234 protein-coding genes, 6 tRNA genes and 1 other RNA gene (2 of these 241 running past the window's edge) are annotated in these 222557 nt (G+C 71.3%); 86 read left to right on the plus strand and 155 right to left on the minus strand.

Annotated features, from left to right (window positions below; all coding sequences use genetic code 11):
- A protein-coding gene (gene ccrA, locus ACT26F_RS08000; protein WP_471669986.1) for a crotonyl-CoA carboxylase/reductase crosses the window boundary here: on the plus strand, positions 1 to 517 show its final stretch. Its footprint begins 821 nt before the window's first position; the window shows 517 of its 1338 coding nt (coding positions 822–1338); its start codon lies off the left edge, out of view; it ends in the stop codon at positions 515 to 517.
- A gap of 11 nt (positions 518 to 528) precedes the next feature.
- Positions 529 to 1566 (plus strand): heparan-alpha-glucosaminide N-acetyltransferase domain-containing protein, encoded by a 1038-nt coding sequence (locus tag ACT26F_RS08005; RefSeq protein WP_471669987.1) that lies wholly within the window; start codon positions 529 to 531, stop codon positions 1564 to 1566.
- A gap of 26 nt (positions 1567 to 1592) precedes the next feature.
- Here the strand turns inward: ACT26F_RS08005 and ACT26F_RS08010 are convergent, their stop codons facing one another.
- The gene (locus tag ACT26F_RS08010) at positions 1593 to 1871 is read right to left on the minus strand and encodes a hypothetical protein (RefSeq protein WP_471669988.1); all 279 of its coding nucleotides are present in this window, start codon (positions 1869 to 1871) and stop codon (positions 1593 to 1595) included.
- Positions 1872 to 1890: 19 nt separating this feature from the next.
- On the minus strand, positions 1891 to 3078 hold the full coding sequence (locus tag ACT26F_RS08015) for a 3-hydroxyacyl-CoA dehydrogenase NAD-binding domain-containing protein (RefSeq protein WP_471669989.1): 1188 nt from the start codon (positions 3076 to 3078) through the stop codon (positions 1891 to 1893).
- A gap of 97 nt (positions 3079 to 3175) precedes the next feature.
- Between ACT26F_RS08015 and ACT26F_RS08020 the strand changes: the two genes are divergently transcribed.
- Together ACT26F_RS08020 and nucS are read left to right on the plus strand one after the other, a co-directional pair.
- The gene (locus tag ACT26F_RS08020; RefSeq protein WP_471669990.1) at positions 3176 to 3547 is read left to right on the plus strand and encodes a hypothetical protein; all 372 of its coding nucleotides are present in this window, start codon (positions 3176 to 3178) and stop codon (positions 3545 to 3547) included.
- Positions 3544 to 4221 (plus strand): endonuclease NucS, encoded by a 678-nt coding sequence (gene nucS / locus ACT26F_RS08025; RefSeq protein WP_471669991.1) that lies wholly within the window; start codon positions 3544 to 3546, stop codon positions 4219 to 4221. Before ACT26F_RS08020 ends, nucS begins: the two co-directional genes overlap by 4 nt.
- A gap of 23 nt (positions 4222 to 4244) precedes the next feature.
- On the opposite strand, the gene ACT26F_RS08030 is transcribed toward nucS, so the two are convergent.
- Entirely contained in the window at positions 4245 to 5192 is a 948-nt protein-coding gene (locus ACT26F_RS08030; RefSeq protein ID WP_471669993.1) for an endonuclease/exonuclease/phosphatase family protein, read from the minus strand.
- Positions 5193 to 5205: 13 nt separating this feature from the next.
- Complete coding sequence (locus ACT26F_RS08035) at positions 5206 to 5730, minus strand: ferritin (protein WP_471669994.1); 525 nt, start codon at positions 5728 to 5730, stop codon at positions 5206 to 5208.
- Positions 5731 to 5785: 55 nt separating this feature from the next.
- Here ACT26F_RS08035 and ACT26F_RS08040 point away from each other — a divergent pair, with 55 nt between their 5' ends.
- Positions 5786 to 5968 (plus strand): hypothetical protein, encoded by a 183-nt coding sequence (locus tag ACT26F_RS08040; protein WP_471669995.1) that lies wholly within the window; start codon positions 5786 to 5788, stop codon positions 5966 to 5968.
- Between the two features lie 102 nt (positions 5969 to 6070).
- On the opposite strand, the gene ACT26F_RS08045 is transcribed toward ACT26F_RS08040, so the two are convergent.
- From ACT26F_RS08045 to ACT26F_RS08115, 15 genes are all read right to left on the minus strand, one after another.
- The gene (locus ACT26F_RS08045) at positions 6071 to 8068 is read right to left on the minus strand and encodes a protein meaA (RefSeq protein ID WP_471669996.1); all 1998 of its coding nucleotides are present in this window, start codon (positions 8066 to 8068) and stop codon (positions 6071 to 6073) included.
- A gap of 58 nt (positions 8069 to 8126) precedes the next feature.
- The gene (locus tag ACT26F_RS08050; RefSeq protein WP_471669997.1) at positions 8127 to 8708 is read right to left on the minus strand and encodes a cob(I)yrinic acid a,c-diamide adenosyltransferase; all 582 of its coding nucleotides are present in this window, start codon (positions 8706 to 8708) and stop codon (positions 8127 to 8129) included.
- Positions 8709 to 8731: 23 nt separating this feature from the next.
- Entirely contained in the window at positions 8732 to 8863 is a 132-nt protein-coding gene (locus tag ACT26F_RS08055; protein ID WP_471669998.1) for a hypothetical protein, read from the minus strand.
- 151 nt (positions 8864 to 9014) lie between these two features.
- Positions 9015 to 9461, minus strand: a complete 447-nt coding sequence (locus ACT26F_RS08060) for a DUF2550 domain-containing protein (protein ID WP_471669999.1) — start codon at positions 9459 to 9461, stop codon at positions 9015 to 9017.
- Positions 9462 to 9484: 23 nt separating this feature from the next.
- On the minus strand, positions 9485 to 9859 hold the full coding sequence (locus ACT26F_RS08065) for a F0F1 ATP synthase subunit epsilon (RefSeq protein WP_471670000.1): 375 nt from the start codon (positions 9857 to 9859) through the stop codon (positions 9485 to 9487).
- A 31-nt stretch (positions 9860 to 9890) separates the two neighbouring features.
- A complete protein-coding gene (gene atpD / locus ACT26F_RS08070) occupies positions 9891 to 11342 on the minus strand; it encodes a F0F1 ATP synthase subunit beta (protein ID WP_471670001.1) in 1452 nt (483 codons plus the stop codon).
- Positions 11343 to 11377: 35 nt separating this feature from the next.
- A complete protein-coding gene (locus ACT26F_RS08075) occupies positions 11378 to 12307 on the minus strand; it encodes a F0F1 ATP synthase subunit gamma (RefSeq protein WP_471670002.1) in 930 nt (309 codons plus the stop codon).
- 2 nt (positions 12308 to 12309) lie between these two features.
- Entirely contained in the window at positions 12310 to 13953 is a 1644-nt protein-coding gene (gene atpA, locus ACT26F_RS08080) for a F0F1 ATP synthase subunit alpha (protein WP_471670003.1), read from the minus strand.
- 33 nt (positions 13954 to 13986) lie between these two features.
- A complete protein-coding gene (locus tag ACT26F_RS08085; protein ID WP_471670004.1) occupies positions 13987 to 14790 on the minus strand; it encodes a F0F1 ATP synthase subunit delta in 804 nt (267 codons plus the stop codon).
- Positions 14790 to 15332: a F0F1 ATP synthase subunit B gene (locus tag ACT26F_RS08090; RefSeq protein ID WP_471670005.1), complete on the minus strand. Its 543-nt coding sequence runs from the start codon at positions 15330 to 15332 to the stop codon at positions 14790 to 14792. Before ACT26F_RS08090 ends, ACT26F_RS08085 begins: the two co-directional genes overlap by 1 nt.
- A 19-nt stretch (positions 15333 to 15351) precedes the next feature.
- The gene (gene atpE, locus ACT26F_RS08095; protein ID WP_141007692.1) at positions 15352 to 15537 is read right to left on the minus strand and encodes an ATP synthase F0 subunit C; all 186 of its coding nucleotides are present in this window, start codon (positions 15535 to 15537) and stop codon (positions 15352 to 15354) included.
- Between the two features lie 91 nt (positions 15538 to 15628).
- Complete coding sequence (gene atpB, locus ACT26F_RS08100) at positions 15629 to 16429, minus strand: F0F1 ATP synthase subunit A (RefSeq protein WP_471671671.1); 801 nt, start codon at positions 16427 to 16429, stop codon at positions 15629 to 15631.
- A 145-nt stretch (positions 16430 to 16574) separates the two neighbouring features.
- Positions 16575 to 17006 carry a hypothetical protein gene (locus tag ACT26F_RS08105; protein ID WP_471670006.1) on the minus strand — a complete coding sequence of 144 codons (432 nt, stop codon included), beginning with the start codon at positions 17004 to 17006 and terminating at the stop codon, positions 16575 to 16577.
- The gene (locus ACT26F_RS08110; protein WP_471670007.1) at positions 17003 to 18130 is read right to left on the minus strand and encodes an MraY family glycosyltransferase; all 1128 of its coding nucleotides are present in this window, start codon (positions 18128 to 18130) and stop codon (positions 17003 to 17005) included. The genes ACT26F_RS08105 and ACT26F_RS08110 overlap by 4 nt, the downstream gene beginning before the upstream one ends.
- Complete coding sequence (locus ACT26F_RS08115) at positions 18123 to 18776, minus strand: L-threonylcarbamoyladenylate synthase (protein ID WP_471670008.1); 654 nt, start codon at positions 18774 to 18776, stop codon at positions 18123 to 18125. Before ACT26F_RS08115 ends, ACT26F_RS08110 begins: the two co-directional genes overlap by 8 nt.
- A 126-nt stretch (positions 18777 to 18902) precedes the next feature.
- Between ACT26F_RS08115 and ACT26F_RS08120 the strand changes: the two genes are divergently transcribed.
- Positions 18903 to 19772 (plus strand): DMT family transporter, encoded by an 870-nt coding sequence (locus tag ACT26F_RS08120; protein ID WP_471670009.1) that lies wholly within the window; start codon positions 18903 to 18905, stop codon positions 19770 to 19772.
- Between the two features lie 24 nt (positions 19773 to 19796).
- Here ACT26F_RS08120 and prmC read toward each other — a convergent pair whose 3' ends face one another.
- The 3 genes from prmC to rpmE form a co-directional block, all read right to left on the minus strand.
- Complete coding sequence (gene prmC / locus ACT26F_RS08125) at positions 19797 to 20642, minus strand: peptide chain release factor N(5)-glutamine methyltransferase (RefSeq protein ID WP_471670010.1); 846 nt, start codon at positions 20640 to 20642, stop codon at positions 19797 to 19799.
- Complete coding sequence (gene prfA / locus ACT26F_RS08130) at positions 20639 to 21700, minus strand: peptide chain release factor 1 (protein WP_471670011.1); 1062 nt, start codon at positions 21698 to 21700, stop codon at positions 20639 to 20641. Before prfA ends, prmC begins: the two co-directional genes overlap by 4 nt.
- 80 nt (positions 21701 to 21780) lie before the next feature.
- The gene (rpmE, locus tag ACT26F_RS08135) at positions 21781 to 21987 is read right to left on the minus strand and encodes a 50S ribosomal protein L31 (protein ID WP_471670012.1); all 207 of its coding nucleotides are present in this window, start codon (positions 21985 to 21987) and stop codon (positions 21781 to 21783) included.
- 169 nt (positions 21988 to 22156) lie between these two features.
- Between rpmE and ACT26F_RS08140 the strand changes: the two genes are divergently transcribed.
- A complete protein-coding gene (locus tag ACT26F_RS08140; RefSeq protein WP_471670013.1) occupies positions 22157 to 22498 on the plus strand; it encodes a hypothetical protein in 342 nt (113 codons plus the stop codon).
- Here the strand turns inward: ACT26F_RS08140 and ACT26F_RS08145 are convergent.
- The 6 genes from ACT26F_RS08145 to ACT26F_RS08170 form a co-directional block, all read right to left on the minus strand.
- Positions 22495 to 23025, minus strand: coding sequence for a TIGR03086 family metal-binding protein (locus ACT26F_RS08145; protein WP_471670014.1), 531 nt, complete (start codon positions 23023 to 23025; stop codon positions 22495 to 22497). The genes ACT26F_RS08140 and ACT26F_RS08145 overlap by 4 nt on opposite strands.
- Positions 23026 to 23074: 49 nt before the next feature.
- Positions 23075 to 23563, minus strand: coding sequence for a glutathione peroxidase (locus ACT26F_RS08150; RefSeq protein ID WP_471670015.1), 489 nt, complete (start codon positions 23561 to 23563; stop codon positions 23075 to 23077).
- A gap of 74 nt (positions 23564 to 23637) precedes the next feature.
- Positions 23638 to 25413, minus strand: coding sequence for a transcription termination factor Rho (gene rho / locus ACT26F_RS08155; protein WP_471670016.1), 1776 nt, complete (start codon positions 25411 to 25413; stop codon positions 23638 to 23640).
- A 158-nt stretch (positions 25414 to 25571) separates the two neighbouring features.
- On the minus strand, positions 25572 to 26447 hold the full coding sequence (gene thrB / locus ACT26F_RS08160; protein WP_471670017.1) for a homoserine kinase: 876 nt from the start codon (positions 26445 to 26447) through the stop codon (positions 25572 to 25574).
- Positions 26444 to 27508 carry a threonine synthase gene (thrC, locus tag ACT26F_RS08165; protein WP_471670018.1) on the minus strand — a complete coding sequence of 355 codons (1065 nt, stop codon included), beginning with the start codon at positions 27506 to 27508 and terminating at the stop codon, positions 26444 to 26446. The genes thrB and thrC overlap by 4 nt, the downstream gene beginning before the upstream one ends.
- Positions 27508 to 28776 (minus strand): homoserine dehydrogenase, encoded by a 1269-nt coding sequence (locus ACT26F_RS08170; RefSeq protein ID WP_471671672.1) that lies wholly within the window; start codon positions 28774 to 28776, stop codon positions 27508 to 27510. Before ACT26F_RS08170 ends, thrC begins: the two co-directional genes overlap by 1 nt.
- A gap of 155 nt (positions 28777 to 28931) precedes the next feature.
- Here ACT26F_RS08170 and ACT26F_RS08175 point away from each other — a divergent pair, with 155 nt between their 5' ends.
- Complete coding sequence (locus ACT26F_RS08175) at positions 28932 to 30518, plus strand: aspartate:alanine exchanger family transporter (RefSeq protein ID WP_471670019.1); 1587 nt, start codon at positions 28932 to 28934, stop codon at positions 30516 to 30518.
- A gap of 27 nt (positions 30519 to 30545) precedes the next feature.
- Here ACT26F_RS08175 and ACT26F_RS08180 read toward each other — a convergent pair whose 3' ends face one another.
- Positions 30546 to 31256 carry a TetR/AcrR family transcriptional regulator gene (locus ACT26F_RS08180; RefSeq protein WP_471670020.1) on the minus strand — a complete coding sequence of 237 codons (711 nt, stop codon included), beginning with the start codon at positions 31254 to 31256 and terminating at the stop codon, positions 30546 to 30548.
- Between the two features lie 131 nt (positions 31257 to 31387).
- Between ACT26F_RS08180 and ACT26F_RS08185 the strand changes: the two genes are divergently transcribed.
- Complete coding sequence (locus ACT26F_RS08185) at positions 31388 to 32314, plus strand: NAD-dependent epimerase/dehydratase family protein (RefSeq protein WP_471670021.1); 927 nt, start codon at positions 31388 to 31390, stop codon at positions 32312 to 32314.
- 3 nt (positions 32315 to 32317) lie between these two features.
- On the opposite strand, the gene lysA is transcribed toward ACT26F_RS08185, so the two are convergent.
- The 3 genes from lysA to ACT26F_RS08200 are packed head-to-tail and all read right to left on the minus strand — an operon-like array spanning position 32318 to position 35782.
- Positions 32318 to 33712, minus strand: coding sequence for a diaminopimelate decarboxylase (lysA, locus tag ACT26F_RS08190; protein ID WP_471670022.1), 1395 nt, complete (start codon positions 33710 to 33712; stop codon positions 32318 to 32320).
- A gap of 2 nt (positions 33713 to 33714) precedes the next feature.
- Positions 33715 to 35379, minus strand: coding sequence for an arginine--tRNA ligase (gene argS / locus ACT26F_RS08195; protein WP_471670024.1), 1665 nt, complete (start codon positions 35377 to 35379; stop codon positions 33715 to 33717).
- A gap of 22 nt (positions 35380 to 35401) precedes the next feature.
- Complete coding sequence (locus tag ACT26F_RS08200; RefSeq protein ID WP_471670025.1) at positions 35402 to 35782, minus strand: response regulator; 381 nt, start codon at positions 35780 to 35782, stop codon at positions 35402 to 35404.
- A gap of 57 nt (positions 35783 to 35839) precedes the next feature.
- Here ACT26F_RS08200 and ACT26F_RS08205 point away from each other — a divergent pair.
- A tRNA-Arg gene (locus ACT26F_RS08205) sits at positions 35840 to 35911 on the plus strand.
- A 281-nt stretch (positions 35912 to 36192) separates the two neighbouring features.
- On the opposite strand, the gene ACT26F_RS08210 is transcribed toward ACT26F_RS08205, so the two are convergent.
- The gene (locus ACT26F_RS08210) at positions 36193 to 36522 is read right to left on the minus strand and encodes a hypothetical protein (protein WP_471670026.1); all 330 of its coding nucleotides are present in this window, start codon (positions 36520 to 36522) and stop codon (positions 36193 to 36195) included.
- Positions 36523 to 36974: 452 nt separating this feature from the next.
- Positions 36975 to 37370 carry an SHOCT domain-containing protein gene (locus ACT26F_RS08215; protein WP_471670027.1) on the minus strand — a complete coding sequence of 132 codons (396 nt, stop codon included), beginning with the start codon at positions 37368 to 37370 and terminating at the stop codon, positions 36975 to 36977.
- 210 nt (positions 37371 to 37580) lie between these two features.
- On the opposite strand from ACT26F_RS08215, the gene ACT26F_RS08220 reads away from it, so the two are divergent.
- On the plus strand, positions 37581 to 37973 hold the full coding sequence (locus ACT26F_RS08220; protein WP_471670028.1) for a hypothetical protein: 393 nt from the start codon (positions 37581 to 37583) through the stop codon (positions 37971 to 37973).
- On the opposite strand, the gene ACT26F_RS08225 is transcribed toward ACT26F_RS08220, so the two are convergent.
- Genes ACT26F_RS08225 through ACT26F_RS08240 form a run of 4 tightly spaced genes read right to left on the minus strand, consistent with a single transcriptional unit; the run spans position 37963 to position 41361 of the window.
- Positions 37963 to 38652 carry an anti-sigma factor family protein gene (locus ACT26F_RS08225; RefSeq protein ID WP_471670029.1) on the minus strand — a complete coding sequence of 230 codons (690 nt, stop codon included), beginning with the start codon at positions 38650 to 38652 and terminating at the stop codon, positions 37963 to 37965. The two genes, ACT26F_RS08220 and ACT26F_RS08225, sit on opposite strands and share 11 nt — an antisense overlap.
- Positions 38649 to 39164 (minus strand): sigma-70 family RNA polymerase sigma factor, encoded by a 516-nt coding sequence (locus ACT26F_RS08230; RefSeq protein ID WP_471670030.1) that lies wholly within the window; start codon positions 39162 to 39164, stop codon positions 38649 to 38651. Before ACT26F_RS08230 ends, ACT26F_RS08225 begins: the two co-directional genes overlap by 4 nt.
- On the minus strand, positions 39161 to 40801 hold the full coding sequence (locus ACT26F_RS08235) for an alkaline phosphatase family protein (RefSeq protein ID WP_471670031.1): 1641 nt from the start codon (positions 40799 to 40801) through the stop codon (positions 39161 to 39163). Before ACT26F_RS08235 ends, ACT26F_RS08230 begins: the two co-directional genes overlap by 4 nt.
- On the minus strand, positions 40798 to 41361 hold the full coding sequence (locus tag ACT26F_RS08240) for a CDP-alcohol phosphatidyltransferase family protein (protein WP_471670032.1): 564 nt from the start codon (positions 41359 to 41361) through the stop codon (positions 40798 to 40800). Before ACT26F_RS08240 ends, ACT26F_RS08235 begins: the two co-directional genes overlap by 4 nt.
- 75 nt (positions 41362 to 41436) lie before the next feature.
- On the opposite strand from ACT26F_RS08240, the gene ACT26F_RS08245 reads away from it, so the two are divergent.
- The 5 genes from ACT26F_RS08245 to ACT26F_RS08265 are packed head-to-tail and all read left to right on the plus strand — an operon-like array spanning position 41437 to position 45460.
- Entirely contained in the window at positions 41437 to 42441 is a 1005-nt protein-coding gene (locus ACT26F_RS08245; protein ID WP_471670033.1) for a zinc-dependent alcohol dehydrogenase, read from the plus strand.
- Positions 42429 to 42827, plus strand: a complete 399-nt coding sequence (locus ACT26F_RS08250) for a 6-pyruvoyl trahydropterin synthase family protein (protein WP_471670034.1) — start codon at positions 42429 to 42431, stop codon at positions 42825 to 42827. Before ACT26F_RS08245 ends, ACT26F_RS08250 begins: the two co-directional genes overlap by 13 nt.
- Positions 42824 to 43852 carry a glycosyltransferase family 4 protein gene (locus tag ACT26F_RS08255; RefSeq protein WP_471670035.1) on the plus strand — a complete coding sequence of 343 codons (1029 nt, stop codon included), beginning with the start codon at positions 42824 to 42826 and terminating at the stop codon, positions 43850 to 43852. Before ACT26F_RS08250 ends, ACT26F_RS08255 begins: the two co-directional genes overlap by 4 nt.
- The gene (locus ACT26F_RS08260; RefSeq protein ID WP_471670036.1) at positions 43849 to 44754 is read left to right on the plus strand and encodes a lysylphosphatidylglycerol synthase transmembrane domain-containing protein; all 906 of its coding nucleotides are present in this window, start codon (positions 43849 to 43851) and stop codon (positions 44752 to 44754) included. The genes ACT26F_RS08255 and ACT26F_RS08260 overlap by 4 nt, the downstream gene beginning before the upstream one ends.
- Entirely contained in the window at positions 44747 to 45460 is a 714-nt protein-coding gene (locus tag ACT26F_RS08265; protein WP_471670037.1) for a RibD family protein, read from the plus strand. The genes ACT26F_RS08260 and ACT26F_RS08265 overlap by 8 nt, the downstream gene beginning before the upstream one ends.
- A 6-nt stretch (positions 45461 to 45466) precedes the next feature.
- Here ACT26F_RS08265 and ACT26F_RS08270 read toward each other — a convergent pair whose 3' ends face one another.
- From ACT26F_RS08270 to ACT26F_RS08285, 4 genes are all read right to left on the minus strand, one after another.
- A complete protein-coding gene (locus ACT26F_RS08270) occupies positions 45467 to 47608 on the minus strand; it encodes a thiamine pyrophosphate-dependent enzyme (RefSeq protein WP_471670038.1) in 2142 nt (713 codons plus the stop codon).
- Positions 47609 to 47653: 45 nt separating this feature from the next.
- Positions 47654 to 48457, minus strand: a complete 804-nt coding sequence (locus tag ACT26F_RS08275; RefSeq protein ID WP_471670039.1) for an NAD(P)-binding domain-containing protein — start codon at positions 48455 to 48457, stop codon at positions 47654 to 47656.
- A gap of 31 nt (positions 48458 to 48488) precedes the next feature.
- Positions 48489 to 49382 (minus strand): DUF5995 family protein, encoded by an 894-nt coding sequence (locus tag ACT26F_RS08280; RefSeq protein WP_471670040.1) that lies wholly within the window; start codon positions 49380 to 49382, stop codon positions 48489 to 48491.
- A gap of 78 nt (positions 49383 to 49460) precedes the next feature.
- The gene (locus ACT26F_RS08285) at positions 49461 to 50195 is read right to left on the minus strand and encodes an MBL fold metallo-hydrolase (protein WP_471670041.1); all 735 of its coding nucleotides are present in this window, start codon (positions 50193 to 50195) and stop codon (positions 49461 to 49463) included.
- Positions 50196 to 50295: 100 nt separating this feature from the next.
- Here ACT26F_RS08285 and ACT26F_RS08290 point away from each other — a divergent pair, with 100 nt between their 5' ends.
- The 3 genes from ACT26F_RS08290 (at position 50296) to ACT26F_RS08300 (ending at position 54910) form a co-directional block, all read left to right on the plus strand.
- Positions 50296 to 50742, plus strand: coding sequence for an OsmC family protein (locus ACT26F_RS08290; protein ID WP_471670042.1), 447 nt, complete (start codon positions 50296 to 50298; stop codon positions 50740 to 50742).
- A 176-nt stretch (positions 50743 to 50918) separates the two neighbouring features.
- Positions 50919 to 54728 carry a multifunctional oxoglutarate decarboxylase/oxoglutarate dehydrogenase thiamine pyrophosphate-binding subunit/dihydrolipoyllysine-residue succinyltransferase subunit gene (locus ACT26F_RS08295; RefSeq protein ID WP_471670043.1) on the plus strand — a complete coding sequence of 1270 codons (3810 nt, stop codon included), beginning with the start codon at positions 50919 to 50921 and terminating at the stop codon, positions 54726 to 54728.
- A gap of 8 nt (positions 54729 to 54736) precedes the next feature.
- Positions 54737 to 54910 (plus strand): DUF6104 family protein, encoded by a 174-nt coding sequence (locus ACT26F_RS08300; RefSeq protein ID WP_471670044.1) that lies wholly within the window; start codon positions 54737 to 54739, stop codon positions 54908 to 54910.
- A gap of 14 nt (positions 54911 to 54924) precedes the next feature.
- Here ACT26F_RS08300 and ACT26F_RS08305 read toward each other — a convergent pair whose 3' ends face one another.
- The 3 genes from ACT26F_RS08305 to ACT26F_RS08315 all read right to left on the minus strand — a co-directional run bounded on the left by ACT26F_RS08305 (position 54925) and on the right by ACT26F_RS08315 (position 57699).
- Positions 54925 to 55896 (minus strand): zinc-binding dehydrogenase, encoded by a 972-nt coding sequence (locus ACT26F_RS08305; RefSeq protein ID WP_471670045.1) that lies wholly within the window; start codon positions 55894 to 55896, stop codon positions 54925 to 54927.
- Between the two features lie 80 nt (positions 55897 to 55976).
- On the minus strand, positions 55977 to 57182 hold the full coding sequence (locus ACT26F_RS08310) for an NAD(P)-dependent malic enzyme (RefSeq protein WP_471670046.1): 1206 nt from the start codon (positions 57180 to 57182) through the stop codon (positions 55977 to 55979).
- Between the two features lie 100 nt (positions 57183 to 57282).
- The gene (locus ACT26F_RS08315) at positions 57283 to 57699 is read right to left on the minus strand and encodes a hypothetical protein (protein ID WP_471670047.1); all 417 of its coding nucleotides are present in this window, start codon (positions 57697 to 57699) and stop codon (positions 57283 to 57285) included.
- 179 nt (positions 57700 to 57878) lie between these two features.
- Between ACT26F_RS08315 and ACT26F_RS08320 the strand changes: the two genes are divergently transcribed.
- Positions 57879 to 58130 (plus strand): WhiB family transcriptional regulator, encoded by a 252-nt coding sequence (locus ACT26F_RS08320; RefSeq protein WP_471670048.1) that lies wholly within the window; start codon positions 57879 to 57881, stop codon positions 58128 to 58130.
- Positions 58131 to 58133: 3 nt separating this feature from the next.
- On the opposite strand, the gene ACT26F_RS08325 is transcribed toward ACT26F_RS08320, so the two are convergent.
- A complete protein-coding gene (locus ACT26F_RS08325) occupies positions 58134 to 59528 on the minus strand; it encodes a sensor histidine kinase (protein ID WP_471670049.1) in 1395 nt (464 codons plus the stop codon).
- 70 nt (positions 59529 to 59598) lie between these two features.
- Here ACT26F_RS08325 and ACT26F_RS08330 point away from each other — a divergent pair, with 70 nt between their 5' ends.
- Complete coding sequence (locus ACT26F_RS08330) at positions 59599 to 61293, plus strand: acetolactate synthase (RefSeq protein WP_471670050.1); 1695 nt, start codon at positions 59599 to 59601, stop codon at positions 61291 to 61293.
- A gap of 76 nt (positions 61294 to 61369) precedes the next feature.
- On the opposite strand, the gene ACT26F_RS08335 is transcribed toward ACT26F_RS08330, so the two are convergent.
- Positions 61370 to 62968 (minus strand): alpha/beta hydrolase, encoded by a 1599-nt coding sequence (locus ACT26F_RS08335; RefSeq protein WP_471670051.1) that lies wholly within the window; start codon positions 62966 to 62968, stop codon positions 61370 to 61372.
- A gap of 130 nt (positions 62969 to 63098) precedes the next feature.
- On the opposite strand from ACT26F_RS08335, the gene ACT26F_RS08340 reads away from it, so the two are divergent.
- Positions 63099 to 63470, plus strand: a complete 372-nt coding sequence (locus tag ACT26F_RS08340) for a thioesterase family protein (RefSeq protein WP_471670053.1) — start codon at positions 63099 to 63101, stop codon at positions 63468 to 63470.
- A 27-nt stretch (positions 63471 to 63497) separates the two neighbouring features.
- Positions 63498 to 63572, plus strand: coding sequence for a 50S ribosomal protein bL37 (locus ACT26F_RS08345; protein WP_369797015.1), 75 nt, complete (start codon positions 63498 to 63500; stop codon positions 63570 to 63572).
- 110 nt (positions 63573 to 63682) lie between these two features.
- On the opposite strand, the gene ACT26F_RS08350 is transcribed toward ACT26F_RS08345, so the two are convergent.
- The 5 genes from ACT26F_RS08350 to ACT26F_RS08370 form a co-directional block, all read right to left on the minus strand.
- The gene (locus ACT26F_RS08350; RefSeq protein WP_471670054.1) at positions 63683 to 64150 is read right to left on the minus strand and encodes a GNAT family N-acetyltransferase; all 468 of its coding nucleotides are present in this window, start codon (positions 64148 to 64150) and stop codon (positions 63683 to 63685) included.
- A gap of 111 nt (positions 64151 to 64261) precedes the next feature.
- Positions 64262 to 64528 carry a mycothiol system anti-sigma-R factor gene (gene rsrA, locus ACT26F_RS08355; RefSeq protein ID WP_471670055.1) on the minus strand — a complete coding sequence of 89 codons (267 nt, stop codon included), beginning with the start codon at positions 64526 to 64528 and terminating at the stop codon, positions 64262 to 64264.
- Complete coding sequence (locus ACT26F_RS08360) at positions 64525 to 65214, minus strand: sigma-70 family RNA polymerase sigma factor (RefSeq protein ID WP_471670056.1); 690 nt, start codon at positions 65212 to 65214, stop codon at positions 64525 to 64527. The genes rsrA and ACT26F_RS08360 overlap by 4 nt, the downstream gene beginning before the upstream one ends.
- Positions 65215 to 65256: 42 nt before the next feature.
- Positions 65257 to 65964 (minus strand): SOS response-associated peptidase, encoded by a 708-nt coding sequence (locus ACT26F_RS08365; protein WP_471670057.1) that lies wholly within the window; start codon positions 65962 to 65964, stop codon positions 65257 to 65259.
- A gap of 69 nt (positions 65965 to 66033) precedes the next feature.
- Positions 66034 to 66681 carry a nucleotidyl cyclase domain-containing protein gene (locus ACT26F_RS08370; protein ID WP_471670058.1) on the minus strand — a complete coding sequence of 216 codons (648 nt, stop codon included), beginning with the start codon at positions 66679 to 66681 and terminating at the stop codon, positions 66034 to 66036.
- 231 nt (positions 66682 to 66912) lie between these two features.
- On the opposite strand from ACT26F_RS08370, the gene ACT26F_RS08375 reads away from it, so the two are divergent.
- The 9 genes from ACT26F_RS08375 to cls all read left to right on the plus strand — a co-directional run bounded on the left by ACT26F_RS08375 (position 66913) and on the right by cls (position 75633).
- Positions 66913 to 68829, plus strand: a complete 1917-nt coding sequence (locus tag ACT26F_RS08375) for a sigma-70 family RNA polymerase sigma factor (protein WP_471670059.1) — start codon at positions 66913 to 66915, stop codon at positions 68827 to 68829.
- A 46-nt stretch (positions 68830 to 68875) separates the two neighbouring features.
- On the plus strand, positions 68876 to 69361 hold the full coding sequence (locus ACT26F_RS08380) for a DoxX family protein (RefSeq protein ID WP_471670060.1): 486 nt from the start codon (positions 68876 to 68878) through the stop codon (positions 69359 to 69361).
- A gap of 2 nt (positions 69362 to 69363) precedes the next feature.
- The gene (gene aroA / locus ACT26F_RS08385; RefSeq protein ID WP_471671673.1) at positions 69364 to 70620 is read left to right on the plus strand and encodes a 3-phosphoshikimate 1-carboxyvinyltransferase; all 1257 of its coding nucleotides are present in this window, start codon (positions 69364 to 69366) and stop codon (positions 70618 to 70620) included.
- The gene (gene rsgA / locus ACT26F_RS08390; protein ID WP_471670061.1) at positions 70617 to 71600 is read left to right on the plus strand and encodes a ribosome small subunit-dependent GTPase A; all 984 of its coding nucleotides are present in this window, start codon (positions 70617 to 70619) and stop codon (positions 71598 to 71600) included. Before aroA ends, rsgA begins: the two co-directional genes overlap by 4 nt.
- A gap of 34 nt (positions 71601 to 71634) precedes the next feature.
- Positions 71635 to 72525, plus strand: a complete 891-nt coding sequence (locus ACT26F_RS08395) for an inositol monophosphatase family protein (RefSeq protein ID WP_471670062.1) — start codon at positions 71635 to 71637, stop codon at positions 72523 to 72525.
- Between the two features lie 71 nt (positions 72526 to 72596).
- Positions 72597 to 73025 carry a CBS domain-containing protein gene (locus ACT26F_RS08400; RefSeq protein WP_471670063.1) on the plus strand — a complete coding sequence of 143 codons (429 nt, stop codon included), beginning with the start codon at positions 72597 to 72599 and terminating at the stop codon, positions 73023 to 73025.
- A 113-nt stretch (positions 73026 to 73138) separates the two neighbouring features.
- Positions 73139 to 73735, plus strand: coding sequence for a PadR family transcriptional regulator (locus tag ACT26F_RS08405; RefSeq protein ID WP_471670064.1), 597 nt, complete (start codon positions 73139 to 73141; stop codon positions 73733 to 73735).
- Positions 73725 to 74129: an alternative ribosome rescue aminoacyl-tRNA hydrolase ArfB gene (gene arfB, locus ACT26F_RS08410; RefSeq protein WP_471670065.1), complete on the plus strand. Its 405-nt coding sequence runs from the start codon at positions 73725 to 73727 to the stop codon at positions 74127 to 74129. Before ACT26F_RS08405 ends, arfB begins: the two co-directional genes overlap by 11 nt.
- 16 nt (positions 74130 to 74145) lie before the next feature.
- Positions 74146 to 75633 carry a cardiolipin synthase gene (cls, locus tag ACT26F_RS08415; protein ID WP_471670066.1) on the plus strand — a complete coding sequence of 496 codons (1488 nt, stop codon included), beginning with the start codon at positions 74146 to 74148 and terminating at the stop codon, positions 75631 to 75633.
- Positions 75634 to 75661: 28 nt separating this feature from the next.
- On the opposite strand, the gene ACT26F_RS08420 is transcribed toward cls, so the two are convergent.
- From ACT26F_RS08420 to ACT26F_RS08430, 3 genes are all read right to left on the minus strand, one after another.
- Positions 75662 to 76111: a CAP domain-containing protein gene (locus ACT26F_RS08420; RefSeq protein ID WP_471670067.1), complete on the minus strand. Its 450-nt coding sequence runs from the start codon at positions 76109 to 76111 to the stop codon at positions 75662 to 75664.
- A gap of 88 nt (positions 76112 to 76199) precedes the next feature.
- Positions 76200 to 79076 carry an aminotransferase gene (locus ACT26F_RS08425; protein WP_471670068.1) on the minus strand — a complete coding sequence of 959 codons (2877 nt, stop codon included), beginning with the start codon at positions 79074 to 79076 and terminating at the stop codon, positions 76200 to 76202.
- Positions 79069 to 79386: a hypothetical protein gene (locus ACT26F_RS08430; RefSeq protein WP_471670069.1), complete on the minus strand. Its 318-nt coding sequence runs from the start codon at positions 79384 to 79386 to the stop codon at positions 79069 to 79071. Before ACT26F_RS08430 ends, ACT26F_RS08425 begins: the two co-directional genes overlap by 8 nt.
- Before the next feature lie 94 nt (positions 79387 to 79480).
- On the opposite strand from ACT26F_RS08430, the gene ACT26F_RS08435 reads away from it, so the two are divergent.
- From ACT26F_RS08435 to ACT26F_RS08450, 4 genes are read left to right on the plus strand one after another with little or no spacing between them, the layout of a single operon-like run.
- Positions 79481 to 79648, plus strand: a complete 168-nt coding sequence (locus ACT26F_RS08435) for a hypothetical protein (protein WP_471670070.1) — start codon at positions 79481 to 79483, stop codon at positions 79646 to 79648.
- A 39-nt stretch (positions 79649 to 79687) separates the two neighbouring features.
- Positions 79688 to 80320, plus strand: coding sequence for a cytidine/deoxycytidylate deaminase family protein (locus ACT26F_RS08440; RefSeq protein ID WP_471670071.1), 633 nt, complete (start codon positions 79688 to 79690; stop codon positions 80318 to 80320).
- 55 nt (positions 80321 to 80375) lie between these two features.
- Complete coding sequence (locus tag ACT26F_RS08445) at positions 80376 to 80720, plus strand: ArsR/SmtB family transcription factor (protein WP_471670072.1); 345 nt, start codon at positions 80376 to 80378, stop codon at positions 80718 to 80720.
- Positions 80717 to 81214, plus strand: coding sequence for an SRPBCC domain-containing protein (locus ACT26F_RS08450; RefSeq protein ID WP_471670073.1), 498 nt, complete (start codon positions 80717 to 80719; stop codon positions 81212 to 81214). Before ACT26F_RS08445 ends, ACT26F_RS08450 begins: the two co-directional genes overlap by 4 nt.
- Before the next feature lie 3 nt (positions 81215 to 81217).
- Here ACT26F_RS08450 and ACT26F_RS08455 read toward each other — a convergent pair whose 3' ends face one another.
- A complete protein-coding gene (locus tag ACT26F_RS08455) occupies positions 81218 to 81916 on the minus strand; it encodes a VIT1/CCC1 transporter family protein (protein ID WP_471670074.1) in 699 nt (232 codons plus the stop codon).
- Between the two features lie 40 nt (positions 81917 to 81956).
- Positions 81957 to 82451, minus strand: coding sequence for a DUF456 domain-containing protein (locus ACT26F_RS08460; protein ID WP_471670075.1), 495 nt, complete (start codon positions 82449 to 82451; stop codon positions 81957 to 81959).
- Positions 82452 to 82487: 36 nt separating this feature from the next.
- Between ACT26F_RS08460 and ACT26F_RS08465 the strand changes: the two genes are divergently transcribed.
- The gene (locus ACT26F_RS08465) at positions 82488 to 83513 is read left to right on the plus strand and encodes a Gfo/Idh/MocA family protein (RefSeq protein WP_471670076.1); all 1026 of its coding nucleotides are present in this window, start codon (positions 82488 to 82490) and stop codon (positions 83511 to 83513) included.
- 7 nt (positions 83514 to 83520) lie between these two features.
- Here the strand turns inward: ACT26F_RS08465 and ACT26F_RS08470 are convergent, their stop codons facing one another.
- Both ACT26F_RS08470 and ACT26F_RS08475 read right to left on the minus strand, forming a co-directional pair.
- Positions 83521 to 84942 (minus strand): phytoene desaturase family protein, encoded by a 1422-nt coding sequence (locus ACT26F_RS08470; RefSeq protein ID WP_471670077.1) that lies wholly within the window; start codon positions 84940 to 84942, stop codon positions 83521 to 83523.
- Positions 84939 to 85217 (minus strand): hypothetical protein, encoded by a 279-nt coding sequence (locus ACT26F_RS08475; RefSeq protein WP_471670078.1) that lies wholly within the window; start codon positions 85215 to 85217, stop codon positions 84939 to 84941. The genes ACT26F_RS08470 and ACT26F_RS08475 overlap by 4 nt, the downstream gene beginning before the upstream one ends.
- Before the next feature lie 48 nt (positions 85218 to 85265).
- On the opposite strand from ACT26F_RS08475, the gene ACT26F_RS08480 reads away from it, so the two are divergent.
- Positions 85266 to 86960, plus strand: coding sequence for a lipase family protein (locus ACT26F_RS08480; RefSeq protein WP_471670079.1), 1695 nt, complete (start codon positions 85266 to 85268; stop codon positions 86958 to 86960).
- A 12-nt stretch (positions 86961 to 86972) separates the two neighbouring features.
- On the opposite strand, the gene ACT26F_RS08485 is transcribed toward ACT26F_RS08480, so the two are convergent.
- Both ACT26F_RS08485 and ACT26F_RS08490 read right to left on the minus strand, forming a co-directional pair.
- Positions 86973 to 88643, minus strand: coding sequence for an FAD-binding dehydrogenase (locus tag ACT26F_RS08485; protein WP_471670080.1), 1671 nt, complete (start codon positions 88641 to 88643; stop codon positions 86973 to 86975).
- 44 nt (positions 88644 to 88687) lie between these two features.
- Positions 88688 to 89065: a MarR family winged helix-turn-helix transcriptional regulator gene (locus ACT26F_RS08490; RefSeq protein WP_471670081.1), complete on the minus strand. Its 378-nt coding sequence runs from the start codon at positions 89063 to 89065 to the stop codon at positions 88688 to 88690.
- A 155-nt stretch (positions 89066 to 89220) separates the two neighbouring features.
- On the opposite strand from ACT26F_RS08490, the gene ACT26F_RS08495 reads away from it, so the two are divergent.
- Positions 89221 to 90309: a substrate-binding domain-containing protein gene (locus tag ACT26F_RS08495; RefSeq protein WP_471670082.1), complete on the plus strand. Its 1089-nt coding sequence runs from the start codon at positions 89221 to 89223 to the stop codon at positions 90307 to 90309.
- A 25-nt stretch (positions 90310 to 90334) separates the two neighbouring features.
- Positions 90335 to 90631 carry an Rdx family protein gene (locus ACT26F_RS08500; protein ID WP_471670083.1) on the plus strand — a complete coding sequence of 99 codons (297 nt, stop codon included), beginning with the start codon at positions 90335 to 90337 and terminating at the stop codon, positions 90629 to 90631.
- Here the strand turns inward: ACT26F_RS08500 and ACT26F_RS08505 are convergent.
- From ACT26F_RS08505 to ACT26F_RS08580, 16 genes are all read right to left on the minus strand, one after another.
- Positions 90616 to 91362 (minus strand): urease accessory protein UreD, encoded by a 747-nt coding sequence (locus ACT26F_RS08505; RefSeq protein ID WP_471670084.1) that lies wholly within the window; start codon positions 91360 to 91362, stop codon positions 90616 to 90618. The two genes, ACT26F_RS08500 and ACT26F_RS08505, sit on opposite strands and share 16 nt — an antisense overlap.
- Positions 91340 to 92077, minus strand: a complete 738-nt coding sequence (gene ureG, locus ACT26F_RS08510) for an urease accessory protein UreG (protein ID WP_471670085.1) — start codon at positions 92075 to 92077, stop codon at positions 91340 to 91342. The genes ACT26F_RS08505 and ureG overlap by 23 nt, the downstream gene beginning before the upstream one ends.
- A complete protein-coding gene (locus ACT26F_RS08515) occupies positions 92070 to 92741 on the minus strand; it encodes an urease accessory UreF family protein (RefSeq protein ID WP_471670086.1) in 672 nt (223 codons plus the stop codon). The genes ureG and ACT26F_RS08515 overlap by 8 nt, the downstream gene beginning before the upstream one ends.
- A 10-nt stretch (positions 92742 to 92751) precedes the next feature.
- Entirely contained in the window at positions 92752 to 94452 is a 1701-nt protein-coding gene (locus ACT26F_RS08520) for an urease subunit alpha (RefSeq protein WP_471670087.1), read from the minus strand.
- Entirely contained in the window at positions 94452 to 94772 is a 321-nt protein-coding gene (ureB, locus tag ACT26F_RS08525; protein ID WP_471670088.1) for an urease subunit beta, read from the minus strand. The genes ACT26F_RS08520 and ureB overlap by 1 nt, the downstream gene beginning before the upstream one ends.
- Positions 94773 to 94782: 10 nt before the next feature.
- Positions 94783 to 95085 carry an urease subunit gamma gene (locus tag ACT26F_RS08530; protein WP_471670089.1) on the minus strand — a complete coding sequence of 101 codons (303 nt, stop codon included), beginning with the start codon at positions 95083 to 95085 and terminating at the stop codon, positions 94783 to 94785.
- A gap of 1 nt (position 95086) precedes the next feature.
- Positions 95087 to 95779, minus strand: coding sequence for an ATP-binding cassette domain-containing protein (locus tag ACT26F_RS08535; protein ID WP_471670090.1), 693 nt, complete (start codon positions 95777 to 95779; stop codon positions 95087 to 95089).
- Complete coding sequence (urtD, locus tag ACT26F_RS08540; protein WP_471670091.1) at positions 95772 to 96575, minus strand: urea ABC transporter ATP-binding protein UrtD; 804 nt, start codon at positions 96573 to 96575, stop codon at positions 95772 to 95774. The genes ACT26F_RS08535 and urtD overlap by 8 nt, the downstream gene beginning before the upstream one ends.
- Positions 96572 to 97684 (minus strand): urea ABC transporter permease subunit UrtC, encoded by a 1113-nt coding sequence (gene urtC, locus ACT26F_RS08545; protein WP_471670092.1) that lies wholly within the window; start codon positions 97682 to 97684, stop codon positions 96572 to 96574. The genes urtD and urtC overlap by 4 nt, the downstream gene beginning before the upstream one ends.
- Positions 97681 to 98565 carry an urea ABC transporter permease subunit UrtB gene (urtB, locus tag ACT26F_RS08550; protein WP_471670093.1) on the minus strand — a complete coding sequence of 295 codons (885 nt, stop codon included), beginning with the start codon at positions 98563 to 98565 and terminating at the stop codon, positions 97681 to 97683. Before urtB ends, urtC begins: the two co-directional genes overlap by 4 nt.
- A gap of 93 nt (positions 98566 to 98658) precedes the next feature.
- Entirely contained in the window at positions 98659 to 99930 is a 1272-nt protein-coding gene (urtA, locus tag ACT26F_RS08555) for an urea ABC transporter substrate-binding protein (RefSeq protein ID WP_471670094.1), read from the minus strand.
- A 118-nt stretch (positions 99931 to 100048) separates the two neighbouring features.
- Complete coding sequence (locus ACT26F_RS08560; protein WP_471670095.1) at positions 100049 to 100471, minus strand: Fur family transcriptional regulator; 423 nt, start codon at positions 100469 to 100471, stop codon at positions 100049 to 100051.
- 29 nt (positions 100472 to 100500) lie between these two features.
- Entirely contained in the window at positions 100501 to 100791 is a 291-nt protein-coding gene (locus tag ACT26F_RS08565) for a PDGLE domain-containing protein (protein WP_471670096.1), read from the minus strand.
- Entirely contained in the window at positions 100788 to 101465 is a 678-nt protein-coding gene (locus ACT26F_RS08570) for an energy-coupling factor ABC transporter permease (RefSeq protein WP_471670097.1), read from the minus strand. Before ACT26F_RS08570 ends, ACT26F_RS08565 begins: the two co-directional genes overlap by 4 nt.
- An 86-nt stretch (positions 101466 to 101551) precedes the next feature.
- The gene (locus ACT26F_RS08575) at positions 101552 to 103369 is read right to left on the minus strand and encodes an ABC transporter ATP-binding protein (RefSeq protein ID WP_471670098.1); all 1818 of its coding nucleotides are present in this window, start codon (positions 103367 to 103369) and stop codon (positions 101552 to 101554) included.
- Between the two features lie 61 nt (positions 103370 to 103430).
- Positions 103431 to 103889, minus strand: coding sequence for a hypothetical protein (locus tag ACT26F_RS08580; RefSeq protein WP_471670099.1), 459 nt, complete (start codon positions 103887 to 103889; stop codon positions 103431 to 103433).
- Between the two features lie 31 nt (positions 103890 to 103920).
- Here ACT26F_RS08580 and ACT26F_RS08585 point away from each other — a divergent pair, with 31 nt between their 5' ends.
- Positions 103921 to 105126 carry an MFS transporter gene (locus ACT26F_RS08585; protein ID WP_471670100.1) on the plus strand — a complete coding sequence of 402 codons (1206 nt, stop codon included), beginning with the start codon at positions 103921 to 103923 and terminating at the stop codon, positions 105124 to 105126.
- On the plus strand, positions 105123 to 106157 hold the full coding sequence (locus ACT26F_RS08590) for an NAD-dependent epimerase/dehydratase family protein (RefSeq protein WP_471670101.1): 1035 nt from the start codon (positions 105123 to 105125) through the stop codon (positions 106155 to 106157). The genes ACT26F_RS08585 and ACT26F_RS08590 overlap by 4 nt, the downstream gene beginning before the upstream one ends.
- 16 nt (positions 106158 to 106173) lie before the next feature.
- On the opposite strand, the gene ACT26F_RS08595 is transcribed toward ACT26F_RS08590, so the two are convergent.
- The gene (locus ACT26F_RS08595; protein WP_471670102.1) at positions 106174 to 106821 is read right to left on the minus strand and encodes a hypothetical protein; all 648 of its coding nucleotides are present in this window, start codon (positions 106819 to 106821) and stop codon (positions 106174 to 106176) included.
- Between the two features lie 162 nt (positions 106822 to 106983).
- Here ACT26F_RS08595 and ACT26F_RS08600 point away from each other — a divergent pair, with 162 nt between their 5' ends.
- Entirely contained in the window at positions 106984 to 108195 is a 1212-nt protein-coding gene (locus tag ACT26F_RS08600) for an HNH endonuclease signature motif containing protein (RefSeq protein ID WP_471670103.1), read from the plus strand.
- Between the two features lie 7 nt (positions 108196 to 108202).
- Positions 108203 to 108583, plus strand: coding sequence for a VOC family protein (locus tag ACT26F_RS08605; RefSeq protein WP_471670104.1), 381 nt, complete (start codon positions 108203 to 108205; stop codon positions 108581 to 108583).
- On the opposite strand, the gene ACT26F_RS08610 is transcribed toward ACT26F_RS08605, so the two are convergent.
- Complete coding sequence (locus ACT26F_RS08610) at positions 108565 to 110871, minus strand: FdhF/YdeP family oxidoreductase (RefSeq protein WP_471670105.1); 2307 nt, start codon at positions 110869 to 110871, stop codon at positions 108565 to 108567. The two genes, ACT26F_RS08605 and ACT26F_RS08610, sit on opposite strands and share 19 nt — an antisense overlap.
- On the minus strand, positions 110868 to 111761 hold the full coding sequence (fdhD, locus tag ACT26F_RS08615) for a formate dehydrogenase accessory sulfurtransferase FdhD (protein ID WP_471670106.1): 894 nt from the start codon (positions 111759 to 111761) through the stop codon (positions 110868 to 110870). The genes ACT26F_RS08610 and fdhD overlap by 4 nt, the downstream gene beginning before the upstream one ends.
- Between fdhD and ACT26F_RS08620 the strand changes: the two genes are divergently transcribed.
- On the plus strand, positions 111760 to 113646 hold the full coding sequence (locus ACT26F_RS08620; protein ID WP_471670107.1) for a Na+/H+ antiporter NhaA: 1887 nt from the start codon (positions 111760 to 111762) through the stop codon (positions 113644 to 113646). The genes fdhD and ACT26F_RS08620 overlap by 2 nt on opposite strands.
- Before the next feature lies 1 nt (position 113647).
- Here the strand turns inward: ACT26F_RS08620 and ACT26F_RS08625 are convergent, their stop codons facing one another.
- Together ACT26F_RS08625 and ACT26F_RS08630 are read right to left on the minus strand one after the other, a co-directional pair.
- On the minus strand, positions 113648 to 114352 hold the full coding sequence (locus ACT26F_RS08625; RefSeq protein ID WP_471670108.1) for a ZIP family metal transporter: 705 nt from the start codon (positions 114350 to 114352) through the stop codon (positions 113648 to 113650).
- Positions 114353 to 114608: 256 nt separating this feature from the next.
- Positions 114609 to 115916, minus strand: a complete 1308-nt coding sequence (locus tag ACT26F_RS08630) for a cytochrome P450 (protein ID WP_471670109.1) — start codon at positions 115914 to 115916, stop codon at positions 114609 to 114611.
- A 166-nt stretch (positions 115917 to 116082) separates the two neighbouring features.
- Between ACT26F_RS08630 and ACT26F_RS08635 the strand changes: the two genes are divergently transcribed.
- A complete protein-coding gene (locus tag ACT26F_RS08635; RefSeq protein WP_471670110.1) occupies positions 116083 to 117120 on the plus strand; it encodes an ornithine cyclodeaminase in 1038 nt (345 codons plus the stop codon).
- Here the strand turns inward: ACT26F_RS08635 and ACT26F_RS08640 are convergent, their stop codons facing one another.
- Positions 117121 to 119433, minus strand: a complete 2313-nt coding sequence (locus ACT26F_RS08640) for a glycoside hydrolase family 3 C-terminal domain-containing protein (RefSeq protein WP_471670111.1) — start codon at positions 119431 to 119433, stop codon at positions 117121 to 117123. It abuts the gene before it with no gap.
- Positions 119434 to 119496: 63 nt separating this feature from the next.
- Here ACT26F_RS08640 and ACT26F_RS08645 point away from each other — a divergent pair, with 63 nt between their 5' ends.
- Both ACT26F_RS08645 and ACT26F_RS08650 read left to right on the plus strand, forming a co-directional pair.
- A complete protein-coding gene (locus tag ACT26F_RS08645) occupies positions 119497 to 119880 on the plus strand; it encodes an ArsR/SmtB family transcription factor (RefSeq protein WP_471670112.1) in 384 nt (127 codons plus the stop codon).
- Positions 119881 to 119906: 26 nt separating this feature from the next.
- On the plus strand, positions 119907 to 120884 hold the full coding sequence (locus tag ACT26F_RS08650) for an SRPBCC family protein (protein ID WP_471670113.1): 978 nt from the start codon (positions 119907 to 119909) through the stop codon (positions 120882 to 120884).
- A 6-nt stretch (positions 120885 to 120890) separates the two neighbouring features.
- Here ACT26F_RS08650 and ACT26F_RS08655 read toward each other — a convergent pair whose 3' ends face one another.
- The 3 genes from ACT26F_RS08655 to ACT26F_RS08665 are packed head-to-tail and all read right to left on the minus strand — an operon-like array spanning position 120891 to position 123447.
- Positions 120891 to 121085, minus strand: a complete 195-nt coding sequence (locus ACT26F_RS08655; RefSeq protein WP_471670114.1) for a hypothetical protein — start codon at positions 121083 to 121085, stop codon at positions 120891 to 120893.
- Between the two features lie 53 nt (positions 121086 to 121138).
- On the minus strand, positions 121139 to 122494 hold the full coding sequence (locus ACT26F_RS08660; protein ID WP_471670115.1) for an MFS transporter: 1356 nt from the start codon (positions 122492 to 122494) through the stop codon (positions 121139 to 121141).
- Positions 122491 to 123447 carry an alcohol dehydrogenase catalytic domain-containing protein gene (locus tag ACT26F_RS08665; protein WP_471670116.1) on the minus strand — a complete coding sequence of 319 codons (957 nt, stop codon included), beginning with the start codon at positions 123445 to 123447 and terminating at the stop codon, positions 122491 to 122493. Before ACT26F_RS08665 ends, ACT26F_RS08660 begins: the two co-directional genes overlap by 4 nt.
- Positions 123448 to 123485: 38 nt before the next feature.
- On the opposite strand from ACT26F_RS08665, the gene soxR reads away from it, so the two are divergent.
- On the plus strand, positions 123486 to 123923 hold the full coding sequence (gene soxR / locus ACT26F_RS08670; protein ID WP_471670117.1) for a redox-sensitive transcriptional activator SoxR: 438 nt from the start codon (positions 123486 to 123488) through the stop codon (positions 123921 to 123923).
- Here soxR and ACT26F_RS08675 read toward each other — a convergent pair.
- Positions 123920 to 124828, minus strand: a complete 909-nt coding sequence (locus tag ACT26F_RS08675; RefSeq protein ID WP_471670118.1) for a carbohydrate kinase family protein — start codon at positions 124826 to 124828, stop codon at positions 123920 to 123922. The two genes, soxR and ACT26F_RS08675, sit on opposite strands and share 4 nt — an antisense overlap.
- A gap of 31 nt (positions 124829 to 124859) precedes the next feature.
- On the opposite strand from ACT26F_RS08675, the gene ACT26F_RS08680 reads away from it, so the two are divergent.
- Entirely contained in the window at positions 124860 to 125207 is a 348-nt protein-coding gene (locus ACT26F_RS08680; protein WP_471670119.1) for a VOC family protein, read from the plus strand.
- Between the two features lie 12 nt (positions 125208 to 125219).
- Here the strand turns inward: ACT26F_RS08680 and ACT26F_RS08685 are convergent, their stop codons facing one another.
- On the minus strand, positions 125220 to 125690 hold the full coding sequence (locus ACT26F_RS08685; RefSeq protein ID WP_471670120.1) for a MarR family winged helix-turn-helix transcriptional regulator: 471 nt from the start codon (positions 125688 to 125690) through the stop codon (positions 125220 to 125222).
- A 102-nt stretch (positions 125691 to 125792) separates the two neighbouring features.
- On the opposite strand from ACT26F_RS08685, the gene ACT26F_RS08690 reads away from it, so the two are divergent.
- Entirely contained in the window at positions 125793 to 127211 is a 1419-nt protein-coding gene (locus ACT26F_RS08690) for an MFS transporter (protein ID WP_471670121.1), read from the plus strand.
- Entirely contained in the window at positions 127208 to 128104 is an 897-nt protein-coding gene (locus ACT26F_RS08695; protein WP_471670122.1) for a gamma-glutamylcyclotransferase, read from the plus strand. The genes ACT26F_RS08690 and ACT26F_RS08695 overlap by 4 nt, the downstream gene beginning before the upstream one ends.
- On the opposite strand, the gene ACT26F_RS08700 is transcribed toward ACT26F_RS08695, so the two are convergent.
- The 3 genes from ACT26F_RS08700 to rnpB form a co-directional block, all read right to left on the minus strand.
- Complete coding sequence (locus tag ACT26F_RS08700; protein ID WP_471670123.1) at positions 128057 to 129268, minus strand: AGE family epimerase/isomerase; 1212 nt, start codon at positions 129266 to 129268, stop codon at positions 128057 to 128059. The two genes, ACT26F_RS08695 and ACT26F_RS08700, sit on opposite strands and share 48 nt — an antisense overlap.
- Positions 129269 to 129290: 22 nt before the next feature.
- The gene (icmF, locus tag ACT26F_RS08705) at positions 129291 to 132392 is read right to left on the minus strand and encodes a fused isobutyryl-CoA mutase/GTPase IcmF (protein ID WP_471670124.1); all 3102 of its coding nucleotides are present in this window, start codon (positions 132390 to 132392) and stop codon (positions 129291 to 129293) included.
- Positions 132393 to 132499: 107 nt separating this feature from the next.
- Positions 132500 to 132885, minus strand: an RNA gene (gene rnpB, locus ACT26F_RS08710) — RNase P RNA component class A.
- 255 nt (positions 132886 to 133140) lie between these two features.
- Between rnpB and ACT26F_RS08715 the strand changes: the two genes are divergently transcribed.
- On the plus strand, positions 133141 to 133704 hold the full coding sequence (locus ACT26F_RS08715) for a TMEM165/GDT1 family protein (protein WP_471670125.1): 564 nt from the start codon (positions 133141 to 133143) through the stop codon (positions 133702 to 133704).
- 14 nt (positions 133705 to 133718) lie between these two features.
- Positions 133719 to 134462, plus strand: a complete 744-nt coding sequence (locus tag ACT26F_RS08720; protein ID WP_471670126.1) for a YaaA family protein — start codon at positions 133719 to 133721, stop codon at positions 134460 to 134462.
- Positions 134463 to 134465: 3 nt separating this feature from the next.
- Here ACT26F_RS08720 and ACT26F_RS08725 read toward each other — a convergent pair whose 3' ends face one another.
- The 9 genes from ACT26F_RS08725 to ACT26F_RS08765 form a co-directional block, all read right to left on the minus strand.
- Positions 134466 to 135119, minus strand: coding sequence for a histidine phosphatase family protein (locus tag ACT26F_RS08725; RefSeq protein WP_471670127.1), 654 nt, complete (start codon positions 135117 to 135119; stop codon positions 134466 to 134468).
- Positions 135119 to 135862 (minus strand): zinc ribbon domain-containing protein, encoded by a 744-nt coding sequence (locus tag ACT26F_RS08730; RefSeq protein ID WP_471670128.1) that lies wholly within the window; start codon positions 135860 to 135862, stop codon positions 135119 to 135121. The genes ACT26F_RS08725 and ACT26F_RS08730 overlap by 1 nt, the downstream gene beginning before the upstream one ends.
- Before the next feature lie 24 nt (positions 135863 to 135886).
- On the minus strand, positions 135887 to 137026 hold the full coding sequence (locus tag ACT26F_RS08735; protein WP_471670129.1) for a Nif3-like dinuclear metal center hexameric protein: 1140 nt from the start codon (positions 137024 to 137026) through the stop codon (positions 135887 to 135889).
- 12 nt (positions 137027 to 137038) lie between these two features.
- The gene (locus tag ACT26F_RS08740; protein WP_471670130.1) at positions 137039 to 137893 is read right to left on the minus strand and encodes a M23 family metallopeptidase; all 855 of its coding nucleotides are present in this window, start codon (positions 137891 to 137893) and stop codon (positions 137039 to 137041) included.
- On the minus strand, positions 137890 to 138918 hold the full coding sequence (locus tag ACT26F_RS08745) for a hypothetical protein (RefSeq protein ID WP_471670131.1): 1029 nt from the start codon (positions 138916 to 138918) through the stop codon (positions 137890 to 137892). The genes ACT26F_RS08740 and ACT26F_RS08745 overlap by 4 nt, the downstream gene beginning before the upstream one ends.
- 15 nt (positions 138919 to 138933) lie before the next feature.
- Complete coding sequence (locus ACT26F_RS08750; RefSeq protein ID WP_471670132.1) at positions 138934 to 141039, minus strand: RecQ family ATP-dependent DNA helicase; 2106 nt, start codon at positions 141037 to 141039, stop codon at positions 138934 to 138936.
- Positions 141040 to 141084: 45 nt separating this feature from the next.
- Positions 141085 to 141158, minus strand: a tRNA-Val gene (locus ACT26F_RS08755).
- Positions 141159 to 141320: 162 nt separating this feature from the next.
- Positions 141321 to 141788, minus strand: a complete 468-nt coding sequence (locus ACT26F_RS08760) for a peroxiredoxin (protein WP_471670133.1) — start codon at positions 141786 to 141788, stop codon at positions 141321 to 141323.
- On the minus strand, positions 141785 to 142171 hold the full coding sequence (locus ACT26F_RS08765) for a DUF3052 domain-containing protein (protein WP_471670134.1): 387 nt from the start codon (positions 142169 to 142171) through the stop codon (positions 141785 to 141787). The genes ACT26F_RS08760 and ACT26F_RS08765 overlap by 4 nt, the downstream gene beginning before the upstream one ends.
- Before the next feature lie 139 nt (positions 142172 to 142310).
- Here ACT26F_RS08765 and aceE point away from each other — a divergent pair, with 139 nt between their 5' ends.
- Both aceE and ACT26F_RS08775 read left to right on the plus strand, forming a co-directional pair.
- Positions 142311 to 145070 carry a pyruvate dehydrogenase (acetyl-transferring), homodimeric type gene (aceE, locus tag ACT26F_RS08770; RefSeq protein ID WP_471670135.1) on the plus strand — a complete coding sequence of 920 codons (2760 nt, stop codon included), beginning with the start codon at positions 142311 to 142313 and terminating at the stop codon, positions 145068 to 145070.
- A 36-nt stretch (positions 145071 to 145106) separates the two neighbouring features.
- On the plus strand, positions 145107 to 146201 hold the full coding sequence (locus ACT26F_RS08775) for a phosphatase PAP2 family protein (RefSeq protein WP_471670136.1): 1095 nt from the start codon (positions 145107 to 145109) through the stop codon (positions 146199 to 146201).
- Here ACT26F_RS08775 and ACT26F_RS08780 read toward each other — a convergent pair.
- Entirely contained in the window at positions 146129 to 147115 is a 987-nt protein-coding gene (locus tag ACT26F_RS08780) for an alpha/beta fold hydrolase (protein WP_471670137.1), read from the minus strand. The genes ACT26F_RS08775 and ACT26F_RS08780 overlap by 73 nt on opposite strands.
- Before the next feature lie 60 nt (positions 147116 to 147175).
- Between ACT26F_RS08780 and ACT26F_RS08785 the strand changes: the two genes are divergently transcribed.
- A complete protein-coding gene (locus ACT26F_RS08785; protein ID WP_471670138.1) occupies positions 147176 to 147682 on the plus strand; it encodes a hypothetical protein in 507 nt (168 codons plus the stop codon).
- 19 nt (positions 147683 to 147701) lie between these two features.
- On the opposite strand, the gene ACT26F_RS08790 is transcribed toward ACT26F_RS08785, so the two are convergent.
- Positions 147702 to 148220: a DUF3145 domain-containing protein gene (locus tag ACT26F_RS08790; protein WP_471670139.1), complete on the minus strand. Its 519-nt coding sequence runs from the start codon at positions 148218 to 148220 to the stop codon at positions 147702 to 147704.
- A 102-nt stretch (positions 148221 to 148322) separates the two neighbouring features.
- On the opposite strand from ACT26F_RS08790, the gene ACT26F_RS08795 reads away from it, so the two are divergent.
- Positions 148323 to 148628: a GNAT family N-acetyltransferase gene (locus ACT26F_RS08795; protein WP_471670140.1), complete on the plus strand. Its 306-nt coding sequence runs from the start codon at positions 148323 to 148325 to the stop codon at positions 148626 to 148628.
- Here the strand turns inward: ACT26F_RS08795 and ACT26F_RS08800 are convergent.
- Together ACT26F_RS08800 and ACT26F_RS08805 are read right to left on the minus strand one after the other, a co-directional pair.
- The gene (locus ACT26F_RS08800; protein ID WP_471670141.1) at positions 148625 to 149056 is read right to left on the minus strand and encodes a phosphatase domain-containing protein; all 432 of its coding nucleotides are present in this window, start codon (positions 149054 to 149056) and stop codon (positions 148625 to 148627) included. The two genes, ACT26F_RS08795 and ACT26F_RS08800, sit on opposite strands and share 4 nt — an antisense overlap.
- A 25-nt stretch (positions 149057 to 149081) precedes the next feature.
- Positions 149082 to 149822 (minus strand): DNA alkylation repair protein, encoded by a 741-nt coding sequence (locus ACT26F_RS08805; protein WP_471670142.1) that lies wholly within the window; start codon positions 149820 to 149822, stop codon positions 149082 to 149084.
- 45 nt (positions 149823 to 149867) lie between these two features.
- Between ACT26F_RS08805 and ACT26F_RS08810 the strand changes: the two genes are divergently transcribed.
- Complete coding sequence (locus tag ACT26F_RS08810) at positions 149868 to 150545, plus strand: TIGR00266 family protein (protein WP_471670143.1); 678 nt, start codon at positions 149868 to 149870, stop codon at positions 150543 to 150545.
- 25 nt (positions 150546 to 150570) lie between these two features.
- Here ACT26F_RS08810 and ACT26F_RS08815 read toward each other — a convergent pair whose 3' ends face one another.
- The 9 genes from ACT26F_RS08815 to ACT26F_RS08855 all read right to left on the minus strand — a co-directional run bounded on the left by ACT26F_RS08815 (position 150571) and on the right by ACT26F_RS08855 (position 156910).
- Complete coding sequence (locus ACT26F_RS08815) at positions 150571 to 151053, minus strand: hypothetical protein (protein WP_471670144.1); 483 nt, start codon at positions 151051 to 151053, stop codon at positions 150571 to 150573.
- Positions 151054 to 151098: 45 nt separating this feature from the next.
- Positions 151099 to 151172, minus strand: a tRNA-Met gene (locus tag ACT26F_RS08820).
- A 69-nt stretch (positions 151173 to 151241) separates the two neighbouring features.
- On the minus strand, positions 151242 to 151466 hold the full coding sequence (locus tag ACT26F_RS08825) for a PLDc N-terminal domain-containing protein (protein ID WP_471670145.1): 225 nt from the start codon (positions 151464 to 151466) through the stop codon (positions 151242 to 151244).
- Between the two features lie 17 nt (positions 151467 to 151483).
- Positions 151484 to 151867, minus strand: a complete 384-nt coding sequence (locus tag ACT26F_RS08830; protein WP_471670146.1) for a VOC family protein — start codon at positions 151865 to 151867, stop codon at positions 151484 to 151486.
- A 34-nt stretch (positions 151868 to 151901) separates the two neighbouring features.
- Entirely contained in the window at positions 151902 to 152864 is a 963-nt protein-coding gene (locus ACT26F_RS08835; protein ID WP_471670147.1) for a Gfo/Idh/MocA family protein, read from the minus strand.
- Between the two features lie 139 nt (positions 152865 to 153003).
- Positions 153004 to 153076, minus strand: a tRNA-Asn gene (locus tag ACT26F_RS08840).
- Entirely contained in the window at positions 153067 to 153639 is a 573-nt protein-coding gene (locus tag ACT26F_RS08845) for a sigma factor (protein WP_471670148.1), read from the minus strand. The genes ACT26F_RS08840 and ACT26F_RS08845 overlap by 10 nt, the downstream gene beginning before the upstream one ends.
- 84 nt (positions 153640 to 153723) lie before the next feature.
- Positions 153724 to 155604, minus strand: a complete 1881-nt coding sequence (dnaG, locus tag ACT26F_RS08850; protein ID WP_471670149.1) for a DNA primase — start codon at positions 155602 to 155604, stop codon at positions 153724 to 153726.
- Between the two features lie 97 nt (positions 155605 to 155701).
- Complete coding sequence (locus ACT26F_RS08855; RefSeq protein WP_471670150.1) at positions 155702 to 156910, minus strand: deoxyguanosinetriphosphate triphosphohydrolase; 1209 nt, start codon at positions 156908 to 156910, stop codon at positions 155702 to 155704.
- Between the two features lie 67 nt (positions 156911 to 156977).
- On the opposite strand from ACT26F_RS08855, the gene ACT26F_RS08860 reads away from it, so the two are divergent.
- Entirely contained in the window at positions 156978 to 157766 is a 789-nt protein-coding gene (locus ACT26F_RS08860) for a class I SAM-dependent methyltransferase (RefSeq protein ID WP_471670151.1), read from the plus strand.
- 5 nt (positions 157767 to 157771) lie between these two features.
- On the opposite strand, the gene ACT26F_RS08865 is transcribed toward ACT26F_RS08860, so the two are convergent.
- From ACT26F_RS08865 to ACT26F_RS08885, 5 genes are read right to left on the minus strand one after another with little or no spacing between them, the layout of a single operon-like run.
- Positions 157772 to 158305 (minus strand): DinB family protein, encoded by a 534-nt coding sequence (locus ACT26F_RS08865; protein WP_471670152.1) that lies wholly within the window; start codon positions 158303 to 158305, stop codon positions 157772 to 157774.
- A 2-nt stretch (positions 158306 to 158307) separates the two neighbouring features.
- A complete protein-coding gene (gene mutM / locus ACT26F_RS08870) occupies positions 158308 to 159153 on the minus strand; it encodes a bifunctional DNA-formamidopyrimidine glycosylase/DNA-(apurinic or apyrimidinic site) lyase (protein ID WP_471670153.1) in 846 nt (281 codons plus the stop codon).
- The gene (rnc, locus tag ACT26F_RS08875; protein WP_471670154.1) at positions 159137 to 159886 is read right to left on the minus strand and encodes a ribonuclease III; all 750 of its coding nucleotides are present in this window, start codon (positions 159884 to 159886) and stop codon (positions 159137 to 159139) included. The genes mutM and rnc overlap by 17 nt, the downstream gene beginning before the upstream one ends.
- Before the next feature lie 10 nt (positions 159887 to 159896).
- Positions 159897 to 160082, minus strand: a complete 186-nt coding sequence (gene rpmF, locus ACT26F_RS08880) for a 50S ribosomal protein L32 (protein ID WP_471670155.1) — start codon at positions 160080 to 160082, stop codon at positions 159897 to 159899.
- 2 nt (positions 160083 to 160084) lie between these two features.
- A complete protein-coding gene (locus ACT26F_RS08885; RefSeq protein ID WP_471670157.1) occupies positions 160085 to 160585 on the minus strand; it encodes a YceD family protein in 501 nt (166 codons plus the stop codon).
- Positions 160586 to 160681: 96 nt separating this feature from the next.
- Here ACT26F_RS08885 and dinB point away from each other — a divergent pair, with 96 nt between their 5' ends.
- From dinB to ACT26F_RS08900, 3 genes are read left to right on the plus strand one after another with little or no spacing between them, the layout of a single operon-like run.
- Entirely contained in the window at positions 160682 to 161938 is a 1257-nt protein-coding gene (gene dinB, locus ACT26F_RS08890) for a DNA polymerase IV (RefSeq protein WP_471670158.1), read from the plus strand.
- Positions 161939 to 161984: 46 nt separating this feature from the next.
- A complete protein-coding gene (locus ACT26F_RS08895; protein WP_471670159.1) occupies positions 161985 to 164234 on the plus strand; it encodes a SpoIIE family protein phosphatase in 2250 nt (749 codons plus the stop codon).
- A gap of 34 nt (positions 164235 to 164268) precedes the next feature.
- Positions 164269 to 164616, plus strand: a complete 348-nt coding sequence (locus tag ACT26F_RS08900; RefSeq protein WP_471670160.1) for an STAS domain-containing protein — start codon at positions 164269 to 164271, stop codon at positions 164614 to 164616.
- 17 nt (positions 164617 to 164633) lie between these two features.
- Here the strand turns inward: ACT26F_RS08900 and coaD are convergent, their stop codons facing one another.
- From coaD to ACT26F_RS08920, 4 genes are read right to left on the minus strand one after another with little or no spacing between them, the layout of a single operon-like run.
- Positions 164634 to 165110, minus strand: a complete 477-nt coding sequence (gene coaD / locus ACT26F_RS08905; protein WP_471670161.1) for a pantetheine-phosphate adenylyltransferase — start codon at positions 165108 to 165110, stop codon at positions 164634 to 164636.
- A 1-nt stretch (position 165111) separates the two neighbouring features.
- Positions 165112 to 165651 carry a 16S rRNA (guanine(966)-N(2))-methyltransferase RsmD gene (gene rsmD, locus ACT26F_RS08910; RefSeq protein ID WP_471670162.1) on the minus strand — a complete coding sequence of 180 codons (540 nt, stop codon included), beginning with the start codon at positions 165649 to 165651 and terminating at the stop codon, positions 165112 to 165114.
- The gene (locus tag ACT26F_RS08915; RefSeq protein WP_471670163.1) at positions 165648 to 167819 is read right to left on the minus strand and encodes an ATP-dependent DNA helicase RecG; all 2172 of its coding nucleotides are present in this window, start codon (positions 167817 to 167819) and stop codon (positions 165648 to 165650) included. The genes rsmD and ACT26F_RS08915 overlap by 4 nt, the downstream gene beginning before the upstream one ends.
- On the minus strand, positions 167820 to 169415 hold the full coding sequence (locus ACT26F_RS08920; RefSeq protein ID WP_471670164.1) for a DAK2 domain-containing protein: 1596 nt from the start codon (positions 169413 to 169415) through the stop codon (positions 167820 to 167822).
- A 105-nt stretch (positions 169416 to 169520) separates the two neighbouring features.
- On the opposite strand from ACT26F_RS08920, the gene rpmB reads away from it, so the two are divergent.
- Positions 169521 to 169706: a 50S ribosomal protein L28 gene (gene rpmB, locus ACT26F_RS08925; RefSeq protein WP_471670165.1), complete on the plus strand. Its 186-nt coding sequence runs from the start codon at positions 169521 to 169523 to the stop codon at positions 169704 to 169706.
- Between the two features lie 89 nt (positions 169707 to 169795).
- Positions 169796 to 171226 carry an amidase gene (locus tag ACT26F_RS08930; RefSeq protein WP_471670166.1) on the plus strand — a complete coding sequence of 477 codons (1431 nt, stop codon included), beginning with the start codon at positions 169796 to 169798 and terminating at the stop codon, positions 171224 to 171226.
- Between the two features lie 3 nt (positions 171227 to 171229).
- Here the strand turns inward: ACT26F_RS08930 and ACT26F_RS08935 are convergent, their stop codons facing one another.
- Positions 171230 to 172195: a thiamine-phosphate kinase gene (locus ACT26F_RS08935; RefSeq protein WP_471670167.1), complete on the minus strand. Its 966-nt coding sequence runs from the start codon at positions 172193 to 172195 to the stop codon at positions 171230 to 171232.
- Positions 172196 to 172266: 71 nt separating this feature from the next.
- On the opposite strand from ACT26F_RS08935, the gene ACT26F_RS08940 reads away from it, so the two are divergent.
- Complete coding sequence (locus ACT26F_RS08940; RefSeq protein ID WP_471670168.1) at positions 172267 to 172503, plus strand: Lrp/AsnC ligand binding domain-containing protein; 237 nt, start codon at positions 172267 to 172269, stop codon at positions 172501 to 172503.
- Between the two features lie 131 nt (positions 172504 to 172634).
- Complete coding sequence (locus ACT26F_RS08945) at positions 172635 to 173504, plus strand: DUF559 domain-containing protein (protein ID WP_471670169.1); 870 nt, start codon at positions 172635 to 172637, stop codon at positions 173502 to 173504.
- A 51-nt stretch (positions 173505 to 173555) separates the two neighbouring features.
- Here ACT26F_RS08945 and ACT26F_RS08950 read toward each other — a convergent pair whose 3' ends face one another.
- A complete protein-coding gene (locus ACT26F_RS08950; RefSeq protein WP_471670170.1) occupies positions 173556 to 174608 on the minus strand; it encodes a D-alanine--D-alanine ligase family protein in 1053 nt (350 codons plus the stop codon).
- Between the two features lie 35 nt (positions 174609 to 174643).
- Here ACT26F_RS08950 and ACT26F_RS08955 point away from each other — a divergent pair, with 35 nt between their 5' ends.
- Positions 174644 to 175678 carry a trans-sulfuration enzyme family protein gene (locus ACT26F_RS08955; RefSeq protein ID WP_471670171.1) on the plus strand — a complete coding sequence of 345 codons (1035 nt, stop codon included), beginning with the start codon at positions 174644 to 174646 and terminating at the stop codon, positions 175676 to 175678.
- 6 nt (positions 175679 to 175684) lie between these two features.
- Here ACT26F_RS08955 and ACT26F_RS08960 read toward each other — a convergent pair whose 3' ends face one another.
- Genes ACT26F_RS08960 through leuC form a run of 4 tightly spaced genes read right to left on the minus strand, consistent with a single transcriptional unit; the run spans position 175685 to position 179489 of the window.
- On the minus strand, positions 175685 to 176686 hold the full coding sequence (locus ACT26F_RS08960) for an NAD(P)H-dependent glycerol-3-phosphate dehydrogenase (RefSeq protein ID WP_471670172.1): 1002 nt from the start codon (positions 176684 to 176686) through the stop codon (positions 175685 to 175687).
- Between the two features lies 1 nt (position 176687).
- A complete protein-coding gene (locus ACT26F_RS08965; protein ID WP_471670173.1) occupies positions 176688 to 177422 on the minus strand; it encodes a lysophospholipid acyltransferase family protein in 735 nt (244 codons plus the stop codon).
- Between the two features lie 52 nt (positions 177423 to 177474).
- A complete protein-coding gene (leuD, locus tag ACT26F_RS08970) occupies positions 177475 to 178074 on the minus strand; it encodes a 3-isopropylmalate dehydratase small subunit (protein ID WP_471670174.1) in 600 nt (199 codons plus the stop codon).
- 2 nt (positions 178075 to 178076) lie between these two features.
- Positions 178077 to 179489, minus strand: a complete 1413-nt coding sequence (gene leuC, locus ACT26F_RS08975; protein WP_471670175.1) for a 3-isopropylmalate dehydratase large subunit — start codon at positions 179487 to 179489, stop codon at positions 178077 to 178079.
- Positions 179490 to 179547: 58 nt separating this feature from the next.
- Here leuC and ACT26F_RS08980 point away from each other — a divergent pair, with 58 nt between their 5' ends.
- Together ACT26F_RS08980 and ACT26F_RS08985 are read left to right on the plus strand one after the other, a co-directional pair.
- Positions 179548 to 180258, plus strand: a complete 711-nt coding sequence (locus tag ACT26F_RS08980) for an IclR family transcriptional regulator (protein ID WP_471670176.1) — start codon at positions 179548 to 179550, stop codon at positions 180256 to 180258.
- Between the two features lie 142 nt (positions 180259 to 180400).
- Positions 180401 to 181357 (plus strand): winged helix-turn-helix transcriptional regulator, encoded by a 957-nt coding sequence (locus ACT26F_RS08985; protein ID WP_471670177.1) that lies wholly within the window; start codon positions 180401 to 180403, stop codon positions 181355 to 181357.
- Positions 181358 to 181361: 4 nt separating this feature from the next.
- Here ACT26F_RS08985 and ACT26F_RS08990 read toward each other — a convergent pair whose 3' ends face one another.
- Positions 181362 to 181823: a methylated-DNA--[protein]-cysteine S-methyltransferase gene (locus ACT26F_RS08990; protein ID WP_471670178.1), complete on the minus strand. Its 462-nt coding sequence runs from the start codon at positions 181821 to 181823 to the stop codon at positions 181362 to 181364.
- Positions 181820 to 183241: an AlkA N-terminal domain-containing protein gene (locus ACT26F_RS08995; RefSeq protein WP_471670179.1), complete on the minus strand. Its 1422-nt coding sequence runs from the start codon at positions 183239 to 183241 to the stop codon at positions 181820 to 181822. The genes ACT26F_RS08990 and ACT26F_RS08995 overlap by 4 nt, the downstream gene beginning before the upstream one ends.
- A gap of 76 nt (positions 183242 to 183317) precedes the next feature.
- Here ACT26F_RS08995 and ACT26F_RS09000 point away from each other — a divergent pair, with 76 nt between their 5' ends.
- From ACT26F_RS09000 to ACT26F_RS09035, 8 genes are all read left to right on the plus strand, one after another.
- Complete coding sequence (locus tag ACT26F_RS09000; protein WP_471670180.1) at positions 183318 to 184112, plus strand: hypothetical protein; 795 nt, start codon at positions 183318 to 183320, stop codon at positions 184110 to 184112.
- Positions 184109 to 184591 (plus strand): RDD family protein, encoded by a 483-nt coding sequence (locus tag ACT26F_RS09005; RefSeq protein WP_471670181.1) that lies wholly within the window; start codon positions 184109 to 184111, stop codon positions 184589 to 184591. Before ACT26F_RS09000 ends, ACT26F_RS09005 begins: the two co-directional genes overlap by 4 nt.
- 72 nt (positions 184592 to 184663) lie before the next feature.
- The gene (locus ACT26F_RS09010; RefSeq protein ID WP_471670182.1) at positions 184664 to 186118 is read left to right on the plus strand and encodes an FAD/NAD(P)-binding protein; all 1455 of its coding nucleotides are present in this window, start codon (positions 184664 to 184666) and stop codon (positions 186116 to 186118) included.
- A complete protein-coding gene (locus tag ACT26F_RS09015) occupies positions 186115 to 187254 on the plus strand; it encodes an LLM class flavin-dependent oxidoreductase (protein WP_471670183.1) in 1140 nt (379 codons plus the stop codon). Before ACT26F_RS09010 ends, ACT26F_RS09015 begins: the two co-directional genes overlap by 4 nt.
- Positions 187251 to 188066, plus strand: a complete 816-nt coding sequence (locus ACT26F_RS09020) for an ABC transporter permease (protein WP_471670184.1) — start codon at positions 187251 to 187253, stop codon at positions 188064 to 188066. Before ACT26F_RS09015 ends, ACT26F_RS09020 begins: the two co-directional genes overlap by 4 nt.
- Complete coding sequence (locus ACT26F_RS09025; protein WP_471670185.1) at positions 188048 to 189124, plus strand: taurine ABC transporter substrate-binding protein; 1077 nt, start codon at positions 188048 to 188050, stop codon at positions 189122 to 189124. The genes ACT26F_RS09020 and ACT26F_RS09025 overlap by 19 nt, the downstream gene beginning before the upstream one ends.
- Positions 189121 to 189918 carry an ABC transporter ATP-binding protein gene (locus tag ACT26F_RS09030; protein ID WP_471670186.1) on the plus strand — a complete coding sequence of 266 codons (798 nt, stop codon included), beginning with the start codon at positions 189121 to 189123 and terminating at the stop codon, positions 189916 to 189918. The genes ACT26F_RS09025 and ACT26F_RS09030 overlap by 4 nt, the downstream gene beginning before the upstream one ends.
- Positions 189919 to 189969: 51 nt before the next feature.
- Positions 189970 to 190713 carry an SDR family oxidoreductase gene (locus tag ACT26F_RS09035; RefSeq protein ID WP_471670187.1) on the plus strand — a complete coding sequence of 248 codons (744 nt, stop codon included), beginning with the start codon at positions 189970 to 189972 and terminating at the stop codon, positions 190711 to 190713.
- Positions 190714 to 190731: 18 nt separating this feature from the next.
- On the opposite strand, the gene ACT26F_RS09040 is transcribed toward ACT26F_RS09035, so the two are convergent.
- The 6 genes from ACT26F_RS09040 to ACT26F_RS09065 all read right to left on the minus strand — a co-directional run bounded on the left by ACT26F_RS09040 (position 190732) and on the right by ACT26F_RS09065 (position 195188).
- Positions 190732 to 191151 (minus strand): DUF7144 family membrane protein, encoded by a 420-nt coding sequence (locus tag ACT26F_RS09040; RefSeq protein WP_471670188.1) that lies wholly within the window; start codon positions 191149 to 191151, stop codon positions 190732 to 190734.
- A 54-nt stretch (positions 191152 to 191205) separates the two neighbouring features.
- Positions 191206 to 191583, minus strand: coding sequence for an SHOCT domain-containing protein (locus ACT26F_RS09045; protein ID WP_471670189.1), 378 nt, complete (start codon positions 191581 to 191583; stop codon positions 191206 to 191208).
- Positions 191584 to 191641: 58 nt separating this feature from the next.
- A complete protein-coding gene (locus tag ACT26F_RS09050) occupies positions 191642 to 192241 on the minus strand; it encodes a DUF1775 domain-containing protein (protein ID WP_471670190.1) in 600 nt (199 codons plus the stop codon).
- Positions 192238 to 193884, minus strand: a complete 1647-nt coding sequence (locus ACT26F_RS09055; RefSeq protein ID WP_471670191.1) for a copper resistance CopC/CopD family protein — start codon at positions 193882 to 193884, stop codon at positions 192238 to 192240. Before ACT26F_RS09055 ends, ACT26F_RS09050 begins: the two co-directional genes overlap by 4 nt.
- Positions 193884 to 194591: a YcnI family copper-binding membrane protein gene (locus ACT26F_RS09060; RefSeq protein ID WP_471670192.1), complete on the minus strand. Its 708-nt coding sequence runs from the start codon at positions 194589 to 194591 to the stop codon at positions 193884 to 193886. The genes ACT26F_RS09055 and ACT26F_RS09060 overlap by 1 nt, the downstream gene beginning before the upstream one ends.
- Positions 194592 to 194678: 87 nt before the next feature.
- On the minus strand, positions 194679 to 195188 hold the full coding sequence (locus tag ACT26F_RS09065) for a hypothetical protein (RefSeq protein WP_471670193.1): 510 nt from the start codon (positions 195186 to 195188) through the stop codon (positions 194679 to 194681).
- A gap of 61 nt (positions 195189 to 195249) precedes the next feature.
- Here ACT26F_RS09065 and ACT26F_RS09070 point away from each other — a divergent pair, with 61 nt between their 5' ends.
- Positions 195250 to 197778, plus strand: a complete 2529-nt coding sequence (locus tag ACT26F_RS09070) for a DEAD/DEAH box helicase (RefSeq protein WP_471670194.1) — start codon at positions 195250 to 195252, stop codon at positions 197776 to 197778.
- 10 nt (positions 197779 to 197788) lie between these two features.
- Here the strand turns inward: ACT26F_RS09070 and ACT26F_RS09075 are convergent, their stop codons facing one another.
- The 8 genes from ACT26F_RS09075 to recO all read right to left on the minus strand — a co-directional run bounded on the left by ACT26F_RS09075 (position 197789) and on the right by recO (position 203779).
- Positions 197789 to 198193, minus strand: a complete 405-nt coding sequence (locus ACT26F_RS09075; RefSeq protein WP_471670195.1) for a DUF7144 family membrane protein — start codon at positions 198191 to 198193, stop codon at positions 197789 to 197791.
- Between the two features lie 107 nt (positions 198194 to 198300).
- Positions 198301 to 199470: a peptidoglycan-binding domain-containing protein gene (locus ACT26F_RS09080; RefSeq protein ID WP_471670196.1), complete on the minus strand. Its 1170-nt coding sequence runs from the start codon at positions 199468 to 199470 to the stop codon at positions 198301 to 198303.
- 188 nt (positions 199471 to 199658) lie between these two features.
- Positions 199659 to 199734, minus strand: a tRNA-Glu gene (locus ACT26F_RS09085).
- Between the two features lie 41 nt (positions 199735 to 199775).
- Positions 199776 to 199847 (minus strand) — tRNA-Gln (locus tag ACT26F_RS09090).
- A 167-nt stretch (positions 199848 to 200014) separates the two neighbouring features.
- Positions 200015 to 201484: a glutamate--tRNA ligase gene (gene gltX, locus ACT26F_RS09095; RefSeq protein WP_471670197.1), complete on the minus strand. Its 1470-nt coding sequence runs from the start codon at positions 201482 to 201484 to the stop codon at positions 200015 to 200017.
- Positions 201477 to 202256 carry a fumarylacetoacetate hydrolase family protein gene (locus tag ACT26F_RS09100; RefSeq protein WP_471670198.1) on the minus strand — a complete coding sequence of 260 codons (780 nt, stop codon included), beginning with the start codon at positions 202254 to 202256 and terminating at the stop codon, positions 201477 to 201479. Before ACT26F_RS09100 ends, gltX begins: the two co-directional genes overlap by 8 nt.
- Before the next feature lie 42 nt (positions 202257 to 202298).
- Positions 202299 to 203054: an isoprenyl transferase gene (locus tag ACT26F_RS09105; protein WP_471670199.1), complete on the minus strand. Its 756-nt coding sequence runs from the start codon at positions 203052 to 203054 to the stop codon at positions 202299 to 202301.
- On the minus strand, positions 203051 to 203779 hold the full coding sequence (recO, locus tag ACT26F_RS09110) for a DNA repair protein RecO (RefSeq protein ID WP_471670200.1): 729 nt from the start codon (positions 203777 to 203779) through the stop codon (positions 203051 to 203053). The genes ACT26F_RS09105 and recO overlap by 4 nt, the downstream gene beginning before the upstream one ends.
- Positions 203780 to 203827: 48 nt before the next feature.
- Between recO and ACT26F_RS09115 the strand changes: the two genes are divergently transcribed.
- Entirely contained in the window at positions 203828 to 204760 is a 933-nt protein-coding gene (locus ACT26F_RS09115; protein ID WP_471670201.1) for a 1-aminocyclopropane-1-carboxylate deaminase/D-cysteine desulfhydrase, read from the plus strand.
- 4 nt (positions 204761 to 204764) lie between these two features.
- On the opposite strand, the gene amaB is transcribed toward ACT26F_RS09115, so the two are convergent.
- Positions 204765 to 206267 carry an L-piperidine-6-carboxylate dehydrogenase gene (amaB, locus tag ACT26F_RS09120; RefSeq protein WP_471670202.1) on the minus strand — a complete coding sequence of 501 codons (1503 nt, stop codon included), beginning with the start codon at positions 206265 to 206267 and terminating at the stop codon, positions 204765 to 204767.
- On the minus strand, positions 206264 to 207346 hold the full coding sequence (locus ACT26F_RS09125) for a saccharopine dehydrogenase family protein (RefSeq protein WP_471670203.1): 1083 nt from the start codon (positions 207344 to 207346) through the stop codon (positions 206264 to 206266). The genes amaB and ACT26F_RS09125 overlap by 4 nt, the downstream gene beginning before the upstream one ends.
- A gap of 61 nt (positions 207347 to 207407) precedes the next feature.
- Between ACT26F_RS09125 and ACT26F_RS09130 the strand changes: the two genes are divergently transcribed.
- Positions 207408 to 208301 carry a LysR family transcriptional regulator gene (locus ACT26F_RS09130; RefSeq protein ID WP_471670204.1) on the plus strand — a complete coding sequence of 298 codons (894 nt, stop codon included), beginning with the start codon at positions 207408 to 207410 and terminating at the stop codon, positions 208299 to 208301.
- Positions 208302 to 208356: 55 nt separating this feature from the next.
- Here the strand turns inward: ACT26F_RS09130 and leuA are convergent, their stop codons facing one another.
- On the minus strand, positions 208357 to 210090 hold the full coding sequence (gene leuA, locus ACT26F_RS09135) for a 2-isopropylmalate synthase (protein WP_471670205.1): 1734 nt from the start codon (positions 210088 to 210090) through the stop codon (positions 208357 to 208359).
- A 185-nt stretch (positions 210091 to 210275) separates the two neighbouring features.
- Between leuA and ACT26F_RS09140 the strand changes: the two genes are divergently transcribed.
- From ACT26F_RS09140 to ACT26F_RS09150, 3 genes are all read left to right on the plus strand, one after another.
- Complete coding sequence (locus ACT26F_RS09140; RefSeq protein WP_471670206.1) at positions 210276 to 211256, plus strand: glutathione S-transferase C-terminal domain-containing protein; 981 nt, start codon at positions 210276 to 210278, stop codon at positions 211254 to 211256.
- 81 nt (positions 211257 to 211337) lie between these two features.
- Complete coding sequence (locus ACT26F_RS09145) at positions 211338 to 212660, plus strand: sensor histidine kinase (protein ID WP_471670207.1); 1323 nt, start codon at positions 211338 to 211340, stop codon at positions 212658 to 212660.
- Entirely contained in the window at positions 212645 to 213286 is a 642-nt protein-coding gene (locus ACT26F_RS09150) for a response regulator (RefSeq protein ID WP_471670208.1), read from the plus strand. Before ACT26F_RS09145 ends, ACT26F_RS09150 begins: the two co-directional genes overlap by 16 nt.
- Before the next feature lie 9 nt (positions 213287 to 213295).
- On the opposite strand, the gene ACT26F_RS09155 is transcribed toward ACT26F_RS09150, so the two are convergent.
- The 3 genes from ACT26F_RS09155 to ACT26F_RS09165 are packed head-to-tail and all read right to left on the minus strand — an operon-like array spanning position 213296 to position 217502.
- Positions 213296 to 215476: a transglutaminase TgpA family protein gene (locus tag ACT26F_RS09155; protein WP_471670209.1), complete on the minus strand. Its 2181-nt coding sequence runs from the start codon at positions 215474 to 215476 to the stop codon at positions 213296 to 213298.
- Positions 215443 to 216585, minus strand: coding sequence for a DUF58 domain-containing protein (locus tag ACT26F_RS09160; RefSeq protein WP_471670210.1), 1143 nt, complete (start codon positions 216583 to 216585; stop codon positions 215443 to 215445). Before ACT26F_RS09160 ends, ACT26F_RS09155 begins: the two co-directional genes overlap by 34 nt.
- A 2-nt stretch (positions 216586 to 216587) precedes the next feature.
- Positions 216588 to 217502: an AAA family ATPase gene (locus tag ACT26F_RS09165; RefSeq protein WP_471670211.1), complete on the minus strand. Its 915-nt coding sequence runs from the start codon at positions 217500 to 217502 to the stop codon at positions 216588 to 216590.
- Positions 217503 to 217574: 72 nt separating this feature from the next.
- On the opposite strand from ACT26F_RS09165, the gene ACT26F_RS09170 reads away from it, so the two are divergent.
- The gene (locus ACT26F_RS09170) at positions 217575 to 218024 is read left to right on the plus strand and encodes a flavodoxin family protein (RefSeq protein WP_471670212.1); all 450 of its coding nucleotides are present in this window, start codon (positions 217575 to 217577) and stop codon (positions 218022 to 218024) included.
- Positions 218025 to 218027: 3 nt separating this feature from the next.
- Here the strand turns inward: ACT26F_RS09170 and ACT26F_RS09175 are convergent, their stop codons facing one another.
- Both ACT26F_RS09175 and ACT26F_RS09180 read right to left on the minus strand, forming a co-directional pair.
- Complete coding sequence (locus ACT26F_RS09175) at positions 218028 to 219041, minus strand: PHP domain-containing protein (RefSeq protein WP_471670213.1); 1014 nt, start codon at positions 219039 to 219041, stop codon at positions 218028 to 218030.
- 29 nt (positions 219042 to 219070) lie between these two features.
- Positions 219071 to 219670 (minus strand): LysE/ArgO family amino acid transporter, encoded by a 600-nt coding sequence (locus ACT26F_RS09180; protein ID WP_471670214.1) that lies wholly within the window; start codon positions 219668 to 219670, stop codon positions 219071 to 219073.
- A gap of 79 nt (positions 219671 to 219749) precedes the next feature.
- Here ACT26F_RS09180 and ACT26F_RS09185 point away from each other — a divergent pair, with 79 nt between their 5' ends.
- Complete coding sequence (locus ACT26F_RS09185) at positions 219750 to 220586, plus strand: LysR family transcriptional regulator ArgP (RefSeq protein ID WP_471670215.1); 837 nt, start codon at positions 219750 to 219752, stop codon at positions 220584 to 220586.
- A 16-nt stretch (positions 220587 to 220602) separates the two neighbouring features.
- Here ACT26F_RS09185 and era read toward each other — a convergent pair whose 3' ends face one another.
- The 3 genes in view from era to ACT26F_RS09200 are tightly spaced (at most 20 nt apart) and all read right to left on the minus strand, a layout consistent with a single transcriptional unit that may run on beyond the window.
- Positions 220603 to 221529 (minus strand): GTPase Era, encoded by a 927-nt coding sequence (era, locus tag ACT26F_RS09190; protein WP_471670216.1) that lies wholly within the window; start codon positions 221527 to 221529, stop codon positions 220603 to 220605.
- On the minus strand, positions 221526 to 221858 hold the full coding sequence (locus ACT26F_RS09195; protein WP_471670217.1) for a cytidine deaminase: 333 nt from the start codon (positions 221856 to 221858) through the stop codon (positions 221526 to 221528). The genes era and ACT26F_RS09195 overlap by 4 nt, the downstream gene beginning before the upstream one ends.
- A gap of 20 nt (positions 221859 to 221878) precedes the next feature.
- Positions 221879 to 222557, minus strand: partial view of a hemolysin family protein gene (locus ACT26F_RS09200; RefSeq protein ID WP_471670218.1) — the 3' portion only. 602 nt of this gene lie beyond the right edge of the window; only the last 679 of its 1281 coding nucleotides appear in the window; its start codon lies beyond the right edge, outside the window; its stop codon occupies positions 221879 to 221881.

Below are 222557 nucleotides of genomic sequence, written 5' to 3' on the forward strand. Positions count from 1 at the left end.
CGACCGCTCGGCCGAGGGCTACAAGTTCTGGAAGGACGAGCACAACCAGGACCCCTCCGAGTGGAAGCGGTTCGGCAAGAAGATCCGCGAGCTCACCGGCGGCGAGGACCCGGACATCGTCTTCGAGCACCCGGGTCGCGAGACCTTCGGCGCCTCGGTCTACGTCGCGCGCAAGGGCGGCACGATCATCACGTGCGCGTCGACGTCGGGCTACCTGCACCAGTACGACAACCGCTACCTCTGGATGAACCTCAAGAACATCAAGAGCTCGCACTTCGCGAACTACCGCGAGGCGTTCGAGGCGAACCGGCTCATCGACAAGGGCCTCATCCACCCGACCGTGTCGAAGGTGTACAAGCTCGAGGACACCGGCCAGGCCGCCCTCGACGTGCACCACAACCGGCACCAGGGCAAGGTCGGCGTCCTCGCGCTGGCCCCCGAGGAGGGACTGGGCGTGACGGACGAGGCGAAGCGCGCCAAGCACCTCACGGAGATCAACCGCTTCCGCGGCATCTGATCGCCACGACGATGACGCGGGTCCGCGGGCTGGATGCAGCTCGCGGACTCGCGCTCGTCGGCATGGTGGTCGCCCACCTCGACACCCGGATCGAATTCGATCCGGGTGTCGTCGTCTCCTGGCGACACGTCGGCGACGGACGGGCCGCCGTGCTGTTCGTCGTCGTCGCCGGCTGCTCCCTGGCGCTCGCGACCGGAGGCACCTCGCCGCACGACGGCCGGCGCCTGGCCGACGACCGCCTCGCGGTGTTCGTGCGCTCGGCCGTCCTCGCCGTGCTCGGCGCCTTCCTGAGCGCGCTCGGCACCCCGGTCGCCGTGATCCTGAGCTCCTACGCCGTCTACTTCGTGCTCGCGCTGCCGTTCCTGCGGGTGCGGCCGTCCGTGCTCGTCGGGCTCGGGACGGCGTTGGCCGTGCTCGGACCGCTGCTGGTCGCGGCGATCGACCGGTGGTGGCCGGAGTTCGGGGCGAACCCGGTCGGGTCGCTGTTCGTCGGCCAGCCCTACCCTGCCGTGCAGTGGACGGGCTTCCTGCTCGTCGGGCTCGGGCTCGGCCGGCTGCGGACCGCGGCCGACACGGCGCTCGTCGTGGCCGGCGTCGGTCTGGTCGGGGGCGTCATGCTGCACGCCCTCGCCGCGGACGTGACGCAGCGCCTGCTCGCGAGGGATCCTCTCGCCGACGGCCTGCTGGTCACAGCACTCATGGACGACCACCGGTCCCGCAACCCGCTCGAGGCGGCGTCGGTGCTCGCGATCGCGATCGGCGCGCTGGCCCTGCTGCTCGTGGTCACGCCGCGCGCCCGCAACGTGCTGTACCCGCTGGAGGCGGCCGGCCGCATGGCGCTCACGCTCTACGTCGCCCACGTGGTGGCCTACTGGTGGGCGATCCGGCTCGATCCGGCGGTGGCGCAGGGCTCGGCGGCGCTCGCCGGCTGGACACTCGTCGCGGCCCTGCTCTTCGCGAGCGTGTGGTTCGTGCGATTCCCCCGAGGACCCCTCGAGTGGGCCCTGCACCGCATCGTCACGGCCACCGTGGGCCCGCCGGCCCGATGAGTCGCAGCACCATCAGCGCGCGGCGCTCAGCCCCGCCGGCTCCAGCACGCCGCGTGCCAGTGGCGGCGCTCCTCCAACGGGTCGGCGACGAGGAACGACGTCGGCTCCTGCGGCCACACCACGAGATGCGGCGTGGCCGGCGCGATCAGCTGATCGCACCCCGGGCAGCGGTAGCGCTTCTCCGACGTCGCGCCCGTGATCGCGCGGACCCACCACGTCCCGTCGCGCTTGTCGACGAGCTGCTCCGCACGCGACACGGGCCCGCGATTGCGGGCCCGTGCGGCGGATTGCTTGCGGCGGGACATGCCCACCAGTCTAGGTCGCTCAGTACGTGTGGAAGCCGGCCTTGGTCTTGCGGCCGAGGCGGCCCTCCGCGACGGCCTGCTTGAGCGACTCCGCCGGCTGCCAGCCCTCGTGGCCGAAGGCCCCGACGAGCGTCTCCTGGATCGCGAGCGAGACGTCGTTGCCGACGACGTCGAGCAGCTCGAACGGACCCATCGGGAGCTTGGTCTCCTTCATCGCCGTGTCGATCTGCTCCATCGAGGCCTCGCCCGACTCCTGCAGCCTGATCGCGTCGTTGAGGTACGGGAAGAGCAGGGCGTTGACGATGAAGCCGGCGCGGTCGCCGCACGACACGGGGTGCTTGCCCGTCGAGAAGCACAGCGCGCGGACCGTCTCGTCGACGTCCTTGGACGTCTCGTCGGTCGTGACGACCTCGACGAGCTTCATGACCGGCGCCGGGTTGAAGAAGTGCATCCCGATGACGTCGGACGGGCGGCTCGTCGCGTCCGCGCAGGACTTGATCGACAGCGACGAGGTGGTCGTCGCCAGGATCGCTCCGGGCTTGCAGATGCGGTCGAGGTCGCGGAACAGCTGGAGCTTGATGTCCAGGTCCTCCGCGATCGCCTCGACGACGAGGTCGACGTCGCCGAGCGCCTCGCGCTCGGTGGAGCCGGTGAGCCGCTCCAGCACCGAGGACTTGCCGTCCTCGTCGAGCTTGCCGCGCGAGATCGCCCGGTCGAGGTTCTTGGTGATGTAGCCGATGACACCGTCGAGCTTGTCCTGCGACCGCCCGACGTAGACGACGTCGTAGCCGGCCTGCGCGAACACCTGGACGATGCCCGAGGCCATCGTGCCGGTGCCGACGACGCCGACCCGCTCGATCGTGTGGCGCAGTGCGGCCGGAGCGATGTCGGCCTCCTCGCCGGCGAAGGTGCCGCCGTCGGAAGCCTGCTGCCGGAGCACGTCCGCGGGCGCGTGCAGCGGATCGCCGGTGACGGCGAACTGCGCCTCGAGTCCGTCGACGACGGTCTTGGCGCCGAGCGCGTCCACGAGCGCCAGCGGGCCGATCGGGTAGCCGCAGCCGAAGCGCATTCCCGCATCGATGTCGGCCGCCGTGGCGTAGCCCGCGCCATACATCGTGGCGGCGTGGTTGAGGTAGGGGAAGAGCAGCGTTCGGGCGATCCGGCCACCCTCGTCGTCGGCGTTGAGGCGGTCCACGGTCTCCTGCATCGAGAATCTCCTTCGAGGCTTGGCCCGTCGGTACGGTCCCCCGCCGAGCGTTCGTGAAAGACTAGCGTGACAGTCTTGATGTCGTGATGGGAGACCCATGTCCAAACGCCTGATGGTGGCCACCGCCGCGATCGCCCTGCTCGGTGGGCTCGCCGGCTGCGGGACGCAGGACGAGCCGTCGAACACGGCCGCCACGTCCTCGACCACGCCCAGCGCGACGGCCACGACCGATGCCCCGAGCACGGACCTGACGGGCACGTGGCGCTCGGAGGAGGCCGACTGGACCGTCCGGTTCGCCGACGACGGCACGTTCACCTCCGACTTCGAGGGCAACGAGGACTTCCTGTCCGGCTCGTACCGCGTCGAGGGCACGACCGTGTACCTCGACGGCGACGACGGCGTGACCGACGAGGGCATGCTGTCCGGCGACACGATCACGTTCAAGCTCGGCACTCTCGAACGCCAGTGAGGATCGTCGTCGCCCGCTGCCAGGTCGACTACGCCGGCCGGCTGACGGCTCACCTGCCGCTCGCGGTGCGGGTCATCATGGTCAAGTCCGACGGCTCCGTGCTCGTGCACGCCGACGGCGGCTCGTACAAGCCGCTGAACTGGATGAGTCCGCCGTGCACCCTGCGCGAGGGCGTCGCCGACGACGGCGTCGTCGAGTGGACGGTCTCGGCCCAGAAGACCGACGACACGCTGCGCATCCGGCTCGAGGAGGTGCTGCACGACTCGCAGCACGAGCTGGGCGTCGATCCGGGCCTGCAGAAGGACGGGGTCGAGAAGCACCTCCAGGAACTGCTGGCCGAGCACACCGCCACCCTCGGCGAGGGCATGAGCCTCGTCCGCCGTGAGTACATGACCGCGATCGGTCCGGTCGACCTGCTGTGCCGCGACGCCTCGGGCGCCTCGGTCGCCGTCGAGATCAAGCGCCGCGGCGAGATCGACGGTGTCGAGCAGCTGACCCGCTACCTCGAGCTGATGAACCGCGATCCGAAGCTCCGCCCCGTCCGCGGCATCTTCGCCGCCCAGGAGATCAAGCCGCAGGCCCGCACGCTCGCGAACGACCGCGGCATCGAGTGCGTCGTCGTCGACTACAACGAGCTGCGCGGCCTCGACGACCCCTCACTGCGCCTGTTCTGAGGGATCCCGGGACTCGCCCACCGTCAGCGGGTGCAGACCCGCAGGTCGGCCCAGACGGCGCGGTGATCCGTGCCGTCGATGTTCTCGGTGCCGGAGTCCTGCACGCTCAGCCCGCGCACCAGGACGTGGTCGATGTCGGTGAACGGTGGGTACCAGCGATCCTTCGGCCACGTCGAGGTCGGCCAGAACCCGCCGACGTCGAACATCCCCCGCCGGGCGTCGCGGAACGGGGCATGGGCCGCCGAGGCGTTGAAGTCCCCCGCCATGACGAGCGGCTTGCCTCGCTCGCCGCGCTGCCACGCGCCCAACTCGAGCAGGCCTCCGTGCCAGTCCTCGAGCCACGGCGTCGTCGGCGGCTTGGGGTGCACGGCACGCACCAGCACGGAGGTCCCGCCGATGTCGAGCGAGAGCGCCGGCTGCTGGAACGTCGCCGGGGGCAGCTTCGCCGTCGAGGTGACGTCGACCCGCGTCGCCCGGTACCGCGACAGGATCACGGTGCCGTCGGTGGTCGCGTCCTCGGACGTCTGCCCACTGCGGAAGGGGAAGCGCTCGTCCAGGCCGGCCGCGCGCAGGGCCGCGATCATCGCCTCGTTGACCTCCGGCACGATCAGCACGTCGATGTCGTGGCGCTCCACGGCGCTCGCGATCTGGCCGACGTCGGCCTGCGCGAGGTGCGCGTTGATGCTCATGACCGCGAGCCGCTTGTCGCCCGCGTCGCAGTCGGGCCGATTGCTGACGTTGACGATCGTCACGAGCGCCACCGCGATCACCACGAGATTGACGCCGACCGCGAGCCAGGCCCGCAGCACGAGCGCGAGCACGAGCCCCACGACAGCGAACCCGATCCACAACCGGCCGAGCGCCTGGACGGCCGGCAGCCAGGTCGGCGAGATCCGGTCGAGCCACGGCGTCGCCGCAAGCAGCAAGAGGCCGACCGCGGCGACGGTCAGCAGGGCTCGGGCGACGCGCACGTCCCGGACCGATTCAGGCGCCGGCGATCGGCGGCGCGGTCGGGTCGGAGCCCTCGCTGGTCTCCTCGCGGGCGATCCAGTCCTCGATGCGCTCGTAGTCCTGCTTCGAGCGCGTGACGACGGCGAGCAGGTCGCTCATCTTGGAGACCTCCTCGACCTGCTCCTTGATGAACCACTGCATGAACTGGTCCGAGGCGAAGTCGTGGTCCTCACGCGCGATCCGGGTCAGCTCGTTGATCTGGCCGGTCACCCGCTTCTCCTGCGCGAGCGCCAGCTCGACCGGCTCGACGATGTCCGCGAAGTCCATCTTCGGGGCCGCGAGCGCCGGGATGACGACCTGCTGGTCCTGGTCGAGCAGGTACTGGACCATCATCATCGCGTGGTCGCGCTCCTCGAGCGCCTGCGCGTAGAACAGCGCAGCCATCTGCGGCATCGTCAACGCGTCGAAGTATGTCGCAATGCCGACGTACTGCTGGTGCGCGTCGAACTCGTGCCCGATCTGCTCCTGCAGTGCCGTGACGAACTGGTCCGAAGCCATCTCTTCCTCCCTCTGGCGAGGCCAGCCTCACCTCACCGCTGGTACCGTTTCGGTCGTGCCGAAGTCCCCGAAGAAGAAGTGCTGCGTGAGCAAGCCGCGCTGCAAGCGCTGCCCGATCCGCATGATGGCCAATGGCACCCTCCCCGACGGCTACACCGTCAAGAAGCGCAAGCTCGTCAAGGTCAAGAAGAAGAACAAGAAGTCCTCGCCCAAGACCAAGAAGGCGCTCGCGGCCTGACCACCCCTTCCTCGCGATTCGACCTGCGCCGAGCCTAGGGGTGCGAGCGCGAGTTCGCCACGAAGGCGAGCCGAGCCTGACCCAGCGTGTCCCGCCGGACGCTCAGACCGGGAGGTCGTTGGCCTTGCGGATCTCGTCGACGACGCGGCTCATGATGTCGGTCATGCCGAAGTCCTTGGGCGTGAAGACCGCTGCGATACCGGCGGTCTCGAGCTTCTTGCCGTCGGAGTCCGGGATGATTCCGCCCACGATGACCGGGACGTTCGTCAGTCCCGCGTCGGCGAGGCCCTTCTGCACCTCCGGCACGAGCTCCATGTGCGAGCCGGACAGGATCGACAGCCCCACGACGTGCACGTCCTCGGCGACCGCGGCCGCCACGATCTGCTCGGGCGTGAGTCGGATGCCCTGGTAGATGACCTCGAAACCGGCGTCGCGGGCCCGCACGGCGACCTGCTCGGCACCGTTGGAGTGGCCGTCCAGGCCCGGCTTGCCGACCAGGAAGCGCAGACGCCCGCCCAGCTCCTCGCCCGTGGCGCGGACCTTCTCGCGCACCGCCGTCAGCTCCGAACCGGCCTCGACCACGCCACTCACCCCTGCCACGCCCGTGGGCGCCCGGTACTCGCCGAAGACCTCGCGCAGCGCGCCGGCCCATTCGCCGACGGTCGCGCCGGCACGGACGGCATCCAGCGTCGCCGCCATGAGGTTCTCCTCGGTCTTGGCCTTGTCCTGCAGCGCCGTCAGGGCCGCGTCGACGGCGGCCTGGTCACGCTCGGAGCGCCACTGCTGCACGTCCGCGATCGCGTTCGCCTCGGCCTGCGGGTCGGCGACCATGATCGCCGCGTCGAGGTCGGCGGTCAGCGGCGACGGCTCGGTCTCGGTGTAGCTGTTGAGGCCGACGACCTTGATCTCGCCGTTCTCGATCCGGGCCCGGCGCTCGGCGTGCGACGAGACGAGTTCCTGCTTCATGTAGCCCGAGACGACGGCTGCGACGGCGCCGCCCATCGCCTGCACCCGGTCGATCTCGGCCCGGGCGCCCTCGACGAGGTCGTTCACCTTGGCCTCGATGACGTGCGAGCCGTCGAAGATGTCGCCGTACTCGAGCAGGTCGGACTCGTAGGCCAGCACCTGCTGCAGGCGCAGCGACCACTGCTGGTCCCACGGACGCGGCAGACCGAGCGCCTCGTTCCACGCCGGCAGCTGCACGGCGCGCGCCCGGGCGTTCTTGCTGAGGGTGACGCCGAGCATCTCCAGCACGATGCGCTGCACGTTGTTCTCCGGCTGCGCCTCGGTCAGGCCGAGCGAGTTCACCTGGACGCCGTAGCGGAAGCGCCGCATCTTCGGGTCCTTGACGCCGTAGCGGTCGCGCGTGATCTGCTCCCACAGCTCACCGAAGGCGCGCATCTTGCACATCTCCTCGATGAAGCGCACGCCCGCGTTGACGAAGAAGGAGATCCGTCCGACGACCTTCTCGAAGTCCTCGTCCGCGACCTGACCGGAGTCCTTCACCGCGTCGAGCACGGCGATCGCGGTGGAGAGCGCGAACGCCAACTCCTGCACGGGCGTCGCGCCGGCCTCCTGCAGGTGGTAGCTGCAGATGTTGAGCGGGTTCCACTTCGGGATGTTGTTGACGGTGTAGGCGATCATGTCGGTCGTCAGCCGCAGCGAGGCCTCCGGCGGGAACACGTACGTGCCGCGCGAGAGGTACTCCTTGATGATGTCGTTCTGGGTCGTGCCCGCGAGAGCCGCAGGATCGACGCCCTGCTCCTCGGCGGCGACCTGGTACATGCCCAGCAGCCACATCGCCGTGGCGTTGATGGTCATCGACGTGTTCATCTCGGACAACGGGATGTCCTGGAACAGCCGACGCATGGCGCCGAGGTGCGGGATCGGCACGCCGACCTTGCCCACCTCGCCGCGCGACAGCACGTGGTCGGGGTCGTAGCCGGTCTGGGTCGGCAGGTCGAACGCGACCGACAGGCCGGTCTGCCCCTTCGCGAGATTGCGGCGGTAGAGCGCGTTGGACTCGGCGGCGGAACTGTGGCCGGCGTAGGTGCGCATCACCCACGGGCGATCAGGCTGCCCCTGCTTCTCGTGCGACATGGGCCTAGGCTACCGCCGCCCGTACGGCGGTCGGGGCTGGCCTACCCGGAGGTAACGGTCAGGCGCCGCCGCGCTCGCCACCGGGCACCCAGAGCACGTCGCCGTGCTCGCGGTTCGCATGGCGGGCGAGGATGAACAACAGGTCGCTGAGCCGGTTCAGGTACGTGGCCACGAGGATGTTGATCGAGTCGCCGTGCTCCTCGATCGCCGCCCACGCAGCCCGCTCCGCGCGACGCACCACGGTGCGGGCGACGTGCAACTGGGCCGCAGCGGGGCTGCCGCCGGGCAGGATGAACGAGCGCAGCTTCGGCAGCGACTCGTTGAACTGGTCGCACCACTGCTCGAGCCGCTCGACGTAGTCGGGCTCGACGCGCAGCGGGGTGAACTCCGGATCGGGGACGACCGGGTTGCCGACGTCCGAACCCAGGTCGAACAGGTCGTTCTGCACGTGGGTGAGGACCGCGACGACGCCGTCGTCGAGACCGCCGGTCGCGAGGACGACACCGATCTGACTGTTCGCCTCGTCGGCGTCGGCGTAGACCACCAGGCGCGCATCGTTCTTCGACGTGCGGGACATGTCGACGAGGTTGGTGGAGCCGTCGTCACCCGTGCGCGTGTAGATCCGAGTCAGGTTGACCATGCGGCCACCCTAGACGGCCGGACTCACATCCAGTCGATGGCCCGGTTCGGGGTGAGCGGGATGCGGGCGTCCGTGTCGTCGGCGTTGGCGGGCGCGGCCAGCGCACCGACCGTCAGCCCGAGAGCGAGAAGAGCCGCAGCAATCATCTTCTTCATGACATCCAGTGTGAAACATGCTTGGAATCTCCGCAAGAAAACGGAGGTTTACAAGGGGAATCTCATGCGACTCTCACGTCGACGAAGATCACGGAAGGCACACATGGCCCCATGCAGCGCAGGGGTCACACCGCTCACAGCGCCGCGCGGGTCACACGACGTTGTTGATGCCGCGGCCGGGGGGTGAGGACTCGAGCCACGACAGCAGTCCGGTCAGCGAACTGGGGCTCAACGCGAACTGGCTCACGCCCGCGGAGTTCTCCGTCGTGACGATGACATGGCCGTCATGCAGGGCGTACGACTCGGCCCCCTCGGGCTCGCGCCGGCCCTCGATCAGGACCGCGCCTCGCTCGAAGCGATGCCGGGGACGCGGCGACAGGGAGAACGTGCGGTACCAGTCCATCGCCGAGTCGCCGTAGACGCCGACGCCGAGCGTCCATCCCGTGGCGGAGTGCTCGCCGCCACGGTTGATGCTCAGCTCGAAGCTGACGCCCTTGCGGGCGATCCAGCGCCGACGCAGGATCAGCGCGCCGATGAACAGGACGCCCAGGACGACGACGAACGCGAGGGAGTCGACGAGCCACAACCACAGCGGCATCGGTCACTCCCTCGCGATCAACGTCAGGAAGCCTTGCCGATGAGGCGCAGCTTCGCCTCGGCGCGCCGAATGGCGAGCTCCTCGTCCGCGGCGCGCGCCTTCTCCAGCTCGGCGGTGGCCGAGGCCTCGTCGACCTCGTCGGGCAGGAAGGTGTCCTCCGACAGGATCGACACGTGGTCGGCGGCGACCGAGATGAAGCCGTCGCCCACGGCGGCGCGGATCGTCTCGCCGCCCTCCTCGGGGAAGATCTCCACGACGCCGGGCACGAGCAGCGACAGCAGCGGCGCGTGGCCGGTCAGGACGCCGAGGTCACCCTCCACGGTGCGGGCGATGACCTCCTTGGCGTCTCCGGACCACACGACGCGATCGGCGGCGACGAGCTCGATGTGCAGCGTCATCGGCCGACCTCCCTCGTGCGCTCGAGCACCATCACAGGCTCTTCTGGATCTCGGCCCACTTCGCGTCGACGTCGTCCAGACCGCCGCACATGAAGAAGGCCTGCTCGGCCACGTGGTCGTAGTTGCCGTCGCAGATCTGCGTGAACGCGTCGATCGTCTCGTCGAGCGGGACGGTCGAGCCCTCGATGCCGGTGAACTGCTTGGCCACGTAGGTGTTCTGCGACAGGAAGCGCTGGATGCGACGCGCGCGCGAGACGATCGTCTTGTCCTCTTCGCTGAGCTCGTCGACACCGAGGATCGCGATGATGTCCTGCAGCTCCTTGTTGCGCTGCAGGATGCCCTTGACCCGGTTCGCCGTGTTGTAGTGGTCGGCGCTGATGTACCGCGGGTCGAGGATGCGCGACGTCGAGGTCAGCGGATCCACGGCCGGGTAGATGCCCAGCGACGCGATCTCACGGCTGAGCTCGGTCGTGGCGTCCAGGTGGGCGAATGTCGTCGCCGGCGCCGGGTCGGTGTAGTCGTCGGCGGGCACGTAGATCGCCTGCAGCGAGGTGATCGAGTGACCACGCGTCGACGTGATCCGCTCCTGCAGCACGCCCATCTCGTCGGCGAGGGTGGGCTGGTAGCCCACTGCCGACGGGACGCGGCCGAGCAGCGTCGAGACCTCCGAGCCGGCCTGCGTGAACCGGAAGATGTTGTCGATGAACAGCAGCACGTCGCGCTTCTGGACGTCGCGGAAGTACTCGGCCATCGTCAGCGCCGACAGGGCGACGCGCAGACGCGCTCCCGGCGGCTCGTCCATCTGGCCGAAGACGAGGGCGACCTTGTCGATGACGTCGGCCTCCTCCATCTCGGCGATGAGGTCGTTGCCCTCACGGGTGCGCTCGCCGACACCGGCGAACACCGACACGCCGTCGTGGTCCTTGGCGACGCGGGCGATCATCTCCTGGATCAGCACGGTCTTGCCGACGCCGGCACCACCGAACAGGCCGATCTTGCCGCCCAGCACGTACGGCGTCAGCAGGTCGATGACCTTGATGCCGGTCTGGAACATCTGCGTCTTGGACTCGAGCTGGTCGAACGCCGGGGACTTGCGGTGGATGCCCCAGCGCTCCTTGACGTCGAGGGTCTCACCCTCCTCGAGGTTCATCACCGCGCCGGTCGTGTTGAACACCCGTCCGAGCGTCACGTCGCCGACGGGGACCGTGATCGGGCCGCCGGTGTTGGTCACGATCGAGCCGCGGACGACGCCGTCGGTCGGACGCAGGCTGATCGCGCGAACCAGGCCGTCACCCAGGTGCTGGGCGACCTCGAGGGTCAGCGTCTCCTTCGTGCCGGCGACCTCGGTGTCGACGTGCAGGGCGTTGTAGATGTCAGGCATCTGGTCGGCCGGGAACTCGATGTCGAGCACGGGGCCGATGACGCGTGCGACCCGGCCGGTGGTGACCTGGTCGTTGGTGGTCTCTTCGACGGTTGCAGTCATGGTGTCTCTCTTGCTTGTTCGGTCTCGTGACTCGGTCAGTCGGAGGCGGCGGACTCGGCCAGCGCGTTGGCGCCGCCGACGATCTCGCTGATCTCCTGGGTGATGCCGGCTTGGCGAGCCTGGTTCGCCAACCGGGTGTACTGCTCGATCAGGTCCTCGGCGTTGTCCGTCGCGGACTTCATGGCCCGCTGACGCGCCGCCAACTCCGAGGCGGCGGCCTGCAGCAGGCAGGAGTAGAGCCGGCTGTAGAGGTACTTCGGCAGCAGCGCCTCGAGCACCTCGTGCGCACTCGGCTCGAACTCGTACAGCGGCAGGACCTCGGACTCCTCCGGCGCCTCCTCGCCCTCGACGATCTCGAGGGGGAAGAGCCGCACGGCCGTCGGCTGCTGGACCAGCATCGACTTGAACCGGGTGTAGACGACGTAGAGCTCGTCCACGGCCTGCTCGGGGTCGATCGCCTCTTCGAACGTCTGGTGCTGCGAGCCGCGCGCGATCAGGTCGTCGCCGATCGTGCGCGCATCGTCGTAGGTCGGCTTGTCGGAGAAGCCGGTCCACGACTGGGCGTACTCGCGCTGGCGGAAGTTGAAGTACGCCTCGGCCTTGCGGCCGGCCAGGAAGTAGACGACCTGCTTGCCCTCGGCGCGGAGCTTCTCGGCGAGCTGCTCGGTCTCCTTCATGACGTTCGACGCGTACGCGCCCGCCAGGCCACGGTCGCTGGCGATGACGAGGATCCCCGCACGCTCGGCGTGCGGGTTCTCGTTCGTCAGGATGTGGTCGACGTTCGAGTACGTGGCCAGGGCCGACACGGCCCGGGTGAGCTCCCGGGCATACGGGCCGGCCGCGGCCGCGGCCTGCTGCGCCTTGATGATGCGCGACGCAGCGATCAGCTCCATGGCACGCGTGATCTTCTTGGTCGACTGGGTCGCCTTGATCTTTGCGCGGTACTCGCGGAGCGAAACAGCCATCGTCAGCCTCGCTTCTGCTTGACGATCTGCTCCTGCTCGACGTCCTCGTCGTCCAGGGCCTCGAACTCCTCGTGACCGGGCTTGATCGACTGACCGTCACCGGTCTCGAACTGGTCGAGGAACGCGTTGTACGCATCCTCGAGCGCCGTCTCGGACTCGTCCTCGAACTTGCCGCTCTCGCGGATCGCGTCGAGCACGCCGCCGTGCGAGCGCTTGACGAAGTCGAGGAACTCGGTCTCGAAGCGGCTCACGTCGGACACCGGCACCGGGTCGAGCTTGCCCGTCGTCGCGGCCCAGATCGACACGACCTGCTGCTCGACCGGGAACGGGTTGTACTGGGTCTGCTTGAACAGCTCCATGAGGCGCTGGCCACGGGCGAGCTGGGCCTTGGACGCGGCGTCGAGGTCGGACGCGAACATCGCGAACGCCTCCATCGCGCGGTACTGGGCCAGCTCGACCTTGAGCGAGCCGGTGACGGCCTTCATCGACTTGGTCATCGCGGCGCCACCGACGCGCGAGACCGAGATGCCGACGTCGACCGCGGGACGCTGGTTGGCGTTGAACAGGTCCGACTGCAGGAAGATCTGGCCGTCGGTGATCGAGATGACGTTCGTCGGGATGTAGGCCGACACGTCGTTGGCCTTCGTCTCGATGATCGGCAGACCGGTCATCGAGCCCGCGCCGAGGTCGTCGCTGAGCTTGGCGCAGCGCTCGAGCAGCCGGCTGTGCAGGTAGAAGACGTCGCCCGGGTAGGCCTCGCGGCCCGGCGGGCGGCGCAGCAGCAGCGACACGGCGCGGTACGCCTCGGCCTGCTTCGACAGGTCGTCGAAGATGATCAGCACGTGCTTGCCGGCGTACATCCAGTGCTGGCCGATGGCCGACGCGGTGTACGGGGCGAGGTACTTGAAGCCCGCCGAGTCCGACGCGGGAGCCGCGACGATCGTCGTGTACTCCAGGGCGCCGGCCTCTTCGAGCGCGCCGCGCACGCCCGCGATGGTCGAGCCCTTCTGGCCGATGCCGACGTAGATGCAGCGGACCTGCTTGACCGGATCGCCGCTCTCCCAGAACTCCTTCTGGTTGATGATCGTGTCGATCGCGATGGCGGTCTTGCCCGTCTGGCGGTCGCCGATGATCAGCTGGCGCTGACCGCGGCCGATCGGGGTCAGCGAGTCGATCGCCTTGAGGCCCGTCATGAGCGGCTCGTGGACGCTCTTGCGCTGGACGACGTTGGGCGCCTGCAGCTCGAGCGCGCGACGACCCTCGAGGCCGGTGATCTCACCGAGGCCGTCGATCGGGTTGCCGAGCGGGTCGACGACGCGACCGAGGTAGCCCTCGCCGACGGGGACCGAGAGGACCTCGCCGGTGCGCTTGACCTTCTGTCCCTCCTCGATGCCCTGGAAGTCACCGAGGATGACGACGCCGATCTCGCGGACGTCGAGGTTCAGCGCCAGGCCGAGCGTGCCGTCCTCGAACTCGAGCAGTTCGTTGGCCATGGCCGAGGGAAGTCCCTCGACCTGCGCGATGCCGTCGGCCGCGGCGGCGACGACGCCGACCTCTTCGGCCTCGCCCTGCGTCGGCTTGTAGTCCGACACGAACTTCTGCAACGCGTCGCGGATCTCCTCCGGACGAATCGAGAGTTCAGTCATGCTGTGTTCCTGCCTTCTGGTGGGAGAACGGGATCAGCCTGCGATGCGCCGACGGGCGGCTTCGAGGCGGGTGGACATGGTGGCGTCGACGACCTCGTCGCCCACGCTGACGGCGATGCCGCCGATGACGGTCGGGTCGAGCACGGTGTTCAGCTGGACCTGTCGGCCGTAGCGGTGCGAGAGCGCCGCGGTGAGGCGGTCGCGCTCGGCATCGTCGAGTTCGTACGCGACCCGCGCGATGGCGACGAGCCGGTTCTCGCGCGCGGCGATCTGACGCGCGAACGCGTCGAGCACCCGCTCGAACGAACCGGTCCGGCCGACGGCTGCCTGGTCGAGCACGGCGAGCGTGGCATCGGAGACCTTGCCGTTGAAGACGTCCTTCAACAAGGTGGCCTTGGCCTCGGCGCGGATGCCGCGGTCGGCGACGACCGAGCGCAGCTCGGCGTTGCCGTGGACGATCCGACCGGCCTCGAACACCTCGTTCTCGAGCTGCTCGCCCTGACCGGCCTCGTCGGCCGCCCGGGTGTGCGCGGCGACGCCGGCGATCTCGAGTCCGTCGGTCAGGTCGCGACCGGCGGCCCAGCGAGCGCCGACAGCCACGTCGAGGACCGAACGCGTCGCGTCCGAGACCTTGCCCTCGAAGATTCCGGCGGCGAGCTGGCGCTTGCCGTCGGGCTCGATGGACGGGTCGGTCAGCACCCGACGGGCCGCGACGGCACCGTCGAGCGCCGCGACGGCGCCGAACAGCTCGGAGCCGACCTGGGCCGCCGACGAGCCCGGGACCGCGGCGACCGCGGCCAGGACCTCGTCGAGCGACTTCGCCGAAGAACCACGCATCAGTTGGCCGACCCCTCGAGCTCGTCGATGAACCGCTGGACCGTGCGACGCTGCGCATCGGTGTCGGCGAGGGACTCACCGACGATGCGACCAGCGAGCTCGGTGGCCATGCCGCCCACCTCGGTCTTGAGCTGCGCGACCGCCTGCTGGCGCTCGGCGGCGATCTGGGCCTGAGCCGCAGAGACGATGCGCTCGGACTCGGCCTGGGCCTGCTCGCGCATCTCGGCGACGATCTGGGCACCCTGCTCGCGAGCCTCCTCGCGGATGGCTGCCGCCTCGTGGCGGGCATCAGCCAACTGCTTGGTGTACTGCTCGAGCGCAGCGTGGGCTTCCTTCTGCGCTGCCTGCGCCTCCTCGATACCGCCCTCGATGGCGGCCGCGCGGTCCGCGTAGGCCTTCTCGAAGTTCGGGACGATGAACTTCCGGATGAGGAAGTAGAGGATCGCGAAGACGACGAGCGAGAGGATGATCTCGGACGGGACCGGGATCAGGGGATTGTGCTCCTCCCCCTCGGAGGCCGCGGCGAGAATCGTGGTGAACATCAGTCAGTTCCGACCGACGTCAGAGCACGAAGGCGAGCGCGATGCCGATGATGGCCAGGGCCTCGGCAAGAGCGAAGCCGAGGATCGCGATCGACTGGAGACGGCTCTGCGCCTCGGGCTGACGCGCGACGCCGTTGATGTAGGCGGCGAAGATCAGACCGATGCCGATGCCCGGGCCGATGGCAGCGAGGCCGTAGCCGATCATGTTGAGGGAGCCTTCCACGGCTTTTCCTTTCGTTGGCGGCGCCGAGGCGCCGTCGGTTTTCGAAATCTGGGTATGGAGTTGTGGTCGACGCTCAGTGCTCGTCGGCGAGTGCGCCACCGATGTACATGGCGGTCAGCAGGGTGAAGACGTAGGCCTGCAGGAACAGCACCAGCACCTCGAGGAAGCTCACGAGGATGCCGAGGATGAACGACAGGACGCCGACCGGGGCGAACCACGGGTTGCCCGAGTCGAGGATCAGGTAGGCCGCGCCCGTCGAGAACAGGATGAGCAGCAGGTGGCCGGCGAACATGTTGGCGAAGAGTCGCAGTGCCAGCGTGAACGGGCGCACGATGACGGTGGAGAGGAACTCCAGCGGGGCGATCAGGCCGAGGATGGGGCCCGAGACGCCGCCGGGGACCGACACGTGCTTGACGTAGCCGCCGAAGCCGTGGCGCGCGATGCCGACGCCGTTGTAGATGACCCACACCAGCAACGCCAGCGGGACGACGAACCCGATCCGCGAGAAGGACGGGAACTGCAGCAGCGGGATGAGCGCGTAGTAGTTGTTCACGAGGATGAACGTGAACAGGCTGAACAGCAGCGGCACGAACTTGAGGAAGTCGTGCGAGCCGATCGAGTCGCGGGCGATGCCGTCGCGGACGAATCCGTAGACGTACTCGCCGGCGAACTGGAGCTTGCCCGGAACGACGGCGCGGTCCTTCGAGGCGGCCCAGAAGAAGGCGAAGATCAGCGGAACCGAGAGCGTCAGCAGCAGCATCGGCTTGGTGACACCGAGTTCACCGATGTGGAACACCGGCGGGAGCTCGAAGCTCTCCGGTCCCGGGGCGGTGAAGCCCTCTCCCGAGTCGGAGCCCAGGACGGCGGTCAGCACGGCGGACAATCGATCACCCTTCTGTGGCGTCGGTTCCGGCCGGTTCCGACGTCGGTCGTCTCAGTACGCGTGGCTTCGGGCAGATAGCTCGGAGTTCACGGGGGCCATGGTGACGACCCACCGAACAAGCCGGGCGGGGTGTCGCTCATCGCCCCCCAAAACTATCAGGGTCGCCTTCCTCGTCCGCAGGCAGGTCATACGTGGGGGTCCGCTCACGCGTGGCATCGACGATCCGGGCCACGAGCCACGCGAGTGTGGCGACGATCACCGTGACCGAGACGGACTCCGCGTCGATGGGTCCGTTCTCGCCCGACGCCCCGCGGAGCACGACGAACAACGCCACGAGTGCGACGACCTTGGTGAGGAAGAACACCATCGCGAACAGCAGGGACAGCCCCGGGCTCGTCTTCGCGACGGGTCCGAGCACGGCGGGGGTCGAGGCGAAGAACGCCAGGACGATCACGCCGCCGATCACGGCTCCCCAGAACCCGGGGGCGCCGACCACGAACGCGGCGACGATCGCGCACACGACGCTCGCTCCGACCCCGACGAGCGGGGCGATCCGACGCCGGGTCATGAGCGCCACACCCGTGCCTCGAGCCGCGGCAGCAGGAAGATCGCGGCGGCCACGAGTGCGGTCAGGACGGCGATCACGACGAACAGCTGCCAGCCGCTGAACAGTCCGATGGCGACGACCCCGAACGCGACGAGCGCGGCGCACGCGTACATCAGCAGGACGGCACGGCGGTGCGAGTGCCCGATCTCCAGGAGCCGGTGGTGGATGTGCATCTTGTCGGGACTGAACGGCGAGCGGCCCGCCCGCGTGCGGCGCAGGACCGCGAGTCCCATGTCCACGAACGGCACGCTCAGCACCGCGAAGGGCAGGACGAGCGGCAGGATGGCCGCGGGCAGCAGGCTGGAGTCGGCGCCGCCGATGCCCTCGGACAGGCTCGTCGCGGGGAACTGGCCGGTCAGGCTGATCGACGAGCACGCGAGCACGAAGCCCAGCAGCATCGAGCCGGAGTCGCCGATGAACATCCGCGCCGGGAAGAAGTTCTGCGGCAGGATCCCCAGGCACGCCCCGGCGAGGCTGATCGTGAGGATCGCCGCCGCCACCGCCCGGGTCTCGCCGTTCTCGACCGCGAGCACGAAGGCGTAGACGAAGAAGGCGATCGAGCCGATCGCGGCCATGCCCGCGGCCAGCCCGTCGAGGCCGTCGACGAAGTTCATGGCGTTCGCCGTCGCGACGATGAGGAAGACCGTGAGGATCATCGCCTGGGCCTGGTCCAGTCCCAGGTACGTGTTCGGCAGCGGCAGGTAGACGAAGTGCAGGCCCATCGCGACCGTGATGACCCCGGCCAGCACCTGGCCGGCGAACTTGCTCAGCGCGTCGAGCTCGAACCAGTCGTCGATCACGCCGACGAGGCAGATCACGGTGCCGCCGACGAGGACCGCGCGCACGTCGGAGTAGAGCGACTCGTCGCCACGGGAGAGGAACGGCAGGCTCGTCGCGGTGAGGTACGCCGCGATCATCCCGCCGAGGATCGCCGGGCCGCCGAAGTACGGGGTCGGGATGGCGTGGACGTCGCGGTCGCGGACCTTCGCGACCGCGCCGAGCTGCTGGGCGCTCTGCCGCGCGATCGACGACAGCAGGTACGCCACGCCCAGCGCGACGCCGAAGATGACGAGGTACTCACGCACCGGCGCCACCCCCGACGGGCTCGATCGTGTTGTTGAAGCGGTGCAGCGTGGCGAGGTCGACACCGCCGTCGCGCAGGATGCGCGGCACGGTGCCGGTGACGTCGAGGATCGTCGACGGCGTGGAGCCGCGGCTCGGACCGCCGTCGAGGTACACCGCGACGCTCTCGCCGAGCATGTCCTCGGCCTCGTCGATCGTGGTGGCCGCCGGTCGGCCGGTGAGGTTGGCGCTGCTGACGGCCGTGGGTCCGGCCTTGCGCAGGACCGCGCGGGCCCGGTCGTCGGCGGGCACCCGCACCGCCACGGTGCCGTGGGTCTCGCCCAGGTCCCACGTCAGGGAGGGCTGGGACCGGAACACGACGGTCAGCGGACCGGGCCACAGCTCGTCGAGCGCGGAGCGCAACCACGAGGGCGGACGCTCGCCGACGAGGGCGTCGAGCGTCGTGGCCTCGGCGATCAGGACCGGCGGCGGCATCTCGCGCCCACGGCCCTTGGCCGCGAGCAGCCGCGCGACTGCGGCGGGGTCGAAGGCGTCCGCCGCGATGCCGTAGACCGTGTCGGTCGGCAGCACGACGAGGTCGCCGTCGCGCAGGGCGCGGGTGGCGGCCTCGACGGCGTCGTCGAGCTCGGCGTCGCAGTCGAACCTCATGGGCCCAAGGTTAGGGGGCACCCCGGACGGCCGGGCGGTGCCGGTGCCCGGCAGCGGAGGAATTACGATCGAGTCGATGCTCCCCTCCCTCCGGCCGCTGCCCACCTCGACCGACGTCGAGGCGTTGTGAGTCCCTCCCCCACGCTGGCCGTCGCGCTGGCGCTCGGTGCCGCCGTGGGATTCGCGTTCTCGACCTCGATCCAGCACCTCGCGGCCGGACGGGTCCAGCTCACGGTCACCCACCCGATCCGCGTGCTGCTGCAGCTGCTCAGGAACCCGATCTGGCTCGGCGGCAGCGTCATCGGCCTGACCTCGTGGCTGCTGCACGCCTTCGCGCTCAATCTCGGCACGCTGTCGCTCGTGCAGCCGATCATCCTGCTGGGCGTCGTCCTGGCGGTCGTGGTCCGCTCGGCGATCGACCGCACGGCCCCGAGCCGCCACGAGATGATCGGCGTCGTCGTCACGATCGTGTCGCTCATCGCCGTCGTGTCGGTCGCCGACACCGAGAGCCACGACGTCATGCCCGCGATGAGCGCCGTCCTTCTCGTGGCGGGGACCGGCGTCGTGATCGCGCTCGTCGTGACCCGGTTCGCCAACGAGCTCCCGCGGCGCGGCGTCGCCGCGTTCGTCCTCGGCATGACGGCCGGCATGCTGTTCGGCATCACCGCCTGCCTCATGAAGGTGGCGGGCAACGCCGTCTCCGACGACGGCGTGGGAGCGATCGCGACATGGTCGCCGTGGGTGCTGCTGGGCTGCGCCTTCCTGGCGATGTCGCTCAACCAGCGGGCGTACCAGCTGTCGCGGCTCTCGCACTCGATGCCCGTCCTCAACGTGACCTCGGTGCTGCTGTCGATCCTGCTCGGTGCCGTCCTGTTCGAGGAGGCCCTGCCGACCACGCCGCAGGCGCTCGCGGTCCAGGCCCTCGGCCTCGTCGGCATCGCGTGGGGCCTCTTCCGGATCGCCGACGGCCCCGCACGCGTCCGCGCGGCTCGCTGAGACCGTCGCGGTCCCGGGCGGCCGTCAGGGCCGACGGGCGGTGACGTACCGCGGGCGGTCGGCCAGGTCGCGGTGGTCGCGGACGTCGAGCCAGCGCTGCGCGAACACGGCCGGGGCCGACTCGCCCTGGGCGTCGGCGTGCTCCGCGCCGACCACTCCCCCGGGCCCGAGCAGCCGCCAGGCCACCGACTCGAGGACGCGCATCGCGTCGAGTCCGTCCTGGCCCGACCACAGCGCGAGGGCCGGGTCATGGTCGCGGGCCTCGGGCGCGACGCTCTCCCACGCCTCGAGCGGGATGTACGGCGGGTTCGCCACGACGACGTCGACCGTGCCGTCGAGCTCGGGAAACGCCTCGGCCATGTCGCCGGAGCGCAGGTCGACGCCCGTGCCGTCGAGGTTGCGCAACGCCCAGCCGAAGGCGCGCTCGTCGAGCTCGACGGCGTGCACCCTGGCCTCGGGCACCTCCTGCACGACCGAGAGCGAGATCGCCCCCGAACCGGCACAGAGCTCGACCACGACGGGCACCCGTTCGGCGGTGGTCAGCACCTCGCGGGCGGCGTCGATCGCCCACCCGGCGAGCAGTTCGGTCTCGGGTCGTGGGACGAACACGCCCGGGCCGACCTCGACGTCGACGTACCGGAACGCCGCGGTGCCGGTGATGTGCTGCAGCGGCACGCGCCGGGCCCGCGCCGCGATCATCTCCAGGTACGTGCGCCGCTGGACGTCGTCGAGGCGGACCGTGAGCGCCAGCAGCGCGCGCGGTGCGCCGGTGACGTGGCTCAGCAGGACCTCGGCGTCATGACGCGGTGAGGCGACGCCGGCGGCCTCCAGATCGGCCGTCGCGTCGTCCAGGACCTGCCGCGTGCTCACCGGTCCTCCAGCGAGGCGAGCCGCTCGGCCAGGTCGAACTCCACGAGCGACCCGATGACGTCGCCGAGCGCCCCGTCCATCACCTGGTCGAGGTTGTAGGCCTTGAAGCCCGTCCGGTGGTCGCTGATCCGGTTCTCGGGGAAGTTGTACGTGCGGACCCGCTCGGAGCGGTCGACGGTGCGGATCTGGGAGCGCCGGGCATCGGCGGCCTGGGCATCGGCGGCGGCCTGCGCGGCGTCGAGCAGCCGCGACCGCAGGATCCGCATCGCCTGCTCCTTGTTCTGCAGCTGGGACTTCTCGTTCTGGCAGCTCACGACGATGCCCGTCGGCAGGTGCGTGATCCGCACCGCGGAGTCGGTCGTGTTGACGCTCTGGCCGCCGGGGCCCGACGAGCGGAACACGTCGATGCGCAGGTCGTTGTCGTGGACCTCCACGTCGACGTCCTCGGCCTCGGGAAGCACCAGGACCCCCGCGGCGGAGGTGTGGATGCGGCCCTGGGACTCCGTGACCGGGACGCGCTGGACGCGGTGCACGCCACCTTCGAACTTGAGCAGGGCGTACGGGGCCTCGCCGGGCTCGGGCTGGCCCTTGGCCTTGACGGCGGCGGTGACCGACTTGAAGCCGCCGAGCGCGGTGTCGGTGGAGTCGAGGATCTCGACCTTCCAGCCGTGCTGCTCGGCGAAGCGGGTGTACATGCGCAGCAGGTCGGCCGCGAACAGGGCCGACTCCTCGCCGCCCTCGCCGCCCTTGATCTCGAGGATCACGTCCTTGACGTCGGCGGGATCGCGCGGCACGAGCAGCCGCTCGAGTCGCTCGGCGAGCTCGGGCAGGCGCTGCTGCAGGTCGGCGGCCTCGTCGTCCATGTGCAGCTCCTGCGCGGCCACGAGGTCCTCGCCGGCCTCCAACCACTCGCGGTAGGTGCGGACGATCGCGGTCAGCTCGGCATAGCGACGGCCCAGCTGCTTGGCCAGCCGCTGGTCGCCGTGCACGGCGGGATCGGCCAGGCGTTGCTCGAGCTCGGCATGCTCCTCGATCAACGTCTCGACTGCTTCGAACACGACGTCACCTCCTCAGCTGCACCGGGACACGACAAGGCGCCGGCCGCTCCCGTGGGGAGCCGGCCGGCGCCGATGTCGTCCTACTTCTTGCCGTAGCGCTTCTCGAACCGGGCCACGCGGCCACCGGTGTCGAGAATCTTCTGCTTGCCCGTGTAGAACGGGTGGCACGCCGAGCACACGTCGGCGCGGATGGATCCGGCGGTCGCGGTGCTGCGCGTGGTGAACGTGTTACCGCAGGTGCAGGTGACCTCGGTCTCCACGTACGTGGGGTGGATGTCCTTCTTCATGATGTCCTCTCGTCGGTCGCCGGGTCGGGGCGCGGCGCGCCTCGTGAACCGGAACCAAGGATCGATTCTGCCAGTGGGCACCTGCATAACCCAAATCGGGACGGATCTGTTCCCCGCCGCTTTCCGCGCTTCACCCACGAGAATGCCCGGAGGACCTAAGATTCACCCCATGGGGGACAAGAAGACCGGACGCGGCAAGCTCGTCGTCACCACCTTGGTCCTGCTCGTCGTGATCGTGGCAGCGCTCGGGTTCATCGGCGTGGAGTACGGCACCACCCGGGTGCTCACGGTGGCCATCGCGATGTTCGTCATCGCCGCGCTCGTGTGGGTCGCCCTGACGGTCGTGTCGCTCATGTCCGTGGCCACCTCACGTCGCACACCCGAGCCCGGGTCGGACGAGCCGACGAACACCCAGCGCCCCATCGCGAAGCGAGCGCCGATCATCGCCGACAAGGATCCCGGCCCCGGCGAGCGGCCCACCGGCCACCGCCGCAAGAGCTCCGACGCCTAGGGTCGCCGCCAGCGCGGGTCGCGGCCCGCGAACGCGACGAGCCGGTCCATCGCCGAGCCGTCCTCGGCCAGCACGATCTCGTCATCGAACGAGCCCGGCCGCAGCGCCGGCGTGAGATTGGCCCTCATGAACGCCAGTGCGCGGTCGGCGACGCCCTCGTCGACGCGCAGGTCGGCGCCGAGCCCCGCAGCGAGGTCCCAGCCGTGCACGAGGAACTCGGCGCACAGCATCGCGGCCGGTGGGGCGCCGTCGGCACCGTCAGCCTCGCGGTAGGACGCGGCGAGGGAGTCGAGCCGCGCGGCGAGGTCGGCGGCGTTCGGCTCCGGCTCCGGAGGTCGGCGCCAGTCAGGGTCGCCACCGTCGAGCATCGTCTCGAAGTTGTCGATGTCGGTCCACAGGTGCCCGAGCACCTCGTCGACGGTCCAGTCCGTGCACGGCGTCGCTCGCGTCAGGTCGTCCTGCTCGATCGCGACCGTCAACGGCCGGATCGACGCGAGTGCGGCAGTCACGTCCTCGGAATCGGTCATGGGTCCACCTCCTGGACCCAGCCTGCCCGCGTCGACTGCCGACGGCCAGTCAGGCGGCCTGGGGCAGCAGCGCCTCGATGTCGGCCGCGATGTCGCCGGGCTTGGTGGTCGAGCCGTAGCGCTTCACGACGTTGCCCTCGGGGTCGACCAGGAACTTCGTGAAGTTCCACTTGATCGCGCCGCCCAGGACGCCCTTCTTCTCGCTCTTGAGCCACTTGTAGAGCGGGTGGGCGTCCGAGCCGTTGACGTCGACCTTGGAGAACATCGGGAACTGGACCCCGTAGGAGGACTCGCAGAACTCCGCGATCTCGCCCTCGGTGCCGGGCTCCTGGTGCCCGAACTGGTCGCACGGGAAGCCCAGGATCACGAAGCCGCGATCCGCGTAGGTGTCGAACAGTTCCTGGAGGGGGCCGTACTGCGGCGTGAAGCCGCACTGCGAGGCGGTGTTCACGACGAGCGCGACCTTGCCGCGGTAGTCGGCCAAGTGCCTCTCGGTGCCGTCGATCGCCGTCGCGCTGAAGTCCCATGCAGTCGTCATGACGTGAAACCTAGCGTGACGGCGAAGGCCCGGTCCCACCGGGACCGGGCCTTCGCATCGTGGTCGCGCGACGATCAGTCGTCGCCGTTGTTGACGCCACCGGGCATCGTCTTGTTGATCTCCATGAGGAACTCGACGTTGTTCTGCGTCTTCTTGAGCTTGCCCAGGATGAGCTCGAGGCCCTGCTGGCCCTCCAGGCCCGAGAGCAGGCGGCGCAGCTTCCAGACGATGGCCAGCTCGTCGCGAGCCATCAACAGCTCCTCGCGGCGCGTGCTGGAGGCATCGACGTCGATCGCGGGGAAGATCCGCTTGTCCGCGAACTCGCGGCGCAGGCGCAGCTCCCAGTTGCCGGTGCCCTTGAACTCCTCGAAGATCACCTCGTCCATGCGCGAGCCGGTCTCGATGAGCGCGGTCGCCAGGATCGTCAGCGAGCCGCCGTCCTCGATGTTGCGCGCGGCACCGAAGAACTTCTTCGGCGGGTACAGCGCCGAGGAGTCGACGCCACCGGACATGATGCGGCCCGAGGCGGGCGCGGCCAGGTTGTAGGCGCGGCCCAGACGGGTGATGCCGTCGAGCAGGACGACGACGTCGTGACCCAGCTCGACGAGACGCTTGGCGCGCTCGATCGCGAGCTCGGCGACGGCGGTGTGGTCGGCGGCCGGACGGTCGAACGTCGACGCGATGACCTCACCCTTGACGGTGCGCTGGAAGTCGGTGACCTCCTCGGGACGCTCGTCGACCAGGACGATCATCAGGTGGCACTCGGGGTTGTTCTCGGTGATCGCGTTGGCGACCTGCTGCATCACCATCGTCTTGCCGGCCTTCGGCGGCGAGACGATGAGGCCGCGCTGGCCCTTGCCGATCGGCGACACGAGGTCGATGACCCGGCCCGTGAGACCGCCGGCCTGGCTCTCAAGGCGCAGGCGCTCGGACGGGTACAGCGGCGTCAGCTTGGAGAAGTCGACGCGGCGCTTGGCCTCGTCGGGATCGGCTCCGTTGACGGAGTCGATCTTGACCATCGGGTTGAACTTCTCCTTGCGCTCGCCCTCGCGGGGCTGGCGCACCTGGCCGAGGATCGCGTCACCGCGACGCAGGCCGAGCTTGCGCACGAGCGACATCGAGACGTAGACGTCGTTCTCGCTCGACAGGTAGCCCGTCGTGCGCACGAACGCGTAGTTGTCGTGGATGTCCAGGATGCCCGCGGCGGGGACGAGCACGTCGTCCTCGGTGAACGTGGGGTTGTCCTCGAGGCCACGGCTGACGCTGCGGTTGCGGCCGCGACGGTTGCGGCGACGGCCACCGTCATCGGCCTGAGCGGGACCCTGGTTGCCCTGGTTGCCCTGGGCGTTCTGGTTGCCCTGGCTCCCCTGCGCGACCTGGGTGCCCTGGCCGCCCTGGGTGCCGCCGCGGCTCTGCTGGTTGCCGCGGTTCTGGCCGCCCTTGGCGTTCTGCCCGCGGGCGTCGTCCTTGGACTCCGCGCGCGGCTCGCGCTCGGCCTTGTCGGCCCGCTCGCGCTTCGGCGCCGGCTCGGCGGACTGGTCGGCAGGCTTCTCGGAGGTCTCGGCGTTCTTCGCCGGACGCGTCCGCTTCTCGGCCTTGGGCTCGGCCGGGGTCTCGCTGGCACGCGGCGCCTCGACGGGCTTCGCCTCGCCGCGGGCCGCCTTGATCGCGTCGATCAGCTGGCCCTTGCGCATCTTGTCGGCACCGTCGATGCCGAGTCCGGCCGCGATCTCCTGGAGCTCGGCGATGACCTTGCCGCCGAGCGCTCCCCCGGACTTGCGGGGGGTCTTCGCGGGGGCCTTCTCGGCGCCGTCCGCGGAGGTGGGATCGACCGTGGTTGATTCCGTCACACGTAGTCCTTCATATTCGGGGGCCACATTCCTGCATTGGCGTTCGACCTGTGGGCCGGCGTCGCGTACAGGCCTGCCCGTATCCGACGGGCTGGGAAGTGGCGTGGCGTCGGGGAGAGAATCTCGACTCCGACACTCAAACTGTAACACGCACCACGTCAGCAGATGTGCGCGCCACGCGACACGACCTGCAGCGCGCGGTGGGCCCATCCGGAGGGCGTCCAGCCCTCCAGGTCGTGCCCGAATGCGAGCACCGTCGGGCCCGCCCCGGAGATCACCGCGGGCACGCCCTCGGCCCGCAATTGGCGGACCAGCTTGTAGGAGTCGGGCATCGCCGCGGAGCGGTACGACTGGTGGAGCCGGTCCTCCGTCGCGGAGATGAGCCGCTCGGGTGCCGTCGTCAGCGCGGCGACGAGCAGCGCGGCACGACCCGCCGTGAAGGCGGCGTCGGCATGCGGCACCGACTCGGGCAGCAGGCCGCGCGCGACGGACGTCGCGACGGGCTGCGGGGGCACGAAGACCGTGACGTCCGCGTGGACGTCGAGTCGCAGCGTCTCGGCGGCCGCACCGTCGACCCACGAGATCGTGAAGCCGCCGCCCAACGCGGGGGCGACGTTGTCGGGGTGGCCCTCGAGGTCGGTGGCCAACTGGAACAGCGCACGGTCGTCGAGCCGCTCCTCGCCGCCGACCACGAGCGCCCGCGCCAGCACGACGCCGGCGGCGATCACGGCCGCGGACGAACCGAGGCCGCGACCGTGCGGGATCGTGTTGCGGCACGTGAGGTGCAGCCCGGCAGGGCGCTCGCCCAGCAGGTCGAACGTCGCGTCCATGGCGCGGTACAGCAGGTGGGTCTCGTCGCGGGGCACCTCGTCGGCGCCCTCGCCCTCGATGTCGAACGTGAGCCCGCCCGCGGTGGCCTCGGCGACGACCTCGTCGTACCACGACAGGGCCATGCCGAGCGCGTCGAATCCCGGCCCGAGGTTGGCGCTGGTGGCCGGCACCCGGACGGTGACGGCCTCGTCGACGATCGTCATGCCAGCCCGGCCGCCTCGGCGGCGGCATGGACGTCGGCGTCCACGACGGTGTCGACGATGGACTCGATGCGCGACAGCGGGGTGTCGATGTCCTTGAGGCCGTGGCCCGTGACCGTGACGGTGATCGTCAGTCCGCGGGGCACGTCACCGGCGGCGGCAGCCGCGAGCAGGCCCGCGACGCCCGCGGCCGAGGCGGGCTCGACGAAGACCCCCTCGTGGGAGCCCAGCTGGCGCTGGGCGTCGAGGATCTGGTCGTCGGTGACCGCGGCGATGCGGCCGCCGGACTCGTCGCGCGCGTTCTCGGCGAGCGTCCACGAGGCCGGGTTGCCGATGCGGATCGCGGTGGCCACGGTCTCGGGATGGGGCACGACCTCGCCGCGCACGATCGGGGCCGCGCCGGCGGCCTGGAAGCCCCACATCTGCGGGCGGGACGCGGCGTCGCCGGACTCGTGGTACTCGACGAAGCCCTTCCAGTACGCGCTGATGTTGCCCGCGTTGCCGACCGGCAGCACGTGGATGTCCGGGGCCTTGCCGAGCACGTCGACGATCTCGAACGAGGCCGTCTTCTGACCCTCGAGGCGCATCGGGTTGACCGAGTTCACGAGCGCGACCGGGTACTCCTTGGCGAGCCCTCGCGACATGTTGAGGCAGTCGTCGAAGTTGCCGCGGACCTGGATGATCTCGCCACCGTGCATGATCGCCTGCGCCATCTTGCCGGCGGCGATCTTGCCCTGCGGCACGAGGACGATCGGGGCCAGCCCCGCGCGCGCGGCGTAGGCGGTCATGGACGCCGACGTGTTGCCGGTCGAGGCACACACGACCGCCTTCGCGCCCTCGCCGGCCGCCGCCGAGATCGCGGTGGTCATGCCGCGGTCCTTGAACGAGCCCGTGGGGTTGTCGCCCTCGACCTTGACGAAGACGTCACCGCCGACGACTCCCGAGAGCCACGCCGAGTGCACGAGCGGCGTGCCGCCCTCGCCGAGCGAGACGACGGGCGCCCCAGGATCGAGCGGGATGCGGTCCCGGTACTCCTCGATGACACCGCGCCATGGCCTGGCCATCACTGCACTCCTTCGACTCGCATGACGGAAGAGACGCCCCGGACCATGTCCAGGCCGCGGATCTCTGCGACGGTGGCCGCCAGGGCGGCATCGTCGGCGTCGTGGGTGACGACCACGAGTTGGGCGTCGTCGCCGCGGCCCTCCTGGCGGACCGTCTTGATCGACACGTCCTGCGCCGCGAACGCGTGCGCGACCGCGGCCAGCACGCCCGGACGGTCGTCGACGTCGATCGCGACGTGGTACCGCGTGCGGGCCCGGCCGATGTCGAGGACCTCGACCTGCGCGTGGGCGGTCTCGCCGGGCCCGAAGACCCCGTCGACGCGGTGGCGCGCGACGGTGACGACGTCGCCGAGCACGGCGCTCGCGGTGGGGGCGCCGCCGGCGCCGGGACCGTAGAACATGAGCTGGCCGGCGGCCTCGCTCTCGACGAAGACCGCGTTGTACGCGCCGCGGACGCTGGCCAGCGGGTGCGTCGCGGGGATCATCGCCGGGTGGACGCGCGCCGAGACGGCGGTGCCGTCCTCGGTGATCTCGCAGATCGCGAGCAGCTTGACGACGCAGCCCATCTCCTCGGCGGACCTGACGTCGGCCGCGGTGACCTCGGTGATGCCCTCGCGGTGCACGTCGGCGATCGTGACGCGGGTGTGGAACGCCAGTCCGGCCAGGATCGCGGCCTTGGACGCGGCGTCGAAGCCCTCCACGTCGGCGGTGGGGTCGGCCTCGGCATAACCGAGTCGCTGCGCCTCGTCGAGGGCCTCGTCGAAGCCCGCGCCCGAGGTGGTCATGGCGTCGAGGATGAAGTTGGTGGTGCCGTTGACGATGCCGAGCACGCGCTTGACCCGGTCGCCCGCGAGCGACTCGCGCAGCGGCCGCACGATCGGGATCGCCCCGGCGACGGCGGCCTCGTAGTAGAGGTCGCGCTCGGCCTTGACGGCCGCCTCGTACAGGGTGTCGCCGTCCTCGGCGAGCAGGGCCTTGTTGGCGGTGACGACGGATGCGCCGTGCTCGAGCGCGGCGAGGATCAGCTCGCGGGCCGGCTCGATGCCACCGATGACCTCGATCACCACGTCGAGGTCGCCGCGCGTGACCAGCCCGAGCGCATCGGTCGTGAACAGCTCGGCCGGCAGGTCGAGGTCGCGGACGCGCTCGAGGCGCCGCACGGCGATGCCGACGAGCTCGACCGGGGCACCGACGCGTCGGCCGAGTTCGTCCGCGTCACGCACGAGGAACCGGGCGACCTCCGTGCCGACGACACCGCAGCCGAGCATCGCAATGCGGATCGGGCGCGCTCCGCCGGTGGTCGGGGGTGAGGTGGTGGTCACCGCGCAAGCCTATCGGCGTCGTCCGCCGGCCCGAACGGGGTCGCCCCCGGAGCCCCAACGGTGCGATGATCAGCGCAGGCACCACCAGGAGGGGATGACCCGTGGTCGACGTTCTGGAGTTCTTCGCCGAGCAGCCGCTCGTGTTCCTGGGTCTCGTGATCGCCATCGGTGCCGCCGCGGGCCGCATCATGATCAGCGGCGTCTCCCTCGGCCCGGTCGCCGTGCTGTTCGTCTCGATCGCGCTGACCGCGTGGGGCACCGCCGAGGACATCGTGCTCGAGGTCCCCGAGGTGCTCGGCACCCTCGGCCTCGTGCTGTTCGCGTTCGCGACCGGGATCCTGGCCGGACCCAACTTCTTCACGACGATCCGCGCCGCGTGGCGGCTCGTCCTGGCCGTCGCGGCGATCCTCGTCCTCGCCGCGCTCGCAGGAGTGGGCGTCGGGCGCGCGTTCGGCCTCTCCTCCGACGCGATCGCCGGCACGCTGGCCGGCGCGATGAACAACACGCCGGCTCTCGCGGCGGCCGGCGGCACGCCGGACGCCACGATCGGCTACGCGACGGCCTACGTCTTCGGCGTCCTGGGGATGCTGGCGGTCACGGGGATCGCGATCACCCGGGGCAACCGCGACCAGGACACCCCCGCGGAGGTCGTCGACGTCACGGTGCGCATCGAGGTCGACCGCGAGATCTCGCTGGCCGAGCTGCGCCGGCGTCATGGGGACAAGCTGACCTTCTCCCGCATCGCCCACCACGCGGCCGACGACCCGGAGCCGGTGCTCGCCGACTCGACCGTCGGGCCGGGAGACCTCGTCAACGTCGTGGGCCCGAAGGACGAGATCGACCTCCTCATCGAGGACCTGGGGCACGAGTCGTCGCACGACCTCACGACCAATCGCGCATCGCTGGACTTCCGCCGCATCACGATCTCCGACCCGCGACTGGCCGGACGTCGGGTGATCGACGTCGACCGCGACATCGAGGAGCGCTACGGCGCCGCCATCACCCGCGTGCGACGCGGTGACGTCGACCTCGTCGCGGCACCGGACCTGCTGCTCCAGCTGGGTGACCGCGTGCGAGTCGTGGCGCCGCCGGAGTCGCTGGCGCTCATCGGCGAGGAGCTGGGCGACTCGGCGCGCGGCCTGTCGGACGTGAACCCCATCGCCCTGGGCGGCGGGATCGCGCTCGGCCTCGCGATCGGCCTGATCGAGGTGCCGATCCCCGGTGTCGGGATGGTCTCGATCGGCGCCGCGGCGGGGTCCCTGCTGGTCGGCCTCGTGATGGGACGCATCGGGCGGATCGGGCGCTTTGTCACGACGCTCCCGCACACGGCGTCCACCGTCATGGTGGAGCTGGGCCTGCTGGTCTTCCTCGCGTACGCCGGCACGCGTGCCGGCTCGCTCATCCTGGACGCGTTCAAGGACGGCGAGGTCATCAAGCTGTTCGTCACGGGCGCCGTCATGACGACGATCGTGGGCATCGGCCTCTACGCCACGATGCGGTGGGGCTTCCGGGTCGGGCGCATCCGGCTCGCGGGCGTGGTCGCGGGGACGCACACCCAGCCCGCGCTGCTGGCCTTCGCGAACACCCGTACGGGACACGATCCGCGCGTCGCCCTCGGCTACGCGCTCGTCTACCCCGCGGCGATGGTCATCAAGATCGTCCTCGCGCAGATCATCTCGTCGCTGTGACCTGCGGGCACCACCGGCCGTGAGGCCTCACAGGCCCACGACGTCCGCGAGGGTCGCGAAGGTGACCTCGGCGAGGTCGCCGAAGTCGGGGAACGTGTCGCGGCCGAGCTGGCCGAAGACCTCCGAGCTGACGGCGCCGAGCAGCGACGTCCACGCCGTGATCGTGAGCGCCACGAGCGCCGCGGGCGAGGGTGACCCGGTGCCGACCTCCCCGGCCGCCGCCTCGAGCGCGGGGAGCAGCGAGGCGGGCACCTCTCCCCTGCCGCCCGCGGGCCCGACCACCGGATGCGCGGCCCCGGCCCCGACGGCCGACACCATGATCGCCGCGAGCAGACCCACGACCCGGATGCCCTGCGGGGTCGTGCGCTCCTCGGGTGCCTCGTAGCCGGGGACGGGGGCGCCGTAGATCAGTCCCCACGCGGCGGGGCGACGCACGGCCCACGCTCGGGTCGCCCGGCACACCGTGAGCCACCGCTCGCGGAAGTCGTCGCGGGCCACGGACGCCTCGGCCTGCTCCACGGCGTCGGCCAGATCCGTGTAGCCCTCCTCGATCAGCATCGTGAGCAGATCGTCGCGGCTCGGGACGTACCGGTAGATCGCCGAAGAGACGACCCCGAGGTCACGCGCGATGGCCCGCAGCGACAGCGCCGCGGCACCCTCGCGCTCGAGGTGCCGCCAGGCGAGGTCGCGGATCTCGCCCTCGGTGCGTTCGCGGGCGCGCTGGCGTGGGGTCGTCATGGGCCCATCGTGGCACAACCGGATGCGATCGACACGAAAGTGAGCAGTGCTCTTGCTTTCTCGGCCCGCGAGGCGCACGATGGATTCGAGAGCACCGCTCTCCATCCTCGCCCTCGACCACAGGAGACACCATGGACACCCCCTTCGACGCCGTCGTCATCGGCGACGGACCGGTCGGCCGGACCACGTCGACCCGCCTGCTGGGGCGCGGCAGCCGCGTCCGCGTGGTCACCCGCTCGGGCTCGGGCCCCGAGGGCGCCGATCTGCACCGCGCGGACGTCACGGATGCCGCGGCCATCGCGACCGCGATCGGCGACGCGCCGCTCGTCGTCATGGCCTCCCACGCGCCCTACCGGACCGCCGTGTGGCGCGACCTGCTCCCCCGCATGGAGCAGCCCGTGCTCGCCCACGTCGCCCGCACCGGCGCGACCCTCGTCCTGCCCGAGAGCCTGTACGCGTTCGATCCCGACTCCGGGCCGATCAGCGCGAGGACACCGCGGCGCCCGCGCAGCCCGAAGGGCGAGGTGCGCGCCGCCCTGCTGGCCGCCCGCGAGGCGTCCGGCGCCCGGGTGAGGTCGGTCGTGGCGGGCGACTTCGTCGGCCCCCGGGTGCGGTCCAGCGCCGCCGGGGAGTACCTGGCCGGCCGGGTCGTCGCCGGACGGTCCGCGATGGTCTTCGGCCGCGCCGACCTGCCACACGCCTTCACCCACGTGCCCGACCTCGTCGAGGCGATGCTGCGCTCGGTCGACCTGACCGACACGGGCCATCGCCTGATGATGGCGCCGCACGCCGGGTCGTTGACCCAGCGCGCCCTCGCCGACGGTCTCGCTGCCGCCGCGGGCCGACCCCGCCCGCGCGTGCGCACGATGGGGCCGACGGCGATGGCCGTGCTGGGCACGGTCATCCCCGACGTGCGCGAGCTGCGCCAGGTGATCTACCAGTTCACCCAGCCGTTCGAGATCGACGCGCGCGCCGACGAGTCCGAGCTGGGGCTCACCGCGACACCCTGGGAGCAGGCCCTCAAGGAGACCGCCGACTGGTGGCTGGCCCAGCGCTGAGACTCAGATGACGTCGAGGGCGAGCAGGTCGTCCTCGGTCTCGCGGCGCAGGATCAGCCGGGCCTCACCGCCGCGCACCGCGACCACCGCGGCGCGGGGGACGTGGTTGTAGTTGCTCGCCAGCGCACGGCAGTACGCGCCCGTGCCCGGCACCGCGAGCAGGTCGCCGGCCGAGACGTCAGCGGGCAGGAACTCGGACTTCACGACGATGTCGCCGGACTCGCAGTGCTTGCCGACGACGCGCGCGAGGACGGGCGGCGCCTCGGACTCGCGCGAGGCGAGCGTGCACGAGTAGTCGGCGCCGTAGAGCGCCGGGCGGATGTTGTCGCTCATGCCGCCGTCGACCGACACGTACTGGCGCGATCCCCCGCCGTCGAGGGCCACGGCCTTGGTCGTGCCGACCTCGTACAGCGTGAAGGCCGAGGGCCCGGCGATCGCGCGGCCGGGCTCGATCGACAGCCGCGGGACGTCGATCCGCAGGGCGGCGCACTCGTCGGCGACGATCTTGGTCATCTCGCGGCCGAGGTCCTCGGGGGCGCGGGGGTCGTCCTGCGTCGTGTAGGCGATGCCGAAGCCGCCGCCGAGGTCGAGCTCGGGGGCCGTGACGCCCAGCTCGCTCGCGATCTGCTCGTGCAGCCGCAGGACGCGGCGCGCGGCGACCTCGAAGCCGTCGGTCACGAAGATCTGCGAGCCGATGTGCGAGTGCAGGCCGAGGAACTCCAGCCCGTCGGCCGCGACGACGCGGCGGACGGCGTCCAGCGCGGCACCGTCGGCGATCGAGAAGCCGAACTTCTGGTCCTCGTGCGACGTGGAGATGTACTCGTGCGTGTGCGCCTCGACACCGGCGGTCACGCGCACCATGACGCGAGCGGTCGCGCCGAGCTCGGCAGCGAGGGCGCTCAGCCGGTCGATCTCCTCGAACGAGTCGATCACGATCCGGCCGACGCCGACCTCGAGCGCGCGGCGCAGCTCGGCGACCGACTTGTTGTTGCCGTGCAGACCGATCCGCTCGGTCGGGAACCCGGCGCGCAGCGCGACGGCGAGCTCGCCGCCGGTGCACACGTCGAGGTTCAGCCCCTCCTCGGCGACCCACCGGGCCGTCGCGACGCACAGGAACGCCTTGCCGGCGTAGTAGACGTCGGCCTCGGCGAAAGCGTCGCGGAACGCGCGAGCCCGGGTGCGGAAGTCGTCCTCGTCGACGACGTACAGCGGCGTGCCGAACTCGGCCGCCAGTTCGGTGACGGACTCGCCGGCGACGGTCAGGACGCCGTCGACCTTGCTGACGTTCGAGGCCCACAACCGGGGCACGATCGCGTTGACGTCATCGGGCTCGCGCAGCCACTCCGGCCCGCGGGTTCCGGCCTGTCCGTGCAGGGCACCGGCCTCGTGGGAGCGCATCGTCACATCCGTTCCGGCGCGGTGACGCCGAGCAGGCGCAGGCCGTTCGCGATGACCTGGCGGGTGGCTGCGACCAGCACGAGCCGGGCGCGGTGGGTGTCGGTGGCGTCCTCGTCGCCCTGCGGCAGGACGCGGCACACGTCGTAGAACTTGTGGAACGTCGAGGCGGTGTCCTCGAGGTAGCGCGCGACGCGGTGCGGCTCGCGCAACTCGGCGGCGCGCGCGACGACCCGGGGGAACTCCGCGAGCGCGCGCAAAAGGTCACCGGCACGCTCCTCGACGAGCAGCGACGGGTCGAACGCCTCGAGGTCGACCGCGAGCCCGAGGTCGGCGGCGTTGCGCAGGATCGAGGAGAGCCGCGCGTGCGCGTACTGGACGTAGTAGACGGGGTTGTCGCTGCTGCTGCTCGCCCACAGGTCGAGGTCGAGGTCGATCGTGGAGTCGGTCGAGTACCGCGCCAGCGCGTAGCGGGCGGCATCGACGCCGATCGCGTCGACGAGGTCCTCCAGCGTGATGACGGTGCCCGCGCGCTTGCTCATCCGCATGGGCTGGCCGTCGCGCAGCAGGTTGACCATCTGGCCGATGAGGATCTCGAGGTTGACGCCGGGCTCGTCGCCGAACGCGGCGCACATCGCCATCATCCGCGAGACGTAGCCGTGGTGGTCGGCGCCGAGCATGATGATCGCCCGGTCGAAGCCACGCTCGCGCTTGTCGAGGTAGTACGCCAGGTCGCCGGAGATGTAGGCCGGCTTGCCGTCGGACTTGATGACGACGCGGTCCTTGTCGTCGCCGTAGTCGGAGGTGCGCAGCCACTGCGCGCCGCCGGACTCGTACATCTTGCCGAGCTCCTGCAGTCGCGCGATGGCGCGGTCGACGGCACCGGACTCGTGCAGGTCGTTCTCGTGGAAGTAGACGTCGAAGTCGACGCCGAAGTCGTGCAGGCTGCGCTTGATCTCGGAGAACATGAGCTCGACGCCCTCGGCGCGGAAGAGCTCGGCCGCCTCGTCGTCGGGCAGCGAGGCCGCGTCGGGGTGCCGGCCCGTGATCTGCGCGGCGATGTCGTGGATGTACTGGCCGCCGTAGCCGTCCTCGGGCGCCGGCTCGCTGCGCGCGGAGGCCAGCAAGGACCGGGCGAAGCGGTCGATCTGCGCGCCGTGGTCGTTGAAGTAGTACTCGCGCGTGACGTCGGCGCCGGCGAACTCCAGCAGCCGACCGAGCGAGTCGCCCACCGCCGCCCAGCGGACGCCGCCGATGTGGATCGGTCCGGTCGGGTTGGCGCTCACGAACTCGAGGTCGATGCGCTCACCGGCGTAGAGGTCGCTGCGGCCGTAGGCGTCCGCGGCGGCGAGGACCTGACGCGCGACCTCGCCCTGGGCGCCCGCGGCGACCTTGATGTTGAGGAAGCCGGGACCGGCGACCTCGGCCGAGGCGATGCCGTCGGCGCTCGCCAGCTCGGCCGCGAGCAGGTCGGCGAACTCGCGCGGGTTCATGCCGGCCCTCTTGCCCAGCTGCAGGGCGATGTTGGTGGCGTAGTCGCCGTGCTCCTTGACCTTCGGTCGCTCGACGCGGACCTCGGCGGGCACCGGGTCGGGAAGGGTCAGCCGACCCGCGTCCACGAGGGACGTCAGGGCGGCGACGATGGCGTCGGAGAGCTGTTCGGGGGTCACCCGACAAGGGTATCGGCGCGCGCTACCGGCGAGATTCGAGGACCCGTCGGACCGTCTCGACGAGGGCGTCGGGCTCGAACGGCTTGATGACGTACTCGTCGGCCCCGGCGGACTTGGCCCGGGTCAGGTCGATCTGCTGGCCCTGCGTCGACACCATGACGATCCCGATGCCGTCGTGCCGCGGGTCGGCGCGGATCCGCGCGATCGCCGTGACGCCGTCCATGCGCGGCATCATCATGTCCATCGTGATGACGTCGGGCAGCGTCTCCAGACGCGCCAGCACGTCGAGGCAGTCCTGACCGTCCTCGGCCTCGATGACCTCGAAGTCCGCCAGTTCGAGATTCGTGCGGATCAGGAACCGGATCGACGGCGTGTCGTCGACGATCAGGACGGTGGGGGGCACGAGGCCAACGCTACCGGTGCGCTACCGTTGGTGGTCGCGGTGTTCGCACCGCGAGCGGCCCCCGTAGCTCAGGGGATAGAGCACCGCCCTCCGGAGGCGGGAGCGCAGGTTCGAATCCTGCCGGGGGCGCCGCACAATATGCTTCGATTTGATCACAGCCGCCGTACCGACTGCTGAAGGTCTCGCGCGTAAGTTCGCCATTGTCTGCGCACGTCGCGAGTCGCGCTCGTCCGCCGAGGAAGTTCGATGGCCGAGCACTACCGTGCGGCGATTTGCGAATCTCCGGGCTCTGAAGGTCGTGCTACCGGCGCCGTAGATATCCGCGGAGCCATGCTGTCTCGCTCCGGGCCGGAATGAGACACCTCGCGTTGACCTTGAGCCATTCACCCCCCGCCCGTCCGAGGGCGACGTCAGTCGTCAAGACAGTCGACGGCTGCCTTCGCCTCGGCGGTCGTGAAGATATAGTCGCGCCACGTTCCGACCGGCGAATCGTCCTCGGCAGCCTCGCCCCAGGTGAACAGGTACCTCGCAACATGATCCGTCGCGATAATCGGACCGCTATCGACAGAGCCAGCAGCGAGTCGCGCATCCTGCGGGTCCTCGTCGTCGCCGACTTGAACGTCCACCGCAACCGCAACCGTGTACCCGAACTGTTGGTCCTCGTCCTTGAGAGGCACCGCATACCCCTTCACCACTGCGGTATCGGTGTGTTTCAAACCCTCGGCGATTGAGTCCAGCATGTCGGCACTGAGCTTCGTGCACTCGCTCGACTTCGGTTTCTTATCTGGCTCGCTCGTGTCGTTAGTCTCGGCCCCGCCACATCCCGTCGTAGTCAAAAGAAAGCCCACTCGCCATGAAAACCCCGATCATCCTCATGTTCGCAACGTAGATGGACCCGTCGGAGGCCCACAACAGGAGAAGTTGACCCGAATGGATTCGGGGCTCACGTGAGCGAGGACAAAAATGGCTTCCGACCCGAGACCTCAAGTGGACCCGCTCACTTGGGGAGTTGGGCGACAGGGCACTACCGACGTTTGACAGGACGCGCATGCCGCATCGTTCAGCCAAGCGCTTTACGACTCGTATTGGCGGTCCAGATTCACGAAAAAGAACGCCACCCGGGCGTCATACGCACCGCGGCCCTGGGGCCGCGATCCGCATGACGAACCCGGATGGCGTCGAGACGCGAGGGTCAGGCCAGGGCCTTGGCCTTCAGCGAGGCGAACTCGGCCTCGTCGATCACGCCGGAGTCCAGCAGCTGCTTCGCCTGGGCGATCTGCCCGGCCACGTCGGTCGAGGAACCTGCTGCCTGCCGGATGTACTCATCCTGCGCGGCCCGCATCTTGGCGGCCTCGGCGAGCTGGCGCTCGTTCATGCTCCGACCGCGGGCGATCAGGTAGATCAGCGCGCCGAGCCACGGCACGAAGATCAGCAGCACCGCCCAGCCCGCCTTGGCCCAACCGCTGAGCGAGGGGTCGCGGAACAGGTCGATGATGCAGCGGAACCACACCATGAGTGCGGCAAACCAGATGAAGAACCACAAGCTCCACAGAAGGACCTCACCGAAGTCCGTCGTCAAACTGTCCACCGTGCAACTCCTTGAACGCAGTGTGTGAAATGCCACCCGACAGCGTCGGGCAGCCACCATCATGCCCCGCGGCAGGGTGGTGTGCCCTCACCCCAGCGCGGGTGGACCCGCGCGCGTCGCCGTGACGGGTGAACGGTCCGGCGGCGCGCACCGTACTGCTCGATGAGGCCTGCAGCCCCGAGGGTCGGGACCGGGCCGACCGGAGTCATCATGAACCAGGTCAATCTGCCCCTGCGCATCGTCGCCGCCGTCGCGGTGCTCGTCTCGGCATACGTCCATCTCAAGCTCTGGCTCGACGGGTTCCGGGACGAGGACGTCGTCGGACCCGCCTTCCTGATGAACGTCGTCGCCGGCGTCGTGATCGCGATCCTGCTGCTGACGTGGCAGCACTGGATCCCGGCCTTCCTCGCCGTCGGGTTCGGCGTCTCGACGCTGCTGGCGTTCACGATCGCCACGCTGCCGAGCGGCCTCTTCGGCGTCCACGAGCACTGGCGCGGCACCTACACGTGGGCCGCCGCGATCTCGGAGGTCGTCGCGATCGTCGCGGGCCTGCTGTTGCTGTCCGCCCACCGGCGGCCGGTCGGCCGGCGCGTCAGCCGCTGACCCGGAGCACCGGGGTGTCGTCGGCGCGACGCACCTCGACCTCGGCGATCTCGTCGCGCTCCGCGGACGTCGCGGCAGTCAGGTGCATCGTGGCGCCGTCGACGCCACGCCAGGTCCCGACCTGCTCGACCTGCCCGTCGCGTGTGTGGACGATGAGCCGGTAGGTCTCCCCCGCCGGCTCCGACCCGCCGTCGTACCCGCCGCCGCTCGCGTAGGAGCACGTGAGGTCCAGGCGGGTTCCCCAGCGCACCGACTCGAGGGCCAGCGCTCCCTTGACCGGTGCACCACCGACCGTCGTCATCGCCACCGGCGTCGCGCCCGTCGCGGTGACGTCGGCGACGTCCCGACTCCCCCGGTCGGCGACGAGCGGGACCGCCACCGCGATCGCCGTCACGGCGGCCGCGGCGACCAGGGCGGCGACGAGCCGGCCACGACGGCGACGGCGTCGGACCCGCGCCGCGAGGGCAGGCAGGAGGGTCGCCGGGACCGGTTCCTCGGGCTCCTCGAGCACCTCCGGTCCGACCCGCGCCAGCAGCCCGGGCACACCGGCGAGTCGCCGCACGGCTCGCGAGCACTCGTCGCACGTGCCGAGATGGTGCTCGTACTCGCGGCGCTCCGCGGGAGTCAGTGAGCCCAGGACGTAGGCGCCGTCCCACCGCTCGTAGGCGCAGGGGTTCATCCGCCCACCCCCAACTCCTCGAGCGCGAGCCTCAACGCCCGCAGCGCGTAGTGCGTCCGCGACTTCACGGTGCCCTCGGGGACGCCGAGCCGCGCCGCCGCCTCGGCCACCGATCGACCCCCGTAGTAGCACTCCAGCAGGACGGCGCGGTGGTCGGCCGACAACGACGTCAGGGCCTCCGCGACGACCCACGACAGCAGCAGCCCCTCGGTCTCGTCACCGCGATCGCCGCTCTCGGGGACGTCGGCGACGCTGAGTTCCATGCGGCTCCGGCGGGTGCGCCACTCGTCGATCACGAGATGGCGGGCGACCGTGAACAGCCAGCTGCGCACCGCCGCGTCGGATCGCTCGAGCACCTCGCGATGACGCCACGCACGCATGAGCGTCTCCTGCACGACGTCCTCCGCGCGACCGCGATCGCGCGCCGTCAGCCCGAGGCAGTAGCCCCACAGCGCCGCGGCGTGCTCGTCGTGCAGGCGTCGCATCAGCGCGACGTCGTCGTCGGTCGTCATCGCCCCTCCCCTCGGGAGAGCTCTCGGCTCGGACTGTACGCCGCCACGAACCGGTCCCGGAACGCATCCATCCGCCACACGGGCGCGTCGGGGCTCGGGTGCAGCCCCGCCTGCCAGCCCCAGTCGTCGAGCGCCGCGAGGACCTTGGGGTCGTGGGCGAGCACCGTGACGGGCACGTCGCGGCCGGGATCGCGCCCAGACACGATCGTCGCCGGCTGGTGGTCGCCGAGGACCACCAGGACCGTGTCGTCGTCGGCATACCGGCGCACCCACGAGCCGAGCGCCGTCAGCGTGTACTCGATCGACTCGCCGTAGGCGGACCGCACGGTGCTCGCGTCGCGCCACGTCTGCGCCCGGCTGCGGCCCTGCTCGGGCATGCCGTCGAACTCCGACCCGTCCCCGACGTCCGGCCACGGGATCATCCTCGGCAGCGGCGCCCACGGCGCGTGGGAGGAGATGAGGTCGATCTCGGCGAACACCGGGGGTCGACCCGACCCCGCCAGCTCGCGCTGCGCGAACGCCTCGAGCGTGTACTGGTCGGGCATCGTCGCGTAGCCGAATCGCGGACCCGCGTAGCCCAGGTCCCGCGAGTCGTACACCCGCGCGTAGTCGTAGAACTCGCCCTGGGGCCAGTCGTGCGTGTTCGCCGGCACGACCCCGACCGTGCGCCAGCCGGCCCGGCCGAACAGGTCGCTGAGGGTCAGGCGCGATCCCGTGACCAGGACGTCGTACCGGCGCTGGGAGTCGACCCACAGTCCCGACTGGATCGACGCATGCGCGAGCCAGCTGCCGGCGCCGAAGGTGGGTGAGGTGAGGAACGCACTGCGACCCGCGAACCCGCTCGCCTCGAGCTGCGTGGCCTGCTGGTCGAGGACCGCTCGGACTCCCGGCGCCATCACGGAGTCCTCGAGCGCGACCCGGCCGTAGCTCTCGACGAACACCAGCAGGAGGTCCTTGCCCCGCAGGGCGCCGAACAGGTCGCCTCCGGAGACGCCGGCGAGCGGGTCCTCGCGCGCGGCGCGGGCGAACTCGCGCTGGTCCGCCAGTCCCGCCGGGATGCCGGCGACCTCGTCGTACACGTACGACGAGGCCGAGGCGGTGGTCGCCGGGAGACCGAAGAGGGCCAGCACGGCGATCGCGGACCACGCCACGGCGAGGCCGCGCCCCGCCCCGCGGCGGTGCTCCCGGACGACGCGACCACCGCGGACGAGCGCCACGGGCACGAGCACCAGGACGACCGCGGCCGCCAGCACGGCGAACACCGTGAGCCCGACCGCCGCCGCGGATCCGAGCGAGTCCTCGACGACGCCGACCGCCGAGCCGAGGTAGCCCCAGTCGACGAGCAGGTCGAAGGGCCGGTCGAGCACCTCGTAGAACCCCACGTCGAGCACCTTGAGCACCGCGACGAGACCCACGACCGCCCCGACGAGCACGGCCACGACCGTCCACCACCGGTGAGGCAGCAGCCACGCGAGGCTCGCGAGCACGACGAGCTCGAGGGGCAGGCGCGCGAACGCACCGAGGGACCACGCACTCCACTGGTCGGGCGCCACGAGCGCGAACCAGACCACCGCGAGCGCGACCCCCGCCGCGAGACCCTGCAGGACCCGGGAGACCGGGACCGAACGCGCGCTCATGGTGCGACCGTCCGGTGTCGGGCGAGCCAGCGGACCTGGTGCCAGAAGGACTCGGCGAGCAGTCCGAGGGCGACCAGCAGGAGCAGCCTCACGGGTCCCGGCGCGAGCACTCCCGAGACCGCGACCGTGAGGGCGACCCCCTGGAAGACGGCGACCACCTTGGCCCACCAGCGCACGGGGACCGGTCGACGCAGCCAGGGCAGGACCAGCGTGGCCGCACCGAGCAGGTACCGGGCCGCACCGATGAGCAGCACCCACCAGCCGATCGACGGGGCGACAGCGAGGCTCAGCACGAGGATGAGCAGCGCGTCGACCTCCATGTCGAAGGCGGCCCCGAACTCCGACTCCGTACCCGTCCGGCGGGCCACGTGGCCGTCGACGCCGTCGAGGACCAGCGCCGTCACCGCCAGCACGACCACGAGGACCGCGGGGGTGCCGGCCACGACGAGCGCGGCCACGACCGCCACGAGCACGGCACGCGCCCCCGTGACGAGGTCCGCCGGACCCGGGCGGACGACGCGCGTCGGGACGACGACGGATTGAACCGGACGAGCTCGCACCTCGTACCTCCCATCACCAGCACAGACGTGTCGGCGGCCACTCCGGTTCAATCCGGGGTCGCCCGAGGAGGCCCGATGGACGACCACGCCCGCGCCTTCTGGGTGCGCGCGCCGGGCATCGGCGAGATCCGCGAGGTCGCGGTCACTCCCCCGGGTCCCGGCGACGCCCGGGTGCGCACCCTCCACTCGGCGGTCAGCCGCGGGACCGAGACGCTCGTGTTCGGCGGCCACGTGCCGGCGACGCACTGGGAGCGGATGCGCGCACCGTTCCAGGAGGGCGACCTCCCGGGCCCCGTGAAGTACGGCTACCTCAACGTCGGCGTCGTCGAGCAGGGCCCGGACCCCCTCGTCGGCCGCACGGTGTTCTGCCTCTTCCCGCACCAGACCTCCTACGTCGTGCCGGCGTCCGCACTGACGGTCGTGCCCGACGGCGTGCCGCCGATGCGTGCCGTGCTCGCCGGGACGGTCGAGACGGCCGTGAACGCCGCGTGGGACGCCGGCCCGCGGGTGGGCGACCGGGTCGCGGTCGTCGGCGCGGGCATGGTCGGCTGCTGCGTCGCACGGTTGCTCGCGCTGATGCCGGGCGTGCGCGTCACCCTCGTGGACGTCGACCCGACCCGCGCGGAGGTCGCCGACGCCCTGGGAGCCCGATTCGCGACACCCGACGACGCCGCCGAGCGCTCCGGGGGCGACCTCGACCTCGTCGTGCACGCCAGCGCGACGTCGGCGGGCCTGCAGACGAGCCTCGACCTGCTCGGCTTCGAGGGCGTCGTCCTCGACCTCAGCTGGTACGGCGACGCCGTCACGCACGTGCGACTCGGCGCGGACTTCCACGACCGCCGACTGCAGATCCGGTCGAGCCAGGTGGGCTCCGTGGCGGCGGCCCGGCGCAGTCGCCGCACGCCCGCGCAGCGCCTCGAACTGGCGATGGAGCTGCTGCGCGACGACGCCTTCGACGTCCTGCTGAGCGGGTCCTCCCCGTTCGACGAGCTGCCGCAGGTCCTCGCCGACCTGGCCCGGGGCGACCTCCGCGCCCTGTGCCACACCATCGACTACGAGGAGTCGCCGTGTTCACCGTGACCGTCCGGGACCACCTGATGATCGCCCACAGCCTGCGTGGCGACGTGTTCGGTCCGGCCCAGCGCCTGCACGGCGCGACGTACGTCGTCGACGCCACCTTCCGGCGGGACGGCCTCGACGAGCACGGCATCGTCCTGGACATCGGGCGCGCGACCGAAGCGCTGCGGGCGGTCGTGGCCGACCTGACGTACCGCAACCTCGACGAGGAGCCGGCGTTCGCCGGGACGAACACGACGACCGAGGTGCTGGCACGGCACATCGCCGACCGGCTCGCGGAGCAGGCGCGTGCGGGAGCCCTGGGCGTGGGGCCCGGCGACCTCGCCGCGATCGGCGTGGTGCTGCACGAGTCCCACGTCGCGTCGGCCGGATACGAGCGGGCGCCGTGAGCGTCCACGTCGTCGTGCCGGAGGGCTTCGACGATCCGGGGCGGCCCAGTGGCGGGAACCACTACGACGCCCGGATCATCGAGGGCCTCGTCGCCCGCGGTCGCGACGTCGTCACCCAGCGCTCGTCCGCGACCCGACTCGACGCCACGCTCCAGCGCGCCGACGACGGCGACACTTTGGTGGTCGACGGCCTGCTCGCGACGCGGGCACCGAGCGCACTCGAGACCCACGCGGGCAGGCTCCGGCTCGTCGGCCTGCAGCACCAGGCCTTCGGCGCCCAGCCGGCCGAGACCGGCGGCGCCGACCTCGCCGACGCGGAGCGCCGCGCCCTGCGCTCCTGCACCGCCGTCGTGGCGACGAGCGCCTGGACCGCGTCCCGGCTCGTCGCGCTGCACGGTCTCGACCCACGCCTCGTCCACGTGGCGACCCCGGGCACCGATCGGGCGCACCTCGCCTCCGTGACGCCCGAGGGCTCGCGCCTGCTGTGCGTCGGCGCGCTGACCCCCGCGAAGGGACAGGCCGTGCTGCTCGAGGCGCTCCGGCGCCTCGCGAGCCTCGAGTGGACGTGCACCGTCGTGGGATCGACCGCCGTCGACCCGGACTTCGCCGACGACCTGGCCCGCCTCGCGCCCTCGGGCGTCACCCTCACCGGCGCGATGGACCGTGGCGCGCTGTCACGGGCCTACGCCTCCGCCGACCTGCTCGTGCATCCGACCCTCGGCGAGGGCTACGGCATGGTGGTCGCCGAGGCCCTCGCCCGCGGCCTGCCCGTCGTGGCGAGCGACACCGGCGGCGTGCCCGAGTCGCTCGGATCACCCGCCGCGGGCATCCTCGTCCCGCCCGGCGATCCGTCGGCCCTGACGGCGGCACTCCGCCGCTGGCTCACCGACCCGGCGCTCCGGGCGCGCCTGCGGGATGGTGCCCGCAGGCGCCGCACGACACTCGACGACTGGGACCGGACCGTCACCGAGATCGAGCGAGTGCTGGACGCGGTCGCCTCCCGACCGGCGGAGGTGCCGCGATGACGCGCGAGACGGCGTGGCGGATCGCCCGGCCCGCGCTGGCGCTCACCCTCGTCGCGGTGCTGGCCTGGCGACTCGGGGCCGGCCCCTTCCTCGACGGTCTCCGCCTCGTCGACGCCCGCGTCCTGACGATCGCGCTGGTCGTCGGCGCGGGCACGACGCTGTGCGCCGCCCACCGGTGGCGGCTCGTCACCGCCGGTCTGGGCACCCACCTCGACCTGACGACGGCGGTCGCCGCGTCGTACCGGGCACAGTTCCTCAACGCGACCCTGCCCGGCGGCGTGCTCGGCGACGTCCATCGCGGACTACGGCTCGGTCGGGAGGACGGCCACCGGGCTCGCGGGTTGCGGGCGGTCGGCTGGGACCGCGCCCTCGGCCAGGTCGTCCAGGTGACCCTCACCGTCGCGGCCATCGCGGTCCTGCCGGGTCCGTTCGGGCTGCACGGCCCGATGGTCGCCGTGCTCGTCACGGTCGTCGCGGTGGCGGCCTGCCTCGCCACGCGGCGGGTCCGCCGAGTCGTGCTGGCCGACCTGCGCTCGCTGGCCGCGGGACGCCGCGGGATCGGGATCGTCGCAGCGAGCGCCGCCGCGGTCGCCGGCTACGTCGCGATGTTCCTCGCCGCCGCCTGGGCGACCGGTGTCCACGCGCCCGTGGGGCGGCTCGTGCCGATCGCCCTGCTGGTCCTCGTCGCGATGGCGGTCCCCGTGAACATCGCCGGCTGGGGCCCGCGGGAGGGCGTCGCCGCGTGGGCCTTCGCCCTCGCTGGTCTCGGCGCCTCCACCGGCGTCACGGTCGCCGTCGTCTACGGCGTCATGTCGATCGTGGCGACCCTTCCGGGCGCCGTCGTTCTCGCGGCCGACTCGAGTCCACGACGTCCGACCGCCCACGGAGCGCCTCATGGCTGACGCGACCAGCCGTCCGTACACGGTGCTCAGCTGCGGCATGTCCCTCGACGGGTACCTCGACGACTCCGGGGACGAGCGGCTCGTGCTCTCCAACGCCGCGGACCTCGACCGGGTCGACGAGGTCCGTGCGTGGGCCGACGCGATCCTCGTCGGTGCCCGGACGGTCCGGCGGGACGATCCGCGCCTGCTGGTCCGCAGCCCCGAGCGACGGCGACGACGCATCGCGCAGGGTCGGCCCCCGTCCCCCACGAAGGTCACCATCACCGAGCGGGGCGAGCTCGACGTTACCGCGAACTTCTTCACCGCCGGGCCGGCCGCGAGGCTCGTGTACTGCGCGACCCCCAAGGCCGACGGGTTGCGGGCACGCCTCGCGGACCTGGCCGAGGTCGTCGACGTGGGGTTCCCCGTGGGCCTGGACGACGTCGTCGACGACCTCGGCGCCCGCGGCGTGCGGCGGCTCATGGTCGAGGGCGGGGGAAGCATCCACACGCAGTTCCTCACCCACGGGCTCGCCGACGAGCTCCACCTCGTCGTGGCCCCGTTGTTCGTCGGTGACTCGCGGGCGTGCCGGTTCGTCGGCGACGGGGCCTTCCCGTGGGACGACCGGCACCGCGCCCGGCTCGCCGGAACCCGCACGCTCGGCGACGTCGTGCTGCTGCGCTACGCGCTCTCCGACCGGTTCGGGGACGGTCCGCCGGACGGATGAGCCCGTTCAGGACTGCACGAGAGCGCGTGCCGCGTCGACGATCTCCTGCTCGCCGAGCACGACGGTGTCGGCGGCCGGGCCGAGCGGGATGAAGCTGTCGGCGCTGGACACGCGCGCGATCCGGCCCGCGTAGCCGCTCTCGACGAGGGACGTGACGACGCCCTCGCCAACACCGCCGGCACGACGGGTCTCGTCCACGACAAGGACACGGTCGAACCCGCGGCACGCCTCGGCGAGGGCGGCCTCGGGCAGCGGCACGAGCCAGCGCAGGTCGATCACGGTCGCCTCGACGCCCTGCTCGCGCAGGGTCTCGGCCGCGCGCAGGCCCAGGTAGGTGCCGTTGCCGAACGTCACGAGGACGACGTCGCCGCCGTCACCGTACGTCCCGATCTCACCGGGCCGGACGAAGCCGCCGGCCTCGTCGGGCGCGGGCAGCGATGCGGTCCAGAGCCCGTCGCCGTCGGTGTGCAGGTCGCGGGTGTGATACCTCGCGATCGGCTCCAGGAACACGCACACGCGACCCTGTCGGGCGAGCTCGAAGCACGCTCGCAGCAGGCCCGGGGCGTCGGCGGGATGGTTCGGCACGGCCAGCACGATGCCGGGAATGTCACGCAGCACGGCGACGGAGTTGTCGTTGTGGAAGTGCCCGCCGAACCCGCGCTGGTACGCCAGTCCGGCGACCCGGACGACCATCCCGTTGCGGTACTGACCCCCGGAGAAGAACGCGAGCGACGCCGCCTCGCCTCGCAGTTGGTCCTCGGCGTTGTGCAGGTAGGCGAGGTACTGGATCTCCGGGATGGGCACGAATCCGGCGAGCGCGGTGCCCAGCGCCGTGCCGAGGACCGTCTGCTCGTCCAGCAGGGTGTCGAAGACGCGCAGGCCACCGAACCGCTTGCGCAGCCCGCGGGTCACGCCGTAGACGCCGCCCTTGATCGCGACGTCCTCACCGAAGAGCAGCGCCTCGGGCCGCTCCTCGAGCAGTTCGGCCAGCGTCGCGTTGACGGCCTGGGCCAGGGTGAGCCGGGCGTCGTCGGGGACCGGTGCGCCCGGGCGCTCCGGCGCGGAGATCGCGGGCAGCTCGAGCGGCGCCATCACCGAAGCGCGCGTGTCCAGGTGCGCCTCCGCCAGCACCGCCTCGGCCTCGGTCGCGACGGTCGATCGCATGCGCTCGTACTCAGCGAGCGCCTCGGCGCCGGACATCGCCCCCGCACCCACGAGCACCCGCGCCGTGGCCACGAGTGGGTCGCGTTCGTGGTCGGCCTCGATCTGGCGTGGCGTGCGGTAGGCGATCTCCGCGTCCGAACCGGCGTGGCCCATGAACCGCACGGTCCGCAGGTGCAGGACCGACGGCCTGCGCGTCGCGCGCACGGCCTCGACCGCCGCACCCGTGACCTCCAGCAACGCCAACGGGTCGTCACCGTCGACCGTGCGGTACTCGACGCCCGACAGGCCGGCCAGCATCGCGTCGGGCCAGCCCGGCGGGGAGGCCGTGCTGATGCCGATGCGGTTGTCCTCGCACACGAACAGCACGGGGCAGTCCAGCCCGCGATGGGTCAGGTACGCCGCGGCGTTCAGCGCGCCGAGAGCCGTCGAGTGGTTGACCGAGGCGTCGCCGAAGCTGCACAGCACCACGGCGTCCGTGGGCCAGGCCGTGTGCCGGCCGGCCGCTCGCGCGAACTCCAGCCCGAGGCCCAGGCCGACAGCACGCGGCAGGTGCGACGCGATCGTGGACGTCTGGGGCACGATGCTCAGCGCCGGATGACCGAACACCTTGTGCCGGCCGCCCGACATCGGGTCGCTGCGGGCGCTGACGAGGCTGAGCAGGATCGCCCGGACGGGGTTGGCCATCTCGGCCTTCGCCGCCCGCGCCGCGTACAGCGCCCCCGAGCGGTAGTGCAGCAGCGCCGGGTCGGTCACCCGCGAGCGCAGGCCGAGCGCCGCGTTGCTCTCGTGGCCGGCCGAGCCGATCGTGTAGTGCCCACTGCCGCGGGCCTGCAGCCACCGCGCGGCGTGGTCGAGGTGCCGGCTCTGCACCTGCGCGGCGAACAACGCGCGCAGCTCGGCGACCGTCCCCTCGTCGAGCGCGGCTCCGGCGTCCTCGGGGAGCGCGGGCAGCGTGCGCACGACGTATTCGTCGATCGACTCCATGGGAAAGCCCTAGCACGCTCGCGACGGGAAGTGGGGGAAACCGCGTCAGTCCTGCGTGAGTCGGTTCCCGCGGACCGACTCGAGCCCACGGTCGAGTCCCTCGGCGACCGCGTCGAACACGCCCGCCGTCCGCAGGTGGTCCGCGAACCGCTCGTTGAGTCCGCCGGGCGTCGCGTGGGCCGCCGCCAGCGCGACCGGATCGGGGGCATCGCGCAGCTCGTGCGCCGTCTCGGCGAAGATCCCGCCCAGCAGCCCGACGACCTGTTCGCGCGCGAGGCCCTGCGCCGTCAGCCAGTCCGCGACCACTCCCACGTACTCGAGGTGGGCCGCCACGGTCGCCGACGCCACGGAGACCCCGTCGACGTCGGTCTCGGACGCCAGCGCGATCACGCCCCCCAGCGGCTCGAACACCGCGCGGGCCGCGTCGGTCGCGGGAAAGACCGGCGTCGCCACGGCCCGGCGCGCGACACCCACGTGCGGGATTGCGCGCGCGACCGGCGCGGCAGGACCCACGAGCGCAGTCAGTTGGGCGATCGAGAGCGCGGCCATGACGCTGACGACCGCCTGGTCCGGACCGAACCGCAGCGGTGTCACCGTGCGGACGGCGTCCTGGGGTCGGACCGCCAGGACGATCGTCCGCGCGCGGTCGGCGAGCGACTGGTTGTCCGGGTCGACCTCGACGTTCGCGAAGGTCGCCGCGAGCCGGGCCGACCGCTCGGCACTGCGTCCCGACACCACGATCGTGGGCGCGTCCGGACTGGTCGACAGGCCCGTGACGATCGCCTCGCCCAGCGCGCCGACCCCCAGCACGGCCAGGTCGAAGGGGCGGTCTGCTGCGCTCGAGGTCACCGGAGCATCGTCGCAGACCCGTCCGGCCCGATCAGATCAGCTTCGCCGCGGCGAGCAGGTCCGAGACTCCCTCGGCCGTCGCGTACGTGCCCTGCATCGCCACCGTCGAGGCGAGCACCTTCCACGGATTCTGCAGGCCGAGCCCGTAGGCGAACGCCACGGTGCGGATGCCCTGGAAGAGCAGCGTGGTGGTGATGCCGCGACCCGCGACCGCGTCGAGCTTGTCGCCGAAGGCCCACAGGTGGAAGAACTCGGTGAGGTCCGCGCCGTACGTGGCCTTCAGCTCGCCACCGATCGCCTCGGTGACCTGCTGCAGCAGGGCGCCGATCGAGTAGTAGTCGTCGAAGTTCGACGTCGTCGTGCCGGTGGCCGCGATGGATGCCGGGAAGTCGAGGATCAGGTGGGCGTCGAGGCCGGCCATGGCCACCCGGCCGGGACGGACCGAGCAGTCCGCGGCCTGGCGGTAGAACGTGCGCCAGGCCGAGGGAATGGTCGAGCCCGTCACGCTGGCGTGCAACGCCGCGAGGTAGCGGACGAAGAACTCCTCGCTGACCGCGGTCACCCAGGCGGGATCGTCGTAGGCGCCGGTGTCGGCGAGGGCGGGGACGGCCTCGCGCAGGATGTTGCGGTAGAAGAGCGCGAAGATCCCTCGTCGGTCACCGCGGTCGACGAGCAACGGGGTGATCCGCTCCATCCGCGCCCGGCCGTCGGCCAGTCCCGTGAGCGTGCCGGTGTCGCTCAGCGTGGCGAGCTGCTGCCGCTCGGCGGCCGAGTACGACGCGATGCCGACGCACGTCCCGCTGACCTCGACCTTCGGCAACGGCGCCGGGGCCGCGGACGCGGACGCGGACTGACCCGTGAACGCCAGCGACGCCGCGACCACCGTGGCGGCCAGGAACCCTCGCACGACATGCATCCGTCCCATGACGCTCTCCCTCGGCATCGGCCGGTACAGCCCGGCACGGGAGCATTAAACCGCAGTTACACCTGAGCGCGTCAAGCCTCACGCACGCAGTGCCTGCGCGACGGCCTCGGCGATCGGCATCCGCAGCGCGGGGCCGTGGCCGGGCAGGACGAGGTCGGCGTCGAGGCCCGAGAGGTCCGGCAGGGTGCGGCGCAGCTGCGCGACGTCATGGTGGAAGAAGCCGTCGATCGCCTGGGGACCCTCGACGGCACTGAGCGAGTGGCCGGTGACGAGCGCGTCGCCGGTCGCGATCGCCCGCTGGGCCGGGAAGTACCACGCCGTGTGGCCGGACGTGTGCCCGGCGAGCGGGACGGGCACGGGCGACCACGGGACATCGAGCGGCCGGCCCGGCGTGACGGCCTGCGGGTGCTCGGCGCGCGGATGCTGCGAGCCGCCCAGCCGCGCGATCCGCAGGCCCCAGCGCAGCACGCGCGGCCGCCAAGAGCGCACGAGCACGTCGAGGGCCGTGGCGCTCTCGACCTGCTCGCCACGCAACATCGGCAGCTCCTGCGCACCGGCCAGCACGCGTGCGCCCTGCGCCTCGAGACGTGGCATCGATCCGGTGTGGTCGACGTGGTTGTGGGTGACGAGCAGCGCCTCGACCTGCGACATCGAGGCTCCCGCGCGACGCACGGACTCCTCCACGAGCGCGGCCTGGCCCGGGTACCCGCAGTCCACGAGCGCGACCCGGTCGCCCTCGACCAGGACGATCCAGTTGACGACGTCGGTGCGCGCGAACCAGATTCCGTCCGCGACCTCGGTGATCTCCAGCACGGCTCGACGATAGACCCGTGCGGATCCGGTGGATCGTGACTAGCGTCGGAAGCGGGCCACCGGCCCACAGCCCTGCACACCAGAACCTCAGGAGGTCTCCATGCCCACGCGCACCGCACGCACTGCCTGGGACGGCGGGTTCGAGGATGGATCGGGTCAGGTCGAGCTCACGTCGTCCGGTCTGGCCACGTTCGAGGTCTCGTTCCCCAAGCGCTCGTCCGAGGACGGGGGTGGAGCGACCAACCCCGAGGAGCTGATCGCCGCCGCGCACTCCTCGTGCTACACGATGCAACTCACCGCGCTGCTCGGCCAGGCGGGCGCGACGCCCATCTCGGTCGAGACGACCGCGGAGGTCTCGCTCGGGCCCGATCCGGACGGCGGCTTCAAGATCCCGCGGATCGCGCTCACCGTGCGCGCCGAGGTCGAGGGCATCGACGAGGCCGGCTTCCTCGAGATCGCCGAGGAGGCGAAGGCCACGTGTCCCGTGAGCAAGGCCCTCGACGGGGTCGACGACATCACGCTCGACGCCGCGCTCGAGACCGACTGACGCAGCCCGTGCGACGAACCGTGTGACACGCGCCACACGGTTCGTCGCACGGCGACGACAACCCACGACGCATTGCCCGACCTGCCTGCGATCGGCTTCGTCGTCGCGTTAGGCTGTCATGAGTCCCACCGTGCGCGAAATGCGCCAGCAATACTTCGGAAGAGGCGATTCAGGCCGTGGCCGAGTCCTCCCCCATCGCGACGAAGAACGACGCGAACCACCCCGATTTCGGCAGCAACGAATGGCTCGTCGAAGAGATGTACGAACGCTTCAGCTCCGACCCCGCGTCGGTGGACGTGAAGTGGGCGACCTTCTTCCGCGAAGGGGGGTACGGATCCAACGGTGCGTCCGATCACGGCACGACCAAGGCGGCCGAGCCGGTGGCCCAGCAGCAGGCTCATGAGACGAGCGCTCCGGCGACCCCGGCCAAGAGCCCCGCCTCGCGCGCCGCGGAGGAGAAGAACCCGCCGTCGCCGGCCGTCGCGCCGGCCGCGCCGAACGCCAACGCCACGAACGCGCCGGCCGCCAAGGCCACTCCGCAGCCGGCCAAGGCCACGCCGCCGGCCCGGCCCGCCGCGAAGGCCGCTCCGGCGAAGCCCGCCGCGAAGGACGAGACGCCCTCCGGGCCCGGCGAGGTCGAGAAGATCGTCCTGAAGGGCGCCGCCGCCCGCACGGCCGCCAACATGGACGCCAGCCTCACGGTGCCGACCGCGACGAGCGTTCGCTCCGTGCCGGTCAAGCTGCTCTTCGACCAGCGCGTCGTCATCAACAACCACCTCGCCCGCGCCCGAGGCGGCAAGGTGTCGTTCACGCACCTCATCGGCTTCGCCGTCGTCCAGGCGATCAAGTCGATGCCCGAGATGAACACCGGGTTCGAGTACAACGAGGCCGGCAAGCCGGTCCAGCTCAACCCCGAGCACGTCAACTTCGGCCTCGCGATCGACGTGCAGAAGGCCGACGGTTCGCGTCAGCTGCTCGTGCCGAACATCAAGGCCGCCGAGACGATGGACTTCGCGCAGTTCTGGCGCGGCTACGAGACCATCGTGCGCAAGGCGCGCGACAACAAGCTCGAGGTCGTCGACTTCCAGGGCACGACCGTCAGCCTGACCAACCCCGGCGGCATCGGCACGAACCACTCGGTGCCGCGCCTCATGTCCGGTCAGGGCGTCATCATCGGCGTCGGCTCGATGGAGTACCCGCCGGAGTTCCAGGGCGCCTCCGACGACACGATCGCGCAGATGGCCGTGTCGAAGATGATGACCCTCACCTCGACGTACGACCACCGCGTCATCCAGGGCGCGCAGTCCGGCGAGTTCCTGCGCCGCGTGCACCAGCTGCTGCTCGGCGAGGAGGGTTTCTACGACAAGATCTTCCGGTCGCTGCGCATCCCCTACGAGCCGATCCGCTGGGCCAAGGACATCTCGGTCAGCCACGACGACGACGTCGACCGCCAGGCGCGCGTCCTCGAGCTGATCCACTCGTTCCGCGTGCGCGGCCACCTGATGGCCGACACCAACCCGCTCGAGTACCGCCAGCGCACCCACCCCGACCTCGACATCGAGTCGCATGGGCTGACCCTGTGGGACCTCGACCGGGAGTTCCCGGTCGGCTCGTTCGGCAAGGCGTCGGGCAAGCGCTTCATGAAGCTGCGCGAGATCCTGGGCATCCTGCGCGACTCGTACGTGCGCACGATGGCCGTCGAGTACATGCACATCCAGGAGCCGCAGGAGCGTCAGTGGTTCCAGGAGCGCATCGAGCGCCCGCACGTGAAGGAACCGCGTGAGGAGCAGCTGCGGATCCTGCAGAAGCTCAACCAGGCCGAGGCCTTCGAGACGTTCCTGCAGACGAAGTTCGTCGGTCAGAAGCGGTTCAGCCTCGAGGGCGGCGAGACGATGGTCCCGCTGCTCGACGAGATCGCCGAGGCCGCGGCCGCCGACGGCCTCGAGGAGGTCTGCATCGGGATGGCCCACCGCGGCCGTCTCAACGTGCTGGTCAACATCGCCGGCAAGGACCCCGCGCAGGTGTTCCGCGAGTTCGAGGGCAACATCGACCCGCGCACCGTCCAGGGCTCCGGTGACGTCAAGTACCACCTGGGCGTCGACGGCGAGTTCACGTCGGTGCACGGCGACAAGATCAAGGTCTCGGTCGCGGCGAACCCGTCGCACCTCGAGGTCGTCGATCCCGTGCTCGAGGGCATCGCCCGCGCCAAGCAGGACGTGCTGAACCGCGGCGAGGAGTTCCCGGTGCTGCCGGTGCTCGTCCACGGCGACGCGGCGTTCGCGGGCCAGGGAGTCGTCGCCGAGACGCTCAACCTGTCCCAGCTGCGTGGCTACCGCACGGGCGGCACGATCCACGTGATCGTCAACAACCAGGTCGGCTTCACGACCAGCCCCGCCTCGTCGCGCTCCTCGACCTACTGCACCGATGTCGCGCGGATGGTCCAGGCGCCGATCTTCCACGTCAACGGCGATGATCCCGAGGCGTGCATCCGCGCCGCGCAGCTGGCCTACGAGTACCGTCGCGCGTTCAACAAGGACGTCGTGATCGACCTGGTCTGCTACCGCCGTCGCGGTCACAACGAGGGCGACGACCCGAGCTTCACCCAGCCGCTGATGTACGACACGATCGAGCAGAAGAAGTCGGTGCGCAAGCTCTACACCGAGGCGCTCGTCGGTCGTGGCGACATCACGCTCGAGGAAGCCGAGGAAGCCCTCAAGGACTACCAGAAGCTGCTCGAGCAGAACCTCGCGAAGGTCAAGCAGGCCGAGCATGACAACACCGACTACTCGCGCACCCCGGACTACCCGGACAAGCCGTACGAGCGGGTGCTGGTGACGTCGGTCAGCCCCGACACCCTCAAGGCGATCGCCGACTCGTACACGAACGTGCCGGACGGCTTCACGGTCCACCCGAAGGTGCTGCCCCAGCTGCAGCGCCGGGCCGCGTCGATCACGGCCGGCCCGATCGACTGGGGCACGGGCGAGATCATCGCGATGGGCTCGCTGCTGACCGAGGGCCGTCCCGTGCGCCTCGTCGGCCAGGACTCACGTCGTGGCACGTTCACGACCCGCTTCGCGACGATCATCGACCGCACGAACGCCGAGGAGTGGACTCCGCTGGCGCACGTGGCCGAGGACCAGGCGACGTTCTACGTCTACGACTCGCTGCTGAGCGAGTACGCCGCGCTCGGCTTCGAGTACGGCTACTCGGTCGCGCGGCCCGAGGCGCTCACGATGTGGGAGGCCCAGTTCGGCGACTTCGTCAACGGCGCCCAGTCCGTCATCGACGAGTACATCAGCGCCGGTGAGACCAAGTGGGGTCAGAAGTCGGGCGTCGTCCTGCTGCTGCCGCACGGTCACGAGGGCCAGGGCCCCGACCACTCGTCGGGCCGCATCGAGCGCTTCCTGACGCTCGCCGCGAACGACGAGTTCACGGTCGCCCAGCCGTCGACGCCCGCGTCGTACTTCCACCTGCTGCGCCGCCAGAACCTCGAGGCCGAGCACCGTCCGCTGATCGTCTTCACCCCGAAGTCGATGCTGCGCAACAAGCAGGCGACGTCGCAGCCCGAGGACTTCACCTCCGGCTTCTTCCGCAAGGTGATCGGCGACGCCACGGTCGATGCCGACAAGGTCGAGCGCGTCGTGCTGTGCTCGGGCAAGATCACGTGGGACCTGGTCGCCGAGCGCAAGGAGCGCGAGGGCGACTCGTCCCGCACGGCGATCATCCGGCTCGAGCAGCTGTACCCGCGTCCGCTCGAGGAGATCAAGGCCGAGCTCGCGAAGTTCCCGAACCTGCGCGAGCTGCGCTGGGTCCAGGACGAGCCCGAGAACCAGGGTCCGTGGCCGCACGTCGCGCTGCACCTGCGCGATGCGTTCGACGTGCCGATGACGCAGGTCACCCGGCCCGAGTCGTCGGCGCCCTCGGTGGGCTCGCACTCGGTGCACGTGGCCGAGTCCCGCGACCTGATGAACCGCGCGTTCGCCTGAGGCACACGGTGTACTTCACCGACCGTGGGATCGAGGAGCTCTCGGCCCGCCGCGGCGAGGAGGAGGTCTCCTTCGCGTGGCTGGCCGAGCAGTTCTCGGTCTTCGTGGACCTGAACCCCGAGTTCGAGGTACCCGTCGAGCGGCTGGCCACGTGGCTGGCCCGCCTCGACGACGAGGACTGAGCGCGCCGGAGACCTCAGGGGCGGGTCAGGACGATCTTGCCGAAGACGTCGCCGTCGACGACCCGCTGCAGACCCTCGGCGGCGTTCTCCATCGGGATCTCGGCGTCGATGAGCGGCTTCGTGCCGGTCACGGCGAGGAACTCGGCGAGCCGGCGCAGCTCGTCGCGGGTGCCCATCGTCGAGCCGTGGACGCGCATCTGCTGGAAGAAGATCCGGGTCAGCTCGGCATGAGTGGGCGCGTCACCCGAGGTGGCGCCCGCGATGACGAGGGTGCCGCCGGGACGCATCGACTTGATCGAGTGCGACCACGTCGCCGCACCGACGGTCTCGATGACCGCGTCGACCTTGACCGGCAGACGGGCGCCGGACTCGAACGCCTCGTGCGCGCCGATCTCGACAGCCTTGGCGCGCTTGTCCTCGTCGCGGCTCGTGGCGAAGACCCGGAAGCCGGCCGCGCGAGCCAGCGTGATCGCCGCCGTCGCGACCCCGCCACCGGCGCCCTGCACCAGCACGGCGTCGCCCGGACGGAGGTCGGCCTGCGTGAACAGCATCCGGTAGGCGGTCAGCCATGCCGTCGGCAGCGTCGCGGCCTCGGCCAGCGACAGGCCCTCGGGCTTGGCGATGACGTTGCGGCGCGGGACGGCGACCTTCTCGGCGAAGGTGCCCTGGTACCGCTCCGAGAGCAGCGAGCGGCGCGGATCGAGCGTCTCGTCGCCGACCCAGTCCGGGTCGCTGATGACGGCGTGCACGATGACCTCGTTGCCGTCCTCGTCGAGACCGGCCGCGTCGCAGCCCAGGATCATCGGCAGCGACTCGTCCCGCAGGCCGACGCCGCGCAGGCTCCACACGTCGTGGTGGTTGATGGAGGCCGCCTTGACCGTCACGGTCGTCCAGCCGTCAGGGACGTGCGGGTCGGGCCGCTCCCCCACGACGAGACCCTTCATCGGGTCCTTCGGATCCATGGACTGGGCGTAGACGGCGAACAACGGGATCTCCTCAGGTCGTGGACGAGCCGTGATCGACCCTAGCCGCTGCCGATCGGGTCAGCTCCACGGGTGGCGGGTCCTCAGTACGGGCGGCGGGCGAGACCGTCGCGGCGTGCGGTGTCGGTGACGGCGCGCGCGACGGCCTGCGAGACACGCGGGTCGAACGGCGACGGGACGATGTACGCCTCCGTGAGCTCGTCGTCCGAAACCAGGTCGGCGATCGCGCGGGCGGCCGCCAGCTTCATCGACTCCGAGATCGCGGTGGCGCGCACGTCGAGCGCGCCACGGAAGATGCCCGGGAAGACCAGCACGTTGTTGAGCTGGTTCGGGAAGTCCGAGCGACCCGTGGCGACGATGCGCGCATGGCGCGCGGCGACGTCGGGGTGGACTTCGGGGTTCGGGTTGGCCAGCGCGAAGATGATCGCGTCCGGGGCCATCCGCGCCACGGCCTCCTCGGGGATCGTGCCGCCGGAGACGCCGATGAAGACGTCGGCGCCGTCGAGGGCCTCGGCGACCGTTCCCGGCCTCGCCCAGCCGGCGGTCGCCTCGGCGAGCCACTCCTTGACCTCGTTGAGGCCGTCGCGACCCGGCACGATGACGCCCGTGCGGTCGACGACGCTGATCTTGCGGACGCCCGCGGAGCGCAGGATCTTCGTGATCGCGACACCGGCAGCGCCGGCGCCGGAGATGACGACCTTGATCTCGTCAGGCTCGCGTTCGGTGAGCCGCAGCGCGTTGTAGAGGCCGGCCAGGACGACGACGGCCGTGCCGTGCTGGTCGTCGTGGAAGACCGGGATGTCGAGGCGCTCGATGAGCCGCCGCTCGATCTCGAAGCAGCGCGGGCTCGAGATGTCCTCGAGGTTGATGCCGCCGAACGTCGGCGCGAGCCGCACGATCGTCTCGACGATCTCGTCGGTGTCGGTGGTGTCGAGGGCGACGGGGATCGCGTCGACGGCGCCGAACTGCTTGAACAGGATGGCCTTGCCCTCCATGACGGGCATGGCGGCGGCCGGGCCGATGTCGCCGAGCCCCAGGACCGCGGTGCCGTCGGTGACGACGGCGACCGTGTTGGAGACCCACGTGTACTCGTGGGCGACCTCGGGATCCGCGGCGATGGCCTCGCAGACGCGAGCCACCCCCGGGGTGTACGCGAGGGCCAGGTCGTCGGCGTTCACGAGCGACACCGACGCGCTGATACTCATCTTGCCTCCGCGGTGCAGCGCGAAGACGGGGTCGTCGTGGTCGGTGAGCGTCATGAGCAGATCAGGGTCGGTGTGGATGGCCATGCTTCCTCGGAGCAGCGTGTACGTCGGACGGCGCCGGTCCGGCTGCCGGTGCGGTGCGTGTGCCGCGGGGAGGACGGGGTGTGCCCCGCCGACCAGTCTGTCACACGCCGTTCTCGGGGCCCGCCTCGGCAGGGCGGTCGGCGAGGGCCCGGCGAGCGGCGCGCGTCGCGAGGCACGCGAGCACCACGACCGCCGATCCGGCGATCACGGCGCCGACCACGCGGTTGTCCCCCGTGTTGGGATCGGGGTGGCGCAGCGACCAGGCCAAACCCAGGCCGATCAGCTGGGTCACGACGACCGGTCCCCGTGCCCCGTGCAGCCCGCGCGCGAGACCGAGCGCCGCCGCGAGCAGGCCCAGCCCCAGCAGCAGCAGGACCAGGGCGATCCCGAGCCCCAGACCGACCCGGTCGGAGGCGAGCCCCGTCAGGTCGGCGACCGCGAGGCCGAGGAACGCCAGCGCCTGCAGGGCGACGACGACGGCCGCGATCGTGAGCGGGACCCGAGCGCTGGTGGACACGGCCACAGGCTAGCCGTAGCGACGAATTCAAGGATTAGGAGGCGTTTTCGCATGTGACATATCCGACAAGGTCACGTGCATTTAACGCTTGTCATGTCGTTGAAACCTTGAAAACATAGACGAAGTGGCGTGCCGCGGCATGCCCACCCCCCTCTTCTCGGTCCAAAGGAGTCATCGGCATGGATTGGCGTCATCGTTCGGCGTGTCTGGACGAGGATCCCGAGCTGTTCTTCCCCATCGGGAACACGGGTCCTGCCATTCTCCAGATCGAGGAGGCGAAGCTCGTGTGTCGTCGCTGCGACGTGCGCGAGCAGTGTCTCCAGTGGGCGCTCGAGTCCGGTCAGGACCATGGCGTCTGGGGCGGTCTCAGCGAGGACGAGCGTCGCGCGCTCAAGCGCCGCAACGCCCGGGCCCGCATTCGCACCGCCTGATCCCTACACGCTGAACGCGATCGTGACCGTCGTCCCTCCGGACGGCGGGGTCTCGTAACTCAGCTCCCCCGCCAGTTCGCCCTGGACGAGCGTCGAGACGATCGACAGCCCCAGGCTCAGCGTCGGGTCGAAGTCGTCCGGCAGTCCGCGACCGTCGTCGCTGACACGCAGCCGGATCCGGTTGCGAATCCGGTTCACCGCGAGCGTCACCCGCCCACCCTCGGACCCGAAGGCGTGCTCCGCGGCGTTCTGCACCAGCTCGGTCAGGACCATCGCGAGCGGCGTGGCCACCCCACCGGGCAGCAGTCCGAACGAGCCGATCCGCTCGGCCTTGACCGCGCCCCCGCCCACGTCGAGCACCGTGCGCAACAAGGTGTCGGCGATCGCGTCGAACTCGACGGTCTCGTCGAACGACTGACTGAGCGTCTCGTGCACGAGCGCGATCGATCCCACCCGACGCTCGGCCTCCTTGAGCGCGTCGCGTGCGGCGGGCATGTCCATCCGACGGCTCTGCAGGCGCAGCAGCGCCGCGACGGTCTGCAGGTTGTTCTTGACTCGGTGGTGGATCTCGCGGATCGTCGCATCCTTCGAGACAAGTTCGCGGTCGCGCAGGCGCAGCTCCGTCACGTCGCGCAGCAGGATCAGTGAGCCGGAGGGCCCGCCGTCGCCGCGCAGCGGGATGATCCGCAGCAGCATCGAGGCGCCCTGCCCGACGATCTCGGCCTCGGAGTCGCCGGCACCGAACAGCGCGGCGAACGGCCGGTCGGCATTCGGGCCGATCAGCGCGCTCGTGACCTCGATGAGGTCGCTGCCGGCCAGGTCGCCGACATGCCCCATCCGCCGGTAGGCCGACAGGGCGTTGGGGCTGGCGTACGCGACCAGTCCCGCGGCGTCCGTGCGGACGAATCCGTCCCCGACGCGCAGCGAGTCAGCGAGGTCGGACGTCGCGCCGGGCAGCGGGAACTCGCCCCGCCGGATCATCGCGAACAGCTCGTCGCTGGCGAGCCGGTAGGCCGATTCGAGCGCACCCGCGGCGCGCCGCTCGGCCGCGGGCCGGCGGCGCACCACCACGCCGATGCGCCGACCGCCGAACATGACGGGGACGGCGGCGAGCGAGACCTCGGTGCCGTCGTGCAGGGTCTCGCGCGCGAGTGAGGTCACGTCCCGTGGGACGAACGTGCCGACGATGTCCTCGAGCAGCGTCGTCGGACCCGTCGTGGGCCGGACCTGGGCCGCCGCCCACATCCCCTTGGCCTCGGCGTCGTCGACCCACAGGACCAGGTCGCTGAAGGCCAGGTCCGCCACGATCTGCCAGTCCGTGACGAGCGACTGCAGCCGCGCGACCTCGGGCCGCGAGAGCGCGGTCTGCGAGTCGGCGATGTCGTCGAGCGAAGGCACGGAACCGAGCCTACGGCGCAGTGCACCCTCCCCGTCCCGGCGAACCTGACTCACGGGTAACCTGCGTCACATGACTGATGACCAGACGGCACCGGCTGACGCGACGCTGCCCGAGCCCACCGGCCCCCACGGCGGCCATCACGCGCTCGACGTCGCGCGCGCGCACGGCGTCGAGGCGATGTTCACCCTCTCGGGCGCCCACATCTTCCCGATGTACGACGCGGCGGTGAAGTCCGATCCGCCCATGCCGATCATCGACGTGCGGCACGAGCCCTCCGCGGTCTTCGCCGCCGAGGCCATCGGCAAGCTGACGCGCACGCCGGGTCTGGCCGTGCTCACCGCGGGTCCCGGCGTGACGAACGGCGTCAGCCCCGTCGCGCAGGCGTACTTCTCCGGCTCCCCGCTCGTCGTCGTGGGCGGTCGCGCCCCGGCCGCGACCTGGGGCACGGGCACGCTGCAGGAGCTGGACCACCCGCCGATCTTCGAGTCGATCTCGAAGTTCTCGTCGACGGCCCGCACGCTGGCCGACATCGCCCCGGTCGTCGACGAGGCGTTCACGCTCGCCGGCTCGTCACACCGCGGACCCGCGTTCGTCGACGTCCCGATGGACGAGTTCTTCAACTCGGGCCCGGTCGGTCACACCGCTTCCGGCGCCACGCCGGCCGCGATCGAGCCCGACGGCGACGAGATCGCGCGGATCGGTCGACTGCTCGCCGACGCGAAGCGCCCCGTCCTGATCCTGGGCACCGACGTGTGGGCCGACCACGCCGAGGAGGCCGCCCTGCGGTTCGTCGAGGAGACCGGGATCCCCGCGATCGCCAACGGCATGGGTCGCGGCATCGTGCCCGGTGGCCACGCGAACCTCGTCACGAAGGCGCGTTCGCGCGCGCTCGGCCTGGCCGACCTCGTGATCGTCGTGGGCACTCCCCTGGACTTCCGTCTCGGCTTCGGCCGGTTCGGCGGCAAGGAGGGCAACGGTCCCGCCACGACCGTGCACGTCGCGGACTCCCCCGGTCAGCTCTCGACGCACGCCGAGCTCGGCGCGTCCGTCGCGGGCGATCTCACGCAGGTCTTCGACGGTCTGCTCACCGCGCTGCAGGCCGCGACCCGTCGTCCCGACTGGACGCCGTGGCTGGGCGAGCTGCAGGACGTCGTCGCCCAGGCGGTCGAGCGGGATCGCACGATCCTGACGTCGGAGTCCGACCCGATCCACCCGGCGCGCATCTACGGCGAGCTGCTGCCGCGGCTGGCCGACGACGCCGTCGTGATCGGCGACGGCGGCGACTTCGTGTCGTTCGCCGGCAAGTTCGTCGAGCCCGCGCGTCCCGGCGGTTGGCTCGATCCCGGTCCCTACGGCTGCCTCGGTGCGGGTCTCGGCGCGGCGATGGCCGCCCGGATCGCGCGACCGTCGAGCCAGGTCGTGCTGCTCTTCGGTGACGGCGCGGCGGGCATGAGCCTGATCGACGTCGACACCCTCGTGCGCCACAACCTGCCCGTCGTCATGATCGTCGGCAACAACTCCGCGTGGGGCCTGGAGAAGATGCCGATGCAGATGCTCTACGGCTACGACGTCGCCGCCGACCTCGCGCCCAACACGCGCTACGACCTGGTCGTCACGGCGCTCGGCGGCGGTGGCGAGTTCGTCACCGACCCGAACGAGATCGGCCCGGCGATCGACCGCGCCTTCGCCTCGGGCGTTCCGTATCTGGTCAACATCGCGACGGACGTCAACGCGCAGTACCCCCGCGCGACGATGGGCGTCTGACCGAAGCCGCTGGCAGTGAGGTTCGAGGGGTGTTCTCGGCGATTTCACCCCTCGAACGTCACCGCCAGCGCTCAGGTCACCGCACCGCGACGGCCAGTTGCAGGTCCTTGCGGGTGAGGTCGGGGGCGGCGGAGCGGCCCTGCTTTCGGGCGGCGGCGGCCTCCGGCTCCGGTTGCGGCAGCGGCTCGCAGATCGCGTCGGCGCGGTTGCCCGGCACCCGCTTCGGCTTCGCGCCGGTCAGCAGGTAGTCGGCGATCTGGTCGTCGACGCAGGCGTTCCCACTGAACGAGCCTGAGTGCGTGGTGCCCCCGGGCTCGGCGATCAGGCTGGCGTTCGGGAAGAGCTTGCGCACCGCGAGACTGCCCGGGTACGGCGTCGCCGCGTCGAGCGTCTCGTTGATCATGAGCAGGCTGGCGGTCTTGCGGCCGTCGACCTTGACCGGACGGTCCGACGAGGCGGGCCACGTCACGCACGGGTAGTTGTACCAAGCGTTGTTCCACGTGATGAACGGCGCCTTGGCGTAGATGCGCCAGTTGTCGACCGCCCACCGGTGCCAGCTCGTGGGCCACGACGTGTCCGTGCACTGCACGCCGAGGTAGACCGCGTACCCGTTGTCGTCGCCGTAGCCGGTGGCATCCAGGAACGCCCCCTCGAGCGCGGCGACGTCGCCGTCGTTGACGTACGCGCTGAACACGCTTCCGAGATCGGTCCACGTGCTCTGGTAGTAGCCGGCGTAGACGAACGAGTCGTTCCACTCACTGCCGCCGAGCCGACCGCCCTCGCCCTGCGCCGGAGCGCGGTAGAGCGACTCCTGCGTGGCGTAGAAGAGCGTGCGCACCTTCCGCTGCGTGTCACCCAGGTGGTACGTGTCGTCATGACGGGCCAGCCAGTCGAACCAGATGTTCATGTTGCGGTCGAACGCCGAGTCCTGCGCCAGGTTCGCCTGGTACCAGACCGAACCCGGGTCGACCGTGCCGTCGAAGACCATGCGGCGCACCTTGCTCGGGAACAGCGTCGCGTAGACCTGCCCGAGGTAGGTCCCGTACGAGAAGCCCAGGTAGTTGATCTTCGGCGCGGCCAGCGCCTTGCGGATCGACTCCATGTCCAGGGCACTGTCACGGGTCGTGAGGTGCTCCAGGATCGGCCCGTTGTTCGCCGCGCAGTCGGCGCTGTAGCCGGCGGTGCGCTTCTTCCAGGCCTTCTCGACCGACCGGCTGGTCGGCACGTACCGCGGCCGGTCGTATCCGGCGTACAGCGGATCGCACGACACGGCGGGTTCGCTCTCGCCGACGCCACGCGGATCGAAGCCGATCCAGTCGTAGGCCAGTCCGGCGTCCTTCGGGACGAACTCGCCGAACACGGAGTAGATGAGTCCCGAGCCACCCGGGCCGCCGGGGTTGACCAGCATGACGCCCTGGTAGTCGGCGTCGGCGACCTTGTGCTTGATGCGCGAGACCGCGAGCGAGATCTGTGCGCCCTTCGGTCTCGCGTAGTCCAGGGGCACCTCGAGGCTGCCGCACTCGGCGCCGCGGCGGGCCAGTGCCGGGCTGTCGCACGTCCCCCACGTGATCGTCCCGGTCGGCACGTTCGGCACCTTCGGAGCAGAGCGGGAGGAGTTCGCCTCGGCGGTGGACGGTACCAAAAGGGCGCCGGCCAGGGCCCCCATCGCGGTCATCAGGACGACTCTGCGCATCGTTCTCCCCGTTGCTCGACCCCCGAGCGGGCGGTCACCCGCACTCGTCCGACCGTGGCACGGGCCCTGCTCGCGCGCAAGCGCACACCGCGCGGGACCTAGGGTGGCCCTCATGAGCGAGACGAAGGTCATCCATGTCGTCGGGGCCGAGCACACGGCGCGAACGGTCGGCAGCGGCGACCTCGACGTGCTCGGCACACCCGTCGTGCTGGCATGGCTCGAGGAGGCGACGTGCGCGGCGCTCGAGCTCGACGCCGCCCAGACGAGCGTCGGCACCCGGGTCGAGATCCAGCACCTGGTCGCCAGCGCGGTCGGCGCGACCATCACGACCTCGGCGTCGATCACGCAGCGCGACGGGCGCCTCGTGGTGTTCGACGTCGCCGCGCACGACCAGCAGGGCACCCTCGTCGCCGCGGGAACAGTGCGTCGCGTGGTGGTCGACCGGGAGCGATTCCTCGCTCGATTGCCGCGTGTGGAAGAATAGTGAGTCGAGACTTTCAAGGAGGAGACCATGGGCAAGACCGGTCGCAAGCGTCGCGCGCGTCGTAAGAAGGGCGCCAACCACGGCAAGCGCCCCAACGCGTGAACCGTCACTGACACGACGAAACCCCATCCGATGGATGGGGTTTCGTACGTTTTCGGGCCCTGCGCCGCCCCAGGAGTGCGAACACCACCGCGGGTGGTCGAGAAGGCTACTCAGATGCTTTCGAGGTCAACGACCAGAACGTCTTCGTCACCGTCGGTTGTCTCGCCGGTCGGCGAGAAGCCGAGCGCCTCGTAGAAGGCGCGTGGGGACCCGGTGCCCCGTCGCGCACCAACCTTGAGACGCACGGCACCCGGGCGACCGCGCACGTACTCCGCGACGGAGCGGACGGCGGCACGCCCGTAGCCGCGCCCCTGGAAGCGCCGGTCGACCATCAGCCGCCAAAGCATGTAACCGGGCTCCTCGGTCGTGTCGTGCAGCATCACGAAGCCCACGAGTCCGACGCCCGGCACCTCGATGGCGCGGCACCACGCCTGCGGGTACACCCCGGCTTCTGCCAGGGAGACTGCAGTCGAGGCGACGAAGCGCTCCTGCTCCGCGCTCACCGACAGGTCGCAGACCGCACGCACGTTCTCCGCTGTGATGGGAACGAGTCGCAGGAAGGGCGGCGTCGTCGGCACCTGGCACACGATATGCGAAGAGAAGGCGGGTGCAACCGCCGCCCGACCATCGGCACGAGAGTGCGGTGGAGCCTCATGGCCCGAGCCGGTCCCGAACTGGGACACGCCCAGTCAGTACTGGGTCTCGGTGCGGATCTCGACGTGCACCGAGCGGATCCGGAACAGCACCTTCTCGCGCAGCGGCGCGGGTGCGACCTCGTGGCACGAGCGGCCGACGATCCGCTTGACGACCTCCTCGAGCTGGAACTCGTCCATGCAGTCCACGCAGCTGTCCAGGTGGGCCTGGATCTGCTCGCAGCTGGCCGAGTCGATCTCGTGGTCGATGAACTCGTACAGCCGCTGGATGGCCTTCTCGCAGTCCGGTCCGTCGCAGCTCATCGGTCCTCACCTCCCGCCGGCACGCGCAGTCCGCGCTCGTGCGCGTAGTCGGTGAGCAGGTCGCGCAGCTGGCGACGTCCCCGGTGCAGACGCGACATCACGGTGCCGATCGGCGTCTGCATGATCTCGGCGATCTCCTTGTACGGGAATCCCTCCACGTCGGCGAGGTACACCGCGTAGCGGAAGTCCTCGGGCAACTGCTGGAGCGCGTCCTTCACGTCGGAGTCGGGGAGCCGCTCGAGCGCCTCCATCTCGGCCGACTTCAGGCCGGACGAGGTGTGCGCGGCCGCGGCGGCGATCTGCCAGTCCTCGATCTCGTCGGTGACCTGCTGCGGCTGGCGCTGCTTCTTGCGGTAGCCGTTGATGTAGGTGTTGGTCAGGATCCGGTACAGCCACGCCTTGAGGTTCGTGCCGGGCCGGAACTGGTGAAAGGCGCTGAAGGCCTTCGCGTAGGTCTCCTGGACGAGGTCCTCGGCGTCCTGGGGGTTGCGTGTCATCCGCAGGGCGGCCGAGTACAGCTGATCGAGGAAGGGCAGGGCATCTGCCTCGAATCGCGCCTGGCGCTGTGCGGGGGTCTCGGTAGACAGGTCCACGACGCTGTCGTCCGTCGACGGGTCCACGACGTTCTTGTCGTCAGTCATCGTCGCCCAGCCTACTGTGGCCGGGCGGGTCGGGCATGCGAGCATTCGGCGTCCTCCTCACGAGGTGAAACGGCGACCGCTCGGCGGCTATTCCCCCTCGGCCGGGATCGGCTCGACCAGCTCGGGGCCGTTGTTGCGCACGTTGTTGACCGAAGTCGACACGGGCCACGCTCGCAGCACGCCCGGAGTCGCCGGTGTGAGGTGCTCCACCGCCTCGGCCCACGGCTCCGCGGCCAGCCAACGCTCGGACAGGTCGGTCGGCACGATGAGCGGCGCGCGATCGTGGATCCGGCCGTCGTCACCCTCGGCGGACGTCGTCAGGATCGTGTAGGTCAGCAGCCACTCGCCCTCGGCGTCCTTCCAGAACTCGTAGAGGCCGGCGAGGCCGAGGCCCTCGGGCGCGCTCATGTAGAACGGCTGCTTCGGCGGACGCTTCCCGCCGTCGGTCGCCTCGGGCTGGTACCACTCGTAGTACCCGTCGGCGGGGACGATCGCGCGCCGCTTCGCGAAGGCGGTGCGGAAGGCCGGCTTCTCGGTGAGCGTCTCGCTGCGCGCGTTGATCATCCGGTTGCCGATCGACGGGTCCTTCGCCCAGGAGGGCACGAGTCCCCACTTCGCGGTGACCAGCTCGCGGCGGAATCCCTCCTCGCGCGGACGGCCCACGATGATCGGGGCGGGCTTGGTCGGCGCCACGTTGAAGTCCGCACCCGTGTCGGCGAAGAGGTCGCCGACGTCGGCAGCGAAGTCGTCGACGAGCGTCGAGGGGGTCCGGGAGGTCGCATACCGGCCGCACATGCGGCCATCGTAGGTCCGCCCCACCCGGAGGGTTCCGCCACACCCGAGATGGTGTCGGAACCCCCCGGGTCAGCCTGTGAGTGCGTCCAGCACCCAGGTCACGTCCTGCGCCACCGGAGGCAGCATCTCCATCCACACCCGAGGTGGCGGAGACTCGAACGTCCGGCGCAGCATGACGGTGACCAGGTTCAGGGTCGGCTGGTCGAGGCGGTCGCGATCGGCCAGCACGCAGAATCGACGCGAGCTCAGCTGGGCGATGACCTCGTCGCCGGGGAACACGGTGCGCAGCGCGTGACTCACGTCCACCGCGTGCAGCGCCTGCTCCAACGCATGACCGGACTGCCGGGGCAGCTCGACCACGACGAGGGCATGACGATCCGAGACCGTCGTGTCGTCCCGCACCGCTGCGCGGTACAGCCCGTCGAGGGCGTGCCGCAGGTGCGGCAGGGTCGACAACTGGGTCAGCGGGTCCTCGCACGACGTCTCCAGCTGCAGCATCCGGAACGTCTCGGCCCATGCCACGGCGACACCTCGCACCATCGCGAACGACGGTTCGAGGCCGTCGAAGGCCCGCGCCACGCGGTCAAGGACCTCGTGGAGCGGGACTCCGAGGGACGCTGCACTCGCTCCCACCTCGTGTGCAACCTCCACCGCGTCCACCCGGCCGGCACGGACGGCATCGTCCAGCTCGAGATAACTCATGCCGTAGGGATCCATCGCGTGCCTCCTTTCAGAGATGACCGGGTCAGTCGCCGTGTACATGAAGGAGACGACGACGGTCCTCGTTCATGACGCGGGTCGTCGGAGGAAATAAATGGACCGCGGTGACTAGTCATTTCGAGCCACGTGAACGACAGACACGTGCACCGCGGGCACCTAGACTGGACACGAGGGGCTCCCGTGGCCTCATCGTTGATCTGCTCTCGACCCCGGCCGGAAGGAGGAGCAGTGACCGTAGACACCCACTCCTCCGACTTCCGTGTGGGCGACGAGCGCAGCGACGCCGACCTCATCGCCGCCGTCCGCGAAGGCGACTCGGCCGCGTACGGCGAGCTCTACGAGCGCCACCACGTCGCCGCCGAGCGGCTGGCGCGCCAGCTCATGCGCGGGCCCGACGCCGACGACCTCGTCGCCGAGGGCTTCACCAAGGTCCTCGTGACGATCCAGAACGGCGGCGGACCCGAGGAGTCGTTCCGGGCGTACCTGCTGACCGCGGTGCGTCGCCTGCACGTCGACCGCATCCGCGCCGTCACCCGCGAGCGTCCCACCGACGACCAGTACGAGCTGGACGGCCACGTCGACTTCGTCGACACCGCGGAGCTCGGCTTCGAGCGCACCACGACCGCCGAGGCGTTCCAGTCGCTGCCCGAGCGGTGGCAGATGGTGCTGTGGCACCTCGACGTCGAGGGCCAGAAGCCGGCCGAGATCGCCCCGCTGCTCGGGATGAGCGCGAACAGCGTCTCGGCCCTGGCGTACCGCGCCCGCGAGGGCCTGCGCCAGGCGTATCTGCAGAAGCACCTCGTGCCGGCGACGACGCCGGAGTGCCAGTTCACGATCGGCAACCTCGGGGCGTTCGTCCGCGGTGGTCTCTCGCGCCGGGACTCCGCCAAGGTCCAGCACCACCTCGACGGCTGCCGCGCGTGCATGGGTCTCTACGTCGAGCTGCAGGAGTTCAACTCCGGCCTCGCCGGCATCCTCGCTCCGGCGATCCTGGGCACGGCGGCCTCGGGCTACCTGCACGGTGCCGGCGCGGGCGGCGCCCTGGCCGGTGCCGGCGGGCTCGCGCGCGCCAACGGCGGCGGCGGCTCGGGCGGCGCTGCGGGATCGGCCGCGGGTGGATCCACGTCCGGACTCGTCGGCGCACTGGGCACCATGGGACCGGCCGGCATCGCCGCGGGCGCTGCGGCGAGCGTCGTGGTGATCGCGGGCACGGCGGCCCTCATCACGGTCGAGCGCGAGATTCCCCCCATCGAGAACACGACGCGGTCGGCGACGCCCGTCCAGCGCACGGCGCCGGGGACGAAGACCGACGAGCAGGAACAGCAGACGCCGTGGCCGAGCCAGCTGATCACGCCGCTGCTGAACGACCTCGACCAGTCCGAGGACGACACCGAGGACGACGCGGACGACGACGTCCCGGTCACGACGGAGCCGTCGCCGACGACGCCGACGACCCCGCCACCCACCACGCCGACGACTCCCGCGCCGACCGAGCCGACGCCGACGATGCCGACCGAGCCGACGCCGACCGACCCGACGCCCACCGACCCGACGCCCACGGACCCGACGCCGACCGACCCGACGCCGACCGACCCGACGCCGACCGACCCGACGCCGACCGACCCGACGCCGACCGACCCGACGCCCACGGACCCGACGCCGACCGACCCGACGCCGACCGACCCGACGCCGACCGACCCGACGCCGACCGACCCGACGCCCACGGACCCGACGCCCACGGACCCGACGCCGACCGACCCGACGCCGACCGACCCGACGCCCACGGACCCGACGCCGACCGACCCCGCGGATCCGGCGGACACGTCGGTCACCGCGACGGCCAGCTCGGCCTTCGGCAGCGTGAACTTCTCGTTCAAGCCGGGCGAGGACGCGAAGCCTGGCCAGCAGGTCAAGATCGACGTCAAGTTCACGGGCGGCCTGGCCGAGAACATCGAGTGGATCATCTCGGGCAGCGCCGGCTGGAGCTGCCAGTGGACGCCGCTGAGCACGACGGCGACCTGCACGGCCACCGTCGGCAGCAACGGCAAGGTCGCCGACCTGCGGCTCGTCGTCTTCAGCTTCCGACCGGCCGGGACGTTCACCGTCACGAGCGGCGGCGAAACGACCACCGGATCCTTCCGCTGAGCGCCCACGCCCAGCCCACGGCGCTGCGCTGCGGCATGATGAGGACATGACCCTCCTGCGTGCCGTCGCCCGTCCGATGCTCTCGACGATGTTCATTGCCGGCGGCGTGATGGCACTGCGCAAGCCCGAGGCGCTCGCGGCGAAGGCACAGCCCGTCGCGGACGCCCTGCGCAAGGTGGCTCCCCAGCTCGACGTCTCGGCGTCGAACCTCGTCCGCGCCAACGCGCTCGTCCACGTGACCGCCGGAGCGTTCCTCGCGACCGGACGGATTCCCCGCACGTCGGCCCTCGTGCTCGCGGCGACCATGCCGGCCACGACGGTCACGGGACACCCGTTCTGGAACGAGACCGACCCGGTCGCCCGACGCAACCAGTTCCTGCACTTCACCAAGAACGTGTCGATGACCGGCGGACTGCTGCTGTCGACCCTCGACCCCGACCCGAAGAAGCCGTGGGTCGGTCGGCGCGCGCGCAGGTCCGCCGTGGCCGCGAAGGACACGCTCGTCGAGCAGATCGAAGAGCTGCGGGGGTGACGATGCACTGGCGGGCACCCCACCCGACCGAAGCCGTCCACGGCGACGTCCTGTTGCCGGGTTCGAAGTCGCAGACCAATCGCGCGCTCGTGCTGGCGGCGATCTCGGACGCACCGTCGCGGATCGCGCTGCCCCTCGTCGCCCGCGACACCGATCTCATGGCCGGGGCCCTCGGCGCCCTCGGCGCCACGATCGATCGCGAGGAGGACGCGTGGACCGTCCACCCCAGCACCGCCGCGACGGATGCCGCGATCGACTGCGGGCTCGCCGGCACGGTCATGAGGTTCGTCCCGCCGGTCGCGGCGCTCGGGCGGGGTGAGGCGCGCTTCGACGGCGACCGCCGTGCCCGCGAGCGACCCATGGGCACCACGATCAGCAGCCTGCGCGGCCTCGGGGTGCGCGTCGACGACGACGGTCGCGAGAGCCTGCCGTTCACCGTCCACGGCGAGGGCGGCGTGCGCGGCGGACGACTGACCGTCGACGCCTCCGCCTCGAGCCAGTTCGTCTCCGCCCTGCTGCTCGTCGCTCCCCGGTTCACCGAGGGGCTCGACCTGCACCACGAGGGCGCCTCACTGCCGTCCCTGCCGCACGTCGCGATGACGGTCACCGAGTTGCGTCGCCGCGGTGTCGTGGTCGAGGCCGATGCGGCCCGCTGGCAGGTCCAGGCCGGTCCGGTCAAGGCCCTCGACGTCACGATCGAGCCCGATCTGTCCAATGCGGGCGCGTTCGTGGCCGCGGCCCTCGCGACGGCCGGCGAGGTGCGCGTCCGGAACTGGCCGCAGGACACCGACCAGGCCGGCGACGCGTGGCGGGCACTCGCGGTCGCGTTCGGCGGCGAGGTCACGCGCGAGGGGACCGACCTCGTGTTCCGCGGACCGCACGAGCTGCTGCCCGTCGACCTCGACCTGCACGACGTCGGCGAGCTGACCCCCGTCGTGGCAGCCCTCGCGGCCCTGGCGACCGGTCCCAGCACGCTGGCCGGGATCGGCCACCTGCGCGGCCACGAGACCGACCGGCTGCGCGCCCTCGCGACCGAGATCAACGGCCTCGGCGGCGCGGTCGAGGAGCGCCCCGACGGGCTCGTGGTGTCCCCCGCCCCCCTGCACGGAGGAACGTTCCGGACCTACGAGGACCACCGCATGGCGCACGCCGCCGCCGTGCTCGGTCTGCGGGTGGCCGACGTCCTCGTCGAGAACATCGCCACCACCGCGAAGACCTACCCGGGCTTCGCCGACGACTGGACCCGGCTGGTCTCGTGAGGGACGACGACGAGTACGCGCAGTACGAGCGCCCGCGACGACGCACCCGGCCGCGCACGAAGGATCGGCCGGACTACTCCGACGCGCTCGTCGCGACGGTCACGACCGTCGACCGAGGCCGCTACACGCTGGCCACCGACGACGGCGCGGTCGTCATGGCGATGAAGTCCCGCCCGTTGGGCCGCCAGGGCGTCGTCGTCGGCGACGAGGTTCGCGTGGTCGGCGACGTCTCCGGCGCGCAGGGCAGTCTCGCCCGCGTCGTGGAGGTCCTCGAGCGCCGCACGGTCCTGCGCCGCACGGCGGACGACGACGACCCGATCGAGCGCGTCGTCGTCGCGAACGCCGACCAGCTCGTCATCGTCACGGCCCTCGCCGATCCGCCACCGCGGCTCGGCCTGGTCGACCGCTGTCTCGTGGCCGCGTACGACGCGGGGATGGAGCCGGCCGTGTGCCTGACGAAGGCCGACCTGGCACCGGCCGACGAGATCCTGGCGCAGCTCGTGCCGCTCGACGTCCGGGTCGTCACGACGCAGCGCGACGCCGATCTCGGGCCGATCCGCGATCTGCTGCGGGACCGGACCAGCGTGCTGATCGGGCACAGCGGCGTGGGCAAGTCCACTCTCGTCAACGCCCTCGTCCCCCACGCGGACCGCGCCACGAGCCACGTCAACGAGGTCACGGGGCGCGGCCGGCACACCTCGACGTCGGCCCAGATCCTCGACCTGCCGTTCGGCGGCCGCATCGTCGACACCCCCGGCTTCCGCTCGTTCGGGCTCGCCCACGTCGACGTCGACCGGATCATCGACGCCTTTCCGGACCTCGCCGAGGCGTCGCGCGACTGCCCGCGCGGCTGCACGCACCTCGTGGAGGAGCCGGAGTGCGCGCTCGACGAGGCGGTCGCCGACGGACACATCGACCCGGTGCGGGTCACCTCGTTCCGACGGATCCTGGCCAGTCGCTCCCTCGCCGACGAGTACTGACCGCCGACGGGTGCCCAGACCGTAGGCTGACCCCATGGCCAACCCGTACCTCGACGACCTGAGACTGGCGCACGTGCTGGCCGACTCCGCCGACAACCTCAGCATGGACCGCTTCGGCGCGATCGACCTCGAAGTGTCCACGAAGCCGGACATGACGTACGTGACCGAGTCCGACAAGGCCGTCGAGGAGGCGATCCGCCGCACCCTGAAGTCCGCCCGCACGCGAGACATCGTGCTGGGCGAGGAGGAGGGCGAGACCGAGGGCACCGCCGAGAACGCCGACCGGCGCTGGATCATCGACCCGATCGACGGCACGTCCAACTTCGTGCGCGGCGTGCCGGTCTGGGCGACGCTGATCGCCCTGGAGGAGGCGGGCGAGATCGTGGTCGGCTGCGTCTCGGCCCCCGCGCTCGGCCGCCGGTGGTGGGCGATGAAGGACGACGGCGCCCACACGGGCAAGTCGTTCCGCCAGACCCGGCCGATCCACGTGTCGGCGGTCCGTGAGCTGACGGCCGCGTCGGTGTCCTACTCCTCGGCTCCCGGCTGGGACGAGATCGGCCGCCGCGGCGAGTTCGACGCCCTCTTGCGCCAGTGCTGGCGCACGCGCGCCTACGGCGACTTCTGGTCGTACATGCTCGTCGCCGAGGGCGCCGTCGACATCGCCGCCGAGCCGGAGCTCAAGGTGTGGGACATGGCCGCGCTCGACGTCATCGTCCGCGAGGCCGGCGGCCAGTTCACGAGCCTGGCCGGCGAGGACGGACCCTGGGGTGGCAACGCGATCGCCACGAACGGCCGGCTGCACGACGCCGCGATGGCCTACCTGGGTCATTTCCCCGACCGCGACGACGAGTCCGGATGGGCCGAGGAGTCCGCCGACGAGCCGATCGACAACGTGCGACACCTGCGGTTCACCCGCGACGACTGAAGGGCGAGATCGCCCCCTGCGGACGACGTGTGAACGGGGTTAGACTCCCCACACAGGCGAGGAGGACACCAATGCGCGTTCGCGACGTACTCACGGCCAAGGGCAGTTCGACCGTGTTCACCATCTCACCCGACGCCACCGTCGATGAGTTGCTGGACCTTCTGGCCGAGCACAACATCGGCGCCCTGCTGGTCAGCTCCGACGGACGATCGATGGCCGGGATCGTGTCCGAGCGCGACATCGTGCGCAAGTTGCGCGCCGTCGACGATCCGCGGCACGCGACCGTGTCGCAGATCATGACGACCGACGTGCAGGTGTGCACCCCCGACGACTCGTTCGGCGCCCTCATGGGGTCGATGACCGAGCACCGGGTCCGCCACATCCCCGTGCTGGAGAACGACGAGATCGTCGGCATCCTCAGCATCGGCGACGCCGTGAAGTTCCGGATGGACCAGCTGGAGTTCGAGCGCGACCAGCTGAACAACTACGTCTCCGGCTGACGGGCCACATCACTCAGACCCTTGGGCTGAATTGACGTCGATAGGTAATCGATATATCGTTAACCTATCAACGTCACATCGACGTGATCCCGAAACACAGAAAGGGGACGGAGATGCAGAGCTCTCATCCCAAGAACGCCGGACAGCACCGGCACCCCCACCGCGCGCGTCGCGCCGGTGGACCCCGTGACTTCGACTGGGACCTCGGTCCCGGCCGGATGGGTCGCCCCGGACCGCGTGGTCCGCGTCGTGGCGGCCGCAAGGGTGGCGACGTGCGCGCCGCCGCTCTCCTGCTGCTGGACGAGGCACCGGCCCACGGCTACCACCTGATCCAGCAGATCGCCGATCGCAGCGACGGCGCGTGGACCCCGAGCCCCGGCTCGATCTACCCCGTGCTGCAGCAGCTCGAGGACGAGGCACTCGTCGAGTTCGAGCGGGTCGACGGTCGCAAGACCGCCAGCCTGACCCCGACCGGCAAGGCCTACGTCGAGGAGAACCGCGAGGCCCTCGGCGAGCCGTGGAGCGCCGACGAGCTGCGTCACGGCATGCCCGCGGAGTACGCCGCCTTCGGCACGGCGCTGAAGTCCTTCGTCGCCGCCTCCCGCCAGGTCATGCAGGTCGGCACGCCGGCCCAGCAGGCCCAGGCTGCCGAGATCGTCGGAGAGGCCCGTCGCAAGCTGTACGGACTGCTCGCCGAAGATGACGCCTGACGATCGCGTCCGGTTGCCCGAGTCGGAGTTGAGCTGGCGCTTCAGCCGCTCCTCCGGCCCGGGCGGCCAGCACGTCAACACCACCGAGACCCGAGTCGAGGTCCTCTGGGCACCGGCCGACAGCAGCACGCTGACGGACGCCCAGAAGGCCCGAGCCCTCGCGCGCCTGCGCCACCGGCTCGTCGACGGCCGGGTCTCGGTGGTCTCGTCGCGTCACCGGTCCCAGCTGCGCAACCGCGAGGACGCGCTGCAGCGCCTCGAGGAACTCGTCACCGAGGCGATCCGGCCGCCGCGCCACCGGCGTGCCACACGGCCGACGAAGGGCTCGGTCGAACGGCGCCTCGATGCGAAGAAGCGACGCGGCATGCTCAAGCGCGACCGCAGGGACTGGTGACCGATAGCCTGCGGCCATGATCGACTGGTCCACCGTCCTGTCCGTCGCCGTGGTCGTGGCGACCATCGCGATCAACGTCGCCGCGATCGGACTGATCCCCGAGGGGAAGCGGCCGCAGACGGGCATGGCCTGGGTGATCCTGATCCTGTTCCTGCCGTTCCTGGGCATCCTGCTCTACTTCTTCCTCGGCACCCCGAACATCGGTCGCAAGCGACAGAGCAGCCTCGACGTGGTCAACGCCAGCATCCTCGAGCGCGTCCGCGAGGCCGAGGAGAACGGCGAGATCAGGTCACCGGACCTCTCGGGCGCCCCGGACTACGTGCCCGGCCTCGTGGAGCTCAACCGCGAGCTCGCGCTCATGCCGCTGACCGGCGGGAACCACGTCGAGCTCCTGCCGGACTACCAGGAGTCGATCGACCTCATGGTCGCCGAGATCGAGAAGGCGACCGAGTACGTCCACGTCGAGTTCTACATCATGGCGCTCGACGACCTGACCATCCCGTTCTTCGACGCCCTCGACCGGGCGACGGCCCGCGGTGTGACCGTCCGGCTGCTGTTCGACCACCTCGGCACGCGCGGGATCCCCGGCTACGACCAGCTGCTGAAGCGCCTGGACGCGTCGGACATCGAATGGCACATGATGATGCCGCTGCTGCCGCTCAAGGGCCGGTTCCGTCGTCCCGACCTGCGCAACCACCGCAAGCTGCTGGTGATCGACGACCGGGTCGGGTTCACCGGCTCGCTCAACCTGACCCACCCGTCGTACAACAAGCCGAAGAACCTCAAGGTCGGTCGCGAGTGGGTGGAGCTGTGGATGCGACTGGAGGGACCGATCGTCACGACGATCGACGGGCTCTTCGTGGCGGACTGGGCCGTCGAGACGAACGAGCGGACGCCGCGACCGGCCCTGCACGCCACCGATGACGAGCCGCGCGACGACCGCGACGTCGTGGGTGTCGACGCCCAGCTCGTGCCCAGCGGTCCCGGCTACAAGGCGGAGAACAACCTGCGGCTGTTCACCTCGCTCATCTACCAGGCCCGCGAGCGGATCTACCTGACCAGTCCGTACTTCGTGCCGGACGAGACGCTGCTGTACGCCATCACGACGGCGGCCCGCCGGGGCGTGGAGGTGCACCTGTTCGTGAGCGAGCAGGCCGACCAGTTCATGGTCGGCCACGCCCAGGCCTCGTACTACCGCGACCTGCTCGCCTCGGGCGTGCGCATCTGGCTGTACCCGAAGCCGTACGTCCTGCACGCGAAGCACTTCACGATCGACGACGACGTCGCCGTGGTCGGGACGAGCAACATGGACATGCGCTCGTTCGCGCTGAACTACGAGATGAGCGTCATGTTCGTGAACCGCGAGGTCACCCGCGGTGTCGCCGAGGTCGCTCGGCGCTACATGGAGCTCTCGCGCGAGCTGACGGCCGAGGAGTGGAGCCGGCGCCCCCTGGGCACCCGGTTCGTCGACAACGCGATGCGGTTGACCGCCACCTTGCAGTGAGTCGCCGCACGTACGGCGCGCGTGACGCTCAGGCCGGACGGCCGAAGACCTGCGCCGTGTAGGTGTGGCCGTCCTCGTCCCTGGCCACGCCGATCCCGAGCCGCGTGTACTTCCTGCTGAGCATGTTGCGGCGGTGGCCGGGCGAGTTCATCCAGGCGCGGATGTTGGCGCTGGGGCTGCGGAATCCGTGGGCCACGTTCTCCGCGACGGCGCGCGCGTGACACGCCGCGAGGACGACCGAGAGGTCCTGGTGGAACATCCGCTGCTGGTCGGCCATCCGGTTCGCCTGGCGCTGGGCGTAGCGATCCAGGCACGATCCGAACGTGAGCTTCTTGCGGTCGTGCTCGACCCGCTTGACGTTCGTGAGCTTGCGCAGCTTGGCGTCGAACGTCGCGTTCGACATGGCGGCGGCCGGCGGCGCGGACGGCACCAGCACGAGTGCGAGGGCGCACACGACGGCGATGGCGATACGGCGCACGTTTTCCTCCCGATGAGCGACGACCCGCTCAGCGTAGGCCCGGTGGGGCGGGTGTGGCGAGCATCGAGCGGAGTTGCTCATGCGACTCTCACCAACCGGTCGTGAGCACGCGATCGAGCGCAGCGACGAAGAAGTCGGCGGCCGCCACGTCGAGACACATCGGAGGCTTGATCTTCAGCACGTTCTGGTGGTCGCCCGTGGGCTGGACGACGACGCCCAGCTCGAGCATCCGGTCGCAGATGCGCGTGGTCTCGACGGTCGCCGGCTCGAGCGTCGCGCGATCGCGCACGAACTCGACCCCCAGGTACAGCCCCGAGCCGTGGACGGCGCCGATCAGCTCGTGCCGCGCCATGAGTCCGGTCAGGCCGGCCCGGAGGTGGTCGCCCGTGTCGCGGGCGTTCCCGGGCAGGTCCTCGGCCAGCAGCACGTCCAGCACCGTCGAGCCGACGACGGCCGACACGGGACTGCCGCCGGTCGACGAGAAGAAGTAGCCCTCGTCGGCATACCGCGCAGCGACCTCGGCCGACGTGACGACCGCGGCGACGGGATGGCCGTTGCCGAGCGCCTTGGCGACCGTGACGACGTCGGGCACGACGCCCTGCTGCTCGAAGCCCCAGAACCAGTGTCCGAGCCGGCCGAGTCCGACCTGGATCTCGTCCGCGATCGCCATGCCGCCGGCGGCACGCACCGCGGCGTAGACCTCTCGCAAGTAGCCGTCGGGCAGCGGCACTCCCCCGGCGTTGCCGTAGAACGCCTCGGCGATGAACGCGGCCGGCGGGGTCCCGGCCGCGACGAGACCCTCGATCATGGCGACCGCCTCCGCGGCGTACCGGCCGGCCTCGTCACCTCGGTGTCGGCCGCGGTACGAGTTCGGCGAGTCGACGGTGTGCACCCACGCCGGGCGGGTCTCGAGGGCCCGCGGGTTGTCGGCGATCGACGTCGACACGGCATCGGACAGGTGGGTCCACCCGTGGTAGGCCTCGCGCACCGCGACGAGGTCGGGGCGACCGGTCGCGATCGTCGCGAGTCGCAGCGCGAGGTCGACCGCCTCCGAGCCGGAGTTGACGAGGTAGACGGTGTCCAGCGGGGCGGGAAGCAGAGCGGTGAGCCGCTCGGCGAACTCGACGATCGCCGCGTAGTGGAAGCGCGAGTTGGTGTTCAACCGTCGCCACTGGGCGGCGACCGCGTCGGCGACCTCGGGGCGTCCGTGGCCGAGCATCGTGACGTTGTTGACGATGTCCAGGTACGACCGGCCGGCCGTCGAGAGCAGGTGGTGACGCCAGCCGCGCTCGATCCGCGGCGGCACGGCGTAGTAGTGCTCCTGCGTGCCGGCCAGCACGCGGTCACGCCGGGTGAGCAGGTCGTCCTCCGGCTCCTCGCGGGCCGCCGGACGGAGCAACGGAGTCGGGTCCGGGAGCACGGCGAGCCACCCGGGGGCCAGTGAGGCCGGCACGGCGGCGGGCACGTCGTCGACCTCCGGGGTCGTGACCCAGAGCTCGGCCGTCCCCTCCACGCGGCCCAGCACCTCACCGCGGCCGAGGGATCCGGCTGCCGTCGCCTCGACCGCGCCGGCGAGGTGGAGCACCACGTCCTCCGCGCGCAGTTCGAGTCCGGCCGGTCCGTCGACCAGCTGGCCGTCCCACGGGGCGACGAGGTCGACCGGTGCCCGCGAGCGGAGCACGACGCGCACCGCGACGGATGCCGGCTCATGCATCGACAGGGGCGGGATCCGGGTCGCGTCGACCCGACCGAAGGGCACGACGACGAGATCGGGGGTGTCGCCGGCGGCACGGGACGCCGGCTCCAGCCAGGCACCGCCGTCCATGCGCGCCGAGGTCACGGAGTGGTCCACGACCTCGACGGAGGTCCCACCGGGCACGACGCTGCCGTGCAGGACCGGCACGGCGGCGACGGTGCGTCCGAGGTGGTGACGCAACAGCGCGGTCATGACGGGCGCCGGCACGGCCGTGGCCGCGGCCAAGATACGTTCCTCGCGGACGAGCCCCTCCACGGCGTACGCATGCGACGGGTCGAGCGCCACCTGGTGGTGCCCGCTGGCGACGAGGGCGCCGGCCCGCAGCACGACGAGCGGCCACAGCGCCTCGACCTCCTCGTCCGACAGTCCTGCCCGGCGATCGAACGCGACCACGGCGGGGACGACCGATGCGGCGGTCGCGCCGTCGTGGTGCAGGACGGACGAGATCGCGACGGCGAGCTCGGCCACCCGCCACGAGCGCATGACGTCGCCGAAGTCGATCACGCCGTCGGGCATACCGTCGGCGTCCACCACGACGTTGTCGTCGGTGAGGTCGCCGTGGATCGCCTGGACCGGCAGCCGGTCCGCGAGTGGCGCGATCGCTTCCGCCATGTCGGAGACGTGGCGCGCGAGCGTGCCGCGACGGTCCGCCGGCACGTGCTCGGCCAGCAGGTCGACGACCCGGCGCGCATGCCACAGGTTCCACTGCAGGACCGCGTCGAGCTGGGGATCGTCGAAGCCGGCGAGCGCCGTGACGACGTCCGCGGCGACCTCACCGAGTCGCGCGACCACCGCCGGACGCAGGTGACGGTCGCCCGTGAGCGTGCCGCCGCCGAGGTGATCGATCAGACGGGTGACATGGGGACGGCCACCGATCGCGTCGAGCCCGATCCCGTCGCCGACTCGACGCTGGCGGCGCGGGGTGCGCAGGCCGGTCGCCGCCGCCACGCGATCGGCCGCCTCGTCCTGCATGCGCACGGCGGCCTCGCCGAACGCCGGATTCGTCACCTTGAGGACGGCCACCGGGTCGCCGTCGGGCCCGAGGACGAGCGCGTTCGCGTCCTGCTGGCTGCCCAGCGCCCGGGTCGAGGCGTCCGGGACACCCAGTGCCCGGGCGATCCGGACCGCGTCGCCATCGCTGAGCGACGGTGCGGGCAGCTCGCCGCCGGCGAAGAAGTCGAAGACCTCGGTCGGACCTCCGTCAGGCACCGCTGAACCCGTTGACGAGCAGGAAGAACACGAGGATCGCCGCGCCCGCGGCGACCAGGCCCATGACCGCGCCCGTGCCGATGCGCCGACCGACCGGGACGCCGTCCCTCGCCATCTTCGGCGTGAGCGTCCACAGCAACACGCCCAGAACGACCATGACCAGCAGGAACACGGGCAGGATCAGGTTCTCGCTCGTCTCGTCGAGCACCGCCGCGGTCGTCGGGAACAGCGCGAGCGCGAGCAGGACGAGGATCACGGCCACGACGATGCGGTGATACCCACGTCGCTCGGCAGGGGTCTGTTGCTCCATGTCCAGAAACTACCGCTCGGCGAGCCGACGGCGGGAGCACACGAGCCGTCCGTGGGGCAGGATCGGGAGCAGGACCACGTGAGGAGGTACTGCGATGGACAGCCCCGACGGACCCCTGCCGGATGACGATCGCGATCTCGAACCGGCCGCCGAACCGGCCGATGCGGTCGAGCAGCAGCGCGAGGTGTGGGAGAACGAGGACGACCGGATCCTGCCGGACCCCGACCGCACCGTGACGTTCGACGACGACGAGACCACGTAGCGTCACGCCCGCGAAATCTCGCACGACTACGGTGCCGGCATGCCTGCGCACCACGACTCCCCCACGGTCCGGCGACTCCTCGACGTGATCGAGGACGACGTCGTCCCGCTCACGGCGGCGGGGGTCGCGCGCGGCTGCAAGGTCTTCGGCGCGGCGATCCTGCGCAAGGACGATCTCGCGCTCGTCGTCGCCGAGACGAACAACGAGATCGATAACCCGCTCTGGCACGGCGAGATGCACGCGATCAAGCGGTTCCACGAGCTGCCACGCGAGCACCGCCCGGACCCCGGCGACTGCCTGTTCCTGACCACCCACGAGCCGTGCTCGCTGTGCCTCTCGGGGATCACGTGGGCCGGCTTCGACAACTTCACGTACCTGTTCAGCCATCGCGACTCGGCCGAGTCGTTCGCGATCCCGTACGACATCGCGATCCTGCGGGCGGTGTACGCCGTGCCCGATCCCGATCGGGACGAGGTCCCACCCGGCCGCGACCTCTACAACCGGACGAACCCCTACTTCGACAGCACCGACCTGCAGGCGTGCATCGCGACCCTCGCCGAGCCCGACCGGACCGCCCTGTCCGCGCGCGTGGGCCGGCTCGCCGGGGTCTACGCCGGCCTGTCCGACGCGTACCAGTCCGACAAGGGCGCCGCCGGCATCCCGCTCGCCTAGACCTTGTCGCCCCGGCCTCTTGACACGCGGCGCCATCGCGCCAATAGTTAGGTACATGGCTAAGTATGCGGATCCGCTCGACCGGGTGTTCCACGCACTCGGCGACGGCACCCGCCGCGCCATGGTCGAGCGGCTCGCCCACGGACCCGCGTCCGTGAGCGAACTGGCCGAGCCCTTCGCGATGGCCCTGCCGACGGTCCTGCAGCACCTCGCGGTGCTCGAGGAGGCCGGCATCGTCTCGTCGCACAAGCTCGGCCGGGTCCGCACGGTCCAGGTCGTCCCCGACGCCTTTGTCGGGGCGAACGCCTGGCTCGTCGCCCACCGGCTCCCCCAGGAGCGACGGCTCGACCGCCTCGGCCAGTTCCTCACCCGACCCACCGACCAGGAGAACCCCTCATGACCACTCGCACCGCAACCCACGCCACGTTCGTCCTCGAGCGCCACTACGACTCGCCCCTCAAGGACGTCTGGTCGGCCTTCGCCGATCCCGAGGTCAAGGCCCGCTGGTTCGCCGGGCCCGAGGGCGTGACGGACCCCGAGATCTCCGAGGACTTCACCGTCGGCGGCATCGCGATCAACGACGCGACGTTCCCCGACGGCTCCCGCAGCCGCTTCCGCGCCACCTACACCGACATCGTCGAGCTCGAGCGCATCGTCTACGTCTACGACATGTGGCGCGACGACGCCCATGCGTCGACCTCGCTCGCGACCTTCGAGTTCGCGGCCGAGGGTGACGGCACGCGACTGACGTGCACCGAGCAGGGCGTCCACCTCGACGGCGTCCACGGCCCGGGTCCCGAGGCGGCCGCGGGCCGCGAGCACGGCACCGGCTTCCTGCTCGACGCGATCGCCGGCGCGATCGGCGGCGTCGTCACCGCCCCGCCCTGCGGCTGAGCGTCAGACGACTCCGGTCGTGCCGAGCGCCGAGCCGATCGCGTAGGTCGCCACGAGCGCGAGCGCACCACCGACCACGAGACGCAGGGCGGCGCGCAGGCGGGAGCCGCCACCGATCCGGGCGGAGATCGTCCCGGTGAGGCCCAGGGCGATCAGGACCGCGACGAACGTCACCGGCACGCGCACCGCGAGGGGCGTGGCGAGCATCGCGACGAGCGGCAGCAGCCCACCGGTCGTGAACGCGATCGCGGACGAGAGGGCGGCGTGCCACGGACTGACCAGATCGTCCTGGTCGAGACCGAGCTCGACCTCGAGATGCGCCGCGAGAGCGTCGTGCTCGGTCATCTCGCGCGCCGCACGCTCGGCGGTGTCCGAGCTGATGCCGCGCTCCTGGAGCATGTCGGCCAGCTCCTCGAGCTCGCCCTCGGGATCGGAGCGCAGCTCGCGGCGCTCGGTGGCGATCATCTCGCGCTCGCTGTCGCGCTGGCTGCTCACCGAGACGTACTCGCCGAGAGCCATCGAGATCGCGCCGCCGACGAGGGCGGCGGTGCCCGCGGTGGCGATCGTGCCGGTGTCGGACGTGGCGCCGGCGACACCCACGAGCAGGGACGCGACCGACACGATGCCGTCGTTCGCCCCCAGCACGCCGGCTCGCAGCCAGTTCAGGCGCTGCGCCACGTTCTGCTGTTCCTGGATCGTCACCGATCCAGCCTAGGACGTGGCCCTGCGGGTGAGGACAGACTCAGACGTGGACGACGAGCATCGCCGAGAGCCACGTCGCGGTGGTCAGCAGCGCCGTCGCGAGCTCGACGAGGATCGAGATGCCGGTCGCCTTCATCGCATGGCCCGTCGCCCGTCGGGCAGCCTTCTCGTCACGCAGCCGCTGCAACTCCGACAGGTACGTGCCGCCGATGAAACCGACGAACAACCCGACGACGGGGATCACGAAGAAGCCGACGATGCCGAGCACGGCCCCGACGACGAGGCTGCGGCTCGGCACGCCGCGGCGCTTGAGGTAGCGGCCGGCGGCGAGGTACTTCAGGACGATCCCGGCGAGCGTCAGCAGCAGGGCCACGATCGCGGTCGTCCACCCGGTCGTGCCCCCGGTGACGATCCCCCACACGACGACCGCGCCGCCGACGACGAGCCCGCCGGGGATCACCTGCACGACCGCGCCCACGAGCCCGATGAGGATCGCCAGCGCGGTCAGCACGTCCAGCACGAGATGTCCGCTCACGTGACCACACTGTCAGGCGGGCCTACGATGCGGGTCATGACACTCCCCCAGCCCCGGACACCGGATCCCCGCGAGGCGCCGTCGTTGCGCTGGGCGGTACTCGGCACCGGCAACATCGCCGCGAAGATGACGACCGCACTGCTGGAGGGGACGGGTCAGCAGGTGGTCGCCGTCGGCTCGCGCGACCTCGGCCGGGCGCGCGCGTTCGCGGAGCGGTTCGGGATCGACCGCGCCCACGGCTCCTACGAGGACCTCGTCGCCGACGACGTCGACGCCGTCTACGTCGCGACGCCGCACTCGGAGCACCGCGAGCACGCACTGCTCGCGATCGATGCGGGCCGGCACGTGCTCGTCGAGAAGGCCTTCACCCGCAACGCCGACGAGGCGCGCGACGTCCTCGAGGCCGCCGACGACGCGGGCGTGACGTGCGTCGAGGCGATGTGGTCGCGCTTCCTGCCCGGCTACGACGTCGTCCGACAGGCCGTCGCGTCGGGCCTGCTCGGCGAGCTGCGCAGCGTCGAGGCCGACCACGGTCAGCTGCTCTACCCCGACGGCCCCGCCCGACTGGCGAGTCCCGAACTGGCCGGCGGTGCGGTGCTGGACCTGGCCGTCTACCCCCTGCACCTGGCGTCCATGCTGCTGCCGGAGATCAGCGCGGTGATCGCCGCCGGCGCCCTGACCGACCTCGGCGTCGACGAGCAGGAGGCGATCATCCTGCGCGACTCCTCGGGCGCCACCGCGACGTGCAGCGCCAGCATGTCGGCGAGCACCCCGACGGTCGCGACGATCGCGGGGACCCGCGCGAGGCTCGAGCTCGCCGGGCCGTTCTACCGGCCGACGACGATCCGGCTCGTCGACCCGGCGGGCCGAGTCCTCGACACGTGGGAGCCGCTGGCCGAGGATCCTCGCATCGGGCTGCGCTACGAGGCCGTCGAGCTGGCCAGGTGCGTCGTCTCCGGCTCGCGCGAGTCGGAGTTGCTGCCGTGGTCCGAGACGATGCGGGTCATGTCGTTGATGGACGAGGTCCGTCGCCAGCTGGGGGTCGTGCTGCCCGGCGAGTGAGGACGACTCACAGCCGCGCGAGCGCGGAGCCGGCGGCGTGGAAGCCGCACATCCCGTGGACGCCCGCTCCCGGCGGCGTCGCCGCCGAGCACAGGTAGAGTCCGTCGGCCAACCGGTACGGATCGCGGGCGACGCGCGGACGGATGAGGATCTGGCGAGGCGTGTTGGCGCCGACCCCGATGTCGCCGCCGACGTAGTTGGGGTTGTAGGCCGCCATCGCCTGCGGGCCCCGCGGCACGGACGCCACGATGCGGTCGCGGAAGCCCGGGGCGAACCGCTCGATCTGGGCCACGATCGCGTCGGTGGCGTCGCCGGTCCAGCCGTGCGGCACGTGCGCGTACGCCCACAGCGGCACGAGTCCGTGCGCGGCTCGCGAGGGGTCGGCGAGGTGCTGCTGGGCCACGAGCACGAACGGGCGCTGGGGCATCACCCCGAGCGAGGTCAGCCCCTCGTTCGCCGCGATCTCCGCCGCGGACCCGCCCAGGTGGACCGTGCCCGCGCGGCGCACGTCCGGATGCGCCCACGGCACCTCGCCGGACAGCGCGAAGTCGACCTTGAACGCCGCCGGGCCGTACCTGTAGCGCCCGAGCGACCGGCGGACCCGTCCGCTCAGGCGATCACCGGCGATCCGCACCGCCGCCGAGGGTGACGTGTCGAGCAGGACGGCGTCCGGCGCGCCGCCGACCTCCTCGGCGAGCTGCGTCAGGCTCGTGACCTCAACGCCCGTGCGCACGACTCCGCCCCGCTCGGCGAGCAGCGCGATCATCGCCGCCGAGATCGCCTGCGACCCGCCCTCGGCCACCGGCCAGCCCCCGCGGTGTCCCGCCGCCGTCAGCAGCAGGCCGACCGAGGCGCTGAGCGGTCGGTCGAGCCGGCCGAAGGCGTGTGCGGACGTTCCCGTGAACAGCGCCTTGGCCGGTTCGTCGTCCCAGCGCCGCACGAACGTCGTCGCCGGTTCGAGGGCCCGCAGACCGAAGCGGGCGAGCGCTACCGGATGGCGCGGCACGTGCGCGAGGGGTCGGAACGCGTCCTCGAGCAGCCGGTCGAAGTCACGCACGAGCGGTTCGAACAGGCGCCACCAGGCGTAGCCGTCGGCGCCGAGGCTCGCTGCGGTGCGATCCGGCTCGCGGGACAGGACGGCGGCGCGTCCGTCGTCGAGCGGATGCGCAAGGTCGATCTCGGGCCACCGCCATCGCAGGCCGTGGCGGCCGAGGTCGAGTGAGGCGAGGTACGGCGACAGCACGCCCATCGGGTGCACCGCCGAGCAGTCGTCGTGGAGGAGTCCCGGCACCGTCGTCTCCGAGGTCCGGGTGCCGCCGCCGGGGCGGTCCGCGGCCTCCAGCACCGTGACGTCGATGCCCTCCCCGGCCAGCCGGATCGCCGCGGCGAGGCCGTTGGGCCCGCTGCCGACGACGACGGCCCGGGTCATCGGGGACGACGGACGACGACGGTGCCGCGGCCCAGGTTGACGCGCACGGGGAGGTCGCCGTCCGGCGACGGGACCACGGCGACGCGCTCCTTCCGGGCATCGCGCTCGAGGGCGGCTCGATGGTTGCCCGGGTCGTAGAGCTCGGTGAAGACGCCGAACGCCTCCGCGCCGGCACCGCGCCTCATCCTCTCGGGCGTCAGCCGGCGCGTGCCCCACCACAGCGCGAGCGCGAACGTCGTCGCGGCGCCGGCGAGCGAGATCAGGACGGTGGGCACGTCCCCATCGTAGGCAGGCTCTCGGCCCGATCTCCTAGGTTGGGGGCCATGCCGTTCTCCTCCGCGACCCGGCGCGTCCTCGCCGCGGTGCTCGCCCTGGGAGCGGTCGGGGCGGGAATCGTGCTGCTCCTGCACCCGTTGTCGGCGCTCGAGCTGCTCGTGGCCGCGGTCGCGCTGGGGCTGACGGCGCTCGGCGCGCACGAGGTGTGGACGTCGCGGGCGGGACGGCAACGCGACAGGCTCGTCGGAGTCGGGCTCGTGGTGCTCGGTGTGGCCGCCGCGGTCCAGCCGGTGTGGACGACCCGGGCGCTCGTGCTCGTGCTGGCCACAGTCCTGATCGCGGAGGGCTGCGAGCGGCTGCGCCGGCCGTACCGTCCCGCGGCGCTCGCCACGGGGACGTGCCTCACGCTGCTCGGCGGCATGGCCCTGGTCTGGCCCGACCTGTCGGTGTTCGCGCTGGGCTTCCTGGCCGGACTGCGACTCGTGCTCGTCGGCCTGCGGTCGGGCGCGTTCGCCGCGGGGCTGGCCGCGCACCCCGTGCGGCCGCCGCGACGGTGGGGCACGCGAGCCCGCGCCGTGGGATTCGCCCTGGCCGTCGGGGCGACCGCCGCCGCGACGGCCCTCACCGCGTACGTCGCGGTGACGACGCCTCGACCCGACGCGTTCTACGACACCCCGGAGGTCGTGCCGGGCGAACCGGGTCTGCTCCTGCGGGCGGAGCCGTTCACCCGCAACGTCCCGGACGGCGCCCGGGCCTGGCGGATCCTCTACAGCACGACCCGCACCGACGGCGAGCCGACGGTCGCCAGCGCCCTCGTGGCCGCCCCCCGCGGCGGGGCGGCGCATCCCGTGATCGCGTGGGCGCACGGCACGACCGGATACGCCCGCCAGTGCGCACCGAGCCTGTTCGAGCGAGCGCTCGGCGTCGGCGGCACGGCGGCCTTCACGGGGGCCGTCGAGCGCGGCTGGGCCGTCGTCGCGACGGACTACGCCGGCATGGGCACCGAGGGCGTCCAGCCGTACCTCGTGGGACCCGGCGAGGCGCACTCGGTGCTCGACGCGGTCCGCGCCGCGCGCCACCTCGACGACGTCGACCTGTCGGACCAGACCGTCGCCTGGGGACACTCCCAGGGCGGCCACGCGGCGCTGTGGACCGCGATCACGCAGCAGGACTACGCGCCCGACGTGCCGTTGTCCGGGGTGGCGGCCGTCTCGCCCGTGAGCGATCCCGCGACGTTCCTGCGCGACCTGCAGACCCGACCCGTCGGCACGATCTTCGTCGCCTACGCGCTGGCCGCGTACGACGGCACGTACGACGACGTGGCGGCCGACGACCACGTGCGCGCCGTGGCCCGCGTCCCGATCGACGAGATCGGCGACCGCTGCCTGCACGCCCAGGCGTCCCGCGTCTCGCTGCAGGAGGCCCGCCTGATGGCCGACCGCTTCATCACGCGGTCACTGTTCGACGGCAACCTCGGCCGGCGGCTCAACGAGAACGCCGCGACGGGCGCGATCACGACACCGGTCCTCATCGCGCAGGGCGAGGCCGACCGGGTCGTGACCCTGCGCCTGCAGGACGAGTTCGTGCGCGAGCGCTGCGCGGACGGCCAGTCGGTGGACTACCGCACGTACCCCGGACTGGGCCACGGCGGCATCGTCGCGCAGGGCTCGCCGTTCGTCACCGAGCTGCTCGACTGGACCGCCGACCGGTTCGCCGGCGAACCGACGACCGTCACCTGCTGACCGGGCGGAACCTCAGCCCAGGTCGCGCGCGGCGGCACGTCCGGCGGCGCGGCCCGAGAACAGGCAGCCGCCCAGGAACGTGCCCTCGAGGGCGTTGTACCCGTGGACGCCTCCGCCGCCGAAGCCCGCGACCTCACCGGCGGCGTACAGGCCCGGAACGGGCTCGCCGCCGGGCGCCAGGGCGCGCGAGTCGAGATCGGTCTGGACTCCGCCGAGCGTCTTGCGGGTGAGCACGTGCAGCTTGACGCCGATGAGCGGCCCGGCCTCGGGATCGAGGATCTCGTGCGGGGCGACAGTGCGGCTGAGCCGGTCGGCGATGTGCTTGCGCGAGTTGTGGATGCCCTGCACCTGCGCGTCCTTGCTGAACGGGTTGCGCACCTGCAGGTCGCGCGCGTGCACCTGCGCTCGCACCTCGGCGGCGTCGAGCAGGGGCTCGTCGGTCAGCTCGTTCATCTTCGCCACGAGCTCCTCGATCGTGTCCGCCACCACGAAGTCGGCGCCGTGGTCGACGAACGCCTGCACGGGTCCGGGGACACCCTTGGCGAGCCGCGCCTTGATGACCTCCTTCTTGGAGCCGCTCGTGATGTCGGGGTTCTGCTCCGATCCCGACAGCGCGAACTCCTTGGCGATGAGCCGCTCGTTGAGGACGAACCACGAGTGGTCGTACTGCGCGATGTCGGGCGTAGTGCGCAGGTGGCGCAGCGTGCCGATCGTGTCGTAGCCGGGCAGGTAGGGCGCGGGCAGTCGGCGGCCGAGCGCGTCGAACCACATCGACGACGGGCCGGGCAGGATGCGGATGCCGTGGCCGGGCCAGACCGGATCCCAGTTCTGGATGCCCTCGGTGTAGTGCCACATGCGGTCGCTGTTGACGAGCCGGGCGCCGGCCTCGGAGGCCAGGCCCAGGCCGCTGCCGTCGACGTACGCGGGCACGCCCGTGACCATGTGGGCCGGCGCGGTGCCGAGCCGCTCGGGCCAGTTCTGCCGGACGAGGTCGTGGTTGGCGCCGATGCCGCCGGTCGTCACGATCACGGCCTGGGCCTCGAGCTCGAACTCGCCCACGACGTCGCGGTTCGAGGCGACGCCGCGCGCCGAGTCGTCCGGCGCGAGCAGCGTGCCGCGCACGCCGGTCACGGTGCCGTCGGTCACGACGACCTCGGCCACGCGATGGCGGTGGTGGAACGTCAGCAGGCCCGCGTCGGCGGCCTTGAGCGCGCTGTCGGCGAACGGCTTGACGATGCCCGTGCCGGTCCCCCACGCGACGTGGAAGCGCGGGACGGAGTTGCCGTGACCGCCGGCGCTCAGGTCGCCGCGCTCGGCCCAGCCGACCACGGGCGTCAGACCGATGCCGTGCTCGCGGATCCACGAGCGCTTCTCCCCGGCCGCGAACTCGACGTACGCACGGGCCCACTTGAGCGCCCACGAGTCCTCGTCGTCCACGCGGTCGAACTGGGCGCTGCCCTGCCAGTCGCTCCACGCCTGCTCGAACGAGTCCTTGACCCGCAGCCGACGCTGCTCCGGCGAGTCGACCAGGAACAGGCCACCGAACGACCACCAGGCCTGACCGCCGAGGTTCGCGGCGTTCTCCTGGTCGACGAGGGCGACCGTGCGGCCCTTCGCGGTCAGCTCGTGGGCGGCGACGAGACCGGCCAGGCCGGCTCCGACGACGATGGCGTCGTACTTCATGGTTCTCCTCGACTCGGGGTGTCGAGGGTCACGTTACCCGCGGGTCACGAGTGGACGACGGGCGCCACCACGTCGCTGCCGAGATCGGTGCGGACCTCGATCTCCTGCAGGCGCCGCGCGAGGTTCTCGCCCAGGACGGAGAGCGCGACGACGGCCCGGCGCTTGTCCTGCGGATCGATCCGCCGGATCACGAGCGCCCGCGCGACGAGATGGTCGACGTGGCGGGTCAGGGAGGCCGCCGGCAGCACCGCGAACCCGGCCAGATCGGTCATCCGCAGCCCCGACCGCTCGACCAGGGCGGCGAGCACCTGCCACTGCTCGAACGTGAGTCCCTCGTCGACCAGGACCTGGTCCACGGCACGGCGCAGCGCCTGCTCCGCGTGCTTGAGTCGCAGTGTCACGCCTTCGGGTTCGAACTCCATCACGACCTCCTCAGGATCACGATACTGCCATCTGGAAGCGTCCGAGGGACCATCCGCGCGCCCCACGTCACGTCGGTGTTAAGTCCCGTGACCGCTGCGTGAAGATGCCCGCCACGGCATGGGGCGACCGGGGTGTGCAGCCCCAGACTGGGCGAGTGGATCTCCTCGCCGCCCCGATCCCGATGCGCCAGCACGTGCGCGTCGCCTTCGTGGTGCCGCTGCAGGGACCCACCGGGATCTACGGGCCCTCGTGCCTGGCCTGCGGGGAGCTGGCGGCGGAGCAGCTCAACGCCCGCGACGGCATCGCCGGCCGCGAGGTCGAGCTGGTCATCGTGGACGGCGGTCGTCATCCGGACGTGGTGGCGGCGGACGTGGACGCGCTCGTGACCTCCGGTGCCGTCGACGCCGTCGCGGGGTGGCACATCTCGGCGGTGCGCCAGGCCATCACGCGGCGCGTCGGAGGTCGGGTCGTCTACGCCTACGCGGCGATGCACGAGGGTCGCGACGACACCCCCGGCGTCTTCATGCTCGGCGAGCGGCCGATCAACCAACTGCTTCCCGCGGCCCACTGGATGCGCGACCAGCTCGGCGTCGGCCGGTGGGCCGTCGTGGGCAACGACTACGTCTTCCCGCGGGTGACCGGGGCGACGGCCCGACTCGCCCTGCAGGGCACCGCGTCGCAGGTCGTGAGCGAGACGTACGTGCCGCTCGGCACGAGCGACTTCGCCGGCGTCCTGCAGGACCTGCGCCACGAGGACGTCGACGGCGTCGTCATGCTGCTGATGGGCCAGGACGCGGTGCACTTCAACCGACAGTTCTCGCGCCAGGGCCTGGACGACCGTCTGACCCGACTCAGTCCCGCGATCGAGGAGAACACGCTGCTCGGCGGCGGCGCCGACGCGCACCGCAACCTGTACGCCGCCGCGGCCTACTTCGACGGACTCGACACCGTCGAGAGCCACGAGCTCGGTCGGGCCTACCACCGCCGGTTCGGACCGTGGGCGCCGGCGCTCAACGCCGTCGGCGAGTCCTGCTACGAGGCGATCTGGTTCCTCGGCCGGCTCGGCCGCACGTGCGGCGGCATCGACGTCGAGGCCGTCTCGTCCTTCGGGTCCGGTGCCGTCTACGACGGCCCGCGCGGCCTCATGCGCCTCGACGGCAACCTGCTCGACCAGGACGTCTACCTCGCCAGCGTGGACGGGATGCAGTTCGAGGTCCGGGAGCAGATCGCCCGCATCCGGTGATCGTGGAACCTGAGATGATCAGGCCGTGAGCGCGCCCGCATCGCCCGTCGTCGCCATCCGCTACTGCACGCAGTGCAAGTGGCAGCTGCGCGCCCAGTGGTACCAGGGCGAGCTGCTGCAGACGTTCGGAGACCTGCTCGGCGGCGTGATGCTCGTGCCGTCGAGCGGTGGCATGTTCCGGGTGGACGTCCAGCAGGGCGAGACCACGACGGCGCTGTGGAACCGCAAGACCGACGGCGGCTTCCCCGAGATCGTCGAGCTCAAGCGCCGGGTGCGCGACGTCGTGGCCCCCGACCTGTCGCTGGGTCACGCGGACGCCTGACGGGCGGCGAGCCACGCGGGCGCCGGCACCGCGAGGTGGGCGTCGTCGACGAGGCTCCGCACGACCGTTCCCTCGGCCTCGAGGTCGAGCCGGGTGCCGGGCAGGCCGTCGGGCAGTCGTGCGCCGAGCATCGTGACCGTGCCCATGACACGCGCTCCGAGCAGCAGCGGACTCGACGACGGGCCGACGGACAGCGTCTCGGCGAGCACCGGCAGACCCCGGGGGCCCTCGGCCGTGAACTCCTGACGCAGTGAACCGGGGCGCTCGCCGTGGCGACCCAGCACGAGGACCTCACGCAGGGCCACCCGGGCGCCCCATCCCAGCCGCACCCGGGTGCGGCGCGTGACGCGGGCTCCCTCGGACACGACGAACGCCTCCCCCGCCCACACGAGCGATGCAGCGGTCTCCACCTCGACGTCCACGTCCCACGAGGCGCTGCCACCGGCCATCGCGTAAGCGACGGTCCCCGCGGGCTCGACGAGCTCGAGCCGCGCACCGGCGCCGACGGAGACCTCGATCGTGACGGCGTCTCCGGCGAGCAGCAGGGCCCCCTCGGGCACGAGCGAGACCCGGGCACCGGCCTCGTCCGAGGACAGCAGCATCGGCCGCACGAGGGGGCGGTCGGGCGGCCCCTCACAGCCCAGGCGCACCTCGCAGCGTCCCCCGCCGGACGGGCGGACCACCTCGACGCGGGTCAGGCTGGTCCGCTCACGCGTGGACGTGACCGTCATGGGCACCCTCGTGCGTGTGCACGACCCCCGTGGCGTGCACGTGCGGCGCCATCGGACCGGGATCGGACGGGACGAGCAGGCCGGCCCGGTGGGTCCGGATCTGCGACAGCAGCCACGCGACCAGCGTGCCGACGGAGTCCTCGTCCTGCCGCGAGAGCGCGATGACGGGCCGCCCGTCGCGGACCGCCGTCGCGTCGGCGACCATCTGGTCGGCGTCGACGCCCACGTACGGCGCGAGGTCCGTCTTGTTGACTACCAGCAGGTCGGCTCGGGTGATGCCCGGACCACCCTTGCGCGCGACGTCCCCGCCTCCGGCGACGTCGATCAGGAAGACCTGCGTGTCGACGAGCGCGGGCGAGAACGTCGCCGTCAGGTTGTCGCCCCCGGACTCGACGAGGACGAGGTCGAGCGGCGAGAAGTCCTCCTCGAGCTCCTCCACCGCGAGCAGGTTCGCGGTGATGTCGTCCCTGATGGCGGTGTGCGGGCAGGCCCCCGTCTCGACGGCGCGGATCCGCTCGGGTTCGAGCACTCCGGCCGAGCGCAGGAACCGGGCGTCCTCGTCGGTGTAGATGTCGTTGGTGACCACGCCGATCTGCACGAGATCGGCCAGCTGGGAGCACACGAGCGCGATGAGCGAGCTCTTGCCCGTGCCGACGGGTCCGCAGATCCCGACGCGCAGGGCCCGCGCGGGCGCCTTGGCAGGTGAATCAGGCACTGAACAGCCTCCTCGTGGTGGCGGCGTGGGCCTGTGCCCACGCCTCGATCCGGGGTGCCCCGGCGGCGGGGATGCCGACCGGGGTGGTCACGGTGGCGACCTCGGCCGCGAGCCGGTCGACGGCGGGCAGCGCCGACAGGACCCAGCCGGCGACGTCGGCGGGATCGAGCGGCAGCAGCTTGAGTGCCGCCGCCGCCACGGTCTGGACGTCGTCGTACCCGACCAGCCCGGCCAGCGCCCGGGCGTCGAGCCCGCCGGCCGCCGCCGCAGCAGCGAGGACGACGGCACGCGGCGCCCCCCGCTCCAGTGACGCGATGCCCGGGTCGTCGGGCCACAACCGGGAGACGAGTCGCAGCAGCGCCCGGCCCATCCGGCGGGACGTCGCCCGCATCGCCTCGCTCGGCGTCCGTGCACCCCACGCCAGCTCGACCTCGTCGAGCGACCCGCCGTGGTGCAGGCGGTGCAGCGCGACGACCGCCGTCGCGGCCTCGACCCGGGTGACCGTGGCGAGCCGCAGCGCGATGAAGTCGGGCACGTCGGCGGCGGCGAGGCCGGACTCGACGGCCGGTTCCAGCTGCGCCGACTGGGTGTGCCCCGCCGTGGGCAGCCGGGCATCGGCGAGCAGCATGAGCAGCAGGTCCGGGGAGGCGGTGGGCGCGGTCATCGTCCGGTGCTCAGAACATCGAGTAGAGCTGGGCCAGCGGAAGGGACTCCGCGGGGGCGGGCTGGACGAGTTCGCCGTCGACGTGGATCGCGAACGTCTCGGGGTCGACCTGGATCCTGGGCAGCGCATCGTTGTTGACCATCTGCGCCTTGCCGACATCACGCGTCGGCTTGAGACCCACGAGCCGGCGGCGCAGGCCCAGCTCGTCGGCGAGCCCCGCCTCCAGCGCGGACGGCGCGACGAACGTGACGGCGTGGTCGGCTCCCCCGTGCGCCGGGTCGACGAGGGTCGGCCGCATGAGCTGCGGCTGGGGCGTCGGGATCGACGCGTTCGGATCCCCCAGCGCTCCCCACACCAGCGCCCCGCCCTTGATGACGACCTCGGGCCGGAAGCCGAAGAACCGGGGATCCCACAGCACGAGGTCGGCCAGCTTGCCGGGCTCGACCGAGCCGATCTCGTCCTCGAGGCCGTGGGCGATCGCGGGGTTGATCGTGTACTTCGCGACGTACCGCCTCGCCCGCACGTTGTCGGCCCGGCCACCGAGCGAGCCGTACCGGGCCTTCATGACGTGTGCGACCTGCCATGTACGGGTGACGACCTCGCCGATCCGACCCATCGCCTGCGCATCGGAGGACGTGATCGAGAGGGCGCCGAGGTCGTGCAGGAGGTCCTCCGCCGCGATCGTCGTGGCGCGGATCCGCGACTCCGCGAACGCGAGGTCCTCGGGGACGCGCGGGTTCAGGTGGTGGCAGACCATCAGCATGTCGAGATGCTCGGCGACCGTGTTGACCGTGTGCGGCAGCGTCGGGTTCGTCGATCCGGGGATGACGTGGGGCAGCGACGCGATCGTCAGGATGTCGGGGGCGTGGCCACCGCCGGCACCCTCGGCGTGGAACGCGTGGATCGATCGCCCCCCGATCGCGCCGACGGTCGACTCGAGGTACCCGGCCTCGTTGAGCGAGTCCGAGTGCAGCGCCACCTGCAGTCCGTGCTCGTCGGCGGCCCGCAGCGAGGCGTCGATCGCCGCCGGCGTCGAGCCCCAGTCCTCGTGCACCTTGTAGCCGCCGGCGCCCGCGAGGGCCTGCTCCGCGAGGGCCTCGGCCGACACCGTGTTGCCCTTGCCCATGAGCAGCACGTTGAGCGGCAGCGAGTCCAGCGCCCGGTGGACGGTGCGCAGGTGCCAGGCGCCCGGGGTCACGGTCGTGGCCTTCGAGCCCTCTGACGGACCGGTCCCCCCTCCGCCGACCGTCGTGACTCCCGTCGACAGCGCCTCGACGAGCTGGGACCGCGACAGGAAGTGCACGTGGACGTCGATCGCGCCGGCGGTCAGGATCCGTCCCTCACCGGAGATCACGTCCGTCGACGGACCGATCACGAGATCGGGATGCACGCCGTCGGCGATGTCGGGGTTGCCCGCCCGACCGAGCGCGACGATGCGGCCGTCGCGGATCCCCACGTCCGCGCGCACGATCCCCCAGTGGTCGAGCACGATCGCGTTCGTGATGACGGTGTCCGGGGCCCCCGCCGCCCGGGTCAGCGTGGACTGCGCCATCGACTCGCGGATCGACTTGCCGCCGCCGAAGACGGCCTCCTCCCCACCGAAGGTCAGGTCCTGCTCGACCTCGATCCACAGGTCGGTGTCCCCCAGCCGCACCTGGTCGCCGACGGTCGGGCCGTAGAGCGCGGCGTAGTCCGCGCGCGAGATCCGCATCAGGGCCGCCGCACCCGGATGCCGGGCACCTCGCGGCGTCCCGCCAGGGCCACGAGGTCGACCTCGCGCGAGGCGCCCGGCTCGAACCGACGCGACGTGCCCGCCGGGATGTCGAGCCGGAAGCCCGACGCCGCCTCACGGTCGAACTCCAGCGCCGCGTTCACGTCGGCGAGGTGGATGTGCGACCCGATCTGCACGGGCCGATCACCGGTGTTGAGCACGACGAGGGTGCGGCGCTGGTCCGGTGTGCGATCGGCGTTGATCTCCAACATCCCCTCGGCCACCCGGACGGCCCCCGGACCTCGTGTCGACGAACCCATGACGGCCTCCTCAGGCGATCGGCTGGTGGATGGTGACGAGCTTGCGCCCGTCGGGAAAGGTCGCCTCGACCTGCACCTCGGTGAGCAGGTCGACGACGTCGGCCATGACCTGGTCACGACTCAGCACCGCCCGGCCCGCGACCATGAGCTCGGGCACGCCGACCCCGTCGCGGGCGCGCTCGATGACCCACGTCGCGAGCAGGGCGATCGCCTCCGGATGGTTGAGCCGCACACCACGGGCCAACCGGTCGCGCGCGACCATGCCCGCAACCGACAACAACAACTTCTCGGTGTCGCCCGGGGTCAGGTGCATGTCAGACCGCCATCGCCGCGCGCACCGCGTCGACCGCACCGGCGCCGCCGGCCCCGCTCGACGTGATCCGACCGGACTCGAGCACGAAGTAGTGACTGGTGGCCCGCAACGCGAACCCGACGTGCTGCTCGACCAGCAGGACGCTGAGGTCGCCGCGCTGCGTGAGCGAGGTGATGAAGTGCTCGATCTCGGCGACGACGTTCGGCTGGATGCCCTCCGTCGGCTCGTCGAGGATCAGCATGCGCGGCTCGGTGATGAGGGTGCGTGCGATCGCCAGTTGCTGGCGCTGACCGCCCGAGAGCAGCCCCGCCCGCCTGGTGAGCAGTTCCTTGAGCGCCGGGAAGGTGTCGAGCGACTCGGCGATCAGCTCCGGACCCCGCTTGCGGCCGTCCGCGACGAGTTGGAGGTTCTCGAGCGTGGTCATCTGGCCGAACGAGATCTGGCCCTGCGGCACGTAGCCGAGTCCTCGACTGACGCGTTGGTTCGGCTTGAGTCTCGTCACGTCCTCACCGTCGAGGAGGATCTGACCGTTCTTGGCCGGCAGGAGGCCGACGGCCGCCCGCAGCAGCGTGGTCTTGCCGGCACCGTTGTGGCCCATGACCGCCACGGCACTGCCCTTCGGCACCGCGAGGTCGACGTGGTGGACCACGCTGACCCGGCCGTAGCCGACACTGACTCCCTTGAGCTCAAGCATCCGCCGCACCCTTCTGACCCACGACTTCCTCGACCACGGCGATGTCGGCCGCGGTCCCGAGGTAGACCTCCTGGACCCTGGGGTCGGCCTGCACCTGCTCCATCGTCCCGGCGGTGAGCACCTGACCGGAGTGCATGACGGTGACCCAGTCGGCGTACCGCCGCACGAACTCCATGTCGTGCTCGATGACGATGATCGTGCGGTCGCGACCGATGCGCCGCAGCAGCTCGCCGGTCTCGTCACGCTCCTCGACGCTCATGCCCGCGACGGTCTCGTCGAGGAACATCACCCTGGCGTCCTGGACCAGCAGCATGCCGATCTCCAGCCACTGCTTCTGACCGTGCGCGAGCATGCCCGCGGGCTTGTCGCGCAGATCGCCCAGGCCGATCGCGTCGAGGGCGTCCGCGACGTAGGACGGCGTGCCGCGTCGCGCGAACCCCATCCGCCACGCCTTGCGGTGGACACCGCCGGCGATGTCGAGGTTCTGCAGCACCGAGAGCTCCTCGAACACCGTCGCGGTCTGGAACGTGCGACCGACGCCGGCGCGCACGATCTGGTGCGACTTGAGCGACAGCAGGTCCACGCCGCCGAACGTCGCCGTGCCCGACCCCCTCACCAGACCGGTGATCGCATCGACCAGCGTGGTCTTGCCCGCGCCGTTGGGACCGATCAGGAAGTGCAGCTGGCCCTGGAGCAGCATGAGGTCGACGCCCTTGACGGCCTTGAACCCGTCGAAGTCGACCGTCAGGTCCTCGATGACGAGCTTGCCCTGCTCGAGGGTGTCCGGCTCGCTCATGCGGTCACCACCTCGACCGGCTCCGCGGCGCGCACCCGACGGCCCTGGCGCATCCCACCGAGCTTCGTGAACAGCGAGGCGAGTCCGCCCGGCAGGAAGAGCATCACGAGGATGAACAGCCCGCCCTGGATGTACGTCCACTGGTCCGGGAAGTTCTCGGACAGGCTCGTGCGGCCGTAGCCGATCGCGATCGCCCCGAGCGCCGGACCGAACAGCGATGCGCGACCGCCGAGCGCGACCCCCGAGATGAACATGATCGAGGCGGCCGCCCCGACCTCCTTGGGCGAGATGATGCCGGCGAACGGGACGAACATCGCGCCGCCGATCGACGCCATGACCGCGGCGATCATGAACGCCACGAGCTTGATGTTCGCCGGGTCGTGACCGAGGAAGCGGACGCGCTCCTCGGCGTCGCGGGTGGCCAGGAGCAGCTCGCCGAAACGACTGCGGTAGAGCTGCCAGACGACCACGAGGCACGCGAGCAGCAGACCCGCCGCGATCGAGTAGATCATCACCTTGTTGGCCGGCTCGTCGAGCGGGTAGCCGAAGAACGTCGTGAATCCGCTCAGTCCCGTGTCGCCGCCGGAGACCTTGATGGTCGTGCTGAGCAGCGCGGCCAGCGCGACGGCGAGCGCCTGGGTGAGGATCGCGAAGTAGGCGCCCTTGACCCGGCGCTTGAACAGGGCGAAGCCCAGAATCGCGGACACGATGATCGGGGCGATCACGATGGCCAGCACCGTGAACGCGCCGCTGCGGAAGGGCGCCCACCACGCCGGCAGCGGTGCCGTGGGGTCGTACAGGATCATGAAGGAGGGGATCCCGTCCGGCCCGACGGACTCCAGGCTCAGGTGCATCGCCATGGCATAGGCCCCGAGCGCGAAGAACACTCCCTGCCCCATGACGAGCATGCCGCCGCGGCCCCACGCCAGGCCGATGCCGACGGCGACGATCGCCCAGCAGAGGTACTTGCCGAGGAAGCCCAGACGGGTCTGGGTCAGGACGGCCGGAGCGACCGCGAGCAGGACCACCGCGAGCACCGCGATGACCAGCAGCGGTCCCCACGACCGGAGCCAGCCGGCCCTGGCCTGCGGCGATGACGATGCACTCATGTCAGACCTCGTGTTCTCACGGTGAACAGACCTTGGGGCTTGACCTGCAGGAAGACGACGACGAGCGCGAACGTGATGACCTGCGCGAGGCTGCCGGTCGTCCAGTCGGCGAGGAACGCCGTGGTGATGCCGACCGCGAGCGCGGCGATGACGGTGCCCTTGAGCTGGCCGAGTCCTCCGGCGACGACCACGAGGAAGGCCGCGATGATGTACTTCGTGCCCATCGTGGCGTTGGTGCCGCCGATGAGGGAGGCGGCGACGCCACCGACACCGGCCAGTCCCGAGCCGATGAAGAACGTCAGCCGATCGACCCGCCGGGTCGACACCCCGAGCGTCTCGGCGAGATCGCGGCTCTGCACCGTTCCGCGGATCCGGCGGCCGAGTGGGGTGAACTTGAGCACCGCTCCCAGACCTGCGACGCAGATCGCCGCGAGCACGATCGTGAACAGCTGGCGCTGGGGCCAGTCGTAGCCCAGCACCGGGATCTGGCCGTCGAGCCACGAGGGCTTCTCGACCGGGACGCCCTGGCTCGGGAAGATCTGCACGGCGGCCTGCTGCAGGATCAGGGCCACCCCGACCGTGGCCAGCAGCGTGTCGAGGGGCCGGTGGTACATCCACTGGATGACCGTCACCTCGAGCACGATGCCCATCAGGCCGGCCACGACGAAGGCGACCGGGAGCGCCACCAGGATCGACACGTCGACGTTCGAGATGGCCTGCTGGGTGAGGTAGGCGGTGAAGGCCCCCGCCATGAGGAACTCGCCGTGCGCCATGTTGATGACGCCCATCTGGCCGAACGTGAGCGCCAGGCCGAGTGCGGCGATGAGCAGCAGAGCTCCGTCTGCCGTGCCGTTGAGCAACGGCGGGATCAGCGAGTCCAAGGTTCCGGATCCTCTCGAGGGGTGGTCGGGTGCTGCGGTGGCAGGGGGTCGCGTGCCGCGTGGCACGCGACCCCACTGCCGCGGCGTCGCGGATCAGCCCGCGGCGTCCACCAACGCCTTGCGGACGTCCTCGGGGAACCAGTCGTACTGCTCCAGGTACGGATCGGGCTCGATGAACCCGTCGGAGGACCAGACGACGTCGAACTGGTTGTCGTCGTTGATCCGCCCGATGTGACCCGGCTTGGAGATGTGGTGGTTCTCCCCGTCGAGCTCCACCGTGCCGAGCGGCCCGTCGACGCTGATGCCACCGTCCTCGGCCGCGTCGTTGACGTCGTCGACCTCGAACGAGCCCGCCTTCTCGACCAGCGCCTTGTAGAGGTACAGCGAGTCGTACGCGGCCTCCATCGGGTCGGAGGTCACCCCGCTGCTGTTCGGGTAGGCCTTCCACGCCTTGATGAACGCCGGGTTGTTCGGGGTGTCCAGGGACTGGAAGTAGTTCCACGAGGCGTACTGGCCGGTGACCGAGTGGCCCATGGCCGGCGCCTCCTCCTCGGCGATCGAGACCGAGATGATCGGCGTCGTGTCCGCGCTCAGTCCGGCGTCGTAGTACGCCTTGACGAAGCCGACGTTCGACGAGCCGTTGATCGTGTTGAAGATGAAGTCCGGCTTGGCGTCGACGATCTTGGCGACCTGCGTGGTCCAGTCGTCCTTGTCGAGAGGCACGTACTCCTCACCGACGATCTCGATGCCCAGCTCCTCGGCGTAGAGCTTGATGATCGCGTTGGCCGTGCGCGGGAACACGTAGTCCGAGCCGGCCAGGAACAGCGTCTTCACGCCCTGCTCCTTGAGGAAGTCCATGGCCGGGATGATCTGCTGGTTCGTCGTGGCGCCGGTGTAGTAGATGTTCGGCGACGACTCCAGGCCCTCGTACTGGACCGGATAGAAGAACAGTCCGTTGTGCTCCTCGACGACGGGCTTGACGGCCTTGCGCGACGAGGAGGTCCAACCGCCGAAGATCGCCGCGACGCAGTCCTCCGTGAGCAGCTTCTCGGTCTTCTCCGCGAAGGTCGGCCAGTCGGTGGCGCCGTCCTCCTGGATGTACTCGATCTTCTTGCCCAGGATGCCGCCGTCGGCGTTGATCTCGTCGGCGGCCATGTGCAGGACGTTGGACACCGTCTTCTCCGAGATCGCCATCCCTCCCGTCAGCGAGTTGAGGAAGCCGAGCTTCACGGTGTCCCCCGACGTGTCGATGCACGATTCGGCCGCGGCGGATGCGCCGTCGGAGTCCTTCGTGCCGCACCCGGTCAGGACGAGCGCAGCGAGCGTGGCCGCTGCGGTGCTCGTGACGAGCTTGCGTGTTTTCACCACTGGAATCCCTTTCGGTCTGATCCCCCATCGGCGCACCCTGCGCCGCCGAGTGGGCCCACGGTAGAAAGGTGAGATTTCGAGTTACTTCCATCTGGTATTACCGACGTGTAAACGCTCAGTGACCCTCGTCACAGCACGCCAGGCACTCCCCGGCGAGCGGGAAGTGGGCGAAGGACGGTCGGATCCCGACCGTCGCGGCGATCTGCTGGCGCAGGATGCGCAGCGCCTCGGGGCCGATCGCCACGACCTTCCCGCAGCGCTCGCAGTAGCCGAACTCGCCCTCGCTCCGGCCGGCGAGTGCGTAGCGCCCGGGGCCGTGACCGAGGTGGACGTGGCGCACGAGACCCACGGCGCCGAGCCGCTCGAGATTGCGGTACGTCGCGGGCACGTCCAGCGCGGGCACGACCGACCGGGCGATCTCCTCGGCCGATACCGGCGTCTCGCTGGCGAACAGCACCTCGAGGATCGCCCGGCGCGCGACGGACACCCGACCGCCGCCCTCACGGAGCACGGCACAGGCCTCGTCGACGTCCGCCACGGCCCGCCCTGGCCGCGCCGACGCCGCGGTCACGCGTCGCCGGGACGACGCCGCGTCACGACGGCCACGAGCGCGAAGGTCAGGGCACACCCGATCACGCCGGCGAGACCTCCGGACAGCCCGGCACCGTCGACGCCCGCCACCGCGTAGCCCGCCAGCGGCGAACCCGCGGTGAGGCTCTCGCGTGCCGTGTGCAGGAAGCCGTGCTGACCGGCGACGAACTCCAGACCGTCGGGATGACTCGAGGCGAACCGGCTGACCACGCCGGCGAGGACCAGGCACACAGCCAGGGCCGACCAGCGGAACGCTCGCGAGCTCATGCCGCCACCGTGCGCCGCGACGGTCGCAGTTCGCGCAGGCCGAAGACCAGGTCGGGCCGCACCCAGACCACGGCGCCGACGACGACGAGCGTGATGGCGGCCTCGCCCAGTCCGATGAGGCCGTGCCAGCCGATCATCGCCACGGCGACGTCGACCAGCGGGACGTCGGCCCGGCCGCCGACGGCGTAGAGGGCGGTGAAGGCCAGCGCGGCCAGGGGCACCGAGACGAGCGCGCCGACGGACGCCGCGACCGGGACGGAGGCCGCGCGCCGGGGCATCGCGCGCAGGGCGACGCGGAAGACCGCCCATCCCGCGAGGACGCCGACGAGCGCCATGAGCGTCACGTTGGTGCCCAGCGCCGTCACCCCGCCGTCGGCGAAGAACAGCGCCTGGACCGCGAGAACACCGCTCAGGCACAGCACGGCCGTGGCCGGCCCGACGAGCACGGCCGCGAGCGCGCCGCCGAGCAGGTGGCCACTCGTGCCGCTGCCGACCGAGAAGTTCAGCATCTGCGCGGCGAAGACGAACGTGGCGACGAGCGCGGACCACGGCACCGAGGTGTCCCGCGGCGTCTCGCGCCCGGCCCTACGGGCGGCGACGACGATTCCGGCGATCGCGACGGCCGCCGTCGCGGCACTCGTGCTCGGATCGAGGTAGTGGTCGGGAACGTGCATGGCATCCTCCGCAACTCGGACCGCCCCACGCGGGGCCGATGCGCACGACGCTACGGCGAGTCGGTTGCAGCAACCGGCCTTGCTCGTTACGAATTCATTTCATCTGGAAGCGTTTGGGCGTCGCCCGTCTGCACGCGCCACAGCGCGGCGTAGGCGCCACCGGCCGCGACGAGCTCGTCGTGCGTTCCCGCCTCGACCACGCGACCGGCGTCGAGGACCCAGATGCGATGGGCGTGACGGACCGTGGAGAGCCGGTGGGCGACCATGATCGCCGTGCGGTCGCGGGTCGCCGTGGACAGCGACTGCTGGATCGCGGCCTCGGTCTCGTTGTCGACCGCGCTCGTGGCCTCGTCGAGGATCAGCAGCGCGGGATCGCGCAGCAGCGCCCGGGCCAGGGCGAGCCGCTGACGCTGGCCGCCGGACAGGGTGACGCCGCGCTCGCCGACCCACGTCTCGTAGCCGTCGGGCAGGGCGTCGATGAAGTCGTCCGCCGCGGCGAGCCTCGCCGCCTCACGGACCGCCTCGGCGTCGGCACCGGGCCGTCCGTAGGCGATGTTCTCGGCGATCGACCCGGCGAACAGGAAGACGTCCTGCGACACGTAGCCGATCGAGCCGCGCAGCGACTCCCACTCGAGGTCGCGCAGGTCGCGGCCGTCGAGCGTGACGTGACCCGAGCGCGGGTCGTCGAACCGCAGCATGAGGCGCAGCAGGGAGGACTTGCCCGCGCCCGTCGGCCCGACGATCGCGTGGGTCTGACCGGCGGGGACCACGAGGTCGATGTCGTGCAGGACGTCCGGACCGTCGGCGTAGCCCGCGCGCACGCCGTGCAGCTCGAGCCGTCCCGCGACCGGCGTCGGCAGGGCCTGCGTGCCGGCCGGGACCGTGATCGGCTCGTCGAGCAGGGCCAGGATGCGCGCCGTGGACGCCCGCCCGCGCTGGTAGAGGTCGAGCATCTCCGCGATGTCGGTCAGCGGCCACAGCAGACGCTGCGTCATGAACACCAGGACCGAGTACAGACCGACCTCGAGGGTGCCGTTGAGGGTGGCCCAGCCGCCGAACAGCAACGTGCACGTGAAGCCCGCGAGGATCGCCATCCGCACGATCGGCACGAAGGCCGCGGACTGGCGGATCGCGTCGACGTTGGCCGTGCGGTAGGCGTCCGAGGCCTGCTCGACCCGCTCGCGCTCGCGATCCTCCCCGGTGAACGCCTTGATCGTCGTGATGCCGCCGAGGTTCGCGCCGAGCAGGCCCGAGAGGTCGGCCACCTTCTCGCGCACGTTCACGTAGAGCGGCTCGAGGCGGCGCTGGAACCAGAACGATCCGATGACGATGAGCGGGATCGGCAGGAACGCCACGAGCAGCAGCTGCCACGACGCCACCGCGAACACCGCACCGACGAGCAGGACGTTGAGCACGGTCTGCAGGATCGCGGGAGCGCCGATGTCGAGGAACCGCTCGAGCTGGTTGACGTCGTCGTTGATCGTGGCGAGCGTCGCGCCCTGCGGGCGGCCCTCGTGCCAGTGCACGTCGAGCCGCTGCGCATGGTCGTACGCCTCGACGCGCAGCTCGTGCTCGATCGACTGCGCCAGCCCACGCCACGCGACGGCGGCCAGGTACTCGGACGCCGACTCGACCACCCACACCACGACGTTGATCGCGGCGAGCCAGACCAGCTGCGCGTACCGGGACTCGACGTCGAGCACGCTCGCGACGAACGACGCGTCACCGCGGACGACGACGTCGACGGCGGCACCGATGAGCAGCTCGGGGACGACGTCGGCGACCTTGTTGATCGTCGAGAGCACGACGGCCCACACGAGGCGGGCGCGGTACCGGTTGTAGCGGTTCCACAGCTCGCGCAGCGGGGAGTCGTCGCGGATCCGGGCGGTCGTGGGCGCGGCCATGCCAGGCTCCTTCGATGAGGTGGGAGGGCCCACGAAGTTAGGTGAACCTCACACGACGCTATCAGCGCAGCACGATGACGCCGTCACCGACGCCGATCGTGACCTCGCGGGAGCCCCACACCGCATCCGGCGGTCGCACGATGACCCGGGCTCGCGTCGGCGAGAGCCGGTCGACCATGCACCAGCCCCGACCGGCGAGCTCGAGCGCGAGCCGCGGCTCCGGGTCGTCCGCGGGCACCTCGGGCAACGGGAACGGCGCACGCACGACGAGTGCGTCGAGACTCGGCAGCTCGACGTCGACGAGGATCCGCGCGACGGGAGCATCAAAGTCGACTGCGCGCGGTCCGGCGACGAACTCCGGTCCGTCCGATCCGGTACGCGGGAGGGCTCGGGGGCGCTGGCCCGACCCCACCCGGACGGCGTGCACGGCGACCTGCGCGGGCTCGTGGTGGCTCGTCGCGACCTGGGTGTCCATGACTGCGACGAGCGGCGGGGCGACGAGCCGATACGTCCTACCCACGCGAGAGGTCCCGCGCGAGTAGCGTTCCGCCATGACCACTCCCGCCACGGACCACACGACCGCGGTCCACCGCACCCGCTGGTTCGCCCTGGGCGCCTTCGCCCTGCTCGCGATGACGACCCAGCTGCTGTGGCTGACCTTTGCGTCGGTCACACCCCAGACCGCCGAGCACCTGGGCGTCTCGGAGGGGGCCGTCGGCGACCTCGCGGTGATCAACGCGGCCGTGTTCGTGCTGCTGGCGATCCCGACGGGCCGGTGGATGGACCGCAGCTACGAGCGGGCCCTGGCGGCCGGCGCGATCCTGACGGCGGGCGGCGCGATCGTGCGGGCACTCGGTCCGGACTCGTACGGCTGGATCCTCGTCGGGCAGGCGATCATGTCGATCGGCCAGCCGCTCGTGCTCAACGCGACGACGAAGATCGCCGCACGCTACTTCCCCGCCCACGAGCAGACGACGGCGATCTCGGTCGCGTCGGGCTCGCAGTTCGCGGGCATCCTCGTCGCGGTGCTGACGTCGTCGTGGCTCGTGGACCAGGGCGGGTTCGGGCTGCTGCTGACCGCGCACGCGGCGTTCGCCGTGGTCGCCGCGGCCGCGGTGCTCGTGTCGCTGCGCCTGCCGTCACACCCGACCGACGCGGTCGGCCGGGTGTCGTTGGGCTGGCTGAGGTCGGACACCCTGACGTGGAAGATGGCGGCACTGCTGTTCGTCGGCTTCGGCTCGTACAACGGCATCGCGACGTGGCTGGACTCGATCCTCGTCGACTTCGGGCACCCGAACCTGGCCGGCCCGGTGATCGCCGTCATGACGCTCGCCGGCATCGGCGGCGCGGCCGTCCTGCCCACGTTCGCCGCGTCGCGCGACGCCCGGCGCACGGTGGCCCTCGCGGCCACGGCGATCCTCGCGATCGTCATGGTCCTCCTGACCGTGACCCAGCCGCAGTGGCTCGTCTACGCCGGGCTCGGGCTCGTGGGGTTCACCCTGATGGGCACCCTGCCGGTCGTCCTCGACTGGTCCGAGGTGCACGTCGGACCGATTCGCGCCGGCACCGTCACGGGCCTGCTGCTCATGGCCGGCAACCTGGGCGGCGTCGCCGTCGTCCTCACGGTCCAGCTGGCGATCGGCAACCCCGTCGCCGCGCTCGTCGTGATGGCACTGTGGGCGATCCCCGGCTTCGCGGTGGCCCTGCTGCTCCCCCGGCACGCCGGCCGGCACGTCGAGACGGCTGATCCGCTGTGACCCGCGTCCTCGTCACGGGCGGCTCCGGCTTCGTCGCGAGCCACGTCGTGGCGCGCCTGCTCGACGAGGGCTACGACGTGCGCGCCACCGTCCGCTCCCTGGCGAACGAGGCGAAGACCGCGCCGCTGCGCGCACTCACGGCAGGCCGTCCCGGCACGTTGACGCTGTTCGAGGCGGATCTGTTGACGCCCGGGGCCTTCGACGAGGCGACGGAAGGTTGCGAGACCGTCTTCCACGTCGCGAGTCCCTTCCTCATGCCCGAACAGATCACGGACGGCGAGCGTGACGTGCTCGAGCCCGCACGGCTCGGGACGCGGCACGTGATCGACGCGATCGAGGCGACGCCGTCCGTGCGCCGGCTCGTCATGACGTCGACCGTCGGCGCGATCTTCGGCGACTACGTCGACGTCCCCGACCAGATGGGCGGCGTGCTGCGCGAGGAGTTCGTCAACACGACCAGCACGCTCGAGAACAACCCGTACCACTACGCCAAGACGGTCGCGGAGCAGTTGGCGTGGGACCTCCACGCGCGCCAGGACCATTGGTCGCTCGTGACGATCAACCCCGGTCTCGTGCTCGGTCCCGCGATCGCCGGGCCGTCGTCGTCGGGCAGCCTGTTCCTGCTGGACGAGCTGCTGCGCGGCGAGTTCTGGTACGGCGCCCCGAACTTCGCGTTCACGGTCGTCGACGTGCGCGAGGTCGCCACCGCGCACGTGCGCGCCGCCCAGCGACCGCACGCGCACGGCCGCTACATCCTGGCCCGGCCGGAGATGGCCTCGTTCCTCGACATGGCCCGGATCGTGCGCCGCGACCAGCCGCTGCGCCTGCGCGTGCCCGTCCTGCCCGTGCCCGACGCGGCGGTGCGCATCCTCGGCCCACGCTTCGGCCTGACGCAGGACTACATCGCCAAGCACCTCGGCATCCGCTTCACGGTCGACAACCGCCGCTCCGTCGACGAGCTGGGCATCACCTACCGCCCCCTCGCCGAGACCGTCCTCGACCACGACGCCGCCTGGCGCGCGCGCCGCTGACCCGACCGGAGCGGACTCAGTTGGTGAAGATCACGGAGGCGTGCTCGAAGCTGGGCGAGAACTCGTGGACCAGATCGGTCATCCCCTCGACACCGAAGCCGACCGTGTAGGTCACCGACTTGCCCGGCAGGACACTCGTCGACGGCGAGCCCTCGAGGCCCGACTCCGAGTCGAAGACCTCCTCGGCCTCCGTCCCCGCAGCGCTGACCGAGCTGGTCGACATCGACGGGTCGAACGGCTTCTCGGTGCCGTTCTTGATCGTGATCTCGAAGCTGACGTAGTGGGGGCTGTCCTCGACGGAAGCCCACTCCGAAGGCTTGAACTCCGCCGGCTTCGAAACGGTCACGGCGAGCCCGTCTTCGTAGGTGTACGTGTCACCGAAAGCCGTGGTGGCACTGGACGACGAACTCTCATCGGCGTCCTCGTCCTCAGCCGGTTCCTCGTCGGAGGAATCCTCGGGCTCCGAACCGATCCCGGAAAAGGCGTCCTCGAACGCGCTCGTGATGCGGTGGTTCTCGTAGAGCGTGCCGGCGAAGAAGCTGCCGACCATGAGGATCACCACGCCTGCCGCCGCTCCCACCAGCTTCCCGATCGAGCGCGATCGCCGGGGCTCCGCCGGGTTCGGGACGGGGTTGGTGCTGGTGCTGGCGCTGGGATCTGACATGGGTGATTCCTCGATGGGTGGGTCATTCGCGCGGGAGCCATCCCTCGCGAGGTCGTATTCGATGTGGCACGGATGAGACGGAGAAGTCGGCCGAACATGACGCCGGGCCGAGGCTGGAGGGAGTGAGGAATTCTGTCGGTGGGGCTCACTAGGTTGGGTGACATGGGTTCGGGGGTCGTGGCGCAGACGTGCGAGATCGTGCGTCGGGCGCGGGCGCAGGCGGAGTTCGCCGAGTGGGCGTTCGTCGCGAACCGTCACGCCGCTCAGGTGGCCAAGATCGACCGGACCGACGAGATCGTGCTGTCCAAGGAGTTGGCGCGCCGTGAGGTGACCCTCGACCTGGCGCAGGCGTTGCACGTCAGCGAGAACCGGATCTGGGCGATGATCCACGAGGCCGAGGCGATCCGCGCACGGGTGCCGGGTGTGTGGGATGCGTTCCGGGACGGTGACCTGGACGCGGACCGGGTCGCGGCGATCGCGCAGACCGCCGACCGGCTCGCCCGCCGTGATTCGTGGACCCTGCTGGAGCACAGTGCTCCGGAGTACGCGGCGACGCACACGGTCGCCGAGTTGCGGGCCTGGTTGCGCCGGTTCCGGGCCCGGATCGAGCCCGACGAGGTCGACATCGAGACCGCGCAGGCCGTCGACCAGCGACGGGTGTCGGTGACCCACAACGACGACGGCACCAGCTGGTTGAACGCGCTGCTGCCCACCGGGGTCGCGATCGCCGTCGGCGACCGACTCCGCCGTGCGGCGAAGGCACTGCCCAAGCACGATCCCGAGACCGGTGAGCGGGACCGGCGCACCCGGGACCAGAAGCAGGCCGACCTGGTCGGCCACTGGCTCACCAGCTGCACCGCCACCGAGACCGACATCCGCGCCGAGATCGCCATCAGCATTCCCGCCACCGACCTGATCGGGCTCACCGACGGGCCCGGGATCACCCGCGACGGCGACGAAGCCGTCACCGCCGACTGGGTCCGCGAACTCGCCCAGTCCGAACACACCGTGCTCCGGCGGTTGGTGCTCGACCCAGTCGGACAGGTCCTCGACACCACGATCCTGGCCTACCGACCACCCGAATCACTCAGGCAAGCCCTCCGATGGCGCGACGGCACCTGCCGCGTCGCCGGCTGCCGCGCCCCCGTCCACGACACCGACCTCGACCACGAACTCGCCTACGACTCCGGCGGCCACACCACCGGCAGCAACCTCAGATGCCTGTGCCGAAAACACCACAACATGAAGAGCCACGGCCACCTCGACGACCGCCACCTCGACACGCCCTACCGGCACATCGAGCGCTACCTGCCCTGTCCACCGATCATCATCGAACTCGACCTCGTCGACCCGAACCGACCACACGCCGCATAGTGGGCACATGTCCGACCTGACGGTGACCGACGTCCGACCGTTCGTGCCCGCGCGGGACTTCGAGACCTCGCGGGAGTTCTACCGCGAGCTGGGCTGGAACGAACTGTGGAGCGACGACGGCCTCGCGCTGATGTCGCTCGGAGGCAGCCAGCTGATGCTCCAGGACCGCTACGTGAGTCAGTGGGCCGAGAACTGCATGCTCACGGTGGAGGTGCGCTCGGCACAGGCCTGGTTCGAGCGGGTCTCGGGCGTCCTCGCCGCACGCGACCACGGCGGAGCCAGGGTCGCCGAGCCGACGGACGAGGGCTGGGCCATCGTCACCCACGTCTGGGACCCCAGCGGAGTGCTGCTGCACTTCGCGCAGTTCCCTCAGTCGCGGGACGCCTGACCGGCCGCGCGCTCGATGCGGACCACGACCGCCTTGGAGACCGGCGTGTTCGAGCCGCGCGCCGTGGAGTCCAGCGGAACCAGCACGTTCGCCTCGGGGAAGTAGGCCGCGACACAGCCCCGGGCCGTCGGGAAGGCGACGGCGCGAAACCCCCGCAGCTCCCGATCGGGCTGGCCGGGCCACTCGCTGAACACGTCGATCGCGTCGCCGTCGGCCAGACCACGGCCGGCGAGGTCGTCGGGATGGACGAAGACGACGTCGCGACCGCTCTTGACCCCGCGATACCGGTCGTTGCGGCTGTAGATCGTGGTGTTGAACTGGTCGTGCGAGCGCACCGTCTGCAGCAGCAGGCGTCCCTCGGGGACGGTGAGCGGCTCGAAGCGGTTGGCGGTGAACATCGCCCTGCCGGTCGCGGTGTCGAACGTGCGCGAGTCGCGTGGGCCGTGCGGCAGGACGAAGCCGCCGGGCGACGTGACCTTGCGCTCGTAGTCGTCGCAGCCCGGGACGACGCGGCTGATGTGTCGGCGGATCGTGCCGTAGTCGGCCTCGAACCCGCGCCAGTCGATCCCGTGCCGACCGCCGAGCGTGGCGGCAGCGAGCCGGCTCACGATCGCGACCTCGGACAGCAGCGTGTCGGCCACCGGTTCGACGCGCCCACGCGAGGCGTGCACCGCGCACACCGAGTCCTCCACCGTGACGAACTGGTCGCCCGACGCCTGCCGGTCGATCTCGGTGCGCCCGAGGGTCGGCAGGATCAGCGCCGCCTCCCCCGTCACCCCGTGCGACCGGTTGAGCTTCGTCGAGATCTGCACCGTCATCGCGGTGCCGCGCAGTGCCGCCTCGGCCGCGGCGGTGTCCGAGATCGCCGACACGAAGTTGCCGCCGAGCGCCATCCAGAACCGGACGTCCCCGCGCTGCATCGCCCGGACCGAGTCCACGGCGTCGAGGCCGTGCTCGCGCGGGGGCTCGAAGTCGAACTCCGCGGCGAGGCTGTCGATGAACCAGTCGGGCATCCGCTCCCAGATGCCCATCGTGCGGTCGCCCTGGACGTTGCTGTGCCCGCGGATCGGCGAGAGTCCCGCGCCGGGCCGGCCGATGTGCCCGCGCAGCAGCATCAGGTTCACGATCTCCTTGATCGTGTCCACCGCCTGCTTGTGCTGGGTCAGCCCCATCGCCCACGTCACGATCACGCGGTCGGCGGCGAGGTAGCGGGCGGTGAACTCGTCGATCTCGGCACTCGTGAGCCCCGTCGCGGCGAGGACGTCCTCCTCGCGCAGGCCGGCGAGGTTGGCGCGCAGGTCGTCGAACCCGCTCGTGTACCGCTCGACGAAGTCCCCGTCGAGCACCGTCCCGGGCGCCGCGTCCTCGGCCGCCAGCACGCGCTTGGACACGGCCTGCAGCAGCGGTCCGTCACCGCCGAGCCGGATCTGGCAGAACTGGTCGGCGATCGTCGTGCCCTTGCCGAGCACGCCGCGCACCGTCTGCGGGTTCTTGAAGCGAATCAGGCCGGCCTCGGGCAGCGGGTTGACCGCGACGATCGACGCTCCCGCTCGCTTGGCGTCCTCGAGCGCCGACAGCATCCGCGGATGGTTCGTGCCCGGGTTCTGGCCCAGCACGATGATCAGGTCGGCCTTGGCGAAGTCGTCGTACGTGACGGAGGACTTGCCGATGCCGATCGTCTCGATGAGGGCACTGCCGGTCGACTCGTGGCACATGTTCGAACAGTCCGGCAGGTTGTTCGTGCCGAAGGCGCGGACGAACAGCTGGTACGCGAACGCGGCCTCGTTGGACGCGCGACCCGACGTGTAGAACGACGCCTGGTCCGGTGAGTCGAGTCCGTTGAGTGCCTGCGCCGCCAAGGCGAACGCCTCGTCCCACGACACCGGCCGGTAGTGGTCCTCACCCGGAGCCTTGAAGACCGGTTCGACGAGGCGCCCCTGCTGGCCGAGCCAGTACTCGCTGCGGCCCGCGAGCTCGTCCACCGAGTGCTCGGCCCAGAACTCGCGAGGGACCGTGAGCGGCGTGGCCTCCCACGTGACCGCCTTCGCGCCGTTCTCGCAGAACTCGGCGCGATGACGATGCCCCGGATCCGGCCACGCGCAGCTCATGCAGTCGAAGCCGTCCTGCTGGTTGAGCTTCGTGAGCAGCTTCGCGGTCCGGGCGAGCCCCATGCCGCTCAGCGCGGGCCGCATCGCGTGGAGGACGCCCGGCAGGCCCGCGGCCCAGTGCTTGGTCCCGGTGACCTCGATGTCGTCGTCGTTGGGGTCGTCGACGAGCGGCCTCCTCACGACTCCTCCACGCGATCGGGTCGCGAGTACACGACCATCGAGCTGCCGCGCAGGAACCCGACGAGCGTCAGTCCCGCCTCGTCGGCGAGGTCGACGGCCAGCGACGACGGCGCCGACACCGCGGCGAGGACCGGGATGCCCGCCATCGACGCCTTCTGCGCCAACTCGAACCCGGCCCGCCCGGAGACCATCAGGACGGTGCCCGGCAGCGGAAGCTTGTCGTTCTCCAGGGCCCAGCCCACGACCTTGTCGACCGCGTTGTGCCGACCGACGTCCTCGCGGACGACGAGGCGCTCGCCCGTGCGCCCGTCGAAGAGGCCTGCGGCGTGCAGCCCGCCGGTGCGGTCGAACACCGCCTGCGACTCGCGCAGCAGGTCGGGCAGGGTCGCGAGGACGTCGGTCGAGACGCGCAGGGCGTCGGCCGAGACGTCGAAGGACGACTTCGTGCGCACGGCCTCGATGCTCGTCTTGCCGCACGTGCCGCACGCCGACGACGTGAAGCCGTGCCGGTCGAGCGCGAGGTCCGCGACGGGCACGTCGGCCGTCACCTGCACGTCGAGCACGTTGTACGTGTTCACGCCCTCGTCCGTGGCGCCGGCGCAGTAGCGCGCCGAGACGACCTGGTCGCGGCGCGAGACGACCCCCTCGGACACCAGGAAGCCGAGGGCCAGTTCGACGTCGTGGCCCGGCGTGCGCATCGTGACGGCGAGCGGACGTCCGTCGAGCCTGATCTCCAGCGGCTCCTCCAGGACGAGCCGGTCCTCGCGCACCCGCGAGCCCGATCCCGCCTCGATGCGGGTCACCTTCCGCCTGACCGTTCCGCGTCCCATTTCGTCATCATGCCCCAGACGGAGGAACAGAACCGGCCCGCGCACCGTTCGCACCAGCATGGGACTTGTGGACCGGCTGCGTGCCCGCGACGACCGATCCGTCCGGATCGGCGGCGATGCGATGTCGGCGCTCACCCGGAACGAGTCGTTCAGCGCGCTCATCCTCGTGGCGACGGTCCTCGTCGCGACCGTGTGGGCGAACCTGGGCGACTCGTACGAGGAGTTCTGGACCACCGACCTGACGTTCGCGTTCGGCGGGCACAGCTCCGCCCATGCTCTGCGTGAGTGGGTCAACAGCGGCCTCATGACGCTGTTCTTCGTCGTGATCGGCCTGGAGGCACGGCGCGAGTTCGACCTCGGCGACCTGCGCGACCGCCGCCGGCTCGTGACCCCCGTCGTGACGGGTCTGCTCGCGATGGCGGTCCCCGCGGCGATCTACCTGCTCGTGACCGCAGGCTCTCCCGAGGCCGCGCACGGCTGGGGCGTCGCGATCTCGACCGACACGGCCTTCGCCCTGGGCTTCGTGGGCCTGCTCGCCGGCGAGGGGGCCGGTCGCCTGCGGGTGTTCCTGCTGACGGTGCTGGTCGTCGACGACCTCGTCTCGGTCCTCGTCGCGGCGGTCGTGTACTCGGACGGCATCGACGTGTCGCGGATCCTGCTCGCCGCCGCGGTCTTCCTCCTGTTCGCGCTGACCCTGCGCGCCGGGATCGACCAGCCGCTGCTCTACGCGGTGATGGGCTTCGCGGTGTGGGCGTGCCTGTTCGGGTCCGGGATCGACCCCGTCCTGGCCGGACTGGCGATCGGCCTCCTGGCCGCCGCGCACCCGCCGCGGCGCGAGGCGCTCGAACGCGCCACCACGACGTTCCGGGTGTTCCGCGAGGAGCCGACCGTGGACCTGGCCCGGACCGCCACCGACGCCGTCACCGCGACGCAGTCGCCGAACGACCGGCTCCGCCGCTTCTACCTGCCCTGGACGAGCCTCGTGATCGTCCCCCTCTTCGGGCTCGCCAACGCCGGGGTCCGGCTCGTCGACGGCGGCCTCACGCACGCCCTCGGGTCGGTCATCACGTGGGGCATCGTCGCCGCCTTCCTCGTCGGCAAGCCGCTCGGCTACGGCGTCGCGACGGTGGTCCTGCGCCGCATGTCGGGCGGCTCCGGGCCGGCCCCGGTGGGTGGTCTGGGCATGTTCGCGGTCGGCATCGTGGCGGCGGCGCCGTTCACGCTGTCCCTGCTCATCGCCGACCGCGCGCTCACGGGCGTCGCGCTCAACGACGCCAAGTCCGGGATCCTGCTGGCCCTGACCGGCTCGCTCGCCCTGACGAGCCTGGCGTTCCGCGGTATCGGCCGGCTCGACCCGAGCGCACGAGCCCGGGCGATGCAGGGTGACGGACTCGTCCTGTCCGACCTGTGCACTCCCGTCGAGGAGGGCGTCGACCACGTCCGCGGGGCGGCTGACGCCGACGTCACGATCGTCGAGTACGGCGACTTCGAGTGCCCGCACTGCGGACGGGCCGAGCAGGTCGCGCGCGAGGAGCTGGCCCTCGACGACCACGTCCGCTACGTCTGGCGGCACCTGCCCCTGCACGAGGTCCACCCCCGCGCCCAACTGGCCGCCGAGGCGTCCGAGGCCGCCGACGCACAGGGCGCGTTCTGGGCGATGCACGACGTGTTGCTCGACGACCAGGACGACCTGTCGCGCGATGATCTCGTGGCGCACGCCGGCGACCTCGGACTCGACGTGGAGCGCTTCACCGCCGACCTCGACTCCGGGACCTTCGCCGCACGCGTGCAGCGCGACCTCGACTCGGCAGACGCGGGCGACGTCGCCGGCACGCCGACGTTCTTCGTGAACGGTCGGCGCCACTACGGCGGCTACGACATGGCGTCGATCCGCACGGCCGTCGAGGATGCCCGCGCCCGGGTCCTGGCCGGACGCGCGTCCTGAGTCACGCGAGCAGGGAGAGCCCCGCCGCCACCGCGAAGCCGACGACGGTCGCGAGGCCGGCGTAGTCCTTCGCCTTCTCGCGCGCCTCGGGCACCATCGAGTCGATCAGCATGACGAGCAGCGCTCCCGCGGCGAATCCGTCGATCGCGGCACGGGTCGAGTCGCCCACGTCGGCGGCCGCGGCGCCGGCCACGGTGGCCAGGGCGCACAAGGTCGCGACGACGGCCCACAGTCCGATCACGCGCCGACGGGACTCCCCCGCGGCGAGCATGTCCGAGGACGAGCCGATCGCCTCGGGCAGGTTGGACACGAAGATGGCGACGAGCAGGGCGGCACTGACGCCGCCACCGGTCGCCAGTCCGATGCCCAGGACGGCCTGCTCCGGGATGCCGTCGAGGAAGGCACCCAGGGCGAGCGAGACGCCCGCACCACCACCGGCCGACCTGGCTCCTGCGCGCTCGAGCACGCGGTTGGCGGCGAAGAACGACACCGCGCCCACCGCGAGTCCGACCACGAGGGGAACGGCACCGCCGACGTCGAACCCCTCCTCGGCCAGCTCGAAGGAGATGCTCGCGATGAGCGCGCCGGCGCCGAAGGCCAGCACGATGCCGATGACGGAGTCAGGCCACTGGCGCGCGCAGGCGAGCAGCGCACCGAGTACGAGCGACGAGGCGGCGATGGAACCCCAGAGCACGGCGTCCAGCATGGGACGACCCTAGGTGAGGTTGGCGCCCCCGCATTCGGGGGGATGCGCGGGGGCACCAACTCACTTGACAGACGGCTCGGCTGGGGGACCGAGCACTCCCTCCCGGCAACGTCGTGTGGTGTGCCACGCGTGCCGTTGGAACAAAAGTACATGGCCGGTACACAAGCGCGCCTAGCTTTTATTGAAAGAGTGTTTCCAAAGTCGGGCGACTGCTGACGTTCCAGGGAAAAATCGCGCGAATCGTTCTGACTCGGTGTCAGTTAGGGTGCGCGAGTCGGGCTGGGAGCGTGGCGAAGCCGCGCAGGATCCTGGTGGGACGGGGGCGCGCTCCGGGGAGCAGTCGCACGTCGGGGAACCGCTCGAAGAAGGCGCGCAGTCCGACCTCCCCCTCCATGCGGGCCAGCGAGGCGCCGAGGCAGTAGTGGCGCCCCGACGAGAAGGCGACGTGATCGCGGGCGTTCTCGCGCGTGACGTCGAAGCGGTGCGGGTCGGGAAAGACCTCGGGATCCCGGTTGGCGCCCGCGAGCACGGTCGTGACGATCTGGCCTGCGCCGAGCGGCTTGCCGTCGACGGACGTGTCGGTCGTGCACACGCGGCCGGTGAGCAGGACCGGCGGGCTGAACCGCAGGATCTCCTCGACCGCGTTGGGCCACAGGTCGGGATCGGCCTGCAGCAGCTTGAGCTGGTCGGGGTGGTCGCGCAGCAGTGCGATGCCGCTCCCGAGCAGGTTCACGGTCGTCTCGAAGCCGGCGGCCAGCACGAGACCCGCGGTGGCCTTGAGCTCGGTCTCGGTCAGGCCCACTCCCTCGTCCTGGGCGCCGACGAGTTGGCTGAGCAGGTCATCGCGGGGCGCGGCCCGGGTCTCGCGCACGTGGTCGGTGAGCCACGCGTCGAACTCCGCGAGCGCCTGCTCGACCTCCCGATACGCACGCCACGACAGGCCGATGTCCAGGCTGGCACCGGCCCTGGTGCCGAAGCCCAGCACGAGGTCGCGGTCCTGCAGCGGCACCCCGAGGATCTCGCTGATGACCGTCACCGGCAGGGGCCCGCAGTACGCCGCGACGAGGTCGACCGGCTCGGTCGGGTCGAGACCGTCGAGCAGGTCGGCGGCGATCTGCTCCGTCCGCGATCGCAGGTCCTCGACGGCGCGGGCCGAGAACACGCGGGTGACGAGCTTGCGATAGCGCGTGTGGTCCGGCGGCTCGGTGACGAGCATCGACGGCGGCTTGACGGGGCTCAGGTGCTCGCTCGCGGACCAGTCACTGATCCGGCCGAGCATGCCCTCGATCCGTGCGGGCACCCCGGCCTTGAAGTCGGCCCCGGCGAGCACCTCCTTGACCGCCGCGTGCGACACCGTGATGGCGCCGAGCGGCGAGCGCACCGTCGGCCCGGCGGCGCGGATCTGCTCGACGAGCTCGATGGCCTCGGCCTCGGTCGTGCCCGCCATGTCGGTGATGAGGCGACCCTGGAGGTTGCCGCGCTTCGACGCACGCTGCAGCACCAGGCGCGGGATCTCGTGCCCGACGGCCCAGTGCACGAACGGCTTCACGCGTTCGACCAGCATGGAGGCAACCTACCGGCCCGCGTGCCGCTCGTCACGCCCTCGATTCGTTGCGCCAGAGCGCACCTGATGCAACGTTTCCTCGTCAGATCCGCAACGAATGACGATTGTTTGCACGATCGCCGGTGCGTAGCGTGGGAAACACACACTCTACGACGGAGCTGCGCCGATGACCCACGTTCCCTTCCTCGATGTCGCCGGCACCGTCCGCTGGATCCACCAGCACGGCGCCGAGGCGATCATCGCGGGCATGACCGACGCGATCGAGGCCGACTTCCGGCGCTGGCCGGAGTTCGACAAGACGCCGCGCGTCGCCTCGCACTCGAGCGACGGGGTCATCGAGCTGATGCCGACGAGCGACGGCGTGCAGTACGGGTTCAAGTACGTGAACGGTCATCCCGCGAACCCCGTACGCGGCTTCCAGACCGTGACCGCGTTCGGCGTGCTGGCCGACGTGCTCTCGGGCTACCCGACCTTCGTCGCCGAGATGACGTTGCTGACGGCACTGCGGACCGCCGCCACGTCGGCGATGGCGGCCCGGCACCTGGCCCGACCGGACGCGTCGGTGATGGCGATGATCGGCACGGGGTCGCAGTCGGAGTTCCAGGCGCTCGGGTTCCGGGCCGCCCTCGGCATCCGCACCCTGCGGATCTGGGACGTCGACCCCGCCGCGATGGCGAAGTTCGTCCGCAACGCCGAGCCACTCGGGTTCGACGTGTACGTCGCGTCGAGCGCCCACGATGCCGTGCACGGGGCCGACGTGATCACGACCTGCACCGCGGACAAGCAGCGCGCGATCGTGCTGACCGACGAGATGGTCGCGCCGGGCGTGCACGTCAACGCGATCGGCGGCGACTGCCCAGGCAAGACCGAGCTCGACCCGCGCATCCTGCAGCGGGCGGACGTCTTCGTCGAGTTCCCCGAGCAGACCCGGATCGAGGGCGAGATCCAGGCGATGCCGGCCGACTTCCCGGTCACCGAGCTGTGGCAGGTCGTCACCGGCTCCGCCCGCGGCCGCACGGCTCCCGCACAGGTGACGGTCTTCGACTCCGTCGGCTTCGCGATCGAGGACTTCGCGGCGCTGACCTACGCGCACCGCTCCGTCACCGGGACCGACCTCGTGTCCTGGCTCGACCTCGTGGCCGAGCCGGCCGATCCGAAGGACCTGTTCGGCCTCACGGCCGGCGCCCTCACCGCGACCCGGTGATCAGCGGCGCCGGGCCGCGTTCAGCACCGCGAGTGCGCGGTCGAGGGTGTCGAGGCTGATCCGCCCGCCGGACGTGGCGGCGATGCCGCGCAGGGGCATCTGGCCGATGACGGCGTTCATCATGTCCGCGTTGACGCCCTCGCCGACGTCGATGTCCTTCGTCGCGAGCTTGAGCAGCACCGAGTGCAGCCGCGCGCCGAGCCACGTCTCGCCGAGGTCGGCGATCGAGGAGTCGGTCGTGAACGGCACGAGGGGCGTGGGCGGCGGCACGGGCCGGCCCAGCAGCGCCCCGAACTCCGCCTCGGTCGCGATCGGACCGGCGGGCGCCGGCACCGCGTGCACGCGGTCGTCGGAGTCGACGTCGATCGTCTCGCGCAGCCGGACGTCGCGGGACGAGAGCCCGATCCGCAGCTCGTACACCCCCGCCTCGACCTTCCAGTCCGCGTCCTGCACGTCGTACACCGCGAAGGCGCGGCGGCCGAGGTCGAGCGTGACCAGTCCGGTGTCGCCCGCGTCGAGGCGCACCTTCGCGAACGCCTTGAGCTCCTGCTCGGGTCGCGCGAGCGTGCTCGACGGCTGGTGGAGATAGAGCTGGACGACCGTCGCGCCGGCGCGCGACCCCGTGTTCGTCACTCGGACGGTGACCGCCCGGTCCACGCCGGACCCGGCGATCGCGAGGTCGCTCAGCTCGAACGTCGTGTAGCCGAGCCCGTGCCCGAAGCAGAACCGCGGGGCGATCCCCCACGTGTCGTGGAACCGGTAGCCCACGTGGTGCGCCTCGCGGTACTGCACCTGGGTGGGGTGGTTCGCGAAGTTCGCGTGGGACGGCAGCTCCAGTCCCGAGACCGGGATGCTCTCGGCGAGCCGGCCGCCCGGCTCGACGTCGCCGGCCAGGACGTCCACGAGCGCCGCGCCGCCGGCCTGTCCACCGAGGTAGGACTCGACGAGCGCGGCCGGCCGGTCGGCCCACGGCAGCTCGACGGGAGCCCCGTTGACGAGCACGACGACGGTCCGGTCGTTGGCGGCGAGCACGGCCTCGACGAGGGCGTCGTGCCCCGCGGGAAGCCGCAGGTGCGTGCGGTCGATGCCCTCCGACTCGTAGCTCGCGGGCAACCCCACGACGACGACCGCGACGTCGGCGGCGCCCGCCGCGGCGCGGGCGGCGGCGAGGTCGGCGGACGTGGTCTCACCCGTCGCCGGGTCGTAGCCCGGCACGTAGTCGACCGCGTCGTCGCCGAAGCGCTCCCGGAACGTCGTCAACGCCGTGTCGAGCCGGGTCGGGTTGACCAGAGAGCTGCCTGCGCCCTGGTACCGCGGCGTCTCGGCGAACGCGCCCACGAGGGCGATCCGGCCCGCACCGGCGAGCGGCAGGATCCCGTCGTTCGTCAGCAGCACGGTGGCGGCGGCCGCCGCACGCCGGGCGAGCGCATGGTGCGCGTCGAAGTCGACCGTGACGACGCCGCGCGCGGCACGCTCGGCGGCCACCCGTCGAGCCAGCGCGACGACGTGGGCGTACGCGGCGTCGAGGTCGGCCTCGGCCAGTTCGCCGCCCTCGATCGCCTGCGCTACGCGTTCGTCCCACAGCCCCTTGCTGCCCGGCATCTCGAGGTCGAGTCCGGCATGCAGCGAGACGGGCCGGTCGGCGACGGCGAGCCAGTCGCTCATGACCAGTCCGTCGAAGCCCCATTCGTCGCGCAGGATCTGCGTGAGCAGGCGGTGCGACTCCCCCGCGTGCTCGCCGTTCACGAGGTTGTAGGCGCTCATGACGGTCCACGGTCGGGACTCGGTGACGGCGATCTCGAAGCCGGTGAGGTAGATCTCGCGCAGCGTGCGCTCGTCGACGATCGTGTCGAGCCGCATGCGGTCCGACTCCTGGTTGTTGACCGCGAAGTGCTTGACGCACGCGCCGATGCCCTCGGACTGGACTCCCCGCACGAGAGCCGCGGCCGCCCTACCCGACAGCAGCGGATCCTCCGAGAAGTACTCGAAGTTGCGTCCACCCGCGGGGTGTCGCTTGATGTTCAGTCCCGGACCCAGCAGCACGCCGACGTCCTCGGCGGCGGCCTCACGTCCGAGCGCCGCCCCGATCTCCTCGAGCAGGTCGACGTCCCACGTCGCGCCGAGTCCCGCGGCGGGCGGGAAGCACGTCGCCGGGACGGACTCCCCCAGGCCGATGTGATCGGCCGAGCCGAGCTGTTTGCGCAGACCGTGCGGACCGTCCGTCAGCATGAACGACGGCGCGCCCTCGGTCGCCTCGGTGTTCCAGAAGTCGCGACCCGACACCAGCCGGATCCGGTCCTGCCTCGTGGCCATGCGGCGAGCGTATCCCCGGAAGACCCTTGACACCCGTCGTCGGTCGGCCTAACGTACAACCAAATGGTTGTAGAACACACGAAGCTCAGCGACTCCGAGGTCGACCGGATCTTCCACGCCCTCGCCGACGCGACGCGCCGCGACATCGTGCGGCGGACCCTCGTGGGCGAGGCGTCGGTATCCCGACTCTCCGAGTCCTACGCCATGTCGTTCGCCGCGGTGCAGAAGCACGTGGCCGTGCTGGAAGGGGCCGGGCTCGTGACGAAGCACCAGAACGGCCGCGAACGGCTCGTCCGCGGCAACCCCGAGGCGATCGGCCGGGCCCAGCGCCTGCTCGACGAGTTCGAACAGCTCTGGCGGGAGCGGATCGACCGCCTCGACGCCCTGCTCGACGAAGACACCCTGCACGACGAAGACAACCTGCACGACGAAGACACCCTGCCCTGACTCCATCCACCGGAAAGGCCAGCATCATGCCCATCACATCTGTCACCAAGGACACCGAAGCCCTGACGATGACCGTCGAGGCCCAGTTCCCGCACCCGGTTCGCCGGCTGTGGGACGCCTACGCCGACCCGCGCCAGCTGGAGCAGTTCTGGGGACCCGAGACCTGGCCGGCCAAGTTCACGCGCCACGACATGGCCACCGGCGGCGAGTCGCACTACGCCATGACCGGTCCCGAGGGCGAGCAGAGCGCCGGCTACTGGAAGTTCCTCGCCGTCGACGAGGGCCGCTCGTTCGAGGTCGAGGACGGCTTCGCGAGCGAGCCCGGCGTGCCGAACACGAACATGCCCTCGATGCGCATGGTCTTCTCGTTCGAGCCCACGGACACGGGCTCGAAGGTCACCACGACGACGCACTTCAACTCCGTCGAGGAGCTTCAGCAGTTGATCGAGTCGGGCATGGAGGAAGGCATGAAGTCGGCCATGGGCCAGATGGACGCCGTGCTCGACGACCTCGCGACGTTCGCCGCGGACGCGGCCGTCATCGCGCAGGAGCTCGACGACACGCACGTGCGGGTCAGCCGCGTCATCCGCGGCCCCGTCGAGCAGGTGTGGCGCGCCCACCACGAGCCCGAGCTGCTGCAGCGCTGGCTGCTCGGCCCGGACGGCTGGAACATGCCGGTGTGCGAGGTCGCGACCGAGGTCGGCGACACCTACACGTACGAGTGGCAGCAGGTCGACGGCGACGCCCGGTTCGGCTTCACGGGCGAGTTGCTCGAGTCGGCGGCCCCGACGCGCGAGGTCACGACCGAGCGCATGGTCGGCACCGACGGCCCCAGCACCCGCAACGAGCTCACCCTCACGCCCGTCGAGGGCGGCACCCTGCTGTCGCTGCTGATCACCTACCCGAGCCGCGAGCTGCGCGACCAGATCCTGGCCACCGGCATGACGGACGGGATGGAGACCAGCTACGCCAGGCTCGAGCGTGAGGTGCTCGTCCCGGCGTGAGGTCGATCAGGCGAGGGTCGCGAGCACCTGGGGAACCAGGGCGGTGCGGCCCTCGCGCTCGGCGATCAGGGTGACGGCCTCGACGTCGTAGTCGTGGGCCAGCGTCGTGGCGCGCACCAGGTCGTCGTCGGCGACGGCGAGGTTGACGGCCTCGATGTAGTGGGAGTGCATGACGTTCAGTTCTTCGAGCAGCGTGGTCATACTTCAATGGTGACGACTCGAGGTGCCCGACAACGAATATTTTGACTGTGATTTCAGTGACGTGACGGGGGTCGCAGTCGTCCGGCCAACGGCACCGCGCCGGCCGCGAGCAGACCCGCGACGAGGACCAGCAGCATCGCGCCTCGACCCGGGTCGGTCGCCGCGAAGGCCGCGAACAGCGCGGCGCCGAGCGCGAGCACGCACGACTGCACGAGGGCGTCGTTCAACTGCAGGTCCGAGGACACCCGACCGGCCTCCCCGTCCCCCGCCGTCGCCAGCGCGAGCACCGACAGGGTCGAGAACGCCATGCCGATCCCCAGGCCCGCGAGCGCCCAGGCGACGACGGGCACCGCGAGCGGCACGACGGGCCAGCCGGCGGTCGCCGCCGCCCCCGCGCCGAGCGCCAGCATCGTCGCGCCGAGCCACACCCGCAACGGCTCGTCGGACAGTCGCGGCACGTGGGCGGCGAGCTGGGCGCCGAGGCACCACGCGACGGCACCCGAGGTCAGCACCAGTCCGGCCTGCGAGAGGCTCAGGCCGCGCTCGGTGATCAGCAGCAGCGGCACGTACGCCTCGGCGCCGGCGAAGGCCGATCCGATCAGGGCCCGGGACACGAGCACGGCCGGCAGACCCGGTGCCGCACGCCACACCCCGCGCGGCAGCAGGCGGCCGGCCGCGACGCCCGCCACCAGGACTCCCACGGCGAGCAGCGCCCACCAGCCGTCGACGTCGCGCTGGCCGCCGATCGCGAGCAGGAGCACTCCCCCGGCCGCCAGCCCGGCCCAGCCGAGTCGGCCCCAGTCCACGGCGACCGCCGCATCGCCCGAGGCCATCGGCGCCGTACGGACCATGAGCCACGCGACGAGCGCGACGAACGGCACCGCGAGGAACACCCAGCGCCAGCCGACGGCATCGGCGACGAGGCCGGCCACGAGGGGCCCGACGAGCGCCGGCAGGACCCACGCCGCGGTGAGCACGGCGAAGACACGGGGCCGCATCGCCGCCGGGTACGCCTCGGCGACCACGACGTAGAGCGCCACGCCGATCAGTCCGCCACCGAGACCATGCACGACGCGGCCGACCAGGAAGACCGGCATCGACGGCGCGAGACCCGCCACGACGACGCCGAGACAGAACACGAGAACGCCCAGCACGAGCCCGCGAGACGCGCCGTTCCGGTCGATCCACCGCCCCGCGACGGAGACCGCCACGACGGTCGACGCCAGGGGCGCCGCGAAGGCCAGGGCGTAGAGCGACAGTCCGTCCAGTTCCGCGGCGACGTCGGGCATGACGGTCGCGACCGCGAGCGCCTCGAACGCGAACAGGAAGGCGAGCGAGAACACACCGACGGTCGTCCGCAGGTACGGCCGCGTCCAGGGGGACGCGACCGTCGTCGCCGGTGCCGTCATCGGGCCGCCACCGACAGCACGACCTTGCCGACGGACGTCCCGGTCTCGAGCGCGCGATGGGCGTCCGCCGCCCGATCGAGCGGCAAGGACGTCCCGACGGACGGCACCCGGGTGCCGTCGGCCCCCCGGTCGAGCGCCTCGTCCTCGAGGGCACGGATCCCACCTGGCCGTGCGAACATCGCGGGTCCGAGAACCTCGACCACGGCGCCGCGCTGATCGTCGTACTCCACCTCGCCGCCGGACCATCCGTAGCGCACGAGCCGGCCGCCCGGCGCGAGGGCATCGAACAGGTGCCGGCCGACGTCACCGCCGACGCCGTCGAGGACGAGCGTGGGAGCCACGGCCAGTCCCTCGTACCAGCGCGGTTCGAGCCGGTCGAGGACGACGTCGGCGCCGTAACGCCGCGGTACGTCGAGCTTGCCGGAGGAGGTGATCGCGACGGTCCGAGCGCCCACGGCGCGAGCGGCCTGCACGAGCAGGACTCCGAGGCCTCCCGCGGCGGAGGTCACCGCCACGACGTCGTCGCTCGTGGGTGCGGCCAGGGCCAGGATGCCCGCAGCCGTGCGGCCCGTGCCGATCGCCGCCACCGCCACGGCGTCGTCGAGACCGGCGGGGATCTCGTGGAGGCGTTCGGCCTCGGCGATCGCGAGCTCGGCGTATCCCCCGCTGCGGGGCCCGAGGTGGACCACCACCCGTCGGCCCAGCCAGTCCCGTGCGACGTCCGCACCGACCGCGTCGACCACACCGGCGACCTCGCGCCCGGGAGTCGTCGGCAGCTCCGGGCGTCCGATGGCACCGAAGTCGCCTCCCGCCCGGATCGTCGTGTCGATCAGGTGGACTCCGGCCGCGCGGACGGCGACCCGGACCTCGCCGGCGCCGGGCTGTGGGTCGGCGACGACCTCCAGCCGCAGCACGTCGGCGGCTCCGAACTCGTGATGGCGAATCGCATGCATGACCACGATTCAACAACCTCAAGTATGGTTGAGGTCAAATGACGGTCATGCTGACTCCCGGCCAGGTGGCGGAGCGCTCCGGTGTCGCGATCTCCGCGCTGCACTTCTACGAGCGCGAGGGACTGATCGACAGCGAGCGCACCGCCGGCAACCAGCGCCGCTACCACCGCGAGGTGCTGCGCCGGATCGCGTTCATCCGCACGGCCCAGCGCGTCGGGATCCCCCTGGCCGACGTGGGCGAGGCGCTGGCGACCCTGCCGGCGAGCCGCACGCCGACGAAGGCCGACTGGACACGACTCTCCCGCCGCTGGCGACACGACCTGGACGAGCGGATCGCGAGGCTCGAGCGGCTGCGCGACGACCTCGACGGCTGCATCGGCTGTGGCTGCCTGTCATTGAGGTCGTGCCGCCTGCAGAACCCGGACGACACCCTCGGCGACGCGGGAACGGGCCCGCGGATCCTCGATCCGGTCTAGAGCTCCTCGGCCCACGGCGGATTCGCCCCGGCGCGCGACACCGTGATCGCGGCGACGCGCGCGCAACGCTCGACGATGCCCCGTACGGTGTCCGCGTCGATCGCGCGCAGGTCGTCACGCCGGTCCGCGCCGAGCAGGTCGGCCGACCACAGCCCGTCCAGCAACGCGCCCATGAACGAGTCGCCGGCGCCGACGGTGTCGACGACCTCCACCTCCGCGGCGCCGACCTCGACCCGGACCCCGGTCGCGGTGATCGCGAGCGCCCCTTCGCCCCCGCGGGTCAGCACCACGAGGGCAGGCCCGCTGGCAGCCCATGCGGCCAGCACCTCCTCGGGCGTCCGCCCCGGCTCGAGCCACTCGAGGTCCTCGTCGCTGGCCTTGACGACGTCGGCGAGGCCGACCAGGTCATGCACGCGGTCGCGGACCTCGTCCGGCGAGCCCATGATCGCCGGACGCAGGTTCGGGTCGTACGTGATCGTGCTCGTGGGCCGGAGTCCGGCCAGCAGTTCGACGACGGCGGCGCCTCCGGGCTCCAGCGTCGTGGCGATCGATCCCGTGTGCGCGACCACGGGAGCCTGCTCCGGCCTCCATTCGGGCACCTGCCACGCGAGATCGAACGTGTACGAGGCGGAGCCGTCGTCGCCGATCCGGGCGAGGGCGACGGGCGTGCGCTCCGCGTGCCCACCGTGCACCGTGACCCGCGACGCCTCGAGATGCTCGACGACCCGGCGCCCGTGCGCGTCGTCGCCGAGCCACGTCAGCAGGTCGACGGGGCGGCCGAGCCGACCGAGCCCGATCGCGACGTTCGCCGGGCTGCCGCCCGGGTGCTCCTCGTGGGCGCCGTCGGGACGTTCGACCGCGTCGACGAGCGCCTCGCCGACCACCAGTGCACGGGGTGCGCTCATGAACGCAGGCTAGTCCGTCACGATGGGATTCATGGAACGAGTGATCGGCATCGGCGGCTACTTCGTCCGCGCGACGGACCCCGCCGCACTGACGGACTGGTACCGCGACTGTCTCGGCCTCGACCCGGCCGATCTGTGGCACCCGGAACCCGGCGTGACCGTCTTCGCGGCCTTCGAGTCCGACTCGGACTACTTCGGCTCGCCGGAGCAGCGGATCATGCTCAACTTCCGGGTGCGCGACCTCGACGCGATGCTGGCCCAGCTGCGCGACAAGGGCGCGGACGTGTCCGACGAGATCCAGGAGATGGAGGGCATCGGCCGCTTCGGCTGGGTCACCGATCCCGCGGGGAACCGCATCGAGCTTTGGCAACCGGTCTGAGCCCGGACAGCGTCACTCCGGGTCGGCGTCGGCGTCGGCCTCGCGGCGGACGCCGGCGCTGAACGCCTCGACGAAGGTCTCCAGCTCGCGGGCGAACCGCTCGCGATCGCGGGCGGGGATCGCCTCCAGCCCCTCCTCGAACAGACCCAGACCGTAGTCGAGGTCCTCCCGGAATCGTGACAGGCCGTCCTCGGTCGCCGTGAACACCGCCGCGGCCTGCCCCGGGTCCTTGCTGCGCTCGAGCAGGCCCGCACGCAGAGCCGCGTTGACCTGGCGGTTCACGGTCGACTGCTCGAGCCGCAGCGCCTCGGAGATCTCCCGGAGCGTGCGCGGCGCGGCGTCGGCGAGCAGCCACATGAGGCGCTGGTCGGCCGCGCCGAGATGGGCGCGCGACTCCACGATGCGCCGATACCGTTCGAACTCGCTGAAGGTCGCCGCCAGACGGAGTCCGGCCGGGCGGTCAGAGCCGCGTGTGACGCCCATCACCACCTCCTGAATTGGTCCCGGGGAGCGTTCATGTGTATCTTACATACATTGGATGTGTAGGTTACACATCCCTCCCCCACTCTTCGGAATCAGGAATCCATGTCTCGTCGCGTCTCGCCTGCCGTGGTGATCGCCGTGCTCTGCTTCGGCAGCCTGTGCGGCGCACTCATGCAGTCCCTCGTCATCCCCATCCAGTCCGAGCTGCCGTCGCTGCTCGGCACCGAGCCCGGCAACGCGTCCTGGGTCGTCACCGCCACGCTGCTCGCCGCCGCGGTCACGATGCCCGTGTCCGGCCGGCTCGCCGACATGTACGGCAAGAAGCGCGTCCTGGCCGTCTCGGCCGCGATCCTCGTGGTCGGCTCGCTCGTCGTCGCGCTGTCCAGCACGCTCGCTCCCGTCCTCGTCGGCCGCGCGCTGCAGGGTGTCGCGATGGGCTACATCCCCGTCGCGATCAGCCTCGTGCGCGAGATCGCACCCGACCACCTCAAGGCCGGTGCCGTCGCGGCGGTCAGCGCGACCCTCGGCGTCGGCGGCGCGCTCGGCCTGCCGCTCGCCGCGTGGATCGCGGACCAGTGGAACTGGCACGCCCTGTTCTGGGTCTCCACCGGTCTGGCCGCGATCGTGCTGCTGCTGACGGTCGTCCTCATCCCGAACGTCCACGACGCCCACCCGGCCCACATCGACCTGGTCGGCATCATCGGCCTCGCGGTCGGCCTCTGCTCGGCGCTCATCGGCGTCTCGAAGGGGTCGGAGTGGGGCTGGGACTCGGGCCGGACGATCGGTGCGATCGTGTTCGGCGTCGCGGTCCTGCTCGCGTGGGGCTGGTACGAGCTGCGGCACCACGATCCGCTCGTGGACCTGCGCACGACCGCGCGCCGTCCCGTCCTGTTCACGAACCTGGCCTCGCTGCTGATCGGCTTCGGCATGATGGCCCAGTCGATCGTCGTCCCGCAGCTGCTCGAGATGCCCACGGCCACGGGCTTCGGACTCGGCCAGTCGATCATGCACGCCGGCCTGTGGATGGCCCCCGCCGGACTCATGATGATGCTCTTCGCGCCGGTCTCCAGTGCGCTCATCAACCGCCAGGGCGCGCGGATCACCCTCGTGATCGGCGCCGTCGTGATCGGCTCGGGCTACCTCGTCGCGCTCGCGCTGATGGACGCGCCGTGGCAGCTCATGGTCGCCTCGTGCGTCGCCTCGGCCGGTGTCGGCATCGGCTACGCGGCGATCCCCACGCTGATCCTGGACAACGTCCCGGACTCCGAGGCCGGCTCGAGCGTCGGCGTGAACGCGCTCATGCGATCGGTCGGCACGACCGTGGCCGGCGCCGTCATGGCCGCGATCCTGACGAGCCGCACGATGGAGTTCGCGCCGGGCGTCGAGATCCCGAGCATGGACGCGTTCCAGCTGTGCTTCCTCGTGGGCGCCGCGGCGGCCTTCGGTGGCGCGCTCATCACGCTGCTCGTCCCGCGCCAGCGCGAGGAGGCCACGGCCGTCGCCGCTACCGTGGCTGCGTGACCTCGACCGACCCACGCAGGCTGCCGTTCTTCGTGTACGGCAGCCTGCGTGACGGCGGTGGGAACGTCCACGCGTGGCCGGCGGGCGCCATCGCCCACAGCCGCACCGCCTTCCTCGACGGAGCCAGCATGAGCGCCGTCGAGTTCCCGTACGTGTGGCGCACCGAGACCGGCGCGGTCCGCGGCGAGCTCAAGGACATCCACCCCGAGTCGTACGAGGCGACGCTGCGATCGCTCGACGACCTCGAGGGCTACGCGGGGCCGGGCGCTCACGACAACCACTACGACCGCGAGGTCGTCCAGGTCCGCCTCGAGGACGGCTCGACCACCGAGGCGTGGGTCTACCTCGTGGACGAGTCCACGGGCGGCGCGCACCCGCCGGTGCCCTCGGGCGACTGGCACGACCACACGGTGCGCCCGTCCGGACGCGCGGACACCGCCTCACGGGTGATCCCGGCGCCGGTCGACGTCGTGTTCGCCGCGCTCGTGGATCCCACCGCGCTGGAGGCGTGGCTGCCGCCCGCGGGGATGACCGGGCGGGTGGAGCGGTTCGAGCCGCGCCCGGGCGGTGCCTTCCGGCTCGTGCTGACGTACGACGACCCGACCGGCGCGCCGGGCAAGTCGACCGACGACTCCGACGTCGTCGAGGGCCGGATCGTCCAGATCGTCCCGGGACACCGGCTCGTGTGGACGACCGACTTCGTGTCCGACGATCCGGCGGTCGCCGGCCGGATGACGATGACGTGGCGGGTCACCCTGGCCGAGGGCGGCACGCTCGTCGAGGTGCGCGCCGACGACGTCCCGCCCGGGATCTCCGCCGAGGACCACGCCACGGGCATGGCCGCGTCACTGGCGAACCTGGCCGCCTTCCTGGGCGAGCGCACTCACGAGTGACGGGGCCAGCGGCAGTCGTGGGATGAGCGTCGCCTGCACCGCGTGGTACAGGTCGGACTTGCCGCCCCACACCGTGCTCGACGGCATCAGGTCGGGTCCCAGCTCGTGCCACCACGAGCCGTCCACCCGGTCGACGAAGTGCGCGTCGACGTGCTCCCACCAGGCTCGCTCGAGCCCGGCGTACCGCGGGTCGGACGTCGCCCGGCGCAGCGCCGCCGCGGCACCGAGCGCCTCGGCCACGACCCAGTGCATCCGCTCACGCACGACGGGCGCTCCGGACCAGTCCACCGTGGAGACGAAGCCGTCCGTGCCGTCGGCCGACCAGCCGTCGCGCACCGACACGTCGAACAGCGCGATCGCGTCGTCGAGCAGCCAGGCCGGCGGCTCCTCCCCCAGCGCCTCGAGCGCAGCCCGCGCATGCAGCGTGAGCCTCGCCCACTCGAACCCGTGCCCGATCGTCGCGCCGAAGGGTCGGAACGGATGGGCCGGCTCGTCGACGTTGTAGTCCGGCAGCGGGTTCCAGTGCGCATCGAAGTGTTCGGGCAGCCGCCAGCCGTTCTCGCGGGCGAAGCCGTGCACGACGCGTGTCGTGATCCGCACGGCGCGGTCCAGCCAGCGCCGGTCGCCCGTCACGTCGGCGGCGGCGAGATAGGCCTCGACGGTGTGCATGTTCGCGTTGACCCCGCGGTAGTCGTCGCACCGCTCGAACGCTCGGTCCCACTCCTCGACGACCATCGCGGCGTCCTCGTCCCAGAAGTGCCGGTCGCTCACGGCGAGCGCCTCGTCGAGCAACGCGCTCGCCCCGGGCCGCCCGGCGACCGTGGCGCTGCTGGCCGCGAGGATCACGAAGGCGTGCGGGTAGGCGGCCTTCGTCGTGTCGAGCGGAGTGCCGTCGGCGGCGACCGACGCGAACCAGCCGCCGAACTCGCGATCGGCGAACAGTTCCGTGATCGCCGCGAGGCCGTGGTCGACGACCTCGGCACTGCCGGCATGCCCGAGCAGGTGGCCGATCGCGTACACGTGCGTCATCCGGCACGCGATCCATAGCTCCATCGGGCCGTCGGTCGGCGCGCCGCGTGCGTCCAGCGCGGCGAACCCGCCGTCCGGCAGTACGGCCGCGTGGCCGAACTCGAGCAGTCGTTCCGTCTCGGACGTCAGGTCCATGCCCAGCAGCCTAGAGCGACTCCTACACGTTGCGTCGGTACTGCCCGCCGACCTCGAAGAAGGCCTCGGTGACCTGCTGCAGGGAGCAGACGCGGGCGGCGTCCATCAGGACGGCGAAGACGTTCTCGCCGCTCGTCGCCGCCTGCTTCAGCCGCTCGATCGCGGCCGCGGCCTCGTCGCGGTGGCTCGCCTGGAAGGCGTGCAGGCGATCGAGCTGCGACTGCTTCTCCGCCTCGGTCGCGCGGGCGAGCGGGATCGTGTCGGTGTTCTCGTCGCCGTGCGGGTTGCGGAACGTGTTGACGCCGATGATCGGCAGCGAGCCGTCGTGCTTGCGGTGCTCGTAGAGCATCGACTCGTCCTGGATCCGGCCGCGCTGGTAGCCGGTCTCCATCGCGCCCAGCACGCCGCCGCGCTCGCTGATCGCCTCGAACTCGCGCAGCACGGCCTCCTCGACGAGATCGGTCAGCTCGTCGATGACGAACGAGCCCTGCATCGGGTTCTCGTTCATCGCCAGGCCCCACTCCTTGTTGATGATGAGCTGGATCGCCAGCGCCCGGCGCACCGACTCCTCGCTCGGGGTCGTGACGGCCTCGTCGAACGCGTTCGTGTGCAGGCTGTTGGCGTTGTCGTAGATCGCGATGAGCGCCTGCAGGGTCGTACGGATGTCGTTGAAGTCCATCTCCTGCGCGTGCAGCGAGCGGCCGGACGTCTGGACGTGGTACTTCAGCTTCTGGCTGCGCTCGTTCGCGCCGTACTTCTCCTTCATCGCGACCGCCCAGATCCGGCGGGCGACGCGACCCAGGACGGAGTACTCCGGGTCCATGCCGTTGCTGAAGAAGAACGAGAGGTTGGGCGCGAAGTCGTCGACGTCCATGCCGCGTGCGAGGTACGACTCGACGTACGTGAAGCCGTTCGACAGCGTGAAGGCGAGCTGGCTGATGGGGTTCGCCCCGGCCTCGGCGATGTGATAGCCCGAGATCGACACGGAGTAGAAGTTCCGGACGCCCTTCTCGATGAACCACTCCTGGATGTCGCCCATCATCCGCAGGCTGAACTCGGTCGAGAACAGGCACGTGTTCTGGCCCTGGTCCTCCTTGAGGATGTCGGCCTGGACGGTGCCGCGGACCTGCTGGAGCGCGTCCTCGGCGCTGATCCCCCGCTCGGCGGCCTGGTCGATCGCCGTGTTGAGGAAGAAGGCCAGCACGGTCGGCGCGGGCCCGTTGATCGTCATCGAGACGCTCGTCGACGGATCGAGCAGGTCGAACCCGTCGTACAGCGCGTGCATGTCGTCGAGCGTCGCGACCGAGACGCCCGAGGTGCCGACCTTGCCGTAGATGTCGGGGCGCAGATCGGGGTCACGGCCGTAGAGCGTGACCGAGTCGAACGCGGTCGACAGCCGGGTCGCGGGCTGGCCCTCGCTCAACAGCTTGAACCGGCGGTTCGTGCGGGCCGGGTCGCCCTCGCCGGCGAACATGCGCGCCGGGTCCTCGTTCTCGCGCTTGAGCGGGAAGACGCCCGCGGTGAACGGGAACGAGCCGGGCAGGTTCTCGCGCCGCCAGTAGCGCACGAGGTCGCCGTGGGAGCGGTACTTCGGCAGGCTCACCCGCTGGACCCGGTTGCCCGAGAGGGTGTCGCGGGTCTTGTCCGCGTAGGACTCGACGACGGCGGGCCACTGCGCGAACTGGTCGCGGATCGTGGGATCGAGATCCGCACGGGCGGTGGCCGCGAGGTCCGTGACGCTCGTCTCGTCGGGCAGTTCGGCGGCGACGGCGTCGAGGTGCTGCACGCGGTCGGCCGCGTCGGCGAGCCGCTCGGTGAAGTCGTGGAAGTCGCGGATCGTCTCGGCGATCTCGGCGAGGTAGCGCGTGCGCTGCGGCGGCACGAGGTGGTGCTCGTCGCTGGAGTGCCGCACCGTCACCGCGGGCAGGACGCCGGGCTCGAGTCCGAGCACGCCGCGCACCTCCTGGTAGAGCGCCGTGACGCCGTCGTCGTTGAAGTGTGCGGCCGACGTACCGAAGACGGGCATGTCGGCGGGCTGGCTGCCGAACGCCTCGCGGTTGCGCACCAGCTGACGGCCGACGTCGCGCAGGGCGTCCTTGGCGCCGCGGCGCTCGAACTTGTTGATCGCGACGACGTCGGCGAAGTCGAGCATGTCGATCTTCTCGAGCTGCGACGCGGCGCCGAACTCCGGCGTCATGACGTAGAGCGACCGGTCGACGAACGGCAGGATCCCCGCGTCGCCCTGACCGATGCCGGGCGTCTCGACGATCACCAGGTCGTTGCCGCCGGCCTTCAGCACGGCGATCACGTCGGCGAGGTGCTCGGGCAGCTCGTGGTTGCCGCGGGTGGCCAGCGAGCGGAACGTGATGTTCTCGGCGAGCGAGTTCATCCGGATCCGGTCGCCCAGCAGGGCACCGCCGCCCTTGCGTCGGGTCGGGTCGATCGCGACGATCGCGATGCGCAGCTTGTCCTGGTGGTCCAGACGCAGGCGGCGGACCAGTTCGTCGGTGAGCGAGCTCTTGCCCGAGCCGCCCGTGCCGGTGATGCCCAGGACCGGGCTGGTCGAGGACGCGGCGGCCTCGCGGACGGCTGCGGCGAGATCGGCCGAGAGCCGGCCCTGCTCCGCCGCGGTGATGGCGCGCGCGACGGCGGACCTGTCGCCTGCCAGCACGGCGTCCGGCGCGGGCAGACCCGCGGCGACGAGGTCGACGTCCGCCGACTCCACGAGCTGGTTGATCATGCCGACGAGTCCGAGCCGCTGGCCGTCCTCGGGGCTGAAGATGCGCACGCCGCAGGCCCGCAGCCGGGCGATCTCGTCGGGGACGATGACTCCGCCGCCCCCGCCGAACACCTGCACGTGGCCGGCACCGCGCTCGGCGAGCAGCTGGACGAGGTACTCGAAGTACTCGACGTGGCCGCCCTGGTACGAGCTGACCGCGACCCCCTGCACGTCCTCCTCGACCGCCGCGTCGACGATCTCGGCGACGGAGCGGTTGTGACCGAGGTGGATCACCTCGGCGCCCTGCGCCTGCAGGATCCGCCGCATGATGTTGATGCTCGCGTCGTGACCGTCGAACAGGCTCGACGCGGTGACGAATCGGACCGGGTGGGTGGGCACGTGCATGGGAACCTCGTCTGACTCGGGCCCTATTACTAGGACTTCCTACTAAATATGGTAGGTCGTCCTAGCAATTAATGCCAGACCTCGGCGACGCCGTGTCGTCGAGGGGGCGAATGAGTCGGCCTGTAAGCCGGATTCTGTCCTGCCGAAGCAGGGGCGGCCATCCATCTGGGACGCCCATTGCTGGACGCCTCGGTGCAACCTACCTGCCGCTGAGGACGAGCAGCCCTGCGGCACGGCCCCGCGAACGGGGCCAACTTGGTCTTGCTCCCGGTGGGGTTTACCGAGCCACGACGGTCACCCGCCGCGCTGGTGAGCTCTTACCTCACCGTTTCACCCTTACCCGCACCACCCGGAGGTGGCCGCTGGCGGTCTGTTCTCTGTGGCACTGTCCCGCACGTCGCCGTGGGTGGCTGTTGGCCACCACCGTGCTCTGTGGAGTCCGGACTTTCCTCGACCTCCCCGAGGGGAGCGCCGCGGCCGCCCGGCCGACTCATTCGCGCCTTCGATTGTGTCATGCCGCACAGGATGATCGGTTCGCGGCGGGCGGCTGTTAGGCTCGAGGCAGCGAAAGGGAGTAGTCCCCAACAGTCGCATCGACATACTGACCGATGCTCATCACGAGCAGCGGTCCGGTGCGGCAGGCCAGGAAACTGGCGGACGAGACTTTCGGCCGGATTCACGTACGACGAGCCCGGTCGAGGACTCGTCGCACACGGCTCTTCGTCCGGGAGGACGAGGAGCTTTTCTCATGGAGGCCGTTTTCATCGCCGCAGGTCTGGTCTTCGTCGCCGAACTCGGCGACAAGAGCCAGATCATGGCGATGACCTTCGCCACCCGCTATCGGGCGCGCACCGTCATCCTCGGCATGGGCGTCGCCTGCGCGGTCATCAACCTCGCCTCGGCGCTCATCGGAGAGGCGCTGGGCCAGTTCCTGCCGCAGGACTTCCTGCGGGTCGTCGCCGGTGTCGTGTTCCTGGTGTTCGCAGCGATCACGGCCGCATCGGTGTGGAAGTCCGAGGACGAGCCGGAGCAGATCGAGGTCAAGCCGCACTCGACGTGGGCGCTGGTGACCGTCGGCTCGGCCTTCGCCGTGGCCGAGCTCGGCGACAAGACGATGTTCGCCACGATGACGCTGTCGACGCAGTACCCGTGGTACTGGATCTGGATCGGCAGCACCGTCGGCATGGTCGTCTCGCTGGTGCTGGCGGTCTTCGTCGGCAAGCAGATCCTCAAGGTCGTCCCCCTCCGCTGGGTGCACGCCGTGGCCGCCCTCGTGTTCGCCGCCCTCGGCGTCGCCACGCTGGTCGCCTGACGTAGGGTCGCGGCGTGCTGATCCTGTTGCCGCCCTCGGAGGGCAAGACCCGGCCGGCAGCGGGCGCACCGCTCGACCTCGCGACGCTGTCGTCGCCCCGGCTGACCCGCACGCGCGAACAGCTGCTCAACGCGCTCGTGCGGCTCAGCGGCACGCGCCGCGCCACCGAGATCCTCGGACTCGGTCCCCAGCAGGCCGAGGACGTCGTCCGCAACACCCTCCTGCGCGAGGAGCCGACGGCACCGGCGATCGACGTCTACACCGGCGTCCTCTACGGCGAGCTGGGCTGGGCCACCCTCGACGACGAGGCGCGCGACCGCGGCACGCGGCAGCTCGCGATCGCGTCGGCGCTGTTCGGCCTCGTGCGACCCGACGACCACATCCCCGCCTACCGGTTGAGTGGAGGGGTGACCCTGCCGCGGCTGGGCACGGTGGCCAGCCGCTGGCGGCCGGCCCTTCCGAAGGCCATCACCGCGCTCGCCGACGGAGGTCTCGTTCTCGACCTGCGGTCCGGCACGTACGTCGGCCTCGGCGCGGCTCCCGCCGGCTCGGTCACGGTGCGGGTGCTGACGGAGACCGACGGCAAGCGCTCGATCGTCAGTCACAGCAACAAGGCCACGAAGGGCGCCGTCGTGCGACAGCTGCTCGCCGAGGACGTCGAGGCCAAGGACGCCGAGACGCTCGCGGACGCCCTGCGCGACCTCGGCTGGACGGTCGAGTCCTCGGGACCGGCCCGTCTCGACATCGTCCTGCGGTGACGATCAGGGCGTGACCGAGAAGTTCCGCAGGCTCGGCGTCCCGTCGGGCCACCAAGCGATCGTCGTGATCGACGCGGGTGCCAGCTCCATCCGGTGGATGACTCCCATGTCGGCGGCCAGCGCCGACCGGACCAGGAGCTTGATCGGCGTCACGTGGCTGACCACGACCACCGTGCGACCCGCGTGGTCGCGCAGCAGCCGGTCACGCGCCGCGTCGACGCGCAGCGCGACGTCGTCGAACGACTCCCCGCCGGGCGGTGCGATCGACGTGGACGCGAGCCACGCGTCGAGGTCATCGGGCCACTGCCGCATGATGTCGGCGAACGAGAAGCCGTCCCACGTGCCGAAGGACGTCTCCGCGAAACCCTCCTCGATCGAGACCGGCAGGGCGAGTTCCTCCGCCACATGAGCCGCCGTCTGGCGGGTCCGCAGCAGGGGCGAGGCGACGATCGCGTCGGCGCCGCCGCGCGCCGCGATCCACGCTGCGGCACGCCGAGCCTGCGCGATCCCCTCGTCGACGAGGGGAAGGTCCTCTCCCCCGCTGCCGCTGAACAGCTTGCGCTGCGTGTGCGCCGTGACGCCGTGGCGCAGCAGGATGACCGTGGTCGGGTCGCCGCCCACCGAGCCACGCCAGCCCGACGGCGGCGCCGAGGCCATCAGAGTCCGGATTCGGCCGAGCGCACGAGGATGCGGCCGCACTCGGGGCAGCGCAGCACCGTGTCAGCGGGCTCGGCGGCCAGCTCGCGCAGGTCGGCGCCGTTGATCTCCAGGTGGCACCCTTCGCAGCGGCGAGCCCGCAGCACGGCGGCACCGAGGCCCGCGTGCGCGCCGCGGACCTTCTCGTAGAGGGCGAGCAGGTCCGCGGGGACCTTCGGCAGGACCGCCTCGCGATCCGCCTTCACCTGTGCGGTCTCGGTGTCGATGCCGAGCGTCTTCTCGTCGCGTCCGGCGGCGAGCTGGTCGTGGGTGGCGCGCTCGCCGTCGAGCAGTCCGACGATCTCCTCGAGCTCGGCCTGCGCCTGCTCGAGCGACTCCATGACCTCGAGCTCCTCGTCCTCGAGCGTGCCGATCCGGCGACCGAGGGCCTCGAGCTCGCTCTGCAGGCTCGCGAGGTCCTTCGGGTTCGTGATGGCGCCGGATCCGAGCCGGTCCTCGTCGCGGGCGCGGCGGGTCTTGACCAGCTCGACCTCGGCGTCGGCCTTGGCCTGCGCGCGCTCGAGGTCGGAGACGCGGGTCTGCGCCTCGATCCGCCGGGCGTCGAGGCCGCGGAGCCGCTCGTCGACCGCCACGAGCTCGGCATGCTCGGGCAGGTTCTTGCGGCGGTGACTCAGCTGCGCGAGCACCGAATCCTTCTCCTGCAGTTCCAGCAACGCCTGCTGGGCAGCCGGGTCAGCCTTCACCAGTTCTCCTCACGACAGCGTCGTTCACGACAGGGTTCGTCGCCACGGATCGGTGACGATCGTGGAGACGCGGATCTTCACCGTATCGCCCCCACCCGAGCGCGCGAGGGCCGTACGCACCGCTTCGGCCGCCACCGGCAGCCACGTCCACTCCGCCGCCCAGTGCGGCACGTCGACGACGGCACACGCCCCGGGCAGCTCGAGGTGCTCGCTGACCGGATGGTGCCGCAGGTCGGACGTGACGTAGACGTCCGCGCCCGCGGCATCGGCCGTGCCGAGCAGGAAGTCGCCCGAGCCCCCGCACAGGGCGACGGTCTCGATCCTGCGCTCGAGGTCGCCGGCGATCCGCGTCGCGCCGTGGTGTGAGGGCAGGGCCGAGCGCACGTGCTCGGCGAACTCCCCCAGGGTCATCGGTGTGGGCAGACGGCCGATGCGGCCCGTGCCACGCTCGCCGGTGCGCGGCTCGAGCTGCCACAGGTCGTACGCGACCTCCTCGTACGGATGGGCCGCGATCATCGCCGCCCGCACCCGCTCACGGACGGACCGTTCGGCCACCACCTCGATCCGGGTCTCGTCCACCCACTCGACCCGGCCGACCGCGCCGATCGCCGGGTCGGCGCCGTGCAGCGGACGGAACGAGCCACGCCCCGGCGACTGGAACTGGGCGTGGTCGTAGTCGCCGATGTGCCCGGCACCCGCCTCGTGCATCGCGGCGACCACCCCGTCGGCGGCGTCACGCGGGGCGTACACGACCCACTTGTCGATCGGCTCGTCCGCGTCGGCCTCGAGCGGGCGCAGGTCGGTGAGGCCGAGCGCGAGCGCCATCGACTCGCTCACTCCCAGCGGCGCGCAGTCGGCGTTCGTGTGACACGTGTGCAGTCCGATCCCGTGCGTCAGCAGCGTGTGCACGACACGGCCCTTCGGCGTCGTGGCGGCGACGGACGTGGTGCCCTTGAGGTACAGCGGATGGTGTGTGACGACCAGTTGGACACCCTCCGCGACGGCCTCGTCGGCCACGGCCTGCACGGGATCGACCGCGAACAGGATCGACGAGACCTCCGCCTCGGGGTCGCCCGCGACGGTGCCGACCGCGTCCCAGTCGTCGGCCCACCGCGGCGGGTACAGGTCGTCGAGGACCGCGATCACGTCGCGCAGCGTGGTCATGGCAGGAGTCTGTCACGCCTCGAAGAGCTGGAAGTTCGCCGGCAGACCGGGCACGATCTCGGCCTTGGCGGGTTTGCGACTCCAGCTGGGATCGGTGGCTCCCTCGGCCTGCTCGATGTCGGCGAACCGGAAGGGCACGCCGCCCGCACTCAGAGGATGGGCGCGATCCATGAGTTGGAAGTGCAAGTGCGGTTCGGACGTGTTGCCCGAGTTCCCCACGGCCCCGATGACGTCACCGGCCGCGACCCGGTCGCCCTCGCTCACCGAGACGCTGCCGCGACGCACGTGTGCGTACAGGGAGAAGACTCCGTCGCCGTGGTCGATCACGACGTGGTTGCCGATCACGGCACCGGTCCCGCCGAAGTCGCGCAGGCCATCGATCACGAACATGTACGCGAACGCCAGCCACGACGTGCGCGAGAGGTGGTCCCTCCGGGAGTCGAGCACGCGCACCACGGTGCCGCCCGCGGCGGCATGGATCGGCTCGTCGAAGGAGGCGAAGATGTCCGGTCGGTGGAAGCCGCCGAAGATCGCGTACGTGGGCTCCGAACCGGGAGGATGCGGCCGGATGATGTCGATGGCGTAGGCCTGTGCGTACCCGCGGACGCCGTGGCTGGGCACCGCGTCGGCCGGGCTGTGCACGACCGTCCAGGTACCGCGCAACGGGCACCGCACCTCGATCGGAGTGCGCTCCGCCGGGTGTGGGCGGACGAGGGAGAACGCGAGGCACACGGCCGCCATGAGCGCCCAGGCGACGAAGGCCACCGGGAAGTTCACCGCGGCCACGACGGCCACGACGAATCCCCACGTCCACACGGTGAACCCGCGCGAGATCCGTCGACGCCACCGTGGATCGGAGCGGCTCACGGGGAGTCCGTGGTCGGCGGGTGGGGGCAGTTGGCGGGCGTGCGCAGTGCGTCGTCGACCGGGTTCGGCGTGTCGAGCAGCGTCTGCGCGGGATCGCACAGCTGAGGGTCGATCGTCGTGAGCTGGGTGTCCCCGTCGACCAGGTCGTAGGACCACAGGTCACCGACGCCCTCGCGGGTCAGGTCGATCTGACGCTGCGCCGCGGCGACGATCGGGGCAACTGCGGCGGCGTCGCCGTGCGGATCGACGTCGCCCAGCTCGACCTGCGTGAACCGCATCGCCGAGCCGTCACCGCCCACGGAGGGGTAGTCCTGCAGGTAGACCGCCGTGCCCTTGCCGAGGCCGGCCCCGGCGGCGCTCAGGCGACGCCACAGGGCGATCTGGTCGTCGGTCGGGTAGCCCGGGTTGGTGGCCAGACCGGACCCGTCGGAAGTCCGGACGGTCCACCTCTGCAGCGGGTCCGTCGGGAACCGAGTCTCGAGCCGGTCGAACTCCGGCAGGACGTCGGCGGCGGTCGTGCCCGCGCCGAGCGTGACCGTCGTGGCGATCGAGACGTACGGATCGGTCGTGACGTCCTGGGTCATCAGGTCGCTGTGCACCACGCCACGATCGGCGATCGCGAGCGGGACCTGCGCCGCGGCGGCGACGTCCTCGGTCGACGCCTCGGGCCGGAACGCGCGCAGGGTCAGCACGTCGTCACCCGCGGTGAGCTCGAGGTCGGCCTCCTCGTCGTGGTGGACCGTGCGGAACGCCTCGTACGTGGTCGCGACGACGTCGGTGACCCGTGCCGGGGTCGTCCCATCGGCCATCACGACCTCGAACGCGACCTTGCCGCTGTCGAGCGGCGCCGGCTCGACGTAGCGCACGGAGACGTCGGCCACCCCCGCGGAGCCGCGCAACGTCGCGGCGAGCTCCTTCGCGTCATCGACGTGGCTGGTGCCGGTGCAGCCAGCCAGGACGACCGCGAGAAGCACGGTTGGGGTGAGCAGGGCGGTAAGGCGACGCCCCCGATTCGGTCGCTTCACCCGCCCACCGTAGCGTCAGCCGACCGAGGCGAGCGCGAACGGCAGGACGTCACCTGCCCCCGCGAGCCGCAGTGCGCGCGAGGCGACCGTGAGCGTCCAGCGGCTGTCCACGAGGTCGTCGACGAGCAGGACCGGTCCGGGCGTCGCGGCGATCGCCGCCGCCAGGTCCGGGCCCACGGAGAACCGGCCCCAGACCGATGCGAGCCGGAAGGCGCTGTTGCCGCCGGACTCGGCGCGCGGGATCGCCGGATCGAGGTCGAGGGTGCCGAGCAGCGGGAGCCGGCCGAGCCGGGCGATGGCCGCGGCGGTCGAGGCGACCAGCTGCGGCCTGCTCTGCGACGGCATCGCCACGATTCCGACCGGGCGCACGTCCCACGGCCAGTCGCGCAGTGCCCGCACGACCGCCCCCACGAGCGGTTCGGGGATCGCCCGGTCGGCCGCGCCGGCGGCGAACAGCTCACGCAGCGTGCCACCCCAGCCGAGGTCGGTCAGCCGGGCGACGACCCGGCCCGTCCCGGCCTTCTGGTCGGCGGAGATCCGACCGCGGACGTCGACACCGCGGCGGTCGGCGCCCGTCGGCCACTGACCCCGCGGCTCGATCGGCACGCCCACGCGGTCGAGCGCCTCGACGGCGCGCCCGACGGTGGCCTCGGGGACCTCGGTCGGGTACCACGGGCCCGCGCACACGTCGCATCGTCCGCACGGCGCCGCGGAGGGATCGTCGAGGTCGCGCTGCAGCAGCTCCATCCGGCACGTGGCGCCCGCCTCGTAGACGATCATCGACTGCTGCTCGTGCTCACGCGCGGCCGCGATCCGTGCGTAGCGCTCCGCGTCGTAGGTCCACGGCGCCCCCGTGGCGACCCACCCACCGCGCACCCGGCGCACGGCTCCGTCGACGTCCAGCACCTTGAGCAGCAGCTCCAGCTGGGTGCGCCGCACGTCGACGAGCGCCTCCAGCGCCGGCGTCGAGAGCGGCTCGGGGCCGAGCTGCTCGATCACGCGGGTGGCCCGCTCGGGATCGGGCATCGAGGCCGTCGCGAAGTAGCGCCAGATGTCGCGGTCCTCGGGTCCGGGCAGCAGGAGGACGTCGGCATGCTCGGTGGCGCGGCCGGCACGACCGACCTGCTGGTAGTACGCGACCGGGGACGACGGCGCCCCGAGGTGCACGACGAAACCCAGGTCGGGCTTGTCGAAGCCCATGCCGAGCGCGCTGGTCGCGACGAGCGCCTTGACCCGGTTCTGCTTGAGCGCCTCCTCCAGCTCCTCGCGCTCGGACGGGTCGGTGCGTCCCGTGTAGGCGCGGACCTCGTGGCCGGCCTCGCGCAGCAGTCGCGCCGTGTCCTCGGCCGCGGAGACCGTCAGCGCGTACACGATCCCGCTGCCGGGCAGATCGGTCAGATGCGCGACGAGCCAGCCGAGCCGTTGCTTCGCGGTGGGCAGTGTGAGACAGCCGAGGCGCAACGAGTCGCGCGCCAGCGTGCCGCGCAGCGTGAGGACGTCGGAACCGCCGAGCTGCTCGGCGACGTCGGCGACGACCCGGGCGTTCGCGGTGGCGGTGGTCGCCAGGACGGGCACCCCGGGGCCGAGCGACTCGATCAGGTGCGCCAGCCGCCGGTAGTCGGGCCGGAAGTCGTGGCCCCAGTCGGAGATGCAGTGCGCCTCGTCGACGACCAGGAGTCCCATCCGGTCCAGCAGCAGCGGCAGCTGCTCCTCGCGGAACGCCGGGTTGTTGAGCCGTTCGGGCGAGACCAGCAGCACGTCGATCTCGTCGCGGGCCAGCCGCGCCCGCACATCGTCCCACTCCTCGACCGTCGCGGAGTTGATCGCGGCGGCACGCACACCCGCCCGTTCGGCCGCGGCCACCTGGTCGCGCATGAGCGCCAGCAGCGGCGAGACCAACAGGGTCGGGCCCGCGCCCCGCGCCCGCAGCAGCGCCGTCGCGACGAAGTAGACGGCCGACTTGCCCCAGCCGGTGCGCTGGACGACCAGCGCGCGACGCCGGTCGTCGACGAGCGCGGCGATCGCCTCGAGCTGCCCTTCGTGGAACTGCGCGTCGTCGCGGCCGGTGAGGGCGCGCAGGCGGTGGAGGGCCTCGTCGGCGGTGGGGGTGGTGACCGTCATGACTCGATCGTGTCAGGTGCCCCCGACAGTCGTCCGCGCGGCGAGTGGGCGAAGAGGGTCTCGAACCCCCGACCTTCCGGGTGTAAACCGGATGCTCTGACCAACTGAGCTATTCGCCCGGGTTTTCTTGCCCGAGAACGGTAGCGCACGGCCGGTCCGGACAAAGAAGAGCCGCGCCGCCAGGGTCTCGGGTCCCTGGCGGCGCGGTAGTGCTATCAAACCAGATGAGCATGGCCTTTGTGGGCCGTTTTCACGTGTTGGTACGCAAGTTTCTGATGAGGTCAGGAAAGTGCGGCGAGCGCGTCCCGATAGGCCTGCAGGTCGCGTGCTTCGCCCAGGCCGTTCTCGACCTTCCATCGCACGATACCCTCCCGATCGATCACGTACGTGCCGCGCGCGGCGGCACCCGGACCCTCCTGGAAGATCCCGTACGCACGGGCCACCTCGCCGTGCGGCCAGAAGTCGCTCAGCAGGCTGAACGCGTAGCCGTCCTGGTCGGCCCAGGCGCGCAGCGAGAACATCGGATCGCACGAGATCGCCAGCACTTCGGCGTCGGCGGTCGTGAAGACGTCGAGGTTGTCGCGGATCTCGCACAGCTCGCCCGTGCAGATCCCGCTGAACGCGAACGGGTAGAACACCACCACGACGTTGCGGCCCCGCAGACCCGACAGCGAGACCTCCTCGCCGTGCTGGTTGCGCAGGGTGAAGTCGGGGGCGGCCGCACCGACCTCGACGGCAGCGGCGCTCATCGCTTGTGGGTCGAGAGTTTGGTGACCACCCAGTCGGCACCGACGGCAGCGGTGGTCGTGATCGACAGACCCGCGATCGACGCGGCCTCACCGATGTCGGCGCCCGAGACGTGGCCCTGATGGCCCACCTTCGGCGTCAGCAACCAGACGAACCCGCCCTCGGCAAGGTCCTGGAGGGTGTCGACCAGCGCGTCGGTCAGGTCGTCGTCGCCGTCTCGGAACCACAGCACGACACCATCGACGACATCACCGAAGTCGCCATCGACGAGTTCGCTGCCGGTGTGGGACTCGATCGCCGTCCGCAGTTCGGCGTCGACGTCCTCGTCCCAGCCGAGCTCCTGGATGACGGAATCGGGTACGAAGCCCAGCTTCCCCGCGTCCACCGCACCTCCTCGTTTCTCCTACTTCTCAGTAGGTTTTCCTACTCGTGAGTAGGTCGTTTCCTAGGTTGACCGGACTCACACTAGCGAACTCCGGGTGGTTTGATGGTGGTGTCCATCCCGACACCCCAGGGAGTGCCACATGGCCACATCCGGCCCCGACCGTCCGATCATCATCGAAGGCATGCCGACCCAGCTGCCCGACATCGATCCTGATGAGACCAGCGACTGGCTCAGCTCACTCGACCAGATGGTCGACGAACGCGGCCGCGAGCGCGCGCGCTACGTCATGCTGCGCATGCTCGAACGGTCCCGAGAGCGCGCCGTCGGCATCCCCGCACTGCGCAGCACCGACTTCGTCAACACGATCCCGCCGGAGCGTGAACCCGAGTTCCCCGGCGACGAGGAGATCGAACGACGCATCCGCTCGTACATCCGCTGGAACGCCGCGGTCATGGTCTCGCGCGCGAACCGCCCGGGCCTGGGCGTCGGCGGCCACATCGCGACGTACCAGTCGGCCGCGAGCCTGTACGAGGTCGGCTTCAACCACTTCTTCCGCGGCAAGGACCACCCCGGCGGTGGCGACCACATCTACTACCAGGGCCACGCCGCACCCGGCGTCTACGCCCGGTCGTTCCTCGAGGGACGCATCGACGCCGAGCGCCTCGACAAGTTCCGCCAGGAGCACACCCACGGCGCGGGCCAGGGCCTGTCGTCGTACCCGCACCCGCGGCTCATGAGCGACTACTGGGAGTTCCCCACGGTCTCGATGGGCCTGGCCGCGATCAACTCGATCTACCAGGCGCGGTTCAACCGCTACCTCCACCAGCGCGGCATCAAGGACACCAGCGAGCAGCACGTGTGGACGTTCCTGGGCGACGGCGAGATGGGCGAGCCCGAGTCGCTCGGCGCGATCGGCCTGGCCGCGCGCGAGCAGCTCGACAACCTGACGTTCGTCATCAACTGCAACCTGCAGCAGCTCGACGGCCCGGTGCGCGGCAACGGCAAGATCATCCAGGAGCTCGAGTCCTACTTCCTGGGCGCGGGCTGGAACGTCATCAAGGTCGTGTGGGGCCGCCAGTGGGACGACCTGCTGGCGCGCGACACGACCGGCGCCCTGGTCAACCAGATGAACCGGGTCCCGGACGGTGAGTTCCAGACCCTCTCGATCGCCGACGGCGCGTACAACCGCGAGCACTTCTTCGGCCCCGATCCCGAGCTCGCCAAGATCGTCGAGCACCTGTCCGACGAGGACATCGAGAAGCTGCCTCGCGGCGGACACGACTACCGCAAGGTCTACGCGGCCTTCGACTCGGCCATGAAGCACAAGGGCCAGCCGACCGTGATCCTCGCGCACACGATCAAGGGCTGGCTGCTCGAGAAGCTCATGGCGCGCAATGCGACGCACCAGATGAAGAAGCTCACGACCGACGACCTCAAGCACTTCCGCGACCGGCTCCACATCCCGGTCACGGACGAGCAGATCGACGCCCCCGACGGCGCGCCGTACTACCACCCGGGCGCCGACCACGAGCACATCAAGTACATGCTCGACCGGCGCAAGCAGCTCGGTGGCTCGCTGCCGTCGCGCATCGTGCGCGCCGCGCCGCTGACACTGCCGGGCGACGACGTCTACGCCGACCTCAGGAAGGGCTCGGGCAAGCAGCAGATCGCCACGACGATGGCGTTCGTACGCCTGCTGCGCGAGCTCATGAAGGACAAGGAGATCGGCAAGCGCATCGTGCCGATCGCCCCCGACGAGTACCGCACGTTCGGCATGGACTCGATGTTCCCGTCGGCCAAGATCTACAGCCCGCACGGCCAGACGTACGAGTCGGTCGACCGCAAGCTGCTGCTGGCCTACAAGGAGAGCGAGAAGGGCCAGCTGCTGCACGAGGGCATCAGCGAGGCCGGCGCCAGCGCGTCGGCGATCGCGGCCGGCAGCGCGTACGCGACGCACGGCGAGCCGATGATCCCGGTCTACCTGTTCTACTCGATGTTCGGGTTCCAGCGGACCGGCGACTCGTTCTGGGCGATGGCCGACCAGCTCGCGCGGGGCTTCCTGATCGGTGCCACCGCGGGCCGCACGACGCTCACCGGTGAGGGCCTGCAGCACGCCGACGGCCACTCCCCCCTGCTGGCGCGCACGAACCCCGCGGTGGTCCACTACGACCCCGCGTACTCGTTCGAGATCGCCCACATCGTGCAGGACGGCCTGCGCCGCATGTACGGCGACGCGCAGGACCCGCACGGTGGCACGGGCGAGGACGTCGTCTACTACATGACGGTCTACAACGAGCCGATCAACCAGCCCGTCGAGCCGGACGGTGTCGACGTCGAGGGCATCCTCAAGGGCGCCCACCGCTACAGCACCTCGCCGGTCGACGGTGAGCGGCCCGCGCGGATCCTGGCGTCCGGTGTCGCGGTCCCGTGGGCGATGACGGCGCAGCAGATCCTCGCCGACCAGTACGGCGTCGGCGCCGAGGTCTGGTCCGTCACATCGTGGAACGAGCTGGCCCGCGAGGCCGAGGACACCGAGCGGTGGAACTTCAACCACCTCGGCGACGAGGCCCGCACGCCCTGGATCACCACGAAACTCGGCGACGGCGGCCCCTCCGTCGCGGTCAGCGACTACATGCGCGCGGTGCCCGACCAGATCTCGCGGTGGGTGCCGGGCACGTGGCTGTCGCTGGGTGCCGACGGGTTCGGCTTCGCCGACACCCGGGCGGGCGCGCGTCGCTACTTCCAGATCGACGCGGAGTCGATCGTGGTCGGTGTGCTGGCCGCCCTGGCCCGTGAGGGACGTCTCGACCCGGCCGTCGCCAAGGAGGCCTTCGAGAAGTTCCAGATCGACGATCCCACTGCGGTCGCAGGGGTCATGCAGGAAGGTGGGGACGCCTGAGAAGCCTCTCAGTCGGCTGACACTAAACTGGTCCGCATGGTCGGACGCTGGTGGCACGTGCTGCGCTCGTGGCCCTACACCTTCGGCGTCACGCTCGCGCTGCTCACCGGAGGCACTGCGGTCGTCCTGTCGCAGCAGTTGGGGATCGCGCTCAAGGACCCCGAGGGCTTTCTCGGACCGGCGTACGTCCGGTTGCCGTTGATCGGTCTGGGCTTCTTCGCGCTGGGCGTCGTACCGATGGCCGTCCGTCGCGCCGGCTGGCGGCACACGTGGCGCGGCGTACGCGACATCGTCCGCGACGAGTGGTCGTGGCAGCGGGTCGCGCACATCGCCACGGGTCTGATCACGTTCTACGTCTGCTACGTGAGCTACCGCAACATCAAGGGCTTCCTGCCGGTGCTGCGCGAGGGCGTCAACTTCGACACGATGCTCGGCAGCTGGGACTACTGGCTCATGTTCGGCAACCACCCGTCGACGCTGCTGCACGACGTGCTGGGCACGAGCTTCTCGGCGCAGGTGCTGGCGACCGTCTACGTCAGCTATCTCGCGCTGATCCCGATCACGCTCGGCGCGTTCCTCGTGCTCAACCGCGACTACACGCTCGGCGCCTGGTACGCGACGGCGCTGTCGCTGAACTGGGTGCTCGGGGCGATCAGCTACTACACGCTGCCGTCGCTCGGCCCGGCGTACTCGAACGCGGTGCTGTTCGCGGACCTGCCCACGACGGGTGTGACGCAGCTGCAGAAGTCGCTGTTCGTCAACGCCGCGCAGAACCTCGAGAATCCGACGAACGCGCCCATCTGGGGCATCGCGGCATTCGCCTCACTGCACGTGTCGGTCACGATGACCGCGGTGCTGTTCTTCCAGCGGACCGACCAGCCGCGCTACATCCAGATGACCGCGTGGGTGTACTTCGTGCTGACCGTCATCGCGACGCTCTACTTCGGCTGGCACTTCATCGCCGACGACGTCGCCGGCGCGTTCATCGGCTGGGTGTCCGTCGCGATCGGCGGCTGGGCCACCGGCAACGGCTTCTGGCACCAGCGACATCACAAGGTTCAGCTGACGGCCGAGGGCGAGGCGGACGAGCCGTCCGCCGCCGACTCCGGCACGCTCGCCAACCCGAACTGATCCCCGCGGCGCAGGAGCGTGCGCCAGCGGCCCCGGTGGTACTGCGCGGGGGCCTGGCTGTGGCAGAAGTCGACGAGCAGTCGCACGAACTCGTCGGGATGGTCCTTGTGCGGGAAGTGTCCCGACCGCTCGAACACGTGGACGTGCGAGTTCTCCAGCGACGGCAGCTTCTGCGCGTGGTCGACGGGAATCACGAGGTCCTCGCGGCCCCACACGACGAGCACCGGCATGAGCGCGGCGAGGTAGGCGCGGTCGGCCATCGTGACGAACTGGCCGCGCCAGTCCAGGACGGTCCGCGACAGGCGGCGGATCGCCAGGCTCTGCGCCGGATCGGCCAGCCGCTCGTAGACGTCGGCGACCTCGTCGAGGTCGTGCACCGCCGGCACCGGCACCTTGGAGAGCGCCCGCATCGAGGAGGCGACGATGCCGCGCAGGGGACGCACCGTGGCCAGTCGTAGGCCGATGCCCGCGCCCGGCAGGGTCAGCGCGCGGATCATCGGGGTGACCTCGGGGCCGAGGCCGCCGGTGGACACCAGCACGATCCGCTCGGTGCGCTCGGGGAACTGGTAGCCGAACTGCATCGCGACGCCGCCGCCGAAGCTGTGGCCGACGACCGTCACCTTGTCGATGCCCAGGATCGTCAGCAGGTCGCGCATGCCGTTCGCGTAGCCACCGAGCGAGTAGTCGGCGTTGGGCTTGTCGGACTCGCCATGGCCCAGCAGGTCCGGCGCGATCACCGTGAAGTGCTCGGCGAGCTGGTCGATGACCGGGAACCACGTCGAGGAGTCGCACGCGAGACCGTGCAGCAGCAGCAGCGGCGGACCCGAGCCGCGCAGGCGATAGGCGCGGCGATAACCATGGACGACGACGTAGTTCACGTCGTCAACGGGTCCGTGGTCGGGGGCCAGCGCCATTCACCCATGGTATCTGCGACGTGTTCGGTTCGTGTCGGCATCCCCCGTAGACTCGTGCGCGTGGCAGCTCAATCGGACTTCAGGCATCCTGCGGTGCGTGCCGTCGGCTGGCTGGCGCTGATCGGGGTGGCCCTGGGCATCGCCCTGGGCCTGTTCTCCGCGGGGGCACTCACGGCGACCGGCGTCACCGCCGCAGACCTCCCGCCCCTGGCCGCGCCGACCACCGAGCCGACGACGACACCGACCCCGACGGCCGAGGCGACGACCGAGGCCCCGAAGGACGAGGGGCCGCAACCACGCCTGCAGCCCATCAAGGGCAACGTCGCACCCGGCGAACGGTTCGCGATCGTCGGCCAGCTGCCGAGCGCCGACGAGGGCACCGTCCTGCAGGTCCAGGTCAAGGACGGCGACGGACCGTGGGACGACTTCCCGGTCACCGTGCAGGCGAACGACGGCGGTCGCTTCGAGACGAAGATCTACACGTCGCGCACGGGCGAGCGGAAGTTCCGCGTGACGGACACGGGCTCGGGCAAGTCCACGCCGGTCATCACCGTCACGATCGGCTAGCGACGGGCGGTGTGCGGGGTCAGATGACCTGGTGCAGCCACCGGACGGGAGCGCCCTCGCCGGCCAACCGGAACGGCTCGAGCTCGGCGTCCCACTTGACCCCGAGGAGTCCGTCGAACGCCTCGTCCATCGTGATCTCGCCGGCGGCCACCTTGACCCGGAACGCCCGGATGCGGTCCTCGGGGATGACGACGTCGCCGTGCAGGCCGGTCATGGCGTGGAAGATGCCCAGGCTCGGCGTGAACGAGTAGCGGGCGCCCTCGCTCGTGGCGGTGGGCTCCTCGGTCACCTCGAAGCGCAACAGGTCCCAGCCGCGCAGCACCGACGCGATGGCCGCAGCGGACCCGACGGGTGCCTGCCACGACAGCTCGGCGCGGTACGCCCCGGGCTCTGCCGGCTGCGGCGTCCACGCCATGTCGACCTTGCCGCCGAGCACGCCGGCGGCCGCCCACTCCACATGCGCGCACAATGCCGACGGGGCAGAATGCACGAAGATGACACCCCTCGTGAGGGGGGTGCCGGATTGGACCGTATTCATTGGTACCTCCCTAGGTGCGCCTTCCCCAGCGATCTCGGGTGATACCTCGTCACCATTGTGACGCATGAGACGTGTCCACGACAAGGAAAGGCGGCTGCTCGCGTGCCGAACGTCACCGACAACCCCACGACCTCCCGTTTTGAGCTGACCGACGACGACGGCACGCTCATCGGATATCTGGACTATCGACGACATGAGCAGGAGTACGCGCTGCCGCACACGAAGATCGATCCGCGCTTCGAGGGACACGGCTACGGCGGCCTCCTCGTGACCGGTGCGCTGACCGAGATCGCCGAGCGCGGTGGCACCGTCCTGCCGTACTGCCCGTTCGTGCCGCACGTGATCCGCGAGAACCCGCAGTTCGTCGACCTGGTCCCCGTGGACCGGCGCTCCGACTTCGGGCTCTAGACCGCCCGGACGTCCCCGACGCCCGCATCGCGCAGCAGTTCGACGATGTCCGTGGCGTCCTCCCACGCCTCGGCGACCTCGAACCCGTCGGCGGTGATGTCGCGCAGCAGCTCGGTCTTGACCGTGACGGCGGGCCGGTAGTCGGCTGCGAATCGCATGTAGAGGCCGTCGTGGGAGATCCCGTGGCCGGCGAGCCAGTCGAGCGTCAGATCGCGCCACACGAACTCCCGAGCGGTCCACAGCACGATCGCGAGGCCTCGCTCGCGAGCGTCCTGCAGGCCGGCGAGCACGTCGGCGCGGGCGGGACAATCGGCCGAGGCCGCGTGGAAGGCCGGAAAGTCCTTCTCCTCCCCCGCGACGAGGTGATCGATCGACGAGGTGTCGCACAGCGTGCCGTCGAGATCGAACAGGGCGGCGGCGCGGTTCATGGCCCCATCCTCGCAGCGGCGAGCCTCACCCGGACCGCGGGATCGCCCGGAGGTGGGCCCGGATCGCCGGGTCGAGCCGCTCGGTCGCGTAGGCGAGCATCGTGCGTGGCATCCGTCCGGCGTGCCGCTCGAGGAAGTCACGCAGGACGGCCTCGTCAACCCGCTTGCCGACCTCGCGCAGCATCCAGCCGACCGCCTTGTGGATCAGGTCCTCGGGATCGTCGAGCAGCCGCTCGGCCAGCGCGAGCGTCGTCGAGGGGTCGCCACGCTTGATGAACGCGAACGTGCTCAGCACGGCGACGCGGCGCTCCCACAGCGAGTCGCTCGCGGCGAGGACGAACAGCACGTCGCGGGGCCGCTCCCACAGCCACGGTCCCACCACGAGCTCGGCCGAGGCGTCCACGAGGTCCCAGTTGTTGACCCGTCCGTCCTGCACCGCGGCGAGGTAGAACTCGACGCAGGCCTGCTGTTCGGCCACGTCGAGCCGGCGCGGTGAGCTCGCGGTCGCGTACCGATCGGCGACGAGCAGGACGCCGGCGAGCCGGTGCTCGTGGACCTCGCTGTGGAGCAGGATCCGGACCTGGCCGAACTCGAGTCCGCGAAAGCGCCGGACGACCGCGCGCACCTCGGGCACCTTCGCGCCGAGGAACACGTCGCCCTCGCCGTACTCCCCCGGCCCGGTCTTGAAGAATCGCTGCGAGTGCGCGGCGCGTTCGGCGCTGCCGTACTCGGCGAGCGCGGCCTTCACGTCGTCCGCGGTGTCCACCCCTGAATCGTGGCACCATCGGCGCCCGCGCCATACGCTGCGATCATGCAGACCGAGATCATCCACGGCCCGGCCTACGCCGCGGCGAAGCTCACCCTCACGCAAGGCGAGACGGTCCGCGCGGAGGCGGGCTCGATGCTGGCGATGTCCGCGGGCATCTCGATGCAGACCTCCACCCAGGGCGGCGTCATGAAGGGGCTGCGCCGTTCGTTGCTCGGCGGGGAGTCGTTCTTCATGAACACCTTCCGCGCCGACGTCGACGGGGCCGAACTCTGGCTCGCTCCCGCCCTCGCCGGCGACGTCGTCACCCTGCCCGTCGGTGGCGACCTGTACGTCCAGTCCGGGTCGTTCCTGGGATCGGCCGACGGCGTCGACGTCGACTCCAGCTGGGGCGGCTCGAAGACGTTCTTCTCCCGCGAGGGCCTGTTCATCCTCAAGGTCTCGGGGCACGGCGACGCCATCGTGTCGAGCTACGGAGCCATCCACACCATGGATCTGCAGCCGGGCCAGACGTTCACGGTCGACACCGGCCACATGGTCGCGTGGGACGCCGGCGTCCGGTACGCGGTGCGCAAGGTCGGGAACTGGAAGTCGACCTTCTTCTCCGGCGAGGGATTCGTGTGCGACCTGACCGGCCCCGGCCGGATCTACCTGCAGACCCGCAGCCAGGACGCCTTCCTCGGCTGGCTCATCCCGAAACTGCCGTCGAACAGCGGCAACTGACTCGGCGACGACCCGGGCCCTGGAGTCAGTAGTGCGGCACGGGGGCTCGGGTGGGCCCGTCCAGCTGGTCGCAGGTGATCTGGAGCTCGCCGGGGATGGGAGCGCCATACGCAGCGAAGAGCTGGAGCGAATGGCTCTGCAGCGGCGCGAGCGTGATGTCGTTCGGCAGGTCACGCGACGGCGGCAGATTCGTCGGATCGACCGTCACGCCCGTGGCCGGCTCCGGGCCCAGGTTCCGCAGCGCGTACTCATCCCTGCCGCGCCGTTCGAGCTGGAACTCGACAGGCGCGACTGCGCTCGCCGTGATCCGGTTGACGCTCGCATCAGCCAGGCGATCGAGCGCGTCCGCCATGCGCTGGAACTGCGCGACCGCCTCGTCGGCTCGCTCCTCGGCTCGCTGGGCCCGGCCGTCCGCGATCCCGGCGTTGGTGTAGGCCTTCACGGCCGCGAAGGCCACGGGAACCAGACCCACCCATGCCGCGAGGGCTGCCCAACCTGATGCGTCCACGTGATCAGTTTCCCTCAATGACCTCGTGACGACCTGGAACGTGAGTAGGGAGGGTGGGGCTCGAACCCACGACCCAAGGATTATGAGTCCTCTGCTCTGACCGGCTGAGCTACCTCCCCGTCGCCGTCCGAGCGTACAAGTCTCGCACGGCACCGTGCCGCTCAGGTGAGTCGCAATGAGAGGTGCGATCAGCGCCTACGCTCGAGCTGCTTCATCGCATGGCGCGGATTCGCCCAGTAGAGGATGGCGCCCAGCGTTCCGCCGAAGATCAGGACGAGGAGCCACGGAAACCTGTCCTGTCCCGCGGCTCGCCACTGCTCGTCGGGTCGCCTGAGGGCGTCCACGATCGCCACGATCCAGAGCGACACGGCAACCAGGAGGATCCCGATCTCGACCATCCCGAAACCGAACATGGCCGGGACAATACCGCCTACTGCCGGGACACCCACCACGTCGCCGCGCCGCGCGGATCGCGGAAGCCACCGCGCAGGTCGTCGTCCGCGTCCTTGCGCGCGACCGGTTGCACGGACTCCGCACCCGCAGCGACCGCTCGGGCATGCACGGCCTCGGGGTCGGGCACGTAGAGGTGGACGTGCACCTCCGAGCTGCGAGCCGGTGTCGCGGCACCGCCGATCATCACGACCCCGTCGTCGATGCGCACCTCGGCGTGCATCAGCCGTCCGTCCTCGTGGTCGAACCGGCGCAGCAACTCACCGCCGAAGACCTCTGCGAGGAAATCGACGAGCGCCCCACCCTCGGCGCAGATCAGGTACGGACTCACTGACGGATACCCGTCGGGCTTCCACTCGGTCATGGCAGTACCTCCATGACGAGCGTAAGACGGGGACTCAGTGGCCGCGCGCGAGCTGTTCGTCGATGAGGCGGCGACCGTCGATGCTGAGTCGTGACCAACGTGGGTCCGAGGCGCCCGCGTCGATCTGGTCGAGGAAGGTCACGAGCTCATGGATCATCGTGTCGGCGGGCTCGACGGAGGGGACGTGGAAGAGCGCCTCGGTCGTGCCGTCGCGCCGGATGCGGGTGATCGAGGAGGTCTCGGCGGGATCGTCGAACACGAGGGTCCCGTCCTCGCCGTGGATGACGCTGGGGCCGAGGCCGGCGGCGATCTTGGAGTACTCGAGGTCCACGAGCGACGAGCCGTAGTCCAGGACCAGGCTCCCGCCGGCCTCGAATCCGTTGTCCAGCCAGACGCTCGCCCCGGTGGCGCGCGGGGGTGTTCCGAACAGGTCGAGCGCGGGTTGCAGGCAGTACACGCCGATGTCGGCGATCGCGGAGTTGCCCAGGCTCGGGTCGAAGGCGTTGATGGCCTCGCCCGACCGGAACCGGTCGTAGCGCGAGGAGTACTGCAGCTTCTCGATCCGGGCGTGACGCACCGTGCCGATGGACTCGAGCGCCTCCCGCAGGATGCGGTGGGCGGGGGTGTGCACGTTGCGGACGGCTTCCATCGCGACGACGCCATGGACGCGCGCGGCCTCGAGGATGCTCTCGACCTCGTCGGTCGAGGCGCCCATCGTCTTCTCGACCAACACGTGCCTGCCAGCGGTGATCGCGGCCATCGCCTGCTGGTGATGGGCCCCGATCGGGCTCGCGACGTAGACCGCATCGACGGCGTCGATCATCGCCTCGAGGTCATCGAACGCCCGGTCGGCGCCCACGCGGTCGGCGAACGTCCGGGCGCGGTCCAGGTCGCGCGAGCACACGGCCGCCGGGGTGGCACGGCCCGCCGTGAGGTGGCAGGTCGCGGCGAACCACTCGCTGATGAAGTTGGTCCCGACGATCCCGAAACGCATCATGTGGCCTTCCTTCGCCTGGTCATTCCCGCGCCCCAGCCATCATCCACCTCGTACGGACTCCCATGGACGAAGCACCCCTCGGGACTGCATGAGAAAACCCCGTCTGACCTGCGTGCGCAGGTCAGACGGGGTTGAGATGCTCCCCCGATTGGACTCGAACCAATAACCCTTCGATTAACAGTCGAATGCTCTGCCAATTGAGCTACGGGGGATCGGCTCCTGCGAGAGGAGCACGGCGACCAACTGTAGCAAGCCCCGCACGCAGATGCGAAAGCGCCCTCGCCTCCCGATCGCGGACCTCCCACGTGGTCAGACCGAGCCGCTCCCCCACCTCGCCGATCGTCAGTCCGACCCCGTCCGCGCAGAGCAGGCCGTACCGCAGTCCGACGACCGTCGCGAGTGGTCGAGGCAGGAAGCAGAGCAGGTCCGAAGCGGCCGAGGTGGGCGGCGGCACCAGCGCGACGGGCCGAGCCGTCGCCGGCGTCATGGCGCGCGAGATCCAGGTCCACGCGTACGTCGCCAGCCGCGTACCCCGGTCGGGGTCGAAGCGGTCGACGGCCTCGATGAGGCCCTCGATGCCCGCCGCGACGGCCTCGTCGAGCGCCTCACCCCGGTGCCCTAGGCGCAGGGCGTGCAGGACCACGTTGCGCAGGCCCGAGCAGATCAGCTCCTCGCGGGCCTCGCGATCACCGGCGGCCGCCCGCCTCGCCAGCAGCTGCTCGGCGTCGACAGGGAGCGGAGCCTGGGCCAGGGCACGGGAGACGAAGGGCGACATCGGTCCAGCGTCGCCGGGGCGAGCCGCCGTGGACAGACACGTACGCGGGGGTGTGGACCGCCGCGCGGTTCCCCACAGTCCGAGTCAGGACGAGAGCGCGCCCAGAGCCCGATCGCGGACGACACGGCGGCGCTGCTCGAGCGCGACGAGCTCGCCGAAGACCTCCGCGTACTCCGGCGCGGTCGGGTCGGTGCGCTGCAGGCGGGACTTGACGTCGGCGACCCGGCGGGCGATCGCGAGCTCCTGCAACCGCGCCAGCACGGCAGGCACGACGGCCGCGGCACCCTGCTCGGAGGAGTGCAGCGGCTCGACCGCGGCGATGCCCAGGACCCGGCGCAGGTCGTCGCCGGGCAGGCCGTCGGAGACCGCCGGCAGCCACGACGGATCCTCGCGATCGGGCAGGCCGTTCGCGATCAGGTGCCGCCACAGCTCACGGGCGACCGGATGCGAGAAGTCGTCCTCGGACACGTCGCCCGCGACGGCCTTCGCCAGGTGCGGGTACTGCGCGACCGCCTTGAGTGCCTCGCGCTCGTCGGCGAACTGCGGCCCGCCGAAGCTCGCGAACACGGGAGGCTGGGCGGCCGGCACCTCGGGCGCCTGGGTCGACCGCGTCGTCGCCTTCGTGGGGCCCGCCTTGGCAGCCTTGCGGTGCTCGGCGCGCACCATGTCCACGTCGACCCCGGCGCGGTTCGCGACCTCGCGCAGGAACTCCTCGACCTTCGAGGCGTCACGAATCGAGGACGCCAACTGGACGGACTCGCGGACCGCATCGATGCGCTGGTCACCCCGGTCGAGGTCGTACCGCGCGAGCGTGTTGTCGAGCACGAACCGGTAGAGGGGGATGCGCGAGGAGATCAGGTCCTGGACCGCGGCGTCGCCGTCGGTCAGCCGCAGGTCGCACGGATCCAGCCCGCGGGACTCGACCGCCACGTACGTCTGGCCGGCGAACTCCTGGTCGTTCTCGAACGCCTTGACCGCGGCTGCCTGGCCGGCCGCGTCACCGTCGAAAGAGAACACGACCTCGCCGTGGAACGCGTCGTGACCGAGCATGAGTCGGCGCAGGACGCGTGCATGCCCCTCACCGAACGCCGTGCCGCACGTCGCGACGGCCGTCAGCACGCCGGCCTGGTGGCAGGCCATGACGTCGGTGTACCCCTCGACGACGACGGCCTGACTGCGCTTGCGGATCGGGTCGCGGGCCAGGTCCAGACCGTAGAGCACCTGGGCCTTCCGGTAGATCGGGGTCTCGGAGGTGTTGACGTACTTGCCGCTCATGAAGTCGTCGTCGAACATCCGCCGCGCACCGAACCCGATGACCTCGCCGGAGATCTCCTTGATCGGCCACAGCAGTCGGCCCTGGAACGCGTCGTACGTGCCGCGCGCCGACCGGCGGGCCAGACCGCCCACGATGAGCTCGTCGTCGCTGAAGCCCTTGGCACGCAGGTGCTCCGAGAGCGCGCGGCCCGACTTCGGCGCCCAGCCCATCGAGAACACCTCGGCCGCGGCCTGGTCGAAGCCACGGTCGGTGACCAGTTGACGCCCCGGGGCCGCCTCGGCGGCGGACGTCAGCTGTTGGGCGTAGAACTCGGCGGCCGCCTTGTGCGCGAGCAGGAGGCGCTGGCGCTGGCCCGGATCGCGTCGCGGCCCGGACGGCGCACCGGTCTCCTCGTAGCGCAGCTGGACGCCGTACTTGTCGGCGAGCCGTTCGACGGACTCGGCGAACGTGAGTCCCTCGATCTCCATGAGGAACTTGATCCCGTCGCCACCGACGCCGCACCCGAAGCAGTGGTAGAAACCCTGCGCCGGACGCACGTTGAACGACGGCGACTTCTCGTCGTGGAAGGGGCACAGACCCTTGCGGGCGCCGCCCCCGGCGTTGCGGAGCGTGACGTACTGCTCGACCACCTCGTCGATCCGGACACGTTCGCGGACGAGTTGGATGTCCTCGTCCTTGATGCGTGCCATGCGGACATCCTAGGTGGAACCTCCGCGCTCACGAGATTTGCTCCAGAACTCACCTCGGAGGCACCGAAAGAGGTGAGATTTGGAGCAAATCTCGGGGTCAGCCGAGGAGTCGCCGGGCCCAGGCGAAGGCCGAGGTGTCCGTCAGGCTCGCGACCTGGTCGACGATCACGCGCGTGCGCTCCGGATCGGTGTCCGCGGCGCGGAAGTCGGCGGCGAACTCCGGCTCCAGTTCGCCCTCGCCCTTGAGCCGCAGGTGCGCGACGAGGCCCTTGATGAGCTCGCGCTGGTTCTCCAGGTCCTTGACCCGCAGGTCCGCGCGCATGATGTGGTGTGCGGCCAGCGACTTCAGCACGTTGATCTCGTCGAGGGTGTCGGCGGGGACCTCGAGGTTCGCCTCGTACCGGACGAGCGGGCCGGGCCCCCACGCCTCCACCGTCGCCGCGTAGGCCGCCGCCGCGAACCGCCCGATGAGCGCGCTCGTGAGGCTCTTGAGCACCGCCTGCGACGCCCGCTCCCCCGTGAACGGACCCGTGGGCCATTCCGGCAGTGCCGTCAGTCGCGCCAGGGCGGCGTCCAGCCGGTCATCCGTCGCGCCCGGGTCGTACCAGTCGCGGGCCACGAACCAGGACCCCGCCGTGTCGAGGTCGCCGGCGAGGTTGAACCACCCGCCCACGACGCCGTCCTCGACGTCGTGCACCGAGTACGCGATGTCGTCGGACAGGTCCATGACCTGCGCCTCCATCGTCAGGCGGCCCTGCGTGCGCAGCCAGTCGAAGACGGGCACGTCGTCGGCGTAGACGCCGAACTTGGCGGTGGCGCGCTCGCCCCGGCGCCACGGGTACTTCACGCACGAGGACAGGGTCGCCCGGGTCAGGTTCAGGCCCACGCTGCGGCCGTCGGCGTCGACGGTCTTGGACTCGAGACGACTGAGGATCCGCAGGGTCTGCGCATTGCCCTCGAACCCGCCGACCGACGTGGCCACCTCGTTGAGCGCGATCTCGCCGTTGTGCCCGAACGGCGGATGCCCGAGGTCGTGGGACAGCGCGGCCGAGTCGACGATCTCCGGGTCGCAGCCGAGGCTCTTGCCCAGCTCGCGGGCGACCTGGGCCACCTCCAGCGAGTGGGTCAACCGGTTGCGCACGAAGTCGTCGGTGCCCGCGCCCATGACCTGGGTCTTGCCGGCGAGCCGGCGCAGCGCCGACGAGTGCAGGATCCGGGCCCGGTCGCGCTCGAAGGACGTGCGCCCAGAGCGCTTGGGGGGTTCGGCGACGAAGCGCTCCACCGCCTCCGGCCCGTACGACTCCACGCGGTCACCCTAGACGGACGCCCGGGTCTACGCTGCAAGGAAGCGTTCCCCCGGGAGGTCGAGCATCATGACCGATCACGATTCATCGCCCCTGTTCGCCGTCGCCGCCGAGTCCTACGACCGGCTCATGGGACGGTTCCTGCCCACGCTCGCGGTGGCCTTCGCCGACATGGCGCGGGTCGAGCCGGGCCAGCGTGCCCTCGACGTCGGCTGCGGACCAGGGGGCCTCACGGCCGAGCTCGTCCGTCGACTCGGCCCGGAGTCCGTCGCGGCCATCGATCCCTCGCCCACGTTCGTCGCGGCCTGCCGGGAACGACAGCCCCGGGTCGACGTCCGCCAGGGCTCCGCGGAGGACCTGCCGTGGGACGACGACGCCTTCGATGTCACCCTCGGCTCGCTCATCGCCGGCTTCCTCACCGACCCGGCGACCGCGGCGCGTGAGCTGCGACGGGTGACCCGGCCGGGCGGCGCCGTCGGACTGTGCTTCTGGGAGCAGGACCGCATGCCCCTGCTCGCGACCTTCTGGGGCGCCGTCTTCAGCATCGACCCCGACGCACGCGGTGAGGGTGACCTGTTCGGCCGGCGGGAGGGCGAACTCGGGAGCCTGCTGCGCGAGTCCGGGCTGGAGGACGTCCAGGAGGGCTCCCTCGTCGCGACCGCCCAGTACGCCGACGGGGACGACTGGTGGTCGTCGTTCACGGGCGGAGCCGGTCCGGTGGGCGCGCAGTACCTGCGGATGGACGACGAGCAGCGGCGCGAGGTGCGCCGGCTCGCGCTCGCACGGCTCGGCGACCCGACCGGGCCGTTCACGCTCGACGCTTACGCGTGGAGCGCGGTCGGCCGCGTCCCCGCCTGAGTGGCCTACTCCCCCGTGCGGCCGTCGATCGCCTCGCGGAGCAGGTCGGCGTGGCCGTTGTGGCGCGCGTACTCCTCGATGAGGTGGACGAGGATCTCACGCAGGACGAGGGCGCCGCGGGACTCGCTGGCCGCCGGCAGCGCGAGGTCCTGGATGGTCTCGACGAGCTGCTCACCGTGCGCGACCTCGGCCCGCCACGTGGCCCACGCCTCCGCGACGACCTCGTCGTCGGCGACGGCACCGTCGAAGTCATCGTCGTTGCCGTCGACCCAGTAGTGCGGCGGAGCGGTCTCGCCGGCGAGCACCTCCCGGAACCACACCCGCTCGACGTCGGCGAGGTGTCGCACGAGGCCCAGCAGCGACATCGTCGACGGCGGCACCGACCGGCGAGCCATCTGCTCGGCGTCCAGGCCGTCGCACTTCAGCTGCAGCGTCAGTCGGTGGTACCGCAGGTAGTCGAGCAGGATCGGTCGCTCGTCGGTGTGCGGCCCGCCGCCTTGGCGCGGGTCGAGTTCGGGGTCCATCCACTGTCCGGTCACGGTCACCACCTTCCGTGGCGCGGGCGCGGTTGGCAATGCGGGCAGCGGTAGGACGAGCGATTCATGAACGGCTCCCGCACGATCGGCGTGCCACAGCGCCCGCACGGCTCGCCCTCCTGGCCGTAGGCGTTCAGGGAGCGGTCGAAGTAGCCGCTCTGCCCGTTGACGTTCACGTACAGCGCGTCGAACGAGGTGCCGCCCTGCGCGAGTGCCTCGGTCATGACGTCGCGCACGTGGCCGATCAGCGTCGTCGCCTCGGCGATGCGCAGCGTGCGGGTGTTGCGGGCGTAGTGCAGCGGTGTGCGCCACAGCGCCTCGTCGGCGTAGATGTTTCCGACGCCCGAGACGAGGGTCTGGTCGAGGAGCGCGCGCTTGACGCCGGTCTCCTTGCGGCGCAGGCGGCGGACGAAGTCGGCGTCGTCGAAGGCCGCGTCGAGCGGATCGAGCGCGATGTGGTCGATCTCCAGCGGCGGGTCGGTCTCGCTGACCGACATGCCGCCGAAGATCCGCTGGTCGACGAACCGCAGTTGGCGGCCGTCGTCGAGGTCGAGCGTGATCCGCAGGTGGCGCGGCGGCGGCGCCGTGGGATCGGCGACGAGCGCCTGGCCGCTCATGCCCAGGTGGGTCAGGACGGATGAGCCGTCGTCGAGGACCAGCCACAGGTACTTGCCGCGACGGTGGGCCGCCTCGACGCGACGACCGGCGAGGCGGGCGACGAAGTCGGAGGGCCCGGAACCGTGACGACGGACCGAACGGGCGTCGTGGACCGTGGTCGCGACGATCGTGCGGCCGACGACGTGGTCGTCGAGACCGCGGCGGACGACCTCGACCTCAGGAAGCTCCGGCACCCGCGGACTCGGCGGACTCCGACAGCGCGGACTCGGCGGCGGCGGCGTTGGCGGCCTCGCTGATCGAGCGCCACGCGATCTCGGCCACCATCTGCTCGGCGTCCTTCTTGGACCGCCCGGTGCCGCCGTCGAACGACCGCTCGCCGAGCGAGACGGAGGCGGTGAAGGTCTTGTCGTGGTCGGGGCCGGTGCCCTCGAGGTGGTAGACCGGCACACCGAAGCCGTGGGCTGCGGAGATCTCCTGCAGCGAGGTCTTCCAGTCGAGGCCGGCGCCCAGTTCGGCCGCCGTCGCGATCACGGGGTCGAAGATGCCGTGGATGACGTCGGCCGCGCGCTCGATGCCGAACTGGACGAAGACCGCGCCGAGCACGGCCTCCATGCCGTCGGACAGGATCGACGGCTTGTCCCGGCCGCCGGAGGCCTCCTCGCCGCGACCGAGCCGCAGGTGGTCGCCCAGGCCGAGGGTGCGGGCGACCTCCGCGAGCGCCTTGGCGCTGACGACGGCGGCGCGCAGCTTCGCCAGCTGACCCTCGGGCAGGTCGGGATGACCGCGGAACAGGGTCTCGGTCACGACCAGGCCGAGCACCGAGTCGCCCAGGAACTCCAGGCGCTCGTTGTTCGGGATCTGGCCGTTCTCGTACGAGAACGAGCGATGCGTCAGGGCATGGGTCAGCAACCCGGGGTCCAGGTCGGGGACCCCAAGGGTCTCGCTCAGTGCCTCAAGGTCGGGCACGTCGTTCAGGTCAGAGGACCTGGCGACGCTCGCCGCGGGCGCCGTACTGGCCGCACTCGGCGCAGGCGCGGTGCGGGACCACCTTCGCGTTGCAGGCCGGGTTGGCGCAATCGACGGTGGCGACGGGGGTCGTCTTCCACGCCGAACGGCGGTGCCGGGTGTTGCTGCGCGACATCTTCCGCTTCGGGACTGCCACGGTTACTCCTCAGGTCGTTCGGTCAGTTCGGTCAGCGCCGACCACCGGGGGTCGATCGCGTCTCCGTGTGCGTGATCGGGATCGTCCGCGAGCCGCACCCCGCACTCGGGGCACAGTCCCGGACATTCCGGATCACACAACGGGTTGTGCGGCAGTGCGAGCACCACCGCGTCCCGCAGGACGGGCTCGAGGTCGAGCAGGTCTCCCTCGAGGGCCAGTTCGTCCTCGCCCGCGTCGTCGTAGAGGTAGAGCTCCTGGAAGTCGACGTCGAGATCGCTCTCGACACCGATCAGACAGCGCACGCACTCGCCGACGGCGTGGACCGAGGTCGTTCCGGTGGCGAGAACTCCGTCCATCACGGCCTCGAGCCGCAGCTCGAGATCGATGGGCGAACCCTCGGGAACACCGAAGACGTCGAGGCCGAGATCGGCCGGCGCATCCACGACGAGCTCGTACGACTTCTCGGTTCCGGGTCGACGTCCCAACACGTGGGTGTCGATCACCAATGGACCGGAAGACACAGCAAGCCCCTCATCGAGTGCACCAGAAGACCACGGCCCGCAAACGGGCCAACGTCCATCTTAGCCCGGAGCCCCGTCGTGAAGCCAATCGCGGGTCTGCGGACGTCGACCGGCCGGACTGTCGGTGCCGGCTGCGACCATCCGGGCATGGACCAGGAGCGGATCGGAGGCATCCTGCACGCCGACCTCGACGCGTTCTACGCCTCCGTCGAGCAGCGTGACGACCCTGCCCTGCGAGGACGTCCGGTCATCGTGGGCGGCGGTGTCGTGCTCTCGGGGTCCTACGAGGCGCGGGCCCGCGGGGTCCGGACCGCGATGGGCGGGCGCCAGGCCCTGCGGCTGTGCCCCGACGCCGTCGTCGTCCCACCGCGGTTCGAGGCCTACGTCGCGGCCAGCAAGGCCGTGTTCACGATCTTTCGCGACATCACCCCCGTCGTGCAGCCGCTGTCGATCGACGAGGCGTTCCTGGACGTGTCCGGGCTCAGGCGGCTGCGCGGCCCGGCACTGCCGATCGCCCGCGAGCTGCGCGAACGGGTCCGCGTCGAGGCCGGGCTGCCGATCTCGGTCGGCATCGCCCGCACGCCCTACCTCGCGAAGGTCGCCAGCACCCTCAGCAAGCCCGACGGGCTGCTGGTGGTGCCGACGGACGGCGAGCTGGAGTTCCTGCACCGGCTGCCCGTCGAGCGACTGTGGGGCGTCGGCGACGTCACCGCCGCCAAGCTGCACGCCGTCCGCGCACGCACCGTGGCCGACGTCGCCCGGATGACGCCCGGAGAGCTCGCGGCGATCGTCGGCAAGGGCGCGGCGCACCACCTGCACGCGCTCGCGAACGGCCACGACCCTCGCACAGTGCAGACCCACGTCGGGCGTCGCTCCATCGGGGCTCAGCACGCCCTCGGCGGCCGGGGCAAGACGTTCGCGGAGGCCGATCTGGCCCTGCTGGCGCTGTGTGACAAGGTCTGCCGCCGGATGCGCAAGGCCGGCCGAACGGCCGCCACCGTGACCGTCCGGCTGCGCTTCGGCGACTTCCGCCGGTCCACCTCGTCGCGCACGCTGCCCCGACCCACCGAGAGCACGCAGGCCGTCACGGAGACCGCTCGCGCCCTGCTGGCCGCCCGGCGCGACGAGATCGTGCGCGACCGGATCACCCTCGTCGGGGTCGCCCTGTCGGGGCTCGACGACCACGGCGCCCAGCTCGTCCTGCCGTTCGAGGACGGGCCCGGCCCGATGCTCGACGCGGCGCTGGACCAGGTGTGGGCCAGGTTCGGCACCGACGCCCTGCGGCGCGGCAGTCTGGTCGGGCGCGGATCCGACCGCAGATCGTACGTCGAATGACCACGCTCCCGGCTACGCTCAACTCGACATCCGCCGAAAGGACCCCGTGAGATCGCAGCAGCCCGACCACGCCCCGGCTTATGAGGCTCCCGACCTCACCACCTGCGATCGCGAGCCGATCCACGTGCCCGGGGCGATCCAACCCCACGGACTGCTGCTGGCCCTCGGCGAGGACGACCTGATCGAGGTCGTCTCCGCGAACGCCTCGACCATGATCGGCGTGGACTCCGCCGCCCTGCGCGGGCGACCGCTGTCCGACGTGCTCGGCGAGGCCGCCCCCCTGGTCCACGACGCGCTGGACCAGCAGGAGTCCGTCGCGGCCCGCCGGGCCGTCCTTCCCGCCGGCGGCGTGCTCGGCGGTCGTGAGGTCGACGTGCTCGTGCACCGTTCGGCGGAGCGGATCGTGGTCGAACTGGAGCCGGTGGCCGCCGCCGGGGCCTCGGTGACGCACCGCGCCGCCCGGGCAGCCGTGTCCCGCCTGACCCAGGCCGACTCGGTCGTCGAGCTGTGCGAGCAGCTGGCCATCGAGATCCGCGACCTGACCGGCTTCGACCGGGTCATGGTCTACCGCTTCGACGCCCAGTGGAACGGCGAGGTCGTGGCCGAACAGCGCCGCGAGGACCTCAACCCCTTCCTGGGGCTGCACTACCCCGCCACCGATATTCCCGCGCAGGCACGGCGGCTCTACACCGAGAACTGGACCCGGCTGATCCCCGACGTGGCCTACACGCCGGTCCCCCTCGACCCGGTGTTCGACCCGCAGAGCGGCCTCCCGCTCGACCTGTCCCACTCGACCCTGCGGAGCGTGTCGCCCATTCACCTCGAGTACCTGTCGAACATGGGCGTGACCGCCTCCATGTCCGTGTCGATGGTGCGCGGCGGACAGTTGTGGGGACTGGTCGCGTGCCATCACTACTCGGGTCCGCACCACGTCCCGTTCGACGTGCGCAATGCCGCCGAGTTCCTCGGCCAGAGCGCCTCGCTCCTGATCGGCGACCGGTCTCGCGCCGCCGACCAGAGCGCCGAACTGGGAGCGATGCAGGCCCTGTCCGACCTGATGGCACGGGTCAGCGAGACGCGCGGCTCGGTCCACGACCGGCTCATCGTCGACCCGGCCATGACCGAGGTCGTGGGAGCGACCGGCGCGGCGGCCTGGGTCGAGGGACGCCTCATGACGACCGGCGCGGTCCCTCCGGCGCCCGTGCTGCACCGGATCGCCGACCTCCTGCACCGCGACGACGGGGCCGCCGCGGCCTCCGACCACCTCGCCGCTCTCGACCCGGCGCTGGCCGCCTACGCCGACACGGCCGCGGGGGCCCTCGTCGTCTCGACCGGCGACGAGCGGTGGAAGGTCTGGGTGCGTCCGGCCCAGGTGCACACGGTCGACTGGGGCGGCGACCCGCACAACAAGCAGCTCGCCGCCAGCGAGGGTGACGACGTCCGACTGAGCCCACGCAAGTCGTTCGACCTGTGGCGCGAGGTCGTGCGCGACCGCAGCGAGCCGTGGGCCCCGTGGCATCTGGTCGTCGCGGACGAACTGCGCAGCCGGATCTCCCACGAGCTCGTGCGGCGCACCCGCGACCACCTCGCCCTGGCCGAGTCCCTGCAGAGGGCCCTCGTGCTGGACGACGCTCCCCACCTCCCCGGCTACGAGGCCCTGGCGAGGTACCGGCCCGCGGCCGACATCCAGCTCGGCGGCGACTGGTGGGACGTGTTCGAGCTTCCGGACGGCCGCACCGCGCTCGTCGTCGGCGACGTCTCCGGTCACGGCGTCCAGGCGGCCACCGCGATGGCCCAGGTGCGCACGTGCGTCCGCGCCTATGCCCTCGACGGGCACCCGCCTGCAGCGGTGCTCGATCGACTCGACCAGTTCGTCGACCGCACGATGCCCGGCCGCACCGCGACGGTCGTGCTGGCAGCCCTCGATCCGGCGACCGGCGAGCTCGAGATGGCCAACGCCGGCCACCCGTCGCCCCTGCTCGTCGGCGACGACGGCGTCACGGTCCTACCGTCGGCCGGACGTCCGTTGATCGGCGCCGGCACGGGCACGGCGCGCACCGACCGTCTGGTCATGGCCCCGGGCGACGTCCTGCTCCTGTTCACCGACGGCGTCTTCGAACGCCGCGACGAGCCCGCCGACCAGTCGCTGGGTCGGCTGCTGCGGACGGTCGAGAACGACGGCCGGACCCGCAACGTCGACCTCACGGCCCTGCTGGACCGCATCTTCGCCTCCGACACCGGTACCCTCGAGGACGATCTGACCGTCGTGGCCGTGCGCCGCGAGCCCTCGCGATGACGCCCGCAGGTCCGCGGGTCAGAATGGACCCACCATGAGCGACGCCCCCACCGCCCTGACCATCGCCCGCGACGACCGGGACGATTTCCAGGTCTTCGTCCTGCGCGGCGACATCGACATCGCGTCCTCGATGACCTTACGCGAGGAGCTGCTCCGCGCGGCTCCCAGCGGCGACGAGCACATGGTCGTCGACCTGAGCAGCGTCGGCTTCATGGACTCCTCGGGCCTGGCCGCCCTCGTGGGGGCGTGGAAGGTCGTGCGTGACCGCGGCAGCTTCCGCATCGCCGGACCCAACCCGGCCGTCACGCGCGTGCTGACGATCACGGGCATGGAGGACGTCTTCGAGATCCATCCCGATCTCGCGAGCGCCATCGCCCGCTGACTCGGGCGATCCGCGGGTCAGTGCCCGAAGGACGCGTCGAGCGCGTTCATGACGTGCTTGGGGACCAGCCCCGTGACGTCGCCGCCGTGCTTGGCGACCTCCTTGACGAGGCTGGAGGCGATGAACGTGTAGTCCGGCGACGTCGGGATGAAGACCGTGTCGATCCCCGTGAGGTTGCCGTTCATCTGCGCCATCTGCAGCTCGTAGTCGAAGTCGGACACCGCCCGCAGGCCCTTGACGATCGCCTGGACGTCGTTCTGGGCGCAGTAGTCGACGAGCAGTCCCGAGTAGGAGTCGAGCGTCACGTTCTCCAGCTCGTTCGTGGCCGTGGCGATCAGGTCGATCCGCTGCTCGGTCGTGAACAGGCCCTTCTTGGCCTCGTTGACCAGGACCACGACGACGACCTCGTCGAACAGGTACGACGCCCGCTCGATGATGTCGAGGTGCCCGTTCGTGACGGGATCGAAGGAGCCGGGGCACACCACGCGCGTCATGTCAGCGACCGTACCAAAGGCGGGTCTCGCCGTAGGCCTTGTCACGGAGCGCGTCGAATCCGTCCGGCCAGGTGAACGGATCGCGGCTCGACCGCTCGACGACGACGACGGCGTCGGGGGCCAGCGAGGGCCGCAGGGCCGTCACGATCGCAGCCACGTCGGCCGTCGGCAGCGCGTACGGCGGGTCGATGAACACGAGGTCCCACGGACCACCCGGACGGGCGACGAATCGCTCGACCGTGGAGCGGTGGACCCGCGCCGGCGCGGCCAGGTCGGCCACGTTCCGCTGGATCGTGCGCACGACCCGGCCGTCGGACTCGACGAGGTCGGCGTGCTCGGCCCCGCGGGAGACCGCCTCGAGCCCCAGCGCGCCCGAGCCGGCGAACAGGTCGAGCGCGCGGACCCCCTCGAACCCGCCGAGCAGAGAGTTGAGCGCGGCGAACAAGGACTCGCGCACCCGGTCGGAGGTCGGCCGAGTGCCGTCGCCGGGCGGGGTCGCGAGCCGGCGACCGCCCCAGCGGCCCGCGATGATCCGGGTCACGCCCGCTCCAGGAAGTCGGCGCGCTCTGACTCCTCGAGCCGGCGGATCGAGGCCTCGAGGTCGGGAGGGACGTCACCGGACCGCAGCACCGCCACGGCGGCATCCCGGGCGGAGGCGATGACGTCCTCGTCGCGCACCACCGACAGCAGGCGCAGGCTGGACCGCACCCCGGACTGGCGCGCGCCGAGCACGTCGCCCTCGCGGCGCAACTCGACGTCGAGCCGCGACAACTCGAACCCGTCGGTGCTCGCGGCCACGGCGTCGAGGCGCTGCCGGGCGGCGGTGCCGGCCGGTGACCCGGTGACGAGCAGGCACAGGCCCGGCTCGCTCCCCCGGCCCACGCGGCCTCGCAGCTGGTGCAGCTGCGAGACGCCGAAGCGATCCGCGTCCATGACGACCATCATCGTGGCGTTGGGCACGTCGACGCCGACCTCGACGACCGTCGTGGCGACCAGGACGTCGACCTCGCCCGCGGCGAACGCGGCCATCGTGGCGTCCTTCTCGTCGGCCGCCATCCGGCCGTGCAGGCGGCCGAGCCGCAGTCCCGCGAGCGGGCCCTCGGCGAGCGCGTCGGCCAGCTCGACCAGACCCACCGTGGGCCGCTGCTCCTCGCCGTCGTCATCGTCCGGCGGCACGTCGTCGTCGGCCGGGGCCTCGCCGATGCGTGAGACGACGACGTACGCCTGACGCCCCTTGCCGACCTCCTCGTGCACGCGCGCCCACGCCCGCTCGAGCCACGTCGGCTGCTCGGCGACGGGCACGACGTTGGTCTGGATGGGCTGACGTCCCGCGGGCAGCTCGCGCAGCGTGGAGACCTCGAGGTCTCCGAAGACCGTCATCGCGACGGTGCGCGGGATCGGGGTGGCCGTCATGACCAGGACGTGCGGACTGACGCCGTCGGCCGCCGCCGTGCGATCGGCCAGCGCCGCGCGCTGCTCGACGCCGAATCGGTGCTGCTCGTCGACGACCACGAGGCCCAGGTCGGCGAACTGCACGGTCTCCTCCAGCAGCGCATGCGTGCCCACGACGATCCCGGCCTCGCCCGACACGATGTCGAGCAGGGCGGGCTTGCGCGCCTTGACACCCATCGACCCCGTCAGCAGCCGCACCCGGGTGGCGTGCTCGGCGCCACCGAGCATGCCGCCCTTCGCGAGGTCACCGAGCATCCGCTCGATGCTGCGGTGGTGCTGCGTGGCCAGCACCTCGGTGGGCGCGAGCAGCGCGGCCTGTCCGCCGGAGTCGACGACCTGGAGCATCGCGAGAAGCGCCACGATCGTCTTGCCCGAGCCGACCTCGCCCTGCAGCAGGCGGTGCATGGGGTGCGTCGCGGCGAGGTCCTGGTCGATCTCGCCGGCGACCAGTTCCTGCCCCTCGGTGAGCCGGAACGGCAGCCGCTTCTCGAACTCGATGCGGATGCCGTCGCCGCGACCGGGACGGGCGACCGCACGCCGGGTCTCGGAGTCGAGCCGTCGCCGGGCGAACACGCTCTGCACCTCGAAGGCCTCCTCGAAGCGGAACCGGGTCTGGGCGAAGACCCAGTCGGAGCGCTTGCGGGGGCGGTGGACGTACTCGTAGGCCGTCGGCGCGTCGAGCAGGCCGCGCTCGGAGCGGATCGCGGCGGGAATCGGCTCGGGGAACGCGTCGACCACGTCGAGCGCGAGGTGGACGGTCCGCTCGACCTCCCACGACGTCAGCCCCGCCGCCGCCGGGTAGATCGGCAGGGCCGTGCCGCCGCGGCCGAGGTCGGCGAGCGTCTTGCCCGCGGGCAGCTCGCGCATCTGCGGCGAGGCGAGCTGGAGCCTGCCCTGGTAGACCGACACCTCACCGGACAGCAGCTGCTGGCTGCCGACGGGGGTCTTGGCGATGGCGTACTGGTTGAAGAAGACGGCCTCCATCGTGGCGCGGCCGTCGGACAGCGTGACCACGACCCGGAACTTGCGCGGGTTGCTGCGGAACGACAGGCGCTTGACGTCGAGCACGGTGGCCACGAACACGACGACCTGGCCGGGCTCGAGGTCGTCGAACGAGTCCGGGTGCTCGAGGTCGATGTAGCGGCGCGGGTAGTGCCGCAGCAGGTCGCCGACCGTGCGGTACCCGAACGCCTTCTCCAGCTTGGCGGCCGAGTCGCCGACGACGGTGGTCAGCCGGGTGTCGAAGTCGACGGCCACTCACTCCACCGCCAGGAAGAGGGTGTACGTGGGCTGGTCGCCGCCGAGGACGTCGACGTCGACGTGCGGCGACTCGCGGCGGACGCGCTCCGCGAGCTCCTTGGTCGTGGCCGGGTCACAGTCGCGGCCCGCCACGAGCGTGACGATCTCGGCGTTCGCGAGGTCGAGCCGGTTCAGGACGTCGTACGCGACGTCGGCCTGCGACGAGCCGACGAAGGCGAAGTCGCCGTTCACGACGCCCAGCACGTCGCCGGCCCGGCAGGGCCCGGCCATCGTGATGCCGTCCTCCGCGGCGATCGTGACGGCTCCGTGCCGGGTCGCACCGGCGGCGTTCGACATGGCGACCGTGACGACGTCGAACGGACGTCCCGGATCGTGCACGGCGAGCGCGGCCAAAGCCTGCACCTGGACCGTCGTCGGCAGCACTGCGACCCGCGCACCGTGGTCGCGCGCCGCCGCGGCAGCGGCCTCGAACATCGGCACGTACCCGGCGCGGTTGGGCAGGCAGATGACCTCCTCGGCGCCGCTGCCCGAGATCGCCGCCGCGACCTCGGCGACGCTGAGCGGGTGGTCGGGACCGAACTCGAGGGCGATGCCGCCGGCGCGAACGGTGATGTCGGCCAGGCCCGGACCGGTGACCGCGCTGAGGATCGCCCGGCCGACGCGAGCCGGTGTCGGGCGGGAGACCTGCTCGGCGAAGTGGGTGACGGTGATCTTGAAGGGCGCACCGGCGGCCAGGCCGGCCTCGATCGCGGCGCCGACGTCGTCGACGTGGATGTGCACGTTCCACAGGCCGTCGCCGCCGACGACGACGAGTGAGTCGCCCAGCTCCTCGAGGGCCTGCCGCAGGGCGCCGATCCGGTCGTCCTGCGCGCGCAGCAGGTACATGACCTCGTACGCCGGGCCGTTCGCGTCCAGGTCGGCGCCGGCCTCCACGATCGGGACGGGCACGGTGGCCGGACGCGGCGAGGGCTGACGGCCGGTGAGCGCGAAGGCGACCGAGTCGAGCACCACGACGAGGGCCCGGGCCCCGGCGTCGACGACCCCGGCGCGGGCGAGCAGTTCGAACTGGGTGGGTGTCAGGGCCAGCGCCTCGCGGGCCGCACCCGCAGCGGCGTCGAAGACCAGCTTCGGGTCCTGCTCCCGCGAGGCGGCCTCCCGTGCGGCGGCGGCGGCCGCGGCGGCGACGGTGAGGATCGTGCCCTCCTGCGGGCGCCCGACGGCGCCGTAGGCGGCCGTGGACGCCGCTGCGAGGGCATCGGCGACGTCGGCGGACTCGACGGCGTCGGCGCAACCGCGCAACGCGCGCAGGCTCCCGCGCACGAGCTCGGCCAGGATCGTGCCGGAGTTGCCGCGCGCGCCGATCAGCAGACCCTCGGCGTAGGCGCGCATGAGCTCGAAGAGCCCGTCCTCGGGCGGCACGGCGTCGATGGCCTCGAGCCCCGCGACGAACGTGAAGTACGCATTCGTCCCGGTGTCGCCGTCGGGCACGGGGAAGACGTTGAGCGCGTCGATCTCGTCGCGCGCCACCGCGAGCGACTCGGTGCACAAGCGTGCCCACGCGCGGAAGCGCGCGTTGTCGATCCGCAGAGCCATGGGTTGAGACTAGCGATGCGCAGTGACGCGATTCGCGTTCGGCGCACCGGGTCGGGTATGGTGGAGAGGTTGTATTTCCCCCGAACGAATTCAGGAGTGGTCGCCGTGGCAGCCGTCTGCGATGTGTGCGGCAAGGGACCGGGCTTCGGCCACAACGTGTCCCACTCGCACCGACGCACCAAGCGTCGTTTCGATCCGAACATCCAGCGCGTCCGCGCCATCGTCGAGGGCACTCCGAAGCGGCTCAACGTCTGCACCGGTTGCCTGAAGGCCGGCAAGGTCTCGCGCTGAGACGTTCACGATCATGAAGACGACGGTGGCCCTCGGGCCGCCGTCGTTTTTTCGTTCCCGGTGTCGGTGCGTCTGACTAGGGTGCATCCGTGAGCACTCGCACCCAGACCTCGGCCCGCGTCCATGCCTTCGGCGACGACGCCCTCGGCGACCACGACGCCGTGGGACTCGCCGCCCGGATCGCCGCGGGCGACGTCAGCGCCGCGGAGGCACTCGAGGCCGCGCTGGCCCGGCTCGACCGCGTCGAGCCGACGCTCCACGGCATCGCGCACGACGACCGCGACCGCGCCCGGACCCGCGCCGCCGGTGCCGACGTGCGTCACGGCGTGTTCGCGGGCGTGCCCGGTCTGATCAAGAACAACACCGACTTCGCCGGCCTGCCGACCCAGCAGGGCTCGGCCGCCGTGCCCCCGGTTCCCGCGGCGCGGCACGAGGAGTTCACGCTCCAGCTGCTCTCGACGGGCCTGAACATCGTGGGCGCCACGACGCTGCCGGCCTTCGGACTGACGGCGTCGACGGAGTTCGTCGACCGCGAGCCCACCCGCAACCCGTGGAACCCGGCGTACTCCGCGGGCGCCTCCTCCGGCGGATCGGCGGCTCTCGTGGCCGCCGGCGTCGTCCCGATCGCCCACGGCAACGACGGCGGTGGCTCGATCCGCATCCCGGCCGCCGCCTGTGGGCTCGTCGGGCTCAAGCCGACGCGCAACCGGACCGCGCCGGCCAAGGACATGAAGGACGCCCCCGTCGACATCGTCTCCAACGGCGTGCTGACCCGGTCGGTGCGCGACACCGCCACGTTCCTCGCCGCCGCCGAGCGGTACCGCCCCGTCCCCCGGCTGCCCAAGGTCGGCCTCGTGCAGGGCCCGGCCGACCGCCGGCTGCGCATCGGGCTCGTGACCGAGACGCTCAGCGGCACGCCCCTCGACGCCGACACGCACGCCGAGCTGCTGCGGGTCGCCGCACTGCTCGAGTCGCTCGGCCACACGCTCGTCCCGATGCCGATCCCGGTCGACGCGTCGTTCGAGCGCGACTTCGTCCAGTACTGGCGCATGCTCGCGTTCTCGCTGGAGTACGGCGGTCGGTTCATGCTGGACCGGGACTTCGACCGCTCGCGCATCGACCCGTTCACGCACGGCCTCTCCCGCGCGTTCGTCCGCAACTTCTGGCGCACGCCGGCCGCGATCGCCGCACTCCGGCGCAGTGGCCAGCGCTACGCCGCCGTGTTCACCGACCTCGACCTCGTGCTCAGTCCGACGCTGGGACACACGACCCCCGAACTGGGCTGGCTCGATCCCGGCGTCGAGTTCGAGGAGGCGTTCGAGCGGCTCAAGACGTACGTGGCGTACACGCCGCTCAACAACGGCGCGGGCGGTCCGGCGATCAGCCTTCCGCTGGGCCGTACGTCGCACGACCTGCCGCTCGGCCTGCACTTCTCGGCCGCCCACGGCGACGAGCGCACACTGCTGGAGCTGGCCTTCGAGCTCGAGGCGGCCTCGCCGTTCGTCCGGATCCAGGACTGACCGTCACGACCAGTGGCGGTGGCCGAGGTCTCCCTCGAACGGGGCGCCCGCGACCGTGACACCCTCGCCCGCGTTCACGACGCCGACCCGGGTCCAGCCCTCGGGCAGCGTGGTGCCGGCGGGGAACGTGGCAGCCAGCGCGTAGTCGTCGCCGCCGGCCAGCACGAAGGTCAGCGGGTCGACCCCGCCGAGGGCGCCGGCGACGGTCTGGACCGCCTCGAGCACCTCGAACGCCGTCGGATCGACGTCGATCGCGACACCACTGGCCCTCGCCACGTGGCCGAGGTCGGCGAGCAGTCCGTCGCTCACGTCGACCATCGCGGTGGCACCGGCTGCGGCGGCGGCCGGACCGGCGGCGTACGGCGGCTGCGGGGCGCGGTGGGCGTCGACGGCCGCCTTGGGCGACCGGAACCCGCGGCTCAGTGCGCCGTAGCCCGCCGAGGCCAGCCCCAGCGTGCCCGCGCACGCGACCTGGTCGCCGACCTGCGCGCCGGAGCGGGTGACGGGCCGCTCGGTGTCGCCGAGAGCCGTGATCGAGATGATCACCTGGTCGGCCGAGGACATGTCGCCGCCGACGATGTGCGCGCCGACCTTGGCGCACTCCTCCTCCATGCCCGCGACCAGGTCGGTGACCCAGCGCACCGGCAGGTCGCCCGGCGCCGCGAACGCCACGAGGAGCGCCGTGGCGACGCCGCCCATCGCGTTGATGTCCGAGAGGTTGGCCGCGACCGCCTTGCGGCCGATGTCGGAGGCCGTCGACCAGTCCCGGCGGAAGTGCCGACCCTCGACGAGGATGTCGGTCGCGGTCACGTAGGTGCCGTCGGCCGTCGCGATGTGGGCGGCGTCGTCGCCGGGCCCGATCAGCACGTAGTCGCTCGTGCCCAGTCGCGACTGCACCAGTTCGATCAGGCCGAACTCGCCCAGGTCCGCAATCGTCTGTCCCGTCGCCTGTTCAGTCACGCCGCCCATTCTCGCAGCCGGACGCGGCGACGCCCGCAGACTGCGGTAGCGTGTCACCGCCGGACGAAAGGACTCCCCCGATGGCCGTTCACGCCTACATCCTCGTGCAGACCGAGGTCGGCAAGGCCGCCGACGTCGCGACCGCGATCGCTGCGATCGACGGGGTCGAGCTGTCGGAGGACGTCACCGGTCCCTACGACGTCATCGTGCGCGCGGAGGGCCCGTCGGTCGACGAGCTCGGCTCCCTCGTCGTCTCGCAGATCCAGAAGGTCCCCGGCATCACGCGCACGCTGACCTGCCCCGTCGTGCGCATCTGAACCTCCGCGCCTTCCCGAGATTTGCTCCAAAACTCACCTCTTGCGGCCCTCAGGGCGCAAGTAATGGAGCAAATCTCGTCGGGGTGTGGACAGCGGCTCGGTGACGCCGTGGCGACGGCAGGCTGTCGCACATGCCGTTGCCGCCACAGTTCGAGGACCGGGTCTTCTCGCGTCAGGAGGCGCTGAGCGCCGGAATGACCGACCGGGTCCTGCGTGGCCCGCGCTGCGTGTGCCTCGTGCCGGGCTGGTACCGCTACGCCCATGCCGAGCCGGCCGACCTGCTGTTGGCCCAGGCGGCCGTGCGCTGGCTGGGACCCGGCAGCGGGATCAGCCACGTCAGCAACCTGGCCCGGCGTGGCCTCGACCTTCGTCCGCGTGAACCGCTGCACGTCGCGACCCGGCGTCGCGTCGACCGCACCGTGGGCGGACTCGCCGTCCACCGGTTCCTGGGGCCCTTGTGGCTCGAGGAGATCGACGGCGTGCCGATGGTCGGCCCGGCGCGGACGTTCGTCGACTGCGCCACGATGCTGTCGCGTGACGAGCTGGTCGTCGTCGGGGACTGGATGGTCGATCGAGGACTGACGACCCTGCCGGACCTCACGGCGTTCGTCGAGGCCGTGCACTTCGACGGGGTCCAGCGGGCGCGGCGGGCCGTCGAGTCGGTGCGCGAGGGCGTGCAGTCGCCCCAGGAGACGCGCGTGCGACTGGTGCTCGTGGCCGGCGGTCTGCCCGAGCCCGAGGTGAACACCGACATCCGCGACGCTCTCGGACAGTTCCTCGCGCGCGGAGACCTCGTCTACCGCGATCGGCGCGTGGTCGTCGAGTACGACGGCTGGCACCACGAGCGAGACGCCCGCCAGCGCCAGCACGACCTACGGCGACGCGAGCGCCTGGAGGAGGACGGCTGGCGGGTCATCGTCGTCACCGCCCGCGACCTCCGCACTCCGAGCCTCATCGTCAATCGGGTGCGTCAGGCGCTGCTGCACTCGAGATTTGCTTGATAACTCACCCCGTCCGAGCCATCGGAGGTGAGTTTTGGAGCAAATCTCGGGCTAGCGCAGACCCGTCGGGCGGTTGAGGGCGAGCTGAATGAGGCGTTCGACGAGGTCGGCGTAGGAGACCCCGCTGGCCTGCCAGAGCTTCGGGAACATCGAGAACGGCGTGAAGCCGGGCATCGTGTTGATCTCGTTGATGACGAGACCACCGCCGACGCTGTCGGTGAGGAAGAAGTCCACGCGGGCCAGGCCCTCGGCCCCGATCGCGTCGAAGGCCTGCAGCGCGTACTCGCGGATCCGCTGGCGCACCGACTCGGGCAGGTCGGCCGGGACGAGGTTCGTGCTGGTGCCGTCGAGGTACTTCGCCTCGAAGTCGTAGTACTCGTGGTCGGCCTCGGCCGCGACGACGATTTCGCCGACCTCACTCGCCACGGGCATCCCGCGCTCGTCCTGGATGACGGCGCACTCGACCTCGCGCTTGCCGTGCGCGGCCGCCTCGACGATCACCTTGGGGTCGAACGCGCGGGCGGCGACCACGGCCTCCTCCAGCAGGTCCCACGAATGGACCGGCGTGACGCCCGAGCTCGAGCCAGCGCGTGCGGGCTTGACGAACACGGGCAGGCCGAGCGCGTGGATGCGCGCCTCGACCCGCTCACGCTTGGCCTCCCACTCCCACGGCTGGATCGTCACATAGGGCAGCTGCGGCAGTCCGGCGGCAGAGAACACGGTCTTGGTGAACGGCTTGTCCATGCCGACGGCGCTCGCGAGCACGCCGGCGCCGACGTAGCGGACGCCGGCCATCTCGAACAGGCCCTGGACCGTGCCGTCCTCACCCCACGGGCCGTGCAGCAGCGGGAAGACGGCGTCGAACTCGCGGAGCCGGTCCCACGGGAAGGGCGGCAGTCCGTCGCGGACGTGCGGCAGGGTGCCGTCCTCGAGGTCGGACCAGTCGCCCGTCTCCTGGACCCAGCGCCCGTCGGGCGTGATCCCGATCGCGGTCACGTCATGGCGTTCGCGGTCGACGACGGCCAGCACCTCGCGTGCCGTGAGGCAGGAGACGCCGTGCTCGCTGGACTGGCCCCCGAAGACGACGGCGAGAGAGGTGCGCATCGGGGCCGAGCCTACCGGTCGGCGACACTGGAACCATGCACCCCGAGACCGTGACCGTCACCTCAGGTCGTCCGCCGAAGGCGCCCGGCGAGCCCCTCAACGCCCCGATCACCCTGGCCAGCGCATTCATCGCCGGCGGGGACCACGAGTACGGCCGCCACGGCAACCCCGCGTTCGAGCCCCTCGAGGCGACGATCGGCGCGCTCGAGGGCGGCACCGCCCTGGCGTTCGCGTCGGGCATCGCCGCCGCCGCGGCCGTCGTGGACCTCGCACCGGCCGGTTCGACGGTCGTGCTGCCCCGGCACGGGTACAACGGCACGACCGACCTCGTGCGCAGCGGCGCCTGGGACGTGCGGCTCATCGATCCGTCCGACACGGCCGGCTCGATCGCGGCGTTCGAGGGAGCAGCCCTCGTGTGGCTGGAGTCGCCGACCAACCCGGCGATGGAGGTCGGCGACCTGTCGGTGCTCGTTCCGGCGGCCAAGGCGGCGGGCGCGATCGTCGCGGTCGACAACACCTTCCGTACGCCGTTGCGCGAGCGACCGCTGGAGTACGGCGCCGACGTCGTGGTGCACTCGGCCTCGAAGCTGCTCGCCGGGCACAGCGACCTCGTCCTGGGCGCCACGGTGACGCGCGACGAGGCCATCCAGTCGGCCCTGTCCGCGCACCGCGGTCAGCGCGGCGCGATCCCCGGTGCCCTGGAGTGCTTCCTGGCCACCCGTGGCATCCGCACGCTCGCCGTGCGGCTCGACCGCGCCGAGGCGAACGCCCGGGAGATCGCGAGCCGGCTCGCGGCGCACGCGGCCGTCGACGAGGTCCGCTACCCCGGCTTCGGCACGATCGTGTGCTTCGTGATCGCCGACGGCGACGCGGCCCAGCGCGCCACGGAGTCGAGCCAACTGGTGATCCACGCGACGAGTCTCGGCGGAGTCGAGTCGACGTGGGAGCGCCGTCGCCGCCACGCCGCCGAGCCCGACACGATCCCGGCGGGACTGGTCCGGCTCAGCGTCGGCATCGAGGCTGTCGAGGACCTCTGGGCCGACATCGACCACGCCCTGGGCGCGCGCTGAGCGGCGTCAGCGGACCTCGGGCTTCGTCGCGCGGCCGAGCAGGGCGTTGACCAGCTCGGCGGGGGTCATGGCACCGTCGACGAGCGCGCGGACGTGGTCGACGATCGGCATGTCGACGCCGTGCATGTGGGCCAGCTCGGCCACCGACGTGCAGGACTTGACGCCCTCGGCGACCTGACGGGTCTCGGCGCTGATCTGCTCGACCGTCATGCCGCGGCCGAGCTTCTCGCCGAACGTCCGGTTGCGCGACAGCGGCGACGAGCACGTCGCGACGAGGTCGCCCAGTCCGGCCAGCCCCATGAAGGTCATCGGGTCGGCGCCCATCGCCACGCCGAGTCGCGCGGTCTCGGCCAGGCCGCGGGTGATGACCGAGGCCTTCGTGTTGTCGCCGTAGCCGAGGCCGTCGCACACGCCGACCGCCAGTCCGATGATGTTCTTGACCGTGCCGCCGAGCTCGCAGCCGATGACGTCGGTGTTCGTGTAGGGCCGGAACGCCTGTGTGTGGCACAGCTTCTGCAGCTGCAGGACCGTGGCCTCGTCCTCGCACGCGACGACGCTGGCGGCGGGCTCGCGGCGGGCGATCTCCTTGGCCAGGTTCGGGCCGCTGATGACGGCGATGCGCTCGGGACCGGCGCCGGTCAGCTCGGCGATGACCTCGCTCATCCGCTTGTGCGAACCGAGCTCGACGCCCTTCATGAGGCTGATCATGACGGCGGACGACCCGATGTGGGCGCCCCACGACTGCAGGTTCGGCCGCAGCGTCTGCGACGGCACCGCGAGGATCACGAGGTCGGCGTCGCCGAGGGCCTCACCGGGATCGACGGTCGCGCGCACGGCGTCGGGCAGCTCGATGCCCGGCAGGTACTCGGTGTTCTCGTGGCGCTCGTTGACGTTCGCGCACGTCTGCTCGCGCCGTCCCCACAGGCGGACGTCGTGGCCCGCGTCGGCCAGCACGATCGAGAAGGCCGTCCCCCAGGACCCGGCCCCCATGACTGCAGCAGTGACCACGTCAGCTCTCCTCGTATCGGGTGTTGGGCTTCTTGAGCGTGCGCACGTCGACGCGCGGCCCCGTGGGCAGCTCGCCGCGCAATTGCGCCTGCAACGCGGTGAGGGCGTCCATGAGCCGGTCGGTGGCCGCGTGGAACTGCGCCTCGGTGGGCTTGTCGCCCAGCTCCGACAGGTCGAGCGGAGGACCCACGAGCACCTGCATCGTCTTGCGCGGGAACAGCTTGAACTCGCGGCGGTAGGGCCACATGATCGCCTGCGGACCCCACTGCGCGACGGGCACGAGCGGCGCGCCGGTCTCGTACGCCGTGCGGACGGCGCCGGTGCGACCGGTCATCGGCCAGCCGTCGGGGTCGCGGGTCATCGTGCCCTCGGGGTAGATCGAGACGATGCCGCCGTCGCGCACCGCCTCGATCGCGGCCTTGAGCGAGTCGGCCGCGCCCGCCGTGCCCCGGTAGACGGGGATCTGGCGGACCCGGCGCAGCAACGAGCCGACGACGGGGACCCGGAACAACGGGTCCTTGACCAGGAACCGCGGCGGGATGTCGTGGTCGACCATCCAGTGCCCGATCATGAACGGGTCGACGTACGACAGATGGTTCGGCGCGAGCACGTACCCCCCGGAGGAGGGCAGGTTCTCGGCACCGCGCCAGTCCCGCTTCGTGACGACCATGAAGATCGGACGCAGCACCCAGACCACCACCCGCAGAACGGGGGGCAGGGGTCGCGTGCGGGTCATGGCACGACCCTAGTACCGGGCGGCCCGACGCGGGTCGAGCCGCGCGGCAGGGTCAGAGCGTGGCCGGCTTGAACGCCGGGCGCTTCGCCTCGTACGCGGCGATGTCGTCCTCGTGGCCCAGCGTGATGCCGATGTCGTCGAGGCCCTCGAGCAGCCGCCAGCGCGTGTAGTCGTCGATCGTGAACGAGTCCTCGATCCGGTCGACGCCCTCACCGGCGCTGACCGTGCGCGACTCGAGATCGACCGAGATCTCGGCGCCCGGGTTGGCCTCGAGGTACGCCCACAGCGCGGCGACGACCTTCTCGTCGACCTGCGCGGCGAGCAGGCCGGCCTTGCCGGAGTTGCCGCGGAAGATGTCGCCGAAGCGCGGGCTGATGATGACCTTGAAGCCGTAGTTCTGCAGGGCCCACACGGCGTGCTCGCGCGAGGAACCGGTGCCGAAGTCGGGACCGGCCACGAGCACCGTCGCGGCCTTGTACGCGTCCTGGTTCAGGACGAACTCCGGATCGCTGCGCCACGCGGCGAAGAGGCCGTCCTCGAAGCCCGTGCGGGTCACGCGCTTGAGGTAGACCGCGGGGATGATCTGGTCGGTGTCGACGTTGCTGCGGCGCAGCGGGGCGCCGACGCCGGTGTGCGAGGTGAACTTCTCCATGATCAGACTCCCGAGGTCTCGATGTCGGCGGGCGAGGCCAGATGGCCGAGCACCGCGGTGGCGACGGCGACGTCCGGCGACACCAGGTGGGTGCGGCCGCCCTTGCCCTGGCGGCCCTCGAAGTTGCGGTTCGAGGTCGAGGCGCTGCGCTCCCCCGGAGCGAGCTGGTCGGGGTTCATGCCCAGGCACATCGAGCAGCCCGCGCCACGCCATTCCGCGCCGGCCTCCTTGAAGACGACGTCGAGGCCCTCCTCCTGGGCCTGCAGGCGCACGCGCACCGAGCCCGGGACGACGAGCATGCGGGTGCCGTCGGCGACCTGCTTGCCCTTGATCAGCTCGGCGGCACGGCGCAGGTCGCTGATGCGGCCGTTCGTGCACGAGCCGACGAACACCGTGTCGACCTTGATGTCGCGCATCGGGGTGCCGGCCTCGAGGCCCATGTACGTCAGGGCGTTCGCGGCGGCGACCCGCTCGGACTCGTCCTCGAAGTCGTCCGGGTTCGGAACGTTCCCGGACAGCGCGACGCCCTGACCCGGGTTGGTGCCCCACGTGACCCACGGCGTGACGGCGGACGCATCGATCGTGATGACCTTGTCGAACGTCGCGTCCTCGTCGGTGGCCAGGCTCGTCCAGTACTCGACGGCGGCGTCCCAGTCGGCGCCCTTCGGCGCGTTCGGGCGACCCTCGAGGTAGTCGAACGTGGCCTGGTCCGGCGCGATGAGGCCCGCCTTGGCACCCCACTCGATGCTCATGTTGCAGACCGTCATGCGCTCCTCCATCGTGAGCGCCCGGATCGCGTCGCCGCGGTACTCGACGATGTAGCCCTGGCCGCCGCCGGTGGTCTCCTGCGTGATGAGCGCGAGGATCAGGTCCTTGGCGGAGGTGCCGGCGGGCAGGTCGCCGACGACGTCGACGGCCATCATCTTGGGCTTGGCCTGCGACAGCGACTGGGTCGCGAGCACGTGCTCGACCTCGCTCGTGCCGATGCCGAAGGCGATCGAGCCGAAGGCGCCGTGCGTCGACGTGTGCGAGTCGCCGCACACGATCGTCATGCCCGGCTGGGTCAGGCCCAGCTGCGGGCCGACGACGTGGACGATGCCCTGCTCGACGTCGCCCATCGGGTGCAGGCGCACGCCGAACTCCTCGGCGTTGCGGCGCAGCGTCTCGACCTGCGTGCGCGACACGGGGTCGGCGATCGGCTTGTCGAGGTCGGTCGTCGGGATGTTGTGGTCCTCGGTCGCGAGGGTGAGATCGGGGCGGCGCACGGTGCGGCCGGAGAGGCGCAGTCCGTCGAAGGCCTGGGGACTCGTGACCTCGTGAATGAGGTGGAGGTCGATGAACAGCAGGTCCGGTTCTCCCGGCGCGGAGCGGACGACGTGGTCGTCCCAGATCTTCTCGGCGAGCGTCTTGCCCATTTCTCTCATCTCACTTCAGGGGGTTGCGTCTCACAATGCGATACGGCAGTATCAAGACATGGACAACTCTAGCGGAGTCGGCGTTCTTGACAAAGCCGCCCTCGTGCTCGCGGCACTGGAGCCCGGACCCGCGACGCTGGCCGGCCTGGTCACCGCGACGGGACTGGCCCGGCCGACGGCGCACCGGCTCGCGGTCGCCTTGGAGCATCATCGGCTCGTCGCCCGCGACATGCAAGGCCGCTTCATCCTCGGGCCGCGACTTTCCGAGCTCGCGGCCGCCGCCGGCGAGGACCGGCTGCTCGCCGCCGCCGGTCCCGTCCTGGCCCGCCTGCGCGACATCACGGGCGAGTCCGCCCAGCTCTTCCGCCGTCAGGGCGACCATCGCGTGTGCGTCGCCGCGGCCGACCGGCCCACCGGTCTGCGCGACTCGATCCCGGTCGGCAGCCAGCTGACGATGGCCGGCGGCTCGGCCGCCCAGGTGCTGCTCGCGTGGGAGGACCCCGAGCGCATGAACAAGGGCCTCATGAAGGCCAACTTCTCCGCCGCCGAGCTGTCCGCGGTCCGCAAGCGCGGCTGGGCCCAGAGCGTCGGCGAGCGCGAGCCGGGCGTCGGCTCGGTCTCGGCCCCGGTCCGCTCCCCCAGCGGCAAGGTCGTGGCGGCGGTGTCGGTCTCGGGCCCGCTCGAGCGGCTCACCCGCCAGCCCGGCCGCATGCACGCGCCGGCGGTCGTCGCCGCCGCCGAGCGGTTGAGCCAGAACCTGCGTCGCTGAGTCAGCGCGGCTCGACGAGCAGGATCTGCGCCACCCTGTCGTCCTCGCCGGCGGACGGTCGCACCGGCACGGTGCTGCACCAACGGAGTGACTCAATGGCGACGTCCCGGACGCCGACGCGCCGCGGACATAGGATTCCCGCGTGACGGCGATCCGCGGACTCGAGCGCTCCGACCTCGACCACCGGCCCCAGCCGCCGAACGCGCTGTCGCGCGGGTTCAGCATCCTCGGTGACGAGTGGACGCTCTTCCTGCTCCGCTTCGCCCTGCTCGGCCGCACCCGGTACTCCGACTTCGCCGCGCAGATGCCGATCTCGCACGCGGTCCTCAGCGGCCGGCTCGACCTGCTCGTGCGCGAGCAGCTCATGACCCGGCGCGAGTACCAGCAGCGCCCGCCACGTGCCGAGTACGTGCTCACCGACGCGGGCCGCGCGACGTGGCCGATCCTCGTGGCGATCTGGGGCTGGGAGCTGCGGTGGGTCCAGGAGCACTCGTACGTCACTCCCCCGCTGCGCCACCTCACGTGCGGCCGGGACATCACGGCCGTCCTCACGTGCGCGTCCTGCGGCCAGCCCGCCCGCGCGAGCGACCTCGAGACGCAGTGGGGCCCCTCGGGCGGCTGGCGGCGCTCCGTGCCCGAGGCGACCACCCGGCGGCGCTCGTCGACACGCGGCGCCTCGATCGAGCACTCCTTCTACCCCGACACGATGGCGATCTTCGGCAACCGCTGGTCGTCGGCCCTGATGGGCGCGGCCCTGCTCGGCGTCCGTCGCTTCTCCGACTTCGAGCTCGCGCTCGGCTCGCCGCCCAGCCTGCTCTCGGGCCGGCTCTCGACCCTGTGCGAGCACGGCATCCTGCGCCAGGCCGGCACCGCCGCGCGACGCGACCACGTGGAGTACCGGCTGACCGAGAAGGGCATGGACTTCTTCCCGGTCATCTCGACCACGATCGACTGGGCCGAGCGGTGGTTCGGCGCCGGCGAGGGCCCGGCGCTGGTCTCGACCCACACGACGTGCGGGGCGGAGTTCCACGGCCGGCTCGCGTGCAGCCACTGCCACGTCGAGCTCGCCGCCGCCGATCTCGACCTGGGCGACCAGTAGTCGCTCAGAACAGGCCCGGCCGCTCCAGGTCGAGCAGCGTCTGCTTGCGACCGAGGCCGCCGGCGTAGCCCGTGAGCTTGCCGTCGGAGCCGATGACCCGATGGCACGGGACGACGATCGGCAGCGGATTGGCGCCGTTGGCGGCACCGACCGCGCGGGAGATGACCGGCGCGTACCCGAGATCGGTGGCGATCTGGCCGTACGACGTGGTCTCGCCGTACGGGATCGTGCGCAGGTACGACCACACCTTCCGCTGGAACTCGGTGCCGTCGGCGGCCAGCGGCAGGTCGAAGTCGCGGCGCTCGCCGGCGAAGTACTCGGTCAACTGCTGCTGCGCACGATCGAGCAGCGGGTCGGCGACCGGCGTGCCCGCCGGGCTCGCGTCGAAGTCGATCCGGGTCAGCAGCCCGGCGTCGACGTGCAGTCGCAGACCGCCGATCGGCGAGTCCATCCAACGTGTCTTCATGCCACCCTCCACAGGTGCAGTGAGGCGTACGACCGCCACGGCCGCCACGCGTCGGTCCTCGTCCGGTCGAGGCCCTCGCGCTCGAGGACCCGGCGCAGCACGAGGTCGGTGTCCAGCAGGACGTCGGGGTCGCTCAGCGCCCTCATCCTGACGTAGTCGGCCGTCCACGGCCCGATGCCGCGGATCGCGAGCAGCCGCTCGCGGGCCTGCTCACGGTCCGTGCCGGAGTCGAGGTCGAGGTCGCCGGCCGCCATCGACCGGGCCACCTCCAGGATCGCGGCGGCGCGACCGCGCGGCATCGCGAACTCCTCGGGAGCCGCCGCGGCGAGGTCGTCCGGCGTCGCGAACGCCCGCGTCAGCCCCCAGCGGGCCGCCAGGTCGAGATCGACCTCGCGCCCGTGGGCCGCGGCGATCCGGCCCAGGATCGTGCGGGCCCCGGCGACCGAGACCTGCTGCCCGACGATCGCGCGCACGGCGACCTCGAAGCCGTCGACCTGTCCCGGCAACCGGATGCCCGGGGTCGCCGCGACGAGTGGGGCGAGGATCGGATCGGCCGACAGCGCCGCATCGATCGCGACGGGATCGGCATCGAGGTCGAGCAGTCGCCGGCAGCGGTGGACCGCCGGACCCAGGTCGCGCAGATCGGTCAGCTCGAGTCGCGCGACGACCCGGTCGTGCCCCAGCTCGAGCTCGACCGCGCCCATCCCGTGCGGCAGGGACAGGACGCGCGCGTACGTATTGCCCTCGATCGCCTCGACCCCCTCGATGAGCCGCGGGGAGAACCACGCGAGCAGACCGTCAGCGTCGAACGGTGGCCGCACGGCGAGGTTCAGCTCGATGCGGCCCGAGCCGGGACGACCACCGCGCCGTTCGCGGAGTGCGCGCGGGGTGAGGTCGAACGCCTCGCGGATCGAGTCGTTGAACTGGCGCACCGAGCCGTAGCCCGCGGCGAAGGCGACGTCCGCGACCGGCATCGCCGTCGTCTCGAGCAGGATCCGTGCCGTGCGGGCGCGATTGCTGCGCGCGATCGACTGCGGACCGGCACCGAGCTCGTCGGTGACGAGGCGATTCACGTGGCGCTCGCTGTAGCCGAGCCGGCACGCGAGGCCGCCGACGCCCTCGCGCTCGACGACCCCGTCGCCGATCAGCCGGACTGCCCGGGCGACGACGTCGGCGCGCACGTTCCACTCCGGCGATCCGGGCGTCGTGTCGGGCCGGCACCGGCGGCAGGCGCGGAAGCCCGCGCGCTCGGCGGCGGCGGCGGACGGGAAGAAGGCGACGTTGACCCGCTTCGGCGTGACGGCCGGGCACGAGGGCCGGCAGTAGATGCCGGTCGTGCGCACGGCCGTGTAGAACACCCCGTCGAACCGCGCGTCCTTGGCACGCACGGCGCCGTAGCGGTCGTCGTCGGTGGTCATGTCTCCATGATGTCTCGCGGGTACGACTTCTTCTGGCGGGCATCGGACAGGCACCTTCGTGGTGCATCCTGAAGGCGTGCCCTCCGAAGAGCTCCCCGCGCACACCGCGACGCGGATCGCCGACACCGTCGTCGGCGCCTCGATCACGGTCGGCCCGCACGTGCTGCGGATCGTCCAGATCGCGGCCGTGCCGGTCTACCTCGGTTGGCGACTCGTGCGCCGCCCGCCGTTCGTCCCGGAGCGCCTCACGCCCGCGGCCGCCCTCGAGCGCTGGGAGCGCGCCGGACGGCTCCGGCGCGAGAGTGCCACCGACCGGCTCCTGGACGCCTCGGTCGAGACGCTGGACGCGATGGTGCCGCTCGTCTCGGGGATCGTCGTCGACCGGCTCGACGTGCCCGACCTGGCCGGACGGGCCCTGAGCCCCGCGGCGATCGACGCGCTCGTCGCCTCCCTGGCCGCACCGGCCCTCGACGCGGTCTTCGCGCACGTCGATCCGGTCGCGCTCGTCGAGGAGCGGATCGACCCCGTCGTGCTGGAGAAGCTCGTCGCCCTGCTCGTGCCGACGGTCGTCGACGCGGCGCTCGCCCAGCTGGACCTGACGACGATCGTCCGCGAGCACGTCGAGCTCGTCACGATCGCGAACGAGGTCGTCGACCAGATCGACCTCGTGGCGATCACGAACGGGGTCGTCGCACGCATCGACCTCGCCGGGATCGCCAACGACGTCATCGACGAGATCGACCTGCCCGGCATCATCCGCGAGTCCACGTCGGGCGTCGCGACCGACGTCGTGCACGGCACCCGGGCGTCGGCGGCCTCGGCCGACGAGGCGATCGCGCGGTTCTTCGGACGTCGTCGGGAGCAGCCGTGAGCAGCCGGGCCGAGCACACCGTCGCCGAGCTCCAGGGCAGGCCGGCCGGCGTCGTCACGCGAACCCTCGCCGGCGCGGTCGACTACGCCGTCGTCTGGACGTTCGTCGGCGCCGCCTACCTCGGGATCGCGGTACTGGGCTTCCTGTGGGACCCGCGCAGCTTCGCGTGGCCCGAGTTCCCGTTCGGCTGGGTGATGGTCGCGGGGCTGCTGCTCATGCTGCTGTACCTCTGGGCGGCCTGGGCGACCCGCGGCAAGACGATCGGCGGTGTGCTGCTCGGCACCCGGGTCGTCTCGCTCGACGGCGACCGGCTCGACCCCGTGCGCGCGCTGCTGCGCGCCGTGTTCGTGACGCTCTTCCCGATCGGGATGTTCACGTGCGCGATCACCCGTGGTTCCCGGTCGATCCACGACATCCCGCTCGGCACGAAGGTCGTCTACCACTACCGTCCGGGAGAGATCGGCGCCGACGAGGCGTGAGCCGATCGGGGCGCGAGACCGACAGGTGGTCACCGGCCGAATATGAGTTAGTCATGTTGTTTACTGGACAACATGTTTCCGCCGCGTCCCCCACGGCCGACCGTCCTGGTGATCGGTGCTGGCGCCGGCGGCGTCCTCACGACGGTGCACGCCGCACGCGCCGCGGCGCAGGGCTCCGACGGCGTGAACATCGTGCTCATCGACCCCGCCGAGCTCGGCGGCACGGCCTTCTCGACGACTGACGAGACCCACCTGCTCAACGTCCCCGCGTTCGGCATGAGCGGGTTCCCCGACGACCCCGGCCACTTCGTGCGCTGGCGGGCGCTCGACACGGGCCTGCCCGAGGACCCGCACGAGTTCGCGCCCCGGAGTGCGTGGCGTCGCTACCTAACCGCCACCCTCGCGACGGCGCTGGCCGGGTCGGGCGACCGGGTGACGCTGACCCACGTCCGGCGCGAGGCCGTCCGCGTCGACCGCCGCGAGCGCGGCCTCAGCGTGGGCCTGGACGACGGCACGACGATCGTCGGCGACGCGCTCGCCATCGCCACCGGCCTGCCCGCGCCCACGACCCGGTGGGCGCCGGAGTCGTTGCGGGGCTCGGAGTCGTTCGTCGCCGATCCGTGGGCCCGGGGAGTCCTCGAGCGCGTGCGCGACGACCGGACCTCCCACCCGGACGTCCTGCTCGTCGGCACGGGCCTGACCGCCGTCGACGTCGCCACGACCGTCACGACCGGGGCCCGGCCCGACCGGTTCGTGCACGCTGTCAGCAGGTCGGGCCTGCTCCCGCGTCGCCACGCCGACGGCCCGGCCACCCCCGTCGTGCCCGACGTCTCGGACTGGGGCCACGACCTGAGGTCGATCACGGCCCACGTGCGGCGGCTGTTCGCCGACAGCGAGTCGGCCACGGGCGACTGGCGACCCGCTGCCGACGGCGTGCGGTACCGCACGCAGGAACTGTGGGGCCGGCTCGACGAGCGTGACCGCGCGGAGTTCATGACCCGGCACGCCGGGACCTGGAACCGCCTGCGCCACCGCGTCCCCGGACCCAGCGCGCAGCGCATCGACGGCCTGCGGACGTCCGGGGTGCTCACGGTCGCCGCGGCGCACGTCGTGGACGCGACGGCGCTTCCGACCGGCGGCCTGCGGGTCGACCTGAGCGACGGCACACGCCGCGACGTCGGCTGGGTCGTGAACTGCACGGGCCCACGGCCCGACGTGCGCGAGCTCGGCAATCCGCTGCTCGACGACCTGCTGCGCTCGCGTCCCGGCGGCGCACTCGCCGTGTGCGCCACGGCGGGGATGGGGTTCCGCACCGATGCCGGACGACTCGTCGGCGCCGCCGGACACACGGCTGCCCCGATCTGGGTCCTGGGCGCGCTCCGCCGCGGCGAGCTGTGGGAGTCGACGGCCGTGCCGGAGATCCGCAGCCAGGCCGCCGAGCTCGCCCCGTCCCTCCTCGCATCCGTCGCCGCGCCCCACGGGCTCGCGACGCCGTCCGATCCCCTCACCCAAGGACTTCCCCGATGACCGCCGCGCCGCTGCGCTTCGACTGGTTCCTGCCCACCACCGGTGACAGCCGCGCCCTCGTGGGCGGCGGCCACAGCATCGGCACCGACGTCGGTCGCTCCGGCGGCGCCGACGAGAGCGCCGGGAGGTACCGCGAGCCCGACCTGCGCTATCTCGCACACGTCGCCCGCACGGCCGAGGACCTGGGCTTCGACGCCGTCCTGACGCCCACCGGCACGCCGTGCGAGGACGCGTGGGTCGTCGCCTCGGCGCTCATCCCCGAGACGACGCGGCTCAAGTTCCTCGTCGCGCTGCGTCCCGGCCTGATCAGCCCCACCCTGCTGGCCCAGATGGCCTCCACGTTCCAGCGGATGTCGCACGAGCGGCTGCTGCTCAACGTCGTCGTGGGCGGCGACCCGTCCGAGCAGCTGCGCTTCGGCGACCGCGTCCAGAAGGACGACCGCTACACGCGCGCCGCGGAGTTCCTGCAGGTCTTCCGTGCGGCGTTCACCGAGGCCGGGGCCACCTTCAGCGGCGACCACTACGACGTCGTCGACGCCCGCACGCGCCAGCCCGCGCGCGTCCCCGAGATCTACCTCGGCGGCTCCTCCGCCGCGGCCGGTCCGGTCACCGCGGCACACACTGACGTCTACCTGACGTGGGGCGAGCCGCCCGAGGCCGTCGGCCAGAAGGTCGAGTGGATCCGCAAGCTCGCCGACGAGGAGGGCCGTACCGTCCGCTTCGGGGTGCGCCTGCACTCCATCACGCGCGACCGCTCCGAGGACGCGTGGCGGATCGCCGACGACATGCTCGCGGGCCTCGACCCCGCGGACGTCGCGAAGGCCCAAGAGACCCTCGCGGCCAGCGAGTCCGAGGGCCAGAAGCGCATGCGCGAGCTGCACCGCGGCCGGTACGACCGCACGGACGCCCACTCCCTCGAGGTGCACCCGGGCCTGTGGGCCGGCGTGGGCCTCATGCGCAGCGGCGCCGGGACGGCCCTGGTCGGCAGCCATGCCGAGGCCGCCGACCTGATCGAGCAGTACGCGGCCGTCGGCATCGAGGAGTTCGTGATGTCGGGCTACCCGCACGTCGAGGAGGCGTACTGGTTCGCCGAGGGCGTGCTGCCCATCCTGCGCCGGCGCGGACTCGTCACGTGAGCGGCAGACTCGTCCGCCGCTGGTGGCCGCACGTGGCCACCCTGGCGGTGGTCCTGCTCGTCTGGGCGGGGATCGCCCGCGCCGATCTCGTCCAGCCGACGTACCTCACGCCCAGCCCGAAGGAGGTCTGGGACGCCTTCGTGCGCGCGAACACGTACCACGAGATCGGCGGTGGGGTCGATCGCGTCGTCCGCGGCGAGGAGGGCTACTTCCTGTGGGAGCACCTGCTCGTGAGCCTTGAGCGGATCGGCGCCGGCCTGCTCGCGGCCGTCCTCGTCGGCATCCCGCTCGGCCTGCTGATGGGCACCGTGACGTGGTTCGGCGAGCTCGTCGGCCCGTACGTCGACTTCCTGCGCTCGATCCCGCCGCTGGCGTACATCGGCTTCCTCGTCGCCTGGTTCGGCATCTACGACGCCTCGAAGATCTGGCTGCTGTTCCTGGCCGCCTTCCCGCCGATCGCGCTCGCCACCGTCAACGGCGTGCGCGGTGTGCGCGAGGACCAGCTCAACGCGATCCGCACGCTGGGCGCCACACGCCGCCAGACCGTCACCCGGGTGCTGCTCCCGGCCACCATCCCGGACATCCTCAGCGGCCTGCGGGTCGCCGTGGGCTTCGCGTGGACGACGGTCGTCGCGGCCGAGCTGGTGAACGGCATCCCGGGCATCGGCGGCCTGGCCTACCTCTCGGGAACGCAGAACAAGATCGCCCTGTCGATCGCCTGCATCATCGTCATCGGCCTCACCGCGATCGCCCTCGACGCACTCATCCGCACCATCGAGAAGACACTCGCCCCGTGGCGAGGAAAGGACTGACCATGAAGGCCTTCACGATCGCGGCGGCCGCCGCGGCCGCCGCACTGACCCTGACCCTCTCGGCCTGCGGCGTCGGCGGCGACGAGGCCAGCGCCTCGTCCGGCGACTGCCCCTTCGCGGCGGACGACTCGTTCACCGGCACGCTGCGCCTGGGCTACCAGAAGATCCCGAACGCCGACGTCGTCGTGAAGGACCAGAAGGTGCTCGAGAACTGCCTGCCCAACGCCACCGTGAAGTGGAGCAACTTCGCCTCCGGCGGCGACGTCGTCCAGGCGTTCGGCGGCGGCAGCCTCGACATCGGCCTGGCCGGCTCCTCCCCCAGCACGAAGGCCCTCTCGGCCCCGCTGAACCTGCCGGTCTCGGTGATCTGGATCCACGACGTCATCGGCACGGCGGAGTCCCTCGTGGTCCGCGACGGCGTCGAGGCGACCTCGATCAAGGACCTCAAGGGCAAGACGATCGCGACGCCGTTCGGCTCGACCGCGCACTTCTCGCTGCTGCAGGCCATCACCGACGCCGGCGAGGACCCGGCCGACTACAAGCTCGTCAACTCCGAGCCCGAGCAGATCGCGCCGGCGTGGGGCCGTGGCGACGTCGACGCGGCGTGGATCTGGGACCCCACCCTCAGCGAGCTGAAGAAGCAGGGCGGCACCGTGATCCTGTCGAGCGCGGACACGGCCAAGGCCGGCAAGCCCACCTTCGACCTCGCGATCGCCGACAACGAGTTCGTGGCGAGCAACCCCAAGGTGCTCGCGGTGTGGGCGAAGGCGCAGGACTGGGCCATCCAGCAGATCCAGGACGATCCCGACAAGGCCGCCGAGAGCGTCGCGGTCGAGGTCGGCGTCTCGACCGACGAGGCGAAGGCGCAGTTCTCCGGCCTGACCTACCTCAGGGCGGCCGAGCAGGTCGGTCCGGACTACCTGGGCGGCAAGCTCGGTCAGGACCTGTTCGCGACCGCGCAGTTCCTGCTCACGCAGGACGGCATCTCGAAGGTCGCCGACGAGTCGGTCTACGTCGACGGGGTGGATCCCTCGCCTGCGGAGGCCGCGGCGCAGTGAGTGCCGTCGCCTCGGTCGGGAACGGCCACGACCTCGCGGTCGTCGTCGCGGGCCTGGAACAGCGCTTCCAGGCCCGCGGCACCGAGGTCCGTGCCCTCGACGAGATCGACCTGGTGATCCAGCCGGGCGAGTTCGTCACGCTGGCCGGACCCTCGGGCTGTGGCAAGACGACCCTGCTGCGACTCATCGCGGGCTTCCTGCCGCCCACCTCGGGCACGATCGAGGTGGGCGGCAGGGCCGTGAGCGGGCCCGGAGCCGAGCGCGGCGTCGTCTTCCAGCGGCCGACGCTCTACCCGTGGCTCGACGTGCGCGCGAACGTCGCACTCGGGCCGCGCCTGCGCGGCCTCGGCAAGGCCGAGCGGAACCGCATCGCCGACCACCACCTCGAGTTAGTCGGCCTGACGGACTCGGCGCGGCTACGCCCGTACGAGTTGTCCGGCGGCATGCAGCAGCGCGCGCAGATCGCCCGCGTGCTCGCGAACGATCCCGAGATCGTGCTCATGGACGAGCCCTTCGGCGCCCTCGACGCGCTGACCCGCGAACGCCTGCAGGACGAGCTGCTGACGATCTGGCGCGAGACCGGCAAGACGATCCTGTTCATCACGCACGACGTCGAGGAGGCGGTCTTCCTGGGCACCCGCGTTCTTGTGATGAGCCCGCGACCCGGACGGATCGTGTTCGACGAGCCGGCCCGGTTCTCGACCGAGCACCGGCAGATCCCGCCCGAGGACCTGCGCGCCCTGCCGGAGTTCTCGGCTCTCGTCAACCGGGTCCGCGCGGCGATCCGACACTGATCCGGCACCCACCTGATGTGGGACTCTGGTGCCGATCGAGGAGGTCGAACGATGAGGATCGCGATCGCCGGCGGCACGGGAGTCGTCGGATCACGCACGGCCGAGGCGTTGACGGACGGCGGGCACGAGGTCGTGCTGCTGACCCGCGGCCACGGGGTCGACCTGCTCAGCGGGTCGGGGGCGGACGCGGCGCTGGCCGGCGTGGACGCCGTGGTCGACACGCTCAACGTGTCGACCGTGTCGGCGCGCAAGGCCACGGAGTTCTTCACGACCGCGACGGGCCACCTCGTGTCGGCGGCCCACCGCGCCGGGGTCGGTCACGTGGTGCTGCTGTCGATCGTCGGCATCGACCGCATCCCCCACGACTACTACGCGGGCAAGCTGGCGCAGGAGCGCGTCGTCGAGGACGGGCCGGTCCCGTCGACGATCCTGCGCGCGACCCAGTTCCACGAGTTCGCGGGACAACTGCTCGAGCGGACGTCCCTGGGGCCCCTGCACCTGGCGATCCGCGCGCGGGTCCAGCCGATCGCGGCGCGCGAGGTGGGGGCCCGGCTCGCGGCCCTGGCCACCGGCACGCCGCTCGGTCGCGCCGCCGATCTCGCGGGGCCTCGCGAGGAGGCACTCCACGAGATGATGCGCGCGTACGCACGGCACACCGGAACCGGCGGACGGTTCCTCACGGTCAGCCTGCCGGGCAGGCAGATGCGCGGGATGCGCCAGGGCCTCGCCCTGCCCGGCCCTGACGCCGATCTCGGCCGTCAGACGTTCGCCGACTGGCTCGCCGACCTCGAGTGAGGCGCGAGCCGCACCGTCTCAGCGACGCTCGCGGGCGTTCATCTGGGTCAGCGTCGCCCACATCACCACGACGTTGAAGACGAGAATCGCGATCGCCCACCACGGGTAGTAGGGGATCCACGCGAAGGACGCCACGGCGCCGATCGCCGCGACCGCAGCGCCCGTGACGACGGCCCACGTCTTGCCCAGGACCAGGCACACGCCGACCGCGACCGCGAGCGCGCCCAGGACGAGGTGGATCCAGCCCCACCCCGTCAGGCTCAACGCGTAGACGTACTCCTGCCCGACGACGTACAGGTCGTCCTTCGCCAGGGCCGAGATGGCCGCCAGGATCTGGAACACGCCGACCGTCGCGAGCATCGCGCCGGCGAAGCTGATCACTCCGGACGAGATCGCGCTCTCCTTGTCGGTGGGCCGCGGGGGCTGGTAGCTGCTCATCATGCACTCCTCAGATGGGTCGTCGATCGATCGTGCTCGCCGGGTCCGGGACCGTCAGGCGAGCGCCTTGGCCTTGAGCGCCGCGAACTCCTCGTCCGTGATCGCACCGGAGTCGAGCAGCTTCTTGGCCGAGGCGATCTCGTCCGCCGGTGACGACGACGCCACGGTGCGGATGTAGGCGTCGGTGTCCGCCTTGGCCTGGTTGAGCTGGGCGGCCGAACGACGGGCCATGCCGCCGCCGCGCGCGATCAGGTAGACCAGTGCCGTGATCGCCGGCAGGAAGATCAGGAAGAAGACCCACACGGCCTTCAACCAGCCCGACAGCTCCTGATCACGGAACAGGTCGATGATGATGTTGAACAAGACCATGAGGTAGGCCATGAAGAAGAAGATCGTCACGGTCCACCAGAAGAACTCCCAGAAACTGTCCATGCCGACACTCTGACACCAATTCCAGCCGTTGTGACCCAACTGCGTGGTGAGTCGCGTGTCACGATCGTCGCCGGCGCACCGTCCACGTGGTGCCCGCGGCGAGCGTCACGAGGGCGAATACCGCCGCCGCGACGGCTTCGGCGCCGGCTCCGGCACTCGTCGGAGCGGGACTCGACGCCCGCAGCGACGGGTCGACCGTCGCACTCGTCGCGACGAATCGCGGTGCCGGATACGGGTCGTCGTCGGCCTTCCCGGTCCACTCGTACGGCTCGGCCCCGCGGCAGGCCTGGACCACCGGGAAGGGCACCGTGTCGCCCGGACTCGCCCCGACGCGGGCCGTGACCACGAACTCCGCGCGTCGACCGTCCGGGATCCCCGGACCGGTCCACACGACGGTGTCGCCGTCGATCCGGTGGCTCCACCCGTCGGGCTCGCCGGCGCCGAGGACGGCGGTGTGGTCGGGAACCGTGAGGGTGAGCTCGTCGGTCGGCTCCTGGCCCTGGCAGCCGTGGTCGAACGAGAACACGAGGTCGACGGTGCCGTCCCCGTGCGGCCGGACGGCGTCGAGCAGGACGTGGGCCTGAGCCGGACCGGCGGCCAGGACGAGGCAGGTCAGCAGCGCCGCCGCGATCGTGCGGGCGAGGATGCGCAGGCTCATGGGATCTCCACCGTTCCGGTGACGACGGGGTTCTCGAACTCGCTGAGCCGGACGGACAGCGTGATCGTCCACGCACCGGGCAGCGGCAGGTCGCACGTGGCCTCCCACGTGCCGGGCCCGGACGCCGACAGCGGCCGCTCCAACGGGCCGATGTCGTTGGCCTTCAGCGCGACCGAGAGGCTCGGCGTCCCGAGGACGTCGACGGGTTGGTCGTCCTCGCCGGTGACCGAGACCTGCACGGCGTTGACGCCGCGCCGCACGGGCGTGACCACGACCGTCGCGCGCGTCGTGTCGTCCAACGGCAGGTCGAGGGTCTGCGAGGCGATGCGCGGCTGCGTGACGGCGGACCGCGCGGGCGGCGTCTGGGTGACGAGCACGGAGGTCGCGAGGAGCACCGCGCCGATCAGACCGGCCTCGACGCGCACCGACCGGGTCAGGGTCCGCTCGGCCGCGGCGTCGCCGCGATCCTCGATCCGGGCCCGGAGGCCGAACCGGTTCCAGGCGGCGATCGCGAGCACAGGCAGGACGAGTGCCGACTTGAGCAGGACGAGCCGGCCGTAGTCGGTCTCCCACAGGCCCGCCAGCGAGTGACCGATCCGCCAGTAGAGCGCGACGCCGGCGACCAGCAGCGCCGCCACGGCCCAGCCCGCGACCTCGGAGAACCGGGAGATCAGCAGGGCCCGGGTCTTCGGTCGCAGGCGCGGCTGCACCGTCAGGCAGATCCCGAGCGCGATCAGCCCACCCCACCAGACCGCGCCGGCGACGACGTGCACGAGATCGGCGGTCAGGACCAGCCAGGCCGGGCCGAAGCTCCGGGTGTGGCCGACGACGGCGAGCGACCCCAGGGCCAGTGCCGCGCCCGCGACCGACACCACCGGACGGTCGCGGTACAGGGCCGCGAGCGCGACCGCGGTGCCGAGCAGCACGAGGTCCGCCGCCAAGAGGGCGGGCGAGTCCGCCGCGCCCGGCCACGTCGAGGCGTCGAGGATCGCCGACAGCGACCGGCCCGACTCCCACAGGGCCGACAGCGGCACGAGGGCGACCTGCCCCACCACGCCAACCACTCCGGCCGTCGTCGCGACCCGGCGCAGCCGGGGCCCCGCGACCTCGTGACGCGCCACGGCGGACGGCGCCATCATCGCGACGAACCCGACGATGCCGGCCATCGCCAGCAGGCCCGCGTACCGCGCCGCCTCGGCGCCGATCCGGACGAGGTTGACCTCGCGCTGCTCGCTGCCCGTCGGCACCTGCACGACCGAGGACGAGGGCGCTCCGACCGAGAACGTGAAGCCGCCGGCGACGGGGTGGGTGTCGGCCGAGACGACGCGCCACGACACGACGTACGTGCCCCGCGCGAGTGCGGTTTCCGGTCGGAAGGTCAGCACGTCGTCGCGGACTGCGATCTCGGCGTCGATCGGCGCGCCGGCGGCGTCCAGCAACTGGTTCCCCGCGGCCGGCAGCGACACCGGCTCGTCGAACGTCACGGTGACCCGATCCGGCGCGGTGGCCACGACCTGGCCGTCGGCCGGATCGGTGGCCACCGGCCGCGCGTGCGCGAACGCCGCGGCCGGCCACGCGACCAGCACGATCAGGGTCCCGGCGAACAGGACGCGCCATCGCGCTCGCCGGGAGGCTGCGGGCATCACGCGGAGGCCCGGCTCCGCGCCAGTGCGGTGCCACCGACCCCGAGGCCGAGCGCGCCGAGCACGACGCCGGTCCAGCCGAGGACGTTCGAGCCGTCGGAGTCGTCCGACGCCGCGGCGGGCTCATCGGACTCCCCCGCATGACCGTGATCGCCGTCCTCGGCCGCGGTCGTCTCGAGGAACGGCGCCGGCGACTCGGGCTCGTCCTGGCCCTCCTCGTAGGTCTGCGTCCAGGCGGTCTCGCCCTGCTCACACGTCTGGATGACCGGGAAGACGAGCTTCTCGCCCTCCTGCGCCGGGAGCTGGAGCGACAGCGCCATCGTGTCGCGGTAGCCGTCCGGCAGGGCGGACTTCGCGGTGTAGACGACCTGCGCGACCCGTTCGGTGTACTGGCCGCCGTGACCGTCGTCGACGGGCGTGTCGAGCTTCTCCATCTGCTTGCGGACCGTCCAGTTCGGGTTCACGGTGGGCGTCACCGCGATGACCTGCTCGGGCATCTTGACGGTGACCTCGGTCGTCGGCGAGCCGTCGCAGCCGTGGCCGACCGAGAAGGTCAGGACGGTGTACGAGCCGGCCGCCGTCGTCGAGGGCGTCACGGTGACGTGGGCCGAGGCGATCGCGGCCGAGGCCAGCACCAGTCCGGAGGCGCCGGCGACGGACGCGAGGGCACGCAGGACGGGGCGAAGGGCAGGGTGGGACGAGGACATGGGGTTCTCCTGAGTTCACGGGATGCCTGCCGGTGGCAGGCGCTAGCGACCGCGCGACCGACGGTCGCGAGGTGGGACGGAACGAGCTCAGGCAGGCGGTGGGCCGCGGCGGGTGACGACGTCGTCGAGCACGCTCGGCAGCGCCATCGACAGCGCCGTGGCGCGGACCGTCGGCGCGGTCGCCACGACCGGACGCGCCACGAGCAGCGGTCGCAGGCGTCGGGTCCACGACTCCCACAGCGCCCACCAGGTCCGCTCGACGTGCGCGATGGCCAGGCCCGTCGCGCCAAGCGCCAGCGCGTGCCACGCCAGCATCGTCGGCGACGGGGCCATCAGGTGACCGTGGACGTATCCGGACAGCAGGTGGACCACGACCTGCGGAACGGCCAGCAGTCCGATCACGACGGCGAGCGACAGCCGTCGCCTCGCCGCCCACCAGGCCGCGCCGGTCGCCGCGGCGACCACCGGCACGAGGACGACCACGGGAGGCGTCGTCCCCTCGCCGAGTGCGTGGGCGACCGTCGCGGTCAGCGTCACCCACAGGCCGATCGACGCGGCCCGCACGAAGCGAGCGAGCGACGATCCGGGGGCGAGCACGCACAGCATCCTAATGACCGGCGCCGACCGCCCGGCGTGCGGCTGCTGCGAGACTGGAGCCGTGCGCCTCGTCGACCTGCTCCCTGCCGACGGCGACGAGGACGGGGTCTACGCCGCGATCACGGACTGGGTCGCCGAGCGCGGGCTGACCCTCTACCCGGCCCAGGACGAGGCGATCCTGGAGTGCGTCGCCGGCTCGAACGTCGTCCTCGCGACCCCGACCGGATCGGGCAAGTCGCTCGTCGCCACCGCGGCGATCGCGGCGGCCCTCGCGCGCGACGAGTGCTGCGTGTACACCGCCCCGATCAAGGCGCTCGTGAGCGAGAAGTTCTTCGACCTGTGCGAGGTGTTCGGCGCCGAGAACGTCGGCATGGTCACCGGTGACGCGGCGGTGAACGCCGATGCGCCGATCATCGCCGCGACGGCGGAGATCCTCGCGAACCAGGCGCTGCGCGAGGGCGCCGACGCCGACCTCGGCCTCGTCGTGATGGACGAGTTCCACTTCTACGCCGACCCCGAGCGCGGCTGGGCGTGGCAGGTGCCGCTCATCGAGCTGCCGCAGGCGCAGTTCCTGCTCATGTCGGCGACCCTGGGCGACACGACCGGCCTGATCGCCGACCTGGAGCGCCGCACCGGCCGCGACACGGCCCTGGTCGCCTCGGCCGAGCGGCCCGTGCCGCTCGTCGGCGAGTACGTGACCACGACCGTCCACGACACGCTCGAGCAACTCGTCGAGACCGGACAGACCCCCGTCTACGTCGTCCACTTCACGCAGGCGTCGGCCGTCGAGCGTGCCCAGGCGGTGACGAGCGCCAAGATCGCCACCCGGGCGGAGCGCGACGCGATCGCCGCCCACCTCGGCGAGTTCCGGTTCACCTCCGGCTTCGGCAAGACGCTGTCGCGACTGATCCGCGCCGGGGTGGGCGTGCACCACGCGGGCATGCTCCCCCGGTACCGACGCCTCGTCGAGACCCTCGCCCAGCAGGGCCTGCTCAAGGTCATCTGCGGCACCGACACCCTCGGCGTCGGCATCAACGTGCCGATCCGCACGGTCCTGTTCAGTGGCCTGACGAAGTTCGACGGCACGCGCCAGCGGCAGCTGCAGGTCCGCGAGTTCCAGCAGATCGCGGGGCGCGCCGGGCGGGCGGGCTTCGACACGATCGGCCACGTCGTCGCCGAGGCGCCCGAGCACGAGATCGAGAACGCGCGGCTCGTCCGCAAGGCCGGGGACGACCCGAAGAAGCTCAAGCGGATCCAGCGCAAGCGAGCGCCCGAGGGCTTCGTCTCGTGGGGCCAGGCGACGTTCGAGCGACTCATGACCGGCACCCCCGAGCCGCTCGGCTCGTCGATGCGGATCAGTCACGCGATGGTGCTCGACGTGCTCAGCCGCCCCGGCGACGCCCGCGAGGCGCTGGCCCGCCTGATCGAGGAGTCGGGCGAGACGCCGGAGTCCAGGTCACGGCTCGTGGCACGCGTCGACGCGATCATCGAGTCACTGCTGGCCGGCGGCGTCGTCGAGCCGATCGACCCGCCGGACGCCGAGGGCCGCACGCTGCGGCTGACGGTCGACCTGCAGCAGAACTTCGCGCTCAACCAGCCGCTGTCGCCCTTCGCGGTGGCGGCGCTCGACCTGCTGGACCTCGAGTCCGAGCACCATGCGATGGACGTCGTGTCGGTGATCGAGGCGACCCTGGAGGATCCGCGCCCCGTCATCACGGCGCAGCGGAACCGGGCTCGTGGCGAGGCGGTCGCCGAGATGAAGTCCGAGGGCATCGAGTACGACGAGCGGATGGAGCTGCTCGAGGAGGTCGCGCACCCGCAGCCGCTGCGCGAGCTGCTCGAGGCCGGCTACGAGGCCTACCGCCTCGGCCACCCGTGGGTCGCCGACCACGAGCTGCGACCGAAGTCCGTGGTGCGCGAGATGTGGGAGCGCGCGATGACGTTCACCGAGCTCGTGTCGGAGTACCAGCTGGCCCGCTCCGAGGGACTCGTCCTGCGCTACCTCGCGGACGCGTACAAGACCCTGTCGCGCACGGTCCCGGTGACGGCGCGCACGGACGAGCTCAACGACGTGATCGAGTGGCTGGGCGAGTTGGTGCGCCAGACGGACTCGAGTCTGTTGGACGAGTGGGAGGCGCTCATCCACCCGGGCACCGATCCCGAGGCCGTGCGGCCGATCGGCCAGGGCGGCGCACCCCCGCGCCCGCTCACCGGCAATCCGCGCGCGTTCCGGGTGCTCGTGCGCAACGCCCTGTTCCGGCGGGTCGAACTGGCCGCGCTGGGCCGCTGGGACGCACTCGGCGATCTCGACGGCGATGCGGGCTGGGACGCCGCGGCGTGGCACGAGGCGATCTCGCGGTATCGCGAGGACTACCCCGACGTGGCCCAGCCGATCGGCACCGGGCCGGACGCGCGCGGGCCGTCGCTGTTCGACGTCACCGAGGGCGCCGACCACTGGGTCGTGCGGCAGACCTTCGACGATCCGCAGCGCGACCGCGACTGGGGCTTCACCGCCCGGGTCGACCTGCCCGCCAGCGATGCCGCTGGCGAGCCGGTCGTCCGGCTGGAGTCGGTCGGCCCCTTCGGCTGAGCCGGTCGACTCAGTAGCTGCGTGCCTCTTCGCGAAGGCGGCTCAGGGCCCAGATCGCGGCGATGTCGAACGCGATCAGCGCGATCGACCACCACGGCGTGTAGGGCAGCCAGGCGAAGTTGGCGATCGCCGAGATGATCGCCAGCGCGATGCCCGCGACGAGCGCCCAGCTCTGCTGGATCCAGACGCCGAAGCCGACGGCGATCAGCAGGGCGCCGATGATCAGGTGGATCCAGCCCCAGGACGTCAGGTCGAGCGCGAACACGTAGTTCGGCGTCGTGACGAAGACGTCGTCGTTCGCGAGTGCGGCAATGGACTGGATGATCTGGAACACGCCGATCGTGACGAGGGCGGCGCCGGCGAAGCTGCCGACGCCGACGGCCCACGGGCCGGCGCTACGGGTCGGTTGGGTCATGGTGGTCTCCATTCGAGTTTTTTCGATTGTGGAGTATTGCGACCAGATTCGTCACCACCCGTGACGGGGTGGCTTGCGTCGGGCCAACGTCTCGGTCGGCGAGGTCGCTACTTCGACGACGGGCTGCTCGAGGGACTCGAGGCGCTCGCCGGGGTCCGGCTCGAGAAGTCCGCGGCGGCATCCTGCGCGTCGGCGATGGCCTTCTCCAGGGCCGCGATCGTGGCTGCGTCGACCGTTCCGGTGGGCTTGACGCCCAGCTCGGTCTGGAAGTCCTCGAGCGCCGCGGTCAACTCGGGCGTCCACTCCCCGTCGACCGGACCGTCCCAGAAGCCGGCGAGCTTGAGCGTCTGCTGGAGCGCCGCCGTGGACGCCGTCGCGGCCTGGGCGATGGCGCCGCCCTTCGCGACGAGGTCGGCCTGGAGCGCGGCGGCGGTCGCCTTGTCGACGGCTCCGGTGGCCGGCAGTCCGTGGGCCTGCTGCAGCGCCTTCACGGCGTCGACCGTCGCGGGGCCGTGGACGCCGTCGACGTCCCCGTCGTAGTAGCCCGCGTCGGACAGCGACTGCTGCAGCGTCGTGGTGTACTGGCGGACTGCTGCCTCGGCCTGCACCGCCTGCTCGTCCGTGAGGCAGCCGGCGTCGGCGAAGAGCCGCAGCCAGGACAGCTCCAGGGCCACGGCGGCCGCGTTGAACTGCTGCGAGGCCTGCGCCAGCGGGGTCCCGTCCGTGATGCCCTCCAGCGCGGCGGCGAACTGCGACTCGGCCTGCTCGACGCGGTCGACCGTCGCGGCGGGCGCCAGCGGCTTCGGAGTACTCGATGCCGTCGCCGTGGTCTCGGCGGACGAGTCCTTCGCGGCGGCCAGGTCCGCCTTCGCCTCGGCCAGCTCCCGCGTCGCGTCCGTGACGTCCTGCTGCGCCTCGACGGCGGCCTCCGCCCCGTCCATCGCGTCCTCGCGAGGGTCCTCGAGATCGGCGCCCGCGTCCCGGACGTCGCCGACGGTCGTGGTGGTCTCGGTCAGCACGTCGCCGTACCGGTCCAGCGACGTGATGTAGCTCTTGCTCGCGCCGCAGAACTCCTCGGAGGTCTCCGTGAAGTCGGCCTTGGCGTCCGCGAGGTCTTTCTCCTTCGCCGCGACCCGGGCCTCGGCGGCCTTGAGCGCCGCGTCGCCGTCCCCCTCGCCGCAGCCGGCCAGGCTGAGCGTCAGGACGGCCCCGACGGCAGCGAGTGCCACCGACGTTCGGGGTCGGCGGGCGTCCGGTCGGCGCGCGATCCGTGCCATGGCGGCCTCCTCGGGACCTGCACTCGGGGCCTGGCGCCTCCGACGGAGCAGCGAGCAAGGCTCGCGCGGCCAAGGTAGCGGGCCCCGGGGGATCGTCGCCACCGCCTGTATCGGGTGAAGCACCGGCACGGGAGACGAGAAACGGCCCGTGATTCCAGTTCAACACCGGAATCACGGGCCGTTTACGCTGGTAGCCCCGACGGGATTCGAACCCGCGCTACCGCCTTGAGAGGGCGGCGTGCTAGGCCGCTACACAACGGGGCCAGCGGTGAAAACGCTATCAGATCGCTCTGTCGGCGTTCTCGCTGGGGTACTAGGACTCGAACCTAGAATGGCGGTACCAGAAACCGCTGTGTTGCCAATTACACCATACCCCAAGGGGTATCGGATCACTGTCTCGCGACCGCTCTCCGAACCGAGGAACCACTTTACCGGACGGGTGCTGGAGCACCCAAATCGGCCCCCGGACGACTGATCTTGAGGCGTTCGGGTGGCTATACCCACCCGAACGCAGAAAGATCCGTGACCCGCGGGGCTCGAGCCGTCAGAGGACGGCGTCGAGGCGGGCCAGGGAGGTGTCGCGGCCGAGCAGCTCCATCGACTCGAACAGCGGCGGGCTGATCCGGCGGCCGGTGACGGCGACGCGCACGGGGCCGAACGCGACGCGCGGCTTGAGGCCACGCTCCTCGATCAGCGCGAGGCGCAGGGCCGCCTCGATGCCCTCGGTGGACCACTCCCCGAGCCCGTCCAGCGCGTCGCGCGCGGCCTTCACGACCTCGAGGCCCTCGGGCGCCAACTGCTTCGCGGCGTCGTCGGGATCGACCGTGAAGTCGTCGCCGGCGAACAGGAAGGCGAGCATCTCGGCCGCCTCGGTGAGCAGGTTGCTGCGCTCCTGCACGAGCGGTGCCGCCTGCGCGACGAGCGCCGGATCGACGCCGGCGGGCAGGTACGGCAGCAGGCGCGACACGAACTCGTCGGCCGACAGCATCCGCACGTGGTCGCCGTTGATCGCCTCGCACTTCTTGATGTCGAAGCGCGCCGGGTTCGGGTTGACGCGCTCCACCTCGAACGCCGCCGTCATCTCGGTCATCGTGAAGATGTCGCGGTCCTCGGCGATCGACCAGCCGAGCAGGGCGAGATAGTTCAGCAGGCCCTCGGGCAGGAAGCCCTGGTCGCGGTAGCCGAGCAGGTTCGACTCCGGATCGCGCTTGGACAGCTTCTTGTTGCCCGAGCCCATGACGTAGGGCAGGTGCCCGAAGCGCGGCGTGAAGCCGCTGCCCACGCCGATCTGCGCGAACGCCTCGTACAGGGCCATCTGGCGCGGGGTGGACGACAGGATGTCCTCGCCGCGCAGGACGTGCGTGATCCCCATGAGCGCGTCGTCGGTCGGGTTCGTGAGCGTGTAGAGCGGCTGACCGTTGGCGCGCACGATCACGAAGTCCTGCACGTTCTCGGCACCGAACGTGATCGGGCCACGGACGAGGTCGTCGAACGTCCAGTCCTTCTCGGGCATCTTGAACCGGATGACGGGCTGGCGCCCCTGCGCCTCGAACGCCGCCTGCTGCTCGGGCGTGAGGTCGCGGTGCAGGCCGTCGTAGCCGCTCGGGCGGCCCTCGGCGCGCGCCTGCTCGCGGCGCTGCTCCAACTCCTCGGCGCTGTCGTAGGCCTTGTACGCGAACCCGGCCTCGAGCAGGCGCTGCGCGACGTCGGCGTACACGTCCATCCGCTGGCTCTGCCGGTACGGGCCGTTCGGTCCGCCGACCTCGACGCCCTCGTCCCAGTCCAGGTCCAGCCACCGCATGACGTCGATCAGCAGGTCGTACGACTCCTGGCTGTCACGGCTCGCGTCGGTGTCCTCGATCCGGAACACGAACCGACCGCCGTGGTGCCGCGCGAACGCCCAGCTGAACAGCGCCGTGCGGGCCATCCCGACGTGCGGGTTGCCGGTCGGCGAGGGGCAGAACCGCGCGACGACGTCCGCGCCGGTCGCCTCGGTCCATCGGGTCTCACTCATCGTCCACCACCGGGTTCGTCAGGGTGCCCAGACCGTCGATCGTGACGGACACGGAGTCGCCGGGCGTCATCTGGCCGACACCGTCGGGCGTCCCGGTCAGGATCACGTCGCCGGGCAGCAGGGTCATGAAGCTGGTCACGTACTGCAGGATCGTCGGCACGTCGAACACCATGTCCGCCGTGCGGCCGTCCTGCTTCGTCTCACCGTTCAGGGTCGTGCGCACGCGCACGTCGGACGGGTCGAAGTCGGTCTCGATCCACGGGCCGAGCGGGCAGAACGTGTCGAAGCCCTTCGCCCGCGCCCACTGGCCGTCCGTGGCCTGCAGGTCGCGCGCCGTCACGTCGTTCGCCACGGTGTAGCCGTAGATCACCTTGCTCGCGTCCTCGAGCGTGAGGTTGCGGCAGATCCGGCCGATCACGATCGCCAGCTCACCCTCGAAGTGCACGTTCTGCGACTGCTTGGGGTGGAAGATGGGCTCGCCCGGCCCGATGACGGACGTGTTCGGCTTGAGGAAGATCAGCGGCTCCTTGGGCACCTCGCCGCCCATCTCGGCCGCGTGCGCGACGTAGTTCTTGCCGACGCACACCACCTTGCTGCGCGGGATGACCGGCGCGAGCAGCCGCACGTCGTCGAGTGGGATCTTCTCTCCCGTCAGCTCCAGCGGAGTGTAGAGAGGGTCGCCCTTGACGGGCGCGATGATCTGGGTGTCGCCATCGGCACCGATGACCCCGAAACGGGGGTCGTCGTCGCCGGCGAATCGAGCCACGCGCATGACTGCCAGCCTATCGGGAGACTCCGACCGCGGCGTCAGCCGTCAGGCGGAGCCGTAGCGCCGTTGCCGGGTGGCGTACTCCTCGACCGCGGTCCAGAAGGCCCGGCGGTCGACGTCCGGCCACGCAATGTCGCTGAACACGAGCTCGGCGTACGCCGACTGCCAGGGCAGGAAGTTGCTCGTGCGCTGCTCGCCGGACGTGCGCCAGAACAGGTCGACGTCGGGCATCCACGGCTCGTCGAGGTAGCGCGCGAACGTGGCCTCGGTGACCTTGTCCGGGTTGACGCGGCCGGCGCGGACGTCGCGGGCCAGCGCCGCGGCGGCATCGGCGATCTCGGCCCGGCCGCCGTAGTTGACGCACATCGTCAGGGTGCAGACGGTGTTGTCCTTCGTCAGCTCCTCGGCGGTCTCGAGCTCGGTGATGACGCTGCGCCACAGTCGAGGCCGGCGACCGGCCCAGCGGACGCGCACCCCCAGCTCGTGCATCTCGTCGCGACGCCGGCGGATCACGTCGCGGTTGAAGCCCATGAGGAACTTCACCTCTTCAGGCGACCGCTTCCAGTTCTCGGTGCTGAAGGCGTACGCGCTGACGGCCTTGACGCCGATCTCGATCGCGCCCTCGACGACGTCGAACAGGGCGGCCTCGCCGGCCTTGTGACCCTCGGTCCGGGGCAGCCCGCGCTCCTTCGCCCACCGACCGTTGCCGTCCATGACGATCGCGACGTGCCGGGGCACCTGGTCGGGGTCGAGCCGCGGCGGCTGGGCCCCCGAGGGATGGGGCGTCGGGGGTCGGGTCATCGATCCACGTGGGCCAGGGAGCGCAGACCGCGCTCGAGATGCCAGGACAGGTAGTTCGCGACGATGCCGCCGGCCTCGCGCCGGGACCGCTCGTCGGCCAGCGCGACCGCGGGCCAGTCGCCCGCCAGCAGCCCCGCGAGCAGCGCGACCGTGGTGGCGGCGGGCACCGACGACCCGGGGACGCGGCAGCCGTCGCACAGCATGCCGCCGGAGCCGGCGTTGAAGTGCCGGTGAGGTCCTTCGAGGCCGCAACGCGCGCACGCGTCGAACGACGGGGCGTATCCCGCGATCGCGAGGGAGCGCAGCTGGAACGAGTCGAGCAGGACGCCGGGCGGCTGGCGGTGCTCGGTGAGGGCTCGCAGCGCGCCGACGAGCAGGTGGTACTGGGGCACGGACGGCTCGGCGGTGTCGGCCACGAGCCGCTCGGCGGTCTCGAGCATCGCGGTGCCGGCGGTGTAGGCGGCGTAGTCGGCGCCGAGGTGCGCGGCGAACGGGTCGATCGTCTCGACCTGCGCGACGATGTCGAGCGTGCGGCCCTCCGCGAACTGGACGTCGACGTGCATGAACGGCTCGAGCCGGCCGCCGAATCGGCTGGACGTCTTGCGGACCCCCCGGCCGACCGCGCGGACCACGCCGCGCCCGCGCGTGAGCATCGTGACGATGCGGTCGGCCTCGCCCAGCTTCTGGGTGCGCAGGACGACACCGGAGTCGCGATAGGTGCCCACGGTCCCATTGTGCCCGCCGTGGCCGACCGTCCTGCGTAGGCTGACCGCATGCTGCTCGACGATCGGCCGCGCGCGGCCCTGGGCGTGTGGCCCACTCCCCTGCAGGACGTCGACGGACTGTGGAGGAAGCGCGAGGACCTGAGCGGCTTCGGCTTCGGCGGCAACAAGGTCCGCAAGCTGGAGTTCCTACTGGGCGACGCGCTCGCGAAGGGCCAGCACCACGTCGTGACGTTCGGTGCGCTCCAGTCGAACCACGTCCGCGCGACCGCCGCCGCGTGCGCCCGGCTCGGGCTGCACCTCGATGCGGTCGCCGTCCAGGCGGTGCCGCGCGACGACCTCGACTACGTGGCCTCGGGGAACGCGATGCTGACCGAGCTGTACGGCGCCACCCGGCACGTCGTGGCCGACGACGAGGCGGCCGGCGCGCTCGCGCTGTCGCTGGTGGAGCGGCACGGCGACGATCTCGCGATCGTGATGCCGGGCGGATCGGACCGGATCGGCACGCTCGGACACGTCGACTCGGCGCTCGAGCTGTACACGCAGCTGACCTTCGACCCGCGCGAGGTCGTGGTCGCCGCCTCCACGTGCGGCACGATGGCCGGGCTCGTGATCGGCCTCGCGGAGGCCGACGTCGACACGGTCGTGCGCGGCGTGTGCGTCTACCACTCGCTCGAACAGACCGAGGCGACGTTGCGCGACCTGCTGGCCCAGACGTCCGAGGAGCTGGGCGTGCCGGTCCCCGACGACGACCGGTGGGTGCTCGACGACTCGCAGTTCGGCGACGGCTACGGCATCCCCACGGCCGCCGGGCTCGCCGAGATCCACCGCCTCGCGACGACCGCCGGGATCACCCTCGACCCGGTCTACACGGCCAAGGCCTATGCCGCGATCCCCCGCGACCCCGACCTGCGCCGCGACACGGTCTTCCTGCACACCGGCGGCGGACCGTCGCTCTTCGCGTACCGGTCCGCGCTGGCGTGACGGATCAGCCGAAGTCGACGCCCTGGGCGAGCGGCAGCTCGGTCGAGTAGTTGATCGTGTTGGTGGCCCGGCGCATGTAGTTGCGCCATGCGTCGGAGCCGGACTCGCGGCCACCGCCGGTGTCCTTCTCGCCGCCGAACGCGCCGCCGATCTCCGCACCGGACGTCCCGATGTTGACGTTCGCGATGCCGCAGTCGGACCCCGGCGCCGAGACGAAGAGCTCGGCCTCGCGGACGTCCAGCGTGAAGATCGCGCTCGACAGCCCCTGGGCGACGTCGTTGTGCAGGCCGATCGCCTCGTCCAGGTCGGAGTACGTCAGCACGTAGAGCAGCGGCGCGAACGTCTCGGCCTTCACGATGTCGGTCTGCGCAGGCATGTCGACGATCGCCGGGTGCACGTAGTGACCACCCTCGACCGCATCGGCGACCGAGCCGCCGGTCAGGACGGTGCCGCCGTCGGAGCGGGCCTGGTCGATCGCCTTCTCGAACGCCGCCGCGGCGGACGCGTCGACGAGCGGCCCGACGAGGGTGCCGGAGTCCAGCGGGGAGCCGATCGGCAGCGTCTCGTACGCCGCCACGAGCCGCTCCACGAGCTCGTCCTTGATCGACTCGTGGGCGATGACACGGCGCAGCGACGTGCACCGCTGGCCGGCGGTGCCGACGGCGGAGAACACGATGCCGCGCACCGCCAGGTCGAGATCGGCCGAGGGCGCGATGACGGCGGCGTTGTTGCCGCCGAGCTCGAGCAGCGTGCGGCCGAGCCGGGCCGCGACGCGCGGGGCGACCTCCTTGCCCATGCGGGTCGAGCCCGTGGCCGAGACGAGCGGGACACGCGGGTCGTCGACGAGCGCCTCGCCGACCTCGCGCGCGCCCACGACGACCTCCAGCAGGCCCTCGGGAGCACCGGCGCGGCGGGCAGCCTCCGCGGCGATCGCCCGGCAGGCCAGCGCCGTCAGCACGGTCTTCTCCGACGGCTTCCACACGACGGTGTCACCGCACACGAACGCGAGCGCGGCGTTCCACGACCACACCGCGACCGGGAAGTTGAACGCACTGATCACGCCCACGACGCCGAGCGGGTGCCACTGCTCCATCATCCGGTGCCCGGGCCGCTCGCTCGCGATCGTGAGCCCGTGCAGCTGGCGCGAGAGGCCGACCGCGAGGTCGCAGACGTCGATCATCTCCTGCACCTCGCCGAGGCCCTCCGAGACGATCTTCCCGGCCTCGATCGTGACGAGCGCGCCGAGGTCGTCCTTGTGCTCACGCAACAGGTCGCCCAGCTCGCGGACGAAGCCTCCGCGCACGGGGGCGGGAACGGTGCGCCACTGCTCGAAGGCGGCGTGGGCGCGTCCGACGGCCGCGCCGACCGAGTCGGCCGTGTCGGCGGACAGCCGGCCGAGCTCGGAGCCGTCGATCGGGGTGCGACACACGATCTGCCCGTCCGGCGTGAACGGCAGGTCGGCGCCCAGCCGCTCGAAGATCTGCGAGACGTCGTCTGCAACGGTCATGGATCGACCTTTCCGTGGGAGGCGAAGAGTTGGCCGGAGGTGGTGGCGAGCAGGTCGGCCAGCCGGATGTCCTCCTGGCGGACGAAGCCCGTGTCGGGCAGGACGCCCGAGGCGACCAGCTCGACGACCGACACGGCGCTGGCCGCCGTCGTCCAGCTGATGGCGCGCCACGGACGGCCGTCGATGTCGATCGGCAGGTAGCCGCGGACGTGGTTCTCGCGGAACGGCTGCCCCTCGAGGACGCCCTCGACCGCCGCGTGCATGTAGACGACATCGTCGTTGACCGGCGGCTTGGCGTCGACGAGGATCCGGCCGACCAGCTCGCGCTCGTCGCGCAGGTTCAGCTCGTCGAACAGGAAGTGCATCTGGCGGAAGTGACCGGGGTACCGCAGCGTCTTGTAGTCGAGCCGCTGGACGCGGCCCTCGTACGTCTGGCACATCGTGCCGAGTCCGCCCGACGTCAGGGCGGCCTCCAGCTCGATGCCGCCGATGAAGACGCGCTCCTTCTCGGTCATGGCGGGCACCATCTTGCGGTCGCCCGAACGCAGCACCTCGCAGTCGTTGAGGTACTCGTTGACGACGCCCTCGGCCGACCAGTTGAACGCGTAGCCCAGCAGCCCCGTGGGGTTCTGCGGCAGCGCCCCGACCTTGAGCTCGATGCTGCGGATGCTCTCGAACCGCTGGGCCAGACTGGCCCCGACGATGCCGATCAGGCCCGGCGCGAGACCGCACTGCGGGACGAACACGCTGTCGGGCCGGGCGTGCGAGAGCTCCATGACCCGGTTCGTGGTCGGGACGTCCTCGGTGAGGTCGAAGTAGTGCGTGCCGGTGTCGTACGCGGCCTCCGCGACCGTGATGTTCAGGTGGTACGGCAGGCACGAGACGACGGCGTCGACGGCGTCGAGGGCCGCCCGCACGGAATCGCCGTCGGCGACGTCGAGGGCCGAGGTCTCGAAGCCGAGGTCGCCCCGTTCCCGGGCGTCGAAGCCGATGACCTTGAACCCCGCGCGGACGAGCAGGTGCGCGACCAGCTCCCCCACCTTGCCCAAGCCGAACACGGCGACGCTGTCGATGCTCACCCTCCCATCGTCTGCCTGATGTCGAATACTGTCTACCGTAAGTTGAACTAATGGAGGCGAGATGAAGGACCTACCCGATCCGGGCCGCCTGCGGCTGCTGGCCGACGTCGCCCAGCACGGCACGATCGCGGGCGCCGCGCGGGCCAACGGCATCACCGCCTCGGCGGTCTCGCAACAGCTCACGACCCTCGAGCGCGAATGCGGGGCGCCCCTGCTGGAGCGACTCCCCCGCGGCGTCGCGCTGACCGCCGCCGGAGAGCTGCTGGCCGAGCGCGGACGCACTCTCGTCCGCCTGCTCGAGGCGGCACGCGGCGACGTCGACGGCTTCGACGACCGGCTCACCGGACGCGTGCGGATCGGATCGATCGCCTCGGCGGCACAGGAGATCGCCCTGCCCGCGATCGAGCGCCTCGCGGACGACCTCCCGGGCATCGACGTCACGCTGAGCGTCGCCGAGCCGCATGCGAGCCTGACCGCCCTGCACGAGGGCCGGATCGACCTCGCCCTCGTCGACGTCTACGAGCACGCGCCGATGGCGATGCCCTCGCGGGTCAGCGCGACCACCGTCCTGAGCGAGCCACTGGTGCTGATCGGGCGCGAGGACTTCGCGCCCGGGACCCGCCTGGCCGACCTCGCCGATGCGCGGTGGGTGTTGCCCCCGGCAGAGGCGGCGTGCGGCCAGGCGGTCCGGTACGCGTGCCGCCAGTCCGGCTTCGAGCCCAACGTCCGTTGGGAGACCGACGACCTGCAGTTGCTGTCGATCGCCGTCGCCGCGGGCCAGGGGGTCGCCCTGTTGCCGCGACTGGCGATCGACGTCGACCGTCCCGGCCTGCACACCGCCGTTCCGGCGGGATCGGGTCTGGGACGCGACGTGCGTGCGGTGGTGCGCTCGGGCGAGCGGGATCGTCCGCTGCTCCGAGCCGTCACCGACGCCCTGCTGAAGCGCTGGCAGTGACGTTCGAGGGGCGTTTCGCGCGAGAAGTGCCCTCGAACCTCACTGCCAGCGGGCCTCAGGACTTCGGAATCGTGATCGCCTCGGCGCGGTTGGCGGCGCAGACGACGGCGCGAAGGGACGCGGTCACGATGTTCTCGTGGATGCCCACGCCCCACACGACCTCGCCGGCGATCTCGCACTCGACGTAGGCGGCCGCCCGCGCATCGCCACCGGAGCTGAGCGCGTGCTCGCTGTAGTCCAGGACGCGAATGTCGGCGCCGGCCTGGCGCATCCCGTCGACGAACGCGGCGACGGGGCCGTTGCCCTCGCCCTTGAACGACCGCTCCTGGTCACGGACGACGAGGTCGACGACCTGCTCGTCGCGACCGTCCTCGGTCGTCACGGAGGTGAACCGCGACAGGGCGTACGGGGTGTCGCGGTCCAGGTACTCGGTGGTGAACGCGCCCCAGATCTCCTCGGGCTGGATCTCGCCGGCCTCGCCCTCGGACAGCTGCTGGATCGCGCGGCTGAACTCGATCTGCAGACGGCGCGGCAGGTCGAGCTGGTGCTCGGTCTTCATGATGTACGCGACGCCGCCCTTGCCGGACTGGCTGTTCACGCGGATGACGGCCTCGTACGTGCGGCCCACGTCGTGCGGGTCGATCGGCAGGTACGGCGCCTCCCACGGCAGCTCGGACACCGGCACGCCCTGCTCGGCGGCCTGGCGGTCGAGGTCCTCCAGGCCCTTCTTGATGGCGTCCTGGTGCGAGCCGGAGAAGGCCGTGTAGACGAGGTCGCCCGCGTACGGGTGGCGCGGGTGCACCGGCAGGTTGGTGCAGTACTCGACGGTGCGACGGACCTCGTCGATGTCGGAGAAGTCGATCTGCGGGTCGATGCCCTGGCTGAACAGGTTCATGCCCACCGTGACCAGGTCGACGTTGCCCGTCCGCTCGCCGTGGCCGAACAGGCAGCCCTCGACGCGGTCGGCGCCGGCCATCATCGCCAGCTCGGTCGCGGCCACGGCGGTGCCGCGGTCGTTGTGCGGGTGCAGCGAGATCGCGACGGCGTCGCGGCGACTGATCGAGCGGCTGAACCACTCGATCTGGTCGGCGTAGACGTTGGGCGTGGCCATCTCGACCGTGGCCGGCAGGTTCAGGATGATCTCGCGGTCGCCCTCGGGCTGCCACACGTCCATGACCGCCTCGCACACCTCGAGGCTGAACTCCAGCTCGGCGCCCGTGAAGATCTCGGGGCTGTACTGGTAGCCGAACGCCGTGTCGCCCAGGTTCTGCTCGGCGTACTTCATGACCAGCTCGGTGCCGCGCGTGGCGATCGCCCGGCACTCGTCACGGTTGACGTTGAACACGACGCGCCGGAACAGCGGGGCCACGGCGTTGTACATGTGGATGTTCGCCCGCGGCGCTCCGACCAGCGACTCGGTCGTGCGCTCGATCAGGTCCTCGCGGGCCTGCGTCAGGACCGAGATCGTGACGTCCTCGGGGACGGCGCCGCCCTCGATCAGCGAGCGGACGAAGTCGAAGTCCGTCTGGCTGGCCGACGGGAAGCCGACCTCGATCTCCTTGTAGCCCATCCGCACGAGCGTGTCGAACATGCGGCGCTTGCGGGCCGGCGTCATCGGGTCGATGAGGGCCTGGTTGCCGTCGCGCAGATCGGTCGAGAGCCAGCGGGGCGCCTTCGTGATCTGGGCTGCGGGCCACGTGCGGTCGGGCAGGTCGATCGGCGCGAACGCCTGATAGCGACCGAACGGCATCGGCGACGGCTGCTGGGGGGAAACGGGGTTGTTGCGCATGGTGGTCGGATCTTCCTCGGGTGGCTCGGTGTGAGCGGGAGCGGCGGTCGGGAGAACACGAACACCGCGCCGAGGGGTCCGACCTAGAGGACCTCGACGCGGCAGCGAAGGAGAATCCCGACGAAGCGCATGATGCGGTCAGCGTAGCACCGGCCGGGCGCGTCGTCGGTCGCTAGGGTCGGACCATGGCCGAGCAGGAGCACTCCACCGAAGGCGCGTACGTCACTGCAGGCGCCGAGTACGACCGGGACATGAACTACATCCCGGACCGGATCACGGCCGGTGGCGGTGTGCCCCGCGACGACCGCGCCGGCATCGGGACGACGGCGCTGGCCGACGCCCCGCGCTGGCCCGTGGAGCCCGGTCGCTACCGGCTCGTCGCGGCGAAGGCGTGCCCGTGGGCCACCCGGGCGCTCATCGTGCGCGACCTGCTCGGACTCCAGGACGTGATCAGCGTCGGCCTGCCCGGACCCACCCACGATGCGCGCAGCTGGACCTTCGACCTCGACCCCGGCGGCGTCGACCCCGTGCTCGGCATCGAGCGCCTCCAGCAGGCCTACTTCGCCCGCCACCACGACTACCCGCGCGGCATCACCGTGCCCGCGATCGTCGAGGTCGCGACCGGGAAGGTCGTCACGAACGACTTCCCGTGGATCACCCACGACTTCTTCTTCGAGTGGCGCGACTTCCACCGCGAGGACGCCCCCGACCTGTGGCCCGCCGCCGTGCGCGACGAGATGGAGGACGTCATGAAGCGGGTGTTCACCGAGGTGAACAACGGCGTCTACCGGTGTGGATTCGCGGGCTCGCAGGAGACCTACGAGGCGGCCTGCGACCGACTGTGGACCGCGATGGACTGGCTCGAGGAACGCCTCGCCGATCGCCGCTACCTCATGGGCGACACGATCACCGAGGCGGACGTGCGGCTGTTCACGACGCTCGTGCGCTTCGACGCCGTCTACCACGGCCACTTCAAGTGCAACCGCCAGAAGCTGACCGAGATGCCGCACCTGTGGCGCTACGCGAAGGACCTGTACCACCAGCCGGGGTTCGGCTCGAACACCGACTTCGAGCAGATCAAGCGGCACTACTACGTCGTGCACACCGACATCAATCCGACCCAGATCGTGCCGAAGGGACCCGACCTGTCGGTGTGGGACGCCTGACGCGACTGTCGTGCAGGCACGACAGCGAATCGTCCGGCTGGCAGGATCGATCCGAGGTCACGATCGACCTAACGTCGAAGCATGAGCGAAACCATGGAGATCCCCCGCGACACCGCTGTGGCCGGCCGACCCCGAGAGGTCGCCGGACCGGTGCGCATCACGCTGCGTCGGACGCTGCTGGAGTCGGGCTACGCGCTGAGCGCCTTCCCGATCGCGCTGGCCGCGTTCGTCGTCGCCGCCGTCCTCGTGTCGAGCGGCCTGGGGCTGCTGATCACCCTGGTGGGCCTGCCGATCCTGGTGCTGGCGATCATCGTGGCGCGCGGCTTCGCGCACCTCGAGCGCGTGCGGATCCGCGCGATGCTGGGTCGCCCCGCGTCGACGCCCGCCTACGCGAGGTCGGACCCGTCGGCCGGCTGGGTCCGCCGCCTCCTGCTGCCGTTGCGCGATCCGCAGTCGTGGCTCGACGTCGTGTGGAGCGTGATCGGGCTCGTCACGGGTGTCGTCGCCTTCGCCGTCACGCTGACCTGGTGGCTGGCAGCCGTCATCGGCCTCACGTACGGGCTCTGGTCGCGGTTCCTGCCGGACTCCGACGACACCACCACCCTGGCCGCCCTGATGGGACTCGGCGACAGCCGGGCCGCCGACGTCATGGTCCAGACCGGCATCGGCGCGCTGGCGGCCGTGTCCCTGCCCTTCGTGGTGCGGCTGGTCTGCCTCGTGCACGGCGGCATCGCACGGACCGTGCTGTGCAGCCGCGCCGAGCTGCAGCAGGAGGTGGCGCGCCTCGGTGGCTCCCGTGACGCCGCCCGCGAGGCGGAGGCCGACTCGCTGAGGCGGCTCGAGCGCGACATCCACGACGGCCCCCAGCAGGGTCTGGTGAGGGTCACGATGGACCTCGCCCGAGCCCGCAAGCAGCTCGAGACCGACCCCGCACGCGTGGGTGAGACCCTCGACGGCGCGCTGGAGCAGGCACGGGCCACGGTGGACGAACTGCGCTCGCTCACGCGCGGGATCGCCCCTCCCGTGCTCGTGGACCGCGGGCTGCCCGCCGCGCTGAGCGAACTGGCGTCGCGGTCGTCCATCCCGGTCGACCTGCACGTCGACCTGACCGGCTCGCTGCCCGCGCACGTCGAGACCGCGACCTACTTCGTCGTCTCCGAGGCCCTGACCAACGTCGCGAAGCACAGCAACGCCGCCTCGGCCCGCGTGTCCGTGGTGCAGTCCGCGGACGCCCTCGTCGCCGAGGTCGGCGACGACGGCATCGGCGGGGCTCATCTGGCCAAGGGGCGGGGCCTGGCCGGGCTGGAACAGCGTCTGCACGGGGTCGACGGCACACTGGTGCTGAGCTCTCCCGAAGGGGGGCCGACGACCGTTCGAGCGGAGATCCCGTGCGCATCGCGATAGCCGACGACTCCCTGCTGCTGCGCGAAGGGCTCCAGCTGCTGCTCACCGAGGCCGGTCACGAGGTGGTCGCGTCCGTCGGGGACGGCCCGGCGTTCGTGGCGGCGATGACCGCCGAGCGTCCGGACGTCGGCATCGTCGACGTCCGGATGCCGCCGTCCCACACCGACGAGGGCCTGCGCGCGGCGGTCGAGGTACGGACCACGTGGCCACAGGCGCCGATCATGGTGCTCTCGCAGTACGTCGAGTCCTCGTATGCCGACGACCTGCTTGCGGGCTCGGCCGGCGGAACGGGCTACCTGCTCAAGGACCGCGTCAGCGACATCGACGACTTCCTGGCCGCCCTGGACCGCGTGGCGGCCGGTGGCACGGCGCTCGACCCGCTGGTCATCGCCCAGTTGATGGGACGCAAGGCCGACCCACTGGGAGCCCTCACGCCGCGCGAGCGCGAGGTGCTCCGGCTGATGGCCCAGGGCCAGTCGAATCCCGCGATCGCCACGACACTGACGCTCACCCTGGGTGGCGTCGAGAAGCACGTCCAGCGCATCTTCGCCAAGCTCGACCTCGGCCCCGACGACACCGGCCACCGGCGGGTGCTGGCGGTGCTGGAGTACCTGCGCCGCGGATAGGGGCCCGGCTCAGCGGAACAGCGAGCGCGGGGCGAACCGGGCCTTCCAGCGGCGGCGCCGTCCGGTGGCGGCCTCGAGGGTGTCGACGACGTGCCGCGCCTCCTCGACGCGGGACGGGAGCTCCGCGGGCGAGCCGTACCGCGATCGCTCGACGTCGACCAGCAGGGTCTCCAGTTCGGCGACGTCGGCGCCGTGGGCCGCGAGCCGGCCGGCGAACGACCTGGGCGTCTCGGCCGGGTCCGTCGCGATGCCGAGGTCGCGCGCCGTGTCGGAGACCTCGATCCACAACGGCTCGGTCGCCTCACGGCCCGCCACCCACCGGCGACGGCGACGCACGCCGCGGATGACCGCCGGCCCGAGGCCGAGCACGACCACCGTCGTCAGCGCGAGCACGACCGCACGCCACGGCGAGGACTGCGCCTCGGCCGACTGCGCCTGCGTGCTGCCGCCGTCCTCCGGTCGCAGCGCGTCCTGCGACCCGCCCGAGTTGGTCGAGTCGTCGCCGGTCGTGGTGTCGGTGTTGCCGCCGGCCGCGACGGGCTCGGCGAACGACGTGCCCTCGCCGATGCCGGGCGTCGCGTCGAACGGGATCCAGCCGACGCCCTCGAAGTACGCCTCGGTCCACGCGTGCAGGTCGTCGGACTCGACCGCGAACGTCGTGGTCTCGGTCGAGCGGCTCAGGATGTCGTCACCGGGCGCGTACCCGACCGCGACACGTGTGGGGACTCCCAGGACCCGGCCCATCACCGCGAGCGTCGAGGCGAAATGGACGCAGTACCCCTGCTCGCGCTTGAGGAACTCGGCCATGACGTCGAGACCGTTGCCGTCGTAGTCCTGTTCGACGGGCGCCTCGACCGAGTACTCGAAGTCGGAGCGCATCCAGTCCTGCAGGGCGACCATGCGGTCGTAGTCGTTGGTCTCGGTACCGGCGTGCTCGCGCGCGAGGTCGGTCACGAGCCGGGGGACGCCGCGCGGCAGGGTCCGGTACGCCGCGAGCGAGACACCGGCGCGGTCGACCGCGCGCATCTGCCGCGCCGTGGGCTCCCGGTCGACGCTGATCGCCGTGTAGGTCTGGTCCTGCGAGTTCGTCCCGTCCTCGGCGCGGACCGTGCTGCCGTCGCGCAGCCACTGCCAGTCGCCCTCGAGCCCGCGGATCTCCGTCGCGGGGTACGGCACCGGCAGGTAGGTCGACCGCAGGCTCTCGATCCGCACGGTGGTCTTGATGTCCTCGACCTTGATCGCCGGGTCGAGATCGTCCACGCCCTCGATGTCGAGGTCGCTGACGAGCGGACTGGGACTCCACGTGCGGCCGCTGAACTGGCGGAGCGTCGCGACCTTGAGGTAGACCCCGGTCGACGACTCGGTCGTGTAGGTCAGGACGCGGCGCGGTGAGGCCTGCCGCAGGTTCCGGCCCAGCTCGATCATGGGGTTGATCCCGGTGCCGAAGACCTGACTGCCGGTCACCCCGAAGTCGCTCGCGGTCGGCTCGATGGCCGGCGCCATCGCGGGCACCACAAGGGCGACACCGAGCGCCCCGGCAGCCGTCGCCACGGCGGCCCCGGTCGGCACGGCGCCGACGTGCACCGTCTGGCCCCACCACAGCCACAGCCAGGCCACGGCCGTCCCGAGGAAGACCCACCAGGGCGGCATCTCGGCCGAGATGATGCTCGGGACGATGAGCATCGTCCCCCACAGCGCGCCCAGCAGCGGCACGCGCCACGTCTGCCGCGCGACCGCGTCGGCGAGCACGAACAGCACGACGAACGCGATCGCCACGACGAGCAGCACCGAGTCCGGCGGGGTGATCGGGGCGGCCCGCTCCATGATCACGGTGCGGGCGCGGCCGAGCTCGCGCCACAGCTCGCCGACCGAGGACGGGCTGGGCAGTCCCACCTTCGTCGTGCCGGGCGCGAACACCCACACGATCGCGAGAACGCCGGCGAGCGCCGTGACGGCCGTGGCCCACGCGGGCGCGAACATGCGCATCGCCATCGCGACCGCCGCCAGCGGCACCAGCACCGCGAGCACGACGACGTACCAGCGGCCTCCGTTGAACAGCGGCGAGAACCCGCCGAGCAGGCAGGCCGAGGCGGCCAGCACGACGAGGGTGTCGAGGACCTCGTCCCCGCGGGTCCGTCCCGCCTGCTGCGGCCCGGTCACGAGGCCGACACCGTCCCCGTGCGCTGCCACGCGTCGGTGAGGTCCTCGCCGGGACGCAGGACGACGACGTGCCAACCGGACTCGGCGAGCACGTCGATCGCGGCGGTCGAGGTCGCGGCGGTGACGAACGCGATCGCGTCCCGGACGTGCACCTCGCCCACGATCCGACGCGCGGTCTCGCTGTCGGGGCGACCCATCAGGACGAAGGTCGTGCGCTCCCCCGGCGGCGGGGTGACCGAGGCCGAGGAGGGCTCCAGCAGCGCGAGCGCCACGAGCGCGTCGGTGAGGCCGTGCCCGGACTCCAGCGCCACCCCGATGCCCGCCGAGACGAGGTCGACGTCGTACCCGCGGTCGGCATAGTGCGACACGATCGAGGCGGCGGCGCTCACGCTCCACTCGAATCCCGCGTGGTCGTGCAGCCGTGGATCGGCCGCCAGCACCACCTGGACCGTCGGTCGCAGCTCCGACTCCTCCTGACGGACCATCGGCTCGCCGTGGTGGGCGGTGGCCTTCCAGTGCCAGCGCTTGAGCGCATCGCCCGGCAGGTAGGGCCGCGCGATCACGTCGTCGTGACCCAGGCCGGTGGAGCGGCGCGTGCGGGTCGCCCCGTCGGCCGAGGCGCCCGGCCCCGTCACGGGCTCGAGCGGCGTGCGGACCGGCAGCACGACGACCCGGTCGTGGACGTCGACCTTCACGGCGCGCTCGGTCAGCCCGAACGCGTCACCGACGACGACGCTGAGCGGGCCGAGCTCGTGGCTGCCGCGACGGCGCCCGACGACCTCGTAGCGCAGGTGCGCCCGTTGTCGGCGATCCATCGGGGGCGTCGTGCCCCGCGACTGGCCGTGCAGGCCGCTGCCGATCCGGTCGCGCCACGAGTCGGCCACGACGGGGACGACCGAGTCGATCGTCACGTCGATCCGGACCTCGACCGTCTCCCCCTGCTCCGCGACCGCCGGGGTGACCGTCCGCACGGCCGAGAGCCGCGGCCGGGACACGAGCGACACCGCGACAGCGACGAGCACGAGCCCGCCGCACAGTCCGATGACGTAGAGCAGGGCGGGGATGCCGACGACGAACGCGACGACGAGGCTCACGGCGGACACCGCGATGAGGGCGATCGAGCGTCCCGTGAGCCACATGGTCAGACCGGTACCCGGCGCAGGATGTCGGCGACAACGTCCTCGGGACTGCCACCGCCACGCAAGGGGACGAGCCGGTGCGCCAGCACGAGTGGCGCGAGCTCGACGACGTCGTCGGGCAGCACGAACTCCCGGTCGCGCACCGCGGCGAGCGCCTTGGACGCGCGCACGAGCTGGAGCGTGGCGCGAGGGCTCGCGCCGATCCGCAGGTCGCCGGACTCGCGGGTGGCGCGGGCGAGGGCCACGACGTACCGCTCGACCGCCTCGGACACGTGGATCGCGCGGGCCTGCGCGATCATCTGCTGCAGGTCGTCGACCAGGAGCACGGGCTCGAGCAGCGCAGCCGGGTCGCGGACATCACGGTCGCGCAGCATCGAGACCTCGGCGTCGGCGTCGGGGTAGCCCAGCGAGATCCGGGCCATGAAGCGGTCGCGCTGGGCCTCGGGCAGGACGTAGGTCCCCTCCATCTCGTAGGGGTTCTGCGTCGCCACCACCATGAACGGAGCCGGCAGCGGGTAGGTCGTGCCGTCGACCGAGACCTGCCGCTCCTCCATCGCCTCGAGCAGCGCGGACTGGGTCTTGGGCGAGGCCCGGTTGATCTCGTCGCCGATGACGACGTTCGCGAACACCGCGCCGGGCTTGAACTCGAACTCGCCCACGCGCTGGTTGAACACCGAGACGCCGGTGACGTCCGACGGCAGCAGGTCGGGGGTGAACTGGATGCGCCGGACCGAGCAGTCGATCGACCGGGCGAGCGCCCGGGCGAGGGCGGTCTTGCCGACGCCGGGAACGTCCTCGATCAGCAGGTGGCCCTCGGCGAGGGCGACCACGAGGCTGGACTCGATGGCGGCATCCTTGCCGTCGATCACCTTGGCGACGTTGTCGAGGACGGCCTGGGCTGCCGCGGCGAAGTCCATGGCCAGATCGTAGGCACACACGGCAACGTCGGCCATCCGATCGCGCAAGCCCGTCCGCACTACCGTGGGCCCATGGCCCGTCTGCTCGTCGTCCAGCACTGTCCGACCCCGCGGCTCGTGACGCTGGCGGACACGGTTCTCGCGGGGGCCCGCGATCCCGACATCGAGGGGGTCGAGGTCGTCGTCCGCCCGGCCCTCGAGGCCACCGTCGAGGACGTCCTGGCCGCCGACGGCTACCTGCTGGGGACGAGCGCGAACCTCGGGTACATCAGTGGGGCGCTCAAGCACTTCTTCGACAGCGTGTACAACGACGTGCGCGAGCCGACGGCGAAGCGGCCGTTCTCCTACTGGATTCGCGGCGGCTACGACACGATCGGGGCGGAGCGGGCGATGGAGTCGATCACGACGGGCCTGCAGTGGACCCTCGCCGCCCCGCCGATGGTCTTCACGGGCGAGATCGACCCGCACCTCCCGCAGGCCCGCGACCTCGGCGCGACCATGGCCGCCCTCCTGATGGGCTGACGCTCAGCGGGTCAACCAGTCCCGGAGGCGGTCGAGGGGCCACGTCGTGACGATGCGGTCGGCGTCGATCCCGGCGGCCTGGGCCCGGGCCGCGCCGTGGTCGAGGAAGTCCAACTGGCCCGGGGCGTGCGCGTCGGTGTTGATCGCGAACAGGCAGCCGAGGTCGCGGGCGAGGTCGAGCAGCGGCTCGGGCGGGTCGAGTCGCTCGGGCCGCGAGTTGATCTCGACCGCCACGCCGTGGTCGGCGCACGCCCGGAACACGGCCTCGGCATCGAACCGCGACTCGCGCCGCATGCCGCGGGAGCCCTCGATGAGCCGGCCCGTGCAGTGCCCGAGCACGTCGGTGTGCGGGTTCGAGACGGCCGCGACCATCCGGCGGGTCATCGCCGCGGGCTCCATCGCCAGCTTGGAGTGGACGCTCGCCACGACGACGTCGAGTCGGCCGAGCAGGTCGTCGGTCTGGTCGAGCGCACCGTCGTCGAGGATGTCCGCCTCGATGCCGGTCAGCAGCGTCACGTCGTCGCGCGCCCCGTCGACCGCGGCGACGACCCGCAACTGCTGCTCCAGCCGCGTCGGACTGAGACCGTTGGCGACCGTGAGCCGCGGCGAGTGGTCGGTGATCGCCTGGTATTCGCGGCCCACCCACGCGGCCGCATTGGCCATCTCCTCGATGCTGGAGCCGCCGTCGGACCAGTCGGAATGGCTGTGCAGGTCGCCGCGCAGCAGCTCCCGCAGCTCGCGCCCACCCTCGGCGAGCGGCGTGGCGTTGCGCTCGCGCAGGTCCGCGAGATACGCGGGCACCTCGTCGGCGAGCGCCTGCTCCACGACGACCGTCGTGCGCGGGCCGAGTCCCTTCATCCGCCCCAGACGGCCGTCCTGCGCCCGCTGCGCGACCTCGCCCGACTCGAGTTCGGTCAGCGCCGCCGCCGCCGTGCGGAAGGCCTTCACCCGGTAGGTGGACGCCCGCTCGCGCTCGAGCCAGAACGCGGTCTCGCGCAATGCCTCGACGGGGTCCACGGATCCATCGTCGCCCGTCGAGTCAAGCCTCACCAGACCAAGGACGCCGCGATCACGAACATCACGAGGCCGATCACGAGGTCCAGCACCTGCCAGGCTCGCGGTTTCGCCAGCACCGGCGCGAGGACGCGGGCCCCGAACCCGAGGGCCGAGAACCACAGGATGCTGCCGGCGCCCGCCCCCGCGGCGAACCACCACCGCCCCACCGGGCCGTGCGTCTGGGCGATCGAGCCGAGGAGCACGACGGTGTCGAGGTAGACGTGCGGGTTGAGCCACGTCAACGCGAGCGCCTGCAGGGCCACGGCACCGACCGCGACCGGGTCGTGGCCTGCGACGGCGAGCGTCTCGGGACGTCGGGCCCGGCGCAGCGACCCGATGCCGTACCAGACGAGGAACGCGACGCCGAGCCACGTCACGACGTCGATGAGCCAGCCCGCGCGGTCGACGAGCGTGCCGACCCCCGCGACGCCGGCCAGGATCAGCACGAGGTCCGAGATGGCGCAGATCGCCACGACCACGCCGACATGGGCCCGCCGGATGCCCTGCCGCAGCACGAACGCGTTCTGCGCGCCGATGACGACGATGAGCGAGAGACCGGTCAGCAGGCCGGCGACGAGGGCGTGGAACACGATCTCGAACCTAGGCAACCCCGGCAGTGAAGTCCAACGAACTTTCCTGCACTTGATGAAGGGATGCTTAACTGAGCGGGTGGACCTGCCCCCGGCCCAGCTCGCGGCCCTCGTGGCGATCGCCGACCACGGCTCGTTCGAGGCCGCGGCGCGGCACCTGCACGTGACCCCGAGTGCCATCAGCCAGCGCATCAAGGCCCTCGAGAGCGCGGTCGGCCGGGTCCTGGTCAGTCGGGGCACGCCCTGCTCCCCCACCGACGCGGGCGCCGGTCTCGTGCGGCTCGGACGCCAGCTCGAGCTCGTCTACGCCGAGGCCGTGGGGGACGCACCGACCGACCTCGCGCTGGCGGTCAACGCCGACTCCCTCGCGACGTGGTTCCGTCCCGTGCTCGGCGAGGTCGCCGGCTGGGGAGACGTCGCCCTGCGACTGCAGGTCGAGGACGAGGCACACAGCCACGACCTGCTGCGCCGCGGCGAGGTCGTCGGTGCCGTGACGAGCGACCCGACGCCCGTGCAGGGCTGCTCGGTCCTGCGGCTCGGGACGATGCACTACCTGCCCGTCGCCGCGCCAGCCCTCGTCGAGCGGTTCGCGGGCCCGGACTGGTCGGCCATGCCGATGGTCGTGTTCAACGAGAAGGACCGGCTCCAGCACCGCGAGCTGCGCCGTCACACCCGCCGCGAGCCCACCCTCGTGCATCGCATCCCGTCGTCGGAGGACTTCCGCGCCGCGGTCGAGGCCGGCCTCGGCTGGGGGCTGCTGCCGTCGGTGCAGGTCGACGCGTCGCTCGCGGACGGCCGCGTGGTCCGGCTGTGTGAGCACACGGCCCGCGTCGCCCTGTTCTGGCAGCGGTGGAAGCTCGACTCGCCGCTGCTCGATCGCCTGACGGAGTCCCTCAGGACCCACGCCCCGCGCTGACGGATCCCGCCAGACCTCAGAAGCCGAGCTTGCGCAGCTGCTTGGGGTCGCGCTGCCACTCCTTCGCGACCTTGACGTGCAGGTCGAGGTGGATCGGCGTGCCGAGGAGCCGTTCGATCTGGCCGCGCGAGTCGATGCCGATCTGCTTGAGCCGGGCGCCCTTCTTGCCGATCACGATGCCCTTCTGGCTGTCGCGCTCGACGTAGACGTTCGCGCGGACGTCCAGCAGCGGCCGGTCGGCGGGGCGATCCTCACGAGGGACGATCTCCTCGACGACGACCGCGAGGGAGTGCGGCAGCTCGTCACGGACGTCCTCGAGGGCGGCCTCGCGGATGATCTCGGCGATCAAGGTCTCCTCGGGCTCGTCGGTGAGCTGGCCCTCGGGATACAGCGCCGGCCCCTCGGGAAGGGTGTCGACGAGCAGGTCCGCGAGCAGGTCCACCTGCTCGCCCCGGACGGCCGAGACGGGAATGACGTCGCGCCAGTCCAGCCCCGCCTCGGCACCCGCTGCGCCGATGGAGCTCAGGTGCTCGGCCAGCCGGGCCGGGGTCACGAGGTCGGTCTTCGTGGCGATCGCGAGGATGGGCTTGCGCCGCAGCGCAGCCAGCTCCTTGATGAGGAACCGGTCGCCGGGGCCGATCCGCTCGTCGGCCGGCAGGCACATGCCGATCGTGTCGACCTCGGCCCACGTCGTGCGGACGAGGTCGTTGAGCCGCTGGCCCAGCAGCGTGCGCGGCTTGTGCAGGCCCGGGGTGTCGACGAGGATCAACTGCGCGTCGTCGCGGTGCACGAGACCGCGGATCGCGTGCCGCGTCGTCTGCGGGCGCGACGACGTGATCGCGACCTTCTCGCCGACGAGGGCGTTCGTGAGCGTGGACTTGCCGGCGTTGGGACGCCCGACGAAACAGGCGAACCCGGACCGGAACCCGCTCGGGGTGCTCATGTCGTCAACACCGTGTCGATCGTGCCGTCCGGGTCGGCGACCACCACGGTGACGTCCGTGCCCGCGAACTCGATCACGGCGTCCAGCTCGACCGGGACGTCGCCGTCCGTGACGAGCGCGACCGCCTCGAGGCCCTTCGCCCCGGACGAGATCGCCATCGCGACCGCGAGGTCGAGCGCGGCGATCAGCAGCGCGTCGAGGTGGACCGTGGCCGCGGTGTAGGTACGGCCGTCGAGGTCTCGGACGGCGGCGCCCTGGGCCACCTGGATACGGGCGCGGGACGCGCGGGCGAGCGTCACCAGCTTGGCGTCCTCGGGGGCCAGTTCCATGCGATGAATGTACCGGTCGCTCACGCGCCGGCGGCGGCGTCCTCGTCGGCGACCCGCGTCACGAGCACGCGACCGATCCGATTCCGGCGGCCCTGCGGCGCCTGGGCCTCCAACCGCAGGCCGTCGACCTCGACGACGGCGCCCGGGATCGGGACCGTGCCGAGGTGCTTGGCCATCAGGCCGCCGACCGAGTCGACGTCCTCGTCCTGGACCGGGATCCCGAAGAGCTCCTCGAGGTCGTCGACGTCGAACCGGGCGCTCACGCGCCACGAACCGTCAGACAGCTGCTCGCGCTCGTCGGGCTCGTCGTCGTACTCGTCGGTGATCTCGCCGACGATCTCCTCGAGGATGTCCTCGATCGTGACCATCCCCGCCGTGCCGCCGAACTCGTCGATCACGATCGCGACGTGCGTGCGCTGGGCCTGCATCTCGCGCAGCAGGTCGTCGGCGTGCTTCGTGTCGGGGACGAACATGCACGGCCGGCAGATCGAGTCGACCTTCTCCGTGGTCTCCGCCGTGTGGTTGTCGAAGACCCGCTTCGTGACGTCCTTGAGGTACGCCATGCCGAGGACGTCGTCGAGGTTCTCGTCGACGACGGGGATCCGGGAGTAGCCGCTGCGCAGCGCGAGCGACATCGTCTGGCGCAGCGTCTTGTGCCGCTCGATGAACACCAGGTCCGTGCGCGGGACCATCACCTCG

It is taken from the genome of Aeromicrobium sp. SP1 (genome assembly GCF_055663785.1).

Excerpts from the sequence above, each read along its gene's own strand:
- ACT26F_RS08005 (WP_471669987.1), top strand. The coding sequence starts at position 529 with ATGACGCGGGTCCGCGGGCTGGATGCAGCTCGCGGACTCGCGCTCGTC.
- ACT26F_RS08010 (WP_471669988.1), bottom strand. The coding sequence starts at position 1,871 with ATGTCCCGCCGCAAGCAATCCGCCGCACGGGCCCGCAATCGCGGGCCC.
- ACT26F_RS08015 (WP_471669989.1), bottom strand. The coding sequence starts at position 3,078 with ATGCAGGAGACCGTGGACCGCCTCAACGCCGACGACGAGGGTGGCCGG.
- ACT26F_RS08020 (WP_471669990.1), top strand. The coding sequence starts at position 3,176 with ATGTCCAAACGCCTGATGGTGGCCACCGCCGCGATCGCCCTGCTCGGT.
- ACT26F_RS08035 (WP_471669994.1), bottom strand. The coding sequence starts at position 5,730 with ATGGCTTCGGACCAGTTCGTCACGGCACTGCAGGAGCAGATCGGGCAC.
- ACT26F_RS08045 (WP_471669996.1), bottom strand. The coding sequence starts at position 8,068 with ATGTCGCACGAGAAGCAGGGGCAGCCTGATCGCCCGTGGGTGATGCGC.
- ACT26F_RS08050 (WP_471669997.1), bottom strand. The coding sequence starts at position 8,708 with ATGGTCAACCTGACTCGGATCTACACGCGCACGGGTGACGACGGCTCC.
- ACT26F_RS08055 (WP_471669998.1), bottom strand. The coding sequence starts at position 8,863 with ATGAAGAAGATGATTGCTGCGGCTCTTCTCGCTCTCGGGCTGACGGTC.
- ACT26F_RS08060 (WP_471669999.1), bottom strand. The coding sequence starts at position 9,461 with ATGCCGCTGTGGTTGTGGCTCGTCGACTCCCTCGCGTTCGTCGTCGTC.
- ACT26F_RS08065 (WP_471670000.1), bottom strand. The coding sequence starts at position 9,859 with ATGACGCTGCACATCGAGCTCGTCGCCGCCGATCGCGTCGTGTGGTCC.
- atpD (WP_471670001.1), bottom strand. The coding sequence starts at position 11,342 with ATGACTGCAACCGTCGAAGAGACCACCAACGACCAGGTCACCACCGGC.
- ACT26F_RS08075 (WP_471670002.1), bottom strand. The coding sequence starts at position 12,307 with ATGGCTGTTTCGCTCCGCGAGTACCGCGCAAAGATCAAGGCGACCCAG.
- atpA (WP_471670003.1), bottom strand. The coding sequence starts at position 13,953 with ATGACTGAACTCTCGATTCGTCCGGAGGAGATCCGCGACGCGTTGCAG.
- ACT26F_RS08085 (WP_471670004.1), bottom strand. The coding sequence starts at position 14,790 with ATGCGTGGTTCTTCGGCGAAGTCGCTCGACGAGGTCCTGGCCGCGGTC.
- ACT26F_RS08090 (WP_471670005.1), bottom strand. The coding sequence starts at position 15,332 with ATGTTCACCACGATTCTCGCCGCGGCCTCCGAGGGGGAGGAGCACAAT.
- atpE (WP_141007692.1), bottom strand. The coding sequence starts at position 15,537 with ATGATCGGCTACGGCCTCGCTGCCATCGGCCCGGGCATCGGCATCGGT.
- ACT26F_RS08105 (WP_471670006.1), bottom strand. The coding sequence starts at position 17,006 with ATGACCCGGCGTCGGATCGCCCCGCTCGTCGGGGTCGGAGCGAGCGTC.
- ACT26F_RS08115 (WP_471670008.1), bottom strand. The coding sequence starts at position 18,776 with ATGAGGTTCGACTGCGACGCCGAGCTCGACGACGCCGTCGAGGCCGCC.
- rpmE (WP_471670012.1), bottom strand. The coding sequence starts at position 21,987 with ATGAAGAAGGACATCCACCCCACGTACGTGGAGACCGAGGTCACCTGC.
- ACT26F_RS08140 (WP_471670013.1), top strand. The coding sequence starts at position 22,157 with ATGGGGGACAAGAAGACCGGACGCGGCAAGCTCGTCGTCACCACCTTG.
- ACT26F_RS08145 (WP_471670014.1), bottom strand. The coding sequence starts at position 23,025 with ATGACCGATTCCGAGGACGTGACTGCCGCACTCGCGTCGATCCGGCCG.
- ACT26F_RS08150 (WP_471670015.1), bottom strand. The coding sequence starts at position 23,563 with ATGACGACTGCATGGGACTTCAGCGCGACGGCGATCGACGGCACCGAG.
- thrB (WP_471670017.1), bottom strand. The coding sequence starts at position 26,447 with ATGACGATCGTCGACGAGGCCGTCACCGTCCGGGTGCCGGCCACCAGC.
- thrC (WP_471670018.1), bottom strand. The coding sequence starts at position 27,508 with ATGGCCAGGCCATGGCGCGGTGTCATCGAGGAGTACCGGGACCGCATC.
- ACT26F_RS08170 (WP_471671672.1), bottom strand. The coding sequence starts at position 28,776 with ATGCTCGGCTGCGGTGTCGTCGGCACGGAGGTCGCCCGGTTCCTCGTG.
- ACT26F_RS08180 (WP_471670020.1), bottom strand. The coding sequence starts at position 31,256 with ATGACGACCCCACGCCAGCGCGCCCGCGAACGCACCGAGGGCGAGATC.
- ACT26F_RS08185 (WP_471670021.1), top strand. The coding sequence starts at position 31,388 with ATGGACACCCCCTTCGACGCCGTCGTCATCGGCGACGGACCGGTCGGC.
- lysA (WP_471670022.1), bottom strand. The coding sequence starts at position 33,712 with ATGCGCTCCCACGAGGCCGGTGCCCTGCACGGACAGGCCGGAACCCGC.
- ACT26F_RS08210 (WP_471670026.1), bottom strand. The coding sequence starts at position 36,522 with ATGCTGGACTCAATCGCCGAGGGTTTGAAACACACCGATACCGCAGTG.
- ACT26F_RS08220 (WP_471670028.1), top strand. The coding sequence starts at position 37,581 with ATGAACCAGGTCAATCTGCCCCTGCGCATCGTCGCCGCCGTCGCGGTG.
- ACT26F_RS08225 (WP_471670029.1), bottom strand. The coding sequence starts at position 38,652 with ATGAACCCCTGCGCCTACGAGCGGTGGGACGGCGCCTACGTCCTGGGC.
- ACT26F_RS08230 (WP_471670030.1), bottom strand. The coding sequence starts at position 39,164 with ATGACGACCGACGACGACGTCGCGCTGATGCGACGCCTGCACGACGAG.
- ACT26F_RS08235 (WP_471670031.1), bottom strand. The coding sequence starts at position 40,801 with ATGAGCGCGCGTTCGGTCCCGGTCTCCCGGGTCCTGCAGGGTCTCGCG.
- ACT26F_RS08245 (WP_471670033.1), top strand. The coding sequence starts at position 41,437 with ATGGACGACCACGCCCGCGCCTTCTGGGTGCGCGCGCCGGGCATCGGC.
- ACT26F_RS08260 (WP_471670036.1), top strand. The coding sequence starts at position 43,849 with ATGACGCGCGAGACGGCGTGGCGGATCGCCCGGCCCGCGCTGGCGCTC.
- ACT26F_RS08265 (WP_471670037.1), top strand. The coding sequence starts at position 44,747 with ATGGCTGACGCGACCAGCCGTCCGTACACGGTGCTCAGCTGCGGCATG.
- ACT26F_RS08270 (WP_471670038.1), bottom strand. The coding sequence starts at position 47,608 with ATGGAGTCGATCGACGAATACGTCGTGCGCACGCTGCCCGCGCTCCCC.
- ACT26F_RS08280 (WP_471670040.1), bottom strand. The coding sequence starts at position 49,382 with ATGGGACGGATGCATGTCGTGCGAGGGTTCCTGGCCGCCACGGTGGTC.
- ACT26F_RS08290 (WP_471670042.1), top strand. The coding sequence starts at position 50,296 with ATGCCCACGCGCACCGCACGCACTGCCTGGGACGGCGGGTTCGAGGAT.
- ACT26F_RS08310 (WP_471670046.1), bottom strand. The coding sequence starts at position 57,182 with ATGGCCATCCACACCGACCCTGATCTGCTCATGACGCTCACCGACCAC.
- ACT26F_RS08320 (WP_471670048.1), top strand. The coding sequence starts at position 57,879 with ATGGATTGGCGTCATCGTTCGGCGTGTCTGGACGAGGATCCCGAGCTG.
- ACT26F_RS08330 (WP_471670050.1), top strand. The coding sequence starts at position 59,599 with ATGACTGATGACCAGACGGCACCGGCTGACGCGACGCTGCCCGAGCCC.
- ACT26F_RS08335 (WP_471670051.1), bottom strand. The coding sequence starts at position 62,968 with ATGACCGCGATGGGGGCCCTGGCCGGCGCCCTTTTGGTACCGTCCACC.
- ACT26F_RS08340 (WP_471670053.1), top strand. The coding sequence starts at position 63,099 with ATGAGCGAGACGAAGGTCATCCATGTCGTCGGGGCCGAGCACACGGCG.
- rsrA (WP_471670055.1), bottom strand. The coding sequence starts at position 64,528 with ATGAGCTGCGACGGACCGGACTGCGAGAAGGCCATCCAGCGGCTGTAC.
- ACT26F_RS08360 (WP_471670056.1), bottom strand. The coding sequence starts at position 65,214 with ATGCTCGCATGCCCGACCCGCCCGGCCACAGTAGGCTGGGCGACGATG.
- ACT26F_RS08365 (WP_471670057.1), bottom strand. The coding sequence starts at position 65,964 with ATGTGCGGCCGGTATGCGACCTCCCGGACCCCCTCGACGCTCGTCGAC.
- ACT26F_RS08370 (WP_471670058.1), bottom strand. The coding sequence starts at position 66,681 with ATGGATCCCTACGGCATGAGTTATCTCGAGCTGGACGATGCCGTCCGT.
- ACT26F_RS08380 (WP_471670060.1), top strand. The coding sequence starts at position 68,876 with ATGACCCTCCTGCGTGCCGTCGCCCGTCCGATGCTCTCGACGATGTTC.
- aroA (WP_471671673.1), top strand. The coding sequence starts at position 69,364 with ATGCACTGGCGGGCACCCCACCCGACCGAAGCCGTCCACGGCGACGTC.
- ACT26F_RS08395 (WP_471670062.1), top strand. The coding sequence starts at position 71,635 with ATGGCCAACCCGTACCTCGACGACCTGAGACTGGCGCACGTGCTGGCC.
- ACT26F_RS08400 (WP_471670063.1), top strand. The coding sequence starts at position 72,597 with ATGCGCGTTCGCGACGTACTCACGGCCAAGGGCAGTTCGACCGTGTTC.
- ACT26F_RS08405 (WP_471670064.1), top strand. The coding sequence starts at position 73,139 with ATGCAGAGCTCTCATCCCAAGAACGCCGGACAGCACCGGCACCCCCAC.
- arfB (WP_471670065.1), top strand. The coding sequence starts at position 73,725 with ATGACGCCTGACGATCGCGTCCGGTTGCCCGAGTCGGAGTTGAGCTGG.
- cls (WP_471670066.1), top strand. The coding sequence starts at position 74,146 with ATGATCGACTGGTCCACCGTCCTGTCCGTCGCCGTGGTCGTGGCGACC.
- ACT26F_RS08430 (WP_471670069.1), bottom strand. The coding sequence starts at position 79,386 with ATGGAGCAACAGACCCCTGCCGAGCGACGTGGGTATCACCGCATCGTC.
- ACT26F_RS08435 (WP_471670070.1), top strand. The coding sequence starts at position 79,481 with ATGGACAGCCCCGACGGACCCCTGCCGGATGACGATCGCGATCTCGAA.
- ACT26F_RS08440 (WP_471670071.1), top strand. The coding sequence starts at position 79,688 with ATGCCTGCGCACCACGACTCCCCCACGGTCCGGCGACTCCTCGACGTG.
- ACT26F_RS08445 (WP_471670072.1), top strand. The coding sequence starts at position 80,376 with ATGGCTAAGTATGCGGATCCGCTCGACCGGGTGTTCCACGCACTCGGC.
- ACT26F_RS08450 (WP_471670073.1), top strand. The coding sequence starts at position 80,717 with ATGACCACTCGCACCGCAACCCACGCCACGTTCGTCCTCGAGCGCCAC.
- ACT26F_RS08465 (WP_471670076.1), top strand. The coding sequence starts at position 82,488 with ATGACACTCCCCCAGCCCCGGACACCGGATCCCCGCGAGGCGCCGTCG.
- ACT26F_RS08470 (WP_471670077.1), bottom strand. The coding sequence starts at position 84,942 with ATGACCCGGGCCGTCGTCGTCGGCAGCGGGCCCAACGGCCTCGCCGCG.
- ACT26F_RS08480 (WP_471670079.1), top strand. The coding sequence starts at position 85,266 with ATGCCGTTCTCCTCCGCGACCCGGCGCGTCCTCGCCGCGGTGCTCGCC.
- ACT26F_RS08485 (WP_471670080.1), bottom strand. The coding sequence starts at position 88,643 with ATGAAGTACGACGCCATCGTCGTCGGAGCCGGCCTGGCCGGTCTCGTC.
- ACT26F_RS08490 (WP_471670081.1), bottom strand. The coding sequence starts at position 89,065 with ATGGAGTTCGAACCCGAAGGCGTGACACTGCGACTCAAGCACGCGGAG.
- ACT26F_RS08505 (WP_471670084.1), bottom strand. The coding sequence starts at position 91,362 with ATGACGGTCACGTCCACGCGTGAGCGGACCAGCCTGACCCGCGTCGAG.
- ACT26F_RS08515 (WP_471670086.1), bottom strand. The coding sequence starts at position 92,741 with ATGACCGCGCCCACCGCCTCCCCGGACCTGCTGCTCATGCTGCTCGCC.
- ACT26F_RS08520 (WP_471670087.1), bottom strand. The coding sequence starts at position 94,452 with ATGCGGATCTCGCGCGCGGACTACGCCGCGCTCTACGGCCCGACCGTC.
- ureB (WP_471670088.1), bottom strand. The coding sequence starts at position 94,772 with ATGGGTTCGTCGACACGAGGTCCGGGGGCCGTCCGGGTGGCCGAGGGG.
- ACT26F_RS08530 (WP_471670089.1), bottom strand. The coding sequence starts at position 95,085 with ATGCACCTGACCCCGGGCGACACCGAGAAGTTGTTGTTGTCGGTTGCG.
- ACT26F_RS08535 (WP_471670090.1), bottom strand. The coding sequence starts at position 95,779 with ATGCTTGAGCTCAAGGGAGTCAGTGTCGGCTACGGCCGGGTCAGCGTG.
- urtD (WP_471670091.1), bottom strand. The coding sequence starts at position 96,575 with ATGAGCGAGCCGGACACCCTCGAGCAGGGCAAGCTCGTCATCGAGGAC.
- urtC (WP_471670092.1), bottom strand. The coding sequence starts at position 97,684 with ATGAGTGCATCGTCATCGCCGCAGGCCAGGGCCGGCTGGCTCCGGTCG.
- ACT26F_RS08565 (WP_471670096.1), bottom strand. The coding sequence starts at position 100,791 with ATGAGCTCGCGAGCGTTCCGCTGGTCGGCCCTGGCTGTGTGCCTGGTC.
- ACT26F_RS08570 (WP_471670097.1), bottom strand. The coding sequence starts at position 101,465 with ATGCACGTTCCCGACCACTACCTCGATCCGAGCACGAGTGCCGCGACG.
- ACT26F_RS08575 (WP_471670098.1), bottom strand. The coding sequence starts at position 103,369 with ATGGCCGCGCCCACGACCGCCCGGATCCGCGACGACTCCCCGCTGCGC.
- ACT26F_RS08585 (WP_471670100.1), top strand. The coding sequence starts at position 103,921 with ATGACCACTCCCGCCACGGACCACACGACCGCGGTCCACCGCACCCGC.
- ACT26F_RS08595 (WP_471670102.1), bottom strand. The coding sequence starts at position 106,821 with ATGTCAGATCCCAGCGCCAGCACCAGCACCAACCCCGTCCCGAACCCG.
- ACT26F_RS08600 (WP_471670103.1), top strand. The coding sequence starts at position 106,984 with ATGGGTTCGGGGGTCGTGGCGCAGACGTGCGAGATCGTGCGTCGGGCG.
- ACT26F_RS08605 (WP_471670104.1), top strand. The coding sequence starts at position 108,203 with ATGTCCGACCTGACGGTGACCGACGTCCGACCGTTCGTGCCCGCGCGG.
- ACT26F_RS08620 (WP_471670107.1), top strand. The coding sequence starts at position 111,760 with ATGGGACTTGTGGACCGGCTGCGTGCCCGCGACGACCGATCCGTCCGG.
- fdhD (WP_471670106.1), bottom strand. The coding sequence starts at position 111,761 with ATGCTGGTGCGAACGGTGCGCGGGCCGGTTCTGTTCCTCCGTCTGGGG.
- ACT26F_RS08625 (WP_471670108.1), bottom strand. The coding sequence starts at position 114,352 with ATGCTGGACGCCGTGCTCTGGGGTTCCATCGCCGCCTCGTCGCTCGTA.
- ACT26F_RS08630 (WP_471670109.1), bottom strand. The coding sequence starts at position 115,916 with ATGCTGGTCGAACGCGTGAAGCCGTTCGTGCACTGGGCCGTCGGGCAC.
- ACT26F_RS08635 (WP_471670110.1), top strand. The coding sequence starts at position 116,083 with ATGACCCACGTTCCCTTCCTCGATGTCGCCGGCACCGTCCGCTGGATC.
- ACT26F_RS08640 (WP_471670111.1), bottom strand. The coding sequence starts at position 119,433 with ATGGCCACGAGGCAGGACCGGATCCGGCTGGTGTCGGGTCGCGACTTC.
- ACT26F_RS08645 (WP_471670112.1), top strand. The coding sequence starts at position 119,497 with ATGGTTGTAGAACACACGAAGCTCAGCGACTCCGAGGTCGACCGGATC.
- ACT26F_RS08650 (WP_471670113.1), top strand. The coding sequence starts at position 119,907 with ATGCCCATCACATCTGTCACCAAGGACACCGAAGCCCTGACGATGACC.
- ACT26F_RS08655 (WP_471670114.1), bottom strand. The coding sequence starts at position 121,085 with ATGACCACGCTGCTCGAAGAACTGAACGTCATGCACTCCCACTACATC.
- ACT26F_RS08660 (WP_471670115.1), bottom strand. The coding sequence starts at position 122,494 with ATGACGGCACCGGCGACGACGGTCGCGTCCCCCTGGACGCGGCCGTAC.
- ACT26F_RS08665 (WP_471670116.1), bottom strand. The coding sequence starts at position 123,447 with ATGCATGCGATTCGCCATCACGAGTTCGGAGCCGCCGACGTGCTGCGG.
- soxR (WP_471670117.1), top strand. The coding sequence starts at position 123,486 with ATGACGGTCATGCTGACTCCCGGCCAGGTGGCGGAGCGCTCCGGTGTC.
- ACT26F_RS08675 (WP_471670118.1), bottom strand. The coding sequence starts at position 124,828 with ATGAGCGCACCCCGTGCACTGGTGGTCGGCGAGGCGCTCGTCGACGCG.
- ACT26F_RS08680 (WP_471670119.1), top strand. The coding sequence starts at position 124,860 with ATGGAACGAGTGATCGGCATCGGCGGCTACTTCGTCCGCGCGACGGAC.
- ACT26F_RS08685 (WP_471670120.1), bottom strand. The coding sequence starts at position 125,690 with ATGGGCGTCACACGCGGCTCTGACCGCCCGGCCGGACTCCGTCTGGCG.
- ACT26F_RS08690 (WP_471670121.1), top strand. The coding sequence starts at position 125,793 with ATGTCTCGTCGCGTCTCGCCTGCCGTGGTGATCGCCGTGCTCTGCTTC.
- ACT26F_RS08700 (WP_471670123.1), bottom strand. The coding sequence starts at position 129,268 with ATGGACCTGACGTCCGAGACGGAACGACTGCTCGAGTTCGGCCACGCG.
- icmF (WP_471670124.1), bottom strand. The coding sequence starts at position 132,392 with ATGCACGTGCCCACCCACCCGGTCCGATTCGTCACCGCGTCGAGCCTG.
- ACT26F_RS08715 (WP_471670125.1), top strand. The coding sequence starts at position 133,141 with ATGGAGGCCGTTTTCATCGCCGCAGGTCTGGTCTTCGTCGCCGAACTC.
- ACT26F_RS08725 (WP_471670127.1), bottom strand. The coding sequence starts at position 135,119 with ATGGCCTCGGCGCCGCCGTCGGGCTGGCGTGGCTCGGTGGGCGGCGAC.
- ACT26F_RS08735 (WP_471670129.1), bottom strand. The coding sequence starts at position 137,026 with ATGACCACGCTGCGCGACGTGATCGCGGTCCTCGACGACCTGTACCCG.
- ACT26F_RS08750 (WP_471670132.1), bottom strand. The coding sequence starts at position 141,039 with ATGACGGTCACCACCCCCACCGCCGACGAGGCCCTCCACCGCCTGCGC.
- ACT26F_RS08760 (WP_471670133.1), bottom strand. The coding sequence starts at position 141,788 with ATGAGCGCCGCTGCCGTCGAGGTCGGTGCGGCCGCCCCCGACTTCACC.
- aceE (WP_471670135.1), top strand. The coding sequence starts at position 142,311 with ATGGCCACATCCGGCCCCGACCGTCCGATCATCATCGAAGGCATGCCG.
- ACT26F_RS08775 (WP_471670136.1), top strand. The coding sequence starts at position 145,107 with ATGGTCGGACGCTGGTGGCACGTGCTGCGCTCGTGGCCCTACACCTTC.
- ACT26F_RS08780 (WP_471670137.1), bottom strand. The coding sequence starts at position 147,115 with ATGGCGCTGGCCCCCGACCACGGACCCGTTGACGACGTGAACTACGTC.
- ACT26F_RS08790 (WP_471670139.1), bottom strand. The coding sequence starts at position 148,220 with ATGAATACGGTCCAATCCGGCACCCCCCTCACGAGGGGTGTCATCTTC.
- ACT26F_RS08800 (WP_471670141.1), bottom strand. The coding sequence starts at position 149,056 with ATGAACCGCGCCGCCGCCCTGTTCGATCTCGACGGCACGCTGTGCGAC.
- ACT26F_RS08810 (WP_471670143.1), top strand. The coding sequence starts at position 149,868 with ATGCAGACCGAGATCATCCACGGCCCGGCCTACGCCGCGGCGAAGCTC.
- ACT26F_RS08825 (WP_471670145.1), bottom strand. The coding sequence starts at position 151,466 with ATGTTCGGTTTCGGGATGGTCGAGATCGGGATCCTCCTGGTTGCCGTG.
- ACT26F_RS08830 (WP_471670146.1), bottom strand. The coding sequence starts at position 151,867 with ATGACCGAGTGGAAGCCCGACGGGTATCCGTCAGTGAGTCCGTACCTG.
- ACT26F_RS08835 (WP_471670147.1), bottom strand. The coding sequence starts at position 152,864 with ATGATGCGTTTCGGGATCGTCGGGACCAACTTCATCAGCGAGTGGTTC.
- ACT26F_RS08845 (WP_471670148.1), bottom strand. The coding sequence starts at position 153,639 with ATGTCGCCCTTCGTCTCCCGTGCCCTGGCCCAGGCTCCGCTCCCTGTC.
- dnaG (WP_471670149.1), bottom strand. The coding sequence starts at position 155,604 with ATGGCACGCATCAAGGACGAGGACATCCAACTCGTCCGCGAACGTGTC.
- ACT26F_RS08860 (WP_471670151.1), top strand. The coding sequence starts at position 156,978 with ATGACCGATCACGATTCATCGCCCCTGTTCGCCGTCGCCGCCGAGTCC.
- ACT26F_RS08900 (WP_471670160.1), top strand. The coding sequence starts at position 164,269 with ATGAGCGACGCCCCCACCGCCCTGACCATCGCCCGCGACGACCGGGAC.
- coaD (WP_471670161.1), bottom strand. The coding sequence starts at position 165,110 with ATGACGCGCGTGGTGTGCCCCGGCTCCTTCGATCCCGTCACGAACGGG.
- ACT26F_RS08920 (WP_471670164.1), bottom strand. The coding sequence starts at position 169,415 with ATGGCTCTGCGGATCGACAACGCGCGCTTCCGCGCGTGGGCACGCTTG.
- ACT26F_RS08935 (WP_471670167.1), bottom strand. The coding sequence starts at position 172,195 with ATGGGCGGCGTGACTGAACAGGCGACGGGACAGACGATTGCGGACCTG.
- ACT26F_RS08940 (WP_471670168.1), top strand. The coding sequence starts at position 172,267 with ATGGCCGTTCACGCCTACATCCTCGTGCAGACCGAGGTCGGCAAGGCC.
- ACT26F_RS08945 (WP_471670169.1), top strand. The coding sequence starts at position 172,635 with ATGCCGTTGCCGCCACAGTTCGAGGACCGGGTCTTCTCGCGTCAGGAG.
- ACT26F_RS08950 (WP_471670170.1), bottom strand. The coding sequence starts at position 174,608 with ATGCGCACCTCTCTCGCCGTCGTCTTCGGGGGCCAGTCCAGCGAGCAC.
- ACT26F_RS08955 (WP_471670171.1), top strand. The coding sequence starts at position 174,644 with ATGCACCCCGAGACCGTGACCGTCACCTCAGGTCGTCCGCCGAAGGCG.
- ACT26F_RS08965 (WP_471670173.1), bottom strand. The coding sequence starts at position 177,422 with ATGACCCGCACGCGACCCCTGCCCCCCGTTCTGCGGGTGGTGGTCTGG.
- leuD (WP_471670174.1), bottom strand. The coding sequence starts at position 178,074 with ATGGAGAAGTTCACCTCGCACACCGGCGTCGGCGCCCCGCTGCGCCGC.
- leuC (WP_471670175.1), bottom strand. The coding sequence starts at position 179,489 with ATGGGCAAGACGCTCGCCGAGAAGATCTGGGACGACCACGTCGTCCGC.
- ACT26F_RS08980 (WP_471670176.1), top strand. The coding sequence starts at position 179,548 with ATGGACAACTCTAGCGGAGTCGGCGTTCTTGACAAAGCCGCCCTCGTG.
- ACT26F_RS08990 (WP_471670178.1), bottom strand. The coding sequence starts at position 181,823 with ATGAAGACACGTTGGATGGACTCGCCGATCGGCGGTCTGCGACTGCAC.
- ACT26F_RS08995 (WP_471670179.1), bottom strand. The coding sequence starts at position 183,241 with ATGACCACCGACGACGACCGCTACGGCGCCGTGCGTGCCAAGGACGCG.
- ACT26F_RS09010 (WP_471670182.1), top strand. The coding sequence starts at position 184,664 with ATGTTTCCGCCGCGTCCCCCACGGCCGACCGTCCTGGTGATCGGTGCT.
- ACT26F_RS09015 (WP_471670183.1), top strand. The coding sequence starts at position 186,115 with ATGACCGCCGCGCCGCTGCGCTTCGACTGGTTCCTGCCCACCACCGGT.
- ACT26F_RS09035 (WP_471670187.1), top strand. The coding sequence starts at position 189,970 with ATGAGGATCGCGATCGCCGGCGGCACGGGAGTCGTCGGATCACGCACG.
- ACT26F_RS09040 (WP_471670188.1), bottom strand. The coding sequence starts at position 191,151 with ATGAGCAGCTACCAGCCCCCGCGGCCCACCGACAAGGAGAGCGCGATC.
- ACT26F_RS09045 (WP_471670189.1), bottom strand. The coding sequence starts at position 191,583 with ATGGACAGTTTCTGGGAGTTCTTCTGGTGGACCGTGACGATCTTCTTC.
- ACT26F_RS09050 (WP_471670190.1), bottom strand. The coding sequence starts at position 192,241 with ATGAGCCTGCGCATCCTCGCCCGCACGATCGCGGCGGCGCTGCTGACC.
- ACT26F_RS09055 (WP_471670191.1), bottom strand. The coding sequence starts at position 193,884 with ATGCCCGCAGCCTCCCGGCGAGCGCGATGGCGCGTCCTGTTCGCCGGG.
- ACT26F_RS09060 (WP_471670192.1), bottom strand. The coding sequence starts at position 194,591 with ATGTCCTCGTCCCACCCTGCCCTTCGCCCCGTCCTGCGTGCCCTCGCG.
- ACT26F_RS09075 (WP_471670195.1), bottom strand. The coding sequence starts at position 198,193 with ATGACCCAACCGACCCGTAGCGCCGGCCCGTGGGCCGTCGGCGTCGGC.
- ACT26F_RS09080 (WP_471670196.1), bottom strand. The coding sequence starts at position 199,470 with ATGGCACGGATCGCGCGCCGACCGGACGCCCGCCGACCCCGAACGTCG.
- gltX (WP_471670197.1), bottom strand. The coding sequence starts at position 201,484 with ATGAGTGAGACCCGATGGACCGAGGCGACCGGCGCGGACGTCGTCGCG.
- ACT26F_RS09100 (WP_471670198.1), bottom strand. The coding sequence starts at position 202,256 with ATGCGCGTGGCTCGATTCGCCGGCGACGACGACCCCCGTTTCGGGGTC.
- ACT26F_RS09105 (WP_471670199.1), bottom strand. The coding sequence starts at position 203,054 with ATGACCCGACCCCCGACGCCCCATCCCTCGGGGGCCCAGCCGCCGCGG.
- ACT26F_RS09115 (WP_471670201.1), top strand. The coding sequence starts at position 203,828 with ATGCTGCTCGACGATCGGCCGCGCGCGGCCCTGGGCGTGTGGCCCACT.
- amaB (WP_471670202.1), bottom strand. The coding sequence starts at position 206,267 with ATGACCGTTGCAGACGACGTCTCGCAGATCTTCGAGCGGCTGGGCGCC.
- ACT26F_RS09130 (WP_471670204.1), top strand. The coding sequence starts at position 207,408 with ATGAAGGACCTACCCGATCCGGGCCGCCTGCGGCTGCTGGCCGACGTC.
- leuA (WP_471670205.1), bottom strand. The coding sequence starts at position 210,090 with ATGCGCAACAACCCCGTTTCCCCCCAGCAGCCGTCGCCGATGCCGTTC.
- ACT26F_RS09140 (WP_471670206.1), top strand. The coding sequence starts at position 210,276 with ATGGCCGAGCAGGAGCACTCCACCGAAGGCGCGTACGTCACTGCAGGC.
- ACT26F_RS09145 (WP_471670207.1), top strand. The coding sequence starts at position 211,338 with ATGAGCGAAACCATGGAGATCCCCCGCGACACCGCTGTGGCCGGCCGA.
- ACT26F_RS09160 (WP_471670210.1), bottom strand. The coding sequence starts at position 216,585 with ATGTGGCTCACGGGACGCTCGATCGCCCTCATCGCGGTGTCCGCCGTG.
- ACT26F_RS09165 (WP_471670211.1), bottom strand. The coding sequence starts at position 217,502 with ATGGACTTCGCCGCGGCAGCCCAGGCCGTCCTCGACAACGTCGCCAAG.
- ACT26F_RS09170 (WP_471670212.1), top strand. The coding sequence starts at position 217,575 with ATGGCCCGTCTGCTCGTCGTCCAGCACTGTCCGACCCCGCGGCTCGTG.
- era (WP_471670216.1), bottom strand. The coding sequence starts at position 221,529 with ATGAGCACCCCGAGCGGGTTCCGGTCCGGGTTCGCCTGTTTCGTCGGG.
- ACT26F_RS09195 (WP_471670217.1), bottom strand. The coding sequence starts at position 221,858 with ATGGAACTGGCCCCCGAGGACGCCAAGCTGGTGACGCTCGCCCGCGCG.